189 protein-coding genes, 1 tRNA gene and 3 pseudogenes are annotated in these 203287 nt (G+C 44.9%); 87 read left to right on the forward strand and 106 right to left on the reverse strand.

All coding sequences use genetic code 11. The annotated features are described in order from the left end of the window. The 7 genes and pseudogenes from OH463_RS20010 to OH463_RS20040 form a co-directional block, all read left to right on the forward strand. Window positions 1-655: pseudogene (locus OH463_RS20010) on the forward strand (electron transport complex subunit RsxC); the annotation flags it as partial. Then, complete coding sequence (gene rsxD / locus OH463_RS20015; protein ID WP_009698514.1) at window positions 655-1701, forward strand: electron transport complex subunit RsxD; 1047 nt, start codon at window positions 655-657, stop codon at window positions 1699-1701. The pseudogene OH463_RS20010 and the gene rsxD, both read left to right, overlap by 1 nt. A gap of 7 nt (window positions 1702-1708) precedes the next feature. Further along, complete coding sequence (gene rsxG, locus OH463_RS20020) at window positions 1709-2347, forward strand: electron transport complex subunit RsxG (RefSeq protein WP_005444679.1); 639 nt, start codon at window positions 1709-1711, stop codon at window positions 2345-2347. Beyond that, window positions 2340-3032 carry an electron transport complex subunit E gene (locus OH463_RS20025; RefSeq protein ID WP_009698515.1) on the forward strand — a complete coding sequence of 231 codons (693 nt, stop codon included), beginning with the start codon at window positions 2340-2342 and terminating at the stop codon, window positions 3030-3032. The genes rsxG and OH463_RS20025 overlap by 8 nt, the downstream gene beginning before the upstream one ends. 79 nt (window positions 3033-3111) lie before the next feature. After that, entirely contained in the window at window positions 3112-3753 is a 642-nt protein-coding gene (gene nth / locus OH463_RS20030; RefSeq protein WP_005444675.1) for an endonuclease III, read from the forward strand. A 32-nt stretch (window positions 3754-3785) separates the two neighbouring features. Next, window positions 3786-4202, forward strand: a complete 417-nt coding sequence (gene gloA, locus OH463_RS20035) for a lactoylglutathione lyase (RefSeq protein WP_009698517.1) — start codon at window positions 3786-3788, stop codon at window positions 4200-4202. Between the two features lie 136 nt (window positions 4203-4338). Further along, a complete protein-coding gene (locus OH463_RS20040) occupies window positions 4339-4773 on the forward strand; it encodes a DUF2753 domain-containing protein (RefSeq protein WP_005444671.1) in 435 nt (144 codons plus the stop codon). A gap of 109 nt (window positions 4774-4882) precedes the next feature. Here the strand turns inward: OH463_RS20040 and motY are convergent, their stop codons facing one another. Further along, on the reverse strand, window positions 4883-5764 hold the full coding sequence (gene motY, locus OH463_RS20045) for a flagellar protein MotY (protein ID WP_009698518.1): 882 nt from the start codon (window positions 5762-5764) through the stop codon (window positions 4883-4885). 356 nt (window positions 5765-6120) lie between these two features. On the opposite strand from motY, the gene rnt reads away from it, so the two are divergent. Together rnt and OH463_RS20055 are read left to right on the forward strand one after the other, a co-directional pair. Beyond that, on the forward strand, window positions 6121-6765 hold the full coding sequence (rnt, locus tag OH463_RS20050; protein ID WP_009698519.1) for a ribonuclease T: 645 nt from the start codon (window positions 6121-6123) through the stop codon (window positions 6763-6765). 28 nt (window positions 6766-6793) lie between these two features. After that, window positions 6794-8119 carry a Na+/H+ antiporter family protein gene (locus OH463_RS20055; RefSeq protein WP_005444668.1) on the forward strand — a complete coding sequence of 442 codons (1326 nt, stop codon included), beginning with the start codon at window positions 6794-6796 and terminating at the stop codon, window positions 8117-8119. Between the two features lie 89 nt (window positions 8120-8208). Here OH463_RS20055 and OH463_RS20060 read toward each other — a convergent pair whose 3' ends face one another. Further along, window positions 8209-8838, reverse strand: a complete 630-nt coding sequence (locus tag OH463_RS20060; protein ID WP_269992335.1) for a DsbA family protein — start codon at window positions 8836-8838, stop codon at window positions 8209-8211. A gap of 841 nt (window positions 8839-9679) precedes the next feature. Here OH463_RS20060 and OH463_RS20065 point away from each other — a divergent pair. The 20 genes from OH463_RS20065 (at window position 9680) to OH463_RS20160 (ending at window position 24134) form a co-directional block, all read left to right on the forward strand. Then, the gene (locus OH463_RS20065) at window positions 9680-9841 is read left to right on the forward strand and encodes a hypothetical protein (protein ID WP_269992337.1); all 162 of its coding nucleotides are present in this window, start codon (window positions 9680-9682) and stop codon (window positions 9839-9841) included. A 5-nt stretch (window positions 9842-9846) separates the two neighbouring features. Next, window positions 9847-10029, forward strand: a complete 183-nt coding sequence (locus OH463_RS20070; RefSeq protein WP_269992340.1) for a TraY domain-containing protein — start codon at window positions 9847-9849, stop codon at window positions 10027-10029. A gap of 48 nt (window positions 10030-10077) precedes the next feature. Beyond that, window positions 10078-10437 carry a TraY domain-containing protein gene (locus tag OH463_RS20075; RefSeq protein WP_039842187.1) on the forward strand — a complete coding sequence of 120 codons (360 nt, stop codon included), beginning with the start codon at window positions 10078-10080 and terminating at the stop codon, window positions 10435-10437. Continuing rightward, window positions 10427-11029, forward strand: a complete 603-nt coding sequence (locus tag OH463_RS20080; RefSeq protein WP_269992344.1) for a lytic transglycosylase domain-containing protein — start codon at window positions 10427-10429, stop codon at window positions 11027-11029. The genes OH463_RS20075 and OH463_RS20080 overlap by 11 nt, the downstream gene beginning before the upstream one ends. A gap of 14 nt (window positions 11030-11043) precedes the next feature. Beyond that, window positions 11044-11361, forward strand: coding sequence for a conjugal transfer protein (locus tag OH463_RS20085; RefSeq protein ID WP_258519754.1), 318 nt, complete (start codon window positions 11044-11046; stop codon window positions 11359-11361). Window positions 11362-11363: 2 nt separating this feature from the next. After that, window positions 11364-11735 carry a conjugal transfer protein TraD gene (locus tag OH463_RS20090; RefSeq protein WP_269992348.1) on the forward strand — a complete coding sequence of 124 codons (372 nt, stop codon included), beginning with the start codon at window positions 11364-11366 and terminating at the stop codon, window positions 11733-11735. Beyond that, the gene (locus tag OH463_RS20095; RefSeq protein ID WP_269992350.1) at window positions 11698-14028 is read left to right on the forward strand and encodes a conjugal transfer protein TraE; all 2331 of its coding nucleotides are present in this window, start codon (window positions 11698-11700) and stop codon (window positions 14026-14028) included. The genes OH463_RS20090 and OH463_RS20095 overlap by 38 nt, the downstream gene beginning before the upstream one ends. 2 nt (window positions 14029-14030) lie before the next feature. Next, complete coding sequence (locus OH463_RS20100; protein WP_269992352.1) at window positions 14031-14699, forward strand: type IV secretion system protein; 669 nt, start codon at window positions 14031-14033, stop codon at window positions 14697-14699. 4 nt (window positions 14700-14703) lie between these two features. Next, window positions 14704-14940, forward strand: coding sequence for an EexN family lipoprotein (locus tag OH463_RS20105; protein ID WP_029790209.1), 237 nt, complete (start codon window positions 14704-14706; stop codon window positions 14938-14940). A 16-nt stretch (window positions 14941-14956) separates the two neighbouring features. After that, the gene (locus OH463_RS20110) at window positions 14957-15907 is read left to right on the forward strand and encodes a type IV secretion system protein (RefSeq protein ID WP_269992355.1); all 951 of its coding nucleotides are present in this window, start codon (window positions 14957-14959) and stop codon (window positions 15905-15907) included. A gap of 75 nt (window positions 15908-15982) precedes the next feature. Further along, the gene (locus OH463_RS20115) at window positions 15983-16135 is read left to right on the forward strand and encodes a hypothetical protein (protein WP_269992357.1); all 153 of its coding nucleotides are present in this window, start codon (window positions 15983-15985) and stop codon (window positions 16133-16135) included. After that, a complete protein-coding gene (locus OH463_RS20120) occupies window positions 16132-16887 on the forward strand; it encodes a virB8 family protein (RefSeq protein ID WP_269992359.1) in 756 nt (251 codons plus the stop codon). Before OH463_RS20115 ends, OH463_RS20120 begins: the two co-directional genes overlap by 4 nt. Further along, window positions 16884-17651 carry a TrbG/VirB9 family P-type conjugative transfer protein gene (locus OH463_RS20125; RefSeq protein ID WP_104046730.1) on the forward strand — a complete coding sequence of 256 codons (768 nt, stop codon included), beginning with the start codon at window positions 16884-16886 and terminating at the stop codon, window positions 17649-17651. Before OH463_RS20120 ends, OH463_RS20125 begins: the two co-directional genes overlap by 4 nt. Then, the gene (gene virB10 / locus OH463_RS20130; protein ID WP_269992362.1) at window positions 17644-18837 is read left to right on the forward strand and encodes a type IV secretion system protein VirB10; all 1194 of its coding nucleotides are present in this window, start codon (window positions 17644-17646) and stop codon (window positions 18835-18837) included. The genes OH463_RS20125 and virB10 overlap by 8 nt, the downstream gene beginning before the upstream one ends. Before the next feature lie 191 nt (window positions 18838-19028). After that, complete coding sequence (locus OH463_RS20135; RefSeq protein ID WP_179136899.1) at window positions 19029-19205, forward strand: hypothetical protein; 177 nt, start codon at window positions 19029-19031, stop codon at window positions 19203-19205. Beyond that, window positions 19189-20205, forward strand: a complete 1017-nt coding sequence (virB11, locus tag OH463_RS20140) for a P-type DNA transfer ATPase VirB11 (protein ID WP_269992367.1) — start codon at window positions 19189-19191, stop codon at window positions 20203-20205. The genes OH463_RS20135 and virB11 overlap by 17 nt, the downstream gene beginning before the upstream one ends. Window positions 20206-20247: 42 nt before the next feature. Next, window positions 20248-21987, forward strand: a complete 1740-nt coding sequence (locus OH463_RS20145) for a type IV secretory system conjugative DNA transfer family protein (RefSeq protein WP_269992369.1) — start codon at window positions 20248-20250, stop codon at window positions 21985-21987. Between the two features lie 10 nt (window positions 21988-21997). Continuing rightward, window positions 21998-22534: a conjugal transfer protein TraL gene (locus OH463_RS20150; RefSeq protein WP_269992371.1), complete on the forward strand. Its 537-nt coding sequence runs from the start codon at window positions 21998-22000 to the stop codon at window positions 22532-22534. A 796-nt stretch (window positions 22535-23330) separates the two neighbouring features. Next, a complete protein-coding gene (locus OH463_RS20155) occupies window positions 23331-23639 on the forward strand; it encodes a DNA topoisomerase (protein WP_269992373.1) in 309 nt (102 codons plus the stop codon). Between the two features lie 213 nt (window positions 23640-23852). After that, window positions 23853-24134, forward strand: a complete 282-nt coding sequence (locus tag OH463_RS20160; RefSeq protein ID WP_269992374.1) for a hypothetical protein — start codon at window positions 23853-23855, stop codon at window positions 24132-24134. 108 nt (window positions 24135-24242) lie between these two features. Here the strand turns inward: OH463_RS20160 and OH463_RS20165 are convergent, their stop codons facing one another. From OH463_RS20165 to dsr1, 3 genes are all read right to left on the reverse strand, one after another. Further along, window positions 24243-25679 carry a hypothetical protein gene (locus tag OH463_RS20165; protein WP_269992375.1) on the reverse strand — a complete coding sequence of 479 codons (1437 nt, stop codon included), beginning with the start codon at window positions 25677-25679 and terminating at the stop codon, window positions 24243-24245. Between the two features lie 9 nt (window positions 25680-25688). Then, window positions 25689-26537 carry a hypothetical protein gene (locus tag OH463_RS20170; protein WP_269992376.1) on the reverse strand — a complete coding sequence of 283 codons (849 nt, stop codon included), beginning with the start codon at window positions 26535-26537 and terminating at the stop codon, window positions 25689-25691. Window positions 26538-26958: 421 nt separating this feature from the next. Further along, entirely contained in the window at window positions 26959-30783 is a 3825-nt protein-coding gene (gene dsr1, locus OH463_RS20175) for an anti-phage defense-associated sirtuin Dsr1 (protein WP_269992377.1), read from the reverse strand. A 641-nt stretch (window positions 30784-31424) separates the two neighbouring features. Here dsr1 and OH463_RS20180 point away from each other — a divergent pair. Beyond that, window positions 31425-32414: a hypothetical protein gene (locus OH463_RS20180; RefSeq protein WP_269992378.1), complete on the forward strand. Its 990-nt coding sequence runs from the start codon at window positions 31425-31427 to the stop codon at window positions 32412-32414. A 268-nt stretch (window positions 32415-32682) separates the two neighbouring features. Here OH463_RS20180 and OH463_RS20185 read toward each other — a convergent pair whose 3' ends face one another. Then, window positions 32683-33699 carry a glycoside hydrolase family 75 protein gene (locus OH463_RS20185; protein WP_269992379.1) on the reverse strand — a complete coding sequence of 339 codons (1017 nt, stop codon included), beginning with the start codon at window positions 33697-33699 and terminating at the stop codon, window positions 32683-32685. Between the two features lie 596 nt (window positions 33700-34295). Here OH463_RS20185 and OH463_RS20190 point away from each other — a divergent pair. Together OH463_RS20190 and OH463_RS20195 are read left to right on the forward strand one after the other, a co-directional pair. After that, entirely contained in the window at window positions 34296-34784 is a 489-nt protein-coding gene (locus tag OH463_RS20190; RefSeq protein ID WP_269992381.1) for a mobile mystery protein A, read from the forward strand. Next, window positions 34781-35392, forward strand: a complete 612-nt coding sequence (locus OH463_RS20195; protein WP_269992382.1) for a mobile mystery protein B — start codon at window positions 34781-34783, stop codon at window positions 35390-35392. Before OH463_RS20190 ends, OH463_RS20195 begins: the two co-directional genes overlap by 4 nt. A 185-nt stretch (window positions 35393-35577) precedes the next feature. Here OH463_RS20195 and OH463_RS20200 read toward each other — a convergent pair whose 3' ends face one another. Beyond that, window positions 35578-37320: a hypothetical protein gene (locus OH463_RS20200; protein WP_269992383.1), complete on the reverse strand. Its 1743-nt coding sequence runs from the start codon at window positions 37318-37320 to the stop codon at window positions 35578-35580. A gap of 415 nt (window positions 37321-37735) precedes the next feature. On the opposite strand from OH463_RS20200, the gene OH463_RS20205 reads away from it, so the two are divergent. Then, window positions 37736-39214, forward strand: a complete 1479-nt coding sequence (locus OH463_RS20205) for a KAP family P-loop NTPase fold protein (RefSeq protein WP_269992384.1) — start codon at window positions 37736-37738, stop codon at window positions 39212-39214. 220 nt (window positions 39215-39434) lie between these two features. Here the strand turns inward: OH463_RS20205 and OH463_RS20210 are convergent, their stop codons facing one another. Further along, the gene (locus OH463_RS20210; RefSeq protein WP_269992385.1) at window positions 39435-42128 is read right to left on the reverse strand and encodes an LPD7 domain-containing protein; all 2694 of its coding nucleotides are present in this window, start codon (window positions 42126-42128) and stop codon (window positions 39435-39437) included. Then, window positions 42122-42475 carry a relaxosome NikA gene (locus OH463_RS20215; protein WP_269992387.1) on the reverse strand — a complete coding sequence of 118 codons (354 nt, stop codon included), beginning with the start codon at window positions 42473-42475 and terminating at the stop codon, window positions 42122-42124. The genes OH463_RS20210 and OH463_RS20215 overlap by 7 nt, the downstream gene beginning before the upstream one ends. Before the next feature lie 230 nt (window positions 42476-42705). Here OH463_RS20215 and OH463_RS20220 point away from each other — a divergent pair, with 230 nt between their 5' ends. From OH463_RS20220 to OH463_RS20240, 5 genes are all read left to right on the forward strand, one after another. Next, window positions 42706-43182 carry a hypothetical protein gene (locus tag OH463_RS20220; protein WP_045418100.1) on the forward strand — a complete coding sequence of 159 codons (477 nt, stop codon included), beginning with the start codon at window positions 42706-42708 and terminating at the stop codon, window positions 43180-43182. A gap of 2 nt (window positions 43183-43184) precedes the next feature. Further along, window positions 43185-43883, forward strand: a complete 699-nt coding sequence (gene stbB / locus OH463_RS20225) for a StbB family protein (RefSeq protein ID WP_269992392.1) — start codon at window positions 43185-43187, stop codon at window positions 43881-43883. A gap of 10 nt (window positions 43884-43893) precedes the next feature. Further along, window positions 43894-44307, forward strand: coding sequence for a hypothetical protein (locus tag OH463_RS20230; RefSeq protein WP_269992395.1), 414 nt, complete (start codon window positions 43894-43896; stop codon window positions 44305-44307). 1025 nt (window positions 44308-45332) lie between these two features. Continuing rightward, window positions 45333-46445 (forward strand): OmpA family protein, encoded by a 1113-nt coding sequence (locus OH463_RS20235; protein WP_269992397.1) that lies wholly within the window; start codon window positions 45333-45335, stop codon window positions 46443-46445. An 11-nt stretch (window positions 46446-46456) separates the two neighbouring features. Beyond that, window positions 46457-48964, forward strand: coding sequence for an Ig-like domain-containing protein (locus tag OH463_RS20240; RefSeq protein ID WP_269992399.1), 2508 nt, complete (start codon window positions 46457-46459; stop codon window positions 48962-48964). Between the two features lie 75 nt (window positions 48965-49039). Here the strand turns inward: OH463_RS20240 and radC are convergent, their stop codons facing one another. Further along, a complete protein-coding gene (gene radC / locus OH463_RS20245; RefSeq protein ID WP_269992401.1) occupies window positions 49040-49654 on the reverse strand; it encodes a RadC family protein in 615 nt (204 codons plus the stop codon). Between the two features lie 292 nt (window positions 49655-49946). Between radC and OH463_RS20250 the strand changes: the two are divergent. The 4 genes and pseudogenes from OH463_RS20250 to OH463_RS20265 all read left to right on the forward strand — a co-directional run. Further along, window positions 49947-50053 (forward strand): annotated as a pseudogene (locus tag OH463_RS20250) (IS5/IS1182 family transposase); the annotation flags it as partial. A 299-nt stretch (window positions 50054-50352) separates the two neighbouring features. Further along, a complete protein-coding gene (locus OH463_RS20255; RefSeq protein ID WP_269992403.1) occupies window positions 50353-51171 on the forward strand; it encodes a hypothetical protein in 819 nt (272 codons plus the stop codon). Between the two features lie 95 nt (window positions 51172-51266). Beyond that, window positions 51267-51704: a hypothetical protein gene (locus OH463_RS20260; protein WP_269992405.1), complete on the forward strand. Its 438-nt coding sequence runs from the start codon at window positions 51267-51269 to the stop codon at window positions 51702-51704. Window positions 51705-51755: 51 nt separating this feature from the next. Then, window positions 51756-51881, forward strand: a pseudogene (locus OH463_RS20265) (helix-turn-helix domain-containing protein); the annotation flags it as partial. A 217-nt stretch (window positions 51882-52098) separates the two neighbouring features. Here OH463_RS20265 and OH463_RS20270 read toward each other — a convergent pair. The 7 genes from OH463_RS20270 to OH463_RS20300 form a co-directional block, all read right to left on the reverse strand. Beyond that, a complete protein-coding gene (locus OH463_RS20270; protein WP_269992407.1) occupies window positions 52099-52299 on the reverse strand; it encodes a hypothetical protein in 201 nt (66 codons plus the stop codon). 214 nt (window positions 52300-52513) lie between these two features. Beyond that, window positions 52514-53086: a hypothetical protein gene (locus OH463_RS20275; protein ID WP_114321979.1), complete on the reverse strand. Its 573-nt coding sequence runs from the start codon at window positions 53084-53086 to the stop codon at window positions 52514-52516. Further along, a complete protein-coding gene (locus tag OH463_RS20280; protein ID WP_114321978.1) occupies window positions 53083-53817 on the reverse strand; it encodes an AHH domain-containing protein in 735 nt (244 codons plus the stop codon). The genes OH463_RS20275 and OH463_RS20280 overlap by 4 nt, the downstream gene beginning before the upstream one ends. A gap of 450 nt (window positions 53818-54267) precedes the next feature. Beyond that, entirely contained in the window at window positions 54268-55476 is a 1209-nt protein-coding gene (locus OH463_RS20285) for a replication initiation protein (protein WP_269992409.1), read from the reverse strand. A gap of 222 nt (window positions 55477-55698) precedes the next feature. Further along, the gene (locus OH463_RS20290; RefSeq protein ID WP_017819272.1) at window positions 55699-55908 is read right to left on the reverse strand and encodes a hypothetical protein; all 210 of its coding nucleotides are present in this window, start codon (window positions 55906-55908) and stop codon (window positions 55699-55701) included. Beyond that, complete coding sequence (locus OH463_RS20295; RefSeq protein ID WP_045419933.1) at window positions 55905-56315, reverse strand: hypothetical protein; 411 nt, start codon at window positions 56313-56315, stop codon at window positions 55905-55907. The genes OH463_RS20290 and OH463_RS20295 overlap by 4 nt, the downstream gene beginning before the upstream one ends. Window positions 56316-56372: 57 nt before the next feature. Continuing rightward, window positions 56373-56585 (reverse strand): hypothetical protein, encoded by a 213-nt coding sequence (locus OH463_RS20300; RefSeq protein WP_005430833.1) that lies wholly within the window; start codon window positions 56583-56585, stop codon window positions 56373-56375. Window positions 56586-56680: 95 nt separating this feature from the next. Here OH463_RS20300 and OH463_RS20305 point away from each other — a divergent pair, with 95 nt between their 5' ends. Genes OH463_RS20305 through OH463_RS20325 form a run of 5 tightly spaced genes read left to right on the forward strand, consistent with a single transcriptional unit; the run spans window position 56681 to window position 63348 of the window. After that, window positions 56681-57349, forward strand: coding sequence for a helix-turn-helix domain-containing protein (locus tag OH463_RS20305; RefSeq protein ID WP_269992415.1), 669 nt, complete (start codon window positions 56681-56683; stop codon window positions 57347-57349). Beyond that, complete coding sequence (locus OH463_RS20310; protein ID WP_269992417.1) at window positions 57349-58266, forward strand: ComEC/Rec2 family competence protein; 918 nt, start codon at window positions 57349-57351, stop codon at window positions 58264-58266. Before OH463_RS20305 ends, OH463_RS20310 begins: the two co-directional genes overlap by 1 nt. Then, window positions 58263-59753 carry an ATP-binding protein gene (locus tag OH463_RS20315; RefSeq protein WP_269992419.1) on the forward strand — a complete coding sequence of 497 codons (1491 nt, stop codon included), beginning with the start codon at window positions 58263-58265 and terminating at the stop codon, window positions 59751-59753. The genes OH463_RS20310 and OH463_RS20315 overlap by 4 nt, the downstream gene beginning before the upstream one ends. Beyond that, on the forward strand, window positions 59746-62313 hold the full coding sequence (locus tag OH463_RS20320; RefSeq protein WP_269992421.1) for an AAA-like domain-containing protein: 2568 nt from the start codon (window positions 59746-59748) through the stop codon (window positions 62311-62313). Before OH463_RS20315 ends, OH463_RS20320 begins: the two co-directional genes overlap by 8 nt. A 12-nt stretch (window positions 62314-62325) precedes the next feature. Beyond that, the gene (locus tag OH463_RS20325) at window positions 62326-63348 is read left to right on the forward strand and encodes a phage integrase (protein ID WP_269992423.1); all 1023 of its coding nucleotides are present in this window, start codon (window positions 62326-62328) and stop codon (window positions 63346-63348) included. 238 nt (window positions 63349-63586) lie between these two features. On the opposite strand, the gene OH463_RS20330 is transcribed toward OH463_RS20325, so the two are convergent. Beyond that, a complete protein-coding gene (locus tag OH463_RS20330; RefSeq protein ID WP_005444666.1) occupies window positions 63587-63922 on the reverse strand; it encodes a Grx4 family monothiol glutaredoxin in 336 nt (111 codons plus the stop codon). Window positions 63923-64164: 242 nt separating this feature from the next. Here OH463_RS20330 and sodB point away from each other — a divergent pair, with 242 nt between their 5' ends. From sodB to OH463_RS20345, 3 genes are all read left to right on the forward strand, one after another. After that, window positions 64165-64749: a superoxide dismutase [Fe] gene (gene sodB, locus OH463_RS20335; RefSeq protein ID WP_005444665.1), complete on the forward strand. Its 585-nt coding sequence runs from the start codon at window positions 64165-64167 to the stop codon at window positions 64747-64749. 157 nt (window positions 64750-64906) lie between these two features. Beyond that, window positions 64907-65410 (forward strand): VC2046/SO_2500 family protein, encoded by a 504-nt coding sequence (locus tag OH463_RS20340; RefSeq protein WP_009698520.1) that lies wholly within the window; start codon window positions 64907-64909, stop codon window positions 65408-65410. A 134-nt stretch (window positions 65411-65544) separates the two neighbouring features. Next, entirely contained in the window at window positions 65545-66288 is a 744-nt protein-coding gene (locus OH463_RS20345) for an SDR family oxidoreductase (protein ID WP_017189356.1), read from the forward strand. Window positions 66289-66436: 148 nt separating this feature from the next. Here the strand turns inward: OH463_RS20345 and adhE are convergent, their stop codons facing one another. Then, entirely contained in the window at window positions 66437-69139 is a 2703-nt protein-coding gene (gene adhE, locus OH463_RS20350) for a bifunctional acetaldehyde-CoA/alcohol dehydrogenase (protein WP_005444662.1), read from the reverse strand. A gap of 651 nt (window positions 69140-69790) precedes the next feature. Between adhE and OH463_RS20355 the strand changes: the two genes are divergently transcribed. Together OH463_RS20355 and OH463_RS20360 are read left to right on the forward strand one after the other, a co-directional pair. After that, window positions 69791-70429, forward strand: coding sequence for a YchE family NAAT transporter (locus OH463_RS20355; protein WP_005444661.1), 639 nt, complete (start codon window positions 69791-69793; stop codon window positions 70427-70429). Between the two features lie 62 nt (window positions 70430-70491). After that, on the forward strand, window positions 70492-71340 hold the full coding sequence (locus tag OH463_RS20360; RefSeq protein WP_005444660.1) for an ion transporter: 849 nt from the start codon (window positions 70492-70494) through the stop codon (window positions 71338-71340). Between the two features lie 304 nt (window positions 71341-71644). On the opposite strand, the gene asd is transcribed toward OH463_RS20360, so the two are convergent. Next, window positions 71645-72760 carry an aspartate-semialdehyde dehydrogenase gene (gene asd, locus OH463_RS20365; protein ID WP_009698522.1) on the reverse strand — a complete coding sequence of 372 codons (1116 nt, stop codon included), beginning with the start codon at window positions 72758-72760 and terminating at the stop codon, window positions 71645-71647. 437 nt (window positions 72761-73197) lie between these two features. Here asd and nhaC point away from each other — a divergent pair, with 437 nt between their 5' ends. Continuing rightward, window positions 73198-74634 (forward strand): Na+/H+ antiporter NhaC, encoded by a 1437-nt coding sequence (gene nhaC, locus OH463_RS20370; protein ID WP_269992425.1) that lies wholly within the window; start codon window positions 73198-73200, stop codon window positions 74632-74634. An 84-nt stretch (window positions 74635-74718) separates the two neighbouring features. Here the strand turns inward: nhaC and OH463_RS20375 are convergent, their stop codons facing one another. The 3 genes from OH463_RS20375 to yejK all read right to left on the reverse strand — a co-directional run bounded on the left by OH463_RS20375 (window position 74719) and on the right by yejK (window position 78450). Continuing rightward, window positions 74719-75882: a hypothetical protein gene (locus OH463_RS20375; RefSeq protein ID WP_049536822.1), complete on the reverse strand. Its 1164-nt coding sequence runs from the start codon at window positions 75880-75882 to the stop codon at window positions 74719-74721. 111 nt (window positions 75883-75993) lie between these two features. Next, the gene (locus OH463_RS20380; protein WP_269992428.1) at window positions 75994-77343 is read right to left on the reverse strand and encodes an Hpt domain-containing protein; all 1350 of its coding nucleotides are present in this window, start codon (window positions 77341-77343) and stop codon (window positions 75994-75996) included. A gap of 108 nt (window positions 77344-77451) precedes the next feature. Continuing rightward, window positions 77452-78450: a nucleoid-associated protein YejK gene (gene yejK, locus OH463_RS20385; protein ID WP_005444652.1), complete on the reverse strand. Its 999-nt coding sequence runs from the start codon at window positions 78448-78450 to the stop codon at window positions 77452-77454. Between the two features lie 85 nt (window positions 78451-78535). Here yejK and OH463_RS20390 point away from each other — a divergent pair, with 85 nt between their 5' ends. From OH463_RS20390 to OH463_RS20400, 3 genes are all read left to right on the forward strand, one after another. After that, the gene (locus OH463_RS20390) at window positions 78536-78763 is read left to right on the forward strand and encodes a YejL family protein (RefSeq protein ID WP_005444651.1); all 228 of its coding nucleotides are present in this window, start codon (window positions 78536-78538) and stop codon (window positions 78761-78763) included. 22 nt (window positions 78764-78785) lie between these two features. Continuing rightward, window positions 78786-80594 carry a DUF3413 domain-containing protein gene (locus OH463_RS20395; protein WP_050904073.1) on the forward strand — a complete coding sequence of 603 codons (1809 nt, stop codon included), beginning with the start codon at window positions 78786-78788 and terminating at the stop codon, window positions 80592-80594. 139 nt (window positions 80595-80733) lie between these two features. Next, a tRNA-Ser gene (locus tag OH463_RS20400) sits at window positions 80734-80824 on the forward strand. Window positions 80825-81376: 552 nt separating this feature from the next. Here the strand turns inward: OH463_RS20400 and OH463_RS20405 are convergent. Further along, complete coding sequence (locus tag OH463_RS20405) at window positions 81377-81535, reverse strand: hypothetical protein (RefSeq protein WP_005444649.1); 159 nt, start codon at window positions 81533-81535, stop codon at window positions 81377-81379. 109 nt (window positions 81536-81644) lie between these two features. Beyond that, window positions 81645-82568, reverse strand: coding sequence for a histone deacetylase family protein (locus tag OH463_RS20410; protein WP_269992431.1), 924 nt, complete (start codon window positions 82566-82568; stop codon window positions 81645-81647). Between the two features lie 281 nt (window positions 82569-82849). Between OH463_RS20410 and OH463_RS20415 the strand changes: the two genes are divergently transcribed. Both OH463_RS20415 and OH463_RS20420 read left to right on the forward strand, forming a co-directional pair. Continuing rightward, a complete protein-coding gene (locus tag OH463_RS20415; RefSeq protein ID WP_017817825.1) occupies window positions 82850-83539 on the forward strand; it encodes an SDR family oxidoreductase in 690 nt (229 codons plus the stop codon). Between the two features lie 151 nt (window positions 83540-83690). Beyond that, window positions 83691-83897 carry a hypothetical protein gene (locus OH463_RS20420; protein WP_005444646.1) on the forward strand — a complete coding sequence of 69 codons (207 nt, stop codon included), beginning with the start codon at window positions 83691-83693 and terminating at the stop codon, window positions 83895-83897. A 353-nt stretch (window positions 83898-84250) separates the two neighbouring features. Here OH463_RS20420 and OH463_RS20425 read toward each other — a convergent pair whose 3' ends face one another. The 3 genes from OH463_RS20425 to OH463_RS20435 all read right to left on the reverse strand — a co-directional run bounded on the left by OH463_RS20425 (window position 84251) and on the right by OH463_RS20435 (window position 89043). Next, window positions 84251-86215 carry a DNA topoisomerase III gene (locus OH463_RS20425; RefSeq protein ID WP_269992433.1) on the reverse strand — a complete coding sequence of 655 codons (1965 nt, stop codon included), beginning with the start codon at window positions 86213-86215 and terminating at the stop codon, window positions 84251-84253. 103 nt (window positions 86216-86318) lie between these two features. After that, window positions 86319-86867 carry an NAD(P)H nitroreductase gene (locus OH463_RS20430; RefSeq protein WP_005444644.1) on the reverse strand — a complete coding sequence of 183 codons (549 nt, stop codon included), beginning with the start codon at window positions 86865-86867 and terminating at the stop codon, window positions 86319-86321. A 163-nt stretch (window positions 86868-87030) separates the two neighbouring features. Beyond that, complete coding sequence (locus OH463_RS20435; protein ID WP_009698533.1) at window positions 87031-89043, reverse strand: NADPH-dependent 2,4-dienoyl-CoA reductase; 2013 nt, start codon at window positions 89041-89043, stop codon at window positions 87031-87033. Window positions 89044-89269: 226 nt separating this feature from the next. Between OH463_RS20435 and sppA the strand changes: the two genes are divergently transcribed. Then, window positions 89270-91120 carry a signal peptide peptidase SppA gene (gene sppA, locus OH463_RS20440; protein WP_005444641.1) on the forward strand — a complete coding sequence of 617 codons (1851 nt, stop codon included), beginning with the start codon at window positions 89270-89272 and terminating at the stop codon, window positions 91118-91120. A gap of 112 nt (window positions 91121-91232) precedes the next feature. Then, window positions 91233-92246: an asparaginase gene (gene ansA, locus OH463_RS20445; protein ID WP_005444639.1), complete on the forward strand. Its 1014-nt coding sequence runs from the start codon at window positions 91233-91235 to the stop codon at window positions 92244-92246. A gap of 72 nt (window positions 92247-92318) precedes the next feature. Here ansA and OH463_RS20450 read toward each other — a convergent pair whose 3' ends face one another. After that, complete coding sequence (locus OH463_RS20450) at window positions 92319-92603, reverse strand: YeaC family protein (RefSeq protein ID WP_005444637.1); 285 nt, start codon at window positions 92601-92603, stop codon at window positions 92319-92321. Between the two features lie 101 nt (window positions 92604-92704). Between OH463_RS20450 and OH463_RS20455 the strand changes: the two genes are divergently transcribed. Continuing rightward, window positions 92705-93526 (forward strand): DUF2989 domain-containing protein, encoded by an 822-nt coding sequence (locus OH463_RS20455; protein ID WP_005444635.1) that lies wholly within the window; start codon window positions 92705-92707, stop codon window positions 93524-93526. Window positions 93527-93629: 103 nt separating this feature from the next. On the opposite strand, the gene msrB is transcribed toward OH463_RS20455, so the two are convergent. Beyond that, the gene (gene msrB / locus OH463_RS20460; RefSeq protein WP_005452043.1) at window positions 93630-94043 is read right to left on the reverse strand and encodes a peptide-methionine (R)-S-oxide reductase MsrB; all 414 of its coding nucleotides are present in this window, start codon (window positions 94041-94043) and stop codon (window positions 93630-93632) included. Between the two features lie 334 nt (window positions 94044-94377). Between msrB and gap the strand changes: the two genes are divergently transcribed. Further along, window positions 94378-95373, forward strand: a complete 996-nt coding sequence (gene gap, locus OH463_RS20465) for a type I glyceraldehyde-3-phosphate dehydrogenase (protein WP_005452046.1) — start codon at window positions 94378-94380, stop codon at window positions 95371-95373. A 154-nt stretch (window positions 95374-95527) separates the two neighbouring features. Further along, entirely contained in the window at window positions 95528-96412 is an 885-nt protein-coding gene (locus OH463_RS20470; RefSeq protein ID WP_269992438.1) for a D-hexose-6-phosphate mutarotase, read from the forward strand. Window positions 96413-96774: 362 nt separating this feature from the next. Here the strand turns inward: OH463_RS20470 and OH463_RS20475 are convergent, their stop codons facing one another. Continuing rightward, a complete protein-coding gene (locus tag OH463_RS20475; RefSeq protein ID WP_269992441.1) occupies window positions 96775-97743 on the reverse strand; it encodes a nucleoside hydrolase in 969 nt (322 codons plus the stop codon). Window positions 97744-98082: 339 nt separating this feature from the next. Between OH463_RS20475 and OH463_RS20480 the strand changes: the two genes are divergently transcribed. The 9 genes from OH463_RS20480 to OH463_RS20520 all read left to right on the forward strand — a co-directional run bounded on the left by OH463_RS20480 (window position 98083) and on the right by OH463_RS20520 (window position 107655). Next, window positions 98083-100119, forward strand: coding sequence for a methyl-accepting chemotaxis protein (locus tag OH463_RS20480; protein ID WP_239211727.1), 2037 nt, complete (start codon window positions 98083-98085; stop codon window positions 100117-100119). A gap of 110 nt (window positions 100120-100229) precedes the next feature. Then, window positions 100230-101072, forward strand: a complete 843-nt coding sequence (gene rlmA, locus OH463_RS20485; protein ID WP_005452052.1) for a 23S rRNA (guanine(745)-N(1))-methyltransferase — start codon at window positions 100230-100232, stop codon at window positions 101070-101072. 83 nt (window positions 101073-101155) lie between these two features. Beyond that, window positions 101156-102103 (forward strand): ChaN family lipoprotein, encoded by a 948-nt coding sequence (locus OH463_RS20490; RefSeq protein ID WP_269992444.1) that lies wholly within the window; start codon window positions 101156-101158, stop codon window positions 102101-102103. A 196-nt stretch (window positions 102104-102299) separates the two neighbouring features. Then, on the forward strand, window positions 102300-102659 hold the full coding sequence (locus OH463_RS20495) for a hypothetical protein (protein ID WP_005452054.1): 360 nt from the start codon (window positions 102300-102302) through the stop codon (window positions 102657-102659). 121 nt (window positions 102660-102780) lie between these two features. Further along, window positions 102781-104679 (forward strand): BCCT family transporter, encoded by a 1899-nt coding sequence (locus tag OH463_RS20500; RefSeq protein ID WP_005452055.1) that lies wholly within the window; start codon window positions 102781-102783, stop codon window positions 104677-104679. Between the two features lie 173 nt (window positions 104680-104852). After that, window positions 104853-106430, forward strand: a complete 1578-nt coding sequence (locus tag OH463_RS20505; RefSeq protein WP_005452058.1) for an alkaline phosphatase — start codon at window positions 104853-104855, stop codon at window positions 106428-106430. 139 nt (window positions 106431-106569) lie between these two features. Further along, entirely contained in the window at window positions 106570-106866 is a 297-nt protein-coding gene (locus tag OH463_RS20510; protein ID WP_017189336.1) for a ribbon-helix-helix domain-containing protein, read from the forward strand. 83 nt (window positions 106867-106949) lie between these two features. After that, window positions 106950-107345: a VOC family protein gene (locus OH463_RS20515; RefSeq protein ID WP_005452061.1), complete on the forward strand. Its 396-nt coding sequence runs from the start codon at window positions 106950-106952 to the stop codon at window positions 107343-107345. A 25-nt stretch (window positions 107346-107370) separates the two neighbouring features. Further along, window positions 107371-107655, forward strand: a complete 285-nt coding sequence (locus OH463_RS20520) for a putative quinol monooxygenase (protein WP_269992448.1) — start codon at window positions 107371-107373, stop codon at window positions 107653-107655. A gap of 62 nt (window positions 107656-107717) precedes the next feature. Here OH463_RS20520 and OH463_RS20525 read toward each other — a convergent pair whose 3' ends face one another. Continuing rightward, window positions 107718-109409, reverse strand: coding sequence for a mechanosensitive ion channel family protein (locus OH463_RS20525; protein ID WP_005452065.1), 1692 nt, complete (start codon window positions 109407-109409; stop codon window positions 107718-107720). Window positions 109410-109734: 325 nt separating this feature from the next. On the opposite strand from OH463_RS20525, the gene OH463_RS20530 reads away from it, so the two are divergent. Further along, window positions 109735-109986 carry a GlsB/YeaQ/YmgE family stress response membrane protein gene (locus OH463_RS20530; RefSeq protein WP_005452067.1) on the forward strand — a complete coding sequence of 84 codons (252 nt, stop codon included), beginning with the start codon at window positions 109735-109737 and terminating at the stop codon, window positions 109984-109986. A gap of 63 nt (window positions 109987-110049) precedes the next feature. Here the strand turns inward: OH463_RS20530 and OH463_RS20535 are convergent, their stop codons facing one another. Next, a complete protein-coding gene (locus OH463_RS20535; protein WP_005452070.1) occupies window positions 110050-110487 on the reverse strand; it encodes a YcgN family cysteine cluster protein in 438 nt (145 codons plus the stop codon). Between the two features lie 221 nt (window positions 110488-110708). Here OH463_RS20535 and OH463_RS20540 point away from each other — a divergent pair, with 221 nt between their 5' ends. Further along, on the forward strand, window positions 110709-110957 hold the full coding sequence (locus tag OH463_RS20540; RefSeq protein ID WP_269992451.1) for a YkgJ family cysteine cluster protein: 249 nt from the start codon (window positions 110709-110711) through the stop codon (window positions 110955-110957). On the opposite strand, the gene OH463_RS20545 is transcribed toward OH463_RS20540, so the two are convergent. Genes OH463_RS20545 through OH463_RS20555 form a run of 3 tightly spaced genes read right to left on the reverse strand, consistent with a single transcriptional unit; the run spans window position 110954 to window position 113312 of the window. Next, window positions 110954-111610: a helix-turn-helix transcriptional regulator gene (locus tag OH463_RS20545; RefSeq protein ID WP_005452072.1), complete on the reverse strand. Its 657-nt coding sequence runs from the start codon at window positions 111608-111610 to the stop codon at window positions 110954-110956. The genes OH463_RS20540 and OH463_RS20545 overlap by 4 nt on opposite strands. Before the next feature lie 29 nt (window positions 111611-111639). Beyond that, window positions 111640-112917 (reverse strand): L-cysteine desulfidase family protein, encoded by a 1278-nt coding sequence (locus OH463_RS20550; RefSeq protein ID WP_269992453.1) that lies wholly within the window; start codon window positions 112915-112917, stop codon window positions 111640-111642. Between the two features lie 14 nt (window positions 112918-112931). Beyond that, window positions 112932-113312 (reverse strand): RidA family protein, encoded by a 381-nt coding sequence (locus OH463_RS20555; RefSeq protein ID WP_269992455.1) that lies wholly within the window; start codon window positions 113310-113312, stop codon window positions 112932-112934. 315 nt (window positions 113313-113627) lie between these two features. On the opposite strand from OH463_RS20555, the gene OH463_RS20560 reads away from it, so the two are divergent. After that, window positions 113628-114887 carry an amino acid permease gene (locus OH463_RS20560; protein ID WP_005452078.1) on the forward strand — a complete coding sequence of 420 codons (1260 nt, stop codon included), beginning with the start codon at window positions 113628-113630 and terminating at the stop codon, window positions 114885-114887. A gap of 203 nt (window positions 114888-115090) precedes the next feature. Beyond that, the gene (gene aqpZ / locus OH463_RS20565; RefSeq protein ID WP_009698545.1) at window positions 115091-115789 is read left to right on the forward strand and encodes an aquaporin Z; all 699 of its coding nucleotides are present in this window, start codon (window positions 115091-115093) and stop codon (window positions 115787-115789) included. Window positions 115790-115842: 53 nt separating this feature from the next. On the opposite strand, the gene recR is transcribed toward aqpZ, so the two are convergent. The 7 genes from recR to OH463_RS20600 all read right to left on the reverse strand — a co-directional run bounded on the left by recR (window position 115843) and on the right by OH463_RS20600 (window position 121665). After that, window positions 115843-116442 (reverse strand): recombination mediator RecR, encoded by a 600-nt coding sequence (gene recR / locus OH463_RS20570; protein ID WP_017817816.1) that lies wholly within the window; start codon window positions 116440-116442, stop codon window positions 115843-115845. 30 nt (window positions 116443-116472) lie between these two features. Beyond that, a complete protein-coding gene (locus tag OH463_RS20575; protein WP_005432961.1) occupies window positions 116473-116802 on the reverse strand; it encodes a YbaB/EbfC family nucleoid-associated protein in 330 nt (109 codons plus the stop codon). An 82-nt stretch (window positions 116803-116884) separates the two neighbouring features. Then, window positions 116885-119059: a DNA polymerase III subunit gamma/tau gene (gene dnaX, locus OH463_RS20580; RefSeq protein WP_269992457.1), complete on the reverse strand. Its 2175-nt coding sequence runs from the start codon at window positions 119057-119059 to the stop codon at window positions 116885-116887. Between the two features lie 8 nt (window positions 119060-119067). Then, window positions 119068-119613 (reverse strand): adenine phosphoribosyltransferase, encoded by a 546-nt coding sequence (gene apt / locus OH463_RS20585; protein ID WP_005452085.1) that lies wholly within the window; start codon window positions 119611-119613, stop codon window positions 119068-119070. 166 nt (window positions 119614-119779) lie between these two features. After that, window positions 119780-120166 (reverse strand): YbaN family protein, encoded by a 387-nt coding sequence (locus tag OH463_RS20590; protein WP_269992499.1) that lies wholly within the window; start codon window positions 120164-120166, stop codon window positions 119780-119782. Window positions 120167-120199: 33 nt separating this feature from the next. Continuing rightward, window positions 120200-120331, reverse strand: coding sequence for a hypothetical protein (locus OH463_RS20595; RefSeq protein ID WP_005452089.1), 132 nt, complete (start codon window positions 120329-120331; stop codon window positions 120200-120202). A gap of 227 nt (window positions 120332-120558) precedes the next feature. Continuing rightward, on the reverse strand, window positions 120559-121665 hold the full coding sequence (locus tag OH463_RS20600) for a response regulator (protein ID WP_269992460.1): 1107 nt from the start codon (window positions 121663-121665) through the stop codon (window positions 120559-120561). 284 nt (window positions 121666-121949) lie between these two features. On the opposite strand from OH463_RS20600, the gene OH463_RS20605 reads away from it, so the two are divergent. Further along, a complete protein-coding gene (locus tag OH463_RS20605) occupies window positions 121950-122825 on the forward strand; it encodes a LysR family transcriptional regulator (RefSeq protein WP_005452091.1) in 876 nt (291 codons plus the stop codon). 75 nt (window positions 122826-122900) lie between these two features. Here OH463_RS20605 and purF read toward each other — a convergent pair whose 3' ends face one another. From purF to fabB, 10 genes are all read right to left on the reverse strand, one after another. After that, complete coding sequence (gene purF, locus OH463_RS20610; RefSeq protein WP_009698549.1) at window positions 122901-124415, reverse strand: amidophosphoribosyltransferase; 1515 nt, start codon at window positions 124413-124415, stop codon at window positions 122901-122903. A gap of 36 nt (window positions 124416-124451) precedes the next feature. After that, window positions 124452-124943 carry a CvpA family protein gene (locus OH463_RS20615; RefSeq protein ID WP_005432921.1) on the reverse strand — a complete coding sequence of 164 codons (492 nt, stop codon included), beginning with the start codon at window positions 124941-124943 and terminating at the stop codon, window positions 124452-124454. A 61-nt stretch (window positions 124944-125004) separates the two neighbouring features. Next, entirely contained in the window at window positions 125005-125601 is a 597-nt protein-coding gene (locus OH463_RS20620) for an SPOR domain-containing protein (RefSeq protein WP_005452093.1), read from the reverse strand. 14 nt (window positions 125602-125615) lie between these two features. Then, complete coding sequence (gene folC, locus OH463_RS20625) at window positions 125616-126878, reverse strand: bifunctional tetrahydrofolate synthase/dihydrofolate synthase (protein WP_050908530.1); 1263 nt, start codon at window positions 126876-126878, stop codon at window positions 125616-125618. A gap of 46 nt (window positions 126879-126924) precedes the next feature. Further along, on the reverse strand, window positions 126925-127851 hold the full coding sequence (accD, locus tag OH463_RS20630) for an acetyl-CoA carboxylase, carboxyltransferase subunit beta (RefSeq protein WP_005452095.1): 927 nt from the start codon (window positions 127849-127851) through the stop codon (window positions 126925-126927). Window positions 127852-128047: 196 nt separating this feature from the next. Beyond that, window positions 128048-128842: a tRNA pseudouridine(38-40) synthase TruA gene (truA, locus tag OH463_RS20635; protein WP_005452100.1), complete on the reverse strand. Its 795-nt coding sequence runs from the start codon at window positions 128840-128842 to the stop codon at window positions 128048-128050. 87 nt (window positions 128843-128929) lie between these two features. Further along, a complete protein-coding gene (locus OH463_RS20640) occupies window positions 128930-133837 on the reverse strand; it encodes a FimV/HubP family polar landmark protein (RefSeq protein ID WP_269992465.1) in 4908 nt (1635 codons plus the stop codon). A 199-nt stretch (window positions 133838-134036) separates the two neighbouring features. Next, complete coding sequence (locus tag OH463_RS20645; RefSeq protein ID WP_005448028.1) at window positions 134037-135050, reverse strand: aspartate-semialdehyde dehydrogenase; 1014 nt, start codon at window positions 135048-135050, stop codon at window positions 134037-134039. Then, on the reverse strand, window positions 135047-136180 hold the full coding sequence (locus OH463_RS20650; RefSeq protein WP_269992467.1) for a 4-phosphoerythronate dehydrogenase: 1134 nt from the start codon (window positions 136178-136180) through the stop codon (window positions 135047-135049). The genes OH463_RS20645 and OH463_RS20650 overlap by 4 nt, the downstream gene beginning before the upstream one ends. A gap of 328 nt (window positions 136181-136508) precedes the next feature. Next, window positions 136509-137720, reverse strand: a complete 1212-nt coding sequence (fabB, locus tag OH463_RS20655; protein WP_005448024.1) for a beta-ketoacyl-ACP synthase I — start codon at window positions 137718-137720, stop codon at window positions 136509-136511. A 128-nt stretch (window positions 137721-137848) separates the two neighbouring features. On the opposite strand from fabB, the gene mnmC reads away from it, so the two are divergent. Then, complete coding sequence (mnmC, locus tag OH463_RS20660; protein WP_269992469.1) at window positions 137849-139867, forward strand: bifunctional tRNA (5-methylaminomethyl-2-thiouridine)(34)-methyltransferase MnmD/FAD-dependent 5-carboxymethylaminomethyl-2-thiouridine(34) oxidoreductase MnmC; 2019 nt, start codon at window positions 137849-137851, stop codon at window positions 139865-139867. A gap of 276 nt (window positions 139868-140143) precedes the next feature. Here mnmC and OH463_RS20665 read toward each other — a convergent pair whose 3' ends face one another. The 3 genes from OH463_RS20665 to OH463_RS20675 form a co-directional block, all read right to left on the reverse strand. Continuing rightward, window positions 140144-140668 carry an NADPH-dependent FMN reductase gene (locus OH463_RS20665; protein WP_009698555.1) on the reverse strand — a complete coding sequence of 175 codons (525 nt, stop codon included), beginning with the start codon at window positions 140666-140668 and terminating at the stop codon, window positions 140144-140146. Between the two features lie 177 nt (window positions 140669-140845). Further along, on the reverse strand, window positions 140846-141109 hold the full coding sequence (locus tag OH463_RS20670) for a YfcL family protein (protein WP_005448019.1): 264 nt from the start codon (window positions 141107-141109) through the stop codon (window positions 140846-140848). A gap of 15 nt (window positions 141110-141124) precedes the next feature. Further along, window positions 141125-141655 (reverse strand): elongation factor P hydroxylase, encoded by a 531-nt coding sequence (locus tag OH463_RS20675; protein ID WP_269992501.1) that lies wholly within the window; start codon window positions 141653-141655, stop codon window positions 141125-141127. Between the two features lie 327 nt (window positions 141656-141982). Here OH463_RS20675 and OH463_RS20680 point away from each other — a divergent pair, with 327 nt between their 5' ends. After that, entirely contained in the window at window positions 141983-142606 is a 624-nt protein-coding gene (locus OH463_RS20680; protein ID WP_005433103.1) for a trimeric intracellular cation channel family protein, read from the forward strand. 83 nt (window positions 142607-142689) lie between these two features. On the opposite strand, the gene aroC is transcribed toward OH463_RS20680, so the two are convergent. Both aroC and prmB read right to left on the reverse strand, forming a co-directional pair. Next, entirely contained in the window at window positions 142690-143775 is a 1086-nt protein-coding gene (gene aroC / locus OH463_RS20685) for a chorismate synthase (RefSeq protein WP_188052939.1), read from the reverse strand. Between the two features lie 221 nt (window positions 143776-143996). Further along, window positions 143997-144929: a 50S ribosomal protein L3 N(5)-glutamine methyltransferase gene (gene prmB, locus OH463_RS20690; protein ID WP_269992473.1), complete on the reverse strand. Its 933-nt coding sequence runs from the start codon at window positions 144927-144929 to the stop codon at window positions 143997-143999. Window positions 144930-144990: 61 nt separating this feature from the next. Between prmB and smrB the strand changes: the two genes are divergently transcribed. Then, window positions 144991-145521, forward strand: a complete 531-nt coding sequence (smrB, locus tag OH463_RS20695; protein ID WP_050921724.1) for an endonuclease SmrB — start codon at window positions 144991-144993, stop codon at window positions 145519-145521. 103 nt (window positions 145522-145624) lie between these two features. Here smrB and sixA read toward each other — a convergent pair whose 3' ends face one another. After that, complete coding sequence (sixA, locus tag OH463_RS20700) at window positions 145625-146089, reverse strand: phosphohistidine phosphatase SixA (RefSeq protein WP_038898829.1); 465 nt, start codon at window positions 146087-146089, stop codon at window positions 145625-145627. 377 nt (window positions 146090-146466) lie between these two features. Between sixA and OH463_RS20705 the strand changes: the two genes are divergently transcribed. Both OH463_RS20705 and OH463_RS20710 read left to right on the forward strand, forming a co-directional pair. Next, complete coding sequence (locus OH463_RS20705; protein WP_269992477.1) at window positions 146467-149244, forward strand: insulinase family protein; 2778 nt, start codon at window positions 146467-146469, stop codon at window positions 149242-149244. Window positions 149245-149340: 96 nt separating this feature from the next. Next, complete coding sequence (locus OH463_RS20710) at window positions 149341-149607, forward strand: CG2 omega domain protein (RefSeq protein WP_269992479.1); 267 nt, start codon at window positions 149341-149343, stop codon at window positions 149605-149607. A gap of 76 nt (window positions 149608-149683) precedes the next feature. On the opposite strand, the gene fadJ is transcribed toward OH463_RS20710, so the two are convergent. Further along, window positions 149684-151798: a fatty acid oxidation complex subunit alpha FadJ gene (gene fadJ, locus OH463_RS20715; protein ID WP_269992481.1), complete on the reverse strand. Its 2115-nt coding sequence runs from the start codon at window positions 151796-151798 to the stop codon at window positions 149684-149686. After that, complete coding sequence (fadI, locus tag OH463_RS20720) at window positions 151798-153105, reverse strand: acetyl-CoA C-acyltransferase FadI (protein ID WP_005433092.1); 1308 nt, start codon at window positions 153103-153105, stop codon at window positions 151798-151800. Before fadI ends, fadJ begins: the two co-directional genes overlap by 1 nt. Before the next feature lie 631 nt (window positions 153106-153736). Between fadI and OH463_RS20725 the strand changes: the two genes are divergently transcribed. From OH463_RS20725 to OH463_RS20740, 4 genes are all read left to right on the forward strand, one after another. Continuing rightward, window positions 153737-154312, forward strand: a complete 576-nt coding sequence (locus OH463_RS20725) for a sigma-70 family RNA polymerase sigma factor (RefSeq protein ID WP_026000239.1) — start codon at window positions 153737-153739, stop codon at window positions 154310-154312. After that, window positions 154305-155036 (forward strand): DUF3379 domain-containing protein, encoded by a 732-nt coding sequence (locus tag OH463_RS20730; RefSeq protein WP_269992483.1) that lies wholly within the window; start codon window positions 154305-154307, stop codon window positions 155034-155036. Before OH463_RS20725 ends, OH463_RS20730 begins: the two co-directional genes overlap by 8 nt. 298 nt (window positions 155037-155334) lie before the next feature. Further along, the gene (locus OH463_RS20735; RefSeq protein ID WP_009698564.1) at window positions 155335-156585 is read left to right on the forward strand and encodes an outer membrane protein transport protein; all 1251 of its coding nucleotides are present in this window, start codon (window positions 155335-155337) and stop codon (window positions 156583-156585) included. A gap of 309 nt (window positions 156586-156894) precedes the next feature. Continuing rightward, window positions 156895-158187 carry an outer membrane protein transport protein gene (locus OH463_RS20740; RefSeq protein ID WP_269992484.1) on the forward strand — a complete coding sequence of 431 codons (1293 nt, stop codon included), beginning with the start codon at window positions 156895-156897 and terminating at the stop codon, window positions 158185-158187. Window positions 158188-158277: 90 nt separating this feature from the next. Here OH463_RS20740 and OH463_RS20745 read toward each other — a convergent pair whose 3' ends face one another. From OH463_RS20745 to OH463_RS20895, 31 genes are all read right to left on the reverse strand, one after another. After that, window positions 158278-159057: an MlaA family lipoprotein gene (locus tag OH463_RS20745; protein WP_009698566.1), complete on the reverse strand. Its 780-nt coding sequence runs from the start codon at window positions 159055-159057 to the stop codon at window positions 158278-158280. A 198-nt stretch (window positions 159058-159255) separates the two neighbouring features. Continuing rightward, window positions 159256-160473: a c-type cytochrome biogenesis protein CcmI gene (gene ccmI, locus OH463_RS20750; protein WP_005447982.1), complete on the reverse strand. Its 1218-nt coding sequence runs from the start codon at window positions 160471-160473 to the stop codon at window positions 159256-159258. Next, window positions 160473-160958 (reverse strand): cytochrome c-type biogenesis protein, encoded by a 486-nt coding sequence (locus tag OH463_RS20755; RefSeq protein WP_005447981.1) that lies wholly within the window; start codon window positions 160956-160958, stop codon window positions 160473-160475. Before OH463_RS20755 ends, ccmI begins: the two co-directional genes overlap by 1 nt. Then, the gene (locus OH463_RS20760) at window positions 160955-161509 is read right to left on the reverse strand and encodes a DsbE family thiol:disulfide interchange protein (protein ID WP_005447979.1); all 555 of its coding nucleotides are present in this window, start codon (window positions 161507-161509) and stop codon (window positions 160955-160957) included. The genes OH463_RS20755 and OH463_RS20760 overlap by 4 nt, the downstream gene beginning before the upstream one ends. After that, window positions 161510-163495: a heme lyase CcmF/NrfE family subunit gene (locus tag OH463_RS20765; protein ID WP_005447977.1), complete on the reverse strand. Its 1986-nt coding sequence runs from the start codon at window positions 163493-163495 to the stop codon at window positions 161510-161512. After that, window positions 163492-163977: a cytochrome c maturation protein CcmE gene (ccmE, locus tag OH463_RS20770; protein ID WP_005447975.1), complete on the reverse strand. Its 486-nt coding sequence runs from the start codon at window positions 163975-163977 to the stop codon at window positions 163492-163494. Before ccmE ends, OH463_RS20765 begins: the two co-directional genes overlap by 4 nt. After that, window positions 163974-164180: a heme exporter protein CcmD gene (ccmD, locus tag OH463_RS20775; RefSeq protein ID WP_269992485.1), complete on the reverse strand. Its 207-nt coding sequence runs from the start codon at window positions 164178-164180 to the stop codon at window positions 163974-163976. Before ccmD ends, ccmE begins: the two co-directional genes overlap by 4 nt. Window positions 164181-164191: 11 nt before the next feature. Then, complete coding sequence (locus tag OH463_RS20780) at window positions 164192-164935, reverse strand: heme ABC transporter permease (protein ID WP_005447972.1); 744 nt, start codon at window positions 164933-164935, stop codon at window positions 164192-164194. A gap of 109 nt (window positions 164936-165044) precedes the next feature. Next, complete coding sequence (ccmB, locus tag OH463_RS20785) at window positions 165045-165713, reverse strand: heme exporter protein CcmB (RefSeq protein ID WP_269992487.1); 669 nt, start codon at window positions 165711-165713, stop codon at window positions 165045-165047. Window position 165714: 1 nt separating this feature from the next. Then, window positions 165715-166332: a cytochrome c biogenesis heme-transporting ATPase CcmA gene (ccmA, locus tag OH463_RS20790; RefSeq protein ID WP_005447968.1), complete on the reverse strand. Its 618-nt coding sequence runs from the start codon at window positions 166330-166332 to the stop codon at window positions 165715-165717. Window positions 166333-166531: 199 nt separating this feature from the next. Continuing rightward, the gene (locus OH463_RS20795; RefSeq protein ID WP_005447967.1) at window positions 166532-167023 is read right to left on the reverse strand and encodes a DUF2802 domain-containing protein; all 492 of its coding nucleotides are present in this window, start codon (window positions 167021-167023) and stop codon (window positions 166532-166534) included. A 14-nt stretch (window positions 167024-167037) separates the two neighbouring features. Continuing rightward, window positions 167038-167532: a chemotaxis protein CheW gene (locus OH463_RS20800; protein ID WP_005438733.1), complete on the reverse strand. Its 495-nt coding sequence runs from the start codon at window positions 167530-167532 to the stop codon at window positions 167038-167040. Between the two features lie 36 nt (window positions 167533-167568). Continuing rightward, window positions 167569-168726 carry a chemotaxis protein CheW gene (locus OH463_RS20805; protein WP_269992489.1) on the reverse strand — a complete coding sequence of 386 codons (1158 nt, stop codon included), beginning with the start codon at window positions 168724-168726 and terminating at the stop codon, window positions 167569-167571. After that, window positions 168716-169495 carry a ParA family protein gene (locus tag OH463_RS20810; RefSeq protein WP_005448395.1) on the reverse strand — a complete coding sequence of 260 codons (780 nt, stop codon included), beginning with the start codon at window positions 169493-169495 and terminating at the stop codon, window positions 168716-168718. Before OH463_RS20810 ends, OH463_RS20805 begins: the two co-directional genes overlap by 11 nt. An 8-nt stretch (window positions 169496-169503) precedes the next feature. Further along, the gene (locus OH463_RS20815) at window positions 169504-170619 is read right to left on the reverse strand and encodes a protein-glutamate methylesterase/protein-glutamine glutaminase (RefSeq protein ID WP_005448394.1); all 1116 of its coding nucleotides are present in this window, start codon (window positions 170617-170619) and stop codon (window positions 169504-169506) included. 29 nt (window positions 170620-170648) lie between these two features. Further along, a complete protein-coding gene (locus tag OH463_RS20820; RefSeq protein WP_269992491.1) occupies window positions 170649-172880 on the reverse strand; it encodes a chemotaxis protein CheA in 2232 nt (743 codons plus the stop codon). 9 nt (window positions 172881-172889) lie between these two features. Beyond that, window positions 172890-173630: a protein phosphatase CheZ gene (locus OH463_RS20825; protein ID WP_005448392.1), complete on the reverse strand. Its 741-nt coding sequence runs from the start codon at window positions 173628-173630 to the stop codon at window positions 172890-172892. 119 nt (window positions 173631-173749) lie between these two features. Beyond that, window positions 173750-174118, reverse strand: coding sequence for a chemotaxis response regulator CheY (cheY, locus tag OH463_RS20830; RefSeq protein ID WP_017635949.1), 369 nt, complete (start codon window positions 174116-174118; stop codon window positions 173750-173752). A 45-nt stretch (window positions 174119-174163) separates the two neighbouring features. Continuing rightward, window positions 174164-174898: an RNA polymerase sigma factor FliA gene (locus OH463_RS20835; RefSeq protein WP_005448391.1), complete on the reverse strand. Its 735-nt coding sequence runs from the start codon at window positions 174896-174898 to the stop codon at window positions 174164-174166. Beyond that, window positions 174891-175778, reverse strand: coding sequence for a MinD/ParA family protein (locus tag OH463_RS20840; protein ID WP_009696006.1), 888 nt, complete (start codon window positions 175776-175778; stop codon window positions 174891-174893). The genes OH463_RS20835 and OH463_RS20840 overlap by 8 nt, the downstream gene beginning before the upstream one ends. Before the next feature lie 14 nt (window positions 175779-175792). Then, window positions 175793-177304: a flagellar biosynthesis protein FlhF gene (gene flhF, locus OH463_RS20845; protein WP_005448389.1), complete on the reverse strand. Its 1512-nt coding sequence runs from the start codon at window positions 177302-177304 to the stop codon at window positions 175793-175795. Window positions 177305-177333: 29 nt separating this feature from the next. Continuing rightward, window positions 177334-179433, reverse strand: a complete 2100-nt coding sequence (flhA, locus tag OH463_RS20850) for a flagellar biosynthesis protein FlhA (RefSeq protein WP_005448388.1) — start codon at window positions 179431-179433, stop codon at window positions 177334-177336. Between the two features lie 226 nt (window positions 179434-179659). Continuing rightward, window positions 179660-180790 carry a flagellar biosynthesis protein FlhB gene (gene flhB, locus OH463_RS20855; RefSeq protein WP_005448387.1) on the reverse strand — a complete coding sequence of 377 codons (1131 nt, stop codon included), beginning with the start codon at window positions 180788-180790 and terminating at the stop codon, window positions 179660-179662. A gap of 9 nt (window positions 180791-180799) precedes the next feature. Next, entirely contained in the window at window positions 180800-181582 is a 783-nt protein-coding gene (gene fliR, locus OH463_RS20860; RefSeq protein ID WP_005448385.1) for a flagellar biosynthetic protein FliR, read from the reverse strand. Window positions 181583-181590: 8 nt separating this feature from the next. Continuing rightward, entirely contained in the window at window positions 181591-181860 is a 270-nt protein-coding gene (gene fliQ / locus OH463_RS20865; RefSeq protein WP_005433008.1) for a flagellar biosynthesis protein FliQ, read from the reverse strand. A gap of 27 nt (window positions 181861-181887) precedes the next feature. Next, a complete protein-coding gene (fliP, locus tag OH463_RS20870) occupies window positions 181888-182757 on the reverse strand; it encodes a flagellar type III secretion system pore protein FliP (protein ID WP_017817802.1) in 870 nt (289 codons plus the stop codon). Then, window positions 182744-183157, reverse strand: coding sequence for a flagellar biosynthetic protein FliO (gene fliO / locus OH463_RS20875; protein WP_005448379.1), 414 nt, complete (start codon window positions 183155-183157; stop codon window positions 182744-182746). Before fliO ends, fliP begins: the two co-directional genes overlap by 14 nt. A 1-nt stretch (window position 183158) precedes the next feature. Beyond that, entirely contained in the window at window positions 183159-183569 is a 411-nt protein-coding gene (fliN, locus tag OH463_RS20880) for a flagellar motor switch protein FliN (RefSeq protein WP_005448377.1), read from the reverse strand. 98 nt (window positions 183570-183667) lie between these two features. Next, window positions 183668-184714: a flagellar motor switch protein FliM gene (fliM, locus tag OH463_RS20885; protein ID WP_005448375.1), complete on the reverse strand. Its 1047-nt coding sequence runs from the start codon at window positions 184712-184714 to the stop codon at window positions 183668-183670. 7 nt (window positions 184715-184721) lie between these two features. Continuing rightward, complete coding sequence (gene fliL, locus OH463_RS20890; RefSeq protein WP_009696009.1) at window positions 184722-185222, reverse strand: flagellar basal body-associated protein FliL; 501 nt, start codon at window positions 185220-185222, stop codon at window positions 184722-184724. A 39-nt stretch (window positions 185223-185261) separates the two neighbouring features. After that, window positions 185262-187376, reverse strand: coding sequence for a flagellar hook-length control protein FliK (locus OH463_RS20895; RefSeq protein WP_038898835.1), 2115 nt, complete (start codon window positions 187374-187376; stop codon window positions 185262-185264). 263 nt (window positions 187377-187639) lie between these two features. Here OH463_RS20895 and OH463_RS20900 point away from each other — a divergent pair, with 263 nt between their 5' ends. Beyond that, on the forward strand, window positions 187640-187954 hold the full coding sequence (locus tag OH463_RS20900) for an NIPSNAP family protein (RefSeq protein ID WP_005448370.1): 315 nt from the start codon (window positions 187640-187642) through the stop codon (window positions 187952-187954). Window positions 187955-187982: 28 nt separating this feature from the next. On the opposite strand, the gene fliJ is transcribed toward OH463_RS20900, so the two are convergent. From fliJ to OH463_RS20970, 14 genes are all read right to left on the reverse strand, one after another. Beyond that, window positions 187983-188426, reverse strand: coding sequence for a flagellar export protein FliJ (gene fliJ, locus OH463_RS20905; protein WP_005448369.1), 444 nt, complete (start codon window positions 188424-188426; stop codon window positions 187983-187985). 6 nt (window positions 188427-188432) lie between these two features. Beyond that, entirely contained in the window at window positions 188433-189752 is a 1320-nt protein-coding gene (gene fliI / locus OH463_RS20910) for a flagellar protein export ATPase FliI (RefSeq protein ID WP_005448368.1), read from the reverse strand. A gap of 3 nt (window positions 189753-189755) precedes the next feature. Further along, the gene (fliH, locus tag OH463_RS20915) at window positions 189756-190556 is read right to left on the reverse strand and encodes a flagellar assembly protein FliH (protein ID WP_005448367.1); all 801 of its coding nucleotides are present in this window, start codon (window positions 190554-190556) and stop codon (window positions 189756-189758) included. A 116-nt stretch (window positions 190557-190672) separates the two neighbouring features. After that, window positions 190673-191728, reverse strand: coding sequence for a flagellar motor switch protein FliG (gene fliG, locus OH463_RS20920; protein WP_005448366.1), 1056 nt, complete (start codon window positions 191726-191728; stop codon window positions 190673-190675). Further along, window positions 191721-193463 carry a flagellar basal-body MS-ring/collar protein FliF gene (gene fliF / locus OH463_RS20925; protein ID WP_005448365.1) on the reverse strand — a complete coding sequence of 581 codons (1743 nt, stop codon included), beginning with the start codon at window positions 193461-193463 and terminating at the stop codon, window positions 191721-191723. Before fliF ends, fliG begins: the two co-directional genes overlap by 8 nt. 14 nt (window positions 193464-193477) lie before the next feature. Continuing rightward, window positions 193478-193789, reverse strand: coding sequence for a flagellar hook-basal body complex protein FliE (gene fliE / locus OH463_RS20930; RefSeq protein ID WP_005448364.1), 312 nt, complete (start codon window positions 193787-193789; stop codon window positions 193478-193480). 126 nt (window positions 193790-193915) lie between these two features. Next, window positions 193916-195325 (reverse strand): sigma-54-dependent transcriptional regulator, encoded by a 1410-nt coding sequence (locus tag OH463_RS20935; RefSeq protein WP_005448355.1) that lies wholly within the window; start codon window positions 195323-195325, stop codon window positions 193916-193918. Beyond that, the gene (locus tag OH463_RS20940) at window positions 195325-196362 is read right to left on the reverse strand and encodes a sensor histidine kinase (RefSeq protein WP_005448353.1); all 1038 of its coding nucleotides are present in this window, start codon (window positions 196360-196362) and stop codon (window positions 195325-195327) included. The genes OH463_RS20935 and OH463_RS20940 overlap by 1 nt, the downstream gene beginning before the upstream one ends. 193 nt (window positions 196363-196555) lie before the next feature. Then, window positions 196556-198022, reverse strand: a complete 1467-nt coding sequence (locus OH463_RS20945) for a sigma-54 dependent transcriptional regulator (protein WP_005448351.1) — start codon at window positions 198020-198022, stop codon at window positions 196556-196558. A 286-nt stretch (window positions 198023-198308) separates the two neighbouring features. Beyond that, window positions 198309-198719: a flagellar export chaperone FliS gene (gene fliS / locus OH463_RS20950; protein WP_005438665.1), complete on the reverse strand. Its 411-nt coding sequence runs from the start codon at window positions 198717-198719 to the stop codon at window positions 198309-198311. 12 nt (window positions 198720-198731) lie between these two features. After that, window positions 198732-199037: a flagellar protein FliT gene (locus tag OH463_RS20955; RefSeq protein WP_005448349.1), complete on the reverse strand. Its 306-nt coding sequence runs from the start codon at window positions 199035-199037 to the stop codon at window positions 198732-198734. Then, window positions 199038-201050, reverse strand: coding sequence for a flagellar filament capping protein FliD (fliD, locus tag OH463_RS20960; RefSeq protein WP_005448347.1), 2013 nt, complete (start codon window positions 201048-201050; stop codon window positions 199038-199040). It abuts the gene before it with no gap. 20 nt (window positions 201051-201070) lie between these two features. Then, the gene (flaG, locus tag OH463_RS20965; protein WP_005448345.1) at window positions 201071-201499 is read right to left on the reverse strand and encodes a flagellar protein FlaG; all 429 of its coding nucleotides are present in this window, start codon (window positions 201497-201499) and stop codon (window positions 201071-201073) included. A gap of 79 nt (window positions 201500-201578) precedes the next feature. After that, window positions 201579-202709: a flagellin gene (locus OH463_RS20970; RefSeq protein WP_269992495.1), complete on the reverse strand. Its 1131-nt coding sequence runs from the start codon at window positions 202707-202709 to the stop codon at window positions 201579-201581. Between the last annotated feature and the right edge of the window lie 578 nt (window positions 202710-203287).

Below are 203287 nucleotides of genomic sequence, written 5' to 3' on the forward strand. Positions count from 1 at the left end.
CGCGGTTGCTGCAGCGATTGCTCGTGCAAAAGCGCGCAAAGCTAAGCAAGAAAACTCTACAGAACCTGTAGAAACTGAAGCGCCTGCAGAGCAAGTTGAAGATCCAAAGAAAGCCGCAGTTGCCGCTGCGATTGCTCGTGCGAAAGCACGCAAGGCTCAGCAAGAGTCACAATCTGAATCCGTTGAAGAAGCGCCTTCTGAAGAGCCAGAAGTGGATCCAAAGAAAGCTGCAGTTGCCGCCGCCATTGCCCGCGCTAAAGCACGTAAGGCTCAGCAAGAAGCACAAGCTGAATCCGTTGAAGAAGCGCTTTCTGTAGAGCCAGAAGTGGATCCGAAGAAAGCTGCAGTTGCCGCCGCCATTGCCCGCGCTAAAGCACGTAAGGCTCAGCAAGAGTCACAAGCTGAATCCGTTGAAGAAGCGCCTTCTGTAGAGCCAGAAGTGGATCCGAAGAAAGCTGCAGTTGCCGCTGCCATTGCCCGCGCTAAAGCACGTAAGGCTCAGCAAGAAGCACAATCTGAATCCGTTGAAGAAGCGCCTTCTGAAGAGCCAAAAGTGGATCCAAAGAAAGCTGCAGTTGCCGCTGCCATTGCCCGCGCTAAAGCGCGTAAGGCTCAGCAAGAAGCGAATAAGAACAATACTGAGGAGAACGAGTAATGTCGTTTTTTATTGCCAGTTCACCACACGCTCACAGCCGTCGTAGTACGCCTGATTTGATGAAATGGGTAGCGCTGTGTGCAATTCCTGGCTTAGTGGCTCAAACCTACTTCTTTGGTTGGGGCACCATCATTCAACTTGTGTTCGCTATTGCGGTCGCGGTGTCGCTAGAAGCGCTAGTCATGCTTGTGCGTAAGCGTTCACCAATGCGTGCACTTCGTGATAACAGCGCCATCGTGACAGCATGGTTATTAGCCGTTGCTATCCCACCATGGTCTCCGTGGTGGATCATGGTCATCGGCTTGATTTTTGCCATCGTGATCGCGAAGCACCTATACGGTGGTATTGGTCAAAACCTATTTAACCCAGCGATGGTCGCCTACGTGGTGCTACTTATCTCCTTCCCTGTCCAGATGACAAGTTGGAGCGCACCTGTTTCATTGATGTCTGAGCACGTTAGTTTTGCAGATGCGTTATCTCTGATCTTCACTGGTTATGATTTTGATGGCTTGTCACTACAACAAGTTCGCGCTGGAGTGGATGGCGTGACAATGGCAACCCCATTAGACGCATTTAAAACCGGTATCCACACTGGTGCGACACCAAGTGAAGTGCTATCACAACCTATGTTTGGTGGTCTTGCTGGTATCGGTTGGCAATGGGTAAACCTTGCTTACTTAGTCGGTGGACTGGTTATGATCAAAAAGCGCATCATCCAATGGTACATTCCTGTTGGCTTCCTAGGCAGTTTGGCGCTGTTTAGCGCAGTATTTAGCTTAATCACGCCAGGAGAAACTGCTTCACCAATCTTCCACCTACTTTCGGGTGCTACGATGTTGGGCGCATTCTTTATCGCAACTGATCCTGTATCAGCATCCACTACCGTGAAAGGTCGTTTGATTTTTGGTGCGCTGATTGGTGCATTGGTATTTATTATTCGTAGTTGGGGCGGTTTCCCAGATGGCGTTGCCTTTGCCGTTCTGCTTGCCAATATGTGTGTACCGTTGATCGACTACTACACCAAACCAAGAACTTACGGTCACTGAGGTAAACATGTTAACCGCTATTAGAAAAAATGGTCTGACACTTGCGATCTTCGCTTGTGCTACAACCGGTCTTGTGGCACTGACTCAGTACCTAACAAAAGATCAAATTAAACTTCAGGAACAAAAGCAATTGCTGTCGGTTCTTAACCAAGTGATTCCGGAAGAAATGCATGACAACAATCTTGTTACAGCGTGTACGATGGTGTCAGCGCCCGATCTAGGTACGGTTCGAGCGATGCCAACTTACATCGCAACTAAAGATGGTCAACCAACGGCAATGGCGATTGAATCCATCGCTCCAGATGGCTACAACGGTGAAATCAAAATCATCACTGGCATCGATAACCAAGGCAAGATCCTTGGTACTCGTATCCTAAGCCATCAAGAAACACCGGGGTTGGGCGATAAAATCGATTTACGTGTTACCGACTGGATTTTGAGTTTCACGGGTAAACAAGTGACAGAAAGTAACTGGAATTCTTGGCGCGTTCGTAAAGATGGTGGCGATTTCGATCAGTTCACTGGTGCTACGATTACCCCTCGCGCGGTAGTGAAAGCGGTAAGAAACACGGTAAACTATGTTAATAAATCTCGTGATGAGATTCTGAACCAGCCCCTAGACTGCGCAGGAGGCAACCATGAGTGAAAATAAACTGCTAATGAAAAACGGCATGTGGAGTAATAACCCAGCCCTAGTGCAACTTCTGGGTTTGTGTCCTCTACTTGCGGTTTCTTCCACCATTACCAACGCGCTTGGTTTGGGTATTGCGACTTTGTTGGTGCTTGTCGGTTCGAACGTGACGGTTTCACTGATTCGTAACTACGTACCAAAAGAAATCCGTATTCCCGTTTTCGTTATGATCATTGCTTCTTTGGTAACTTGCGTTCAACTGCTCATGAATGCTTATGCCTACGGCTTGTATCTATCTCTTGGTATTTTCATTCCTCTGATCGTAACCAACTGTATTATCATTGGTCGTGCGGAAGCTTACGCATCTAAAAATGATCCACTGCCAGCAGCACTAGATGGTTTTTGGATGGGTCTGGGAATGACAACTGTACTGGTTGTACTTGGCGCAATGCGTGAACTTATCGGTAATGGCACCCTGTTTGATGGTGCAGACCTACTCCTTGGCGATTGGGCTGCAGCACTGCGCATTCAAGTATTCCACTTCGATAGCAGCTTCCTACTTGCATTATTACCACCAGGCGCTTTCATCGGGGTAGGACTTTTGATAGCGTTGAAAAATGTTATCGATAGCTCAATTCAGGCACGTCAGCCAAAAGAAGAAAAACCAGCCATTGAGCGTGCTCGCGTAACTAACGCATAATGTAAAAATTCTAAAATCAAGGCTCTACCACTCGTAGGGCCTTTTTCATAAACCGCAAAGACGGGTTTGGAAGTCAGCAATGAACAAAGTCAAAAGAATTGAAATTCTCGAACGATTAAGAGAAAACAATCCTAATCCTCAAACGGAGCTCAATTGGAGCACTCCGTTTGAACTCCTTATCGCCGTACTACTTTCTGCGCAAGCGACAGACGTAAGTGTGAACAAAGCAACAGATAAACTCTACCCAGTTGCCAACACACCGCAGGGCATTCTTGATTTGGGCGTCGATGGTTTAAAGGAATACATCAAAACCATCGGTCTGTTTAACTCAAAAGCCGAAAACACCATTAAGACTTGTAAGATCCTGCTCGAAAAACACAACGGTGAAGTGCCAGAAGATCGCGCAGCGCTTGAAGCGTTACCCGGAGTGGGTCGTAAAACAGCTAACGTTGTACTGAACACCGCATTCGGTTGGCCAACAATTGCGGTAGATACGCATATCTATCGTGTTTCGAACCGTACAAAGTTTGCGATGGGCAAAACTGTCGACGATGTGGAAGAAAAACTTCTTAAAGTGGTGCCAAAAGAGTTTAAGCTTGATGTACACCATTGGCTGATCCTTCATGGTCGCTACACCTGTGTTGCACGAAAGCCGCGTTGTGGTAGTTGTATCATCGAAGACCTGTGTGAATTCAAAGATAAAGTGTATCCAGACGAATAACCCTGTCTGAAACAATCGCTAGGAGCAAAAAAATGTCAAACGGTCGAATTCTTCACACCATGCTGCGCGTGGGTGACTTAGACAAATCTATCAAGTTCTACACTGAAGTAATGGGCATGCAATTGCTTCGTACCAATGAAAATAAAGAGTACGAATACACCCTTGCATTTCTTGGCTACGGAGATGAGTCTCAAGGTGCTGTCATTGAACTAACATACAACTGGGGCACAACTGAGTATGACCTAGGCTCTGCATTTGGTCACATTGCGATCGGTGTAGACGATATTTACTCAACGTGTGACGCGATCAAAGCGGCAGGTGGGAACGTAACTCGTGAGCCGGGTCCAGTTAAAGGCGGTACAACCCACATCGCTTTTGTCAAAGACCCCGATGGTTACATGGTAGAACTGATTCAAAATAAACAAGCTTCGGCAGGTTTAGAAGGTTAATCCCTTTCTCTATTGAAACATGTCATGTTGTTGCAGGCAGGTCTGAGACCTGCCTGTTGTTTATAAACAAATTGCTTTACTTGATAATGGTTATCGTTTAGATTTGTCAGCAACATCGATATGTGGGATAACGATAATGATCAGTGAATGGGAAAAACACACACTTCTAGCCGATACAGCACTTCAACTAGATGACCCTGTTCGCAGCATTCTTCATTACCAGCAAGCCCTTAGCCTGAGTGAAGATATTAGCGAATGCGTGGAAATAGAAGCCGATGAGAGACTATTGATTTCGGTGATTTCATGCCACAACCTAGCTCAGTTTTGGCGTTGGGCAGGTGATACAGAGTACGAGCTCAAATACCTTCAGTTAGCGTCTGAAAAAGTACTGACACTGATCCCTCAGTGTCCAAACAAAGATTGCGCAAGCTTTATTGATTCAATTGGATGCTGTACAAAAGCCTTGATTGACTTTATGAAACGCCATCCAAATCCAACGATTGCCAAACAAGTTGAGAAAATTGATACCGCGACGAATTGTGAGATTATCGCCAAGTTCCGACTCAACTAATTCTCGGCAATAAGCCAATACGATTAACAATAGTATTCAAACAACGTCAAATAGCGACAAAAACGCCAGAGTTTATTCTCTGGCGTTTTTTATTGTGTCAAATGTCAGATTAAACCTGAGTTCGCCCAAGTGAAATCACTACGCGACGGTTTTTATCTTTGCCAATTGGTGAGCCATTGTCTGCGATCGGGCGACGCTTACCATAACCTTGGACCTGAATCCGATCACCAGATAAACCAAGAGACTCAAAGTAAGTACGCAGCGATTCAGCACGTCGCTCCGATAAGCTTTGACTTGCGCTCTTACCGTCAGTTGAATCGGTGTAAGTCGCCACCAGCACCAAATCGATATCTTGATTGTGACGCACATAATCTGCGATTTGCGATAAGCGTTTCTTCGATGCTTTGGTGAGCTGATCCCCTTGGCGTTCATAATGAAGGATCGTAAACGCAATATCCTCGAAGCTGTACTTCAACAAGTTAGAAATACAGTCACTAAACGCGTTGTATTTGTTCTGAAATAGTACCGATGACAACGCCACTTCAATACGCTGATCCCGACTCTGCCAATCTTGGTAGCTAAACGTTGGGTAACGTCCCTTTTCTAACTCAGAAAGAATGCCCCAAGCGGTTTGCCCACCAACATAACCATCAAACTGTTTGAAGAACTTGAGGTTAGTAATGCGATCAGCATGCTCGCCGGGACGCCATGGAGGAGGCATAGAAATCAAACTGACATTACGTGTTTCACCCATAGGTCGACGCATCTTCAGCTCAAAATCCAAGTTTATCTTTTTACTCGCACGAGACGAAAATACCGCATCACCAAACCCAGGGATAGGATGCACAAGCTGGCACTCCAATGGCGTATTCATCACCATCTCCCACTGTGATTGTTGCGGTGTGGCGACATAACGCTTGCCCATCGACGCAAAACTGTTTGCGCTAAGCAAAGACATCACGATACCACTGGTTACTAGCCATTTATTCATCTAGGTACATCTCTCAAACGGCAGTCTATTGCCGCTTACTTGAATCAATTGAAAACATGCAGAACAATGCAAAAATCCCGCCAACATGGAATTTACAAGTGGTTATAAGGAGTTAACGCTCACTTTGGCAAGTGCATATACCCAAGTAACATCGAGATGCTTGCTTCAGCGAGAATGACTTGGGTAAAAAATGGTAAATAACATCACGAGAATAACAGGTGACCGGCTCCCTTGTTTTTGGTTATAACCCTCACTGGTTAATGGGGAATAGAATTCTACATTTCTCCCAAATTGCGGTTTTTCTCATCGGTAGAATCTGCAATAATGCAGCCTTCGTCACACAAATATAAGCCAACATGACAATAGAAAATGAAGCTCTAACCCTGAAAAAGCGTTTTCGTGGTTATTTTCCAGTGGTAGTAGACGTTGAGACCGCAGGTTTCAATGCTCAAACTGATGCACTTTTAGAAATCTGCGCCGTCACCCTAAGTATGGATGAAAATGGCGATCTGCATCCTGCCTCAACCATTCATTTTCATATCGAACCTTTCGAAGGCGCGAACTTAGAAAAAGAAGCGCTGGAGTTTAATGGCATTCGTGACCCATTCAGCCCTCTTCGCGGTGCAGTTTCCGAACAAGAAGCACTTAAAGAAATCTACAAACTGATTCGCAAAGAACAAAAAGCAGCAGACTGTTCGCGTGCCATCATGGTTGCACACAACGCCGCTTTCGACTTAGGTTTTGTTAATGCAGCGAATGAACGCTGTAAACTTAAAAGAGTCCCTTTCCATCCATTTGCCACTTTTGATACCGCAACATTAAGTGGGCTTGCTTATGGTCAAACTGTTCTCGCTAAAGCATGTAAAGCAGCAGGGATGGAATTCGACAATCGTGAGGCACACTCAGCCCTCTACGATACACAACAAACTGCAGAGTTATTCTGTGGCATCGTCAACAAATGGAAGGCCCTAGGCGGTTGGCCGCTTGTAGACGAAGAATAATAAGTAAACACAACATATTAGGAAAAGTATGAATCCTGTCGTTATATCTGTGTGCGTCATGCTCGTGTTAGCATTGATGCGCGTAAACGTGGTGGTTGCCCTCACGTTTAGTGCCATCGTTGGTGGCCTTGTTGCAGGCATGAGCCTTGGGGATACCGTTGCTGCATTTGAAAGTGGTCTAGGTGGTGGTGCGACTATCGCACTAAGCTACGCAATGCTAGGCACTTTCGCTGTTGCGATTTCTCGCTCTGGCATCACTGACCTTCTGGCAAAAAGCGTAATTAAGCGCCTAAATGGTAAAGAGAGCTCTGCGTCGACTACGGGTCTAAAATACGCAGTATTGGTTGCTCTTGTACTTGTTACCATGTCATCTCAAAACGTGATTCCGGTACATATCGCCTTCATTCCAATTTTGATTCCACCTCTTTTGGGCGTATTCGCTAAGCTGAAGCTGGACCGTCGTTTGGTTGCTTGTGTGCTTACCTTTGGTTTGATCACGCCATACATGGTTCTACCAATAGGTTTTGGTGGCATCTTCCTAAACAACATCCTATTGAAGAACTTACATGACAATGGTCTAACAGATGTCGTGGCAAGCCAAGTTCCAACGGCAATGCTGTTGCCGGGCGCGGGTATGTTGTTTGGTCTTCTAACTGCAATCTTCTTTAGCTACCGTAAGCCTCGTGAATACAAAGAAACTGAACTGACCGTTGTTCAAGAATCTGAAGAGAAGCTAAACAAAAAACATATTGTGGTTGCAGGCTTAGGTATTCTTGCTGCGCTAAGCGTACAGCTATACACGGGCTCAATGATCATCGGTGCACTAGCTGGCTTCATGGTGTTCACTTTCGGTGGTGTTATCGCATGGAAGGAGACGCACGACGTGTTCACTAAAGGTGTACACATGATGGCAATGATTGGCTTCATCATGATTGCGGCGGCAGGTTTCGCTGCAGTAATGAAGCAAACCGGCGGCGTTGAGACGCTTGTACAATCGCTATCAACCAGCATCGGTGACAACAAGCCTCTTGCAGCACTATTAATGCTGATCGTTGGTCTGTTGGTAACAATGGGTATCGGCTCATCGTTCTCTACGATTCCAATCCTTGCAACTATCTATGTGCCGCTTTCACTAGCATTTGGTTTCTCACCGATGGCGACAATCGCACTAGTAGGTACAGCAGCAGCACTAGGTGATGCAGGCTCTCCGGCTTCTGATTCAACGTTAGGTCCAACATCGGGTCTAAACGCAGATGGTCAGCACGAGCACATCTGGGAAACCGTAGTGCCGACATTTATCCACTACAACATCCCTTTGATCATCTTCGGTTGGATTGCTGCAATGGTGCTGTAGTCGCATCAATTAAATGGATACAATTCGTTACGAAAAAGCCGCTCATTGAGCGGCTTTTTGTTATTTGGGCTTTGAAAACCAGTTTCAGTTTACTGCGCTGGCATGTTGTCGATGATGCGCTCGCGGATAAGCTTCAACGTATTTTCTGTCGACAAATAGTCCACTTCAATTGGGAAGTAAGCATCGTTAATTTGCAGTACCAAACTCGGGTACGAATTTACACCCAAGCTCTTTGCAAGACTGAGTTGGTCTTGGAAAACACCTTCCAGCAAAGTGCCATCCATATCATTCTTAAACTGTTGAACGTTTAAGCCAATCTCTCTTGCGAGTTGCAGATGGGTTGCCTCTTCATGAGGAGGCATCGCACGTAAATAGTAAGCGTGCTGAATCGCTTCCAGCATTTGCTCATAAGAGTCTTGGAAACCTGCAGCGATAACTGCACGGCAAGATTGGTAAGTACTACGTACTGGTGTACACAACGTCCAGAAATCGTAGTTAAACTTGGTACCAAGCTGACTTTCGATTTGCTTCCAAATCTGTTCAATCTTTTGCTGCATTTCCGGAGGCATCGGCAGATTAGTATCTGGCGCAAGCCCACCCATAACATACTCAAACTGAATCACACCTGGCAGTTGCTGCTTCAATTTTTCGATGGTTGGTTTGTAGCCCCAACACCAGCTGCACATTGGATCATGTACGTAGTAAAGCTTTATATCCACTTTAATTTTTAAACCTATAAAATCAATCAGTTAAATCAAACAATTTTAAATAGTGGCGATGATGTGGCGACATATTTTTGTTTTGCTTACTTTGAAGTTCCCTAAAGTCTGGTTCTATCCAGTAAATATTTACCATTGGGAACGGCCACGCAAGTTACGCCTCATGCTCCCCCAGAAAACGAAGGGGGTGCTGTGTTTGTTTTAAGTGTGTTGCAATCTTTAAGCTCAATTATACGTCCTAAAAAGTTTAAAAACTGTTTTATCTTAAAAAACCTTACGACAAAGATGTATGCATACATTTATCGACAAGAACGCCCTCTGAAACACTACCACTTAGCTTGAGTTAAATTCATCGCGATAAACGTCAGAATTGTAAAAAGATTGGACGTACCACTGATAGGACACAAAGCGCCCTCCCTCTATCCCTAACATAATCATACTTCCGACAATAGCCGACTAGTAACGACCATTGAAAAACATTCAAAATTAAACTTAAAATACAAACACTTAAAGAAATTTCGGTAGTTTTAATAGAATATAAAAACTGTGAACTACGGTACACAAAATTGGAGTCCTTAACTTTGACACCAACTCAAAAACATATGTATAAATATACATATAAATTTCGCTCTTTGTTAATTTGTGCCTAGGCAGATAAAACGCCGCAACAGAACGTTGGAAACGTGCTCCACTGCATCAGTTTTATCGACGGGAAAGCCCCACTAAAAACTAGTGGAGAGAAATATTTCCCAAACACACCCGACGTCTCGCAAACGGGCTGGGTTCGGTTTTGCTCTGAGCCGATGAAAGTGAAAGAGCATTCTCGTAAGGAGAAAAAGTTATGACCGACAAACTCAAACAGTTTCGTTCTTATCGCTACCTAAGAACTCAATCAAAGGTCGATAAAGCAACAAAAGAGCGAACGTCACATGAAATTGAACTAGAGCGAACACGTAATCACTTCAGACGGTTTCACGCTCGTGAGTTCTTAGCACTGAGGTAAATGAAATGCCACAAAACGCAGAAAAAGATACAACTGGAATTTGGTTCGAGATGGACTCTGAAACCAACCGAAAGCTAGAAGAATCTGCCGAGTTCAACAAGCGAACAAAACGGCAAGAAGCGAGCTTTCGATTAAGTGACCATCTGACTAAGTTCGACCGACACATGATCCCTCGCGCTAAAGCATAGCGTTTTTTTAATCCAGAAGATCCAATCTTGGGACGAAAGGAGTCTCACATGGATAACAAAGAGCTCATAGAGGGAAAGCTCACCCTCGACCAACAAACCTACGATCTTCTCAACCAAGCCTCTCAACGCTCTTTTCGCTCCTTGAAAAAGGAAGCTTCCCTTCGCTTAATTGACCACGTACAACGATTTCATCACAGCCCACAAAATAAGCTTGATGAGATAGTGTTTAAAACGTCTATTAAGATCCCTATCAGGGTAAGAAAAAGCGTTGTACCTTGCCTGTATCGAGGTAAGTACAAAGTGAAAACCTTGGTTGACGAATATTCGATCCGTTTAAAAGACCACTTAAAACGATACCCAACCATATCAGCAGTTGGTGTCGTACAGGAGGAAAAACATGCTCCTTGAGTTGAGTGCGTTAATCCCTCTACTCAATACCTGCCAAAGCCAAGTTGACGCAAGCATCCTCAAACGTCTCATCGATAATGAAAGCGCTCGTAATCCCTACGCCATCGCCGTAGTCGGAGCCAAACCTGTCAATCAACCCAAGACCAAACTTGAAGCCATTCAAATTGCAACCGATTTGGAGAAGCAAGGCTTTAAGTACAGCTTGGGATTGATGCAAATATACAAAGAGAACTTTCCCGCCTATGGCATGACTATCGAAACCGCATTTGACGCTTGTAAAAGCATTGAGGTCGGAGCGGATATTTACGCGAAGTGTTACCACCGCGCAAAAGCGCAAGCACCAAACAAGGCACACCAACAACTACTTGATGATGCCGCCTCTTGTTATTACTCCAATAACTTCACACGGGGCTATCAAGGTGAAGGAGAAAAAGGACTGAGCTACGTTGAGAAATTCAACCGAGCAAAGAAGCTTCCCTCCAACACCATTTCTGAATCTTACGACTCAACCACTGAGTCTTCTCAACCGTCAAAACCAACACCAACAAAGCAAGCCCATTCATGGGATGTCTTTGGTGACTTCTCTTATTAATAAGGAAATATTTAATGAAAGCACTTCATTCAAACACTCAAACATACATCAACCTTAAAGCGGCATTCATCGCCATGATGCTGATTATTGTTTGTCATCCAGCTATCGCTGCAGGAGGCTTAGATGAAGCAACGAACTGGGTAGATGAAATCGCGGATTGGGCATACAAACTCTTAGGCTCAGCCGTCTTTGTTTACAGTATCGTCATGGTCATCATGGCCTTGTTAGAGAAAAAAACATGGGGGGATGTGGGCATCAGCATCGCTAAAGCGGCAGCTGCTGGCGGCATCGTTGCAGCAGTCACTTACGCTTGGTCTATTTGGGGAAGCTAATCATGCAAGACGAAGAACGAGATCACTACGCCAGTTATAACTCACTGGCTCGCAAACCACTCATGTTTGGCATGCCTATCATCCCTCTCATTACAGGGATGTTGTTGATGCTACTGACTGGTTGGCTTGGGCTGAGTTTCTTCGGAGTAAAAGGGCTGGTTTTTCCAGCCTTTATTGCTTTAGGGCTACTGTATATCCGCATTCGTAGCGAGGAAGACAGCCGAGCCATCGATGAAATGAAATGGGAGGCAAAAGGCTTTTTAACTCGCCTCCGCTGCCAGTCCAACACCATATCATTCACTTCTATCGATAATCACCCATTCAGGAGAAAGCAACATGTCAGCGAATGGTTTAAAAACAATAACCCTGACTGACCTTCCTGCTTATGGCTACCCAATCAATCGAACCATGCTCTCTTTGGATGATTCCAAAGTCATGGCAACCATAAGCCTAAACGGAATACCTTTCGAGTCAGAATCTTACAACACGCTCAAACCTTCCTTTGAGCTCGTGAAAAACATCCTTAGCACCCTCGCCAGAAAGTACGGCAGTCAACTCGCGATTTGGACACACATCGTTAAACGTAAAGAACGCTTTGAAGCCAACTACCGCTTCGAGAGCGACTTCATGCAGCGCTTTTCTGATCGTTACTTGCAAGACTTTTCCGGTGAGGATTTTTTCAGTGTCCGGTACTACATCACCTTTGTACTCAACTACAAAGGCACACTTATCGAAGGAGAAGATGAGCTTGGTGATATTCTCAAGACGGTTTCAGCAGCATTAAAGCGTTTTGATAGCAAAGCGCTTGAAGTTGGTGACGATCACCGCTGTGAACACATTGAGTTTCTTTCTTACCTTCTCAACTACAACGACCAACCTAAGCCACTTACGTCAGAAAAAGTGCGCAATTATATCGGTCACAGTGATTGGCACTTCGGGCACGACTTGCTCGAAGTTCGCAACGCGAACAACGAGACTACCAAGTTCGCCACCTTCTTCGAGCTTGACGCCCTACCAATCGCAACGGAAATGGGGATGTGGGATTTCATCTTGAGTCAACCAACTGAGTTTATTCTGACTCAGTCCATGATTTTCATGCAGTCCCTCAAGGCTCAAAAGATGATTGATAGGCAGACCAACTTCATTGAGTCCAGCGACAATGCAACACAAGAGTTAAAGGAGCTGCAAGCGGCGCGGGACTATGTTGCTTCCGGCGCGGTCAGTTTTGGAGACTATCATGCATCACTGGCCGTCATTGGTGATTCACCAGACAAGGTGATCATAGATAGCGCTGACTTAAATGGTCAGTTCCTAGCTAAAGGCACGGTCTTAAAGCGTTCGAACCTCAAGTCTCAGTTCTCATTTCTAAGCGCACTTCCCGCGTCAAAGATGCGCATCAAACCCTCACCACGAACCATTGCTAACCTTGCCTCGACATGGTCACTGCACAACTACTCAACAGGCAAAGCATCAGGCAATCCAGTCGGTGATGGCAGCGCTGTCATCCCTTTAAAAACGCTGTCTAACTCCCTGTTCCACTTTAACTGTCACGCCTCGGCAATAGGCAAAGACAATACGGGAGAAAAGAGCGCGGGACACACCATGATACTCGGTGCATCTGGCTCAGGTAAAACGACACTAGAGGCCACACTTACCGGCTTTTTCACTCGCTTTGAACAGCAAATCTTTTGTATCGATTATAAACGCTCTACCGAACTGTTTATTCGAGCGTTTGGTGGTGAATACTTTTCGATTAAGGAAGGAGAAGATACAGGCATCAACCCTTTCCAATTAGAGCATTCACCAAAACTCGTGAGCTTCTTGAACCGTCTTGTTTGCCGCTTGGCGCAAGACTCACAAGGCCACATCAGCGCTCATGATGAGCAGGAAATCAAAGACGCGATAGACAGCGTGATGACCTTTGACGCGCCAATGCGCGGCCTCAGTATGATGCTGCAATCCATTCAAAATCCGGATTTGCGCATGAGACTCAGCAAATGGTGTCGCAGTGAAAACGGTAAACTCGCTTGGTGTTTGGACTCACCTCACAACCAGTTCAACCCGAAAGCAATGGATCGCATTGGCTTTGATTCAACTCTGCTACTAGAAAAGGATTCGAGCGGTCATGTTCACCCTGCTAGTGAGCCCGTTCTTGCCTGTTTGTTCTTCTTGAAAGAACTGATGCAAGAGTCCGGTAAGCTACTGCAAACCATTGTGGAAGAGTTCTGGATGCCAGCGAACTTCCCTCTCACCCAAGCGGTGATGAAACGAGCGTTAAAAACCGGACGTTTAATGAATGAGTTTATGGTGCTGTCATCACAGTCACCAGAAGATGCGATTCATTGTGAAATCTTCCCTGCCATCGTCCAACAAACAGCAACCAAAGTGTACTTGCCGAACCCTGATGCAGAGTATGAGGCTTACCAGCAATGCAACCTGACCCAAGGCGAGTTCGACAAACTCAAGGCGCTCGATAAACAAAGCCGAACCATGCTCATTAAGCAATCGAACACCAGTTGTTTTGCAAAGCTGGATTTAGGTGGCTTTGATGAGTTCCTACCGATTATCTCAGGCTCTACCGATGACATTGTGCTGTGTGAAACCATTCGCGCAGAGGTGAGTAATGATCCTGATTTGTGGATACCTGAACTACTGAAAAGGAGATAACCATGCTTAAACGAACCACGCTTGCCCTATGCATTGCATTGGCATTGAACGCCTCAACACAAGCATCGGGTATCCCCGTTGTTGACGTTGCGGGTATTACTCAAATGGTGGTTGATAGTGCGCAGCGAGCTCAAGAATTCACGCAGTCGATAAGCGAAGCTCGCAACCGCCTTAATCAACTCAAAAGCCAAGCGGAGCATTATAAATCGATGGTTGAAGGCCACTATGGATTCGAAGAAATACTCAGTGACCCGAACTTAAATGATGTGATCGACCTCAGTGCATACAGTGATTTGTATGATGCGATTGATGATATATCCGACTTACGTTCTGAATTTGACCTTTATTCCGACGACCCCGTGATACAGAGGCGCTACGATATGCAACTGAAGCAACTTCGTTTTCAGGAAATGCTTTATGAGCGCAGCACTGAACGCAACGAACGAATGAGTCGTCTACTTAGTCAGTTTGGCAGCGCAACAACGCCAGCGGCCAAAGAAGACTTAGCGAACAGCATCAACTTTGAAACCATGCAGATGCAAAACGAGCAACGCATGATGGATTCAATGTCAGACATGCTAGAGCGACAAAAAACTCTAGAAGCACAACAGAGAAGCTTGAAACTCAAACAACAAATTTTTGGTGATGGTATCCCATTAAAAAGAGGTTAATGAAATGAAAACAATAATCAAAACGCTCCCACTAGTTTTAGTTCTACTGACAGCCTGTTCGGAAGAAGCAAAAACTGTTGAGTACTATTCGCAGCATTTAGATGAAGCAAAGCAAGTGCTTGCCGATTGTGAAAATGACGCTCGAAAGAAAAATGCAGATTGTGAAAATGCAGCTTCAGCCGTAAGCAAAGACTTAAAAAGCAAAGTTTTTGGCGGGGGAATTAAGCTAAAAAATGAGTAGCCTCTAAGGAGTAGCTATGTTTGAAGATCTATTTAACTTCGTAACAACCATCGTAACTGACAATATAGGGTCGATGGTTGTTCTTTTTGCTGATGTAATAACCCCCTTAATTGGTTCTTGCGTTACCCTCTATGCAATCTACCTTGCTTTTCAAGCGCTCTATGATGCTGAAAACATGATGATAATGGAGTCCTTAAAGTTTATCTGCTCTCTCGCTCTATGCACTACTGTAGCCTTTAATACCTCTTGGTACATGTCCTCAATTGTTCCGATGGTCTTACATTCAGGAGATACGATTGCAAGCTATTTAACTTCATCAACCGGAGGGAGTGGAAGTGCGCTTCAAGAGATGTTCGAAACCATGCTTGTTCAAATAGAAAGCCTATGGGATAACGTGTCTTTCGGCGTCACCGCCTCTTGGGGCGATTCGTTTCTTATGGTTATTTTATTGGTGCTTGTTATATTGGGGTATGTTCCGTTTATATTGGTTGCTACCGCATACTTACTAATAGCAAAAATAATGGTGGGATTTTTACTCACTCTCGGTCCATTGTTCATTATGTTCGCTTTCTTTCCGTCAACGCGAAGTATGTTCCAATCATGGACAGGCCAGTGCTTGAACTACGTTCTACTTACTATCGTATACCCTCTTGCTTTCAATATTTTCAATCTAACTATCAACTATGTAGTTGGTGGTAATGAAGAGATATCTTTCGCTTCATGCCTGATGACTTTAATACTTTTTGGTTGTTGCATCTTAATCTCAGTCCAAATACCTGTGTTCTGTTCATCCCTTTCAGGCGGCGTTGGTATTAATGGCTTAGTCAGCAATATGGGAATGGGAATGCGAAGCCTAAGTAACGCCGCTAAAGGTGGCACAGGAGCAGCCAAACGCGCAGGGCAAAGCACATACAATGGTGCTAAGTCATTGGGCGATAAGTTCAAAAACCGAATTAGACCAGGCTAACACCTTCCTCACACTCTCATCCTAGACACCGCGCCGCTTTACGCGGTTTTTTTGTATCTAAAAAAGGACATTTTTATGAAGACGTTCACCCTGCTATTGGTGGCGTGTTTGACTGTGGGTTGCTCTAGCACTCCACCGCCGCCACCGAAGCCAAAAGGCGATATCACTCCGGTTAACCCCTCCAAAGTTAACCTCGCTGATTTGTACACCCAAGGAGATATGCAATGAGCACAACCATCGATTCTGCCTTGGAACACAATCATGCCAAGGCCGAGAAAAAACCAACCGCCAAACATCAAAAACAAGCTGATGTGTACCTCGAAGAGATTAAGCAGTTCGAGCAAGACCGCGTCGAAATCGCCAAGAAAAACACGAAGACCGCATGGAAAGTCGCAACGGGCTCTGGCGTTCTTGCGTTGGTGCTCGGTATTGCCATTGTTGTGATGATGCCACTAAAAACCGTGGACTATCGATTGCTCTACATCGATCCACAAACAGGCATGACGCAAATCATTCCACCTCTCGCTGACGCAAGAGAAATCACCTACGGCGAAGCATTAGATAAGCATTGGTTAAATCGTTATGTCATTACTCGTGGCTCTTACCAATGGCAAACCGTTCAAGACGCTTTTGACTACGTCAAACTCACCAGTCGTCACGACGTATTCAGCGCTTACAGCACGCAGCTACGAGCCAAGAACTCCCCTGTCGAAGTGTTCAAAGACTATAAGAAAATCCGCTTAGAAGACGTTGCCATTTCGTTCTTGCCAACCCGCCAAGACCAAATGCTCGCGCAAGTGTCCTTCACCAAAGTGGTACTCAATAGCGATGACACGCCAGACACCTCTTACCTACCAACCAAATGGAGCGCCACCGTAACCTTTGATTACCTCAAGGAAATCAAAAAGGAGTCGGAGCGCCAACTTAACCCACTTGGTTTCCGAGTCACCAGTTATCAAGAAAACAGGGTGATCCAATGATAAAACAACTGATTGTCTCTTTGGCGTGTTTGATGGCGTTCTCCACCCACGCCTTAATCCTGCCAAAGCATCAAGGCAAAGACCGCCGCATTGTGTATGCAGAGTACGACCCAAGCGATGTGATTGCGATACGCACCAAAGTGGGCGTCGCCACCCTCATTCAGCTCGAAAAGAATGAAACCATTGTTGGCGAGCATTCTGGCTTAGGGATGGGTGATGCCGCCGCATGGGGGTTTAACGTTCGTGGTAATAACGTGTTCTTTAAACCTCAAGCCAAACAGCCCAATACCAACTTAACCATCGTAAGCGATTTAGGGCGCACTTACTCATTTGAACTGTTCACCAATAAACAGCCGTTCTACGTGGTAAAAATGCGCTACCCAACACCGAAGAAAGCCAACACTGCCCCACTCAAAGCCCCTTGTACTGATGGAAAATACAACTTCCGTTACGTGAAGTGGGGCGATGAGGAATTAGCCCCCACTTACGCGTGGGACGATGGCCGCTTCACCTGCATGAAGTTTTCTAAAAACGCCGAGCTGCCTGTGATTTACCAAATCAACGCCGACGGCAAAGAGTCGTTAGTGAACTACCACATTGAGCAAGACACCATCGTGATTCATTCGGTTGCCAATGAATACCGCTTGCGCCTTGGTGAACGTGTTCTAGGGGTGCTTTCTCACTTTGTCGAATTCGCTGGCCACAACCAAAAAGCGAGCTCGATTAAAGCCACTCGCGTCATTAAGGAGGACGAACATGAGTGATGACAACACCATCCCAAGCGCTTATGAAAATGCCAACCTCGACCGTGGCGAGCTCACGGTGAGCGGTCGTAAAAAGAAAAACAAAGCGGTCATTGTGATCGCTTTGGTGATCCTCGCTTTGGTCGTCGTCGCGGTCGGTGTTCTGTTCGCGATTAATCAATTTCGTGAAGCAGAAGTGGATACAAAGCCCCTACAGCCAGAGTCTACTGCCGAGGTAGTGGGCGTTGAAAAAGGCACAGTCGGCAACGACAGTGCTTGGTTTGAGAAAGCCAAACGTGACCATGAAAAGGACAAGGCGCAGCAAGAGCGCGCCGCACAGTGGAAGCGAGAACAAGAGCTCAAGCAAGCCAAAGCGCAAGCAACGCAGCAGCAACCTGTTACCGTGCCTAAAACGGGCGTTCCTGAGCCCAATGTCGCAAAGCAACCTTCCGCCACATCGAAGCGAGACAAGAACGCACCACCGACTCCACAAGAGCGTCGCTTAATGGGTAGCCTCATGGTTAACGTTGAAAGCGGCAATGCCGCCAGTAGCCAAAGTACTACTGAACCTGCCTCTTACGACAACAGCTATGACGCACCGACCTTCGCGATGGGTCGCGCCTCCAAGCGCAAGCAAGGAGGATTAGATTTTCTGCTGAAACATGGCTCAATCATTCCTTGTGCACTCTACAGTCAGGTCATTTCTGACTATCAGGGCATTGTGATGTGTCGCGTCACTCAAGATGTGTACAGCGCCAATGGTAAGGCATTATTGGTTGAGCGCGGTTCGCTGCTCACGGGGTCGCAAAATGTCCAGTTAGAAGCAGGCAAAAACCGCGTATTCACAACGTGGGCAGATATCGAGACACCGAACGGGATCTCAATCCGCATCGATTCGCTGGGTGCAGGTCGCCTTGGCGCAAGCGGTAACGAGGCTTGGGTCGATAATCACTTTAAAGAGCGCTTTGGCGGCGCAATTTTACTGTCCTTCCTCGACGATGCTTTTGGCGCACTCGCAGAAAAGGCCGCTTCATCGGATGGGGATATTACCTTTGATAGCTCAACCGAGAACGCCAGCAACATGGCAGAGAAGGCACTAGAGAGCAGCATCAACATTTCGCCAACGGGTTACACCCAAATCGGTCAACGCATCAACATCATTGTTGCTCGCGACATTGATATGTCGAGCGTGTACACCTTCGAGTAACCGCTAAATCTGGTTGGTCTGCGGGATTACATGAACGATCTATGTAAAATTTTAGACCCGACAGGCCAACCTCCTTTCTATCCCACTTCCTTCAATACAAGGCTCGCTTTTGGCTGCAATAACGGGCGTAGCGCTTGTTGAGACAAAAGGAGTAACACGCCACGCGTGGATAAAGACTTTGGAGATTGTCCATGGAAACCCTATCTGAATTTGATATCGCGCTCGCGCAGCGCCTCAACATCATCACCCCTAACGTCCTGGCTCATGCCTCACCGCAATTCGTCAATTATTGGCTTGAGGTGCAAAAGGAAATCGAGCAACGAAGCACGCTCCATAACGCAGAGGATAGTCATGAACACCATCGATAAAGCCGCCACGGTCAATCAATTACTCAGCATGACCGGACTGCGGCACTACTTAGACTTAGAAGGGCTCACAGAGATTGCCATCAACCAACCTAACGAGGTGTGGTTTGATCGTGGTAACGGTTGGGAGCGCGACGCGCTGCCAAACTTGTCATTAAACATGTGCAGCAACCTCGCGAAAGCGTTAGCGACTTTCGCGGGGCTGACCATTCCTCTAGGTGAAGCCAACCCAGTAGCCTCGGTCATTTTCCCTGATGGCGAGCGCGCCCAGATTGCTATCCCACCCGCCACTGAAAACGGCATTGTCAGCATGACCATCCGAAAACCTTCCCTCACTCGATTTGCGCTGTCGAGCTACCAAGAAAGCGGTCGATTCTCTGATTTTAGAGAAATGGATGTGAACCGTGTTGAATTAACACAGGTTCAAGAGCAGCTTCTCACGCTCAAACAAAATGGCGATATGTCGCAATTCTTTAGCATGGCAGTAAAGAGCAAGCTCAACATCTTGCTCGTTGGTGGTACTGGTTCGGGCAAAACCACCGTCATGAAAGCGATGGTGGACGAATACCCTACCGATAAGCGCCTCTTCACCATTGAAGATGTGCATGAGCTCAACTTACCTAACCATCCCAATCACCTTCATCTGTTTTACAAAAAAGGCGGCTTAACCCCGAAACAAATCATCGAGTCGTGTATGCGAATGAAACCCGACCATGTGTTGCTGGCCGAGCTGCGCGGGGATGAGGCATGGACGTACCTTGAAATGCTCAACACCGGACACGAAGGCTCAATCACCACCATTCACGCCAACGACTGTTATTCCACACCCGCACGACTCGCGGGATTAGTGAAACAATCCGAAGTCGGCCAAACACTCGATTATCACCACATCATGCGAACCATTCGAACCAGCATCGATGTGATTGCCTTTTTCAAACACACTCACCTCGTCGAACTCTTTTACGACCCCGTCGAGAAGAACCGACTGTTAAGCGAGGGCTAAATCATGGCGCTATCGAAAAAGAAAAAAGGAATATTGTTCGCCATGTTCCTTTTTTTTACCCTGCTGTGTTTCATTGGTGGCTTGTACGGTGGCGGCGCTGCCTATTACAAGCTCACCAATATTTCGTTAGAGCACCTGACCTATCACAGCCTCTTTGACCAGTGGCAAGCCTACCGCCACAACCCAGACATCAAGAAGATCTTGGTGATTGGGGTGGCCGTGAGTATCGCCATCACTTTGTTTCCACCGCTGATGGCTATCGTGATAGCCATTGCCAGCCAAGAAAAAGAAGAAATTCACGGCAGTGCGAAGTTCGCAACCGACATGGACTTGGCGAACTCTGGTCTTTTCCCTAATCCAAAAGCCAAGAACAAAAAACCGAGCATCTTGTTAGGCAAGATGCCAACAGGTCGCTTCAAAGGCCGTTTCATCGAGCTAGAGAGCTCGCAGTTTGTTGAAGTCCCTGCCCCAACGCGAAGCGGTAAAGGGGTCGGCATCGTTATCCCTAACTGCGTGACCTATCCCGATTCGTTGGTTTGTGTCGATATTAAGTTCGAGAACTTGGTCAAAAGCGGCGGATTTCGTCAGCAATGCGGCCAAGAGGTTTTCTTGTTTGCGCCGGATGGGTATGCCATTGATGAGCAAGCGCGAGAGCGCGAAGAGCTTCGCACCCATCAATGGAATCCTTACGATTACGTTCGCAGAAGTCCCGTGTTTCGAGTAAGCGATGTGCTCAATATTGCTAACAGCTTATACCCAGTTTCTGGGGATAAGGGCGATGTTTGGAATGAGTTGGCGGGTAAGTTATTTAAGGGGCTCAGTTGTTGGATGCTCGATACCGAGTCCATTACAGGTATCATGCCCTCTTTACCCTACGTGCTGAAACTTGGCGGTATCGATGGCGGCCTGAGAGCGTGGATGCGCCGAGAGATAAAAAACGACTATGTCTCAGACGATGCACGTTTTGAGTTCAATAGCTGCTTATCGATGGCCGAAGACACCTATTCGAGCGTTGAAAGTAACTTACTCAGTCCATTGGCGATATTCAGCGACCGCGTCACCGCAGCCGCCGTCAGTAGCTCGGATTTTGATTTTCGCGAGCTGCGCAAAAAGCGCATGACTATCTACGTCGGTTGCCAACCCGCTAATCTCAAAAACTTTGGCAAGCTGTTCAACTTGTTTTTCGAACAGCTTATTTCTGAAAACACCCGCACCCTCCCCGAGCATGACGACACCCTAAACTATCAGTGTTTGGGTTTGCTCGATGAGTTCACAGCGCTTGGCCGAGTGAAGCAAATCGAAAAAGCAATCAGCTACACCGCTGGTTACAACCTGCGATTTTTAACCATTTACCAAGACGAAGGCCAACTCGAAGAAGTGTATGGCCGAGAGAACGCGAAAAACATTCGCAAGAACCACGGCGTTAAGGTGGTGTATCCACCAAAAGAAGTGGACGACAACGTTCGCCGCCTCTCTGACACCTTGGGTACTAAAACAGTCAAAAAGCGCAAAGTCAGTCGCAGTACGGGCAAAGGCTCAAGCCGAACAACCAGTGAAGATGAGCTTAAACGCCCGTTGATGATGCCGCATGAAATCGTTGAGCTTGGCTTTGAGAAGCACCCGATAGCCAAAGAGCTCGGTATCAAAACCCTGATTTTGAAAGAGAACCAACGCCCCTTCATTGCAGAGAAGATCATCTACTTTGAAGAGCCTGTGTTCGCTGAGCGAGTGAAATACTCCGAGGCGAATATCCCTGAAATCCCACGCCTTAAACTCCATTGAGGAACATCCCATGAAACACAAACTGTTTATGGCCGCTATCACAGCAGCTTTTTTATTACCTGTTCAACCCTCTTTCGCGGCAAGCGACGATGAATGTGCCATTTGGCTTTGTCTTCCAACAGGCTTTCCAAGTGGTTGCAGTGGCGCCAAGAAAGCGTTCGTTAAGCGTATTAAGAAGTTCAAACCGCCCCTTCCAAGCTTTACGTCCTGTTTGTTTTCCGGCGACGTCCCTATTGGCACACCGTCGAATGATACCGACATGTTTGCTCGCGATGGCCGTGCCGCCTACATCCCACCACGCGTTGAATGCGTGAAGTGGGAAACAGGCAAAGACTGGAGTCGATGCAGTAAAACAGAGGTTCGACCGAGCCAAATCATTAAAGACCAGAACTGCCATGTGAACCACAAAGAAGGGACTTCAAGCCCAAAATATTGCTCGCATACCATCAGCTACGTTGAGACGTTCCAAGATGGCGAGCAGTACGGGGAAACCTATTACTTCGATAATGCTGGGAACACCTACATCGAAGGCTCAACCGAACACTAGGAGGTACTATGATTGTTTATATCGCGGAGAAACCTTCCCTCGCTAAAGCCATCTTCGAAAGGTTCTGTGGCAACCCACAAACGTGGCGAGGGGATGGATTTACCTTGGTCTTTTGTTGAACTCCACTATTTAAAGGGGCTGCAAGCTAATGTGGACATAAATCTAAAGTTTACTTAAACTCGCGTTATAGGATTGAAATGACCCGAAGTGGCTTCAATCACTTCGGGTCACTTGATCACATTAACGATGTGACCAGCTCCAAAGCTGCACGTAACAGTTTAATGAGCTCAAGAATGATCGCTAGAACCATTTTTTACTCCTATGTAATAACGCTTCAAATACGGGCAAGAGGTGAGAGTCTTATTTGTATTCGAAGCTGCTTTCTAAAAGCCACTTAATTGTGGCTTTTTAGTCACTTCTAATAGCAACACATGAAGTTTCAGAGCGTCAGATGACGACCTAAATCCCTTAGGTATTCTAAGTTATCATAAGCCGCTTTTACTATCATTATTAGAGTCTTTATGCCGATTACATCCAAATACACTGACTAATAAGTAAAGATAAGCGTCATAGCGAAATTTTATTTAGTCAGACTTCAATAACGTAATTGCGCACAGTGTTTATACGTTAAAAAGGGGACCATTTGGGGAAAACAACCTTTGATAGACAGGCTTCTTTTTGAGATATATGCGATTGCCCTTTTAAAGCTAAAACACAACGTTCAGCACCGAACAAGCATGTTTGACCGATACTTCAAGTCAATCTAACCTGAACAAAAAATCGCCAGACTTATGAGTTGGTTTCTCGTCAATTCATCGATTTGTTTCATCCAGAGTCCATTCGAGATAAAACCAAAGCCATGTTTGAAGTCGAAGGCTACCAGTTCAGCTCAAAACACAGCGTACTCGTTGAACAGGGATGGGAAGTGCTGCACACCGAAGAGAAGGAAGCGGAAAGCGGCTGTGATGAGTTTGACTTAGCTACGCTTAAATCAAACACAGCGACCACCTGCGTCAAAAGTGAGGTTGAACAGAAGGTAACCAAACCACCGAACTCATCTCTATTGGCGAAGGAGAAGGTTTGGAAAACTACCAAGCAAAGCTAAGAGCTTTGTGCCGCGCTTCCTAGCGAGATCATCAAACCAGATATCTCTGCGATATGCGCAGAGAAACAAGCTTTCGTTAAAACGGGGAAAATATCGGTTGAGGACTTCGTTACCGATCTGGACAACTACATTACAGAGCGCATTGATGACCTAGACCAGAACGGCATTAACATCACTTCAAACACCGTCCCTTGTCCTAGTTGCGGTAACCCCTTGTACAAACGCAAAGACCGTAATTGTTGGTTTTGGTCATGCTCTGGTTATCCAGAATGCGATAAAGCTTACCCTGACCTACAAGGCAAACCTGACTTTAGATCGAGGGTTAAACCTGTTGTCAGCGCTCATAAATGCCAGACTTGCAACAAAGGTTTAATACGCCGTAAACACCGAAAAGGAAAGACAAATACTTTTGGGCATGCTCTGGCTATCCAAACTGCACAACCACGATTTTGTGCCCCCCGAGATTACTGCCGCAGCATAAGTCACTTGTACTGACTTATATTCGATTTTTACACATTAACTACGAGACCGCGAAGACAAATTACCAATTATGAAACTCACAACTGGATACTTTCATTTTACAAACAAGACTCTTTTCATTTTTTAAGTCAGCATAAAACTATCTAGGTCATCGGATGATTTAATTATCAGAGATTCTGATACTCCATATGCTTTGGCTAACTTTACACTTCCATCCAATCTATTATTCTTAGGATCGAAAGCCGCAGTTGTCAGATCACCCAATTTATCAAACTCTCTGTTGATTCGCTCTAGGGCTTGGAGCGAAATAGCATCGAGTTTCTTAGTGAATTCAGACATCATGTCATTAAGTTGGTTAGTCAACTTACTATTTCCAGAACCTGCCATATCGACGAACAATTTACCTGCAATTGAACCTATCACCGCACCAAGCATAGGAACCGGAATGAGTGTCTGTCCTGCAGCTGTGAATATACCAACCATCGCAGATTCAGAACAAATAACTAATCCCAAGTTCATATATTCATCAAAAGAGATCTCACCATTCGTATACTGTTTAGTAAGTGAACTTACCCCCTTTGTGGCAGAAACAACAGCACTGGCAAACGGTGCCGCCATTGAAGCGTAGTTCGTTAACCCGTAGATTGCCGCTGATGACACAGCGCCTATCGCAGCGCCCTTGGTTGTATCGAGGCCGACTTCTTTCCAGTCTTCGCGCTCAAAATCACCCGCAAAAATATTCTTACCAGACTTGTACTTAGCGTAAGCGATTGAGGCGAATGCAACCGCGCCACCAACAGCACCACCTACCAGAGCTGCTTTACCCATCTCTTGTAACGACGGACCATGATCCTTCTCAATTTGATTTTTTTGTCGTTCACTTTCTTTTCGCAGCTCTTCCTCGTGTTTATTCAATGTCTCATCAACCGCTCCACGCTGCACCTCTGCATAATCTGATACGCCGGGTTGAACCACTGAATTAAAAGGTTGACCTGAAAGTTCTTCAATTTCCGCAACTTTTGCCTTTATGGCATCAATGCTTCTTTGAGATAACCCATCAACACTCTCCCCCGACATGATTTTCCCGATTAGCTCATGTGTATCCTTTGGGATATGGTAAAACGATCCGTCTCGTCCAAAATCCGGATACTTTTCCATGTGGTCTAATACATGTTTCAGATTGTTGTTGGCGCCGTTGATAAATTTAGACTGAACCTCGGTATTGTTGAGCAAATAATCGGCTGCTCCTGTTCGTGCTACGCTATCAATATCTGCTGGTAAGTCATCTGCAGATATCCCTTCCATAGCCGCCCTTGCATTACGTATTCCGACATCAATCCGCTCAGCCATCTCGCCGTGTTTCGTTGCTTCAGACCCTAAAATACCACCTGGATTGCTAATAAATTCTCGAACTTTATCAACTTGCGATTGAGCTAGGATAAAAGCAGCTTGCGCTTTATCAAGTTCAACTCCTTTTTCAAAAATACGAGTCTGGTTTATGTTATCAACAAAAGCGCCCGATACCTGGTCAGTGACAGCGCTATTTTTCACAACGCTCATAGTAATTACCTATTTAACACTTTTATTGAGTAGCTCGCTCAACGAGCGAATGTGGTTGATGAGTGCACCCAGTGACAGCTTGTGCTCTTCAGTAAATCGGCTGTAATCTGATGGTGCAATACTCACCAATGAGCTAAGGATTTGTTTCATGCTTTGCGAATGTTGCTTGGTCAAATCAATCAATCGTTTGATTTCTGTCGAACTAACATCCAGTTGGGCATTGTGCGTTCTAATTTCTTTTTCTTTAGCTTTTGCTTTTCTAGCGATTTCACCATTTTTTTTACGAGCGAGCAGTCCACCACCAGCCAATGCCGTGATACCAATGCCCCACCCAATTGGTCCAGCCAGAGCAAGCAACGCACTTCCACTTGTCATACCACCACCACCAACGGCAAGCGCACCACCGCCTAGCCAAGCTAGTGCAGCATTAGTCGCTGCAGCACCACTCAGCGAAGCAATCGCAGTTCCAGTTGATGCTGTACCGAAAGTCGTTGCAATAGCCATAGCAGCAGTTGGTGCTAAAGCAGCGACGCCAGCACCGGTTGCAATACCAGCACCAGCCGTTCCACTGGCTTTTAGATTAGCATCCATTACCTCTTTTTCGATCTGTCCCAATACATTCTTAAATTCTTTTACTTGGGCTTTGTACTCACTGAATGATTTTTCGAACTCTTTAGGAGAGTTTGCAAGGGTATTAATAAAATCTTCACACTCAACAATGAGCTCTGTACTGCAGTACTGGCGGAGCTCAAATAACTCTACTGACAGTTTTTGAACAGTTTCAACAGCTCGTTTGTAATCGTGATCTGCTCGTTCTAAATCTACGATAGCTTGCTTTTTGACATCGTGATTAAACATATGAATACCCAGCCTTTATTTTTTTGATTAGTAGTAAAATTTTTATTCCGAATTTCGCAGCAGTATACGCCTGAGAGACTTAGCTTGATAAGTTTATTATTTCCTCATATGCAACAACACGATCGGGTAGACATTGCTACCTTTTAGATGTTGACAAAAAGGGATTGGGTAAATCAGATATTTCGTAAACATAAGTTGTACAAATCTGAGCTAACGAGATTAGCTAGAACGGAGCTGGACAGAAGTTACATAGAGTAAAAACGTTATAAGGGAAATTCGGATTAGGATCTGCGGGGGTAACGCCGTAAATCACCGGCAGACAAAAGTTGCATAGCGAGGCAAGAGCGGCTCAGCTCTTGGCTGTCCGTGTGTATTTGCCTTGCTAGACACGGCTGATAGTGTGGATCGACGACTGTCACTTTCACACTCCGCGCCTCCGCGCGTATTCGTGGAGCCGCAAGTAACGGGCATCTTGCACAAGATTTGGCGCAATCTGCACGATTTGATCTAGGCATTGCCCTAACTCCCTAGGCCCCCACTGTTGGTCGACAATCACGGCATCCAGCAAGCTCAGTGCATCAAGTGGATATCGGCTACACAAACCCGATTCGTTAAGCCGATGTATGACATAGTGCGGGTGTTCAATCGGTTGCAGCCAGTCCTGAACCGCAGCCACGGCAGCCGGGAACTCACCTCGGGCAGCAATCGCTAGACGAGTCAAAGACTCGGCGATTCGTGGGGTGGCCAAGTCGCGGGATTTTGGCCAGATCCGTTGCCAGAACAGTTGGGCGCGATTTTTCCAGAAGTCCTCACGCTGATCGGCGGCACCTTCAAGTGCCTGAGAGAACGCCTGCGCGGATTCCTCCAACCCTTCTTGTGGAAGCGCACCAATCGCAGCACGGAACTCCTCTACGGTGTATTCCTCGGTCGGACCCAGTGCGGCGTAGGTGAGAAAGGTTGCGAATTGCTGGCGGTGTTCGCCGAGATCGACATAGTGGTTTGCGCTATCCAGAAACTGCGACTTGAAGGCTGTCAGCAATGGCTGGTACAAACGCGGTGACCAGAGGAAACCTTCCCAAACTGCCTTGGCTTCAACAGGATTGTTCCAGCTAAACAGTGGCAGCAGGTGCTGTTCTGTCCAAGGGCGATCCACACGGAAAAATGCAATCAGCCGCGACCCCATCAGCACCCGACCGTGGCGGAAGTGATCTATCAGCACGTCGCATAGTGTGGTGAATATTGGCTTTAATTCAACAGGAAGCAAATCGTTGTCATTCGGGCTCTGCTTAAACCACAAGTTGATTAGAGACTGCGTGACATGCCCGATCGTATGATTAATGGCCTCTGTGACAGGTTGGTCAATTGGTGCACCGTTGCTCGTTATTCCCTTGCCTGGGTCAATCGGCAGAGCCAACACGCGCTGACACAAATTCAACAGGATGCTTTCGTGGACGTTGATGGACTTGGAAACGGCTTCCATCCACCACGTAACACCAAGGGCAATCTCCTGAAGAACCGCATCGGGCATGGTCTGCACCAGCGGCGCAGCGTATCGCCAGGAGCGCAGCACCATTCCTTCTTCAGCCCAAGTCTGCAAAGCTTCACGCCATCGGTCAGCGGGCCACACGTCATTCTGTGCTAGATCACACAATGCGAACAAACTGTGGAAGAAACGCGAGCGGCAAACTTCACGCCATGTGTCTTCATTGAAGGGCCGCCGTTCTGGCGTCGGCTTTATGAGCCATTGCACCAGTTCCTGCCGCTTGCGGGGTGCGATATCGACTTCCCGACTATCCTCGTAATCCGGATCGCCTGTGCCACTCATCCAGTGTGAGAACTCGTCACGTTCATTGGTCGCCAACTGCCATTGCGGATAGGCAGTGGATATTTCCACCAAGCGTTCCGCTGCAGGTGCACCCAAAACGAGGCCCGACGTGTTCAGTTTGGCTAAGTGCAGCCAGACGGAGTGAGCCACCAAGTCTTGCCATCGATCCTCCTCCAAATCGTCTCGGTACATCTCACGCGGTGGACCTGCCAATATGGCTGTTTCCAAACGATCCTGTACAGCCCCTACCAAATGCTGCCCCTGAAGAACGAGCAGCCTGAACACTTCCCGCCCTGTATCTACGGACCACAGCCACCATGTGCTTTCCGCTAGCAACCAATCCACCCACTGTTCTGTCGGAATGCAGTCGTCGCGGCTCGCGGCAAACAGCGCCAGACGTTTAAAGGTGGGATACGGCATTTCAAACCAAGTCTGAGCCATGCGCGTGGCACGCGTACTGTCATTGGCGTGAACCTCCAGCCACGCATCGCGCAGCAATTCGATCAGACTTACCCAGTCGTGGAAACCCCGGTTCTGCCAGTGCGGCGTGATGGATGGCAGATCCCAATGCGAGCGGTCGCTACGGTTGTCAGCCTCGCCCAACTCGCACAACAGATCCAGTGCGTCACGAAGCAGCTGCTGGAAGTCCTCAAACAGCTGCGGCAGCGCTGATTTCCATGGCTCGTCGGCATGGTCGTGCAGAGCAGAATGTACGTGATCAGTGGCTAGCGCCAGTTCCCAGTCCACCAACTGTTTGATTTTTTCAGGCTCGTCGGTACTGCTCGAGTCGTCGCTCCAGCGAAACGGTTTCTTCAAAACCACCTTGGGGGCAAGTAGCTCGCGTAACTCCAAGCGTAATGTGATGGTCAAACCCTCATGTTTCAGGCGAGCTTGCCATCGGTACAGATCTGGGGCGTGCCACGGGGATTTCACCCGACCGCTGAGCAGTAGGCGCCACAGTGTATGCATCAATGGACCAGGGATCGCCTTGGGGGCATGTAAGCGAATTTCATCCAGCTCGGAGGTTTTGCCTTCACGCGCCAGCGAAACAAAGCGATCCAGTTCGTACTCAATCAACCACTGCCATCGGTCGTGTATTTGCCCACCACGCTCAGCAATCCAGATGATCATTCTCGGGTCATCTAGGTGGCGTACCAGCCAGCGGGCCAGATGGAACATCACATCATCCCACTGGCTGCAGGTTAGGTCGCCAGAGGCCAGCAGCATGGGTGGGGTCTTGTCATTAGGTGCAGGTCGGCGAATCAGGCTAAAGCGCAGATTGGCGTCCATATCATAGTGTGGTGGCACGCCAAAACGGACCAGATCGTCGTGCCCAAAGCGTTCATGCGAGAAGGGCTCCAGCAGCCAGTCCAACGAAGGGGTAGGATTGAGATCCGCAAAGCGCTTTGCCGGTAAACCTGATTTATCTGACAAAGCCCACAGCATCCGACCAACGAAATCGTCCTGCCGCGTGCTGTCCTGTGGACGGGCCAAAGCATGTTTGACGACGATGGCTTCTTTGCCCTGCACACCATCACGGTAGATCTCTGACCATGCGTGCAAGGTCTGGTGCAGCGCAGAATGGTCATTGCTGCCAGCCGGCACGTTATAGAGAATAGGTGTGACACCCTTCGCTTCCCATTCGATGGTTTGTCGATGCTCCTGCCCCGGCTCACAATCACCCAGCGCCCAAGCTTGCGGCGTGATTTCACCCAGCATCCGATCTGCTGCCAGCGCATCCATCATATAGCGCAGTACCGGATCGTTGATACTGTAGCCCACAAAGCAGACCACATAGTTGCGGAACAACTCGCTCACAAAGCGCGCGGCCCAGCGCTCCGTCAGGTAGGCGAGGCCGAAGTCTCCGCTGGTGACCACCAGACGGTTAAGGGCGGTGTCATCAGCCTTTTCCGGCAGCAAGCCGTGCAGATAGACCAATCCATCCCAACGACTGTTCTTCGGGATCGGAAGCATTGGTGCGGCGTAGGCTTGAAATACTTGCCCCGTCCGTTTGGCAGCCACGTGAAAGATACGATCGAAGTTGGTGGTGACCAGCCGAAGTGCACCCTCGCGGCTGCGAGCCAATCGCAACAGCGCCGCTTGCGTATCAATAGCCCCCTTGCGCCGGAGCTTCGGTTTCAGGGCCTGTGCCAGCGTGCGGCGGACAGCCATACGCTGCCCTGGTAAGCGCCGTTCCAGCAGATCCAGTGTGGCGTCGAACTGTTCGCGCTCGAAGGGCTCACGCTCAATGTCTGAAAGAGTTGTGCCGTTCAACTGGTAAATCTGCTCTACCAAACCCTTAAAACCCGGCAAACCAGCAGGGTAGGAAATTCCTGCTCCGCAGAAGAACACCACGCGGCCTTCCTCGTGCGCCTGCAAAAGTGCATCCGGAATGTCAGGACCGTGGGTGACGAATTGCATTTCTTTTCTTCCTATCCAATGTATATGTTCATTCGAGCAAATGAAGGCTCAATGGGGCTAACAGCTTATTACTGCGCATACACGTTTAACTATCTATATGCAAAGAACTTATCAGTTTTCTACCAAATACACCATCTGGAAAAACGCACAAAAATTTTCACAGTATTCCGCGATATCAACGAGTTTCAAAAAACACTGTATAAATAGCTTTGAGAGGATTGCTATTAATCCTAAAGCCCACTTTAAAATGGTGCTCAATAAGGTATACAGATCCGTGGTTACAAGCGTCATTTAGTAATTAGTGAAACTAACCCAAATAAGTGTACTCAGAAATTTCATGAGCAACAGCTCTAACGCACTTTGAGGCAGAAACGTTTTAGAGACTCCGCTCCAAAAACATTTTTGCATCTCAGGTGAACCCCAAACCGTTTTAGTCAAAACAATCAACAGTAAGAGGAGAGTTATAAAAAAGGGTTTTCTAATCTGATAACTATCTATTGATTTCCAGAGCTTACCATTTTATCCCCTTCAATAAGCCATAAAAACTGGTAATAAGTATTGCTGAACATGGGAGCGATCTCACAAGTAAACTTAACGATAGCTCTTACAATCAAATAACAATACACAATGGAGGGCGCAATATGTTGATAGGACAGAACTCGGTCAGAACTTCCAGTGTTACACATCGGGTTATTCCCACTCTATTTATAGCAATTTCTGGCTGCGTTAGTAACGGAGATGATACTGTTCCTGACATAAATACTAATAAGCCTATTGAACAACTTAAATCAGTCATGAAGCAGACAGAAGAAGCTAAGACAATATATTTAGGTTCAACAAGTAGTTCTGATGATTACATCGTTGTAAGTGAAGAGCGTTGGACTAAATCTGGCGAATGGCTTACTTATACACCATTACTGCTCGAAAAGAACAAAGAGGGCAACGTAACAAAAATTCAACCTATATCAACTACATATGTAAAGAAAGGTCAGAAAGAAAGTATAAAGTTTGAACCCTCAGTGCAACAACCTCGTTTCTCATGGAGCTTTAAGCAAGGTGGTAATCTAAGTGCCGACGTACAGCAAGGGATGGCAGGAGCTAAAGTCGAGTTTAAAGCAGACCATATTTACAAATTCGCAATAACGAAAGTCGGTGATATTGTCATAGATAAACAAGCTCTAGATGCTACTACATATGAATACAATACCTTCATGAATTTCTACGAGAGATATAAGAAGCAGGATGAGAATCTGTATTATACCTATGCAAAGACGCGTCCCATTGCTCAAAGTCTCGCTATCTATGATATCGACATCACCAAATATGAAAAAACTGATGTGACTAGTGATGCAAATATCGCAGGATTAGTCAAAGCAAACGGAGTATTCTACAAAGATCAGGGGCACGAAGCACGCACGACTATAGCAAAACTATACTATATAATTGCAGCCTATCCCTCATACGCCGTCCGCCAGAAGATAATTAAAGAGTTCAATGACACTGGAGAAAATGAAAAAATTCTTATCAAAGAGGTACTTAACAAGCCAACATCTGAATTGACGCCTGTGGAATTGATAGACGGAAATAGAACTCTTGAAAAGCTAAATGAGCGTTTATTAAAAGTAAACTAAGCTTCAAGCCATCACAAGGGAAGTTATTTGTGTTAGATAACTTCCCTGCAATGTTTAGATGAGTGAATTAAGTTACGCTGGAGACTTACCATTCACCTGTCAATTTAAAACATGCTAATTTAGCAAACGCTGCAACTCGCTTCTAAGTTAAACTCATTGGTTTATATACGCCAAACTAGAATAGTGAATGCCCACAATCAGCAGTGCTTTAAAGCCAGCCCGAAGCCGTAGCGGAAAAACGGTCGGCTGCATGACGTTGTTATGCGAATTACTTACGGGCACACGTGTCAAGCCTTTCAATCCCCCCCCAATCTGCAAAAACTTTAGCTCCATATTCATTTATACGTGATTGGGTTACGCCACCTTTGTTTCTATAGTACTTTTCAACGTCATTAGCTGGAAAAATCAAATATTCTACGTTTGGGACCGCCAGTTTTCGGATTTCAGAATATGTAGCATCACTAGGTACGGTCTTCCCTAACAACTCTGCCGTAAGCGCAATAGTGCCTTCACCGATTTTGTTGCTGGGACCTGCATCACCATGCAAAGCAAAAGCAATGATGCCGGTTTCCGTATTTCGAGTTACTACCAAGTCACCTTTATCTGTGTATACTCCCCTCGAGCTCCATTTTACTCCTTTTGGGTATACGACAGCGTTTATACTGAGACTATCTACGTAATTAGAAGGTTCGCATTTATCCCCTTTCTGCAACCACAGAGATGTCTGAGAAACGAAAAATCCTTTATTAGCGCCAGTCTTGATTGTGCACGGAACAGACCAACCAAGCCTTTCGTCATGCGACCAAGGAATAATGTACTTAGTCTCGATTCTTGGAAACTTATCTGGATGATAGTTATTATCTCTAGCACCTTCGAATGCGGAGATATATTCATCAAAACACCTCCCACGGCGAAGGGTCGCTTTTCCCTTATCGCAGGTGATTCTCTTCCCTGACTGGCTCCATGCTTTGGTGATGGCATTTCCCATGTTGTTGTATGCAATTGATTTTCCTCTAGGGTCATTTGGGTGATAAGACCGTGCAGCTCCATCAGTATTTACATCCATGTCTGTCTTGTAATAAAGGGAGCTAACGCCAGTCGTTGCGCTGTAGATTTCAGCGCCTGACAGTGTGTATTGCATTTTCATGCCGCATTGATCAGCGTAGACCATCGACGTAAGGCTCAGTTTTACCAAGACAAATAACAAGGCGAAATCTCTTACTCTACTCATTACAACAGTTCCTTCATCTTTGTTTGGAGCTTGTTGGCTCTCAGGTAAGTCCATTCGCATAGCGCTTGATATATGGCGCATTGCGCATAACCCACTACAACTTTGCCGTATAACTCCCAAATATAGCTATGATTAATAGCTCACTAGTCTCTACAAAACACTAGCAGCTTAACCAATATGCCACCAGTGGCATCATGTGACAATTTGCCGTATTTTTTCAATATGGCTGCATAGTTGCCTTTTCGGTAAGAGTGCTGATAAATCTATCTAAAACACTTTGGGGCAGAAATCATTCAGAGCAGAAGTCTGGATTGTGTTTTTCCCAAAACCCCCCATTGTCCCCAGAATCTAAATCAACCTAAACCGTTCACTTCCCACTCTAGCGCTGCCGAAGACGTTTGTACTTCCAAGATGAATTTGACACGACCATTGTCCAGTAAACAACTAGCCAAACAAGTAGTGTATTTTTTTATCGATACATCTACCCTTTCTATGTATTAAGATGTAGATACAAAAACTTTTATAGCGTATGCAAAATTAGATACAACAACATTTACAGCGTATACTAAAGTAGATACAACAACCTTTATAATGTATGTAAAATCAGATACCATTAGCGTTGTAGCGTATTTAATTAGAGATACAGAGTTATGAAAAAATCCGGTGTCTATGCCGTTGCACTCAAGCAAGTCAAAGCAAAAATCAGCGCTTTACTCGATTTATCTGTGCCTAAACCGCCGAAAAATGGTTGGGTGCGCAGTATCCGTGAGACCTTGGGGATGTCGGGAGCGCAACTAGGTGAACGTCTTAATCTCTCTCGTAATCAAGTCTCCATATTGGAGCGTAAAGAAGCCGATGAAACCATCACACTCAAACAACTTAAACAGCTGGCGAGCGGGCTCGATGCCGAACTGGTTTATGCGATTGTTCCGCGTCAGTCGATTGATGACATGATAGAAGCGCGCGCTATGGAATTGGCCAAGCAGCGTTTGGCCATGAGCCACCAATCGATGTTTTTAGAAGCGCAGCAGTTAACCTCAGAACAACAACAGCAAGCGCTGGTTCAATTAGCCAATGAGATTAAAACGGGCAACACCCGAGATTTGTGGAAAGTCAGTTTGCAGGAGAAATACCAATGAGTCTGTTTGTTGAACCAGAGGGCGCAACCGAACTAAATGCCGATGATGTTGCCGGGCTAAAATTTGATCACATCACGACTCGCGAAGAGCTTAATGAGCTTGAAAATGCCAACATACTGCAAGGGTTGAGTTGGTTAGCCACTACGCCTAAAACCAGCATGGATGACATTCTTTCTATGGCGTTTGTAGAAGAGTTGCATCAACGTTTGTTTGGTGATGTGTGGGAATGGGCCGGCAGCTACCGTCACCGAGAGTTGAATATTGGTGTCGATCCGCTGAATATCCAACCAGATTTACACAACTTACTGGAAGACATCAAATGTTGGATTGAGTTTGAACACTATGACAGCCTAGAACTCTCGGCCCGGATACAGCACAGGTTAGTTAAAATTCACCCTTTTCCTAACGGCAACGGACGTCACTCGCGCGTGATGACGGACTACATACGAATGGTACTACTCAAACAAAAGCCTTTAGTTTGGTCCAATACAGATTTGGATAAACAAAGCCAAGAGCGGGGTGAGTACATTGCGAGCTTACGCCAAGCTGATGCCGGCGATTATGCGCCTTTAATTCAATATCTTCAGGTGAAAGGGAATGTGACTTAAACTAAGCGTTAAGAGCTAAATATACAATTACAGTGTGGATAGTTAAGAGAGGCTGGAACGTCAGCCTCTTTTCTTTGTACAGAGAGCAAGCTCACCAAAACAACCCCTATTGTCCTCAGAAATGGAGTACACCACACCGACAATTCTAAGTAACTTTTGGACGAAAGAACCTTGAAAAACACCGACTATTCATCCTGTTGTGAGAACATTATTTCTCGCCAATTGATAGTCTGAGTTTCTTTGTTAAAGACCGATTCAAAGTGGCGTAGATTTTCGTGACCAGGGTGGTTTTCTACCGCCAAGGAAATTAGTTCTAGTGATACATCAATATTTCCTGCTATACGATAACGCTCCGCTAGCTCTAGTATCATTCCTGATTCATAAACCAATGGTACGCGAAAACAGTTTTTATTGTCTCTTGCCGTCAAATATTGATATAAGCAGTCATAGTGCTGTTCAACAGTCCAATCTGGTGTACTGCAGAAAAGTAGGTTGAGAATTAAAGCCTCAGGACTCGGTTTGACAAATTCCTTCTCGACACGTTGAATGAATCTATTCGAGTTTTTCATTTTCTCAACATCAGACAATACACCATTAAAAAGGATGTATAGAGCTGCGTAGGGGAGCTTGTCTTTGTTTTTAAAGTCATGATACTGACCTTCGACAGCGGTAAGCATTTCTCGTATATCAGTAAGCTTGGTGTTACCTCCAGACAATTCGTACTCGGCGAGTAGGCTCAAAAACCCCTCAAGCTTCGTGTTTCCTGAACCTTCATAAAACCTCAAGTTATTCAGCCAATATTGTGGTGCAAGAGGAGCTTGTATTGTACCTGTGCGCTCGAGGTGGTAATTGTATTCCTCACGTTCAACAATATTATGTGAATAAACGAAGTTAGTAATTATATGTCTGGTAAGTCTAGATAGACCTTGAATAGTCAGCCAAGTAGAGTTCCTGATTCGACATGTATCAGAATACGAAACAGTGTTGACTAGCAAAGTCGGCAGCTTTTGTAAATTATGCACATAGCTAGACCTTGCTTTGTATGCATTTGACAGAGCTTTGGGTAAATCAAGCTTTGATATTGGATTTATTACACCTATAGCTTCATCTCGATAAAAGGATGATTTAACGTGCTTTATTGAAAAACTATTGAACCGACGAGCTATAGAGGCATACTCACCTTTGATTAAAGCTTCTTTAACTTTATTCGAAGTGCTCTCGCTTGCTTCAGCTAGAGCTAAATCTATCATTTTTCTTTTTTTCTCATCATAGTCTTTCCAAGTTATCTCATGATTGTCGAAATCCTGGGTAATCGATTCTAGGGAGGCAACAAGTAGTGTGTACGCAAGCTCCAAATCGTCAGCAATTCTGTGCATCGCAGTGACATATGTCCTAATGGCTCGCATGACCCCCAAAAATACTTTTCTTTCTAAACCTATTAAATGGTTGGTAAAACTAATAAGGTACTCTATATCATTAGATTGGCAGATTATTTTCTTATCAAACACCCGCTTGACGACATCTTTGGGTTTTGAAAGAGTTGATAATCCTATTTGATCGCTAATGAGCCTATTGGTTAACTCATAGTTAGTTGATGCAGTACAATTTAGTGCGAACGAGAGTATTGCAGAAAAATCTGATATATACGGGTCTACGCCACTCGATACCAAAATTCCTGGCTGATCAGGATTCCCCGTTGATTCAACAAGCTCTTCCAATTCATATACAATAGCTGTCGATGCTCCCAAGCTTGATGTTGATAGCATTACCCCTGCTTGAGTTTCAATCTTTTGATCTCCAAAGAGCTTCAAGTTTGTATAAATGACCCCTCGAAGGTTGTTTCTGTATTCAATGCCGTTTTGAAACAGTTTTCCTGAGCAAATCTGAAGCATAATAGCCCCCAATAGATCATTGATTAAAATAGACACTCCCACACCATCAGACACACTACAAGCATGAAAAAAAGTATGTCAAACTGAAAATAGGAAAAATTAGAAGTTAACTAGCGCTAACAAAGAAAGGGGCATAAACGAGCCTGTGGATTTACTCATTAACTCAGGGCGTATTAGGTGACGCATGGAGTCACTCATTTTGCATGCCAAATTACGAAACCAATGACCAACACCAACTTAGTTCGCAACTCCGAACTGCTTCCGCCAAACTGCTATCCGTGCAAATTAGTTCAGAACTTACTTTCGGACAAAATGAGATAGGGTAGCTCAACATTAGTTGGTAAAATGCACACTAATTAAGCCACAATATTTTAATGAGCTTTCATCTTCACAATCGAAGCTGTGTTACTCTTACTAGATTATATCACTGATTTTGCAAGGGTTATTTCAAATGCCAGAAACACAAATCAAATACAAGAATTGGCTCGAAGAGTTCACTTTCGATAACTGTCGTTTAAACCGCAATGACTATGGTCAGTTCATTGCAGATTACATTACAGAAGAAAATGAGGGATTCGTACTAAACCTAAATGGATCTTGGGGAAGTGGTAAAACCCAGTTTCTTAAGCGCTTATACTCTCTGTTAAACAACCAAAGCCACCCCACAATCTACATTGACGCTTGGGAAAGCGACTTCACCAAAGAGCCACTGACAGTTGTAAGCAGTGAGCTACTTTCCCAACTAGAAAAGTATTCATCCGTTTCTGGTACCGACTTCGATACTGTCAAATCCTTACTAGGTAAGTTCATCAAAGGTACAGCAATAGCTGCAAGCGGTTATGTATCCAAGAAACTGTTAGATGACAGTGCAACTGGTATTGAAGCTGTTAAGTCATTGTTCGAAAAGACTGATGCTGACTACATCTCTTCCATCCAAAAGGGATACATGGAACAAATAGATGCTATAAAAGAGATAAGAACAAAGTTGTCTCTATTGGCTGAAATTCTCAAACAAAACCACGGTCAAGAACTGCCTATTGTTGTATTAGTTGATGAGCTTGATAGATGCAGACCTGATTACGCTATTGAAATGTTAGAAGTGATTAAACACTTCTTTGATACTAAACACTTTGTTTTCGTGGTGGCTACAGATACTGATCAGTTATGCTGTTCAATCAAAGCTGTTTATGGTGACGATTTCGACTCTGAAAAATACCTTAAACGCTTTTTCCACCGTAAAGCACAACTACCAACCCCTGATTTGAAACATTACTTAGCCGCTGGCGACCTGAAAGAGCATATTAGTAACCTTCAAGGAAGCTTGAATCTAATTCCTAAGCTGAATGGAATTAGAGTAGATGTTCCACTTTATGTCGAGCTTGTAGCTAACGCCTATGAACTAGACATTAGAGCGGTAGATCAGCTCAGTTCTAAATTATTAGCTTGCCTAAGAGCCGCAAATAATGCGACCCGACCTCAAATCGTAAATGTTGTTACTTTACTTATTGCCCTAGTCGAATTCGACCTAGGCTCTGAAGAGTATACGAAGAGGTCTCAATACAATAATGTTATAAACGAAGTCACCTACTCCTCGCCGAAAAACTCATTCATTCTGCACCAGAATGATGGAAAAGCCCCTATTAATGCCCTATTTGATTTGAACCTTGAATCAAGTGTACTTGTCTTAAAGACATTGGAAGATCACTGGGGATCACGTGACGTTATGAGGCCAATGCACCCAGATGACATTACTCGGCATACCCGTATCAGTGAAGAACAAAGAGCCGTGCTGGATAGAGTTGGCGGAGAAATATTAACGCTGCTTAGAAATCATCTATACGATCCTAGTAGCAACACTGACAGCTCACCTAAATTCTGGCTATGGGATGACTACAAGCGTGTGGTTGAGCTTGCTGGTAACATTGAGTAGTAAGGGGGCTATAGCCCCTTTTAACTTGCTTTGGGATATAAATAATTCACTAAACAAGTTGCTTCTCAGTTGGGCAACAGCTTGTTGCTCAAATAAATCTCATGATGGTTTCATGTGTTCTAAACACGGAATGGGGCATAAAAGAGTTAGAGCAATCTGTCAGATCTAACGAGACCTTGAATCGAACAGTGACAGATTGCATTCAGATTAAACCAAACCACTATTTCATGCGACTACGTTGTTGTTGGTCGCTAGCTCTATCAATAACGTTAGCTTGAGTATCATACGTCTTAGGCACAGGTTGAACGCCCTCCGCTTTCTTTTGGTCTATCAAGCCAAACTGCACCTCTTTAACCGTGTAGTGTTTCAAGAAAGTATCTTTCTTCACAATTTGCTCAACCGTAGATTGTTCAAAACGGTTTGGCGATTTCCCGTTTATTGTCACTTGCAGCTTACTGCTGAGCTTATCCCACTGATATTCGACTTCAAACTTGGCAGGTTTAAGCACCTCTTCTTTAAGCTGCGTATTCGCTGCTTCATGAGGCACGTGCTCTTTCGGCTCTGTTGCCGCTTCATTTTTCGAGCAAGCGTTATCCATCGTTTCAACAATGACGTCACGTTTCAGCTCTTCCTTACGACGAACAAAATCCGCTTCTATCTTCTTATCAGCAAACACAATGTTTAAGTCCTTACTCACAGCCACGTCGATAACTTGCTCTTTAAACTCCTTCGTACCATTGATTTTCACCACCCCAAACTTTTCTGCGGCCAGCGTGAGTGCGGCTGCGGTATGGTTAATGTCAGCTTGTTTGCTGTGCATGACGATCTTTTCACCGTCATCACGAAACACCTTATCGCCCGTGCTCTTGTCAGAGAAATCCACATAACGCTTTTTGTCATTCTTACTAGCGACTAGGTCGCTCATGGTCAAGGTGATCTGCGCTGCAGTCTCTCTCGCCTTCATGATGCGCTTAGCGCTCTCGACGGCGCTAAAGTTCTCGTTAGCTGAAACGATAGCATTATCTTTTGTTTCTGGTGCGCGGTGGCGCTCTAGTTCATGTAGTGCCATAGGTAACTCTCCAATGTGCTCTTTGCGTTGCAAGTGTTTGAGCAATCGGATGGACTCATCGAGCGGGTTCTTTTTACCCCAACCTTGAGTAACTCTATTGCTGACAAACACGATGGAATTGACGGCTTGCTGCTCTTGGAGAACTCGTTGTTGTTGCGCGAGTTGCTGCCTCTGTTTGCCGTAAGCCGTCTTTAGGATTTCTTTGGTTTCATCCCAACTCAGCCCCATGTATTTAGTGCAGAAGTCGCTGACGTTATAAGCTCGCGTTTCAGCTTTTATCCGCACAGAGCCATCTTTGGTCTTAAAGTGGCTGTACTGGTCTTTGACTAAACCATGAGAGTCGGAAAGGTGAGAAAGCAAGCTCTCGGCCTTTAGGTTTTGCCTGATAGTGCGAAAGCGACCGAGTTCGCTTTGCTCTTGCTTAGTTTCTTGGAAGGTGTCGAACAATTGCGTCACGTAGCTCTCGCTATGTTGCGCCTTTGCTTTGATGCGCTTGATAGTTGCCAGTGTCGCGTTCGGTGAAGGCTTTCGGTAAACCGAAAGTCGAACTACTCGTCGTCGAGGTTCATAACCAGCCCGTCGCAATTGAGGACTTCGACTGGTTTGTTTGACTGCCAAATGATCCGATGCATTATCATGCAATAGTTCTGTAGGACAACTTCTCCGTTTTCGTCCTGCTGTAGCCACATTGAGTTCGGACATACTTGGCAAACCGTTGGGGATGTCGGTAAATCCTCTTGGGATGCCTCGTTCAACACCAAGCTTTCGATCACGCGCCCGTCTGCTCGTTGAAATATTCCGCTGGCTTGCTCCGGCGCCTCGTTCTGAAAGTCCGGTTCCGGAGCTAAGGTTGTATTGTCGGTAATATCGTTCTCGTTGCTCATTTAAAAACTCCCCTTTTAGTTGGGTTGGTAGCGCCTTGTATTGCTCGCGTAATTTAGGGGCTGCTTGGTGAATGTACTTGACCTCATGTGACTTGCTGTTGACCCACTCATTAACCAAGCGGTTCACTTGCTTTTCGCTCGGCTTTTCTCTTTTAAGTGTTCGATGCTCGATAAAGTCAGGGCGAAAACAGCTGTCCGTTAAACGAACATTTCGCGTTGAACCGTGAGGTTTGATTTTGAGGTATTCGTCCGGCTTTCCGACCTTACCTATCGAGACTTCACCATGCTTCGCGAGCTCTTCTTTGAAAGCGAGCATAGTGGTGATGTTTTTGTCTTGGATAACGTCAAACAGCTCAGACTTGAGTTTGGCGTTTGCACTTTTGAAGTTGTCGCCTTTGTAGCGAGACAATAGCTTTCCATTGTCGATGTTAAATAATCTTTGATTATCTCTAGGTGATACCAAGTTATGCTTATAATTGATTTTTTCTTGGATTGCTTGAATATAACTCTCATGCGACTTGTAGAAGCCAAATGGGTTTAAATTCTTATCATCGAGCAAGTTTTTCTTAGGTAAGACAACGTGAACATGAGGAAAACGCTCTACTACTTCCCCTGTGCTTTTATCTTCATAGGACTTAATTTTTGGAACATGAACTTCAGCATAAATATTAAATTCTTCGCTGACATACGCCGCCATTAACTCTGTTTTAAACTGCTCGTAAACATTTCTTATCACTTGCTCGCCAATATCTTTTTCAGCAAAACTCAAAGTGACGTGAAAATAATTTTCAAGTTTATCTGTTTTCGCCATTGTTTTAATAATGGTATCGGTAATAGATAAATCCCCATCAATACAAATACGCTTATCTAATTGGTCGCGGTGCATTTCGCGATCGGACTTCATTCCATCGCGCAAATACTCTGCAATGCCATCCTTACCACTACGAACTCGAACTAACATTTATCCATGCCTTTTTCAAAAGCCGAGCGAACACCAATCAGCTCATTCATGATCTTCTGGTAGTTTCGCTCACTAACCACTTCGCCACGGTAAGCTAGGTTTAGCTTCTTGGCGATCTGGTTAATGTTATTCGAGGTTTTATTGGCTAGAAAAACCATGCGTTTCTGAGCATCAGTTTCCTTAACTGAACCACTCACTTCCACCATGTTTTTCTCGTTTGATAAAATAACTTTGCGAAAAAGCTCAGCCTTTTTCATGTCAAAATTTTCTATCACGGCTTTAAACGGTTTATATTCAGAAGGTGTTAGCCTTGTTTGAATATGAATAGTGGCACTTTCTTTTTCCATAATTAAACTCGTAGAGTATTAGGGGTTCTAGGGGATATTATCCCCTTGGCACGCGAATGTATACATTCGGCAACGTGCCTATGGAAATAAAAAAGACTCGAAACGGGTCTTTTATTTTCACACATTCACTAGTCTTTTTTCACATATTAAGTTAGAACTATCACAAGACGAGCATTTAACTATCATAGTCTAATCATACTTATATCACTGTTTTATCACAGAGAGGACTTATGTACTCAGAAGAAACGCTTAATAAGCTTATACAGGATATTAAAAATGACTTGGATAGCAAACTTATGACTACGCAAGGCGTATTCCACAAATACATTTCCAAATTAATCGCGTTTAAACGAAACGGGTTTAGTTATTCAAAAATATATGAGCACGGTCAGTTCAGAATTGGCAAGTCACATTTCTACAACCTACTTCATAAAGCCACGACGCAGACAATCGAAAGCAATGAAGGTCAACAACAAACAGACACAGCGAGTGAAGACATTAAGCGAAGCACGCTGAAGTCAAAACCACGAACTAACTTCTCTGATTCGGACTGGAAAGCAATTGGCATTCACAATGAATATTTAATCAGCGTCTTGCAAGAAACCGACCTCACTCCAGAAGAAGTAAAAAGCTGGAACTGCCCTAACCAAATTCAACTGAGTACGCGAATCAATGAATATCGTATGCGTAAAATGAAGAGGAAATAAACATGTACTTAAATATTGCTGTCGTAAACAACTCTGGCAACGTAGGCAAATCTACCATCTGTGACATCCTATTAAAACCAAGACTAGAAGGGGCACAGGTTGTCAAAGTAGAAACTATTAATTCAGATGGCACGAACGACGAAAAAATTTCGGCAGAACAGTTCGAAGACATACTAAATAAAATGGATGAACATGATTGCTCAATCATTGACGTTGGCTCTTCCAACATAGAAAACTTTTTATTGAAAATGCAGGAATTCAAAAGTAGTCATGAAGATATTGATTACTTTTTAGTACCTGTTACCCCATCCAATAAACAACAAGTGGACTCTGCTACTACGATTCAAAATCTAATGACTCTTGGTATTGAGCCTGAACGCGTTAAAGTTGTCTTCAATATGGCAAATAAAAAACTGGCCGTCACCAAAGAGTATGCAGAATTTTTAAGTGGTATACCTTCTGGCATTTCATTATCAGAATATCCTGTCGTCTTCGAATCCACCGTATTTGATTTGCTCGCTAAAATTGATCGCCCATTTTTGGACGTATTAAATGACAAAAGAGATTATCGTTCGTTGATTCGCCAAAGTGAATCAAAAGAAGAACGCAGCATTCTCTCGTTTGAGCGTTCTGCGCATCGCCTCGTCAACGGGTTTAACGATGAATTAGACCAAGCATTTTATGCGTTAAAGCTAATCTAAGGGAGGCTACATGAACAACCTTGCCCAAATAACTAAAGAGCTCACCCTTGATGAACTCCACGAACTGCGAGAAACGGTTCTTGCGTTAAGTGAGGCCATCAAGCTCGTCCCGAGCGAATTTGATGCCTCGTTTCAGCAAAAAATAAATCGTGTCCTCGATATCACCTGCGAGATGGAACAGCACAGCAGGAAACTAAGATCTGCTATCGAGCAGTCACAAATCATGTTTAGTGACTCACTTGTTCAACAGTTGCAAACTCAACATGAGCAACAATTAAAAGCTATCGATAAACGAATATCAAATAAGCTAAGTGGTTACATACCAGTCAATAAAGGGTTCTTCTTCACCGCCTTGTTTGTCAACGCATTATTCGTTAGCAGTCTGTTGGGAACGGTATTCTATCTGCTCGCATTCGTCTTGTGAGATAGAGAGTTAAATTGAGAAATAGAAACCAAGCTAAAGAAAGGCGGAAATTTTGGAAGACATCGACTACAAAGCGTCGGTATCTATTGCGTACTTACCTATTACCGACCCCATACACCTTCCTTGCCCAGACATGGAAGGGGCTAGTAATTTTGATCCAATAAAAGCTCATAGATCGTGTTGTTTGATAGCAGAAATAAGAAAAAGGTACGGACTCCAGCGACAAATTAGAGCTCAACCCAAACCCTTGACTTATGTCTGTACAGAGTGTGGTTGTATCGAACCATGGGGAACCGTTAACAACGGAAAACCTTAACCTAAGCTCGCTTAAAACATCAAATTTCACTCGCGAGCAAAAAGCGCAGGAAGCTCAATTTTTCTATGCCTTTAATGACCGATCAGAATTGATACACACCCTTAGTTAAAGTCACTCGGCTACTTAGAGTCTGGTATATGTAACCGATGCCGAAGCATTCCTAATCGGTGTTTTAGGGTACAATATAGTGCTTGTTGATAGTAAACATGCTTATTTTTTTGGATATTGTTATGTCATAACAGCCTTATGAGCCAACTCCCCCTCTAAACAAAGACTATTCATGCATTCTAAGCTTTGGCGATAAAAAGGATGCTCAAGAGAGAAAAGCGGCTTCGCAGCTGGTTATCTGGGAAGATAACACTCATTGCTCAAAAATACATGAATCACCAAAAGAAATTATCTATTAATAAGAACGCAAATATTCACAAAGTGAATTTTAATTGCAAGGTTCTGTTTCTCATCTCTTATAAATCCAAGTAAATTATCCACAATTGGGTGTAGGCTTTTTCCTAAATAACATTAAACCTTCTTTTTTTTCCAGTTTTTACGACCTATGGTCTATTCATTCAGTTGATTATAATTCACCCTATAATAAGCAAGGGTTTATTTTGCCATCTTGAGTTTAGAAATAGAGAAAGCTAACTCACTTTCACTCAGTCAATAATAGACTTTTCGATAAGCAGTCGCAGTTAATATAAATGAGATGAATATGAATATAATTTTTCGCAGCTTAGTGGTCGCTACGGGGGTAATTTACATACCAACGCTTCACGCTGAGCCATCAACCCCTTCCCCCAGTTCTTCTGTACAAGATCCTACCGATACAACACTCTTGGCAACTTCGAACCAAAACTTAACTCAGTTGCCACCTTTTCAAAACGGCCACTTTTATTTAGGTGGACGTCTTGGTTGGGCAGCTTATGATGGCGCATGTGGCACTTCTGCTTTGGATTGCACCGATGATACTTTTGGTTATGGCTTATACGGGGGCTATCAATTCAATTCTTGGTTTGCTCTTGAAGGTGGAGCAACATCTTATGGTTCACCAGATGCTCGTTATTCCACAGGCAATGCCTCTGCAGAAGTTTATGGCGGAGAAGTTGTAGTCAAGTTAGATTACCCTCTAACCGAACGTATAAATATGTTTACCCGATTAGGGGGCGCCTACCAATATATCGAGAAAGAAATCTCCACAATTCAGGGGGATTCAAGTAGCCATGAATGGAACCTCCTCTCTTCATTAGGGGTTAGCTATCGACTTTCCCAAAACTGGTCGGTACGAGGCGAATATCAATTCATAGATGGAATTGGAGATAGCAGCATAGGGCAATCAGACTCCCACTTCACTTCTATTGGATTAACGTATCACTTCAATCAACAGGCTCCCATCATTGAGCCAACACCAACTGAACCAGCAACTCGTTATGTAACTATTGAAAAACCACTTTCTCTCAGTGCACAAACGTTATTTGCGTTTGACTCTACTACTGTAGTCACGAATCAGTCACTAGATTTACTCGTAGAACAACTCACGTCCTATCCTGAAGATAAAGTCCAGATCCTAGGTTATACCGATAATTCTGGTTCTGAAGCTTACAACCAACGTTTATCAGAGCAACGTGCTAAAGCAGTTGCTGCCTACCTGACAGAAAAAGGCATTGACACATCTCGCTTAACCGTAGTCGGTAAAGGTGAAACAAATCCCGTTGCTTCAAATGATACTCAACAAGGACGAGTTCAAAACCGCCGTGTTGAAGTACGATTCGACACAACAATTAATCAAACTCTTGAAGCGACTGATGCGCCAAATGAGACGAACTAAGAGGTAACAAAATGAAGAAGTTATGGCTATTTGGCCTTTCATTGTGCAGCATCCTTTTAGCAGGATGTAACAACGGAGATGAAGGGCTGGTCGATGTACCAGACGCAGGGATTCATCAAGCAGTTTCCATCGTTGTCACTCCTAAAAATGCTCAGATTCCTGTTGGACTACCACTTCAATTCGAGGCAATTGCTACGTTAGATGATGGTACAACTGTCGATGTAACGTCCAACCCTTCGTTGAGTTGGTCCTCCTCCAATAACGACATTGCAACTATCGACAATCAAGGTTTATTAACCAGTGTTTCAACAGGACAAGTAACTATTACTGCAAAAGGCATCAACAAAGATGGCTCTATCGTTGAAGATACCTCTGATGTAACGGTCACAAACGCTACGGTCACGGAGCTTCTCGTGACACCAAAAGCCACTTCTGTCTCGAAGGGGTTAAGTCAAGCATTTAAAGCTGAAGCCATCATGTCTGACGGTCAAGTAATTGATGTTACAAAAAACGCGGAATTAACTTGGAGTAGTAGCGATACAGAAGTTGCTTCGATTAGTAGTGATGGTCCCAATAAAGGACACGCTATAGGTTTAGCTACGGGTACGTCTGAAATTAAAGCACAAGGTATAGTAGGTGATACAGAGTTTTCCAACACAGCTGTATTAACTGTAAATGAAGCGGTAATTCAAAGTTTCAATGTTACCCCTGACACTACTTCTATACCTGTAGGTTTAGACACAGTATTGAAAGCAGAAATAACTCTGACAGATGGCTCAGTTAAGGACGTGACCCAAGATGCAGATTGGACAACAACAGATCCTACAGTGCTCGACGTTAACAATACTGTAGGCAACAAGGGCTCTGTCCATGCTAAAAAGACGAGTACATCGCCAGTAGATGTCACAGCCTCGGTCATTGTTTCTGGTACAGAGTATACCGACAGTACTGCTATCACAGTTACTACTGCCGCAGTCACTTCGCTTTCAGTAACGCCAGAAACAGTCGACCTACCGGTAGGCTTAACACAGGAGTTCATTGCCCAAGCCGAGTTATCTGATGGAACATCTCTTGATGTAACAAAGAACACAGCTGTTAGTTGGACAACCAGTGATAGTTCTATTGCGACGGTTGATAAAGGGATAGTGACTTCGGTAGCAGAAGGTAATGTAACAGTAACAGCCGTTGGTGTGGTTGGAGAACAGAGGTTCTCAGACAGTGCAACATTGACTGTCACACCGACGGTCGTAACGAACATTATTATTTCACCGCAATCAGCAAACACACCCGTAGGATTAAAAAAGCAATTTACCGCAACTGCAGTCTTCTCTGACGACAGTGAATTGGATGTTACAAACAATGCCGCAATTAGCTGGACTACAGGTGAAGCGACTATCGCAACAGTAAGCAATGATGCGGATAGCAAAGGAATAGTAAAAGGTGAATCCGTAGGCAAAACTACGGTAACTGCCACCGGAGTATTAGGTAGTCAATCCCTACAAGCGACGGCGGATTTAGAAGTTACTAAGGCTGTCATTACTGATTTCCAAGTGACACCGGCAATTAGCGCTTCGGCACTTGGACTACCTACCTCTTTTATCGCAACAGCAACACTTTCTGATTCGACATCACTCGACGTAACGAATAACCCAGAAGTAAGTTGGAGCGCTAGCAACACTGGGGTAGCAACAGTAACAAACGGGGAAGTTGACGGAAATGGCGTTGCTACCGGCATTGCGGTCGGTGTAACCAACATCACTGCATCAGCAAGCGTTAACGGAGAGAACTGGCAATCATCAGGAGAACTAACCGTTAACAATGCGGCTATTGTAGGTATTTCTATAGACACGACAGATAACGAAGTCGCTGTTGGAAAAACATTAGCAATGAAGGCTATTGGCGAACTATCTGATGGCAACACTACTGATTTAACGACAGATGACCGTTCAACGTGGGTGATAGAAGATACCTCAATGGCTTCGGTCTCTAACGCTGCTGAGGATAAAGGCACGGTTACTGGAGTTAAGCTAGGCAGCACCAATATTACCGTATCTGGAGAATTTGATGGTTTAACTCTGGATGCAACAACTGCATTGGATGTTGTTGGTCCATATCGTCGTCCATTATTAGCAGATGAAACCGCATACGAGGAAGATACAAAAGAAGAGATCGTCTATGTCGATAGTACAGGTACAACTCAAATGCCAGGACCTGGTCCTGATATTTATGGTTATGCTGCGGTAGGAGTTGATGTAGCCATTGCTGAGTGCCAATTAAGAGGTGAAGAATTGGTATCAAATCCAACATCACTAGCGATCTACTTGAATGAAGGCAATGATGATACATCAACTTGGCCACTCAACTTCCGTTACTTCTGGACGACGAAAATGAGTACTGGCGAGCCCGAAACTTGGTTTAAATACCGCGATTCTGTGTTCTTTAACGATGATACAGCGAAATTCGAAATTTCAGGACAAGACCCTGACTCGCATGCATTCGTTATCTGTGAACATAAATAGTGCTTAAAGCTTGAGCTAAAAAAAAGATGGTTGCTAGTAACCATCAATCTGAGGCGGCGAATGCCGCCTTTTTTATTAGATCCAACCTCGCTCAGCAAACGAGACCGTATCCTCAAAAGACACAACAAAGTGATCGAGAACTCGCACATCAATCAATACTAGAGCATCAATTAAGCGACGCGTAATGCGTCGATCTGCTTGGCTAGGCTCAGCAACACCTGATGGGTGATTGTGATAAAAAATGACTGCGCTTGCGTTCTCGGCTAGAGCTTTTTTGACAACTTCGCGAGGGTACACTGAAGCAGCATTAACGGTGCCAGTAAAAAGCTCCTCAGAAGAACGTACGCGATGCTGGTTATCTAAAAAAATAACCCCAAACACTTCATTCTCACGCGCAGCTAATGAGTAGCGACAGAAACTCTTCACCATATCAGGTGAACTAAGAGCTGGCTGCTCACTAATACATAACTTTGACTTAAGGATTGCTGCAGCTTCATCTAAAACCGCTTGTTCATGTGCTGTGAACAAACCAGAATCCGAATAAGCGACATTGGCATTCTTACGCAGCTTATGACCAGTAAATGATTTTAAAAACTCATCTTTAGAGGCAGCCTTCGACTCCAAGTTCGAGAACTTGGTCGGTTCTGGTTGTTTAGTGATGGTTGAGCGGATTACGTTTGAGTCAGTCATGGCTAGGTTTCCTTATGGAGTGAATTTCATCTTCGTCGTTGCCTGACTGTCCAACCCTCAAACATGGTTCTTTTCTGCAGGGGCGCGCAGCGTTTATATACCCTTGCAGATAAGTTCTGGTTGAGGCTGGTTACAGGAAGTTGCAAGGCGATTGGGAAAAACACTAGGAAACCAATGACTGGTGAGAAGGGAGGACGCGATTTACCAGCCACTTAGCAAACATAATCGAAATGGCTTTGTGACTATAGCACTGCATAGGAATGCTTTTGCGTCGGGTGATTGTTCACAGGAACTAAGCCTAAGAGATTACAACACTCAGGTTGGTGAGACTTACGCTATGATCAAAGCGTTGAGCAGCTTACAGAGCTTGGTATACATGAAACTCAATGTATTGCTTAAGTATCAATCAATATGGGGCAGCCATGCTTCTCAGTTAATAGAGAAACAAAGCCACACCCGAGCCAAAAATTAACCATATGCCGCATAAAAGAGAAAAGAGAAAAGCTAACACAACAAAATAACGATAAGAAGATCACTTTTGAGCAAAAAACAACCATTAAAATACAACTATTAATGGATTAATTCCCAACCACATACGAACCTATTTGCATACTCGAATTGTTGAAGTGCTGCTTGAAGTATTAGTTCTCCAACTAGCGGGTAGTCTTGATATTCACCTAACAATAGGAAATATGGAAATGTCTAATCTATTAGAAAAAACTAATGCTTGGCTAGAGCACATCAATAGTGCGGAGAAGATTTTGTTGCCGCAAACTATCTTTATGAGGTCTGCATCTCTGGCTATGCTAGAAAGCGATAACCTGATAGAAAGCCCTGCTAATTCAGAGCCAGTTGGTGACTACAAAGCCCAAGCGGAAAAAGCATCAACACCAGGTACTGCTCCACAGAGCGTGTTTGACGGTATGCAGACAGCCGTTAACATGTGCCGAACGAAGGCTCAATATAATCCTCTAGATCCTGAAGGCAAAGGTAACAAAGCACACTTCATAGAGTTTACTCAAAACATAAGTTCAATGCCTTTTGTGACTTTAGAATGGGCCAAGACAACGGAGATCGAACAAAAAAGTCACAATGCAGATGACTTAATAAACTCCTTTGTTGATGGTTTTCAGGGGATCGAAGAAAGAGATAAAGAGCAGATAACCAACTCTGTGCGAAATTTAGTTCGTGCAGCATTATCTTATGCTAGCAAGACACAGAAGCTATCTAATTTTGCTCAAAATCTTTTACAAGTTGACTCTTCGGGCAATGTAGAGTTCAGTCTATATTGCAGTACTTTCCAAATTTCAGTTGAAGAAAGTAAAGGCACAATTACTTTCCATTCTAAATACGAACTGTCGCAAGCGATGTATTCTTTGTCACCATCCACCTGGGACTCGGTTAAAGAACTTTTTGCCAATGAGTATAAAGTCACCGTTGAGGACTGGATTAAAAATATGACAACCCCTGTGAAAGAAGGCAGCACTATAAGAGCACTCTGTCTAGAAGATAGATAATCCTAGTCTTGTTATGTATTGCTGGTAAGAAGCCCACATCACGTGGGCTTCTTAAAACTAAAGCTCTAACCACTTTTATAAGGGAGTTTGTGTAAATGAAAGCTTTATTAACTGTATTAATAAGTGTACTAACTGTGGTTGGCTGCAGTTCGCCAGAAACCATAACGCAGCAACCTAGTGATATCGTCATTAAGTCAACTTTTAACAGTACAACTACTTGGAACAAAGGGCAGAAGTTTTTAAACGTAATTGGATCAACTAAGGACCCCAAAGTGGATAATAAGTCTTGGATAGCCCTATACCGGGACAAGTGTGGTATAGACCCGGGACATAAAAGTGCTACGGGTGCAATGTGCCCTCAAAATGCTCTTGGAGGGCACATCGTCAAGTTTGGGCAATCACAACACCCAACAAAAAACTCTTTGGTTTATATAATTCCGATCTGCACAAGCGAAAACAACAAACCAAATGATGAAATGACGGTTGCTACTGATAATACATGCGTAGTTGTACTAAATTATTGGATGCAGTAGAGACTAAAGCTGTGTGATTCATAGACATCCTTTCAACCATACTAGATGTCTATGGACAGGGAAATTCAGCAAAGACTACAGTGGGTAAAGATGTATGAGAAATGTGGTGATGCAGACCTCGTATGTCGAAGGTGTAGTATCTCCAGATCAACATTACGTAAGTGGGCGAAGCGATATTGGCATAAAAGAGGTTTACGAACTAAACATTACTAATATAAGTTCCGTTCATTAAGCCTTTTTGAGCTTTCAAGTCTTTGAGAAAGTTATTCGTAGATAAAGATTTGCAATTGTTTGGGCTTGGTTGAGAACATGCGAATTTAGGAAAATGCCGAATCATTTATAGAAACTAAGGGTGAAGACACCCTTATTCTTATAGCCTTTAAGGAGGTATGACCTAATGTTCAGCCATTTCAATGATGCTTAGAACTGCCTTGCGTGTATCTTGCTCAAGCAGACCTTTTGTATCAGCGATAATTAAGCCCGCTATATATACACCCGCAGTTCGTATTTCTTCATTAGCCTCGCTGCTCGACACACCATCGATAACGATATCTAGAGCAGATAAAACGATGTCTTTTTCTTTATGGTTTAACATATCAACACCCTCGTGAGTCAACTGATTATGAATCACACCTTCTCGACTACCGCTTTATCAGGCAGTAATGATTCAAAGGTGTTGAATGCGCTAATGGTTAAATCCCCCTTTACCTGGATGAGAAGCAAAATTAACAATATAACTTGGCACTGCAATAGCATCTCACAATTAAATCAGGCACAAATGCTCCGTTCTTGCTTGTACTTTCCTGTTGTTAAAGTGACCCAGCAAGCTCATCAGTGAAAGTGATGCCTCTCAAATCATGTTCTTGAAAAACCTCTACGAACTTCTGATTACAAAATAAGTTCGAGGCTTCATCTAACTTAGATTTAAACAACATCTTTTTGTCAACATCGCTATCAATAAAGACAAGCCGCTCTACTCCTGCCAGAAAACCGTACTCAATTTTCTCAATACATTGGTCTCTATCTTCCTGGCCGAACTGAAAGGAAGAGTAAAGATACCAAGAGTCACCATCAAACCTTAATGGCAAGAACTCCCCCACCGCTCCAAGATGCTCTTTTAACGCGTTGTGCGCTTTAGGCGATAGGACTAAGAAGGTTCGTAGCCAAAGACTAACATCCGGTATTTGCGAGTTATTGGCGAGAACATCTTCAAAGCAGACATCAACTTGCTTCCAGATATCTTGCAGAGAATCGTTTTCAGTCGGTTGACTCAAGATACGTTCAAAAAGATTGAAGTCTCCCAATTGTGTTGCAATCTCATCTGGTGTTGAACACATTGTTTTAAAGTGTTCGTGATCATCGCATATCCTAAAAACATTCATCGACCTGTCCAATTTTTGTCTTTCTTGCCCATCACTTTCTCCGGATAAGTGCCTTTTTTCAAGTTCATCTTGACTTGAAAAAGCCTTGCTTCGAAGTGTTTTTTCTCAACCTTTTTTCGCGCAAAATTCGTACTGATCCAAGTCTCGTAATTATATCTATGCAACGAACGATGCGCAGGTGATTGCGGGTCCGCCCAATTATACTTGGCATTGGATAAAAAGTTCATGAGCCATACGCCATTACGAGGGTCGTTAATACCGACTCGATGTAGGTGCATGTTTAATCGAGCAGCCCTCATATCTGCTTTGCGAAATTGACCTGCGCCGGGAATAATATGATGAGGCTCGTGGTTTTGTGTTGGCTGAGGCTCTCCTGCTGCCGTTAAATTACCAGCAAGCCTCTTTGTTGGATGATGCTTTTCACGTAAAAGATCATCAGAATTTTTTTGTAAGTTTTCACTGGTATAGCTTTCGAGCTTATCTTCAAGCTCTTCAACCCTTGCATGGGCAATAAGCTCGATCCGTTTCAAATTCAGAAACTTTAAATCTCGAGCTTCAGCAGCAAGTCGTTTGTCTCGTTGTGCTTTCGTTTCATTCTTAAGTGGAGCCGTACGGTACTTGTCATAAAAATCAGCAACGAGTAAATCGTACCTATCTAAAGCTAACTCCGCAGCTGAAGCCTCTCTTGGACGCCTTGAGGCTTTACCAACAATACTCAAACTTGTCTGCATACCAATCCCCTATGTGTAAAGCTAATTGAATAACACTAGGAATTTTGGTGAGCAAATACTCAACCTTTGGCTTTCGACTCAAAAATCATTCGTCGTGCAATTTTTGATGGCATGCATCAATATCGAGAAAAAATGGACATTTACACTGATATAAAAGGTCGAGTTTATTGATAAAACTGGTAGTTAAACTTCTAAATTGCCGCAAAGAGCGCCAAACCCTCCTGACTACCTAACTAACTAACTAACTGATATTATTAATTTTTACAGAAAAATACGTAACTTACCTCATAGCAATCCTAGAAAAAAGGTCCGCACAATATGTGATAATCCGTGACTTAAAGATAACCACAAAATACCAGCTCAGCAGCATGCCCCGTAAAAGAGCAATCGTACTAATAGGAAATTAGGAATTGATAATACTATCTTGTTCTTTGATGGTTGCCCCCATAACTAACCATCAACAATATTCAGATAAGCAGCCCACTTCTGAGGGGAGCGAATGAACCCAATGACCTTTCTTTCCCCATCAATAGCAGCAAAAAGATCCCTCTTAGGTGCAGTTATCTGATGTACAGCATAAGGACCACTTTGCCTCAAACCTAAAAGCGATGAAATCGGAAGGATCCGGACATCTTCAGTAGACTCAATCAATGATTGAATTTCATAAAAATAATAGCGCACCGTTTTGCGACAGAGACGAGCTGTTTTCGCAACTAGTGTGATACTAAGTGATTCCCCCTTATTTAATAGGTATCGACTGGCGTTTATAACGCGCTTTTTAGTTTTATCACGCCTTATTTGATGCGTTCTCGCCGCAGCTAAGCTCTGCCTTTGCTTAATGTCTAGGTCACTCGGCAGATCCATCACTCCCCGCTTAACATGCGAACAAGCGTAATACTTATCCCAAGTCCATCGAGTAACACTTTTAACCACGGACTCAACCTCGCTATGCCTCAAAGGTGTCTGAGTATCAAACGAATGGTTTTTGTATGCAGCAAAGTAACTGACACGACGTTTGAAATTTTCATAGCTTCCTTCCCTACGTTCGACCTTTACAATCGAATAGGCGTAGTGGCGAGCATACTCAAATAAAGTGCAATTACGAGAGTGAGACATGTCATCTAGATTTGAGGGTTCACGCCAATGCAAAGCCGTTTCAACTTCTACAGAGTCAGCTAACTCACCAAGCTCATAAACTTGGGAATGAAGCTCTGTTGTTTGCCACCATGGATGAAAAGGCGTCTTAGCCACTGGCCCTGAATACGCAAGATCAGCCTTGAGGCGCAAAGCCATTGCTTGATAAACAGCTTTAAGATATTGGATAGGTTTACTTCTCGCGTTGTCGCTAGTACAAACTGGAACAATCGCATAGTAAAGGTGGGCTTTGTTACTGTGCCGATTTCGGACAATGAGATTAGGAGCTGGTAACCCTTCATCTTGCCAAATGTAAGGGTTAGGGATTGCTTGGTCATCATGGTCAATGTCAAACACCAACCAAGAGAGCATATCTTTACGATTCACCTGCATATAAGGCCAGCGGACAGCATAATGCCTTGGTCGAACAAGCATAGCGGTTTTATTATCACTGCATCTAGACAGATACGGGGCTTCATCAAGCAAACGCTGAAACGAATTGCTCGTTGTTTTTAGAGGGAGCATGGCAACCTGCCTAAAGTTATTTAGTCATGGTTAGGAAGCAATTGATAACCTTCACAGGCATACACTAGCCAACACTATCAATAATCCCGACGCATACAGAGGTAACCTTCGATATTGGAATCGACTGTAGAAACAGGGTCATTATTAATGTTGAAGGGCTCAAGACTTAGAGAGGCTCTTCGCGTGAGAGCACCCTCTAGTTTCTATGGACAAGGAGACATGTCATCCTTTCGTCTCGCTTGCAAATGTCTTGAGAGCTATACCAGCTTGGTTGTGTATATCACGCCAGATCCGAATCAAGTTACTTTGACAGGCTTCCTGCCCTTCCACTTGGTTATCTCGATACTTAGCGATATTTAACGATGCTACGTTCTGAAGGTGGAGTGCTTCATCAACATTGGAGATAGGTATCTGAACGGTTAGATAACTCATGCGTTGCCCCCCATAACTTCTAAGCAATATTGTTCAAACTGGAACAACGCTTCATCATCGAAATGTCCAAGGTCTCTAAGAGTGAGCATTTCCACAAACAAGCTACGATTATTGAAATCCAAATAAGACCAATGATGAAGTTGAGGTTCGCACTTAGCATTTCCAGAACGATACCAACTGACAAATGAATGAGAGAAGAATACACGAGCGCGCTCTCCATCCATCGCGTCACGTATTTCAGCCAAAATGTCTGATTGAGGACGATGTACCTCGGGAGGAGACAGTTTCTTTGCAATAGCCTCAAGGTATTGCAGTATTGTTTGCTGCTCTTCCATACTGCTTTGCCTAAAGCGTTTTTGTATCTGCTCTATTGACTGATTCAATAAAAATAGTTCTAAACTTTCCATACTAACCTCCAAGTCATAGCACTAAGTGCGTATGTGAAAAACGTCCAATTGAATAACTCAACCTAAAGCGGTAATAGCTTCACGAGCCGCCATTTCATGCATAGCAACCATGTTGATCAGAGGCTTATCACGAGGTTTGTCTTTTGGCTTAATGATGACTCGACCTTCCGTCACGAACTGGCGGATAGTTCCCATAGGTAGGCCAGTGATGCGAGAGTACTCTTCGTAAGTCACATAAGGGCTTAGGGGTGGTATCTTGTAAGTTAACATGGTGATATCCTTATATTTATGTCTATCTTCATCGGTTGTCTTTAGCTTTGGTCGGCATGACAGTCAATTTTCGAGTACAATATTGATCAATTATTATGGATAGTCAACAAAAATTATCAACTTTTGAGTACCTAAAAGGCGAAGAGTTTACTCAAACCCTGAAGGCATCCTTGGGTTTATCCACGTTTGCTGAATTGGCTGATATAACAAATGTAAGCCGTCAAACAATTAGCACCTGGAATGCCCACAATAGGAATTCCCACGAGTTAGTCGTACGTATTCATTTGAGGACAGGAATACCTGTTCACGAACTAATTCTTCCGAAGGGTTACCCTCTAACGGATCTACATCATTCATTCTGGGGTGACAAAAAGACTGCTGAACCTATAGATGGTTCATCTAACCCAGAGTTTCAGAATCCTCAATTAGCTGTAGTAGTAGTGAAGAGCTTTTGCCTTTCAAATGGTCAACTTATCCCAACAGGTGAGATACCATATGCACAGCGAATATTTAACTCTTGGGATTTGAATGCTGCTAATACTTTAGAGATAGAAACCAACGAAGGTCGTTTTCTAGTAGACAAGAGACAGAATGATGCGGTTAATGGTGAGTATTTGCTTGATATGAACGGGCGTCTATCCATCAACCACATTCAACGATTACCAAACAAATTAGCAGTCGTGTTTGGCAACTCGACGGTTGAAGTATCAGAAGAAGATATAAAAGTGATTGGCCGCGTAGCGGTGGTGATGGAGAGAGTTTAGTGGAATTCCGCGCATTAAGAGCTCTACAGGGCGATGCATTTATAATAAAAGCTGGAGACAAAAGCATTCTTGTTGATGGAGGTATGCCGTCGACCTATGGTCAGATTGCTGACTGGCTTGATGATAACTTGCTGAATGCAGCGTTGATCACGCATGTTGATTACGACCATTTGGGTGGACTATTTAATTGGTTCACCGATAGAGACTCAGATCTTTCGTCGTGTGAGTTTTTTATGAACCACCCTGAGTTTCCGTGTGAGTACCAAGGTGAAGAAGTTGGGTATAAACATGGCCATAGTTTAAAAGACCTCTTGTCTAAGCGAGGTCTAAGCTTCCATCAGCTAACGACAAACCAAGAACTCAACTACGGTGACTTAAAAATCCTCGTTCTATCACCCGATGAAAGCGTAGTCGAAATGCTCTATAAAGACTGGGGTACAAACATTGTCTACGATGATGGTGTACTAAAGTACAAAAAGGCTCAAACGCAGTCGGGTGATATAATCAACAAATCATCGCTAATTCTACTGGTGTCATGTAATAACACCCAAATATTGATGCTTGGCGATTCACATTGTGACGTTGCATCAACATCTCTGAGAAACCAAGGCTATTCTATCGGTGCCCCTTTACCACTAGCGATGGTAAAACTCTCGCATCACGGTTCACAACATAATACAAGCGCAGAGTTACTTCAGTTGATCGATTGCGAAAACTACTACATCTCCACTAATGGCGGAAGATATGATCACCCAGATGAAGAAACAATCTTACTGTTACAGCAGCGAGCAGCTGAACTTAGTACATGTTTCAATGTTTATCTTAATTATGAAATTGCATTAGACATACAGAATAAGTGTAACTTTCCTCTCAACAATTTGAATTTCATCGAACAATGTTCAGTAGAGCTTAAATGAGTGTACTTTATAACAACAAAGAGAAGCTTCACGGCAAGATATACCAATACGAAAAATGCATCGGAAGTTGCGTGCCATTTGTTCATCAAGAAAGAGCATATGCGATAACATGCCATCACGTTCTTTTTGGTGGAAAGGAAACGACAGATCAGTTAGCTCTTGAAAACTTAACTGTAACCATAAATTCAATAAATTACCCATTACTGCGGATAGTTACAGCACACGAAGTCTCTTCTAAATGTGATGTTCTCATTGTTGAATTAACAGTCTCTAGCTCCGATAAGCTAAAAGGATTTGTGGATATTGTTTTGTCTACTAAAGTCGATGCGGAACATATCTTAAAACACAATCATGGACTCATCGTTTGCCACCCCAATGAAAATCAAATAGCAAAAGTACTACTTAACTCTCAAGCTCGAGACTGTGGAGAATACGATATTGAAAGTACCGTAGAAAAAGGTACATTTTACAATCTAGGTAAAGCGCGTGGTGGAGCAAAAGAGTATGCGGGAATCTCAGGTTCTGGTCTATTCATGTCTATTGGTGAAAAAACGTATCTTCTCGCGTTACTTTCCAAGCTACCAGATGGCTCTATTACAGAAACCGTAGTCCTAAAACGGCTGGATTCGATAGCGACAATGTTTGGAGAGTCGAAACTTTTTTTTGACATTGTCGAATTAACACGCGAGCCAACTGGAAAAGCAAAAGCTCCTTTAAAGGACGTATGTTTTGTCAACTATACAGAGCGTTCGAAGGACTACTATTACCCGAGATCTTGTGACTCAGAATTCAACGCGAATCTTGACGATAGCATGAATACTTGGCTTCATGGTGAGTCTGGCTCTGGGAAGACAGCCTTAGTCGCTAGAAACTTAATGCAAAGGAATGTACATCATATTGCCTGTGATCTAGAACCAATTACTATTGACTCTTGTGACAGTATTTTCCGCGGTATGATTGACGATATTACACAATTTACAGATATTGATGAAACTCCTGATAATTTAGACGTTAAATCAATATCCCAGTTTTTACAAAAGTGCCAATTTAAGGATAATACGGTAATAACCATTGATGAAATGAGTTGTACTCGCCCAGATATTATTGAGCAGTTCTGTCAAAAGGCCATGCTCTTAGTGAGGCACTATCAGAAGCTTGAACCTGACAAGAACATAGTTTTTGTCATATCAAGTATATTTGACCCTAAAGTTCATGGCTGTCACCGAGGTAAGCTAATCGAATCCTTTGATATTATTTGCTCAAATAACTGGTCAAATGATATTGAAAATTTATTGGATGTACAGAATGATGCGTTAGGCAACATGATATGTGAAAACGGTAAACAAATTATTTTAAAAAATTGCGATAACCTGCCTCGACTTCTGACAAAAATGGTCCAAAGAGTTTATCGTAGTAAAGACTTTTCTGTAGAGTCTATAACTCTCGTGGTTGAACGCGTAATTAGTGAGTACAAAGAGCATGAATAATAAAGTATTAAAAAATTATACAACGATACCACCACATCTCTATGTAGAACGCTCAGCAGATAAGCAGCTGAAATACATTATTGAAGATATGCAACGTCCTGGTTACGTCTTGGTCGCCAGGCAGATGGGTAAAACTAACCTCCTATTCAATGCCAGAAGAAACTTGGAATCAGACTCAAGGAAATTCGTTTATATCGATTTGTCGAATAACTTTGCTACAGAAAGAGAGTGCTATAATTTCATTGTAGAATCTATCTTAGATGTTTTAGATGATGAACTATGGGAAATTAGATCAGAAATTGAAAAAATTTCTGAACGCACTATTACTGATCATGTTTTTTATACTAAGTCATTGCTAAAAATACTGCGTCACTTAAATAAAGACCTTGTAATTATATTAGATGAAATCGATGCGCTAAGAACCTCAGAGTACTCAGATAGTATTTTTGCAGTTATTAGAAGTAATTATTTCACTCGAACTAACTTTCCAGAATTTGAAAGATTAACTTATATTTTATCAGGTGTAATAGAACCTAAAGACCTTATAAAAGATAGAAACAAGTCACCTTTTAATATTGGAGAAAAAATTTACCTTGATGATTTTTCATTTGATGAGTTTTGTGATTTTATAGATAAGAGTAAATTAAACATAGAAAATGAATTGAAAAATCATATTTTTTCTTGGACAAAAGGGAACCCTAGATTAACCTTTGATATTTGCTCAGACATAGAAAGCGTTCTTACAGAGAATAACTTTATAGATTGCAAATTAATTGATGAGCTAATAAAAGAAAAATATTTAATATCTTTTGACATAGCCCCCATAGATCATATAAGAGAGCTTGTATCTGACGATAAAGATATTCAAGATGCTATAATTAAACTGCAATCAAATGAAGAAAAATTAGATATTACAGACAAAGTGAAAAGTAAGCTTTATCTTTATGGCATAATATCTTCTGGTGATAAATATGGGTCCTTCCATATAAAGAATAAGATTATAAAAAAATCTTTGAGTTTATCATGGATCAAGTCGTTATCTGACAATACAGATTCAATTGTAAGAAAAGCAATACAGCTAATAGAAAAGTCATTAGATTATCATCAAGGTATAGAACTAATATCTTCAATAATAGATCAGATTGAACAAGATGATAGTACAGGGCTTTCTCTTGCATTATATTATTTAGGGTATGCTGAACATCGAGTCGGTGAATATGAAAGGTCAAATATTCATTTACTAGAGAAGCCATTTTCTAAAAATGCCTCACCAGTTATGCATTATAGAGCAAGGCTATTTGCTGGCATCAATTTCTTAATGCAAGATAACAAAGATGCTGGAAATGAACATCTACAGTACGTCGTAGATAATTATGAAAATACCGTTACTTGGTCTAACGCAGCTCTAATTTTGGCAAATAATAATCTGGGTAAAGAAGGTTCTATAAATCTATTAAAAAGAATTGTGGATACAACGGAAAAAACACAACCTGAAGTAGAATCTGAAACTGAAACTAGTAATAACTTAAGAATTATAAAGTCGTACGCTTTCTTCAGTCTAAGTTCTCAATATGAAAATAGCTTTGATAAGATAAAGTATCTAGAAGATGCGATTGAAATTGGTGTTCTAGAACATATACCTTACTTAATACTAGTGAGGAACGAAGCTAAGGGTGTAGATAGTGATGAAACAATTACGAATGTAACTGACTTTATTTTGAAAAACCACGTTAGATTTGGATCCTCAAATTTAGGTTTTTCCACTATAGATTATAGCTATGAATTTCATTTAAGTGTTGTAGCTGCAAACTTTATAAATAATAGATCTGAATTTAAAAAGTTAGTTGAATATTCAGTTAATGAACTCAACATCCATGAAGATGAGCTGTTCTTTGACATGGCAAGAATAATAGATGTCGCTTCGGAAAGAGCAAGAGCTCTTGAATTCTATTTTAAAAAAGCTTCTGAAACTCCCGATATCAAACTATATAGACTATATATAGCAAGCCATCTTGACTCTGATGATAGCGAGGTTACTTGCTATTGCCTTGATTATATCAAAGAAGTAATTAAATCAAAGCATATAATCAGGAGTGATATTGCTCCAATTTCTATGATAATAAGAGCGTCTATTGAACATCAAAATCCTGAAGATTTTGAAAACTCTCTAATAATGCTTGAGCCTATTCTTTTTGGTAGTAGCGAAGTTAACCACTATGACTCTAGCGTCTTATTTTATTGGATGTTTGAATATTATAACTTTTTAAAAAACAAAGAAAAGTCAAATAAATATGCAGTCGAAGCTCTGGAAAGGCTAACTGCACCTAAAGAAGACAAAACTGTGATTGATGAGGAAGGTGAAAAAATAATTAAAACCAGAATGATAAAGGTGCTTCACCGTAGGAATGCTTTGCCAACGGCTGTGCCAGTAAGGAAAAGATTAAGCTACGGCAGAAATGATAAAGTAACTGTTGTATACAAAACTGGCGATAAGAAAACTGATAAATTTAAGAAACTTGAAAATGATATAAAAATGGGTATGTGCGAAATCATAAATTAATTAGACCATTTTATGACGATTAGAAATATTAAAGATGGTTCAAAAAAGCCATGGTTATGTGAGTGCTATCCGCAAGGTCGAGCAGGTAAACGTGTTCGTAAACGCTTCGCCACCAAAGGCGAAGCCAATGCTTTTGAACTCCACCTCATGAAAGAGGTGGACGATAAACCTTGGCTTGGAGCAAAGCCCGATCACCGACGCCTGTCTGACTTGGTAGCGCTTTGGTTTAAGTTACATGGCAAGAACCTAAAATCCGGTGACCATTCTCGCTTGCGTTTAGAAATCATGGTTGCCGATCTCGATAATCCAATCGCTGCTCATCTGAATTCACAACAACTGGCATTGTACAGAGCCAACCGTTCGAACAAAGGGAGAGGCAAACAACACAAGGAATTGTCGATCGCCTCAAATAATACTGACTTTGGCTTGCTGAAGTCTGTGTTCAACAAGTTGATAAAGCTTGGTGAATGGAAACTACCTAATCCGGTGAATGGTATTGATGCCATCAAAAAGCCACAAACTGAATTGGCGTTTTTATCCGATCAGGAGATTCATCATCTATTCGAAGTAGCAAGGCAAAGCCCAGTTGGTGACGAGATAATTAAGGTATACAAGATTTGTTTATCAACAGGTGCTCGTGTCAGGGAAGCGATATTTCTAAAAGGCTCCAACTTAACGAAGTACCGAATCACGTATAGCAACACCAAAGGCAAACGCAACCGAACGGTACCCATTTCAGAAGACTTATATAACCAGATTTATAAGCCAACCAATGATCGCCTTTTTACTTGCAGTTACAGAGTTGTGTATAAATGGCTTAGGGTAGCATTGCCACACTTACCGGAAGGACAAGCAACTCACGTTCTACGCCATACCTTCGCAAGTCACTTTATGTCGAATGGCGGCAACATACTTGTTCTAAAGGAAATCCTCGGTCATAAGATGATTGACCACACTATGATTTACGCCCATTTCTCACCAAGCCATTTGAGTGATGCGGTGCGCTTCAACCCTCTCGTAAACCTCAATATCTAGCCGCCACAAATGGCGACAAAATGGCGACAGCCGTCATTAAACATTGGTATTTATCTGCATTCATCAGAACGATGATACTTTTCAAACACTAGAAATAGCAAGGGGTTGCTAGGTTTTACGAGGGTTATAGAAAGAATGGAACATAATAAAGCTTCAAGTTCATTCCACTAACCTAAAAAAGAAAAAGGAGCCAATGCGGCTCCTTTGTATTCTATCGCCAAATGTGAGTATTTACGAATTACTCAGCGTCACCTTCAACGCGTGCCGCAGCTTCTTTGATAAGAGGCTGAAGTTCACCTTTTTGGAACATTTCCAAAATGATGTCACAACCACCGATCAGCTCACCTTCAACCCACAGTTGTGGGAATGTAGGCCATTGAGCGTATTTTGGTAGCTCAGCGCGGATATCTGGGTTTTGTAGAATGTCTACGTAAGCGAACTTCTCACCACATGCCATTAGAGCTTGTGCTGCTTGAGAAGAGAAACCACAGCTAGGTAGTTTCGGTGATCCTTTCATGTACAGCAGGATTGCGTTTTCAGAGATCTGCTGTTTGATTTTATCGATAGTTTCCATCGCTTCCTCATTCATGGACGTGAACTTTAATTATTGCCACATTCTACTCAATAAACACAGAATAAAAACCATATAATTAGTAAGTCTTTACCCCTTTCCTCTTAAAATATTTTCATATCGGGGTTTTAATAAAGTAAAAACTTGCTAAAATACTTTTCAAGTCAGTCGTAACGACTACATATAAATAAAAACACTGGAAGCAATCGAAAGGTAACCCTTTCATATCTATGGAGAATCGAGCAATGGCATTTGAACTACCAGCTCTTCCTTACGCGAAAGACGCACTAGAACCACACATCTCTGCAGAGACTCTAGATTTCCACCACGGTAAGCACCACAACACTTACGTTGTCAAGCTAAACGGTCTTATCCCTGGTACTGAGTTCGAAGGCAAAACACTAGAAGAGATCATCAAGACTTCTACTGGTGGCGTATTTAACAACGCAGCACAGATCTGGAACCACACGTTCTACTGGCACTGCCTAGCGCCAAACGCGGGCGGCGAGCCAACTGGTGCAGTAGCTGATGCAATCAACGCTGCATTCGGTTCTTTCGAAGAATTCAAAGCGAAGTTCACTGACGCAGCAATCAACAACTTTGGTTCTTCATGGACTTGGTTAGTTAAGAAAGCTGACGGTTCTCTAGAAATCGTTAACACTTCTAACGCTGCTACACCTCTAACAGAAGAAGGTACGACTCCACTTCTAACTGTTGACCTGTGGGAACACGCGTACTACATCGATTACCGCAACGTACGTCCTGATTACATGAACGGCTTCTGGGCGCTTGTAAACTGGGATTTCGTAGCTGAGAACCTAGCGAAGTAATTAACTTCCCCCTAAGTTCAATTTAGTCATATTCAAAAAGCTCGCATTGTTGCGGGCTTTTTTATTACATCTCCAACCGATTTTTTCAATTAATCCCCTCTTTTTCCTAAAGTTCTTCTCTCCGTTGCCGCTAAAAGTGCATCAAGCGAGGAACATCATGCAAATCCATACTTTAGACAAAGCAGCAATCATCAACGAACTTCAGTTCGGTAATGGTATTAACCATGCCGTACACGAAGGTCGTCGCGCTGATTTCTCGTTGATTCTGTCTATGTTTTCTAACGATGTCCGCGATGTGGTTCCGGTTGAAGAAGTCCAAGAAGTGATCACCAGTGATGACATTCTTCGTCAACAATTCGGTTTATCTCAACCTCAGTCTCTACGTTCTGATAGCAGTAGCTATGAACTCGCAGCAGAACAAGCGAAACAGTTTCATGATGCTGGCTTGCCTTCGGCAAAACTGAGCCACTACCTAAAGCCTGATGCACTCACTTACCTTCCTGAAGACACATTTAATCTACCAGAAGAGGTTTATCACAACCTTTCAGGTCACGAACGCCGCAGCTTAGGTGAGCGCAACAAAACCCTTATTCCCGATGCTGGTTTGTACAATCAACTAGTGACGGCTCAACGTCATTACCAAATCCAAACTCAAGCATAACGTTTCACTTTTCCGCCAAGCGCTTACATTCCAAGCACGTCAGAAATGTGACACCTTACAAATTCCTAAACAATAATTGTCGCGCAAAAGCGTTAGTTTGAGCCTTTTCACACTGAGCTCAAATAAATTCATCCATGCTGATAGCACAAACCACTGATGTATTGTTTAACACAAGAAATTACAGTGAAGGTGCTATGGATATTAAAGACTCAATCATTCTCGTCACATCTGCAGGCTCTGTATTGGGCAGAACTTGCTCCAACCACTTTGCCCATCTTGGGGCAACGTTGGTACTTTGTGATCAGAACCCTAGTGCCTTGAAGGCAAGCTACGAGCAAATCAGTGCGTTTTCCGACAGGGTATACGCGATGAATGTGTGCAATGACAACACGACATCCATCAACTTATTGTTCGACCAAATAGAGTCGCAATTAGGTGCGACTCCCGATGTAATCGTAAACTGCTGGACCAGCTCACCAATGCCAAGCTTAATGGCTCCAGAGCCAATGAGTACCTACATTGACCACCTTTCTTCTGCGGCTCGCTTTCTCTATACCTATGGGCAAGTCAGTGCTGAACGATTCCGTTCGAGAGAGAAGAAAGGCGTGATCGTTAACGTTATCTCACATGACAACCATGAAGATCTCACTGGAGTAGAGAGCATGGCAGCACTGGTGTCTGGCTTTACTCACAGCTGGGCAAAAGAGCTGACCCCTTTCAATATTCGTGTGGGTGGCGTCATCCCATCAGTAAACCATACCAGCGAAGATCTAGACGAGCGACATTGGGCTCAGATCCAAGATGAGTTGGTAAGAAATACCGCCTACATTGTCGCAAATGAGTACTTTAGCGGACGCGTCGTCACGACCGAAGTCTAAGTAAACCTTCCTACCTAAATCCGCCACCTAACAGAGCCGTTGGTAATGTAAAGAACAAAAAAAGCCCCAGTCTTTCGACTGGGGCTTTGAGTTTTCCCGATTGTAAGTTTCGTGCTAGCGAAAACCTACTTCATAACTAACGTCGTACTTATGCGTTAGCTTTTTCTTTCTTAGCTTTTGGTGCTGCTTCTTTCGCTACTTGGTCTGCTTTCTTCTTGATAACAGTTGTACCTTCGAAAGTTTCGCCTTCAACGAATGCTTTACCGTAGTAAGAAGCCATTAGAACTTCTTTTAGCTCAGTGATTAGAGGGTAACGAGGGTTAGCACCTGTACACTGGTCATCGAACGCTTCAACAGCTAGTTCGTCTAGTTTCGCTACGAAGTCAGCTTCAGAAACACCTGCAGCTTGGATAGACATTGGGATGTCTAGGTCGCCTTTCAGCTCGTCCAACCATGCTAGTAGACGTTCAATCTTCTGAGCAGTACGGTCACCTTCTTGGCTTAGGCCTAGGTGGTCAGCAACCTCAGCGTAACGACGACGTGCTTGTGGACGGTCGTATTGAGAGAACGCAGTTTGTTTAGTTGGGTTGTCGTTCGCGTTGTAACGTACAACGTTCGAGATTAGTAGTGCGTTCGCTAGACCGTGAGGTAGGTGGAACTCAGCACCAATCTTGTGCGCCATTGAGTGACAAACACCTAGGAATGCGTTAGCAAACGCGATACCAGCGATCGTTGCCGCGTTGTGTACTTTCTCACGAGCGATTGGGTCGTTTGCACCGTTCGCGTAGCTTGAAGGTAGGTACTCTTTAAGCATCTTAAGCGCTTGTAGAGCTTGACCATCTGAGTACTCGTTCGCAAGAACAGATACGTAAGCTTCTAGAGCGTGAGTTACTGCATCGTAACCACCGAATGCTGTTAGAGACTTAGGCATGTTCATTACTAGGTTAGCATCAACGATAGCCATGTTTGGCGTGATTTCGTAGTCAGCTAGTGGGTACTTAGCACCTGTCTTGTCGTCTGTAACAACAGCGAATGGAGTAACTTCTGAACCAGTACCTGAAGTTGTAGTGATACATACAAGCTCAGCTTTCTTACCCATTTTAGGGAACTTGTAGATACGTTTACGGATGTCCATAAAGCGCATTGCTAGTTCAGCGAAGTGAGTTTCTGGGTGCTCGTACATTACCCACATGATCTTCGCAGCATCCATTGGTGAACCACCACCTAGAGCTAGGATTACGTCAGGTTGGAAGCTCTTCATTGCTTCTGCACCTTTCTCAACAACAGATAGTGTTGGATCCGCTTCTACGTCGAAGAATGTTTGAACTTCGATGCCTTGCTCTTTAAGCAGTTTAACTACTTCATCAGCGTAACCGTTGTTGAATAGGAAACGGTCAGTTACTAGGAATGCGCGTTTCTTACCTTCTAGGTCGCTCATTGCGATTGGAAGGCTACCACGACGGAAGTAGATAGACTTAGGTAGTTTGTGCCACAACATGTTTTCAGCTCGCTTAGCTACAGTTTTCTTGTTGATAAGGTGCTTAGGACCTACGTTCTCAGAGATAGAGTTACCACCCCAAGAACCACAACCTAGAGTTAGAGAAGGTGCTACGTTGAAGTTGTAAAGGTCACCGATACCACCGTGAGTAGTCGGGATGTTTACAAGGATACGTGCAGTCTTCATCTTGTCACCGAAGTAACGGATGCGGTCTGCGTTTACGTCTTGGTTAGTGTAAAGACCAGATGTGTGACCGATACCACCGATTTCAACCATTGTTACCGCTTGAGCAACTGCATCTTCGAAGTTGTCAGCACGGAATAGACCTAGAGTTGGAGATAGTTTCTCGTGAGCGAACTCATCATCGTAAGAAACTTTACCTAGACCTTCACCTACAAGAACTTTTGTGTCAGCAGGAACTTTAACGCCAGCCATTTCAGCGATTGCTGGAGCAGGTTGACCTACAATTTTCGCGTTTAGTGCGCCGTCGATAAGAAGTACTTTACGTACTTTATCAGCGTCAGCTTTAGATAGAACGTGAGCTTTATGAGAAGCGAAACGCTCTTTCACTTCGTCGTAAACTTCGCTAACTACGATTGCAGCTTGCTCAGAAGCACATACTACGCCGTTATCGAAAGTTTTAGACATTAGGATAGAAGCAACAGCACGTTTGATGTCAGCTGTTTCATCGATAACTACAGGAACGTTACCTGCACCTACACCGATAGCTGGCTTACCAGAAGAGTAAGCTGCTTTAACCATGCCTGGACCACCAGTTGCAAGGATAAGAGCGATACCGTCGTGCTTCATAAGAGCGTTAGAAAGCTCTACAGATGGTTGGTCGATCCAACCGATGATGTCTTTTGGTGCACCAGCTGCTACTGCTGCATCTAGAACTAGTTTCGCCGCATCGTTAGTTGAGTTCTTCGCACGTGGGTGTGGCGAGAAGATGATGCCGTTACGAGTTTTTAGAGAGATTAGAGATTTGAAGATAGCAGTAGAAGTCGGGTTAGTCGTTGGAACGATACCACAGATGATACCTACAGGCTCAGCGATAGTCATTGTGCCTAGGTTGTCATCTTCTTCTAAGATGCCACATGTTTTTTCGTCTTTGTATTTGTTGTAGATAAATTCTGAAGCGAAGTGGTTTTTGATTACCTTATCTTCAACAATACCCATTCCAGATTCAGCAACTGCTTGTTGTGCTAGTGGGATACGAGCATGGTTAGCTGCAAGAGAAGCTGCGCGGAAGATTGCATCTACTTTCTCTTGAGAAAATGTTGCGAACTCTTCTTGTGCTGCTTTAACGCGTGCTACTAGAGCATCTAGTTCAGCTAAGTTAGTTACAGGCATGGTGGATCTCCTAAAATAATAAATATTAAAAACTTTTTAGTAAGGTTATTGTCTTTCGTTTTTACTGTTTATCAGCGACTTAACTAACAACCATCTTAGTAAATTGCTTTCAGGGCTGAGTATAATATTTCAGAGTGTGAAAAAAATTGACTTGGATCAGTTCTCACAACTGAAATACCCCCAAAGTAGTGGTTTACCACAACAAAACAACATAAACCATTGATAAACAAATAAATTAAACTTCATTTTTTATTGAGCAAAAAAGAAGCAAACGAACTAAAAACTAAAAGAAATAACAACAATCTGTAAAAAAGTTTCATTTTTAGCCAACAAAATTACATGTGGACCCTAATTTTTGTGCTACTGAGAGTATATCGAATACGTCTTATCTCTCTACAAACCACCTTTCTTTTTGTGAAAAATGTGCGAATGTTAACGTTTGTGTAAATCAGTATGCTCTCTCATCAATTTTCTACGTAACAATTCGTTTCCAGATTGAATACATTTTCTTCAATAATTAGTTTTTCTCACAAATACTAGCCCAAATACGTTAGTTTTTTTCATTTCTTCCTACCGCACTTTTGCCTTACATTACCGCCTAAAATTACCCCCTCTCTTTTTCACTATTGTGAACGTTTACGAGTAAGCAACATGCAGACTTTAGAGTTAGCTATTTTCCTACAGTTTTTCTTAGGTTTGGTCGCAGCAGTGAACCCTGTTGGTATCATGCCTGTGTTCGTATCACTAACCGGTCATATGACACCAGAAGAGAAAAATAAGACCGCCACGACAGCCAACGTTGCCGTTGCGATTATTTTGATCATTTCTCTTTTTGCTGGTCAGTTGTTGTTGGATATGTTCAGTATTTCTCTGGACTCTTTCCGTGTTGCGGGCGGTTTACTACTTCTGAGTATCGCGTTCTCGATGATGAGCGGTAAACTAGGTGAAGATAAGCAAAATAAACAAGAGAAGTCGGAATACGTAAGCCGCGAACAAATCGGTGTAGTACCGCTAGCGATGCCTTTGATGGCAGGACCAGGTGCAATCAGCTCAACCATTGTTTATGGCGCACGTTACCCAAGTGCACTCGACACGGTTGGTATTAGCGTTACGATCATGCTGTTTTGTTTTTGCTCTTGGTTGTTGTTCCGCTCTGCGCCTTTGATCGTTCGTTTCCTTGGTCAAACAGGCATCAACGTGATTACCCGTATTATGGGTCTAATCTTGGGCGCTCTTGGTATTGAGTTTATTGCTAACGGTTTAAGAAACCTATTCCCTGGTTTAGCCTAAATTTCATAACTTCTGGTATGATGTTGCAATCCGTTTCATTTTAACGCTGACAGTGCAACATCATGCCTCGCAAGTCTTTCAAGCATCATTTATACGTCATTATTTTCGGTACTCATACACGTGCTGGGCGTGCCTTCGATATCGCACTGATTATTGCGATCATTACTTCTCTCGTGGTTTTGATTCTAGAATCACTGCCATCGGTAATGACTGAATGGTCGCGAGAACTGCGTTACATTGAATACACCTTCACAGCCCTATTCACTATTGAGTATTTATTAAGACTGTACTGCTCTCCAAAACCTAAGTCTTATGCCACCAGCTTTTATGGTGTAGTTGATCTGTTAGCGATTCTGCCTACCTATTTAGCGATCTTCTTCCCTGGTGCTTCGTTTATGGGTGTAGTGCGATTACTACGTGTCATGCGTATCTTCCGCATCTTGAAATTGGTGCGCTACCTACAAGATTCCAACATATTGCTACGCTCTCTATTGATGGCGCGTCGTAAGATTCTTATCTTCTTTAGCACCGTAGGTATTCTGGTCACCATTTTCGGCGCACTGATTTTCGTTATTGAAGGTCCGCACAACGGCTTTACGAGTATTCCTAAAAGCATCTACTGGGCGATCGTAACGATTACCACTGTTGGGTATGGCGACATGGTGCCGCAAACTCACCTTGGGAAAGCCATCGCATCATTAACTATGCTGCTCGGTTATTCGATACTTGCGGTCCCAACCGGCATTATCACTGCAGAACTCAGTAATGAGATGAATGCGCACAAACAATTAGTAAAGTGCCCGAATTGTAATCGCTCTGGTCATGATTCAGATGCGATGCACTGTAAGCATTGTGGCAGTGAACTAGCAGATCCTGATAATCGCGTCGTGAGTGCGGACGAGGAAGAATAGACCAGGAATCGGCTTTCGATGCCTAAAGTGGAGCGCTCCCGAGTCTCAGGGCGTAATGCCTCCAACAAGAGATTCCCGACTGCGCTCCTTCGTCGCTTTCGGGAATGACGCGGCGTTAGTTTGGAGAACAATATCTCTCACTCTAAAGAACGAGGGCGCCAGCCCCTCTATTTGTCTCTCTTAATAAAGAACTTTCGCAAAGTACAGCCCGTTCCGTACTCCAGACTTACGATCAAAAAAGCCGATGAATTCACATCGGCTTTTATATAGCTTTTAGCTCTCAAGAAACGCAGTGTTCGTTCTTTTAAGCTTTCTCAGCAAGAATGATGCGTAGAGTACGGCGTAATGGCTCTGCTGCACCCCATAATAGCTGGTCACCGACAGTGAACGCATTTAGGAAATCATCGCCCATTGCCATTTTACGTAGACGACCAACAGGGATTGACAGGGTACCTGTTACTTTCGCAGGCGTAAGTTCTTGAGCCGTGATGTCGCGGTCATTCGGAATCACTTTTACCCAGTCGTTGTGCGTTGCGATGATTTCTTCGATTTCATCCATTGGCACATTTTGCTTAAGCTTGATAGTCAGTGCTTGAGAGTGACTACGCATTGCACCGATACGAACACACGTACCATCAATTGGCACTGGTGCATCTTGGAAACCAAGGATCTTGTTTGCTTCTACACCCGCTTTCCACTCTTCTTTACTTTGACCGTTGTCACGCTTGACGTCGATCCAAGGAATCAAAGAGCCGGCTAGTGGCACACCAAACTTATCGGTTGGGAATGAAGAGCTGCGCATGGTGTCGGCAACTTTTTTATCGATATCGAGAATTGAACTCGCTGGATTTGCTAGTTCAGAGCTTACTGAGTCGTTGATTACGCCCATCTGAGAAATCAGCTCACGCATGTTTTGCGCGCCTGCACCAGATGCCGCCTGGTACGTCATCGCACTCGTCCACTCGACAAGACCTTTCTCAAACAGACCGCCAAGACCCATAAGCATCAAGCTAACGGTACAGTTACCACCAACAAACGTGTTTGTACCACCGTGAATACCTTGTTGAATTTGTTTCAGGTTAACAGGGTCCAGCGTAATGATAGAGTCGTCGACCATACGAAGTGTCGAAGCAGCATCGATCCAGTAACCTTTCCAGCCAGCTTGACGAAGCGCTGGATAAACTTTCTCCGTATAACCACCACCTTGACACGTAATCACTGCATCAAGTTGTTTTAAACTGTCAATATCGAACGCATCTTGAAGTAAACCAGCTTCTTTACCTAAGTTTGGAGCTGGGATACCTATTTGAGACGTACTGTAGAAAACTGGCTCGATCAAATCGAAATCTTTCTCTTCAACCATACGTTGCATTAGGACTGAACCCACCATGCCGCGCCAACCAACTAAACCTACTCTCATCGCACTAACTCTCCATGTATATTTTTGAAACTTTCTCCATAGTTCAATTTTCGACACAAAATCTCAAGCCCTAATTTGCAAATAAACACAACTTTTTTAACGTTTACCGCGAATTTTTATAATCCAAGGTATTTTCTTCTCTTTTCTTATCGGTTCAGCACTAAAACCTACCGAGAAAACTGCCAACACTGTGCTACATGGTCTTACCACTCTGTGAGAAAACAACATTTGCAGCACATATTTTTTACATCACAAAACATTTCAAACCATTAAACTTAAAGTTTTTTAGTTATTAATTTTACAAGCAAACGTTTTATCGGATGAAAGTCAAGATAAAGCACCAAATGTTCGAAATATAATTTTTGTTAATGTATGTTATGCGCGATTAAAACAGGGAGCGGCCTTCCTCTATTGCTCCATGAACGACAGAGGCACATATGAAGCAAGTTACAACACGTCTTCCTAGTCTGATACAGGTATTTATCTCACTAGGTTTGTTTCTTCTTTTGGCATTTTCATTTACTGCCAAATTAGACCTTCCAATCCAGCTTGCGCTGTACATTGGTTGGTTCATTATCATGTTATTGGGTCTAAGATTAGGTCACCAATACAAAGACCTTGAAAAAGCAGCACTAAACGGGATTTCTAATGGTTTAGGTGCCGTGCTGATCCTTCTTGCTGTAGGTGCCTTAGTCGGTACTTGGATCTCTGGTGGTATCGTACCAACCATCATCTACTACGGCTTAAAAGCCATTCACCCTTCTATCTTCTTGTTAGCGACAATGATCATCTGTTCTTTGACTGCGTTAGCAACAGGCACTTCTTGGGGTGCGGCAGGTACTGCTGGTATTGCCATGATGGGAATTGGTCAAGGTCTTGGGGTTCCAGCACCAATTACAGCTGGCGCGGTTTTATCAGGTTGTTACTTTGGCGACAAAATGTCTCCACTTTCTGATTCCGTGATTCTTGCTTCTTCAATGTCAAACGTAGAAGTCGTAGAGCACATCAAAGGGATGCTGCCTATTGCCCTGATCAGTTACATCATTACGGGTATTATGTTTACTGCATTTGGCTTCCACTTCGCAGGTAAAGTGGATATGAGCCAAGTTGACTCAGTAATTCAGGCTATGGAACAACAATTTTTCATTACGCCTTATTCTTTTGTTCCAGTCATTATCGTATTGGCTCTACTCGCTATGCGCATGCCTTCTTTCCCTGTGATCAGCTTCGGTTCACTACTAGGTATTATCTGGGCAGTAATGATTCAGGATGTAGACTTCCTAACGGCATTCAATACCGCTTGGGCACCATTTGCAATTTCTTCGGGTGTGGATTTCATTGACTCGATTCTGAACCGAGGCGGTATGTCCTCTATGCTAGGTTCTGTTGCAGTTATCGTATTTGGTCTTGGTTTTGGTGGCTTGCTAGATAAGGTGGGCGTGCTTGAGACAATTGCGAAACTGTTCGAGCGACGTGTTCAAAGTGCGGGTTCTCTGGCGACAAGCACCATTGGTACAGCTTTCATGGGTAACGTATTCGGCTCGGCGATGTACGTATCACTGATTCTGACACCAAAAATCTGTGCGAAAAACTACGATCGCCTTGGCTACAAACGTAAAAACCTATCTCGTAACGCCGAGTTCGGTGGTACGTTAACGTCAGGTATGGTGCCTTGGAGTGATAACGGCATCTACATGGCGAGTATTCTGGGTGTGGCAACATTGTCTTACGCGCCATTCATGTGGTTGAGCTTCGTGTGTATTATCGTCACTATCTTCACGTCGTACATGGGTTGGTTTATCGATAAATGCGAACCAACAGCACCAGCAACAGAAGAACAAGCAGAAGGTGAACTAAAGCAGCAAACGGCTTAAATAGTTCTAACTTCCAATAGAATAGAAAAAGGACCGACAATTCGGTCCTTTTTTATGTTTGTCGTTTGGCTAAGCTCTGGCTAATCAGGCAGATTTGGTACCTGCTCTTACCGCTGAACGTTTACCTAAGGCATAGCCCAAAACAAGAGGAGCAAAGAAGATCACTAGGATGAACAAAATGAAGTAGATGATGGTGCTCTTCACCAGTTCGATCAGTTTATCCATTGCAAGGTTCACAACCTCTTGTGAAACGTGGTCGAGGTCTTGCGCAAACTTCTCTCTTTCATTTGTAATAATTTGAGCAATCTCTTGGCGTTCTCTCGCCACCATTTTTTCTAGTGCTTGTCGCTCTTCACTCAACTGAACCAAGCGCTCTTCTGTTTTCTGGTCGATATCTTCAACAAGTGGCTGCAATTGCACTGCCATTTGCTGTGCCAAGTTACGCATATACTCAGGGTTATTATCGATAAAGTCTTTCAACGACTCAGAAGTAACCTTCAAGCTGTTTAGCGCTGCATTTACTTGTTCGATACTTGCTGAGCTATTGAGTGCGAGCAACTGCGCTTTCCATGTCATGATTTTTGGTGTTTGTTCAGACACTAAGCTCAAACGATCAGACACATCACCGATAGCCTCAGGCATCGTACCCAATGTCGTTACAGCTTCCTCTTCACTGATCTGATTCACTTGTAACCAAGCTCGATAAGCTGGTGTACGGATCATACTCAAATCCGCGAATGGGTATTTCTCAACAAAGTCAGCCACAAACACTTTGGTTTTCGAGTACACGTCTTTTTTCAACAAAGATTGTGCAAGCTTATCGACTTCCTTGGCTAAGTGAGCAGACACTTGTTGTGCTTCCCCGGTAGTGAATAGATCTTTCCCTGCACCGACACTGAAGAACTGGTCCATTTGGTGAGTAAATACCCACGTGTCAATCAGCGCCGCCATTGGCGAGACTTGGTAAGCGGCAGCTTGAAGCCCTTCTTCCGCATTGATTTTCCAAAGTAAAATATAAGATTGGTTTACTTTATCGTTAGGCTCGTAGTTGTCTTGGAGCACATCGGCAGCTTGCTCTACTTGAGCAAAGAACTGCTGAGCGTATTCACGCGTCATAATGCGCATGTTTAGCTCTTGTTTGGTGAGCGGTACAGTTTGACTATCGATTTTTACTTCTAAGAGAGAGCATCCCGAAAGGCTTAAAACCAGACAGGCTATCAACCAAGAAGACAGTCGGCGGATGAACATGAAATTACCTATGATCAAATGGTGTAGGACAGGAACAGTGACGAACCAAAGCATAAGGTTCGCAAGCGCCCCTTAATACCTGAATCTCTACTATTTTAAGTCAGAGGAATATCAATCTGTTAGCACTTCTCGAATGTTTTCACTATTAAGAACTGCCTCAGCAAAAAGTGTCGTTTTCTGCAGGGTATCTTCCAACATATCCAGCTTGTCTGTAACGACTTCCTGACCTTGTTTAATTAAAGATTCGATATCCCCAGATATATAGTGTAGAGGCATCGCTCCAATGCTGCCTGACACTCCCTTCAAGCTATGGGCGATACGCTGAGCGTGTTCTTCATCCTTACCCTCGGCTATCAATGTTCTTAGCTTCGTACCATCTTCAGAATGATCTTGTATGAAAACCTCTAACAACATACGCACAGACTCTTCATCACCAGAGAGCGAATCAAGCATTTTCTCTATATCGATATAAGGCTCATCCGTCTCCACGCTCACACTCGCGGCTAAAGAAGATGCATCGTCATTCTCTTCTTCTAGAGGTGTGGTTGGTTTTACCACATCCACAGGCATGCGCTCCTCACCACTTGGCTCGGTAACTTGCTTCTCTGTCGGCAAAATCACTTCAGGTGGGTTCGTCTTCATTGGTGTATCCGTTTTTTCACAAGGTTGAATTGGAGCATCTAAGACTGGAGTTTCCTTGTAGAACAAAGCCCAAGAAACCACCACGAGTAAGGAACCACTTACTAACACTAAAAAGGAGATGTAAAACATCAGCTTTTGTTCAAGAGAGCTAATGACAGAGGCAAACTGATTAGAAAATTCAGGGTTAAGCAATTGGTTAGCGAGGTGGCTGCCTTGAGCATGAGCGGCAAGCACATTTGACGTTTGAGCCAATCGACGTTGGAACGCCCCTTGCTCTTTTTGCTCTAGCTTTTGTGACTCGGTAAAAAGAGAATCAAGCTCTTGGTAAGTATCTGAGCTTGTCGCTGCATCGCTAAACATGGCTTCTAAGACCAAAGCACCTAAGCGATAGTACATGGTTCTCAGTTGCTCAGAGTTACTGGCTGACTCTCGGCTATTATGGAGTTGGTCAGCCAGCGCGACTAGCTCACTATCGCTACCGATAAATGTTCTCGCGCCTTCAAGAAAGCGATCAGTTGAATAAAGCAGTTGCGTTAAGTCCGGACCACCCCAGCGGTCAGAGTACTCGCTCTGCAATTGCAAACGAACTGCATAAACAAGCTGAAGTTTGAGAGAGACTTGGTCAACGTGCTGAGCACGATAAGGCAGCTCAAAGTTAAAGATATGACGCACTTCATCAACCTTGCTGCTGAGTTCATCAACGGTTGAAATCGTACGTATGGTTTGTTGAGCTTGCAGCCAAATACCCACAGCAAAGGCACACCATACCGCAAACAAAAACCAGATTGCTTGTTTTATTCCCTCTTTGAATTGCAGCAACGCCCATTCCTCAATTATCTCTATTAATAACAAGCATATACCATGAATTGCGCTTTTAGTGTGCACACTTCACATAAAAAAAGAGAGCACAATGCTCTCTTCTTTCAATTAATTACGGCTCAACTGATCTTTCAAGTTTGGCGGTGTGCCTTTAATCGTAAGCGTGTCTGTCTCTGGATCGTAGAAAATACGCTCACCCAGCAACAGGCTATCAAAGCTAATATTTAAGCCGCCACCAGCACCAACGTACTTAGTTAGTTTACGCACTGTAGAACGGTCGCCTGGGAATGACTCTTCCAACTCGTAACCTTGCTCTTTGGTGAAATCCATAAAGCTAGTACCATCTTGGCTAGGAGGAAGCTCACCAGACAGTTCAGAGATTTGCACCTCGTCGCCTGATTTAATTTGCTCGTTACAGTAATTGTAAACCTGCTTTTTGTATTCGTTCGCTTCTTGCTTTTCTAACTTAGAATCGGCACAGAAATCTTCCACCGCCTGCATCAGCACTTGGTTTTGCTGTTTAGTGTCTAAACCAACATCCGCTTGCAAGAAATCCAAGAAGAAGTCTGCCACTTTACGACCTACGCGACCTTTGATGTAAGAAAGGTAACGGTTTGAATCACGATCAGTGTCATAACTCGATAGATCGATGCGTGCCGCGATGTCCATCTTAGTGATGTCTAAATAATCCGTAGCATCGATATCTAAGCCTTCTGTCACTTTTAGGCTTTGGTTCATTGGTAAGATACCAATAAATAAATAATCCGTAGCCAAGCTCTGATACTCAGCAAAGACTAAGATACCTTCGTCAGCAAATGGGTACTTGATCAACTCTTCTTTCAAGCGATTTGCACTAATTTGTGAGAAATCATAAAAATCTCTCTCTCCTTTGCGCATTTCTTGAAGCCAAAACTGAAATTCGCTGTCTGATTGGAAAGAGCCGAAGCCTTTTCCTGCTTTAGAATGGAATACGCGATGCAGTTCCGCGACAAGGTTTTCTGTTGAGGTATCGTTTTCTAACGACGCCGGGCGAAGTTTAACAACCAGTTCGTCCTGATCGTTTTTGCACAATTGATGCAGAATAACGTTTGAAAGATGAAGGCTCATAGTGATTTTATCTTGCTACAAGGTTTAAGTTGTTGGGCATTGTAGGTTATCATAAGCCGCTTTTACTATCATTATTAGAGTCTTTATGCCGATTACATCTAAATATACTGACGAACAAGTAGAGAAAATTCTTGCTGAAGTGGGTGCTGTTCTTGAAAAACACGCTGCTTCTCCTGAGTTGACGCTAATGATTGCCGGAAATATCGCAACCAATGTCTTAAATCAACAAGTTGCTGCTTCACAACGCAAAGTTATTGCTGAAAAATTTGCTCAGGCACTGATGTCTTCTCTTGAAGCGCCAAAATCACACTAAAAACGGATAATAGAACAAGTACATGGTAGACAGCGGAAACTCATACGGCGAACGCGTATCCCGACTAGTAGGTTGGGGGCATTGGTTTGCATTCTTCAACATCGTCGCTTCGATGTTGATAGGTACACGCTATATCGTTCAATCGCCTTGGCCAGAAACCCTGATGGGTCAATTCTATTTGGCGGTTTCGTGGGTGGGGCATTTTGGCTTTCTTGTTTTTGCTCTGTACTTATTGGTTCTATTTCCGCTGACGTTTGTCCTGCCATCTAGGAAACTCTTCCGTTTGGTGGCAGTGATATTTGCTACGGTTGGTCAAACCGTGCTGCTGATTGATACTCAAGCGTATCAATCAATTAATCTGCACCTAAACCCTGTGGTTTGGGAGTTGTTGTTTAGCGAAGACAAAAGCGCACTCAGCTCAGATCTCCAACATTTATTTGTTGTGATGCCGCTGATCTTCCTTGTTCAACTCGCTTTATCTGAATGGGTATGGCGTAAACAGCGCAAACTTTCTCATAAACACGTTGGTCGACCATTGGCTGCCGTGTTCTTCTTAAGCTTCATCGCGAGCCATTTGGTTTACATCTGGGCTGATGCTTACTTCTACAATCCTATTACCAGCCAACGCTCTAACTTCCCACTGTCATACCCTATGACAGCGAAGAGCTTTATGGAAAAACACGGTCTTCTTGACCGCGAAGAGTACCTAAAACGCTTAGCTGAGAACCAAGGTAATATTGATTTAGTAAGCTACCCACTAGAGAAGCTAGAATTCAATCGTCGTGTTAACAAGTTAAACGTGCTGATGATCAGCGTGAACAACTTACGTGCCGACGCATTGAATCAAGACGAAATGCCGAACTTGTACCAGTTCGCACAAGACAATCAAAACTTTGTTAATCATTACAGCTCGAGCAATGATACATACGGTGCATTTGGTCTGTTCTATGGTTTACCGAGTAGCTACGCAAGTAGTATCAAAGCTCAAGGTAGCGCACCAGTTATGCTAGATGTACTGAAAGATCAGGGTTATAGCTTTGGTTTATTCAGTGGCAATGGCTTTGAAGAAGACTTGTATTCTGAAGTTATCTTCCGCGGCTTAAACTTGGCAAACTCACTCGATGGAAGCCAAGCTCATACCGATCCACAATCTATTTCTGCTTGGAACACATGGCTAACAGAGCAAGCCCAGCAGCCTTGGTTTAGCTTCATTGAAGTGACAACCGTTGATAACTTCGAATCAGAAACGATGGCAGCAAATGAAGAGCTCCCTGCTAGCGAGCGATTCAAGCAAGCTTACGAGCAAGCGGTAAAATCGGCTGATAAAACAGTTGCGAAGATCATCGCAGACCTAGAAGAAAAGCAACTGCTTGCAAACACGATTGTGGTTATTACCTCAAACCATGGTAGCGAGTTCAACGAAACCAATACCAACAGTTGGGGCGCAAACAGCAACTACAGCAAATATCAACTGCAAGTGCCTATGGTTATCCATTGGCCAGGTATGCTACCAGCGGAATTTACCCACAGTACAAGCCACTTAGACTTGTCAGTGACACTGTTGCAAGACATGCTGGGCGTATCTTCAAACCCATACGATTACAGCAGCGGGCGTAATTTGTTTGATGAAAGTCGCCGTCGTTGGATCTTAGCCGGCGATACACGTGAAATCGCACTGATCACCGGCTCCCAAACGACCGTTATCGATAAGTTTGGTAACTACAAGCTGTACGATGACAATTACAAGCGTTTGCGCGAAACATCGCCTAAACTGCCTGTTCTAATGCAAGGTTTGACAGAGCTTCAACGCTTCTATTCTAAAAGCAATTAATTGAACAAAAGCTCTCCACCCGGAGAGCTTTTTTGATTCTTTTCTCCACAAACAACACAAAATCGTGCACTAAACGTCCAAACGATTCATTTTAGGGTTTACAAGATTTTCAAAGCCTTATATTATGCGCCTCAACAACGGAGAGATGGCTGAGTGGTTGAAAGCACCGGTCTTGAAAACCGGCATACGTTAATAGCGTATCTAGGGTTCAAATCCCTATCTCTCCGCCACATTTAGAAAGCCCGTTGAGAAATCAGCGGGCTTTCGTCGTTTTAGCGTTTGGAAAATTGCGGGATTTCTAAATCCCTAGTTGAGCGCAACCCCGGACTAGGCGTCCCCGCACTCAGCCACATTTAAAAAGCTCGTCGAGAAATCAACGAGCTTTCGTCGTTTTAGCGCTCGGAGAATTACGGGATTTCTAAATCCCTAGTTGAGTACAACCTCGATACGTAGCCACTCTTAGAAATGTTCGTTGCGATGCGAATCAAAAAGAGTGCCACTACTCCAAACATTTATCACTCCTCAACTGATAAGAAAAAAGCCCACAACCTGAAGTGTAGGTGTACCTTGAGAGTGACTTACATTTATTATTAGGCGAATTATAAGGTGTTTATAACTGTTGCTAAGGTTACAGCTAGCCTAATATTTATCTCGGCAAATGACAGGACTCTCTTTCTGGCATGTGCTAAATCCATCTATTTGTTGCTTAGACAACGTCAAAGGCTAGGAAAATAAAAAGGGAAAGGATTCCCATCTTAACATCCCAATCAAGTGTAAACCCGTTAATTATTGATGTCGTCTTCATCGCATTCCCGCGACTTGGTTAACCCTTCTTGATTTTGCTTTTCATGCAAAGCTTCGATTAACTTTTTATCAACTTCTGCAAAATATAGGTCTTCGATTGCTTTCTCCCGCAAACGCAGCTTTTCCGTAAAATCCATACGCTGCCGCCTCTTTTTTGACAATACTCACCTTAAGTATAGGTCTTAGGCTTGCCACAATAAAAAAGGTGAGACATCAGTGCCTCACCTTTCACAATCATTGGTTCTACTATCGTGGTTTATATACGCTTTCTGCGGCATTGATAAGCTGCATGTGAATGGGTACTAAATCTGAGTGATTACTTCGATACCCACCACCAACAACAGCGGCAACAGGAACCCCTTTATCTTTCATCAACTGCATTATGAAACGGTCTCGTTCATATATCCCTTGCGTGGATACGTCAAAATAACCAAGTTCATCGTCGGTATGTATATCTACACCCGCATCATAGATAACCATATCCGGGCGGTGCAGGTTGAGCGCCATTTCAACCACTTCTTTAAACGTCATTAAGAAAGTATCGTCACTGGTTCCTCGGCTCAACGGAACGTCGAGATCTGAATCCGGTTTCCTCGCGGGAAAGTTCTTATCACAATGGAAAGACAGGGTGATGATATCAAGCTCGTCTGCACATAAAGTTGCAGTACCATCACCGTGGTGCACATCGCTATCAATAATAAGCACTTTGTCTACGTGCTCTGTCTCCAGCATGTGTTTTGCCGCGATCACCAAATCATTGAATAGACAAAAACCACTTCCAAAATCTTTATGCGCATGATGGTAGCCACCGCTAAGGTGAATCGCGACACCGTGCTCTAATGCCTTTTCTGCAGTCAAAACGGTGCCCGCTGTCGACATAAGCGTCCGCGAGACTAAGGTCTCACTCCAAGGAAATCCTATTCGACGCATTTTAACTGCCGGCATTTCGCCACTAACAAGCAAATCCACATACTCCTCACTATGAACCAGCTTGATCTCATCCACGTTAAGCGGTTGAGGTTGGGAAAATTCGATATGTTGTCCCCAATCTTGTTGAACCAACTTGTCCTTCACCGCTTGATAAAGGTATTGGTACTTCATAATTGGATAACGGTGACCTTCCGGCAGTTCCAGTTGTGAGTAGATGGGATGATAGATCAGTGGCAACATGAGACATTCTTTTCAACAATCATTGTGAAATAGTACCAACTCCAAGAGTTGATTAAAAAGGAAATTAATTGATAATGATTTTCAATATCAATTAATTTCCTTTCATTATGAACAAAACGTTATATACGATCCTTGGCGCTTTCTTTGGCTCTTTTTGCGCGATATCGCTTTTCATGTCAATGATGGTTGGAGCTTGGTGGCTGGTTGATTTTATTGCTCTGAGCTAACACAATGATCTTACTTCTATATCACCTAATTGAATCACACAGATAGGCACACCCATGAGTCAGACAGTCTTTATCACCGGAGCAAATCGCGGCATAGGCTTGAGCCTAACAACACTGTATTTACAACAAGGTGCTCACGTACATGCGACCAGTCGCAATCTAGCAGAAAGCAAAGATCTGCAAGCGTTAGCATCAAACTATGACACGTTAACTTTGCATGAGTTAGACGTCACCAATTACGACGATGTTACTGAGTTAGCTAACCAACTCCCTGCTATCGATCTGCTGATCAACAATGCTGGGTATTACGGGCCGAAAGGTTATGGTTTTGGAAATACAGACGTTGATGAATGGCGTCAAGTATTCGAGATAAATACGATCGCGCCCTTAAAGCTTGTCGAGAGCTTCTATCCTGTAATGAAAAAAGGGACAACTAAGAAGATCGCATGTATCTCTTCTAAAGTTGGCAGCATGACAGAAAATACCTCTGGAGGTGGTTACATCTATCGCTCTTCTAAAGCTGCACTAAACTCAGTAGTAAAAAGCTTAAGTAATGATTTAACAGGAGAAGGTTTTACCGTACTCGCCCTACACCCAGGCTGGGTACAAACAGCAATGGGCGGACCAAACGCCCTTATCGATACTCAAACCTCCGCAGCAGGTCTTGCAAAAGTAATAGAGCAAAGCTCGCAGGAAAACTCTGGTCAGTTCATCAACTACGACGGAACCATGCTTCCTTGGTAATCTTTCGCAATCAATAGCTTAAAGTTGGGTCACGACAATCTAATCGTGTCGTGATCTTTCTATCCCCCCTTCTTTATCTCATCACTTTACTTGAATTTCACTCATTCCTATCCAGACTTAGTGAGGATATCGACCACTAAGGAGAGTAACCATGGCTGCAGATAAAGATCTGGTCAATTTCAGTGAAGATCATGAACTCAATTACTGCTTGAGAAGTGCAGGTAAACGTCAAACTCAAGCGAACCGAGACACGCTTGTCGACTTGGGACGACAAGTAAAGCAAGATTTAGGAAAGCGTGTTTTAACGCAAGATGATGTGCGCGGTGCGATACAAAGTAATGGGGAGCTATTTGATTAGCAGCGATCCATAAATGATAAAAAGCGGCACTCCAGGTGCCGCTTCGCTTATTGATTATTTAGACACTTTCTACCTAAGTAACCTCGAGATGCTAGGTTCAGCGAGAATGACTTGGTTTGTAGACGCGACGGCGATTTAAAGGTTTAGTGGGTCTAAATCAAGAATCGGCAACAAAGTATACAAGCCAAGACCCTTATATTTGCAAAGAGTGCCCTTTGGGAGCGTGTCTTTGACTCGCTTTTTTAGTCAAACAAATGGCTACGTCAAACAACTTGGAAAGAGCTGGCTATTACGCTGCGTTGTTTTCCTTGACCTCGAATCAATGACAACGCTCTGAATCCTGCATCTTGAAGTCACTTGGGTATACGTTTGCCTGTACTCGACTTTGATGTGCTCTTTTTGGAATAGCTGCGCTTCTTGCGTTTAAATGCAGGACGCTCGACTTTAGGAAGGTGACGTAAAGAATCAGGAATAGGACCGGACTTCACCTCGCCCATCAAACCATCGATACGTTGCTCTAACGCCTGCATAAAAGGTTGATAAGCTTGATTTCGCTCTGCCATACCCTGCAATTGGTGTTCCCAATGTGCTGTCATATCGGGATAAGTCGAGTCCATCGGCAAAGCATGGATCAAACCACGCCCTGCTGGTGAGCTTAAAATCGACTTTCCCTGACGCGTTAAAAGTTGGCGCTTAAACAAAGTGTCTAAAATGCCGGCTCTGGTCGCTTCTGTTCCCAAACCGTCTGTATCGCGTAAGATCTTCTTCAGTTCTTTGTCTGCTACGTAACGCGCAATCCCAGTCATCGCTTGCAGCAATGTCGCTTCAGTAAAATGCTTTGGAGGTTCTGTCTTACGGTCTTTAATTTCCCCTTCCCGACACATCAGTACCGTACCTTCTTGTAATGGCGGTACAGCATCGATGCCCTCGTCCTCTTTGTCCGTTTTCCCCATGAGTGCTTTCCACCCCGGAGAAACCAACTGGCGACCTTTAGCGATAAACGTGCCACCAGCGATATCAAATACAAGCTTCGCTTCTGCGTAAATGGCAGCTGGATAGAATTGCATTAAATATTGACGTGCAATGAGTTGATACACCTTCATCTCATTACCTGACAACGCGTTCACATTTGCTTGTTTAGGCGTTGGGATAATTGCGTGGTGAGCATCAACTTTTTTGTCGTTCCACGCTTTGGACTTAATTGACAAATCCGCACCTTGCACCGCACTTTGTAGCTCTTTGGCATTGTTGGAGATAGCAGAGGTAACAGAACCCGCTTGTGCGTAATGCTCCATAGGCAAGTAACGACAATCCGAACGCGGGTAAGTGATCAACTTATGTTTTTCATAGAGAGCCTGACAGGTATCTAGTACTTGTTGTGCGCTCATCCCATAACGTTTAGCAGCATCGATTTGTAACGCAGATAGTGAATAGGGAAGCGGAGCCGATTGCTTGGTTTGCTTTTGTTCTGATTCGGTCACTTTGGCGGGCTGATTGGCAATGCGATTCGCCACGTTCTCTACGAGCTTTCTACTCAGAACGCGCCCCTCTTCGTCTTGCCATGGTTTACACGCCTCACTAGGTTTCCAACGCGCACGTATATCAAACGAACCATTTTGATCTTGATATGGAATTAAAGCATGCAGCGTGAAGTAGTCTTTCGGCACAAAGTTCTCGATTTCTTCGTCACGACGCACCACCAGACCTAACACTGGAGTTTGCACCCGCCCTACTGACAAAACACCTTGATAGCCCGCTTTTTGGCCCAGCAAAGTGTAAGCACGCGACATGTTCATTCCGTAAAGCCAATCGGCTCGAGAACGCGCCAAAGCAGAAACAGAAAGAGGAATAAAGTCGCGGTTACTGCGCATCGAGCTTAAGGCTCGTTTTACTGCGGGCAAGTTCAAGTCCGAAATCAACAATCGTTGAGTGGCTTCTTTTTTGGTTTTGGAGAGTTTGCAATAGTCCAGAACCTCATCCACTAACAGTTGCCCTTCTCGATCAGGGTCTCCTGCATGAATGACCTCCGTAGCCTCTTTGAGAAGTTTACGGATCACTGTGAGTTGTTTACTGGCACTCTTCCTCGGTCTCAGTTGCCATTGCTGTGGAACAATCGGTAAATCAGCCAGATTCCATTTCTTATACCGTTCGTCATAAGCGTCAGGTTCTACTTGCTCTAACAGGTGACCAATACACCAAGTTACGACATCACCGTTTCCACAGCGGATAAAGCCTTGATCTTTCTTTTGAGGATTTGGCAACGCAGCCGCTATAGCGCGACCTAGACTTGGTTTTTCAGCAATAAACAGACGAGACATAAAGTTCAGAAAATCAAAACAATGAGGGGGACATTATCTAATGTCCCCCTAACAAATCAAGAAAAACTGTACAGATGAACAGTGATAAGGTCACGATTCTAGATTATTGAAACTCAACGAATTGAGACAGTTCACGCTCTGGCACTTTCATTGGCGTACAACCAGGGGTGCCTAAATACAGGAAACCTACGATTTGGTCTTTGCCTTCAAGACCAAACGCTTGATGTACTTCTGGATGGAACATCCACTTTCCTGAACGCCAAAAGCCTTGGAAACCTTGGGCAACCGCCGCCATTTGCATCGCTTGCACTGCACAACCTGCAGACAGATATTGTTCCAGTTCTGGGACTTTTTCGTGTTCTGTCACTTTAGCAATCACAGTGATAACCATTGGCGCGCGAAAAGGCGCGTTTTTCACTTTTTCTATCACCGCGTCTTCGCTGTTTTCAGCTTCTGCTGCTCTCACAAGGATATCTGACAACTTTTTAAGACCATCCCCTTGAGCAATAACAAAACGCCAAGGCGTCAATCCTGCGTGATCTGGCGCTCGCAGACCTGCACGAATGATATTTTCTAGAGCTTGCCCTTCTGGTGCAGGCTCAGACAACTTGGCAATAGAACGGCGGTTGAGCAAAAGATCGAGAGCTTCCATGAACAAGTCCTTATTAGGTGAGTTATTATTTTTACGCGTTCACTTTAGCATAATCCACTTTGGCAAATAACACTCTGTTTTATAGGGTTTAAAACCATAAAAAAAGCTGCGCACAAGGCGCAGCCACAAAAGGTTAAGAATGAAAAAGATCCGTCACAGATAACTACAGTTTTACAGCAAGTTTGACGCCTTGACGGATAGCGCGCACCGCATCAAGTTCTCCTGCATGATCTGCGCCGCCAATAATATGCAGTTTTTCACCAAGCTCGTGCCACTTGTCTTCAAATGGACGAACCGACTCTTGCCCGGCACAAATCACCACTTTATCTGCAGCTAACAATTGTTCTTTGCCATTCACATGAATGTGCAAACCAGTATCATCTATCTTGTCGTAAGACACGCCACCATATAAGTGAACACCGCGTTTCTCTAATGTGCGTTTATGAATCCAACCCGTAGTTTTACCCGGACCTTTCCCGACACGACCTTTACGACGTTGTAGAACCCATACTTCTTTATCACTAACAGCATCGGGATAAGGGTATAAACCGCCCGGTTGAGACATCTCTTTGTCGATTCCCCATTCGTGTAGCCAATCATCCAACGTCTGACCAACTGGCTCAGTGAGCATAGTGGCTACATCGACACCAATACCACCAGCCCCAACAATGGCAACTTTCTCACCTACAGGAGTTTTATCTCGAATGAGTGTTTGATAGTCGATCACTTTTTCTGGATTATCGATGCCATCAATTTTAACTTTACGAGGTTCTACACCCGAAGCCATCACCACTTCATCGTATTCGGTCAATAAGTCATAGTTAGCTTCTGTTTCTAGGTGAAGGTTAACGCCCGTTTCCTCAATGCGATTTGCAAAGTAACGAATCGTTTCACGGAATTCTTCTTTGCCCGGGATTTGCATCGCTAAGCGGAACTGCCCTCCAATGCGGTCATTTTTCTCAAACAGATCCACTTTGTGTCCACGCTCAGCCAATGTAGTAGCACACGCAAGACCGGCAGGACCCGCCCCAATAACGGCAATGTTTTTCTTCTTGAATGCGGGCTCTACGACAATTTCTGTTTCATAACAGGCGAGCGGATTGACCAAACAGCTCGCTCGCTTGCCTTTAAATACGTTATCCAGACACGCTTGGTTGCAACCAATGCAAGTATTAATCAATTGGGACTTCTCTTGTTCAGCCTTAGCGACAAAGTAAGGATCAGCTAAGAAAGGTCGCGCCATTGATACCATATCAGCGTGTCCAGAAGAGAGAATACGTTCAGCTTCGTCAGGGGTATTAATTCGGTTACAAGTAATAATAGGAACCGAAACGTGAGGTTTGACTTTTTCAGTAACCCAAGTAAACGCACCTCGCGGAACTTGAGTCGCAATCGTTGGGATACGAGCCTCGTGCCAACCGATACCCGTATTGATGATGGTTACACCCGCTTCTTCTAGTGCCTTTGCCAGTTCAATCACATCATCAAAGGTGCTGCCTTGCTCAACCAAATCAAGCATAGAGAGTCGGAAAATAATAATGAACTTTTCACCAACCGCTTTGCGCACCGCTTTGACAATTTCAACCGGGAAACGCATGCGTTTTTTGTAGCTGCCGCCCCACTCGTCATAACGCATGTTGGTGCGCTTACATAAAAACTGGTTAATCAAATAACCTTCAGAGCCCATCAGCTCCACGCCATCGTAACCCGCAAGCTGTGCCAATTCAGCACTGTTAGCAAAAGCGTCGATGGTCTTTTTGATCTGACGTTCGCTCATTTCACTAGGTGCAAATTTTGCGATCGGAGCTTTGATTCCCGACGCACTTTGCGCGAATGGGTGCATCGCATAACGTCCGGCATGAAGAATTTGCAAAGCGATTTTGCCACCATGTTTATGTACGGCTTCTGTCACAACCTGGTGTGCTTTAGCGTGTTTCGGCTTACTAAACTCAGCACTCAAAGGGTGTAGTCGACCACGTAAGTTTGGAGAAAAACCACCCGTCACGATAAGACCTACACCGCCCTTCGCACGCTCTTCATAGAACGCCGCAAGCTTTTGTAGTCCTTCTTTGTGTTCTTCTAAACCGGTGTGCATTGATCCCATCAAGACGCGGTTTCGTAGCTGTGTAAAACCTAAGTCCAATGGTTTTAACAAATTTGGGTACATGGCAGACATCACTAAACATCCATTTTTATTGTTGTGGTCTGACCACAGTACGCCGCAAAAACCAAAAAATCAAACAAGCGTTTACATTTTTGCAACACACGTCAATCTCGCGCTAAACTATGCCAATTGTTGAATGAGCGTGATAAGCTAAAAAAATTGTTATCTTTTGAGATCTTAGAGATAAGACCCCATACTTTGTACTATTAGGGAATGACTATCTCGTTATGGAGACAAGATGAAAAAAATCTTCCAATTTATTGGTCTGATATTTAAGGGAATATGGAAAGCCATTACCTTTGTCAGACTTGCTCTGGCAAATTTGATCTTCCTAGTGATGATTGCCGTCTTTTACTTTGCTTTTACATACACTGGTGAAGGTCAACCTACTGTTGAAAAAGAATCGGCTCTTGTGATGAACCTTTCTGGTCCTATCGTCGAGCAGCGCCGTTATGTTAATCCAATGGACTCCGTCGCAGGTTCAATCCTAGGTAACGAAATTCCGAAAGAAAACGTACTCTTCGATATCGTCGATACCATTCGTTACGCCAAAGACGATCCGAAAGTTTCTGGCTTAGTCCTAGCTTTACGCGATATGCCGGAAACCAACCTGACCAAGCTTCGCTACATCGCCAAAGCGTTGAACGAATTTAAAACGTCAGGCAAGCCTGTCTATGCCGTCGGGGACTTCTACAACCAGAGCCAATACTACCTGGCAAGTTATGCAGATAAAGTGTTCCTAGCACCTGATGGTGGCGTGTTGATCAAGGGTTACAGCTCTTACTCAATGTACTACAAAACCTTGTTAGAGAAGCTGGACGTATCAACACACGTATTCCGTGTTGGTACCTACAAATCCGCAATTGAGCCCTTCATCCGTGACGATATGTCTGATGCAGCGAAAGAATCAGCAACACGCTGGATAACCCAACTTTGGAGTGCCTTTGTCGATGACGTTGCGACTAACCGTAACATTGATGCAAAAGTACTAAACCCAACAATGGATGAGCTCCTTGCTGAAATGAAATCCGTTGATGGTGATCTTGCACAACTTGCTGTGAAAATGGGTCTAGTAGATGAACTTGCAACGCGTCAAGACGTTCGAAAGTTATTCGCAAAAGAATTTGGTAGTGATGGCAAGGACAGTTACAACGCAATTGGTTACTACGATTACCTAGCGACCATGCGCCCTAACTTAATGCCGTCTGAAAATGACATTGCTGTTGTCGTCGCGAGCGGTGCGATTATGGATGGTCAGCAACCACGTGGCACTGTTGGTGGCGATACGGTTGCAAGCCTACTACGCCAAGCTCGTAATGACGACAAGGTAAAAGCAGTCGTACTTCGAGTGGACAGCCCTGGCGGTAGTGCATTTGCTTCAGAAGTGATCCGTAATGAAGTGGAAGCGCTTAAAGAAGCAGGTAAACCTGTGGTCGTATCTATGTCTAGCCTTGCAGCTTCAGGTGGTTACTGGATCTCAATGAGCGCAGACAAGATCGTTGCTCAACCAACAACGCTGACAGGCTCAATTGGTATCTTCAGTGTGATCACTACATTTGAAAAAGGCTTCACTAAACTTGGTATCAGCACCGATGGCGTAGGCACTTCACCATTCTCAGGTGACGGTATCACAACGGGATTGTCTGAAGGTGCGTCTCAAGCATTCCAGCTTGGCATTGAGCACGGTTACAAGCGCTTTATTTCACTGGTGGGGTCCAACCGTGATATGTCTGTGGAAGACGTCGACAAAGTGGCGCAAGGTCGAGTTTGGACAGGTCAAGACGCAATGTCATTCGGCTTGGTGGACCAAATGGGTGACTTCGATGATGCGGTAGAACTGGCTGCGAAATTAGCAGAAGTCGACAACTACGATATCTACTGGGTCGAAGAGCCACTATCGCCAACAGAACAACTGATCCAAGAGTTTATGAATCAGGTCAAAGTATCTCTCGGTATCGACGCGACTGCGTTTTTACCAAAGAGCCTTCAACCTGTCGCTCAACAATTTGAGCAAGACGCAAGCATGCTACAAAGCTTTAACGATCCAAAAGGTCAATATGCGTTCTGTTTGAACTGCCAAGTGCAATAGCTTTCCTAGCTTAGCCAAAAAGGGGCGTCTCTGTGCGAGATGCCCCTTTTTATTAGGTTTCATTTCGCTATAATCCCCGCCACTGTTCCCCTACATGAAGTAAAGTAGAACGATGACTAGAAAACATATCTACATCGCTTACACCGGTGGCACCATCGGTATGCAAAAATCGGATCACGGCTACGTGCCTGTGGCTGGCTTTATGGAAAAGCAACTAGCCAGTATGCCCGAGTTCCACCGTCCAGAAATGCCGGAATACACTATCCACGAGTACGAACCACTGATCGACTCTTCAGATATGACGCCTGCTGACTGGCAGCAAATCGCAGACGACATCCGTGACAACTACGAAAAATATGATGGTTTTGTGATTTTGCATGGTACTGACACCATGGCATACACCGCTTCAGCCTTGTCTTTCATGTTGGAAAATTTAGGTAAGCCCGTTATCGTGACAGGCTCACAGATTCCGTTGGCTGAGCTACGCTCAGACGGACAAGCAAACCTCCTTAATGCCCTGCACATTGCGGCCAACTACCCAATCAACGAAGTAACACTGTTCTTCAACAACCAGTTGATGCGTGGTAACCGTAGTACCAAATCTCACGCAGATGGATTCAATGCCTTTACTTCACCTAACCTGCCACCGCTTTTGGAAGCAGGGATCAATATCCAAATCAGTAACAATGTTACGGTTGGTGCAAAACCAGAAGGTGAGTTCAAAGTACACAACATCACGCCACAGCCAATTGGTGTGATCACCATGTACCCTGGCATTTCACACGAAGTAATCCGCAACACGCTACGCCAACCAGTTAACGCTATGATCCTGTTGACGTTCGGTGTAGGTAACGCACCACAAAACCCTGAGCTACTTGGCCATTTAAAAGAAGCCTCAGAACGTGGAGTGATCGTCGTAAACCTGACTCAATGTTTGGCAGGTAAAGTGAACATGGGCGGCTATGCGACAGGTTGTGCCCTGGCAGATTCTGGCGTGATCAGCGGCTTTGATATGACACCAGAAGCGGCACTTGCGAAACTTCACTATCTTCTAAGCCAAAACTTGTCGTATGAAGAGATCAAACTGAAGATGCAAGAAGTGCTTCGAGGTGAAATGAGTCTATAACACGTTAATGACTCCACCGAACACGAAAAAGCCCAATCGAAATGATTGGGCTTTTTACATCTAAAAGGTGAATCAGTTGAGGTTTGGATTAACTCGAACGATGTCACTCTCTTCTTGTTTAAACTGTTTTTTCAATTCTTGCTTGGACTTAAAGCTGATTTCACCACCAGCGGCAACCGTCATATGTTGAGCTTCAGTATTATGTTTTGATTGATACAACATCACAGCTTGCATACATGAGTCTCGCTGCTCTTGAGAAAGTGGTGTACCCTCGGGCCATCTACCTGTTTCTACTGCGTAAACCAATCGATCATAGACTTCTGGAGTTATCGCATCTAATAATTGTTCTGCGTCCATAATGTACCTTCTTATTACATTCTATTTACAGAACATAACGGTATAGAAAACAGAGTCAAGAACCTGAAAATGAATTGGTGTAACGGATCACAAGCAAAACCATGAAACGAACATACTGGTTACTAGCAAGCCTTTTCAGCCTAACATTAACTGGCTGCTTTGAAGGCAATGTCACAACGGAAGAATTGTGTCAAAACAACCCCAAACTTCGCTGCGAGAAGTTAAATATGGACGATGGTCAATGTCGAATTCCGCGTACGAATCTTGTCTGGCATCGTTTTGAATTGCTCAAGAGCCCGACCGAAGCCAATCAAGTGATCGAATATGGCTTGGTGGCAGAGTACCGCAAGTGTCTAGAACTCGCTTCGCAAATCACGCCTATCGATCAAAGTGCGTTAAAGCGTAAACGCTTTGATGCCTTGGTGCACAGCATTGATGAACTAGATCGCATTGTGAATGAGCTCAAAGGTACAAAAGACCCTGCCACTCTCTATTTTTTATGGTCGCAAACAGGTGACACACAAGCTCGCCGACAGTTTTTACAAATGGAAGGTTCGCCAGAACTGAATACAGCAGAAATGCAATACGCCTTGGCAACGTTCTATACCAACCGCGATCAGCAAAAAACATTAACATTACTTCATAATTCACTATCGATGTCGAATGAGGACAACTTAAACCCTGAGATTTTAAAATCCTTAGCAAGCATCAACCAAGGTCAGGGAAACAAAGCACAAGCGTACTTGTGGGCAATGGTGGCTAAACGCTTCGATGTTCCCCTTGCAGATGAGCAGCAGTTAAAACGCATGTTCAACTTTGCACAGCCAGAGAAATATGAACAATTAGACGATCTTGCTAAATCAATATCTAAGGCAATAGAGAAAGGAAATTATTCACCAAGGATGATTCCAAGCGATTTATAAAATAAAAAAACTCCCATCCATATAGGGAGTTTTTTATTTGTAGAGTAATCGTTTGTCTTATATTAATTGAAAGGATGAAACATTCTTTCAGTCCAAAATGGCGTTATTGGTCGGATTTGTTGAAAATTAACGACACTGAGTTTACACAATAGCGTTCGCCTGTTGTTTGCGGTCCATCTTCAAAAACGTGACCTAAATGGCTGTCACAAGCCGCACATCGGATCTCTGTACGAACCATTCCGTGACTTAGATCTTTTAGATAGCGCACCGCGGTATCATTAATTGGTGCATCAAAACTTGGCCATCCACACCCTGAATCGTACTTGTTATCGGAGATAAATAGAGGGGCATCACAACATGTGCAGGTATACACACCTGTGTCTTTATTGTGAAGCAGTTTACCGCTGAACGGAGCCTCTGTACCATGCTCACGACACACGCGAAACTCTTCCTCTGAAAGCTGCTCACGCCATTGTTCATCGGACTTCGTTACTTTTCTTCCGCTTTGTTCTACCAATTTCTGTTCCTTATTTCTTATTTTTGGCAATGACTTTTTTAGCAAAAAACTTGCTTCTCGTAACAGTTGTAGCACATACTTTCTCACCAGGACACCATGTGTAATTAATTTGATACGAGTTCTTATCTCGAAAGTTATATTACGCCAACTGGAATGTAGAATAACCAGTTAAAAGTTTAAAAAACGAGCATTTGCGAAGAATTGTTAAAAAAAGCGTCGCTTTTTTTTGACTTTAAACAAGTTAAGTCCGATTATCTGTTGCAGATGTTTACTGGATTTTGTAATTTTACTACCAGTTATCTTTAATCAGAAATTAAGTTGTGGAGCAACTATAATGACTATCAAAGTAGGTATTAACGGTTTTGGCCGTATCGGTCGTTTCGTATTCCGTGCAGCGCAAGAGCGCAACGACATCGAAGTTGTAGGTATTAACGACCTTATCGACGTAGATTACATGGCATACATGCTTAAGTACGACTCAACTCACGGCCGTTTCAACGGTACTGTTGAAGTTGAAGGCGGTAACCTAATCGTTAACGGTAAAACTGTACGTGTAACTGCAGAGCGCAACCCAGAAGACCTAAAATGGGACGCAATCGGTGTTGACGTAGTAGCTGAAGCAACTGGTCTTTTCCTAACTGACGAGACTGCACGTAAGCACATCACTGCTGGCGCGAAGAAAGTTGTTCTAACTGGTCCTTCAAAAGACGCTACTCCAATGTTCGTAATGGGCGTTAACCACGCTACTTACGCTGGTCAAGACATCGTTTCTAACGCTTCTTGTACTACTAACTGTCTAGCGCCTATCGCTAAAGTTCTTAACGACAAGTTCGGTATCGAATCTGGTCTTATGACTACAGTTCACGCTACTACAGCAACTCAAAAAACTGTAGACGGTCCTTCTGCTAAAGACTGGCGCGGTGGTCGTGGTGCTTCTCAAAACATCATCCCATCATCAACTGGTGCTGCTAAAGCTGTAGGCGTTGTTCTTCCAGAACTAAACGGCAAACTAACTGGTATGGCTTTCCGCGTACCAACAGCTAACGTTTCTGTAGTTGACCTAACAGTTAACCTAAAAGAAGGCGCATCTTACGAAGCTATCTGTGCAGCAATGAAAGAAGCTTCTGAAGGCGAACTAGCTGGCGTACTAGGCTACACTGAAGACCAAGTTGTTTCTCAAGACTTCATCGGTGAAGTTCAAACTTCAGTATTCGATGCTAAAGCTGGTATCGCTCTAACTGATAACTTCGTTAAAGTTGTATCTTGGTACGACAACGAAATCGGTTACTCAAACAAAGTTCTAGACCTAATCGCTCACATCTCTAAGTAATTAGATAGTTAGCAATTAGCGAATAACTTCGTTAAAGAAAAGGCGGCTCTAGAGTCGCCTTTTTTGTATCTGGAATTTGAGAGAATATAAAATCGATATAACATCTGTTCTGCAAGTATCGACAACGCTCTCCCCCAGCTATAGGAAATAACACATGGATTTAAAAACTCTCCCAGCACTCACTGTGTTATCTGACAACGTCACTATCGTTGAAGTTGATCAGGTTAAAGTCGTCCGCGTTATTCATGAGAAAGCAACGGCAGGCATCGCGCTACATGGCGGTCACGTTGTGTCATTTATACCTGCGGGTAAAGAAGACCTCATCTGGATGAGTGAGAAAGCAATTTTTGATGGTAAAGCAGCACTTCGCGGTGGTATTCCTGTCTGTTGGCCTTGGTTTGGTCGCATTGCGGCACCGGCTCATGGCTTTGCTCGCACGGCGGAATGGGAACTAGTTGAACACCGCGAAAATGATAATGGCGTGATCGTTGAACTCGCTCTATTCCCAACTGAAGAAACTCACGACATCTGGCCACACATGTTTGATGCTCGCTTGATGGTTGAAATCAGCGACCAATTGAAAGTGACATTAAAAGTCACCAACATCGATGATGCAGAGTGGACATTCTCTGGTGCACTGCATACCTACTTAAACGTTGGTGATATCAAGCAAGCACAAACAACAGGCATGGGACCTGAATACATCGACAGCTTAAAAGAAGCTGAAATCTGCCAAGGCGGTGATGTCCTTCAACTGACTGATACGATTGACCGTGTTTACACTCAACCAGAAGCACAAATCTTGGTGAAAGACGCGGTACTGAATCGCACACTAAGTGTAGAAAACCAAGGTCATAACTCTGCGGTATTGTGGAACCCTTGGGCTACAGGCGCACAAGGCATGGGTGATATGGCAGACAATGGTTACGAGACCATGCTGTGTGTTGAGTCCACGGTACATGCACCAAGTATCAAGCAAGGCAAAACCTTGCAGCCAGGCGAGACTCACGAGCTTATTACTGTGATTTCTGCCCATTAACACTACTCAAAGGTCGGTTCAACCGACCTTTTTGCCACCAGCAGGTACAAGGTTTGGGTAGCCAGTGCCATACTTTAAAGTACAAGCATCGGAGCAAAAACACATTCGTCTAAAAAAGGCACATATGATGAAACACACTGTTTTCCTGATACCACTGTCCGCTACTCTTTTATTTGGATGTATACCCAAGTAACCTTCGAAAGGTTCTACGAGACCAACAAACCGTTTAAGAAAATTGAAGGGCTAACCTTCGACAATCAGAACCAAGCTTCAAAGTTGAATGCTTTCATACGTCCCGTCGAGTCAGACAACCAGTGGAAATCAGTCCAAGTCATCGACTATTACCGATAAACTCATCTGTGTTATTGCGTGCCATAACGAATAATCGATTCTCGATAAAGCGAAAGTAGTGCCTCATTCTTCACTCCTACCCCGACATTTTGCGCAGAGAATACGCTCCATTCATCATTCATATATTTGCGCTGATCGGCTTTCTGGATCGTCATACCTTCTGCCGGTCCATCAGTAACCACTCTTACAGCCCCACAACGCAGATTGAAGAGTGTTGGGTCAATCACATAGGCAATAGCGGAAGGATCGTGAACATGACATCCATCCATCCCTACCTTTTCCGAATAAAACTTCAGGTAATAACGGCTCACATCCCAAATAAACTGCCCCACTTCCCCTGCGTCATCTCGAAGTTGATCAAGGTATTGACCAGTAAAGAAGCTCTCCTCTGTGACATCTAATCCAATAATCACCACCGGCCATGATGCAGTAAATACCTTGTCTGCGGCATGAGGATCATCATGAATATTTGCTTCTGCGAATGGCGTGACATTACCTCTATGGTCGTTCTCACCAAAAGCGCCACCCATCACAACCACTTCCTTAACTAAGTGAACAATTTCAGGGTCCGCTTCCAGTGCCAGAGCAAGGTTAGTAAGTGGGCCAACAGCCACTAAGGTAATCTCTCCCGGTTGCTCACGAACGCTATCGATAATGTACTGATAAGCGGGCTTATCAATAGCAGTTACATTCAGTGAGCTTGGTGCCTTCACATCGCCAAAGCCTTCTTCGCCATGCACGACAACCGTCGCTCCGACAGGTGCTTTTATTAAAGGTTTATCCGCCCCCTTGGCAACGATAGCATTCATACCAAACTTCTGTTTTAGGTACAGCGCGTTGTGAGTCGCATTGTCTATGGTCGCATTACCATAAACGGTAGTGATACCCATAAGCTCGACATCCGGATGAGCTTCTGCAAAAAGAATAGCCATCGCATCATCGATACCTGGGTCTGTGTCTAGAATGATTTTCTTTGTCATATGAGCATCTATTTCACGCAAGAAAACACTAACAATACCTATAAAAAACAAGGATAAACGTGACAAAAATCTAAGGTATGAGTTTTGTCATCTTACATCTCTAGGCGACAACTCGATCTAGCGAAAGGAAATTGGTCATCATTGCTCCAACTTAAAATCAAAGTTTCGAGCTTTTTTTGAAAGAAAATTGCTTAATTAACGGTCAGTTAGTGCCTAAGCTATTGGTTGCGGTGGTTTTTTGACAACTAACTTAATAAAAATCAAAAAAACACGTCATATAAATCGATAGCATGCCGATACAAGATTTATAACATCGAAAAATATCAGGAATGACACTACATGCTAGACAATTATCGAAACCAAAGTGTCGGTTTTCAGCTAAAGCTGGTAATCACGCTGTGTCTACTCATCGCATTTTCAAGCATTGCTGCGCTTGTTTATCAAAACGCTTCTAACGTACTTTTAGAAAACACCCTCAAAGAACACCAATCTAAAGTTGAATCGATGGCAAAAACCATTGCCGGTCAATTCAACGCTTATTTACACACGGCAGAAGTTCTGGAATCAACTTTCCGTAATGGGTATCTAGCTGGTGTATATGTAGAGAATTACACTGTCGACTTTCAAGGTCACCAGGTTCCAAACATTACCCAATACAGCGAAAGCCTGATTGGTGATACCAAATTGGTGGATACCTTTACGCGTGATACTGGCGCTATCGCAACGCTATTTGCCCCACTAGGAAATGATTTCATTCGTGTTGCAACATCATTAAAAGATCCTCAAGGTAAGCGAGCTCTGGGAACGACACTTGGTCAAAATCACCCGGGCTATCAGAAACTTATGAGTGGTCAGCCTTACTACGCACAAATCAAACTTTATGGTGAGCGCTACATCACCTACTACGCCCCTTTAAAAGATGCAAATGGTAGGGTCCAAGGAATTTCTTTTATCGGTCTCCCTGTTGAGCGCGCGACACAAGATCTCTTCAACTCATTAAAGACTGTAAAATGGGGAGATACGGGTTACACCATTATCTTGGATAATGAGAAAAGTAACCAAGGTCACTACCTTCTTCATCCAACACGAACAGAAAGTGAGCCACCGATTCAAGAAGTTGCTGACTACAACGGTAACAAGCCTTTCCACCAATTATTCGAACAAGACAGTGGTCTGATTCGATACCCATTTGAATATCAAGGAACGGTAGGTGAGAAATACCTTGTTTACACTCAAGTGCCTGGTTGGAATTGGAAGCTGTTGGGTGGCACATTTATCCACGAAGTGACCAAAGGCAGCCAAACGTTGCTTAAACTGATCGCGACTATCTCTGTCATTGTTGCTGCGGCGACATTTTTGGTGCTGACATTGGTTCTAAACCGCATGCTAAACCCACTCACTGTACTGAACGGTTATATGAACCGCTTAGCGAAAGGTGAAGTAAGTATTGATATTCCTGCATCAGGAAAAGCGTCTAAAAATGAAATCATTAACCTGAACAACGGCGTCGCTAACATGGCGGGGCAATTGAACGAGTTAGTTGGTCAAATTCGAACAACAAGCGACCAAGTTGAGAGCAACTCAACAAGTGTTGTGGATGATGCGAACCGCAACTTGATGCAATCCGATCTTCAGCAAGAACAGGTTGAACAAGTTGTGACTGCGATTGAGGAGATGGCATCATCCGCTCAATCTGTCGCACAACAGGTTGAACAAATTGCAGAAAACGTCCGCTCTGCAAACACAGATAGCCAATCTGGTTTGGGCGTAGTTGAAGGGGTTTGCATTGATGTGGCACAGCTCAACGATCAGCTAGACCAATCTGCGGCAGCGATTGAGCAAGTAAACCGTGATAGTGAAAGCATCCAAACTGTCACGAAAATGATTGATGAAATTGCTGAGCAAACTAACCTACTCGCTCTTAATGCTGCAATTGAAGCAGCGCGAGCTGGTGAGCAGGGTCGTGGCTTTGCGGTCGTAGCAGATGAAGTTCGTACACTGGCTCATCGCACTCAAACCTCGGTGAAAGACGTTGTGGAAATCATTGAGAAACTTAAAGGCTCAACAAGCAATGCCGTAAGCATGATGACGGAAAGTCAGCAAAACGCGAATAAGGTACTTGATAAGGCACAAGAAGCAGGCACTGCGCTTGAAGCCATTGCGGGTCAAGTTCAATCCATCGCCTCTCAAGCAGACGCAATTGCGGCAACGTCTGAAGAACAAGCACAAGTTTCTCAAGAAATCGCGGCAAATGCTCACTCTATCAGTGAGTTGAACCGTGAAAGCCGTGACACGAGTGCAAAAACATCACACAGTGCGACCGAGCTGCAACAGCAAGCACAAAACTTGAAACACCAAGTGGACTTCTTCCACTAAGCCATCAAGTAAAACCATCAAAGAGCCGATATTTTCGGCTCTTTTTTGTTTCGCTTACCCACCCCCTTTTTGATAGAATCTGCCGCCCTACTTCTTGTCCAGAGATCGTCATGAACTATCAATGTCCTCTATGTCATCAACCTCTTGAGCTCACCGCAAAGACGTTTAAATGTGAAAACAATCATCAATTCGACCTAGCGAAAGAAGGCTACGTAAACTTGATGCCAGCACACCACAAACGCTCAAAAGATCCAGGTGACAACAAAGAGATGATGCAGGCGCGTCGTCGCTTTCTTGAGGGAAATCATTACGACCCAATGCGCCAAGAAGTCGCTCGTCTTTGTGCAACCTATACTCAAGGTACAAGTCATCAGTTATTGGATATTGGCTGTGGTGAAGGTTACTACACAGACCAAGTTCAGCGCTCATTACATGCACAAGATGAAAACGCCAATGTCTATGGGTTAGATATCTCAAAAGTCGCTATTCGTTATGCGTCTAAACGCTACCCACATTGCGATTTCAGTGTTGCATCAAGCCATCGGCTACCATATGCAGATCGGTCTCTGGATGCTATTTTGCGCATCTATGCACCATGCAAAGCAGAAGAATTGCAGCGTGTTATCAAAGACAATGGTGTGGTGATCACTGTGACGCCAGCGGGTCGCCACTTGTATCAGTTCCGCGAGCGCATTTATCAAGAAGTTCGCTTGCACAATGAAGAGCCAGAGCACATCGAAGGTTTCGAATTAGAGCACCAACAGAAGCTGAACTACACCATGGACTTAAAAGATGGCGTCGCATTCGATTTACTGCAAATGACACCATTTGCATGGAAAGCCAGCGATGAACTTCGTGACGAGCTAAAGTCATCTACACTTTTCCAATGTGAGGCTGACTTTATGTTGCGTGTCTACCGTAAGAAAACGACTCAAGCAGGTACCGAAGAATAAATGTAACGCTAATTATTCTCATTACCATTGATTCATTTATCAGCCTCCATTAATATCGTTCGGACATTTTTGGAGGCTTTTTAATGCGCTTTTCTACACTAAGTCTGATTTTTGCAGGCTTGCTAACTGGCTGTGCTTCAAACGCACCCACCGCTCCTGACGCGATAACTGGTGACGTAATCAGTTTCTATGACTACCAGCTACATGACCCTGCTGGTAAAGCCATCTCAATCAACCAATTACCCTCTGAATTACAACAAGCAGACGTTATTTTAATTGGTGAATGGCACACTCACGCAGGTATCCATCGTTTTCAAACAGATATGCTCAAACAGCTGTCAAAGACAGACCGTCCTATAGCACTTTCAATGGAACAAGTTACTCGCGACAAACAAGCTATCTTAGACGCTTACCTTGATGGAGAGATTGGCGAGCAGTACTTCATGAAGCAGAGCAACGCATGGCCGAACTACGAAAGCGATTACCGTCCTTTGGTGGAATTTGCTAAGCAAGCCGATATTCCTGTGATCGCAGCAAACGCACCGAAGAACATCGTTCGCTGTATCGGTCGTCAGGGTGCAGATTACATAAATAAGCTCGACAGTGACGAGCGCAGCTTCATCGCTGATGAAGTAAATACGGCAAACAGCCCATACAAAGAAAAGTTCATGGCATCTATGCACCATGGCAAGCCAGAGCAAACAGAGAAACAATACGCCGCTCAGGTTACTTGGGATGAAACGATGGCGGACTCGATCGTCAAATACCTTGCAAAACACCCTGACAATCAAGTCGTGCATGTAGCCGGTAAGTTCCACACAGAAGATGGTTTGGGCACCGCTGCTTCCATTTTACGCCGTAACCCAGACCTAAAAGTCGTTGTTATTACCCCAACAGCAGAGGTTACTTCGGAAAGTTCGGATTACCAACTAGAAGTACTTTCTCCACCAGTGCGTTATGTACAAGATGCCAACCGAATGGCAGCGTACAAGCACCTAGCAACACGCAACAGTGATCTTCAATGTAAGTAATCAGAAGCATCTTACAACCGATATAGAGAAATAGGTCTGCTTTTTGCAAGCAACTTGGTTTGTATACCTAAGAAGCGGCAAAAACAGACCTATTTTTTTCTGATTGATTCAAGATATATCTATTGCCGTCGATATAAAGATAACTGCTTTTTACCTGCACTCAATCAGAGAGTGTCGTTGTTCGAAGGGGTAACAGATGAATCCAGTAGGAAGCAATTCAGTCAATACATACGCTGCTCAACAAAATAAAGTTGAACAAGCGAAAGCCAGCGAAAAAATCACCGATGGCGCACCATTAAAGATTGAGCAAAATAAAGTGTCACTCTCTAGTGAAGGGAAAGCACTACTCGCTGCGCTTCAGCAAATCGATCATGAAAGCAAGAAGGCGGAACTCGAAAACCAAACCGTTGGCGACAAAGTCGAATCTTTTGCTCATGGAGCGCTGGGTATGGACCATCCTCACACTATCGAAGAAGAGGAAGATGGCTCTTACTCAGCAGGTCAATATCTTTCAGCAGCCCTCACGGTTGGTGGTATCATCTTAGCTCTTGTTTAGGCTTTAACCGTTTAGCATCAGGTTAAACAAGAGTTTCTTTCGTTACGATAAGTAACCTCATTTGAACGCTTTTTTTGTCCAAGTCCATAATAGAAAACTATTCATTAACGGACGATGAACTGTGAAAAACGCATTTTCGCTTATAGACAAACCCACTTTTTTTGGCGCAATCGCGCTGCTCCTTTCGATTGTTTTCCCTTTAATTTTGTTTCCGGCTGAAGGTGCACAATGGATTGCCGTTGCTAAAACCTTTATGACTGACAAGCTCGGTTTCTTATACCTTGCACTAGGACTTGCCGCTTTTATTTTCATGATTTATGTCGTTTTTAGCGACATGGGCCAAATCAAGTTAGGCGATCCTGATGAAAAGCCAGAATTCACCACGGCATCGTGGGCCGCAATGCTGTTCTGTGGCGGCATCGGGGCAAGTATCCTCTATTGGGGCTGTATCGAATGGGCATACTATTACCAATCTCCTCCGTTTCAACTAGAGCCTGGTAGCGAAGAAGCTGTACGTTGGGCTGCAACTTACGGTCTGTTCCACTGGGGACCAATTGCCTGGTCTATCTACCTTATTCCTGCATTACCAATTGCGTACTTCTTCTACGTACGAAAACAACCCGTACTGAAAGTCTCCAGTGCATTGATGCCAGTACTTGGCGAAGAACGCAGCAAAGGTACCGCTGGCAAGATCGTTGACGTACTGTTTATCTTCGGTCTACTTGGCGGCGCAGCAACCAGTTTAGGCTTAGCTGCACCTTTGATCGGAGAAGGTCTGCATTACCTCTTCGGCATGCCTAAAAATACTTACAGTCAAGTGCTTGTATTGCTGATCTGTACTGCGATCTTTGCTTACTCCTCTTACGCAGGCATGGAAAAAGGCATCAAAGTACTAAGCAACATTAACTTCTGGGGAGCGATGGGACTACTAGCCTTTGTGTTGGCAGTAGGACCAACCATCTTCATGCTGGAGACTGGCTTAGATTCGATTGGTCGTATGTTATCTAACTTCTTTGTTATGGCGACATGGGCAGAGCCATTTGGTGGATACGGCACTTTTGACAACACACATTTCCCACAAGATTGGACCATCTTCTACTGGGCGTGGTGGCTAGTCTTCGCTCCAAGTATGGGACTGTTTGTCGCTCGCATTTCTCGCGGTCGTACCATCAAGCAGATGGTTTCCGGTTCCATCTTCTTTGGTTCACTGGGCTGCTTCCTATTTTTCATGATCTTAGGTAACTACGGCTTGTCTTTGCAGTTATCCGGAGAACTCGATGTCGTCGGCATTTTGAATGCCGAAGGCGCTACAGCAGCGATATTCTCGATGCTTGATGCATTACCGATGAGCTATTTTGTTATCGCTGTATTTACCTTGCTGTGCATCATTTTTACAGCGACGACTTTTGATTCGATTTCATACATTCTGGCCTCTGTTGTACAAAACAACGTAACTGAGGAGCCAATGCGTTGGAACCGAATGTTCTGGGCATTTACGTTGTCTTTCCTGCCTACTGTTCTGATGTTTATGGGGGGACTAAGCACCTTACAAACAGCGGCGATTGTTGGAGGCTTACCTCTACTTGGCATCTCAATTATGCTCATGGTGTCGGCTGTTCGAGCGACAACATTGGATATTCGACATCAGGAAGATTACATCGAACCAACCATTAATATTGAAGAGCTACCAGAGTTTGATCCTTGGTCAACAGAAGGGATGGCAATGGCTAGGTTTGAACGCGCACGAGACGCCGCTCAAGAAGCCGCGGAGCAAGAGCGTGACGCACTGGCACAATTGATGACACTGCGTAAACGCATCCGTGCTTTCGCTCTTGAACATAGTGACGACAATGATTTTGCCGATCATCACTTACCGCAGGATATGCAAGAGGAGTTGCAAGCCCTATTGGATAATGTGATGAAGGCAAAAGAGAGAAAACTCGAGTTATCGGAAACTGCCCAGCAATCCAGAGCCGAGTTTAATCAAATCGTGGCCCAAAGTACCTCTTACGCAGTGTAGCTTTAGCCCATGACTTTCAACTCCTAAACATAACTCAAAGCTCACTTCGGTGAGCTTTTTTGTGTCTGACGTAGTATGCGCCTGTGTATCTCATATGAATCTTTTGTGACGGTAGTATTTTTGTCATAAATCCTTGTTGTAATTCGAGCGCTTTTATAAATAAGGAATATACAATGAAGCACTTAGCGACCCCAATCGTCACAGCAGTGGCGGCATCTACGCTCTCTTTCAGCGCTCTGTCGGCAGAGATCAAAAACGTTATCTTAATGATTGGCGATGGTATGGGACCTCAACAAGTCGGTTTGCTTGAGACCTACGCGAATCATGCACCTAATTCAATCTACAAAGGCGAAACCACCGCACTTTATAAACTGGCACAGGAAGGTGTTATTGGTTCATCGTTAACCAACCCTGAAGATGCCATTGTGGTGGATTCTGCTTGTTCTGCAACCATGCTTGCCACTGGCATTCCAACCGCTTCTGAAGTAATTGGTATCGACAGTCAAGGCAACCACGTTGAAACGATCTTAGAAAAAGCTAAGGCAAAAGGTAAAGCGACAGGTCTTGTTTCCGACACTCGAATGACGCACGCGACCCCAGCCGCTTTCGCCTCGCACCAACCTCACCGCTCACTAGAAAACAGTATTGCCGTCGACATGCTAGAGACGGGTGTTGATGTCATGCTTTCTGGCGGTCTTCGTCATTGGATCCCAAAATCTACCAACGACAAAGGCGACACATATAAGCAACTTGAAAAGCTCACCCAAGGCGATGTTTACCTAAAATCAAAGCGTAAAGATGAGCGCAACTTGCTGACAGAAGCGCAACAGCAAGGCTACAGCTTAGCGTTTAATCGCGACATGTTAGAAAACGCTAAAGGAGAAAAAGTTCTTGGTCTATTTGCTTACTCAGGAATGAACGATGGCATTGCTTACAGCCATAGCAAAAATGACCCGAAACGCACCCAACCATCCCTTAAAGAGATGACAGAAAAAGCACTGGATGTGCTATCAAAAGACAAAGATGGCTTCTTTTTAATGGTAGAAGGCGGTCAAATTGACTGGGCAGGTCACAGCAACGATGCAGGTACCATGCTTCATGAGTTGATCAAATTTGATGAAGCCGTCAATTCCGTTTATGAATGGGCGAAAGGTCGTGAAGATACGCTAGTAATCGTCACTGCCGACCATGAAACAGGCTCTTTTGGCTTCAGCTACTCCTCAGCAAACCTTCCTAAACCAGAAAAGCGCAGTGGCGAAGCTTTTGCTAAGCGTGATTACGCACCAAACTTCAACTTTGGTCAGTTTGACATTCTCGATGGACTCTACAATCAAAAACAAAGCTACTACGGTATGATCAGCGAGTTCCAAAAACTCGATAAAGCGCAGCAAACGCCAGAGAAGTTAGCAGAAATCGTGAATGCAAGTAGCGACTTTGCCATTACTCCGGAGCAAGCTGAGCGCGTATTGGCAAGTAAGCCAAACCCTTACCGACTGGCAAGCCACAAGTACCTGAGTGAAGAGAATGTTCCAGCAATCAATGATTTTGATGCTTTTTTCCCATACAACGATCGCGGAAACTTGTTGGCTCGAGAACAAGCGACCAAACAAAATACAGTGTGGGGAACGGGTACACACACGCATACGCCGGTCAATGTATTCGCTTGGGGACCTGCGGGGACCATCCTGCCAGTATCAAAGATCATGCATCACTCACAACTGGGCGAATACCTCATTCAACAAATTAAATAATTTCCGCTCTGCACTTACTTTCATCTTCTGATGAAACTTCAACGCCCTCGTTTGAGGGCGTTTTTTTACATTGAAACGGTTGACGCTTCGCGCTTCGCGCTCCACTATTTGCCAAATATTTATAAAAATGACCAATGCTATGTGTGAAATATTTGCCAAACAGCCCCAGGAAAATTATCAGTTTGTGACCCGTTCGATTCGTATTGATGGCCATGCAACCAGTGTGAAGCTCGAATCAAGTTTCTGGCTAACACTAGAAGAAATTGCCTCAGCACAAGACATGACGGTACCAAAATTCATCAGTACTGTTTACCAAGAAGCGCTGGAACACAACGGTGAAGTCAACAACTTTGCTTCCCTACTTCGCTGCGCTTGCCTCACCTACGCCCGCCAACCTCAGGCAACGATTGGAAGAGCTTTGAGCGAGCAACACTGATCCCTGCATTTTATTGTCGTACCTGAGTACTACCCATTGCGCGTCGAAACTGACTAGTCTAGGCGCACGATTAAGGAGTACTCATGACAAAAATAATTCATACCATGATCCGCGTAAGCGATCTGGAGCGTTCTCTTAAGTTCTACCGCGACGCACTTGAGCTAGAAATCAAAGACCAATACGTATTCGACGGCTTTTCTCTTACTTACCTAGCGAACTCAGAAACAGGGTTCGAACTTGAACTGACTCACAATCATGACCAAAGCGAACCGTACACTCACGGCTCGGGTTATGGTCACCTTGCGGTGAGTGTTGAAGACATTGAAGCCGCACACCGACGCTTAACATCACTTGATATTGAGGCAAGTGATATCAAGGTGTTTGACCATCAGCAAAAACACTTAGCAACCTTCTTCTTCGTCACCGATCCTGACGGTTACAAAATCGAATTCTTACAACGACAAGGTCGTTACCTTTAATAACAACAAAGAAGTAAACATAACTATGATTCATTTAACTGCTGCATTTCACGCAAAACCAGAACACACATCGACACTTAAGCAGACACTAGAAGCTATGTTAGTGCCAACTCGTAATGAAGAAGGATGCGTGCGTTACCAACTTTTCCAAGACAAAAATGACGCTTGCCAATTTTTGTTCCAAGAGCAATTTGCTGACCAAGCGGCTTTTGACCAACACTGTAATACTGAACATTTCCAAGCTCTGCTTAGTACTATCGATGGTTTACTAGCTAGTGAGCCAAAAATCACCTTCTTTGAAGAGCTATAAGCGTTAAAGCACAAAAATAAAAAAGGCACTCAAGTGAGTGCCTTTAGTTTCTGTTGAGAGAGTTACGCGTCTTTCTTGTCGACCATATGTAAATGAACATCTTGTTGCGGGAAAGGAATCGAAATACCTTCGCGGTCAAAACGCAATTTCACTTCTTTTGTCACATCCCAGTACACATCCCAATAATCGTCGGTTTTCACCCAAGGGCGAACAATAAAATCAACCGATGATGTATTTAGCGTATGAACCTTGATGTTTGGCTCTGGTGAGCGAAGCACTGAAGGGTGAGACGTGACTATATCATTCAGAACTTCTTCTGCTTTTAGCAGATCATCGGCATAGCCAATACCAAAGACCATATCAACTCGACGAATACGCTCGTGCGTCACGTTCTTAATCACATCGCCCCAAATCTTGCTGTTTGGCACAATGATAATTTGGTTATCGAATGTACGAATCGTAGTATTCACCAAACTCATGTGGCTTACCTTACCGTCAACACCACCCGCGTATACGAAATCGCCAACATCAAATGGGCGATAGATCAGCAGCATCATGCCTGCCGCAAAATTCGATAATGTATCTTGTAGGGCAAAACCAATGATCACACCGGCGATACCGAAACCAGTTAGGATTGGAGCAAGGTTTAAACCGATTTGAGACAAACCGACCATGATACCGATGATCCATACCGCCTTGCCCGACATCGAAATAAAGAAATCTTGCATCAAATGCGACAATTTCAAATTCTTAGAGGCTACCGTTTTACTCACGACTTTTCGGGTTAACTTCGCCAATGAACGAGCAATCAATAAGATCAGGGCAAAGACAAAAAGCTGGAAAACATGCTGTGGCGCATTCTCCGCGAACCAATCTACCGCAGAGTTCGACCAATGACTCAGGATAGACAGAATGACTTTTGAGTTCAGAAGATCATGGGTGATGCTACCTGTCACTTCAAATATCTGACGTTTATACTCAGACGTCTCCAGCCCTACTTTGTCACCAATCGAAATTAATTTGCGAAGGCTATCGGTAGCAATATTAAGGCGTTGTTTAAGGATCAGTTGGCTCAGTTGTAAAGACGCTTTTTCAGATTCTGGGCTGGAAGAGACTTGTGAACCGATGATTTCGCTTTGCTGGTTGAGGTACTCGATAGACGCAGATAGCAGACGCATACGCTTATCTACGCCCTCTTTAAACTCAGCATCAGCATCTTCGTCTTGAACGTCTAACTTCTTCAACCAGTTTAAATTTTGCCAACTCGATTCATAACTTACATCCAAATACTGTTGCAGCTCACGATAGCTATTGATTAAAGAAAGCTTATCTTCGTCTTTTGACTTATTGATTTCCTCATTCAGCGCTTTGATTTTGTCATCGAGATAAACCACGGCACCTTCTGAGTACTTCTCTTGAGTTTGTACGAGCTCAATCAACTTCTCATGAGGAATGGACTTATTACTGATCGCAGTAGCGAGACGACTTCTCAGTTCTTCGTTTTTCTGGAAAAGCTGTAGTTGAAGTGCATCGCGTTCGTCTCCACTAGCTAACTTTAAACTTTCAGATAAGTCGAGAATATCTCGGTTAATATTATCAATAGCCTTCTCTGCTGCAGAAACTTTTGGCATATCTACTGTGGTCTCAACGCTTTCCGTTGCTTGTACAATGAAGGGGCTCATTGTCAGAGTCAGCAGAGCCATTAAAACCAACCATGGAGTCAAACGCACTTTAAAGGGAGATAGTAACGTCATTTTTACCTCGTAAGAGACAATCCCAATCAACACGATCGAGAAATGGAATGTAAATCCTTGAAATTAGATGATCTAAGTTTACAACACGAATTCGCAAACCGAGCAGCATTTAGTAAATTAAGCGTCAAAATTCATAATCAATGTCCATTATTTACTCTGTTTTATTCGCCATTAGCTCAAACCTATGACAAGGTCCATTGTGTTGATATTGATACAAACTGAAGATTAGGTGTGTATCACCGTCGCCACAAATACAGCACCTGAGTAAGAATGGACTATGATTGAACGGAGTGAACGCTAATTGTTTCATCAATAAGGAGAAATCATGGGTTTTCTATCTTGGATCATTCTGGGCTTGATAGCCGGAGCACTCGCTAAGTGGCTGATGCCAGGCAATGATGGCGGCGGTTGGATCGCGACTATGGTGTTGGGCATTGCTGGTGCCTTCGTAGGCGGATTCTTGGGAAGCTTTGTCGGGCTGGGCGGTGCTGATGGCGTAAATATCGGCAGCATCATCACCGCCACATTAGGCGCGTTTGTATTGTTGTTTGTCTACAACCGCTTCTTGAAAAATTAGGCGATTTCCCCCAATAACAAACAAGCCTTTCACTCACATGAAAGGCTTGTTTTTATTCCGATATTATCGATTAGGGTGATTTAAGATATGGTCTTCCCAGTCCACCACGTCTATCTCGTACACCACTTTGTTTCTGACACTTTCGCCAGCAGCATGCATCGCTGACTTGGAACCCGTTATCAGTGGGTGCCATTCTGGTAGTGGTTGGTCCTCTGCGAGCAAACGGTAGGCACAAGTGTGCGGTAGCCAAGTAAAGTCATCAATATCTTCACGTGTTAGCTTGGTGCACTCTTCCCCTGAAGTGAAACGATTCGGGTAATCTTTGCATGAACACGTTTTACTGTTCAGCCAACTGCAAGCAACATTGGTGTAATAAATTTCGTCCGTATCTTCATCCATTAGCTTGTGTAGACAGCACTTGCCACACCCATCACAGAGAGATTCCCATTCTTCTTCTGTCATGTTCTCTAACGATTTACTTTGCCAAAATGGAGTGCTCATACGCTTACTACTTATTACTGAGTGGGAATGAATTGGGTGCGTTTTATACCCCTCTGGGCATCAAAATTCAAGTCTTACGGTGTGAGTGAAGTGATAGGAATATTGAGTAAGATTTGTTCGCATTTAGCAATGCGATCATATTGCGATGAATTTACGCGCGCCTCTTCCAATCTGGCGAGAAATGTCCATAATGCCCCCTTCATTTTTACGAGGGCTTTAAGATGGATTGTCGATTAGGTTGTGGGGCATGCTGCATAGCACCGAGCATCTCTTCCCCGATTCCAGGCATGCCAAATGGCAAACCAGCAGGTAAACGTTGTATCCAATTAAATGACGATAATCTGTGTAAGCTGTTCGGAAAACCAGAACGCCCGAAAGTTTGCCACGACTTCAAACCATGTCCGGTTGTGTGTGGCAAAACAAATCAGGAAGCGTTAAACAACATTACAGAATTAGAGCAACTCACTTAATCGTTCCCCAGCTCTCTTAGGTACAGGTAGATCGTATCGCGTGAGATACCGAGATGATTTGCCACCATCAAAACCGCATCTTTGTATTTGAAAATACCCAGCCCTTGCAAACGGGTGACCAGTTCTCGGTTACGTTTGGATGGTGTGATCGCTTCATTCATCCACACTTCTGATTGAACAGTTTCAATCGTACTAATGATGGTCTCATCAATATTACGCGCGAATGTCTCAGGTGAACGCGCTCCTGTACAACATTCGTTTTGCTGTTGCGGCATAATTGAACGCAAGAAATCTTGCATTGGTACGTCCATGTCCACGTTAATACACAGCAATCCGATCGGTTTATTTTTAGGGTTGCGAACTATCGTGGTAATGGAGTGCAAGGTCTTTCCACTCGCCGTTTTCGTTAAATACGAGTCTGAAACGTCATTGCCCTCTAACAGCTTCATTCTTGCTAAGTTGGTAATCGGTGCACCTTCACCACGTTCAGTAATGTGACCATTGGCAATTTTGATAATTTCCGGTGCTTCCGCATCAAGGCTGTGAAGAACGACTTCGGTGTGCTCACCATACATGCGTGCAATACCATCCACGACGTTCTTCATTGAATTCAAAATATCTAAATCACTTTTAGTGAGTTTCTTAAGCAGCAATGTTACTTCCCTTAGCAAAAACGTTGAGGCTAGGCTGACATAATATCGATAATAGATTTGTCAGTATACGGCATACCGAGTCTAACCATCGAGCCTACATTTCTAATCGTTTGTTCGACTTCGTTACCTACTATACCTTGATTCTTCACGCTGTGGTTACCCATAGCCATCAAATATGAGCGTACTGCGGTGGTTGAGGAAGTGCAGACTTTCATCGCGCAGGACGATTTCGCTCCATCACATACCATGCCCGAACTGTCGCTAATCACGTTCTGAATCGCATAACATGACTGCTCAAACGAACCTCCCGCCAAATATACTAGCGCCATAGAAGCTGCGGCGCTGGTGACGGTATTACCACAAAACGCCGATAGCGGTGGGTAGTACGATTTAATGTAAATCGCACCTAAGTGACTCATGATTAACGCACGAGCTAATTGCTCTTCAGTACTTTGGAAAACCTCTGCTGCAATGACCACTGGCATAGTAGCCGCGATACCTTGGTTACCACTGCCAAAGTTACTCATGGCTGGTAGCGTAGCTCCCCCCATACGTGCATCCGAGGCGGCAGAGGTCATCATTTGGATACGGCTCATCAAATCATTACCAAGCAACCCTTGCTCGATATTACCTTTTAATGTACGACCGATCTCCAATCCATAACCATTATCGATACCCTCTTGCGCTAATGAGCTGTTGAGCTCGGCCGCTTGTAGGATAAATTTGATCTCTTCAAAAGGCGCTTTAAGTGCAAAGTCGTAGATTTGTTTGATAGAGATGTCCACACCTTCACAAACAGACCCAGTTGCAACTCGTTGCTGTTGGGGCGCATCAAATGTCACTTTGCCATTGTGAGCGATCTGAATAATGTTGGTATGTCCACCACTGATTGTCACTGATACCGTGTCTTCTCCAGCAGCCATGGTGACGCTGCAAAAGATGAATTCTTGGGTATCAATGCGCGCAACGCTAACGCGCTCTTCATCAATCAGTTGTTGAGCAGCAGTCACATTGTCTTGATTAATATGGGCAAGAACTTCCAATTCGGCATTAGGGTCGCCGGCCAACGCACCTACAGATGCGGCAATCTTTAGACCAATCTTTCCGGTTCCAGGGACATAAACTCCCATTGAGTTTTTAAATAGATTGTCAGAGACACGGACTTCTATCATCTCTGGGGTCTGGCATCCAAGCTCACGTTTTGCAACTGCTGCCGCGTATGCAGCAGCAATGGGTTCTGTACATCCGAGTGCAGGTTTTACAACTTGCTTAATGATTTGGATATATTGGTTCCATTGCTGATTCATGTTTTTTCTCCGTATTACTTTTTGCAAGCAATCGCTTCAACTTCAATCAATACGCCTAGCGGAAGATCTTTTACCGCAAAGCAGCTGCGCGCAGGACACTCTTTATTAAAGAACTCAGCATAGACTTTATTAAACTCAGCAAAGTCTCTGATGTTCGCCAAATAACAAGTTGTTTTCAAAACAGTGTCAATGCTGCCACCGCCTGCTTCTAAGACGTGTTTTAGGTTCGTCAAAGATTGATGACTCTGAGCAGTAATGCCCCCCTCAACTACTTTGCCTACTGCACTATCAACTGGCAGTTGACCAGACGTAAAAATCAAGTCTCCGTAAGCAGTGCCGTGCGAATAAGGGCCAATAGCAGCTGGAGCGTGCTCTGAAGTAATCAATTCTTTCATGTTAATCCTCACATAATTTTTAGTTTTAATAAGAAAACTCTTAAATAAGTTTTCATTTCAAAGCTATTCTTTCAACTATATGCGAATACAACAACTACTTCAGATCACATAAACCGATCTTTTTTCAGATTTTATTGAGTATTTTTGCCGAGATCTCAAATTTATCTGAATTTTCCAAAAAAAAATTGTTGTTGTTCTTTTTCTCAAATAGATTTGAGAAAAATTCATACTAACAAAGAGACAACGACAATGAGCGTTACTGTACCTACACAAACTCTTCCAATAACCAAAGAGCCGCCTCACGTTAAGGCGGGAATGACCGTAGAAGAATGGAAAGCCGCAACCAAGTTTGACAGCACAGACTGGGGTTGGGTGATCATGAGTATCGGCATGGCAATCGGTGCTGGTATTGTTTTTCTTCCTGTAAAAGTTGGTGTACTGGGCATTTGGGTATTCCTTGCTTCGGCAGTTATTGGTTACCCTGCCATGTACTTATTCCAACGATTATTCATTAACACCTTATCGACGTCACCAAAATGCCAAGACTACGCTGGTGTCATTTCAGGGTACCTAGGAAATAAATGGGGGGCTCTGTTGGGGATACTCTACTTCATCATGCTGGTGATTTGGGTGTTCGTTTACTCCACAGCAATCAACAATGACTCAGCCTCTTTCCTACATAGCTTTGGCATCACTAAGGGGCTATTGTCGGAAAACCCGCTGTATGGTCTTGCTTTAGTTTGTGCTTTAGTGGCCATCGCGTCACGTGGTGAAAAGATCTTATTTAAAGTGAGCACTGGTCTGGTTTTGATCAAGTTATGTACCGTTGCCTTACTTGGCGTGATGATGATTGAAAAGTGGGACTTTGCTAACGTCGGCTCTGTACCTGCGGCAGGTGCAGGTTTGAAAGACGCCATTGAACTATTGCCCTTCACTCTTACTTCAATCTTGTTTATTCAAAGCTTGAGCCCAATGGTTATCTCTTACCGCTCTAAAGAAAAATCAATTGAGGTTGCGCGTTTTAAAGCGATGCGTGCGATGAAGATTGCTTTCGGTATTCTGTTTGTCACCGTGTTCTTCTATGCAATCTCGTTCACCCTTGCGATGTCTCACGATCAAGCAGTAAAAGCAGCTGAAGAGAACATCTCTGCATTAGCGATGGTCGCACAGGGTATGGACGGGACAACATTGAAATTGCTTAGCTTAATGTTGAACATTTTCTCTGTTATGACGGCGTTCTTTGGGGTGTACCTAGGGTTCCGCGATTCTTGCCAAGGTCTTGCAATGCTGGCTCTTAAGAAAGTCATGCCTGAAGAGCAGATTAACCGTAATTTGGTAACCAAAGGCATCATTCTATTTGCTATTTTGATGGCTTGGGGCGCTATCGTGTTGAACTTGCCAGTATTGAGTTTTACTTCAATATGTAGCCCGATCTTTGGTTTGATTGGTTGTTTGATCCCTGCGTACTTGGTGTATCAAGTTCCTTCACTGCATAAATACAAAGGTGCTTCACTCTACCTAATCATTGCGACAGGTATTCTACTGTGTATCTCACCTTTCATCGCATTTAGTTAACCCTTCCTCTCACCTCGGTTATTCGTCTTCATGATGATGACCGAGGTTCTCTACGTTTCCACTTCATAGAGTATTTCGTTTCATATCTGAGACAAAAACCCGCCGATCTGGTTATTCGCTTAATTTCCGTGCTTCGAATCACACTTTTCTGACAATTCTCTACTATGTTCAGCGGGTAATCTAAATCCGAAATAGGAAACAACATGAATAAATACATGGCAGAGGTTTTTGGTACTTTTTGGTTAGTGCTTGGTGGTTGCGGCAGTGCGGTATTAGCTGCAGGCTTTCCAGATATTGGCATCGGTCTACTAGGTGTTTCTCTTGCGTTCGGCTTAACCGTACTCACCATGGCATTTGCGATTGGTCATATCTCAGGTTGTCATTTAAACCCAGCTGTAACAGTCGGTTTATGGGCTGGCGGTCGTTTTGATACCAAAGACGTTATCCCTTATATCATCGCACAAGTGATTGGTGGCGTGATTGCAGGCGGTGTGCTCTACGTTATTGCAACAGGTCAAGCTGGCTTTGATGTAGTTGGTTCTGGCTTCGCATCAAATGGCTACGGTGAACATTCTCCAGGTCAGTACTCAATGGTAGCAGCACTTGTAACAGAAGTTGTGATGACAATGATGTTCCTTATCGTGATCATGGGCGCGACCGACAAACGTGCTCCTCAGGGATTTGCACCTATCGCGATTGGCCTATGTTTAACCCTGATTCACTTGATCAGTATCCCTGTAACGAATACATCCGTTAACCCTGCGCGTAGTACTGGTGTTGCCGTATTTGTTGGCGATTGGGCAGTTTCTCAGCTTTGGCTATTCTGGGTAGCACCAATTGTTGGTGGTATCTTAGGTGCGCTTATCTATAAGAATCTTCTAGGTGTAGAATCAAACGACTAATTGATTATCAAACCGCAAGATCAAAAAAGCCGCTGAATTCAGCGGCTTTTTTATTAAATCTTGTGTCGACCTAAGAGTGAGTGTGACAAGGTTGTCCCATCTACGAGCTCAAGCTCCCCACCTACAGGTACACCATGTGCGATGCGGCTGGCGTCGACTTGGTGTTCTTTACATAATTCTGCAATGTAGTGTGCTGTTGCTTCCCCTTCTACCGTAGGGTTGGTAGCAAGGATCACTTCAGAAATATCACCTCGGCGCAGACGGTAGTCAAGAACATCAAGACCAATATCACTTGGACCAATTCCGTCCAGCGGTGATAAGTGCCCCATAAGTACAAAGTATCGACCTGAGTATTGACCGGTCGCTTCTACTGCAGCGATGTCTGCCGGGCTTTCTACTACACAAATTTGACCGTTTTCTTGGCGTTTTGGGTTAGTACAAATATGGCAAATTTCTTCTTCAGTGAAGGTACGACACTCGGTGCAATGACCGATTTCTGTCATTGCTTGGCTCAGCGCGTCTGCTAGTTGCAGACCGCCTTTTCTATCACGCTGTAACAAATGAAAGGCCATACGTTGCGCCGACTTGGGACCTACCCCAGGTAGACAACGTAAGGCCTCCATCAATTGTTCCAGCATATGACTGGTACGCATTGAAAATCCGCTTAGTTAGAATTCAGCAGATTAGAATGGCATTTTCATACCTGGTGGTAGTTGCATACCGCCAGTTACAGAAGCCATTTTCTCTTTTTGAGTCTCTTCAACGCGACGTGCTGCATCGTTGAATGCTGCAGCGATTAGATCTTCTAGCATCTCTTTGTCGTCTTCCATCAGACTTTCATCGATTTCTACACGACGCACACTGTGACTGCCAGTGATTGTAACTTTAACTAGACCAGCACCAGACTCGCCAGTTACTTCCATATTCGCGATTTCTTCTTGAAGCTTTTGCATGCGATCTTGCATTTGCTGGGCTTGCTTCATTAGGTTGCCCATACCGCCTTTACCAAACATGTTTATCTCTCTGGTTTAATTAGGTGTTGCATCTGTTAATGGGGTTATCACTTTACGTTTTCAACCCCATTCCGTTCAATTTTTAGATAGGGCGTACACTATCTTTATCAAGCTCTGCTGTAAATCGACGTTCGATGAACTGTACGTGTGGATCGTTTTCTAAACTGATCAGAGCCTGTTGTAATTTCTCTTGGTAGAGCCTATCTCTTAACTCTAGCGGGGTTTCACCATTTTCACCGACATCAATGCTTAAATGGCACTCTTCCCCTAGCACTGTATTGAGAGCATTTAATAACTCGCTCTGCGCTCTATCGGTGTTGAGGTGAGCTTGATTGCCTCTTAATTGTAGTGAAACCGTTGAACCTTCTTTATCAAAGTGCGAGTTCAAAGCCAATTGTTCCACCAATTTAGGTGTGTCCATTTGGCTAATTAGATTCGCCCATTCACTTCTTTCTAGAGATTCATCCACCAGCTTTTGCGCCATTTCTGGCGTTTTTTCATGTTCTAACGCTTGTTTGAGCTGCGTCGGTGTCAGTTCCGTATTGGCTTTCTTTTCGACCGGTTTTGTTGGTCGCCAACGGTATGCCTCATCCTCTGGCTCTTGATTTTCAGCTTGAGGAGTAGATTTAGGCGACACCTGTGCAGAATTGCCATGCAATTGCGCTAAACGGTCAATAACCGATTCTTTTTGTGCAGGTGCCGCTTTAGGCTTTTTTGGACCACCAGTCGGAGCCGTTGCTTGTTGTTGTCCTTGACGCTGTGAGCGCAGTTGATGGCGTAAACCACTCAAATTACCGCGAGAAAGCGCACTTTGTTGTGGCTGAGACTGTTGAGGAGCGTGCTGCGTTGGCGCAGGATTCTCACTCATTGGTGGAGCCATGTCATATTGCGGTGGTGCCATATCGTATCCACCCTGATACTCAGGTTGATACTGTGGCGCTTCGTTCTGCGTCGCTGGTTGGCTCATCGGTTGAGAAGCTGCATGCTGTGGCGCTGATTGCGCTGGGCGGCTTTGCATCTGCTGCATTGGCGCTTGTGCTGCAGGTGTTTGTTGCTTCGATGGCTGCAGTTGAGGTGATTGCTGCTGTGGAGCAATTTGTGGTTGGCTCACTGTCGCAGTCGGCGCGACTTGAGGCTGCGATGAGGTAGAAATTACGTTTGCGTTGTTATTTGCTGACGGACGGAATGCCATCATACGCAATACAATCATTTCCATGCCGACGCGACCATTTGGTGACATCGTCAGGTCTTCACGACCTTTCAAGGCGATCTGGTAGTAAAGCTGAACATCTTGCGGTGTCAGAGCTTTACTTAATAATTCAATTTTTTCAGCATCAGGCTGCGATTGGTCCAAAGTCGAAGGCAGAGCTTGGTGCATCGCAACACGATGAAGCTGAGAAGCTAATTGCTGTAGTAACCCATCCCACTCTACACCATTTGATGCGAGTAGTTGGATTTTATCCATCGCTTGTTGAGGTTGCTTACTACTGATTGATTCCAGCAAATGGATAGCTTGGTCTGTATCAATCGTACCCAGCATATGGCTAACGATGTCAGTTTGAATCGTACCGTTACCAAGGGCGATAGCTTGGTCAGTTAAGCTCAGTGCATCGCGCATACTGCCATCTGCAGCGTGCGAGATCATGCCAAGTGCTCTTGCTTCTGCAGAGACTTGTTCTTTTTCCAGAATATGGTCAAGTTGCTGATGGATATCATCAACACTGATTGGCTTAAGATGGAACTGCAAACAACGTGACAAAATCGTCACTGGCAGTTTCTGTGGATCTGTCGTTGCCAACAAGAACTTCACATACTCTGGCGGCTCTTCCAATGTCTTTAACAGCGCGTTGAAAGAGTGACGCGAAAGCATGTGTACCTCATCGATGAGGTACACTTTAAAACGTCCGCGCGCGGGTTTGTATTGAACGTTGTCTAACAGTTCACGAGTATCTTCAACTTTAGTACGAGAAGCTGCGTCGATTTCAAGTAAGTCTACAAAGCGACCCTCATCAATCTCACGACAAGTATCACATTTCCCACAAGGGTTAGCAGTGATCCCTGTTTCGCAGTTCAAGCCCTTAGCAAACAGGCGGCCAATTGACGTTTTACCAACGCCTCGCGTGCCACTGAATAGGTACGCATGGTGTAAGCGATTTTGCGCTAACGCGTTTTCCAGAGCAGTTAAGACATGACTTTGTCCAACCACTTGATCAAACTTGTTAGGACGCCATTTTCGCGCTAAAGCTAAATAACTCATTGAATGTATTAGTGTCCTTCAAACTCGCAAATGCTGTATACGTTAAGACCTAGACCTTCTAGGCGCTTATCACCACCAATTTCTGGTAGGTTAATAACGAACGCAGCGTGCTCTAATTCACCGCCAAGCTGACGGATCAGTTTTGTTGTTGCTTCGATTGTACCGCCAGTCGCTAGCAGATCGTCAACAACCAATACTTTATCGCCTTCTACGATTGCATCAGTATGAATCTCTAGCGTATCCACACCGTACTCAAGCTCATAAGATTGAGCCACAGTAGGACGAGGTAGTTTGCCTGGCTTACGCACAGGGACAAAACCCACACCCAGTTCAAGTGCTAGAGGCGCACCAAATAGGAAACCACGAGCTTCTGTGCCGACCACTTTCGTGAAGCCCATGTCTTTGTAACGTTCAACTAATAGGTTAATCGTTGCTTGGTACGCTTTTGCGTCTTCCAGTAGGCTAGTTACGTCGCGGAAAAGAATGCCTGGTTTTGGGTAATCTTGGATGCTTTTGATGCTAGATTTGATCAGCGAAATTGTTTCTGTAGTCATAATACCGATTTACTTAGATTGGCTCATCACCCTCTGTTCTTATCGCAGTATATATGAGGGCAATAAACAATAGGTTTTCAGCGCGACGTACTCATTATTTTAAAAGTTACAGGCGCTGAAAATACAAACGCCCACTCGAAGAGCGGGCACACTATTCTCTACAATCTTAGTGATTTTCTTCTCGGTCAGCAACCAGCTCAGTCACAGGTAGACGCATAAACCAGCTCAGTAAAACGATTAGCATCACTAAAAGCGCAATTTTTACCCAGACAATGGGAGCAACCAGAATAGATACGGTAAAACTGAGCACGATAAATACAGCACCACGCTGCTTCACTTTTCGTGTAACCGCTCGGTGTTTGTGCCAGTTTTCTAACATAGGTCCGAACGTTTTATGCTCATGCAGCCAACGATGAAAAGCAGGACTACCACGCATAAAACAGGCGCTGGCTAATAGAATAAAAGGTGTGGTGGGAAGTAATGGAAGGACGATACCAGCAATGCCAAGTATCATGCAGAGTCCACCAGCAATATTGAAAAAGTAACGCTTAATACGAATGGTGGACTCCGAAAAACAATCGTTTAATTAAAAACCTGCGTAACCGTTCAGTACGCGAATCCAGGTTAGCGTTGCAGGTAAAGTTGGGATCAAAAGAACTGCAATGAAACCTAAAAAGTAAAAAATATTATAAGGCTCTTTAAAATCTTTGTCTGCCATGATGCTTCTTCTCACTTGTTGACTTAGCTTTCTCCCAATCACATATCGTTAAATTATCGTTACGCAAATGGGTCATTATTGTTTTAAGCGCTGACTATACCTTAAACAGCAAACGCTAAACACCAACAAAAAGTAAGGCTATTGTGAGAATGATTATTAATAAGATATAGGATTTTAAACAATAAAAAAAGCAGCACATGAGTGCTGCTCGTGAATTTCTGAATTCATTACATTAAACGATTCAATCGTACAATGTTTAGGCTAAAGTTTGAGGTTCCTAAGCAGCCAATTGAAAGCTGCCCACCTGTGGTAATTGGAAGTTCGCGGGTAATAAAATTCTTCATACTACCATCACCAAGACGATTGCCGGCCGCGATGTGTTGATTAACATGTCCATCAGACCACTGACTGTCCAGACCTGCCGGCAATATAGAGACTGACGATGATGCTAAATCAGCCACGCCGAACACTGCATTTACTGCACCTGCACACTCTGAACATTGTATGCCCTTTTCAATGATCTCAACCATGTCTTTAAGATCGGCACTAAAGCTTTTTAAGTTGCGTAGATAATCATCAAACAGAGCTCTCACCAGTAATGTGGTTGCTACGCCGTCTTGCTGTAGTGAAGCCGAATCCACAAGGTAGAAAGCAAATTGCCCGTTCATTAACCATCGGTAGTCAAACACCAATGGCATCACGTCTGTCGATTGCAGTAATCGGTACGAGCACTTCCAATCTCCCTGAGAGGTGTCTTTCTCAGGCAATAGAGCGTGCAACAAATCACGCGCTGCATTCGGGTTTTGCTGTAGATACTCAAGATGCCAATGAAGCTCTTGGTCATCTGGCATCTCTCCACCATCATCAACTCGGAACCACTGGCTCGAAAAATCTCGTTGTTCAGCAAAGTGGCAGTCCGAATCTTCCAGCGTATTGTCAATCGCTTGAGAGAGATGGTGATAGTTTCCAATAGGTTTTGGTAGGAAGTCTTTGATACCAAATCGAAGCGCTTTTGCCACGTCAGACATTTCGTCTGTACCTGACACCACGATCAATGGCATCGATGGATATTCTAGGCTTACTTCCTCCACAAACTCGATTCCGTCTAAAACGGGCATGGATAAGTCGCATAAGACAAGGTCAGGCTCGCACTCACGCAATTGCTGCAGTGCTTCTAAACCGTTTTCAGCTTCTACTACCTTGTAACCCTGACTTTCTAAATAGGCACTAGTTACTCTACGAAATATGGGGTCATCGTCCACCAACATGATGAGCTTGTGGTTGACCACTTCCTGCGCCGAGACCATTGCCGTTTGACCGTGAGTCTTAAACATACCTTTGCACCTCACAAAGCTCAGTCAAAAAACAAATTTATACGTTATTATTTTTGTTGTATTCACATCTTACAAAACGTTGTGCAGCAAGACGTCAGGCCCTTTCACCTTGTTATAAACCGTAGCCTTAAATTGACGTTTATACAAATATTCCATGGTTTATCAGTATTTACTAAGAGCGTCCTGCTGTGTTCAAATGGTGCAACATGTTGACTTAAAGCAAACTTTGATCACAAAGTTAATTATAAATTAGCCATAAACGGTAATTTAATGTGTCTGGAAATATGAAATTAGATGATCTAAACCTGTTTCGATTGGTTGTCGAAAATGGGAGCTATACCGCAACTTCGCGAAAAACCATGATTCCGGTGGCAACCATCACCCGACGCATTCAAGCGCTAGAAGACTCTGTCAATCTTCGATTGCTGAACCGTCATGCGCGTAAGCTTTCTCTCACTGAAGCTGGAGAACGCTTTTACCATGAATGCTCACCTCTGCTGCAACGCCTAACCTCGACAGCTGAGGAAATTACGGATGACTGCCGCGGTGCATCGGGCAAAATCAAAATTTCTGCGCCGTACAATCTGACGAAGCGCATGATGATGCCAATGTTCAATTCGTTCATGAAGCAGTACCCAGATATCAACATTGAGTTGACGACGGAAAGCAATGCGGATCAACTTGATCCGACCGAATGGGACGTAATCTTCCGTGTTGGTCCGCAACGTGATTCAAGTCTGATTGCACGCAAAATTGGTGAAGTAAAAGATATTTTGGTTGCAAGCCCTGACTACTTAACGGCGAACCCAGCTCCAAATCACGCTGAGGAGCTTTCTAACCACTCTTTGCTAAAAGGCTCACCGCTTATCAAGTGGACACTGATTAACAGCAAAGGAGAGTCTGTGGTGAACGTAGAGCGCGGTCGTTTTCAAGCAAACGCACTCAACGTGGTTCGTAGCTCTTGTTCAGAAGGTTTAGGCATTACTTTGATGCCTGACGTGATGATCAAAGAGTACATCGAAAGCGGCGATCTTGTGCGCGTACTACCAGATTGGAGCGCAAACCCGCGTGACATCTACATGCTGTACAACCACAAAGACCACTTACCTGAAAAGGTACGCTTATTCATCGACTTCGTGATTGCTTACAACATTCACTAAGCTAAAAACATAAGCCGATAGAAAACAAAAACCAGAGCCGAAGCTCTGGTTTTTTTATCTCTTGAGAAATGCGATTTAAGCGCCTTCGTTGTGCAACTCTAAGTTTGCTAGGTCTTGCTGGATTTCGCGCTGTGTTTTCGCATCATCGTTGCGCAGACCATCAAGGAAATCCAGATATTGCTGGTCAATATCACCCGTCACGTACTCACCGTTAAATACGGATGTATCAAACGTAGTGATGTCTTGGTTACCAAGACCAACTGCCTCGACTAAATCATCGAGACGTTGATAAATCAGAGCATCCGCACCGATTTGCTTGCAGATGGTCTCGTTATCGCGTCCATGAGCAATCAGTTCTGTTGCGCTTGGCATGTCGATACCGTAAACATTCGGGAAACGAACTTCTGGCGCGGCAGAAACCATAAACACTTTGTTCGCACCGGAATCACGAGCCATCTCAATGATCTGCTCTGAAGTCGTACCACGTACGATAGAGTCATCGACTAGCAGGACATTTTTGCCCTTGAACTCGGAGCGGATCGCATTGAGCTTGCGACGTACCGACTTCTTACGTTGCTGTTGTCCCGGCATGATAAAGGTACGACCTACGTAACGGTTTTTCACAAAACCTTGGCGGTATGGCTTATCAATCGCTTGAGCAATTTGCAGTGCGATATCGCAAGACGTTTCTGGAATAGGAATAACCACGTCGATGTCTAAATCTGCGTAGTCTTCGCTGATACGCTCACCGAGCTTCTTACCCATTTCAACACGAGCACTGTACACTGAAATCTTATCGATGAATGAATCTGGACGAGCAAAGTAAACGAACTCAAAAATACATGGGTTCAGCTTAGGGTTGTCAGCACACTGCTTAGTGTATAGCTCACCGTCAAATGTCGCGTAAATTGCCTCACCAGGCGCCACGTCGCGAACAAAATCGAAGCCAACAGCATCCAATGCGACAGATTCTGACGCCACCATATACTCTGTTCTGCCGTTTACTTCTCGCTTGCCAAGACAAAGAGGACGAATGCCGTGAGGGTCACGAAATGCAATCATACCGTGACCAATGATCATCGCTGTTACTGCGTATGCACCGCGAATAGTGCGATGCACATTAGTCACCGCGCGGAACACGTCTTCAGAAGTCACGTTACCTTTAACGGTGTCAATTTCATGAGCCAGTACATTAAGTAACACTTCTGAGTCTGAAGTGGTGTTGATATGGCGGCGGTCTTTTTCAAACAGTTTCTGACGAACTTCATGAGCGTTTGTCAGGTTACCGTTGTGGGCAAGTGTAATACCGAAAGGAGAGTTTACGTAGAAAGGTTGAGCTTCTGAGGCGCTTGAGCTACCTGCAGTAGGGTAACGAACATGACCAATACCCACCTCACCTTGCAAGCGTTGCATGTGTCTTGCTTCGAACACATCCTTCACTAAACCGTTCGCCTTGCGCAGACGAAAACGATTGCTTTCTATGGTACAAATACCAGCGGCATCTTGGCCACGATGCTGTAACACCGTTAACGCGTCATAAATAGACTGGTTTACAGGCGTTGTGCCCACGATTCCAACAATACCACACATGTCCTAATCCTCGATTTGCGACAGTAGCTGGCACTACTAGATAGTGCCAGACAGAAAACTTGATGTTGCTTTTAAATGCTCGAAGAATGGGGCGATGATACGGCTGAACTCAGGGACCAACTGTGACTCTTTCCACCAATCCGAGCTTGGGAATGCAGTAAACGCATCCATAAAAAACAGCACCGCAGAAACAATCAGTACTCCGCGTAAACCACCAAACACCACACCGAGAATTCGATCGGTTCCTGATAGCCCTGTTTTTTGTACCAGTTGACCAATGACGTAATTCACCACTGCACCAACCACTAGGGTTGCGACGAATAACGCCGCAATTGCGGCTCCGTTTCGAAACATTTCATCTTCGATGTTGGTGAAGTACACCGCCAATTTGGCGTAGTAGTTACTGGAGATAAAAAATGCTCCGAACCAAATCACCAAAGACAAAGCTTCTTTAGCAAAACCGCGAACTAAACTGATCAGAGCTGAAAATCCGATCACACCTAAAATGACAAAATCTAACCAATTCATGTTTTCTTCATCTTAAGTTGGCGCGCATTTTAACAGAAAAAATGCTGACGCAAACGTTTTCTTATGGATTTAATGGCTTAAATTTAAGCAATTGACCTTTTGAGCCTGTAATTTTTTGTAATTCCTTGACCTGTCGTTCAAGTTTACTTTTTGATACATCAGGACCAACAATTACTCGAGTAAAGGTATTCTCTTTTTTTACATGAGCTTGATACCCGCGCTTCTGTAAATCCTCTACCAATGCAACTGCATTCTCATGATTTTTCAGTGCCATCAATTGAATGATCCAAGCCGAATCCTCATATTGATTTTTTTCTTCAACCGGACGAACAGCGACCTCTACCTTTTCAGGCTGCTTGTTCGCGTGTTCAGGTTGAGTAGCAGGCTCTGTTTTTGGTACAGAAACGTCAACTGGAGACACTTCAGATTCATCCACCGTCGCAGTTACCGGAGATTCTGGTAACGAAACGTTGTCTTCTTCAGGTTCCAAGATTTCAAAGTTTTCCACATCGCTATCAAGTTCTGGTTTGATAGGAATGCTGGCAAACTCTTCTTTGTAGTGCAGTTTCTTACCATCTAGGACGTCAGGGAGCACAATGACCCCCACCGCTACTAGAATGATGGTGCCGACTAAACGACTTTGGAATTTACTTGCCATCAAATTACCTTTGATTACTCATTATTTGATTGCCAATGCTCCAACACCTCGCCCACAGTATGGAAGGAACCAACCACCAAAATGACATCGTCGTGAGCTGCGTGAGTCTTCGCGCTCTCAAACGCCTCTACTGGAGCTTGGAACTCAACTTGACCTTGAGGTAAGTATTGGCACAGTTCATCTGCTGTCGCTGCTCGTGGACCTGTCAGCGATGCTGGATACCATTGCGTTGCAATTGGAGTTAATGCTTCGATTGTTGCTTTGATGTCTTTATCGTGCAGCATAGCAACCACAACGTGGATGTTCTTATCCGCATATTGACGTTTCACCTTCTCAACCAAGTATTCAGCTGAATGAGGGTTGTGTGCAACATCAAGGACGATTTCCGGACCCGTTTGCAAAACCTGCATTCGGCCAGCCAAGCGAGCATTATTCAAGCCATTAACGATATTAATGTCAGTGATTTGCAATTCTGACGCGCCGAGAGCCATTAACGCTGTTGCTGCATTCGGTAACGGTAGAGATGGCAATGGCAGATCTTCTAAATCAAATGCGCCACTGCTCCACTTCCAACCTTTCTCAGTTACCTGGTAATCAAATTGAATACCGACTTGGAAAAACTCAGCTTGAATATCATCAGCATGGGCAGCAACCGTCGCCGGCGGTGTTGGCTGACCACAAATTGCAGGCTTGCCCGCACGGTAAATACCGGCTTTCTCGAAGCCAATCACATTGATGTCATCGCCCAGCCAATCAACATGGTCGATAGCCAAGCTAGTGATCACAGACACGTCATGGTCAACCACATTAGTCGCGTCCAAGCGTCCACCTAGGCCAACTTCTAACAGGACCACATCCACTTTCTCAACTTGGAAAATACGAAGTGCCGCTAACGTACCAAATTCAAACAAACTTAGGCTTATCTCGCCGCGCTGTTTTTCGATGTAATCGAACGCCTCACAGTGTTTGCTATCTTCTGCATCGACGCCATTGATACGTACTCGCTCATTGTAGCGAATCAGGTGTGGTGAACTGTAAACACCGACAGAATAACCGGCATCTAATAGAATGGCTTCCATCAACGCACATGTTGAGCCCTTGCCATTGGTGCCGGCAACAGTAATCACAGTAGGAGCTGGTTTGGTAAGGTTAGCCTTTTGCGCTACCGCTTGAACGCGGTCTAAGCCAAGGTCAATCGCTGAAGTGTGGAGATTTGTTAAATAATCAAGCCACATCGTTAGAGGAGATGTGGCTTGAGGAATAGAGTTTTGGGTCATCTAACTTTAACCATTAATTTCTTTGGTTTTTATGTTAGTTGATACTTTACCCTTTTTCGTCCGCTTCTGGTACAGAATATGGCTCTTCATTTGGAGATTCGTTAACCGAAACCACCATAGGAGACTTGTGGTTAGTTAGCTTAGCTACTAGACCACCCACACGCTGACGCATTTCACGACGGTCAACGATCATATCGATCGCACCGTGCTCAAGAAGGAACTCGCTACGTTGGAAGCCTTCAGGAAGATCTTCACGTACTGTCTGTTCAATTACACGGCGACCAGCAAAGCCGATAAGTGCTTTAGGTTCACCAATGTTGATGTCACCTAGCATTGCCAAACTTGCTGATACACCGCCCATTGTTGGGTCAGTCAGTACAGAGATGAATGGCAAGCCTTTTTCAGAAAGACGCTCAAGTGCCGCACTGGTTTTCGCCATTTGCATTAGAGACATCAACGCCTCCTGCATACGCGCACCACCACTTGCTGAGAAACAAACAAGTGCACAGTTGTTTTCAATTGCTGCTTCTACTGCTTTTACAAAGCGCGCACCAACAACAGAGCCCATTGAACCGCCCATGAAAGAGAACTCAAAAGCACACGCCACTAGTGGCATGCCCAACAATTCACCTTGCATTACGATCAGTGCATCTTTCTCACCACTACTCTTTTGTGCAGCGGAGATACGCTCTTTGTAGCGTTTAGAATCTTTAAACTTCAGTTTATCTTGCGGCTCAAGCTCAGTACCAAGTTCCACACGGTTACCTTCATCTAGGAATGTTTCTAGACGACGGCGCGCTTTCATACGCATGTGATGGTTACACTTAGGACAAACTTCTAGGTTACGCTCAAGCTCAGCGTGGTATAAAACCTGCTCACAAGAAGTACATTTGGTCCACACGCCTTCAGGAATAGAAGCTTTACGTGAACTTACTAGGTTGCTTTTCTCTAAAATCTTTTCAAGCCAACTCATGGAAGACCTTTTCTCTCAACTCTTCCGCTTCATTGCGAAAGATATAAATTCGGGAATATTGCGGATGGATTAAAACATATCTTGCCGCGACTGTAGATAAAAAACTGGTTGTACCTATTTTTGATATCATTAATAACGCACAGTTTCAGCACGTATCCAGCCTAAAGTAGCGATATTTTGAAACAAAATCGCAAATTTAGTTCAAATTATCTGGCAAAAACAACGGACCGATCGGCACACGTGGCAATCCAAACTCTTCTGGGTAGTCCACATCCACCAGATATAAGCCTTCAGCTTTGGCGGTCGCGCCTGCTAATTTGCGGTCTTTCGCTTCTAGTAGCCATTTTATCCATTCTGGTTTTTCTTCACCACGACCCACTTTGATCAAGCTACCGGTGATGTTGCGCACCATATGATGAACAAATGCATTGGCTTTGATATCAATCACGATGTAGTCACCATGACGAGTTACGTTAAGGTGCATCAAGTTACGGAATGGGCTCAATGATTGGCAATGCGCAGCACGGAATGAGCTAAAGTCGTTCTCACCCAATAGATACTGCCCTGCTTCATGCATTTTCTTCTCGTCGAGTTCACCATGGTAGTGGCTCACCCCAGAATTCAAAATACCTGGACGCAGTGCATGATTGAAGATGATGTAGCGATAACGACGCGCAGTTGCAGAGAATCGAGCATGAAAGTCATCGTTCACTTCCACTGCCCAGCGGACAGCGATATCACTTGGCATGTTTGCATTTGCACCCATAGTCCAAGCCACCATTTTACGACTCACGTTGGTGTCAAAGTGAACAACCTGACCAGTGCCATGCACACCAGCGTCTGTACGACCTGCACACTGAACTTCAACAGGGTGATTCGCTACCACAGACAATGCTTTTTCTAGCTCTTCTTGGACGCTTTTCACTTCTCTTTGACGTTGCCAGCCAAAGTAGTTTGTACCGTTGTATTCGATACCTAATGCGATTCTCATTTTAACCTTCGAACTCTAAAATGGGGCGGGAAGTATATACGTAAGTCCTTCCAGATACAAAAAGGGCAGCGTTTGCTGCCCTTTTAGTTACCTACCGTTAATCGTATCGATGAGGTTTTTAGCCTCTCGGCGAATATCATCTTCTCCGTAGACAATCGCTTCTTCTAGCAACTTAATCGCGCCTTGAGGCTCGTTCATCTCAAGGTAGATTTTTGCGAGATCCAGCTTACCTGCAGCTTCTGCATTGGTATCTACATCGACATCGCCAATATCACCAATCACGTCAGGAAATTCGTTCAGACCCACATCGAGTTTGAGATCTTGCTCTTCAAACTCGCCACCGTCTTTATCCACTTGCGCCATCAACTCATCAATCGTCATGAATTGATTCTTCTTAGGATCAAAGTCCGTTAAGTCTTCTTGCTCACCCCAGTTTTCTTGCGCGATTTCTGGCTGTGCTAACGCGTCAGACGAACTCCATACTTCACGCTGATCTTCTGGTACCTCTGTTGCTGATGAAGTGCTTTCTGGCGACAGTTTAAAGCCGTCCCAGTCATCACCAACATCCAGCATAGTCTCGAAGTCCATACCAGCGCTTGCAATCGTGTCACTATCTAGCTTGCCATCAAAGACCTCAGATTCAGCATTTTCCGATAACAGGTTCGCCATCGCTGATTCTTCGAAGTCATTTAACTCTGACTCAAAGGCATTGTTCGCTTCTGGCTCCACATCGGCACTGAAAGCTTCTGGTTGCGCAAAGACTTCGAACAAAGCATCGTGGTCATTATCAGCTTGCAACACTGGCTGAGGCGTTTCTAAGCGCTCATTCGATGCTTCTGGACTAATAGTGTCAGATTCAGCAGTTGATGGTTCTTCTGCCATTGATGCTAGCGCATCTTCTTCGCTGAATTCAGGAAGCTCTAAGTCGTCGAAGTTGAACTCTTCTTCTGCTTCCGCAACTGGCGCTTCAAGATCGGCTGTTTCCGATTCTGTTAGCGCTGGCTCCTCTGCCATTGACGCTAGCGCATCTTCTTCGCTGAATTCAGGAAGCTCTAAGTCGTCAAAGTTGAACTCTTCTTCTGCTTCCGCAACTGACGCTTCAAGATCGGCTGTTTCCGATTCTGTTAGCGCTGGCTCCTCTGCCATTGACGCTAGCGCATCTTCTTCGCTGAATTCAGGAAGCTCTAAGTCGTCGAAGTTGAACTCTTCTTCTGCTTCCGCAACTGGCGCTTCAAGATCGGTTGTTTCCGATTCTGTTAGCGCTGGCTCCTCTGCCATTGACGCTAACGCATCTTCTTCACTGAACTCAGGAAGCTCTAATTCATCAAAGTTGAACTCTTCTTCTGCTTCCGCAACTGGTGCTTCAACATCGGCTGTTTCCGATTCTGTTAGCGCTGGCTCCTCTGCCATTGACGCTAGCTCATCTTCTTCGCTGAACTCAGGAAGCTCTAAGTCGTCGAAGTTGAACTCTTCTTCTGCTTCCACAACTGGTGCTTCAGGCTCAGCCATTTCCGATTCCGCTAACGCTGGCTCTTCTGCCGTTGACGCTAGCGCATCTTCTTCGCTGAATTCAGGAAGCTCTAAGTCGTCGAGGTTGAACTCTTCTTCTGCGTCCGCAACTGGCGCTTCAAGATCGGCTGTTTCCGATTCTGTTAGCGCTGGCTCTTCTGCCATTGACGCTAGCGCATCTTCTTCGCTGAATTCAGGAAGTTCTAAGTCGTCGAGGTTGAACTCTTCTTCTGCGTCCGCAACTGGTGCTTCAGGCTCAGCCATTTCCGATTCTGTTAGCGCAGGCTCTTCTGCCATTGATGCTAGCGCATCTTCTTCGCTGAACTCAGGAAGCTCTAATTCATCAAAGTTGAACTCTTCTTCCGCGTCCGCAACTGGCGCTTCAACATCGGCTGTTTCCGATTCTGTTAGCGCTGGCTCCTCTGCCATTGACGCTAGCGCATCTTCTTCGCTGAATTCAGGAAGCTCTAAGTCGTCGAGGTTGAACTCTTCTTCTGCGTCCGCAACTGGCGCTTCAGGCTCAACCATTTCCGATTCCGCTAACTCTGGCTCTTCTGCCATTGACGCTAGCGCATCTTCTTCGCTGAATTCAGGAAGTTCTAAATCGTCTAGGTTGAACTCTTCTTCATCGATATTAGATGCAGTTGAGTTAGCTGCAACTGGCTCTTGCTCTGTTTTGCCCTCTGGCTCAATATCATCAACTAGCCAATCTTCCTCTTGAGGAATACCAAATTCATTTTCAACAGTGTTCGGTGTCGGAGTGAAAGCAGGCTCTTCTTCAATATCAGAAGTTGCAATAGATTCACTTTCAGCTTGGTTCACTTGTGGCACGTTGTCTGATTGAAGCTCTGCTGTATCAAGCTGCTCAACAGATTCTTCCATCACTGCTAGTTCTTCAACTGATGTTTCTGGCTCGGATTCAAGCTCCGCCTCATCCGCAAATTCCGTTTCACCGCCAATCAATGCGTCAAGCTCTGCAGCAAAGTCCGCACCTTCTTGCTCTGCAGGTTTTAGAGCTTCGCTGTCGGTATCGAAGAGATCATCCAGCTCCGTCATTAACGGGTCATGCTTTGGTGAAGCATCTTCTAGGTCACCAAAGAAATCATTGCTGTTGAAATTAACATCGGATTCAGACTGCTCGGCTTCAGCTTCTGTACTGAGAGGCTCAGTCTGAGGCTGACTTTCAGCCTCTGGTTGGTTGTCATTAAGCAGCGCATCAATATCCAAACCGGAATCTAATCCAAGTGCCGCTTTTTCATCTTCTAAATCTAATGTTGATTCGACGCCAGCAGTAGGTTGAGGAGTCGAAGTTAACGCTTCCTCTTCTACAGGCTCTAAATCATCAAAACCAAGCGAGGCAAGCAGGTCTTCATCATCTTGAATGTTCTCTGGTTCGTCATCTTCACGAATTAGATCATCAAATGGGTCAATTTCACTGTTCGGTTCACTGTGCGATTCTTCGTTATCGTCATCTAACAGCTCGTCCAACAAATCAACGCTATTTTCATCAATGTCTGCCAGAGCATCGTCATTCTCGAAACCTGATAGCTTTTCTAGCTCATCAAGCGGATCAAAGTCATCGTCGGATGAGTCCTCATCATCAAAGCCAATCAACTCATCGAGTAAATCGGTACTGTCTTCGTCGATCGCAGGCTCTTCGCTCAAGCCCGCGATATCCTCTAGCTCTTCAAGAGGGTCAAGCTCGTTAAGGGACTCACCATCATCTTCGCCGATCAACTCATCAAGAAGCGCCGATGCGTCATCTTCACTTGAGTCGTTTTCTGTTAGACCGGAAAGCGCCTCAAGTTCATCAAATACATCATCATCTGATTCGCTTGATGTTGGTTGCTCGTATTGTGCTAGCAGTTTATCGATGTCATCGTCCGTTGCTTCACCAGCTGAAAATGCGTTCTCTGTTACAGCTGGCTTATCTTCTTCAACGTCCAGATTGAGATCATCACCATCTAGGTCAGCAAACAAGTCGTCCAACATTGCTTGGTCTACGCCATCTGTTTGCAGCTCTTCTGCCGGTTCATCAGCTGCGAGTAATTCAGCAAAAGCATCATCAGACATGGCATCAGAACCATCTTCGTCAGAAAGATCGAAGCCAGCATCATCGTCATCTAGCACTTCAAGTTCAGGTGCCACCTCATCCAAGGCGCGCTCCATTTCTTCAAGACCCAGGGCTTTTTCTTCGCCATTAACCTTGATGCCATTGCTAGAGGAATCAAATTCATCAAAGCCAACGTCTAAATCGCCATCGTCACCGATGCCAGCAAATGGGTCCTCGCCATCATCACCTTCAAGATTGAAGTCAAGCTCGTCATCATCAAGGTTCCCGAAGACATCCTCTTCTTCAGTTTGCTGTTCTTCTTGTTCGAATAGGTTTTCAGCTTCGTCATCATCTCCGAACAAGTCGTCATCAAGGCTCAGCTCTTCGTCTAATTCATCTGCAGCTGCTAAACCAATTGGCGCAGCAAGAGGATCTGTACTTTGCTGCTCTTGCGCAGCCGCTTCTTCCTCTTTCGCTTTCGAGCGACGACCAAGCATCATCACGACTAACAAGGCGATTAACGCACCCGGAATCAACGCAGCAAGACCAACAAGCCAGCCATTCGATAGAATTTTATCCATCGTACTTGGCTGCATACGCTGTTGCTCGGCAACACGCTGACGCTCTTCAGCTAACAATTTTTCAACTTCTGAGCGAATACGCTCTTCGTCATTCAACGATGTTTTCAGCGTTTCAACTTCGCTTTGTACTTCAGAAAGCATCAAACGCAGGCGATGATTCTTCTCTTCCAAAGACTCCAATTCACTTTGCGAGCCTTGCAGCTTGTCTTTCAGCGCACTGACTTGCTTCTCGCCTTCTGGTGAGGTGGTCACTGCAGGCACTGGCGTCTCAGGTTTTACCACTTTTACCAGCTCTGGTTTCGGAGCTTCTGGTTTCGCAGCCTCTGGTTTTGGATCAGGCTTTGCGGTTTCAACCACTGGTTTTGGCGGCTCAACTTTCGGTTTTACAGGTTGAGTAGGCGTTGCTTTTGGCTGAGTGAGTCGAGCTTCATGCGCTTTCATAATGGCAACAGCTTGCGCAGTTGTTGCGCTTTGCACTTGCTCCAGAGAAGGGACACGTAATCGACTACCAGGAATCAGTTCGTGGATATTCTGTTTATCAAACGCTTGAGGGTTGATTCTATAGATGGCGAGCAGCGTTTGTTGTACGGAAACATTTCGAGAAGGTCGCAATTGAGAAGCGATCGACCATAAAGTCTCATTTTGACCTGTCGGGCCAAAGAAGCGCGACGGTTGGTCATTTTTAGGTGGAGCGGGCAACGCTCGTTCAATCTCCTCAGCAAAGCTCGGAGACGCTTGCACTTCACCAGAGGGTCCTACAAGACGAATACCTTCGGCTTGAACCAATGACGATGTCTGAGTCGCGCTCATCAGCACAAGGGCTGCTAACAAACGCTTATAATTTTGACGCATAGAAGGCTCAGTTTGGTGCTAGTAACAATTTGAAATAGTGATCGGTTAAATATATCGGATATAGCCCTCAAAACTATAGCTTTGAGGGTAAAAAATGTGTGGCTCTCACCATATTCGTACTAATCTCACACAATTTTACGCTATTCGAACAAAAAAGCCTCGCATAGTGCGAGGCTTTAAGGTTCTTAACGTGGTCGACTTAGTAGTAATCGCGAATCAGAACTTCTGCAATTTGAACTGCGTTGGTTGCTGCGCCTTTACGAACATTATCGGCAACAACCCATAGGTTCACGCCACTGTGATGGCTGATATCGTTACGAATACGACCAACCATTACATGGTCTTTGCCGCCCGCATCACGAACTTGTGTTGGGAAGTCTTCACCGTGGAATACTTCAATACCATCTGTTTGCTCAAGTAAGTTAATCACTTCTTGTGCATCGATTGGTGAGCGAGTCTCAATATGAACCGCTTCTGCGTGACCATAGAATACAGGTACGCGTACACAAGTTGGGTTTACTGTGATTGATGGGTCGTTAAAGATCTTTTGCGTTTCCCACACCATTTTCATTTCTTCTTTGGTGTAGCCGTTTTCCATCATCTGGTCGATTTGTGGAATACAGTTAAACGCGATCTGTTGAGAGAATTGCTTCTTGTCAGCAGGTAGACCATTTAGTAGCTTCGCTGTTTGACCTGCTAGCTCATCAATACCTGCTTTACCTGCACCCGATACAGATTGGTAAGTTGAAACGTTAATACGTTCAATGCCCACTGCATCATGAATTGGTTTTAGTGCCACCAGCATTTGGATGGTTGAACAGTTCGGGTTTGCAATGATATTGCGGTTACGAAATTCTGCAATCGCTTCTGGGTTTACTTCTGGCACAACCAAAGGAATGTCATATTCGTAACGGAAGTTCGACGTGTTATCGATAACGATAACGCCTTCATCAGCGGCAATTGGTGCCCATTTTGCTGACAGTTCGCCACCAGCAGAAAACAGTGCGATGTGCGCTTGAGACCAATCGAATTCTTCTACGTTTTGAACACGTACCGTTTTACCATTGAAGCGGTAAGTCTTGCCTTCACTACGCTCACTCGCAAGTAGGAAGATTTCACCTACCGGGAATTTGCGCTCTTGAAGCACTTCCAAAATTGTTTCACCGACCGCACCGGTCGCACCTAATACGGCAACATTGTATTGCTGGCTCATTGACTTACCTCAACCTGAAAACCTAGTTCTGCTAATGGTGCAAGATTGCATGTTTCGTTACCCATTAGCGTGACAGCGCTGTACTCGCGGCGATCCCAGTAGTTTTTACGCATCAGGTCAAAAGAGCCTGGCTTACTGATTTCGCGGCGGAAAAGAACGTCATCTTTACGCACATCATAGATTAACTGCGTGATGTTGTGCAGCGTTGCTTCATCCCATGCTCTGTCCAATACCATAGTAGGAACAGGCGCGGTTGGCAGTAAATCGCTGGCATGCGCACGTAATTCGTTATTTAAGAACTCACAGTAGCTGTTGAAAATCATTGTTGTACCGCGAGCTTTCCCTTCCAGACCATAGCCTGCAACATGAGGGGTTGCGAATGCTAGCAGAGGCAGAAGCTCCATATCAACCTCTGGTTCAAACTCAAACACATCGAGTGCCGCTGTAAAGCCGTCGTTTCTCAGTAAACGTTGCTTTAGCGCTTGGTTGTCAACGACCGGACCGCGCGCGGCATTGATAAGAATTTGATCGCTACGAAGACCATTTAGCACTACCTCATCAATCAGGTGATGCGTTGGATGTGGACCATCTTTAGTGATAGGCGTATGCAGCGTAATGATGTCAGAACGTTCGATCAGCTCGGCTAGCGGAGTGAAGCTGCGAGAATCACCCTCTTCTTGTTTAAATGGATCATTGATGAGCACGTTTATGCCCATGCCTTTCAAACATTTTTCAAGGTAGCTACCGACTTGACCCGCGCCAATAATACCAACGGTTTTATCGAAAACTGAGAAGCCTTGTTGTTGTGCTAGCACCATCATGACGCTGAACGCGTACTCAGCAACACCAACTTTGTTACAACCAGGTGCTGCGGTGAAGAAAATACCTTTCTCTTGCAATAGCGCTTGATCAACATGATCCATACCTGCCGTTGCTGTACCAACGAACTTCAGCTTGTTTGCTTTGCTGATCAGTTCTGCGTTTACTTTGGTAACTGAGCGAATCATTAGCGCGTCGACATCGATTAAATCATCGGCGGTTAGTGTACGACCAGGTTTTAGAATCACTTCACCGAGTTGGCTGAATAGCTCTTCAGCGTACGGCATATTTTCATCAACAATAATTTTCATAGCGCCAGCGTTTAACATCCATTTGTATGAGTTCGTTTATTCGCAAGATGCGAAGCTAAAGCGATTGTGCCCTTTTCTTGAAAAATCTCAACAACTATACCCAAGTGACTTTCCTAAACAGGTTTCAGAAAAGAAAAAGCCCGGCTAAATTAGCCGGGCAAAGTTCCAGAACAAAAGGATCCTATCCCGCTCTCCTTGGGATAGAGTCTGCGTCTGTTCGATCAGTTTGACTGATCAAGCTCTGGAAACTGGTTTGTCGGTCCGTTGACGCCATTTGAGAAAACCATAGTGACATTCCGACCAACAAATTCAGTTAGCTTTGAGTCGCTTACGCTTGATACTTTTTGATTACCAATGTCGCGTTTGTACCACCAAAACCAAAGCTGTTTGACATAACCGTCGTTAACTCAGCTTCACGAGCTTCCGTTACGATGTCTAGACCTTGTGCTGCTTCATCCAAGTTAGAGATGTTCACACTTGGGGCAATGAAGTTGTTGTCTAGCATTAGCGTTGAGTAAATCGCTTCGTGAACGCCAGCTGCACCTAGTGCGTGACCTGTCATTGCTTTTGTCGCAGAGATTGCTGGGCTGTTATCACCGAATAGTTCTTGGATAGCGCCTAGCTCTTTCACGTCACCTACTGGAGTAGAAGTGCCGTGGGTATTGATGTAGTCGATAGCATCAACATCTTGCATTGCCATCTTCATACAACGAACGGCGCCTTCACCTGATGGTGCTACCATGTCGTAGCCATCAGAAGTCGCACCGTAACCTACGATCTCACCGTAGATTTTCGCGCCACGAGCTAGAGCGTGCTCTAGTTCTTCGATAACTAGCATGCCGCCGCCACCAGAGATTACGAAACCGTCACGGTCTGCATCGTAAGTACGAGATGCTTTGTCTGGTGTTTCGTTGTATTTAGTTGATAGTGCGCCCATCGCATCAAACATCATAGTTTGAGACCAATCTAGCTCTTCACCACCACCTGCAAAAACGATGTCTTGTTTACCAAGTTGGATAAGCTCCATCGCGTGACCGATACAGTGTGCAGACGTTGCACAAGCTGAGCTCATTGAGTAGTTCACGCCACGAATCTTAAATGGTGTTGCAAGACACGCTGATACTGTTGAAGACATAGTACGTGGAACCATGTATGGACCTACGCGTTTTACGCCTTTTGCACGCATCGTGTCAGTTGCTACTGTTTGGTTTAATGCAGAAGCACCACCAGAACCAGCAACGATACCTGTACGATCGTTTGAAACTTGTTCTTCAGATAGACCAGCGTCTTCAATTGCCTGCTGCATTGATAGGTATGCATAAGCAGCCGCATCACCCATAAAGCGCATCTGCTTACGGTCAATAAATTCTGCTGGGTTGATTTTCAGATCACCCCATACCTGCGAACGCAGACCGTTTTCTTTAAACTGCTCAGACGCAGTGATGCCAGATTTGCCCGCTTTAAGAGACGCTAGAACTTCTTCGACGTTGTTACCGATACTTGAAACAATACCCATACCGGTGATTACGACTCGTTTCATTATGACATTCCTATAATTCAAAAATCCGCTAGATAATAACTAAGATAGTCAACAAAAGTGGTCAGCTTTCCCAGAAATTCGTACAATCGCCGAATTCTAACCGCGCCAAATCACATATTTGCACCATTATGACTTCGATTAAAAACGCAGAACTTGGTTGGAACGAAGCTGGTACACCGGTTTCTGACCAATTTGATGATGTTTATTTCTCCAACGTAAACGGTCTCGAAGAGACGCGTTACGTGTTCCTCAAACAAAATCATCTACCAGAAAGATGGCAGGAATTTGACCAAAGACGTTTTGTTATTGGTGAAACCGGATTTGGCACAGGGTTGAACTTCTTAGCCGTGTGGCAATGGTTTACCGAATTTCGTCGCGAATATCCAGAGGCAACCCTAAAAGAATTACATTTTGTTAGCTTTGAGAAGTACCCACTAAGCAAAGCTGATTTAGAAAAAGCGCATCAATCATGGCCAGAATTGGCAGAGTTTGCCGAAAAACTGCAACAGCACTATCCAGCAGCAGTGCCTGAGTGTCATCGCATTGTTTTAGAAGACGGCGCTATCACACTCGATCTTTGGTTTGGCGATATCAAAGACTGCATGCCGCTTGTTCCTTATGCAAAGCAAGGCTTGATTGATGCTTGGTTCTTAGATGGTTTTGCACCGAGCAAAAACCCAGAAATGTGGAACCAAAACCTATTCAACGGCATGGCAAAATTGGCGAAACAGGATTGTACGGTCGCAACCTTTACGGCAGCGGGTTTTGTGCGTCGCGGCTTAAACGAAGCGGGCTTTGCAATGAAAAAAGTCAAAGGCTTCGGCACCAAACGTGAAATGATTGCAGGTTCGATGGAGCAGCGTGAAGCGCATTCAAACCACCTACCTTGGTTTAACCGCACTGCCTCGACCAATCATGATTCCATCGCGATTATTGGTGGCGGTATCGCTAGCGCGGCTTTGGCTAAAACGCTGATTCGTCGCGGTCAAAATATCACGCTTTACTGCAAAGACGCTCAACCTGCAGAAGGCGCATCAGGCAACCGCCAAGGCGCAGTGTACCCATTATTAAATGGTCCACACAAAGGCGTTTCTCGTGTATTCGCTCCGGGCTTTTTGTTTGCCCGTCAGTTTGTTGACCAAGCAGCGCAAGATATCCAATTTGATCACGATTGGTGCGGCATTACTCAGCTGATGTGGGATGACAAATCTGCAGATAAATTAGAGAAAATGCTTGCTGGCAATTTCACACCAGAGTTAATTCATAAACTATCTGCTGAAGAGACCGCAGAGAAGATAGGCTTGCCGATTGATATGGCATCGGTTCACTATCCTCTTGGCGGTTGGTTATGCCCTGCTGAACTCACGCGAGGCTTGATAGCTCAATTGGATAAAACAGAACTTTTTGAAGCGAAGTTCGAGCATCAAGTCGAGTCGCTCACTTGGGACGAATCGCGCAAGGTTTGGATATTGAAAGCGAACGGTCAAAGCTTTGAACATTCAACTGTAGTGGTTGCTAATGGCAGTGAGTTCCAAACACTAAGCCAAACCGCTGATTTACCAATGGGTCAGGTAAAAGGTCAAGTTAGCCACGCACCAGCGACAGAAACTTTGTCCAAGCTGAAAACGGTACTGTGTTACGACGGTTACATGACACCTGTTAACCCGAATAATCAGCACTTGTGCATCGGTGCAAGCTACGACCGCAGCCACCTCGATTACGAGTTTGACGAGGATGCGCAAAAAGACAACGCTGAGAAATTGGTGAAGTGCCTGCCGAACCAAACTTGGACGAAAGAGGTGGATACCTCTGGTAACTTGTCGCGCCAAGGTATTCGCTGTGTTAGCCGTGACCACCTTCCGTTTGTAGGGAACGTAGGCGACTTTGAAACCATCAAAACGCAATATGCGGATCTGCAAAATCAACAAGAGCAAGACGTTGACGCGATTCACCAGTTCCCTAACCTATTCTGTTTCCTAGGTTTAGGCTCTCGTGGTTTGAGCTCAGCACCTCTAATGGCAGAAGTGTTGGCATCACAAATCTGTGGCGATCCGTTACCACTGCCTGTTGATGTCCTGACTGAGCTGCACCCTAGCCGTATGTGGGTAAGAAAGCTACGTAAAGGGAAGGCAATTACTGAGGTGTAATTTGCTTTTAGTATTTCGCTGAAAGCAAAAGTCTGTTGCTATTCCTGTTAAAGACGAACGAATGCAGTTGGGGGATCTCTCGATTCATTACACAAAAAAGATCCCCTACTCAATCATCTTCCTTCTAGGGAATGTTCGAATTTAAGTCTTTAACTTTAACAGCTAACAGGAGCAATTCATTCAGCGACCTTCTAAACGAAGACTCCCTCGTCATTCCAAATAACGACGAAGGAGTGTAGTCGGGAATCTCTCGGTTAATGACACAAAAGAGAGACCTTAATTCAATGTCGCCACTGCAGCTTTCACTTGATCTGCAACTTCCGCATTACGGAACTTGCCCGCTTCTAAATCAAAGTTATCGTAGAAGCTTGGAATAGATTGCGATGCTTTCACTTCCGCCCCAAAGTAAGGTGCAGAGCCTGTCGCCGCAGCGAGTACCGTTTGTGCACCACCAGGACCTGGTGAAGTCGCTAAGTACACCGCTGGTTTATTTTGGAATACGTTACGCTCGATGCGTGTCGCCCAATCGAATAAATTCTTATATGCTGCTGGGTAAGAGCCATTATGCTCAGCAAAAGAAATCACCAAAGCGTCTGCTGTTGCGATGTCAGCAAGAAACGCTTTTGCGCCCTCTGCCTGACCAATTTCCTTCTCTTTGTCTTCGCTGAACAAAGGAACATCGTAGCTATTGAGATCTAACACTTGCACGTCTGCACCTTCAACAAGATTGGCAGCGTAAGTCGCGAGAGTTTTATTGATAGAGGTAGAGCTAGTAGAAGCGCCGAATGCGATAATTTTCATGGTTGTAGTCCTTTGTTCACGTTTTGTACTAACAAGAGTAAGAGGTGAACGAGTGTGCTACAACCACAAAAATTTTAAGGAGAGATTCGAAAATTTCGAAGGAGTTTAATTCAACTCTTTTTGCTTCAACCAGAGGTTTAGCGCAACCTGTCGAAGCTTATAAAAACTGATGGTGGCTTAAGCTTGTGCTTGAAGCTCTTGCCAAAGGTCGTTAACAATCACGCGATCTGCTGGTGTTAATTCTGAACGCGCTTCTTCAAGACTGTTTTCGATGCGAGATTTCAACTCAGCCACATCGTTAATGCCTTCTTCTTCACACGCCGCCGCAGACAGAGAAATGTGACCACGTAAATAACCACCAGCAAACAATTCATCATCCGATGCGGTTTCAATGCGTGCATCAATCAGTTCTAGTAGTTTTTCTTCAAATTCAATAATCATGGAGCTTCTCTGAGGTTATTTAACGATAAAGTCAGACGTTTCCAGCGGCTTGGTTTGGTAAAAGGCACGCAAGGCATCCGATAGCATTTGTACGCGATGCGGAAGACCGTTTTCTAAAATACCCATTACTTCATTGTGCACTTTGTGCATAAAACCAAGACGATCTGGTTCAAAATCGCCGTGTAGATTGTCACAACTAACGTTAAAAGGGAAGTCAGCACTTTTCGCTAGAATCCACTCATAAGCTTGGGGGCGAACTTCAACTTTTTCGAACTCAGCTTGAACCTCTGCTGTACGACCATCTGGCTCGTACCAGTAACCAAAATCTTCTAGCAAGCGGCGCTCTGGTCCTGCTACACACCAATGGGCAATCTCGTGTAGTGCTGACGCGTAAAAGCCACGAGCAAAAATAATCCGATGATGTGGGTGCGCTTCGTCAGCTGGTAAGTAGATAGGCTCATCACCACCAAGTTCTAATTTGGTATTAAAAGACTCAAGAAACGTGTCGTTGAAGATGGTGATAAGGTCTTGATATTCGTGATTCATCATCGATTCTGTACTTCAAATTGGTATGCGGTGCGCATTGTCGCTGTTTTTCTTACACAGGTAAAGCCACACAACATGTTTGGTTATTAGCTGAGTTAATCTGAAAGTCGCTTTCTCCATACAATTTCTCATTCGTCACAGATCACATTTCCCACTACACTCACGCCTTATTTTTACGCTTAATGATGGCGACTTCAACGCTACTTAAAGCGAGATTCTTTTTGGATTTAAGCCTATCCCCAAGGCTTAGATCTTGTTGGTAAGTTTTGCTGCTGTTTTCCTTAACCTCAAGGACATAACAGAGCCCTTTTATTTGAGTGTCCCCTTATGCTGCTAAGTGTGTTGTATATCATTGGTATCACGGCTGAAGCCATGACTGGTGCATTGAGTGCTGGTCGAAGAAAAATGGATTGGTTTGGTGTTATGTTGGTAGCCAGTGCAACGGCAATCGGCGGCGGTACAGTACGCGACATTTTGCTAGGTCACTACCCATTAGGTTGGGTAAAGAATCCTGAATTCTTAGCAATTACATGCGTTGCGGGTGTACTGACAACTGGCTTGGCGAAGTGGGTAATCAAGCTGAAAGGTCTGTTCATTCGTTTGGATGCGCTAGGCTTGATCGTATTTAGCATCATCGGCACCAAGGTCGCGATTGGCATGGGCTTACACCCTGGCATTTGTATGGTGTCAGCACTTGTAACTGGCGTATTTGGTGGTCTGCTACGTGATTTGATTTGTCGTCAAACGCCGCTTGTGCTGCATGAAGAGCTTTACGCCTCTGTAGCACTTATCGCATCAGGTTTGTACCTAGCGTTACTTGAGTTCAACGTACCGGACGTAACCGCGACGATTGTGACTCTGATTACTGGTTACATGTTGCGTATGGCGGCAGTACGCTTTAAATGGCGCTTGCCTTCATTCCACTTGGAAACCGAAGGGTCGATTCACTAATTCAAATAGAAACCTATTAAAAGACATGAAAAAGGCTGCTCATTGAGCAGCCTTTTGTGTTTCTATCGGGTTAAGCTTCAAACTTAAATCTTTGGAGTCTCGGTTTGTACGCCATGGTTTTGACCACGGTGGCGTAGCAAATGGTCCATAACGACAATGGCAAGCATCGCTTCTGCGATAGGCACCGCACGGATACCCACACAAGGGTCATGACGACCTTTAGTGATCAACTGAGTTGGTTCACCTTCTTTAGTGATAGTCTCACCTGGCACCGTAATGCTTGAGGTTGGCTTAAGCGCGATGTTTGCAACAATCTCTTGACCAGTAGAGATACCGCCAAGAATGCCGCCCGCGTGGTTACTACCAAAGCCTTCTGGTGAAAGCGTATCACGGTGCTCGCTGCCTTTTTGGTTTACCACATCAAAACCGTCACCGATTTCCACGCCTTTCACTGCATTGATGCTCATTAACGCGTGCGCGATGTCTGCATCCAAACGATCAAATACAGGCTCACCAAGACCAACAGGCACGTTGGTTGCCACGACCTGAATTTTAGCGCCGATAGAGTCGCCTTCTTTTTTCAGATCACGGATAAGTTGATCAAACGCTTCCACTTTGTCTGCATCTGGGCAGAAGAACGCGTTGTTTTCGATTTCATTCCAATCCACTTTATCGATTGAAACGTCACCCATTTGCGACAAGTAAGCGCGGATTTCTACACCGAACTCGTCTTTTAGGTATTTCTTAGCGATTGCACCAGCCGCCACACGCATTGCCGTTTCACGAGCAGACGAACGGCCGCCACCTCGATAGTCGCGCACACCGTATTTTTGGTGGTAAGTGTAATCAGCGTGTCCTGGACGGAACTTGTCTTTGATGTCTGAGTAGTCTTTAGAACGTTGGTCTGTGTTCTCGATCATCAGACCAATTGAAGTACCTGTGGTTTTACCTTCAAAAACGCCAGAAAGAATTTTTACTTCGTCCGGTTCACGACGTTGGGTAGTGTAACGTGATGTGCCAGGACGGCGACGGTCGAGATCCGTTTGCAGATCTGCCTCAGTGATTTTCAAACCTGGAGGGCATCCGTCTACGATACATCCTAGTGCGATACCGTGACTTTCTCCGAATGTCGTTACTCGGAAATGTTGTCCGATACTGTTTCCTGCCATTACTTCCTCAAGTTTTTGTCGCCACGCTCTCCATGAGCGCAACTGCTTTTCAATTCTTCGTGGAATCATAGTGGCGGTATTACGTTTTGATGTAAAGCCCGATTTGGCGGAAAAAACAAAACAGCCGAAATTTTCCAAGCTCAGTGCGAAGCGGATAAAAAAACACCGAGCACTGGGCTCGGTGTTTTCATTGTTTATTCGAATGGTTTATTTCGACAGACTTAGTCTTTGTACAGTTTGAACTCTTCTGCACACTCAACCAATTGGTCACGCGTTAGCATGAATACGCCGTGACCGCCGTTCTCGAACTCAATCCAAGTGAATGGAATTTGTGGGTACTGTTCCATCATGTGAACCATTGAGTTACCAACTTCACACACAAGAATACCGTCGTCTGTTAGGTAGTCTGGTGCGTTAGCAAGAATACGACGAACCAGTTTTAGACCGTCAGTACCAGCAGCTAGACCTAGCTCAGGCTCGTGCGTGAACTCATCTGGCAGGCTGTTCATGTCTTCTTCATCCACGTAAGGTGGGTTAGACACGATCAGATTGTATTTCTCTTTTGGAAGATCGCGGAACAAGTCAGAGCGGATTGGGAACACTTGTTGCTCCATGCCGTGATCTTGTACGTTTTGCTCAGCCACTTGTAGAGCGTCTGTAGAGATGTCGATCGCGTCAACTTCTGCTTCAGGGAAAGCGTGCGCACAAGCAATCGCGATACAACCAGAACCCGTACATAGGTCCATGATGCGCGTAGGCTCTTCCACCAACCAAGGTTGGAATTCCGCTTGAATCAGTTCGCCGATTGGAGAACGTGGCACAAGAACACGCTCATCAACGAAGAACTCAAGACCGCAGAACCATGCTTTGCTCGTTAGGTATGCAGTTGGTGTACGCTCGTTGATGCGTTTTACTACGCGCTCAACGATACGCAGACGCTCGCTTGTCGTAAGGCGAGAGTTCAATACGTGCGGAGGCACATCAATCGGCAAGTATAATGTTGGCAGGATAAGCTGAACCGCTTCATCCCACGCATTATCAGTGCCATGACCGTAAAACAAGTTAGCGGCGTTAAAGCGGCTTACCGTCCAACGAATCATATCTTGAAGGGTATGGAGCTCCGATACCGCCTCTTCTACAAAAATCTTATCCAAAATTGCCTCCGAAAAGCGCTACAATACTGCCATAAATTGTAAAAATGAAATTGTTTACCTAATGAGCAAAAAAGACACCGAACACGATGACGATTTCGCCTTGTTTAAGGATGCAGTACAGGGCGTAAAAAAGTTGCGACAGGATACCATAATCCAGCAACCAAAAAAAAATTCTAAACAAAAAGAAATCACACGCTCAAACCGTGAAGCGAGTGATTCTGAGTTTTACTTTTCTGATGAGTTTGTTCCGCTTCTTAATGAAGAGGGACCAACTCGTTATGCGCGTGACGATGTGTCCACTTATGAAGTGAAACGTCTTCGTCGTGGCGTGTACGTGCCCGACGTCTTCCTAGACATGCACGGCATGACACAACAAGAAGCCAAGCGAGAACTCGGTGCGATGATCGCATACTGTGTGAAAAACGAAATCCACTGTGCGTGTGTACAACACGGCATCGGTAAGCACATTCTGAAGCAGAAAGCGCCGCTTTGGTTAGCTCAACACCCAGATGTAATGGCTTTCCACCAAGCGCCTCTAGAGTTTGGCGGCGATGGTGCCCTACTGGTGCTGCTGTCCATTCCAGAAAAATAACTCACCGACTTCGAGAAGTACTTCTCGAACGAGCAAGAACGACAAAGGCAGGTTAACCCTGCCTTTTTGTTTTTCTCGAGCCATCATCCCGAGAGGTTTTGCTCTATGGCGTGATATGCCAAAGCACTTCACCGCGTTGTGTTTGCGGATCAAATTCGATGCACACCAAGCCAGATGTCGGGAACATTGGCGGCGTCATGTCTTTCACAAATTCCGAGGTAAGGTAGCCCACCAGCGGCAAGTGCGACACAAGCAAAAGAGATTCAAGCTTCTCAACTTCAATCAACGCATTAGCGAAATCAAACACTTGGTCGGATTGACCGTAAGGCGTGATGTCTTCACACGTTTCGATGCTCTTAGCCGAAAAGTGTGCGCTGATTTCTTGCCAAGTTTGCTGCGCTCGAATGTACGGGCTCACCAGTACTTTGTCGAATTGAGCAAAACCTTGCTCTTTACATGCTCGGGCAACTGCTTCCGATTCAGTTCTGCCTCTTGGGGTCAGTTGTCTTTCTGCGTCGGTGTTCGCAAAATGCTCTGCTTCACCGTGACGCAAGATAAATATTTTCATGTTATTTCCTAGGGATAGCTAACGCTACCAAAAGGTTGACTGCTATCTTTATACGGATAGCGGGCTAACTTTAATAATGTCGAAACAAAAATACTGATATAATTATCGGTTCATTATACCAATTCGCTTGCTAAAGATAGCGACTTTCTTAACAATCTATTAAAAAGAATATACTCAGTTCATCACATTCTACGATGAAGTTATGAACTCAGTGCATTCCTTCAAATAGCTCGAACCCCATAGCAATTTGCTGATGGGCTTATGCAGTACTCTTACGAATAACAAAAATGCGGCAAGCAGTATTTGTCGAAGCGCAAACTTTGCGCCTCCCCGCTCGGGGATCATAATTACTGTAATGCGAAATCTGGAGACGCATCGTGCACCTAAGTCCAAACGATTCAAATCAATACCGCTACATTACATTGAGTAATGCCCTGCGCGTGTTGCTGATTCATTCCGACACGGCTCAACAGTCGGCAGCAGCCCTAGCAGTAAACGTTGGACACTTCGATGATCCGATGGATCGCCAAGGTCTGGCACACTATCTAGAACACATGCTTTTTTTGGGTACGGAAAAATACCCTAAAGTGGGCGAGTTTCAAAGTTATATTAGTCAACATGGTGGCACCAACAACGCTTGGACGGGCACCGAGCACACCTGTTTCTTCTTCGATGTCACACCAACTGCTTTTGAAACTGCGCTTGATCGCTTCAGCCAATTCTTTACCGCACCACTGTTTAACGAAGAAGCGTTAGACAAAGAACGCCAAGCGGTCGATTCCGAATACAAGCTCAAACTGAACGACGATTCTCGCCGTCTGTATCAAGTCAACAAAGAAGTCATCAACCCAGAGCACCCGTTTTCAAAATTTTCTGTCGGTAACTTAGATACACTTGGCGATCGCGAAGACAAATCAATTCGAGACGAAATTGTTGAATTTCACCACTCACAATATTCCGCTGATTTGATGACGCTGACTTTGTTTGGTCCGCAATCTCTTGATGAGCAGCAAACGTGGGTAGAAACCATGTTTGCTGACATTCCAAACCACCAACTACGCGGAAAGTCGATCGATGTCCCTATTGGCACTGAAGAAAGCACGGGCATCTTGGTTCAAGTCGAGCCAATCAAAGAGTTCCGTAAACTGATCCTCACGTTCCCAATGCCGGGAATGGACGCGCACTATAGCGTGAAGCCCCTCTCCTACTTTGCTCACTTGTTGGGTTACGAGGGTGAAGGCAGTCTGATGCTTCAACTCAAAGAGAAAGGCTGGATTACTTCCCTCTCCGCAGGCGGCGGTGCGAGTGGCAGTAACTACCGCGACTTCACCGTAAGTTGCACCCTTACGCCAAACGGCTTGGACCATATCGATGACATCGTTCAAGCGGTATTCCAATATCTCTCCATGATCAAACAAGATGGTATGGATGAGTGGCGCTACTTGGAAAAACAAGCGGTGTTGGAATCTGCTTTTCGCTTCCAAGAGCCCTCGCGTCCAATGGATTTGGTCAGCCATTTGGTGATCAATATGCAGCACTATCAACCGGAAGACACGGTTTATGGTGACTACAAAATGGCAGGCTATGATGAAGCGCTTCAACGCTCATTACTCCAATATCTTTCGGTTGAAAATGTTCGCGTTACATTGATAGCAAAAGGCTTGGAATACAACCAAACCGCAGAGTGGTACTTCACGCCTTACTCGGTAACGCCGTTCAGCGAAGAACAGCGCCGTTTCTATCAACAAATCGACCCAAGTTGGCAATTCGTTCTCCCAGAAAAGAACCCATACATTTGCTACGAACTCGATCCAAAACCGTTTGAAAACGGTGGCTCATTGCCGGAGTTGGTGGAAGATGTAGAAGGCTTCCGATTATGGCATTTGCAAGACGATGAATTCCGAGTACCAAAAGGTGTCGTTTACGTCGCCATCGACAGTTCACACGCGGTAGCATCACCGAAAAACATCGTGAAAACGCGACTATGTGTTGAGATGTTCCTCGATTCTCTAGCCAAAGAGACGTATCAAGCTGAAATCGCAGGCATGGGTTACAACATGTATGCTCACCAAGGCGGCGTCACGCTGACATTATCGGGTTTTAGCCAGAAACTACCTCAACTGTTGGAAATGATTCTGCATCGCTTTGCAGCGCGTGAGTTCAGCCCAGCCCGCTTCGAGACCATCAAGCAGCAACTGTTGCGTAATTGGCGAAATTCATCACAAGATCGTCCGATTTCGCAGCTTTTTAATGCACTAACAGGCTTGCTCCAGCCAAACAATCCGCCATTCGCAACATTGGTTGAAGCATTGGAAGAGATTGAAGTGGATGAGTTGTCAGTGTTCGTTGAATCGATTCTGGCTGAGCTACACGTTGAGATGTTCGTTTATGGCGATTGGCAGCGTCAGCAAGCTCATGACATGGCAACGACATTAAAAGACGCATTGCGCGTGAAAGAACAACGTTACGAAGAAGCGCTTCGCCCACTCGTTATGCTGGGTGAAAACGGCAGTTTCCAACGCGAAGTGAACTGTAACCAGCAAGACTCAGCAGTGGTGATTTATCATCAATGTGAAGATATCTCGCCTCGTAATATTGCGCTTTATTCCTTGGCTAATCACTTAATGTCGGCAACCTTCTTCCATGAAATCCGAACCAAACAACAGTTAGGCTACATGGTTGGCACGGGAAATATGCCGCTTAACCGTCATCCGGGGATTGTGCTTTATGTGCAGTCACCGAATGCTGCACCAGCCGAACTGGTTACCTCAATCGATGAGTTTTTAAATGCGTTCTACATGGTGTTGTTAGAGCTCAATGAATACCAATGGCACAGCAGTAAGCGCGGATTATGGAACCAGATTGCAACGCCTGACACCACATTGCGCGGAAGAGCGCAGCGCCTATGGGTAGCAATTGGCAACAAAGACACCGACTTTAATCAGCGTGAAAAAGTGTTGGAAGAGCTTAAAGAATTGACCCGCACCGATATGATTCGCTTTGTGGTCAATGAGCTTAAACCTCGTACTGCTAATCGTTTGGTGATGCATTCACAAGGCATCGCCCATGAAGACGCGCCGCGAATCAATCTTGGCTTAGAGATTGGCTCGATAGAAGAGTTTCAACTGCGCCCGAAAGACTTCGGTCTCGGGTAAAAGCTCAAATACAAGAATGGCATGAAATGGTAAAAGTAGTCATTTCGTTTATGCTGTAATTACCTTGTTCAATAAATACGCAAACACGAGGGTTACATGAAAAAGCTACTTTTACTTGCTGCTGTACTAATGCCACTGGCACCTGCTGCTTACGCTGATATCACCATTAAAGGTGATGATTTCGAGCTAAGTGAAGACTGTTTGCGCCTTGATGGCGATAACGTATCAATTAAGTCAGACGACTGTTCTGGCAAACACGACAAAGGTAAAGGCAATGCCAGTATCCATGGTGACGACAACCCGGGTAAAGGTCATGGAAACGACAAAGGAAAAGGAAAGAACAAAGGCAAGAATGACGACTGATTCTCTGTCAATTGCCACTCTTTCAGAAACAAAAAGGCTTGCGTCATGCAAGCCTTTCTATTTTTGGCGCTAGCCATTAATCGTAGAAGTTACGACCTTCACCCGCACGAGTGAGTAAGCCATCACATGGCGCGTAACGATCACCGTAATTCGATGCAAACTCGTTCATTTTCTCAACCAGTTCTTTCAAACCGAATTGATCCATGTAACGGAATGGACCACCTAAGAATGGTGGGAAACCAATACCAAAGATCGCACCGATATCACCATCGCGTGGAGAGCGGATAATACCGTCGTCCAAACAGCGAACCGCTTCGTTGAGCATCGGCAGTACACAACGCAATGCAATGTCGTTGTCGCTCAGCTTGGATTCTGGCGTCAGGTTCAATAGCTTGTACACTGACTTATCGACTTCTTTCTTCTTGCCTTTGTAGGTGTAGAAGCCTTTCCCACTCTTACGACCTTTTCGACCGTCATTCAGTAGTGTGTCGAATACGTCTGGACCTTTAAATCGTTCGCCTAATTCGTTAACCAAGATCGGCATGATCTTAGCACCGATATCCACACCGACTTCATCCAACAAGGTGATAGGACCAACTGGGAAACCGAAGTCAAGCAATGCACCATCAAGTTGTTCGATTGGCTCATTTGCCAGCAAGATGTGCGCAGCTTCGTTCATGTAAGGCGCAAGAATGCGGTTTACATAGAAGCCCGCTTTATCTTTCACGACGATCGGTGTCTTACCTTGCTTCTTCGCAAGTGCAACAACGGTAGAAATGGTCTCTTCTGACGTAGTTTCATGAGGAATCACTTCCACCAGTGGCATTTTTTCTACCGGACTGAAGTAATGCAGACCGACGATGTTTTCTGGACGCTCTGCTTTTTCTGCAATTTTGTGAATTGGTAACGAAGACGTGTTGGTCGCAAAGATGGTCTCTGGTTTTGCATTCGCTTCAATATCCGCAACCATCGTCTGTTTAAGGTCAAGATCTTCAAACACCGCTTCAATAACCACATCAATATGATTGAAGCTTGTGAAATCAACGCCTCCAGACAGTTGCAGCATTTTCGATTGCAGCCCCGCTTTAGAGATAATACGGCGCTTACGCTGCTTTTCGAACAACTTATAGTTGTAGTTCAACGCGTTAAGCACGCCATCATTGCTGACGTCTTTAATACGTACTGGCACTTTCGCCTTCGCAACAGATACATGGCTGATGCCTGCCCCCATTAGACCACCACCCAACACGCCAACTCTGTTGACAGCTGCTGGCTCGGCTTCCGCACCGTTTTCTTTCTTCATTTCAGTGGTAGCAAAGAAAATAGAGCGCAGTGCTTTCGATTCCGAGCTCATCACCAATTCGCCAAAGCGCTTCGCTTCAAGCTCTTGACCTTGAGCAAAGCCTTTTTCAAGACCGTGCTGAATGACTTCGAGAATCGCAACCGTTGCTGGATAGTTACCGCGGGTCTTCTCATTGGTTTTCTTCGCGGCTTGCTCAAACACAAACTTACGACCTAAACCACTGCCCGACATCAACTTCTCTTTTGTCGATTGCTTCTTCTTACCTTTGTTCTTCCCTTTTTCGATAAGCTGCTTCGCTACATCAAGAAGAATCGTATCTGGTACACACGCATCAACAACGCCAAGTTTTTTCGCTTTCTTGGCACGCAGTTGTTTACCTGTAAGGATGAGGTCTAACGAAGGCAACAGACCAATCAGACGAGGAAGGCGCTGAGTACCACCAGAACCGGGCAACAAACCAAGTTGCACTTCAGGCAAACCAAGACGCGTCTTATCAGAATCGGTACACACACGGTAGTCACACGCTAGAGCAAGCTCTAAGCCACCACCTAGACATGGACCGTGAATCGCAGCAACAACCGGATAAGGCAGATCAGACAACTGCTGGAATAACTCTTGACCTTGCTTAGCTAATGCTTCAGCTTCACTCGCCGTTGTGCACGCTTCAAGCATACGAACGTCAGCACCAGCAACAAAGTTATCTGGTTTTAGGGAATGAATGATCATCCCTTTCACGCCGCTGGTGTCTTTTAGTTGAGCGAAGATCTCTTTCATCTCATCTGCAAACGCCGCTTGCAGCGTGTTCATTTTCTCATTTGGCACATCGATGGCTAGCCAAGCAATGTTCTGCTCATCAATCTTTAGACTAAATGCTTTTTGCTCGCTCATTACTCAACCTCCAAAATCATTGCTGCACCAAGGCCACCTGCGGCACATGCGGTATTCAACGCAAGACCACCGCCACGACGTTTAAGCTCACGCAGCGTTTGCGTCATCATACGTGCACCAGTTGCGGCAAATGGGTGACCATAGGCAATTGAACCGCCAAGGACGTTGAACTTATCCATGTCGATCTCACCTATCGCTTTCGAGCGACCTAGGTTTTCTTGGGCAAATTTATCAGAAGCAAACATCTTCACGTTCGCCAATGCTTGAGCAGCAAAGGCTTCGTGCATATCGATAAGCGTTAGGTCTGAAAGTTCTAGACCTGTGTTCTCCAACACTTTTGCTGTCGCGTATGTTGGTCCCATTAGCATGTCCATTTCCACACCAATGGCTGAGAATGCATAACCGCGAATGTAGCCAAGTATTTCCATACCAAGCTCTTTCGCTTTGCCTTCACGCATTAGCATCACCGCCGCACCACCATCGGTTAATGGTGTACTGTTCGCCGCTGTTACGCTGCCGTATTGACGGTCGAAAGCCGGACGCAGTTTTGCGTAGCCTTCTAATGTCGAATCATGACGAATGTTGTTATCTTCAGAGATCCACTTTTTGTAAGGTTCTGGGAAAGCCGTCATCACTTCGTCTTGGATTTTGCCGTCTTTCCAAGCTTGCGAAGCTAGAGAGTGAGAACGGTGCGCCAAAGCGTCTTGTTCTGCACGAGTAATGCCGTGTGACTTCGCCATTTGCTCAGCAGTTTGACCCATTGAAAGCCCAGTCGAGTACTCAGCTACCGCTGGCGGTACTGGCATTAAATCTTTAAAGCTGAGTTTTTTGAGAATGTTGAGCTTTTGACCCAGCGTTTTGGTTTTACTTAGCGCAAGCAAGTTCGCGGCAAGTTTCTTAGAAACACCAATTGGTAAAACCGATGAAGAGTCCGCACCACCCGCGATACCAACATCAATGCTGCCCGCCATAATGCTCTCAGCAACGTTAACTGCAGCTTGGAAGCTAGTCGCGCACGCGCGAGTAACGCTGTAAGCGTCAGTGTGGATGTGCATTCCTGTACCAAGCACAATTTCACGTGCAATGTTTGGCGCTTCTGGCATTTGAACTACTTGTCCAAATACCACTTGTTCGATGAGTTTCGGATCGATGTCTGTGCGAGCAAGCATTTCGCTCACTACCATTTTGCCTAAATCGACCGCTGGCACCTGGCTGAACTCAGTGCTTTGACGAGCAAAGGGGGTTCGTAGCCCTGCGACAATAGCAACACGTTCACCGTGGCGTGTTTTCACTTCCTGCTTGCCCATTGTTTCTCCTTAAATACAAGAGGTCTGACCTGATGCATTGTAATCAGTTTGTTAAATTTATCAAACATGCGTTTAAATAAACGTGAAGCGAGTAGATCTATTGCTCTAGTTCATTGATTCTTAGGCGATTAAGAATGATTAACTATAGTGAGTTAAAATGAAGAGAAGTGTGCGGAAGGTAAAATTGAAGCAAAAAAAAACCACACAAAACTGTGTGGTCGGAATATCTATAAAACAATTAACATACGCCAATTGTAAAATTAATCAGTTTCCTGATTAGGAGAAAGTAAAGTCAGCCTTCAAAAGGAAGTGTCATCTTGCTCAACATGTTAGTCGTCAATGACTAACTAGATGACAAGATGTACTATAGCCCCTTCACTGCATCAGATTTTGAAATAGATCAATTTTATGGTGATTTTATAGTTTCTGAACGTATCAAAGTACGAAAGAGTCTTGATCACTCTAAAATAGTTGCATGAAAACGCTTATTAAAACTATATAGAATAATTTATCATCACTTCAAATAAGTGCTTGATCATTGAAGAAGTATATTGTGCTGCTGCGACACTACATCTCGATGTAGTCGGATCGTTCATAAATACAATCGGTATATATGACCTCACAGAGCAAGATGGAGGCTCCTGTGGCAATATTTAAAATGTTTGGAAAGAAAAATTCCAACAGTCCGGTCAACTCTGATATGGACAGACAAAGAAAATACGAAGCTCTTGTTCGGGGCTATCACAGAGACTTGTATCGCTACGCTTACTGGTTATGCAAAGACAAGGCGATTGCAGAAGATTTGGTTCAAGAAACCTGTTTGCGCGCATGGAAGTCACTGGATAGTCTTCAAGATGAAAAGGCAGCAAAATCTTGGCTTATTACTATATTGAGACGAGAAAACGCGCGCCGCTTCGAGCGTAAACAATTTGATTTGGTTGATATCGATGACTACGGCAATGATGCTAAAGTTAGCGATGACCCACATCATCAGCAGGAATGGCTACAAGCTCAGATAATGAAGCTTGACGTCGAATACCGTGAGCCTTTGTTTCTTCAAGTTGTTGGTGGTTTCAGTGGAGAAGAAATCGGCAGCATTCTTGATCTAAACAAGAACACTGTAATGACGCGCCTTTTCCGCGCCCGTAATCAATTAAAAGAGATGTTGGATTCTCAAGATACTCAGAGAGGACAAAAAAATGGATGATTTAGAATTTCGTCGTCGTATTTTGTCGGATCCAAAACAGAAGGATGAAGAGATTCTTCAAGCTTTAGCTGAGAACGACGCTAACAGTAAGTTTGTTGATGACGTTTTGGATCTCGACCTTAAAATCAAGCAAGCCATGAATGTGGATGTGCCTGAAGATCTAGCCGACAAAATTCTGTTTAATCAAACGTCGAATGCGCTTGATAACGATACTGTGGTTAGACCGAACTTTGCTCGCAAAGCAATGGCATTGGCTGCATCGGTTGCTTTTACTGCTGGTTTATTGGTAGGTCAAATCAACTGGGGGAACGTTATTGTCTCTCCAGCTCAAGCGAGCCTAGCAGATACCGCAATGAAACACGTGGTGGCGGAAGAGTCATTTGTACGCAACCTCGATGAGGATGTTTCAAGCAAGCAAGTAAACGCGAAAATGATGCCGTTCCATTACCAACTTAATGGTAGCTTTCCATACCATGTTTACTACTTAAACCATTGCGGCTTTGGTGAGTCAAACGCCCTTCATATGGTTTTCCAAGGTAAAGAAGGCAAAGTAACCATGTTTGTTACTGACGTGAAGAGCGACCAGAAAGTCGATTTTGATAAAGATGGTATGAGCGGTGTTGTGAAGCCTGTGGGTAAAGCCAGCATGATTCTTGTTGGTAACAGCGGTGAAGACATCGATGCTATTGCAGCAAAACTTGCTCCAATGATGGAGCCGATGTAATAACTTCAGCGAAACGACACTACTAGCTACTTAAAAGCCGCTAAATTTCGAAATTTAGCGGCTTTTTGTTTATGAATAATACAAAAAGCATTCACGCCAACTATTGAGTTTAGAGTCAAAACTCTAAATTATGCACTTTAGGTGCAATTTCCCGACATTTAGACATCATTTCTGCAATTTTTATTCAAATTTATCCAATGGTCGGATTTGTATGGTCCACTCTTAATACTACTATCTGCGCCACTGAGCAAAAGCTCAACTTATCGTCCAAAGAGACGAAACTAATAAGGAATAAAAAATGACTCAGAATACGCGTCTGTTTAAAAAGACTCTCCTAGCAGTGACGGTTGCAATGGCATCTGGTCAAGCAATGGCGGCTGGTTTCCAGCTAAACGCACAATCAGCGACTGGTATCGGTCGTGCATTCGCCGGTGATGCGGTAATTGCAGATAACGCTTCTGTAATGGCTCGCAACCCTGCGGCAATGGCTCTATTTGACAAAATGGAACTGTCGCTTGGTTTTGAAAGTATCACTTCAATAATTGAAGTAAAAGATGCTACTTACCGAATTAACAACAACGAAATCCCTGTAGCCAACACTGATGATGTTGGTGACACTTCTATTGCGCCAAATATTCACCTTATCGTACCCGTTAATGACAAATTTGCCTGGGGTGTAAACGCATACTCAAACTTCGGTACTAAAACTGAGTTTTCAGATAGCTATGTAGCAACTGAATATGGCGGTCTTACTGACGTTAAAAGTGTAAACTTCGGTCTAGCAGGCTCTTACCGTCTCAATGAGCAATGGAGCTTTGGTGCTGGTCTAGACTTAATCTACGGTCAAGGTACGATGAAACGTACCGCTAGCGCAAACCTTCCTCTAGTTGGTGGTGCTAAACTTCTTGATGTAGATAAAGCAGACGGTTGGGCAGTAGGCTTTAATGTTGGTACTGTGTATGAATTAGACGAAAACAACCGTTTTGGTTTGTCTTACCGCTACAGTCCTGAGTTTGAAGCGAAAGATGACAAAGGTCAGAAGATCACATTACCTCTACCAGATATGGCTGAGTTCTCTGGCTACCATAAAATTACCGATACTAAGTTCGCAGTTCACTACTCTATCCAATACATCGGCTGGAGTGACTTCGATAAAATCGACTTCGACAACTTGAACCAAGGCTTGCTTGGTCCTACTTATTCGAAAGATTACCAATGGCAAGATGGTTGGCACTATGCTATCGGCGGTACTTACTACATGAACTCAGACTGGACGCTACGTGCTGGTTACATGTACGACACTAGCGCTCAAGACAACCTAACATCGATTTCAGTTCCTGACTCAGATCGCCAATGGTTCTCAGCAGGTTTCACATACCATATCGATACTAAATCTAATGTTGATTTCGGCTTCACTTACTTAATGGGTGATGACGTAAAAGTAAACGAAGAAACACCAATTGCGCCACCTCTACTAACAACAGGTGTGAGTGCGACAACGCATGCAGATGCTATCCTATTCGGCTTACAATACAGCCGCAGCTTCTAAGCATCACGTAGCAAGCTAATATAAACACTCTCTATATAAAAGGCTGGAATTCCAGCCTTTTTTCTTATCTATCGTTTTACATTCACCCAATTTGGGCGCACACGTGTAATCAAAACTCACGATTATGACTCACAAGTGTTCGCTGAATTTTTTTCACACCGCCATTACAGTTAGTTATATCTTCTAAATACACTGAAATATATAGACAATTCACCTGAAAACACTGTTTTATTGGCTTTTCATTTTTAAAGTAATAACTCTAGACGTAAACTTTCGCCCCACGTTATAAATAACTCAGCGAACATTACAATGAAAACCAACAAGACTCTCCTATCAACAGCAGTGGCATTCGGTCTACTTAGTACTTCAAGCGTTGCAAACGCAGCAGGTTTCCAACTTGCAGAATACTCTGCGACTGGTCTAGGTCGTGCATACGCTGGTGAAGCGGCAATGGCTGATAACGCAAGTGCACAATGGCGTAACCCAGCTATGCTAACTTACCTAGAAGGCACACAAGTGTCTGTTGGTGCTATCTATGTAAACCCAAACATTGATGTAGAAGGCAATGTAAATTTCTATGGTAAGGATATCCCTGCATCTTCAGACGACTTCGCTCACGATGCGATCATTCCAAACTTCTACCTTTCTCACCAATACAACGAGAAATTCGCGCTTGGTCTAGCGTTCGGTACCAACTACGGTATGGAAACGGACCTAGGTAAAGATTTTGCCGCAGCTAACTTTGGTAACCAAGCTAGCGTATTCTCAATGGAAGCGAACCTAAATGCAGCATACAAGCTAAACGAAAAGCTTAGTGTTGGTGGCGGTATCCGCTATGTCATGGCAGATGGCAGCTTCGGCGCAGTTATGCCACCACAGATGGGTGACAAGCTAGCAGGAACCACTCTTAAATACATGGAAGGTGACGATACGGCATGGGGCTGGCAAGTAGGCACTGCATGGCAAATCAACGCTAATAACCGTATTGGTTTTGCTTACAAATCTGAAGTAGATCTAACACTAGAAGGTTATGCAAAAGGTCTTGGTTTCAACCCAGCAGATCCAAATGCTCATAAAAATGGCTCGATGGACCTAGCTCTGCCAGCAACAGCGGAATTAGCAAGCTACCATCAGTTAAATGAACAATTAGCGATTCATGCGAGCATCAACTGGACTAATTGGAGTAGTTTTAAAGAGCTAGTAGCCGACTTCCCAGGTGAAGCATCAAATTTGATCAAAGAAGAAAACTGGGAAGATAACTACCGCTTCGCTGTAGGTACCACTTACAAACTTGACCAAAAATGGACGCTACGCTCAGGTGTTGCATACGACACTTCTGCTGTGAGTGACGAAAACCGTACAGCTACTATCCCTGAAACGGATCGTCTATGGTTAAGTATTGGTGCAGGTTACGAATGGTCTAAGAATCTAACACTAGACGCTGGCTTTACCTATATTTTTGCGAAAGATGCTTCAATGTATGAAGGTCGCACTGACGGTATGCCACCAATGAAAGATCCTGCTACATTTGGTGGAGAATTCTCTGGTGAAGTAACAGGTAACGTATGGCTAATCGGTGTTCAAGCGAACTACAAGTTCTAATCTGAACGCTATTTATCGATAAAAGAAAGTTACCGATAAAAAGAAAGGCTTGGTTTTCACCAAGCCTTTTTGTTTTTCTGTATAAAGCGATTAAAAGTCTTCTTCTAAATACTCATCTAAGTACGCTTCTTCTTCCGCATCTACTTCATCAGTCGTACTGATTTCTGCTTTAAAGTTTTGACGTTGAATGTAAACGTCACGAGTTAATACATATGGATCAGGCGATGCTTCAAGCTGTGCTTCTTGTGGTACTAACAGAGCACGTTTTTCCATACCTTCCAGCGCCCATTTACCTAAGCCTGCCCAGAAGTTTAGGTATGAAAGTGGCAAGTACATACCATCCACAGTGTCTGTCACTTCACGCAATGTATATGGACCGTAGCCCGGCACCATAAAATATGGACCGTTACCTACACCATAGTGACCAACCACACTACTAAACTCTTTGTTGTCGTACTTGGTGATACCAGCAGCCGTTGCAACGTCAAACAGACCTAAGATACCGAATGTCGAGTTAATCCAGAAGCGGTTAAAGTGATCAACGGCTTTAGTGCCATTTCCCATAACTAGGTTATTCACCACACTCGCAGGTTCGTCTAAGTTGGCTAGGAAGTTAGCAATACCAGAACGAATTGGCACAGGCGTGTAATCAACATACGCAAGAGACACTGGGCGAACTAAATACGGGTCAAGATAATCGTAGTTCAGTTCCCACATTGTGCGGTTGAAACTTTCCAATGGATCATAAACATCAGAAGTTGTTTGATTAGTTTCGTTTTCTTCTGTTACCGCTTCCTCAGGTGCAGTTGAACAGCCAACCAGTCCAACAGCGAACAGCAACAAGAAGATGGATTTACCCTTGTTATACATTCTACGTTCCATAACGACGATTAATACCCCTAAATGACCTGTGTTTTACATACGTTTAGTACTTTGGAAAAAGTCATTTGGGTATATAAGTAAAGGCCAGCATGCGCTGGCCTTTATTATTCTACTCGATAGTTGGTAGTCATACCACAAAACCGTCCTAACAATCCTTAAGTGTCAATTATTAGAGACGTTCATGAATTATTGATACTGTTTATCTATCATCACTTCTACTGGCTGACCAAAATCAACGACTTGGCTTTCACCATGCCAATCTTGGTCACGAGTTGCAACGTTACCATCCGAGTCAACACGAACGCGAACCATCAACTTATCTAGAGAAGATAGCTTCTGACCGTCCATCATCGCATTACCATCATCCAGTACGACTGTACGAGGGAACGTACCTAATGGGTAGCGAGCTGCCGCAACAGGCATCGGAGAACCATCTGCGCGATGTACTGACACAATCAATACCGCATTTGGATCAAGTTGAGCTTCTGGAGCTACGTTAATAGTCACTGCCACACTCTTGTCTGGAGAAACCGCTTCACCCATTTGCTTACGTGCACTTTCGATACTGCGACCTAGCATTTCATAGCGGCTATCTTCAGGACCGATCATTTGCTGCATGATACCCCAATACTTAATCGCGGCTGGGAAATCTTGGCGCTCAAATGCATCAAACGCAAGTAGAGAGAAGACACGTAGGTCAACGTAATCTTGTTGCATCAGTTTACCAAGCAGAGAACGAGCCGTAGCTTGATCCATCTCGTCTTGGGAAAGCATCAGAGCTTGTGCGTAACCAAGTTGAACATCTGGATCTTTTGGTTCTAGCTTGTACGCTTTTTCCATTGCATCAATGGAAGTCGTCACATCTCGGTTCGCCAAAGCAATACGACCTAATAGCAACCAACCGGTTGAGTCTTCAGGTTGGTAATGCAGGCGTGTACGCAGAGCCAAAGAGAGATCAGCCATTTCATCATCACTGAGTGGCTCAGATGCTGCAGACATTAGCTTTTTAGAAAGTTCAGGAAGGTTATCGTTTACTTCCTGCCACTTCACAACGTCTTGAGATGCGCCAAACTTGTAGTAAAGACCGTAGCTCAATACCACTGTCAAAATCACTGATGGGATCAAAACAGCAATCGGAGAAACATGTGTTTCCTTTTGCTTTTTATCACCAGGGATATCGTCCAGAAGAGATTGCTTCAGATCGGAAATCAAATCATCTTGGCTCTCGACTAGACCTTCGTCTGTTTCTTCAGCAAGCTCAGATAGGCGGTCTTTATAGAACGCTTTGTTAAGCTCATCACGTAACACTTCATCGTTGTTGGCTTTTTGCTTAAGCAGCGGCAGTGCAACTAAGACACAAGCTATCAGCGTAAGAACAACGGTAGAAACCCAAAATAGTGTCATTACTTCTTATCTCCGTTGTTCTCTTCATCAAGCAATGATTTGAGACGCGCTTCTTTTTCTTCGTCCCATTGTTCGTTACTTGCTTGAACTGCTTTTGCTTTTGATTTACGGCTACGCAGCACGATTAAACCAAAGCCACCTAATACCACTGCTAGTGGACCTAGCCACAGAATTGCAGTCGCAAAAGTAAACGGAGGATTGTACGTTACGAAGTTGCCGTAACGAGCAATCATGTAGTCCACGATCTCATCTTTCGACTTACCTTCTTTGGTCATTTCGTACACCTTATGGCGTAAGTCTTGAGCCAATTCTGCATTCGAATCAGAGATGGTGTTGTTCTGACATTTAGGACAACGAAGAGTATGACCAAGCTCTTTGAACTGCTGTTCTTGTTCTAGATTGTCAAACTCATACACTTCAATCGCTGCATGAGCAGCAAGAGAAAATGTCATCGCAGCAAAAGCCGCTAAGAAAAACTTTCTCATTGCTTCGCCTCCTCAACCAACTTGGTGTACAGCGGCTCCAACGTCTCCGCCCAGTTGCGAGGGTTTACATCACCAACATGACGGTAACGGATCACACCGTTTGCATCGATGATAAATGTCTCTGGTGCACCGTACACACCAAGGTCTAGACCTAGCATGCCGCTACCATCAAACAAGCTGATCAGGTATGGGTTACCCAAATCGTTCAGCCAACCTACCGCTTTATTGCGATCATCTTTGTAGTTCATGCCGATGATCTTCACACCTTTCCCTGCAAGCTCATTGAGGTACTTATGTTCAGCGTAACAAGTCGGACACCAAGTCGCCCAAACGTTAAGCAACAGTGGTTCGCCTTTAAAGATCGACTGATCGTACTGTTTACCAGGTTCAGCTAAATCCTCTAGATGGAACTCAGGTACTGGCTTACCAACCAGTACTGACTCAAGTTTCGTTGGATCGTCACCCTCTTGATTTCGAACCAACTGAGTTGCGAAGATACCCGCCAATACCATGAAAGCTACCAACGGGATAAATAAGACTTTCTTATTCATTTATTTTGCCTCCTGCTCCGCTAGCTTTGACTTATCGCCTTTCTTAGCCGTTTTGCGGAAGCGGTAACGTCTATCAGAGATAGCAAGCGCACCACCCAAAGACATGATCAATGAACCAGCCCAGATCCAACGAACGAATGGTTTGTAGTAAATACGAACCGCCCAAGAACGGTTATCTTCTAGACGTTCACCCATCGCAATATATAGGTCGCGAGTGATACCGCGGTCGATTGCCGCTTCAGTCATCATTGACTTCGCTGTACGGTAGAAACGTTTTTCAGCGTGCAACGTGTTCACATACTTACCATCATTCGTGATTTCAAAGTCCGCGATGTAACCATCGTAGTTTGGACCATCTTTGTCACGTAGACCTGAGAAGTAGAAATCATAACCGTAAATCTTGAAGTGCTCACCCGGAGCCAAACGCACGTCACGTTCGATACTGTAGTTTTGCACCATCGCAATACCAATCACAGTAACGGCTAGACCAATGTGACCAAGCATCATTGCCCAGTGGCTACGTTGAAGTTTACGAACACCTTCGCCGAAGCTGTGACGGTGAGTAGCACGCTCGTACAGCTCAAAGCCATGCATTGCAATGATCCAGATTGCCATTACCCAACCGATGTAAGCCATCGCTGAGAAGAAATCGGCGAACAGGAATACGCACACCGCACCTAGTGCGAAAGCTAGTACACCAGAAACAATCATTGGCTTAATAAGCTTAGATAGATTATCGCGCTTCCAACGGATCATAGGACCAATACCCAATAGGAAGGCGAATGGCATCATCAACCACGCAAACAGCATGTCGAAGAATGGTGCGCCGATAGAAACTGAACCAAGACCAATTTGTTTGTGAACCAACGGTAACAAAGTACCAACCAGAACCACAACAAGTGCAGCAATTAGAAGGACGTTGTTTGCAAGCAGCGCGTTTTCACGCGACACCAAGTCAAAATTACCACGTACACGAACCGCTGCCCCTTTCACTGCGAATAGCAGGAGTGAGCCACCGATAACAAAGACTAGGAAACCTAGGATAAACATACCGCGTGATGGATCAGACGCGAACGCGTGTACCGATACCAAAATACCGGAACGCACTAAGAAGGTACCTAACAAACTCAAAGAGAATGCAGAGATAGCAAGAAGTACCGTCCACGCTTTAAATGTACCGCGTTTTTCGGTTACCGCTAGAGAGTGCATTAACGCCGTACCCGCTAGCCAAGGCATGAATGATGCGTTTTCTACTGGATCCCAGAACCACCAGCCACCCCAGCCAAGTTCGTAATATGCCCACCAAGAACCTAGTGCGATACCTAGTGTTAGGAATACCCAAGCTGCTGTAGTCCAAGGACGAGACCAACGAGCCCAAGCCGTATCAAGACGACCAGTCATCAAAGACGCAATCGCGAACGAGAAGGCAACCGAGAAGCCTACGTACCCCATGTAAAGCATAGGTGGGTGAACAATCAAACCCGGGTCTTGAAGAAGCGGGTTCAAGTCACGACCATCTACCGGGAAGAACGGCAAAGTGCGTAGGAACGGGTTCGAAGTCAGGATGATAAATAGTAGGAAGCCCACTGAGATCATGCCCATTACCGCAAGTACACGCGCAACGGATTCTTGTGGCATACCACGGCTGAAAGTAGCGACCGCGACTGTCCACGCAGCTTGGATAAGTACCCAAAGCAGTAGTGAGCCTTCGTGCGCGCCCCAAACAGCCGTTAAGCGGTAGTACCAAGGCAGTTGGCTATTTGAGTTACTTGCAACGTATTGGAGCGTAAAGTCGTTGGTGTAGAATCCCCAACATAAAATCGCAAATGAGAAAAACAGCATGACGAACATCGACCATGAAAGTGGTCGTGCTGTGTTCATCAGCATAGTGTTGTTATTTGATGCGCCCCATAACGGCAATATACTTAGCAACAGTGCCATTGCTAGAGAAAGTATGAGGGCAAAGTGACCGATTTCAGCAATCATTGGCCGCTTCCTTGTTTCTGTTCTGATGTGTACTGCAGAGGCTCGTGAGTCTTCTTCATTGCTTCTGCAATTTCAGGTGGCATGTACTCTTCATCGTGTTTTGCCAACACTTCAAAAGCTTTTACGGTTGTTGCGTCTTCAAGAACACCTTGAGCAACAATACCCTGACCTTCGCGGAACAAATCAGGAAGAATACCTTCGTACACGATCGTCACTTTAGGACCCACGTCGTGCAGATCAAAGCTCACTTTTAGTGACTCTGGGTCACGGCGAACTGAGCCTACAACCACCATGCCGCCGATACGCAAACGCTGACCAACTTCTGGTTTAGTACCGTCAGGTTTACCATTTACCAATTCCGTCGGCGTGTAGAATAGATCCATATTTTGGTTCAACGCATAAAGCATCAAACCGATGGTTGCACTAATACCGATAAAGATAGCCAGAACGATGCCTAGCCTCTTTTTACGTCTCGGGTTCATAACGTGTTCTCCATATTCTTCGCCGCGTCGACTCGCGCTTGACGATCAATTTTCTCTTTCACTTCTTTTAACAACGCATCCCCACGGCGGATACTCGAAATTAAAAGAATGATCATAGATAAGAAAGTAATACCAAACGCGCTCCATACGTAACCTGCGTAGCCACCCATGGCAAAGAGTTCGCTCAGAGATTCAAAATGCATATTCAATTACCTCACTGAGTTTTTTCAGCCGCGAGTTTTTGCACCCAAGGGCGATGACTCTCTTTGCTGATAATTTCGTTACGGAAGCGCACCATCGTTACCGCGCCAAAGAAGAACGCAAAACCAAAAATGTTAAGCAGCAACGGCCAAAGCATATTGGATGAGATGGATGGTTTTTCAAATTTGGTGATTGTCGCGCCTTGGTGAAGCGTATTCCACCACTCAACAGAGAAGTGGATAATCGGTAGGTTGACCACACCAACGATTGCCAAAATACCCGCCGCTTTTGCCGCTGTCTTTTGATCGTCAAACGCATGGTAAAGTGCAATAACACCAAGGTATAAGAATAGAAGAATAAGTTCAGAGGTTAGACGAGCATCCCATACCCACCAAGTGCCCCACATAGGTTTACCCCAAACGGCACCCGTTAACAGAGCAATAAAGGTGAATACCGCACCAATAGGCGCCATGGCCAGTGCTGCCATGTCAGATAGACGTACTTGCCAAACCAAGCCGATAAATGCAGCTATAGCCATCGACATGTACACGCCCATAGACCAAATAGCCGAAGGTACGTGGATGTAAATGATTCGGAAACTATCGCCTTGCTGGTAATCCGAAGGTGCAAATGCGAGCCCCCAGACGGTACCAACCGATAGGCATACGAGGGCCAATACAGAAAACCAAGGAAGAAACTTACCGCTCAGGTGATAAGCTGCTTCTGGCTTGGCATAAGGATGTAGCCATTTCCACATGTTAAGTTCTCACTCTTACTTCAGGGACACTGTCCAGAGGGTCGAGACCGTAGCAGTGCTTTAATAATAATTCTTTGATCAAACGTCGCTAAACGCGCACTTTACTGAGTTAGTTAACACTAACTCTCAATGCTGCGCTGATGGCGAATGGTGTGAGAGTGACAGCCCCCATCAACATTGCGCCTAAAATCGCTAATTGCCCGTTATACGCCATACCCAGTGCTGCGGCATCAATCGCGGACGTAGCGAAAATTAGAATTGGGATGTAAAGCGGGAGAATTAGCAAACTTAAAAGAACGCCGCCTTTTTGTAACCCAACAGTCAGTGCTACACCAATAGCACCGATAAAACTCAACGTCGGTGTACCGATGACCAATGTCAGTACAACAGACAGCCAAGTATTAAAATCAAGAGATAATAGAATCGCCAACAATGGACTGATTAAGATCAGAGGCAATCCCGTTAACAACCAGTGAGCTATGACCTTGGAAACCACAACAAGTTGCAGTGGGATCGGCATTAGCATCATTTGCTCAAGCGCACCATCTTGATAATCATCACGGAATAGACGTTCTAATGATAATAAGGCGGATAGCAACGCAGCAACCCAAACAATGCCTGCTGCAATACGTGCTAACAAATTAGGCTCTGGACCGATGCTAAGAGGGAAAAGTGTGATAACAATGATGAAAAACCACAAAGGGTTCAAGATGTCTGCTTGACGGCGAAATGCAATCAAAAGCTCGCGGCGGATAATGGTCGACATTGCCGAAATCATATTAGTCACCCAGTTTTATTTTTCTAAGTTTCGGGCTGTCTGCAAACATATCTTGGTGTGTCGTTAAAATCACAATGCCACCATTGTCTGCATGATTTGCAAACAACGATTCAAGCACCTTCACACCTTGCTTATCGATTGCAGTTAACGGTTCGTCCAAAATCCATAAAATTTGATTACTTAGCCACAGTCTTGCCAATGCAACGCGACGCTGCTGTCCTGCAGAAAGTTGTGCTACAGGCACATCTTCTCTGCCTGCAAGACCCACTTGGGTTAAAGCAGCAAAGATTTCTTCATCTGAGGAACGATTATTATGGATAGATTGGTAAAAGCGCAGGTTTTCAAACGCAGTAAGTTCGCGTTTAACGCCAGTTTGATGCCCTAGGAACAAAAGGTCCTGATGGAAAACATCACGAGACTTTTCAACCTCTTCGCCTTTCCATTTGATGATGCCTTCTTCTCTGTCCCCTAACCCTGTCACAATACGCAGCAATGTGGTTTTGCCTGTACCGTTACGTCCTTCAATCTGGACCAACTCTCCAGGTTTAATTTCGAATTGCAGGTTTTCAAACAGGACCCTGTCATCACGGATCGCAGTTAGGTTAGAGACTTCTAACATAGGGCTTCAACTAAAAAATGAACGAGTCGCTATATTAGCACAGCTTAGTTGTGACAAAACAGGATAAGAAAGCGATGATGTATGTAAGTTCGTGAGTTTTTGTTAACTTATAGTCACATTTTAATAAAAATAACCATAAGTGATTATAAGTTTTTATTTTAAAAATAAAAAAAGAAGCCGAAGCTTCTTTTTTCATTCTTTATCGACGTCGTCCACGAGGTGGGTATGTCGGATCATCTGATGGTTGACCGCTAAGTGGAGGGATCTTCTCTTGACCTGCCAGTTTTTTCTGCAGAGAAAGCATCAATTCTGCTTCTGCTTTTGGCAATTCACACTCTTCAATCAACTCATTGATGTCAGCGCCAAGTTGAACCATTTTAGAAGCACGGCTGTACAAACGACCATCTGTATCTGCGTGCTCAAGTTCACGAATGCGCTCATTAAGATGTTGAATCACATCTTGTTGCTCAGTGACCTTTTGACCTAAACCAACGACCACTGAACGCACTTCCAACAATTGCTTGTTTAGCTTTTGCACTTCTTTTTCTGCGTGACGTGCTTGCGCACGCTGCTGGTCCATTTGCTTTTGCAGACCCGCACGAACGCGAATTTGCAACAAAAGCAAAATCAAGAAGGCAAATGCTAGACCGCCCACTAAGAGCGGTAAAGATAGGAAGGTTTCGTCAGCCATGATTCATCAGCCAATTATAGGTGAGCCATCTCATCCCATTCGTCATCAGTTAGCAGCTTGTTCAGATCAACAAGAATAAGTAGCTTGCCATCACGGTTGCTTACACCCTGGATGAATTTCGCGCTTTCGTCCGTACCTACAGAAGGCGTAGTGTCGATCTCAGAAGAACGTAGGTAAACAACTTCAGCGACGCTATCTACTAAGATACCGATAACTTGACGCTCAGACTCAATCACGATGATGCGCGTGTTGTCAGTAACTTCACCTTCCATCAAACCAAAACGTGAACGTGTATCGATAACCGTTACGACATTACCACGTAGGTTGATAATACCCAGTACGTAATCTGGCGCACCTGGAACCGGAGCGATTTCTGTGTAGCGAAGAACTTCGCGAACTTGCATTACATTAATGCCGTACGTTTCTTCTTCTAGTTGGAACGTCACCCACTGAAGAACTTCGTCGTTCGATGTATCTTTCTTCACTTCTACTTCAAAAGCTTGAGACATAGTTAATCCTCGTAATTGTCGTTCCCGACCAAAAATCTAATTCAGTGATTTTACATCTAAACCAGCGTTTAGCATGTCTATAAGTGCTTGGACATGAATTAAAGCACACATTTTTTCTTTCACCATGCCCGCTAGCCAAGGGCGCTTACCTGCTTGTTCACGCCAACGGACTTTGTCGATATTGAGAGTCTCAGTACCCATTAATTGGTTACTTGCCAACCCCCACATGCTTTCACCAAGCATAACGACGTATTGGTAGTTATCTTTGTACTCTTCGTCATGAAGCTTATCAGCCATCACCCACCTCGCAGTGTCGACAACATCAAATTGTTGCTCACGACTGGTTTGCAAACCTAGGTACCATGCAGGACGACCAATCAAATGGTTCAGTTCCGTAATTTGATGGATACCACCGAGCTCATCAAGTGGAACGGCAAACGTCACACCATTAACATCAAAGTACAGCACCTGAAAATCTTCGCTACGTTGCGTGCTTTCCCAAGTGTTTGGCAACAGTGAGCCTGTTTCCGTTTCCAGTTCGGCTTCTGTCTCAATGTGCTGTTCGACTTCCACATCGGCTTCAACGTCAACTTCAGGCTCAAACGCTTCAGTTTCAGATTGAGTCCAAACTGGTTCTGGCTGCTCGGTCTCAACAGCAGGAATCAATTCTTCTTCGATATCCCACTCTTGAATTTCATCCACGGCAACTGCCGCAGCTTCGATTTCAATTTCTGGTTCGATTGATTTAGCTTCGGCTGCGATATCAATCGTGTTTTGATCCAAAATGTCATCGATATCCAACTCAGCCACTACATTGGTGGATTCCAGCTGGCTTAACAATCGTTGAACGTCTTCCAAATTAGGCGCTTCTAACTCAGGTGAGTAAGTATCGCTGTATTGGTACGACTCTGGTTCCGCGTATTGTATTTGTAATTTTGGCTCTGGCTCTGGCTCTGGCTCTGGCTCTGGCTCTGGCTCTGGCTCTGGCTCTGGCTCTGGCTCTGGCTCTGGCTCTGGCTCTGGCTCTGGCTCTGGCTCTGGCTCTGGCTCTGGCTCTGGCTCTGCAGATGATAGTTCTTGAGCGAGTAAGTCAAGCTCTTCTTCTTGCTCAATGACCTCGACCTCTTCGCCAAGCAATGCGCTGAAGTAATCATCGAGCGCCTGTTCACTGGAAAGTACGTCGTTATTGCTCATCGAACGCTAACCTCTCCAAGTAAATCAGCAGTTGCTTGTAAGCAAACACACCACGACTACCAGAAGCAAAGTGTGATGCTGGTAAATGCTTTAAGCTTGCATCACGGAATTTCGTGTCAATCGGCACCGCAGAAGTCCATACCTGATTCGGATAATCTTTCTTAAGCTGAGTCAGTGTCTGCAACGAAGCTCTTGTGCGCTTATCGTACATGGTTGGTACGATCGTCACTTTAAAGCCACCTGGACGAGACTTCTGCATAATGGTCAAAGTGCGCATCATACGCTCAAGACCTTTCATCGCTAAGAACTCAGTTTGAACAGGGATCAGGATACGATCACTCGCTGCTAGCGCATTGACCATCATTACGCCAAGAATCGGCGGGCAGTCGATCAACACATAGTCATAATCTTCTGCTACGGCTTGAAGCGCTCGTTTTAAGATCAAGCCCATGCCGCTGCGGTTTCCCATCACGCGGTCAAGCGTTGCAAGTGACATATGTGCCGGGATGATGTCCATTCCTTCAAGTTCAGTCTCGACGATTAACGGCTTTACTGTCTCACGTGAAAACGTCTTCAATTGGAACAAATCAAACAAGCTCGACGTTACTGCATCCGGATCATAACCAAGGTAAGTCGTCAGTGACGCATGAGGGTCTGTATCAACCATCAATACACGATGACCTTTTTGGCTCAATAGCCCAGCCAACGTCACAGTTGATGTCGTTTTCCCTACCCCACCTTTTTGGTTAGCAACACTCCAAACGATCATGATCTTTCCTACGCTAAGCCCACTTCTACCAACATGCGTTCCGCAATGCGGTCGAGAGGTAAATCTTCTGTAGAGATGCCCGCTTTCGCAACCGCTTGTGGCATACCGTAAACCACACAACTGTCTTCATCTTGAGCCCAAATTGTTGAGCCTGCTGATTTCAACATGCGTGCGCCTTCACGACCGTCAGCCCCCATACCTGTCAGTACCATCGACAATACTTTGTCACCGTATACTTTTGCAGCAGAGCCAAACGTAACATCCACACAAGGTTTGTAGTTCATGCGGTCGCCGCCATCGATAATGCGCAGACGAGCAGCACCTGCACGACCGTCGATCATCATTTGCTTACCGCCTGGCGCCAAATAGGCAACGCCAGCTTGCAATACATCACCATCTTGAGCTTCTTTTACTTGGATCTTACAAAGCGTATTTAAACGACTTGCAAAAGCAGCAGTAAAAGTAGCTGGCATATGTTGGATCAACACGATTGGGTGCGGATAGTTTACGGGTAAACGAGTCAGAATTTTTTGCAGAGCAACAGGACCACCAGTGGAAGTACCGATAGCTGTTAACTGATATTTCTTACCTGAAGCGCGGTATTTTGCTGCCACAGGGCGACTTGCAGTTGCTGCGGCAGGCGCAGTATTGCGTGATGCTAATGGACGAGTTGTTGAGCTCGGTGCAGTCGCAGCAGGTTTCGCCATTGGGCGACGCATAAATGCGCGCTTAGAAGCAATTTGAATGACACGTTGTTGGAGTAGAGATACCGCTTCATCACGGTTACGAGCAATATCTTCAAATTTCTTCGGTAAGAAGTCCAATGCACCAGCGTCTAGTGCGTCAAGCGTAGCCTTCGCCCCATCATGAGTCAGGGACGAAAACATTAGGATTGGCGTAGGAGACGTAGCCATAATTTCACGCACGGCAGTAATACCGTCCATGACTGGCATTTCAATATCCATAGTGATGACGTCAGGTTTTAGAGTTTTGGCTTTCTCAACCGCTTCTCTGCCATTAACCGCAACGTCTATCACTTCTAGGCGCGATTCTGAGTTGATGATTTCGCTAACGCGACGACGGAAAAAACTCGAATCATCAACGACTAGTACTTTAATCGCCATCTTATTCCTTTTTTCAACTCCAGCTTCGCTTAAATGCGCGAAGCTGCAGCGTATTGCTTAAGTAGATCTGGCACATCAAGAATCAATGCGATGTGACCGTCACTGGTAATCGTTGCACCTGCCATACCTGGCGTGCCTTGCAATAGGTTATCCAGTGGTTTGATAACCACTTCTTCTTGACCAATCAATGTATCCACCACAAAGCCGACACGTTGGCTACCAATTTGAACGATAACAACATGACCATGACCAATGCGCTCTTCTACACGTGGCGACTTAGAAGCTAACCAGTTTTGTAGGTAGAACAGTGGGATAGACTTATCACGTACGATAATGGTTAGTTGACCATCAACAACGTTGGTACGGCTAAGATCTAAGTGGAAGATTTCATTAACCGATGCAAGAGGCAGTGCGAACGGATGACCGCCAACACCAACCATTAGTGTTGGTAGGATCGCAAGCGTCAGTGGTACTTTGATGGTGATCTTAGTGCCTTTACCCAATTCTGAATCGATATCGATAGAACCGTTCAAGGTGTTGATCGCCGTCTTAACCACGTCCATACCTACACCACGACCAGAGATATCAGAAATCTTCTCTTTGCTCGAGAAGCCTGGTGCAAAAATGAGGTTGAAACACTCTTTATCCGACAAGCGTGCTGCTGCGTCTTCATCCATCATGCCGCGTTTTACTGCGATACCACGGAGTTTATTGGGATCCATACCGCCGCCATCGTCAACGATAGCCAGTTCAATATGGTCACCTTCTTGCGATGCAGACAGAATCACTTTACCAGTACGAGATTTACCCGCTTTCGCGCGGTCGTCTGGCATTTCGATACCATGGTCAACCGAGTTACGCACCAAGTGTATCAATGGATCTGCAAGTGCTTCTACTAGGTTTTTATCAAGATCGGTTTCTTCACCGCGCATTTCAAGCACGATGTCTTTATTTAGGTTACGCGCCAAGTCACGAACAACGCGTGGGAAGCGACCAAACACTTTCTTGATTGGCTGCATACGCGTTTTCATTACCGCACCTTGAAGGTCTGCGGTAACAACATCTAGGTTTGCTACTGCTTTCGACATTTCTTCGTCGTTGCTATTTAAACCAAGACTTAGTAGACGGTTACGAACCAATACAAGCTCACCCACCATGTTCATGATGGTGTCTAGAGTTGAAGTATCAACACGCACTGTGGCTTCTGCTTGTGGTTTCTTAACCGCAGGCGCTGCTGCTTTTGCTTCTTCTTTTACTGCAACCGGTTTTGCTTCTGGCTTAGGTGCCGGAGCTGGTGCTGGAGAAGGCGCAGCTGCTACTGGAGCAGGCTGAGGTGCTGGAGCTGCTTTTGGCGCTTCAGGCGTAATATTTTCTGATGCTGGTTTAGTCGCAAAATCTAACTCTTCGATAGATGGACCTTTACCCGAACCATGTAACTCGTCGAGAAGTTTTTCAAACTCTTCATCGGTCATCAGATCGCCGTCAGTTGATGCTGACGCAGTAGGAGCAGCAGGCTCTGGCGCTTTAGGCGTTTCTACTGGTGCCACTTCTGATGCCGATGGGCTCTTACCTACGCCATGCAGCTCGTCAAGAAGACGTTCAAATTCATCATCAGTGATATCACCACTGTCTAATGAAGGTGCACTTACTGGCGTTGGAGCTGCTGGCGCAGATGCACCCGGAGCAGAACCTTTACCGTGTAACTCATCCAGCAGTTTCTCAAACTCGTCTTGAGTGATTTCATCAACAGAACCCACGCTAGAAGGTGCTGCTTCTACTGGCGCTGCTGGTTGTTCGATAACTGGCTCTGGAATAACTGGTTCTGGCTCAGCAACTGGCACTTCAACCGCCGCAACGACTTCGTCTTCAGACTCAGGTTTGCATAAACGATGAAGTTCTTCCAACAGTGCAGGATCGGCTGCATCCAGTGGTTCACGGTCTTGAACCGCTTGGAATTGATGGTTAACCGTATCAAGCGCTTTTAGCATGGTGTCCATCAAACTTGGCGTGACTGAACGCTGACCGTTTCGCAATACGTCGAACACGTTCTCAGCACCGTGACAAGTGTCAACCAGCTCTGCCAATGATAGGAAGCCTGCACCACCTTTTACAGTGTGAAAGCCGCGGAAAATCGCGTTTAGGAGATCTTTGTCTTCTGGATTATTTTCCAGTTCAACCAACTGCTCAGACAGCAGCTCAAGAATTTCCCCAGCCTCAATTAGAAAGTCCTGAAGAATATCTTCGTCTAAATCGTAGCTCATACGTTACCTTTAAAATCCAAGACTGGACAACAAGTCGTCGACTTCGTCCTGCGATGAAACCGCATCTTCCCTGAGTTCAGGGTGAAGAATCGGGCCTTCTGCTTCGCTTGATTGTTTAATCTTTTTATCTGACGGTTCTGGCAAAACTTGAGTCTGTTCTTCTGGTTTATTTCCAGAAAACACGGTCAAGATCTCAACCAGGCGATCTTCCACTTCATTGACAAGCGTGATCACGCGGCGAATGATTTGACCCGTTAAGTCTTGGAAGTCTTGTGCCATAAGAATTTCGGTCAACTGACCACGCAATTCAGTGCTATCACCTTCGACTTGAACTAACAGCCCATCGATACGGTGGCAAAGTGCTTTGAAATCGCTTAATTCGATGCGTCCGTGCATGAGTTCGTTCCACTGAGGGCGAACTTGTTGAAGGCACTCATGCAGGTTGTCGGCGATAGGTAAGCAGCAATCAACCGCATCCATCGTTTTATTCGCTGCCAACTCAGTTTTATCAATCACGTATTGCAGACGGTCCCTTGCGTCCGGGATTTCTGCTTTCGCAATTTCTGTCATGCGTTGATCGATGTTGAAGTGCTTAAGTGAATCATGAAGGTCGCGGGTTAATGTTCCGATTTCTTTTAGCATCGGATTCCCATCGCTTTCATATATCGAGGCAACAAGCTCATTGGCTTGGTCCTGTTCCCCGTTTTCTAGCATCTGAACGAGCGACTTCGCCTGCTCTAGTGAGATCATCCTGAATAGACCCTTTTTTACGTTTAGTTCTTTCTTATCGCTTTTTAAACGTCAAGCGAGCCACCCTTTAGTAGTAGGTATTAGAAGTGATGACTCGATTAACAAAGAGAAAGAGAGAGTTATAAACGTTCGAAAATTTTATCTAATTTTTCTTTAAGCGTTGCAGCTGTAAATGGCTTAACGATGTAGCCGTTAACGCCTGCTTGCGCTGCTTCGATGATCTGCTCACGCTTTGCTTCCGCTGTGATCATTAGCACAGGCAAGTGCTTCAGTTCAGCATCAGCACGGATGTGTTTCAGCAAGTCGATGCCTTGCATACCTGGCATGTTCCAGTCGGTTACAACAAAGTCGAAGTCACCTTTTTTCAGCATAGGTAATGCAGTTAAACCATCGTCCGCTTCTTGAGTGTTATTGAAACCCAAGTCACGAAGCAGGTTTTTAACAATACGGCGCATTGTTGAGAAATCATCAACAATAAGGATCTTCATGTTTTTATTCAAAATTGCCTCCACTGAATCGTAAAATCAGTGTGTTTAGTCATTTTGTGTCCACGCACTGAGCTTGGTGCGTAAACGTTGCATCGCTTGACTCAGTATTTGGCTTACGCGAGATTCGCTCACACCCAACACATCGCCAATCTCTTTCAAATTGAGTTCTTCGTCATAATAAAGCGAAAGTACTAAAGCTTCACGCTCTGGAAGCTGTTTTATTGATTCAACCAGTGCTTTTCTGAACGATTCATCAGCTACGCCCTTAAACGGATTGCTGTCATCGGTCTCATCAGCCGGTGAAATCACATCATCAGAGACGCCTAAATCTTCAATTCCCACTAATTTTGAGCAGTTTATATCGGTAAGAGCACTATGATATTGGTCTAGTGTCATACCAAGATGCGCTGCTACTTCAGCATCAGATGGGTCGCGATTTAGTACACCTTCCAGCTCTGCGATCGCTTGGTTAATTTCGCGATTGTTCTTATGAACAGAACGAGGTACCCAGTCGCCTTTGCGAATGTCATCTAACATTGCACCGCGAATACGGATACCCGCATACGTTTCAAAGCTCGCACCTTTAGAACCATCATAATTCTGCTGAGCTTCGATAAGACCGATCATGCCGGCCTGAATTAAATCCTCTACCTGAACACTCGGCGGTAAACGGCCTAACAGGTGGTGAGCAATACGCTTAACCAACACCGAGTAACGTTCAATGAACGCCTGCTGGCTATTAAATTTGCCATGTTGGTTATAGGTAATCGCTTTATTCACCAAAAGGGTCCTCTGCGAATTCAGTACGATTTAGCAACCTTTCCACAAAAAACTCTAGGTGTCCACTTGGTGTTTTAGGTAGTGGCCACGTTAGTGCTTTGTTCGCTAATGAGCTGATCGCTAAAGCCGCAGGAGAACGTGGGAATGCGTCCACAACGATCTTCTGTCTTTTCACGGCTTGACGTACTTTGTCATCCAATGGAATACATGCTACGAGTTCAAGGCTGACATTCAAGAAGCGCTCTGTGACTAGAGTCAACTTTGCGAATAATTCTCTGCCTTCACGGTAGCTTCTGACCATATTTGCAACAACTTTGAAGCGCTGAACCTGGTGTTCTTTACTCAACAGCTTGATTAATGCATATGCATCAGTGATTGAAGTTGGCTCATCGCAAACCACAACCACAACATCTTGAGCTGCTCGTGAAAAGCTAATCACCATGTCAGAAATGCCCGCAGCTGTATCAATCAACAGTACGTCCATTTCCTCTTCAAGACTACCAAATGCACGGATGAGTCCAGCATGTTGAGCATGAGACAGCTCAGTCATGCTTTGTGTGCCAGAAGTTGCAGGGACTATCTTTATACCATAAGGGCCTTCAACAATCGCATCTTTTAGCTCACATTCACCCGCAAGGACATGCCCTAGGTTACGTTTTGAACGAATTCCGAGCATAACGTCCACATTAGCTAGACCTAAATCTGCGTCGAGAACCATCACTTTTTTGCCTTGGCGTGCCATGCAGATCGCCAGACCCAGTGTTACGTTTGATTTACCCACACCACCTTTGCCGCCAGTAACAGCGATTACTTTAGTCAATGATGGTTGTGTTAAGCGACGGAGGCCGCTTGCTTGATCGTGTATCATATTCTCAGTCATAGTAGTCCGCCGCCCTAGAGTCCTTCGTTATCACTATTCCAAAAGTGAGGTTCGTTCTCTGTCGACTTCTCTAACAGTTCATTTGCTTTCGCAATCATGTATTTTGGTTGTGCTATCACAATGTCTTCTGGTACGCGCTGACCGTTGGCAATGTATGCCACTGGCATCGCGTTCTGAATCACCACGCTGATGAATTCGCCTAGACTTAACGACTCGTCAAGCTTGGTCAAAATACAACCCGACAGCGGAATGCGTCGGAAGTGATCCAGAGTTTCCTGCAGAACTCGACGTTGTGCAGTAGCTGGCAAAACAAGGTAGCTGTGAATCACTTCTCCGCTTTCTTGCATTAAGGTATCGAGCTGCTCAGAGAGTCTTACGTCTCGTTGCCCCATCCCTGCCGTATCGACCAAAATCAGTCTTCTGTTTCGTAGCTGATATATAACATCGGCTAACTCGTTAGAATCTTTAGCAACTCTTACAGGACAACCCATAATTCTTCCGTAAATTGAGAGCTGCTCATGTGCACCTATACGATATGTATCCGTTGTCACAAGGGCAACATTATCGGCACCAAACTCCATTGCCGCACGTGCCGCTAACTTAGCCACCGTAGTCGTTTTACCCACTCCAGTTGGACCAAGTAATGCGACGACACCGCCACGCTTCAGAATGTCTTGTTTCGGAATGTTGATCTGATCCGCCACAAGAGACAGCAGTGCTTTCCACGCTCGCGCTGGTTTCGTATCTTCTGGAATGTAGCAAGCCATTTGGTCGGCAAGTTCAGGTGAAACACCCATACGCTCCAAACGCTTAATCAGCATTGCTCTTAATGGCTCGCGGCGTTCTACCTCTTGCCACATCAAACCCGACACTTGATGTTCCAACAAACGACGAATCGACGTCATCTCTTCACGCATGTTCTCTAGCTCATCGGCAGAGTCATCGCGTTCATCCGATGGACGGCGACGGTCATAGCGCGTTGGATCCAACTTAGGAGTTGGGCGGTCAAATCGGTTGTCTTGCGCAATCAGTTTCGCCAGTGGCGAGTCTGGTTGGTAAGGCGCAGGTTTCTCTTGGTTATAGCTTTCACGGTGCTTATTTTGGCGCTGCAGCAATGCGGACAAAGAATCTTCATTCTCTGCGACATGGTCATCTGACTCGGCTGCACCGCTGCTGTATTGCTTGAGCATGTTCGCGAAACGTTGCGTCATTGAGCCTGATTTATCTTTGTTCGCGTTTAGGCTAATTCTGTCATCATCTAAACGGCGATCTTGGAAACGCTCTGAAGCAGATGACGGCATTTGACGTTGTTCGCTATAACGATTTGATTGAGCTGCGCCACGGTTAGGAAGCGATTGCGCTTGTGAGGTTGGTGCTGCGTTAGACTCACCGTCAATCGCTGCAACGATCTCTACACCGCCCGCCACTTTCTTGTTCGACATGATCACCGCTTCTGCGCCAAGTTCTTCTTTCACTTGGAGCAACGCAGTTCGCATGTCTTTGGCAAAAAATCGTTTAATTTTCAAACTATGAATCCATTAATGATGCGAAGGGCTTAGTTGCCCACCGCTTGCACAATTCTGATCTGTTTCTCGTCCGGTATTTCTTGGTAAGACAGTACGCGGAGGTTAGGTATTGTGTTCTTAACGAACTTAGCCAGTGTTGAACGCAATACACCAGATGTCAGCAGAACCGCAGGTTCCCCTTTCAGTTCTTGCTCTTGTGTCGCTTGGCTCAGAGAGGACTGAAGTCGCTCTGCCAATCCCGGTTCGATACCGGCAGATTCGCCACCTGATGCCTGCATTGTTTGATGCAATATTTGTTCCAGTTCAGGTATAAGCGTTATCACTGGTAACTCTGGCTCTATACCATTGATTTCCTGAACAATTAGACGTTTCAAACTGATACGAACGGCAGCAGTCAAAATGTCAGGTTCTTGACTCTTGCTTGAGTACTCCGCCAAGGTTTGCACAATGGTTCGAATATCACGAATCGGAATAGCTTCGTTAAGTAAGTTTTGCAGTACTTTCACTACCACACCAAGCTGAAGTTGGTCTGGGACAAAATTCTCAACCAACTTAGGTGCACTGCGCCCTAGCATTTCCAATAGGTTCTGTACTTCTTCGTGACCAATCAATTGCGACGCGTTATTGGTAAGCAATTGGCTTAAATGCGTCGCTAACACGGTTGAAGAGTCAACCACCGTGTAACCTAACGCTTGAGCATGTTCACGCTGCTCTTCACGAATCCAAACCGCTTCCAGACCAAATGCCGGGTCCATGGTTGGCTCACCTTCGATCATGCCGTAAACCTGTCCAGGGTTAATCGCCAGCTCTTGGTCTGGGCGAATTTCTGCCTCACCAACGGCAACTCCCATTAAAGTTATACGATAGCTATTAGGTGTCAGCTCAAGGTTGTCACGAATATGAACCGCAGGGATCAAGAAACCAAAATCTTGCGAAAGCTTCTTACGTACCCCTTTTACACGTTCTAGCAACTCACCGCCTTGGTCACGGTCAACCAAAGGAATCAAACGATAACCAACTTCTAGACCGATGATGTCGACGGGTTGCACATCATCCCAAGACAGTTCACGTTGAGAGATCGGCTCACTGCCATCTTCAGCTTTCGCTGGTAATGCTGGCTCTTTGGCTTTTTGTTTCTGTTTTTTGTCCAGCCAATAGGCACCACCACCCGCGATTGCCGCCAGTGACAAGAACGAGAAGTGCGGCATGCCCGGAACGATACCCATCACGCCAAGGATAGCAGCAGTAATCATCAATGCTTTTGGGTTGTCGAACATCTGAAAAATCAGCTGCTCACCCATATCTTCATCGGTATTTTGACGCGTTACCATCATCGCCGCTGCGATAGAAAGTAATAACGATGGAATTTGCGCTACCAAGCCGTCACCAATGGTCAGCAAGGTGTAGATTTGCATCGCTTCAGAGAAGCCCAAACCGTATTGCGCCATACCAATCGACAGACCGCCAATGATGTTGATAAACAGGATTAAGATACCTGCAATCGCATCACCTTTTACGAATTTTGACGCACCATCCATTGAACCGTAAAAATCGGCTTCTTTGGTAACTTCAAAACGGCGTAAACGCGCTTGGTCTTGGTCAATCAAACCGGCGTTCAAGTCCGCATCGATCGCCATCTGCTTACCCGGTAAGGCATCCAAGGTAAAGCGAGCACTTACCTCAGAAATACGACCAGCACCTTTGGTAACAACCATAAAGTTAATGATCATCAAGATGAGGAAGACCACAAGACCGACGGCGTAGTTACCACCGATAACTACGTTACCAAACGCTTCGATAACGTTACCCGCAGCGTTACCCCCTTCATGACCATAAAGCAGTACCACACGAGTAGATGCAACGTTCAACGCCAGACGTAATAAGGTTGCAATAAGCAGCACCGTTGGGAAAGCCGCAAAGTCGAGTGGACGACGTGTGTAAACGGTCACTAACAACACCACCATGGCTAAGGCGATGTTAAAAGTGAAGAACAAATCCAACAGAAACGCTGGTATGGGTAGTACCACCATTGCAAGGGTGGCCAATACCATAACAGGCGCACCAATGGCAGGCATGGAGCGCTGTGGGATTCGTGGTAATTTATCTGCAAAAGGCAGGCTTAACTTCATACTGCGAGGTGTCTCAATCGGTCTGGAGCATCACGTTAGTACAAACATACTATTAGTATTACGCGACAGCTTTCGCCTAAAAGTTTAGGTATTGTTGTTGATTAGGGCGATATAAGCAATGTGTGTACCATGATTAACGCCAAAATAATGACTAGTTGCTCAAAGAAATTACAATCCTTTGATCTAATGTGAATTTTTGTCTAATCCATCAATGCAATTATTTTCATTAGTGGCGATGTTCAGGAGGGATAGGCAGGTCATAATCTTGAATCTTAGGTCGTTGACCGCCACGTTTGCGATACTGCTTAAGTTGGAACACAAACGCGAGCACTTGTGCTACGGCAGTAAACAGTCCATCTGGGATTTCTTGTTCCAACTCTGTGGTGTGGTAAAGCGCACGCGCCAAAGGTGGAGCAGGAACAATAGTAATGTCATGTTCGCGCGCCACTTCTCGAATCTTCATCGCCATATGGTCGGTACCTTTGGCGATCACTACAGGCGCACGGTCGGTTTTCTGTTTATAACGCAGTGCGACGGAAAAGTGCTCCGGGTTGGTAATGATAACGTCCGCCTGAGGGACATCAGCCATCATTCGACGCTGAGCCGCTTCTCGTTGCAGCATACGAATACGACCTTTGACCTCCGGTTTACCTTCGGTCTCTTTGTATTCGTCTTTGACTTCTTGCTTGGTCATTTTTAGTTGATCGGCGTGCTGCCAAATCTGAAATGGAATATCGATCGCAACAACGATAAGCAACGAGCAACTGATCAGTAAAATAAAGTTAAGCAAGATATCCAGCGCATGGAATATGTTCTGCGGATACACGTCCATACTAAGTTGAATCAAATCCGCTTGTGAGGCTTGGATGAGGTATATCGCCATACCCGTCACAAGTGCGACTTTTAAGATGGACTTGATAAGCTCTACCCAACTCTGCATGCCCACCATACGCTTTAAGCCGCTAAGCGGGTTCATTTTGGAGAGTTTTGGCATCGCCGCTTCAGCAGAAAAGCTAATGCCCCCCACACCAGCCGCGCCAATCATTGCAGCAATAAACAAGGTAATGAGGATAAGAAAAAGTGGAAACAGCAGATCGCCCATCGCACCAAATGCAATGTCGAACAACTTAGCCGTATCAAAAATCTCATCGCGTTTGAGATCAAATAAGCGGCTCATAATGGAAAACAACGAACGTGCCAAAGACTCGCCAAACCACATTAAGGCGATAGCACCAACAATCAATACCGATGCTGATGCGAGCTCTTTAGACCGAGCAACCTGCCCCTTTTCTCTGGCTTGTTGTAACCGTCGGGGCGTGGCTTCTTCGGTGCGTTCTTGACCGTCTGACTCTGCCAATCCAGTCTCCTAGCAATCTAAGCGAATGAGGTTACAAATCTGCTCCTCACCCACTGCCCAGAACAATTCATAATGACTGTACAAACCCGCCAAAATGTACCAACAAAGTAATAAACCGACCATCAAGGCAAACGCAAAACCAAGCGAGAAGATATTCAACTGAGGCGCGGCACGGGTCATTACACCAAATGATAAGTTAATCGTAAGCAGCGCGATAATGCCGGACAACGACATACTCAAAGCGGTCTTAAACATGATGCCAAGCCAGCCGGCCATTTCGCGAAAATCCACCGCATTAAGCGAGCCAGAACCTATCGGCAAGGTTTTAAAACTGAACACCACCAGTTGCAGCATTTTCAAATGCCCATCGGTAGCAAGGAAGAACATGGTCGCTAAAAACATGAACAGCTGACCAAGCAAAGGTGTGTTTTGGCCGTTCGCTGGGTCGACCATGGACGCAAAACCCAAGCTCGATTGCATACCCAAGATCTGACCAAGTAGAACAAAGGTTTGAATCATAAACTGGGTCACCATGCCCATCGCAACACCAATTATGATTTGTTCCGCAATGGTCATGAAACCACGAAAAGAGAGCAGCTCAATATCCTGCGGCACAGCTGGAATCGCCGGAGCAACGGCAAAAGTGATCGCTAAACCTAGGTAGAGTCGAATTCGAGGCGAAACAAAACGTGCCCCTGTCACCGTCATCACCATCAACATGGCAGAGATACGTGTGTAGGGCCAGAAGTAATTCGCGATCCAGTCGAGGACTATATCGGTAGGATACTCCATATGCGCCTCTAGTAGAGCACCTGTGGAAGACGTTCAATCAGACCGAAGAAATATTCCATCAACATCTGTGTCATCCAGTGACCAAATAACATCAACGCCAATAAAGTCACAATCAAACGAGGTAAGAAACTCAACGTTTGTTCGTTGATAGAGGTTGCCGCTTGGAAAATCGCGACAACAAGACCGATAAGCAAGCTTGGGATAATAATGGCACAGACCATGATCAGCACCATCCAAAGTGCATCACGGAAAAGCTCGACAAACATTTCAGGAGTCATGTCTTACCCTCTTCTCTCTGTGCCAATCTAAAGGGCAAAACTGCCGGCGAGTGTCGACAATATCAGGTTCCACCCATCCACCAGCACAAACAGCATCAGCTTAAATGGTAGCGATACGATCATTGGTGATAGCATCATCATACCCATAGCCATCAACACCGACGCAACAACTAGGTCGATGATCAAGAATGGTAAGAACAGCATGAAACCAATTTGGAAAGCGGTCTTAAGCTCAGAAGTAATGAAAGCAGGAATCAACACCGCCATCGACACATCTTCTGGGTTTGTCACCTCTTCGCCAGACATATTGACGAAAGTTTCCAAATCTTTGATTCGAGTCTGCTTGAGCATGAACGCTTTCATCGGCACTTGAGCCGCATCAAAGGCTTCACGCGCCGTCACTTGTTCATTCAAATAAGGCTGAACCGCTTTATCGTTGATCTCATTTAACACCGGTGACATGACAAAAAAGGTAAGAAAGAGCGCAATACCGATGATGACTTGGTTGGAAGGCGTCTGTTGCAAACCCATGGCTTGCCGTAAGATCGACATCACGACCACAATGCGAGTGAACGAGGTCATCAAGATCACCATCGCTGGCAAGAAGCCAAGCATCGTCATCAACGCAAGGATTTGTAAGGTAACCGAGTAATCTTCGCTACCATCGGCGTTGGTGGTCATAGTGAAAGCAGGAATACCGCCCCCATTAGTCACTGACATAGTGCGACTTGAGCCTGATTCACTTTCCATCGCTTTCACGGTCACGCTGTCACCTTGAGCGAGGTTAGCAGGTAACGGCGACTCCTCTGCCTGAGCAAACGAAAGTGAAGAAAACAGCATTCCGACCATCAGCACAAACACGCTGAACATCAGGCGGATTGAATTATCCTTTGTCATGTTTTTTTATTAGCTGGCTGAACTGGCTAGCAAAAGCACCGGTGGCCAACTCTTCCTCTTTCAGTGGCGTTTCAAGTTTGGCAAGCGTTTGAATGGATTGGCTAGTAATACCAACCAAAAACTGCTCTTCTCCTACTTGAACAACCGCAATTCGTTCTTTAGTACCAACCGGTAACTGGCTAATAATACGCAGCCCTTTTTGTTGACCCAATGCTGGTACTTGCATGCGTTTTAGCATCCAAGCGAGCAGAAGAATCACACCAATAACCAGCACCAAAGAGCCCAGTGTCGTCGCCAAATCTAAGTTGCTTGGCGCGGCAGCAAATGCATAAGGAGCACTTAGCATTAAGCCAAGTGCTCCCGTGATTTGCTTCAATCGAGTTTTGATTGAACTGCTCATATTAGCGCAGCTTTTTAATGCGTTCAGTTTGGCTGATCACGTCAGTAAGACGAATACCAAACTTATCGTTGACGACCACGACTTCACCGTGAGCAATCAAAGTACCGTTAACCAATACATCGAGCGACTCACCAGCCAATCGGTCCAACTCCACAACCGAACCTTGGTTCAATTGCAATAGGTTACGGATGCTGATCTGCGAACGACCGACTTCCATCGAAATAGTCACGGGGATATCCATGATGGTGTCGAGTTTACGACGCTCATCATCAGAGATTGGGCTAGAGGTGTCTTTCAACTCTTCCAGTGGCGCTGCCAATACTTCATCAACATCAATTGAAGGCGCAGACGGGTCCTCGCCAAGAGCGGCTGCCCATTCGTCTGCTAGCTTTTGATCGTCACTCGGTTCCATTTTTCTGTCCTGTGTTAAACCTTACTTGCGCACTGTGAGCTTGCTTTGTCCCTGTTGTGAGTACTAGCAGCTGTTGCGACTTAGGGAGTAAGGATTTCTTAATCGTCTGTATCGTCGTCATTCTCAAGCTCAGACATAATGTCTTTACCTAAGAAGGCTAAATCGGTTTTCACTACGTGTGGGCGTTCAATTTCTTCAGAAACTTGCACCGCAAGCTTGTCGTCAGAGCGTCCCATCTTCACGCGGTAAGTCGGTAAATCTTCGATGAACATGGTCGCATGTTCTGGCATTTCAATCGGGATCACATCGCCCGGTTGCAACTCCATCAAATCACGTAGGGAGATGTCTTTCTCAAGCAGATTGACGCGGAAGTTAACCGGACAATCCATGATCTCTTCACGCAGTGCAGAGCTCCAACGAACGTCGGTTTCCATCTTGTCAGATTGAACACCAGCATCGAGCAATTCTCGAATAGGCTCAACCATTGAGTACGGCATCACCACATGGAAGTCACCACCGCCGCCATCCACTTCAATATGGAATGAGCTTACGACAATCACTTCAGTCGGGCTGACAATGTTCGCCATACTTGGGTTTACTTCTGAATCAAGGTATTCAAATTCCACCCCCATGACCGGCGACCATGCTTCTTTGTAGTCCTCGAAAACAATCTTCAATAGAAGCTGGATGATGCGACGTTCAGTTGGGGTAAATTCACGACCTTCAATTTTGGCGTGGAAGCGACCATCACCGCCAAAGAAGTTTTCTACCAAGATGAAGACTAAACGCGCTTCCATGGTGATCAATGCCGTACCTTTTAGTGGACGGAAACGCACCATGTTCAAACTGGTTGGAACGTACAGAGTATTTTGGTATTCACCAAACTTCATCATCTGTACGCCGTTAATCGAGACCTCAGCGGTTTTACGTAACATGTTAAACAGGCTGATACGCATGTGTCGTGCAAAACGCTCGTTGATAAGTTCGAGCGTCGGCATTCGACCACGTACAATCCTGTCTTGAGACGAGAAATCGAAATTGACGGCACCTTCGGTGTCGTTATCTATGGGTTCATCAACGTCATCGACATCATCAACCCCATGCAGAAGCGCATCAATCTCGTCTTGGCTTAATAGATCGGTCACGTTTTACCTATTGAATCACAAAATCTGTAAACAGTACTTTTTCAATCACTGGCTTACCAACAGCAGCATTGAGTGCAGCTTTGATATCGTCAGAAGCGCGGTCACGCAGCTCAACACGTCCCGTAGGGGAACGAAGCTGCTCAACGGTTGCCGATGCAAAAGTTGACAACAATGAACTCTCAATCAACGGAGAGTGGTAACGAGCTAATTGCTCATTTTCACTGCCACGCACCATCAATTGCGCTTTGATTTGTACCAGTCTGTCACGACGGTCGCCCGTCACGTTAAAAATAAAGGGTTGCGCGATATTCACATAAGCGATCGGCTCAGCCGCTGTTTGCGCTTGTGCTTGCTCGGTCTGCTCCGCTTGCGCTGGCTCATCAGAGCCCATTAAGAAGAAAGCGGCGGCACCACCACCAACCAGCAAAACCACCACTGCGATAATGATGATCAGTAATTTACTTTTTCCTTTTGGCGCATCCGCACCTTGTAACTGTTCTTCTGCCATTACTGTCTCTTATTGTTCTGCTTTTTCTAGACCGCTATTTTATGCGTAAAAACTAATTCCATCACGCTTTGAAACGACATTCAAATCAAGATTCGTGTCGGCATCAAAGTTTTCATCTGACTGACCAGAAAATCCACGACCTTGCCCGCCTTGACCATTCTGTTCAGCATTTGCGTAACCACTTTGCTGCTGTCCACTGCTCTGCTGCTGTACAGAAGAATCCGCCAGCTGCATACCTTGTTGTGCTAGCATCTCTCGAAGGCGTGGCATTGTCTGTTCGATCAAATCACGTGCCTGTGGATTCGCCACTGTAAAATGCACGTTAGCGAGATCGTTGTTCATTGTCATGCGAATTTGCATGCGCCCTAACTCTGGTGGGTCAAGGCGAATATCGAGGTTTTTCAAGTTCTTCGACATCATCATTTGTACTTTTTCTGCCACCTGGTCATTAGCGAGCTCTTTGGTAAGCTGCAAAGGCAGTTGGGCTTGTTGAGCGGCATCCACTCGCGCTTGTTGCTGAGCCGTCACACCTTGTTGACCTGCTGCTGCTTGAAGTTGCCCCGCCAGTCCATGTTGTGGTTCTGGCTTATCTTGTTTACTGCTTGCTCCTTTTAGCGCACCGGCCGCAAGGCTCGCGTTCATAACTTTCTTACTTAACTCTGCGCTTGATGTTGCGTGCGCGGTCGGATTCATGCTTGCAGCAACCAAAGCTTCTGGCATAGCTGACATAGCAGCTTTATCAACATTGGTCGCCACGGTTGGCTGCGCAGTGGCTTGTGCGGCTGCGTGTTTAGCGTCCTGAGCAACAATATGATGTGCTTGCTGAGCCGCCACTGCTGATGCTGCAACACGAGTCGGAGTGTGGGCCACCTGATGCTCCACCATCGCAGCTTTAACATCACTTGGCAAGGCGACAAACTGAGCAAGATCTTGTTCTGGAATATCCGCAACCAACTCACCCGTTTTTAACCCTTCAATCACATCAATTTCTTGTTTTGAAAGTGGTTTACCTTGTGCCAGTTTGGTATCGATGATGTGTAACTCATCAAGCGTAATTCGTTTAACAGGTACCGCTTCTGCGTCACCAGATAAGCCTTGTTGTAGTGCAGCCGAAGCGGTTAGTGCTTCAGCACCAGCAAATACTTCAGCGCCTTGCATTGTTTGAGGTTGCACGCCTTGCGCAACGACTTGACCATTCACTGCGGCTTGCGTAGTTGCATTCACCGTTGCTTCCGTATGGGCAGCTTGCGCACTAGGTGAATTCCAATCAATTTGCGCAGGAGCTTGAGCACTTGTTTGTTGTTGCACTAGGTTTGAGGCTTGTTGCTCAGTCATGTCTTTAGAAGCAACGACGACAGGCTTACCATTAGCATCGAATACGACCTTCTCATTACCAGTCGAAGAAACTGCTTCCCCTTGCTGGACAGACCCAGCAGCAAGAATCGCCTGCTGCTCAGGAGTGAGTGGTACACTTTGCGCCTTATCGTTCCCTATTTGTGTAACATTAAGTTCTGGTGGCAAGGCTTTGCCGCTATCAACTGAAGACTCAGTAGGTTTAAGAGTCTGGTTGGCCTGTTCTATACGACCAAGAAGTTGCTCACCTTCTCCCATCGCGTTTTTTACATGAGCACTTTGAGCTTGTTCTGTATCAGCAACTTTTACGTTTTGAGTTTGGCTTGTCGTTGATGATGTAGCCAGAGCCGATACAGACTCAGATCCGTCTTCACTTTTCACAACATGCCCGTCTACCGACGAATTTACCGCAGCCACTTTTGCTGCCGAGCCTGGTTTTTCTGAATTGGCAGCTTGCTCATTATCTGCTCCCTCTGACGACTTCGTTGACTGATTATGTGTCAGCAGCGCATCGGTGGACTCTGACGATGTTGTTTTTTCACCGTCTGCCACGACTTTTTCTTGGCTCTCACCTTCTGAGCTTACCGATGCTACCTTTGCAGCGTCATCTGTGGTTTCTGCCGAAGCTTCTGACGCATCAGGTTTTGCGACGGCTTTTTCTGATTTTTGTGAATCGGTAAACACCCCTGCTAAGGTTTCAAAAAAACCTTTGCTTTCAGGGTCTTCTGCAGCAACTTTATTCGAAGAATCGGAAACCGAGACCTTACTGGTTGCAGAAACATTGGATAAATTCACATTCATATAGAAACTCTCGTTATCGGCAGCGTTGAGCATGGCGCTGTCGGATTGCTCATTGGCGGCAAACTTGGGTCATGAGACCCGTTACTGTCGGTTAAATTGCAAAAATCACGCCAACCTATAGTGTGGAATTTCTGACGGAGCAAAGAAGGGATACGGATGGAACAAAGATCAAACTTGCCGTAAATCTAGTGACTTTATTAATTTGACTGCGGAGTCGTTGAGGAGTAAATAAAAAAACCTCGCTCAACCTTTAAGGAATCGCTTTGAAAGTCACAGAATTACGCCAATACAAAATCAAAACTGGCAAAACAGAGCAATGGTTAACGTGGATGAAGGACGAATTACTTCCCTATCAACGCTCCAAAGGCATGCGCGTATTAAACACGTATGTTCATACAGGCGAAGATGGACATGACTACTTTGTTTGGCTGCGCGAATTTGACAGTGAACAAGCACGCCAATCACTTTACGCCGAAACCTACAACGAGTGGTGGATTCGAGAAATTCGACCAAAAGTGTTTGAGTTAATTGAGCAAGATTCCGTCAAAGTGACCTTGTTGGAATCGGTAGAAATGTAATCTACGCCAACATCGAGAGTAAGAACATTTAGAATCGTTGCGGTTTCCGGCTGTACAGTAAGGTAGAAAACTCATCCATCTGCTTTTGTTCGCGCTTGGCTTCCGCAATTTGCTTTTCCTTCTCGCGCTTTTCGATCATCCACTCATAAGACATACGCTCTTTACGCATGTTTAACCAGTAATCTTGGCAGTTAACCACCTGTTCTTTAAAGTGGCTTTCGGCTTGCTTTTGTTTGGAAAGCGTTTCATCAAGCTGGGTTAAAAAGCGATTCAAGTGACCGTATTGGCTCGCAGTGAGTCCTGCCATACCACGATCTACCAGTTGCTGGCAGTAATCTAAACGGTACTTTTCAATCTGCTCAACTTGGCGGTAATAATCTTCTAGCTCTGTGCGGGCTTTATTGAGCGCTAATACTGCTTGGTCTTCGCGCTCTTTTGCCTGATCAAGTAGGAACTCCATGGCGTTATTCATGCGCTATTACCCACCCAAGATGCTCTTCAACATATTGACACACATGTCATAAGGCACAGACTCTTTCATGCGTTGCTGCAAGTATTCATCCAATTTTGGCTTAAGGGTAAACGCGCCATCGATAGCAGGATCAGTACCCGGTTTGTAAGCGCCAATCGATACCAGGTCTTGGTTCTTACGGCAAATCGACAACACCTGACGGACCGCTTTCGACATCAATACATGCTCTTCAGTGGTGATTTGCGGCATAACACGGCTCACCGATTTCTCTACATCAATGGCTGGATAATGACCTGCATCCGCCATTTCACGAGACAACACAATGTGACCATCTAGGATCGCACGTGATGCATCGGCGATCGGATCTTGCAGATCGTCACCTTCGGTCAAAACAGTAAAGAAAGCGGTAATTGATCCTTGATCATCACCACCATTACCAGCGCGTTCCACCAGCGCTGGCAGTTTAGCAAATACCGAAGGCGGATAACCTTTGGTTGCAGGCGGCTCACCCACAGACAATGCAATCTCACGCTGTGCTTGAGCAAAACGCGTCAGAGAGTCCATTAGTAGGAGAACATCTAGTCCTTGGTCACGGAAGTATTCGGCAATCGTCAGTGCCGTTTGACAGCCTTTCAAACGCATCAAAGGAGAAGCATCGGCAGGTGCAGCCACCACCACAGAACGGCGGCGTCCATCTTCACCCAAAATCTCTTCGATGAATTCTTTTACTTCGCGTCCACGTTCACCAATCAGACCAACGACAACGACTTGTGCTGTCGTGCCTCGCGTCATCATACCGAGTGTGACCGATTTACCAACACCCGAACCAGCAAACAGACCGATACGTTGTCCTTTACCTACGGTCAACAAACCGTTAATGGCTTTTAAGCCGACATCAAGCGGCTCAGAAATAGGTTTACGTGCTAGGGGGTTTATTGGTTCGGCATTGAACGAAGCTCGATGCTCCGTGTAAAGAGGACCAAGACCATCAAGTGGGTTGCCCACACCATCAATAACACGCCCAAGCAGTTCCATTCCGACTGGCAAACCGGCTTCACTGGTTAAGGGCGTCACTTTCGCGCCCGGTAAAATGCCCGTGATTTGCTCACTCGGCATTAAGAAAAGGTTATCACCAGAAAAGCCCACGACCTCCGCTTCCATATGACCGGACATGGTCTCGACTAGACACAAACTACCAATCGGAGCACGACAGCCTGTCGCCTCTAAGGTCAAGCCTACAACGCGAACGAGCTTGCCTGAAGCAACTGGGCGCGTGGTTAGCCCTTCGATTTTGTAGTTTTTTAAACGGTCCGCCAAGGCTTGCATGGATTACTCGCCCCCTTGATGGCGGTTTGCGCCACAGAAGCTGTTCAACACACTTTTCACGCGTTCTTCCATACGATAGTTGATGCTCGATTCGCCAGCAGCAATCTGTACGTCGCCACGGTTTAATGACGGCTCAGCCACCAAAGTCCAGTTACGACAATCAAGTTCTTCTTCACCGTATGCAGAGCGAATGATCGCAACATCATCAGGGTTCAGGTGCAAGGTGATTGGGTGACCAGAAATTGGAAGCGCTTCAACTGACTGCTTTACAGTATCGAGAATAATTTGCGGGTTGGTTTGCACTTCCACGTGCACCACTTCTTTAACTAGGCATAGCACCATGTCGACCAATTGCTTTTCAACCTGAGCATTCATCAACTCCAAAGGTTGAGCGAACTGGTTTGCCAAGTTCATAAAGGTTTCCACTTGCTGCTGGATATATTCTTGTCCAGCCGTTACGCCTTCGGCTTTGCCCAGTTCCAGACCTTCTGCATGACCAGCTTGAACGCCTTCTTCTTTACCTTTGTCGTAACCTTGCTTAAAACCCGCTTCTTGACCTTGATAAAGACCTTCTTGATAAGCGCCTTGCTTGATCAGTTCAATTTGTTCTTCTGTCAGTTCAAGCGCTTGTTCTTCTTCCGGCTCGTCAAAGTTTGGTACCCAACTCGGATCGTAGTTAAACGCAGTTTGCTTGGCTTGCTTTGCTTTTGGCTCGCCATAATCAGGCAAGCCCCAGCGCTGAGGTTCGATCATCGCATCGTCTTCATCAGGACGGATAAATCCACGTTTTCTATCGCCAGCCATGCTTAACCTACAATCTGTTTATGTTGAAACTTATGTTGAAAATAAAGTGCGTTATTTAAGGAAGTGCTTGCTCCTTTTCTCCCCAGCTTGAAGGAAGAAAAGGAACGAAGAAATGATTATAAGAACTCGTCCGCGCCACCAGATAGCATGATCTCGCCAGCATCTGCCATACGACGAGCAATTGCCAGGATCTCTTTTTGCGCCGCTTCTACGTCTGCTACGCGAACTGGCGGCATTGCTTCGATATCGTCGCGCATCATCTCAGCTGCACGTTTAGACATGTTCTTGAAGACTTTCTCACGTAGAGAGTCGTCGGCACCTTTAAGTGCACGCTGTAGGACATCTTGAGGAACGTCACGCAGCAACTTCTGAATGCCTTGGTCGTCCACTTCCACCAAGTTCTCGAATACGAACATAAGATCTTGGATTTGTGTCGCCATGTCTTCGTCTTGGTCGCGAATTTGCTCCATCAAGATACCTTCGACGTTGTTGTCTAGGTAGTTCATGATTTCTGCTGCTGCCTTCAGACCGCCAATCTTCGCGGCTTGCGCACCCGCTTGACCTGCGAACTGTTTCTCCATGATCTCGTTCAGCTCTGCCAGTGCCGATGGCTGAACTTCTTCTAGGTTGGCAATACGCATCATCAGATCCAGACGCACACGCTCTGGGAACTGAGAAAGAATTTCTGCAGACTGATCCGCTTCTAAGTACGAAAGTACGATGGTTTGGATTTGCGGGTGCTCGTTGACAATGATGCTTGCCACTTGGCGAGGGTCCATCCATTTAAGTGAATCCAGACCTTTCGAGCCTGTACCCAGTAGGATTTGATCAACCAAGTTGTTTGCTTTGTCTTCACCCAGAGCAGCCACCAGCGCATTACGCATAAAGTCTTCGCTGCCCATACCGATGTTGGTGTATTTCTGGATGTCTTCTAAAAACGCGCGGTGCACACCAGACACTTTGTCTTGGCTTAGATCTTTAGCACGTGCCATCGCACTACCAACACGTTGAACTTGTTTTGGTTCTAAGTGACGAATAATGCCGGCGGCATCACCTTCATTCAGGCTGAGCAGCAAGATCGCCGCTTTTTCTTCGCCTGTCATGCTAGAGACATCAAACTCTGCAGGAACGCCTGCGCCGTTTTCATCTTGAGGTACGATATCGTTAGCCATTTTCGTTCATCCAGTTTTTCACAACTTGAGCAGCAAGCTCTGGCTCATTCGCCACCAGAGCACGCACTGCTTTGAGTACATCTTCATCTTTGTGAAGGTTAGGTAAATCGATGCTTGAGCCAAACTCAAACAGTTCACCGCTTTCGATGTCGCTACCAATTAGGCTGGTTTCGCCATCCGCACCAATTGGCAAGCCATCTGGTCCGTACATTTCGTCTTCGTCGTTGTTGGCTGGGTTGAGCAGTTTCTTCATTGCTGGGCGAACCAGTACCAAGATAACCACGATGATCACCAACGCGCTTGCAAACCAACGAACCCAATCGTTGAAGTTTGGATGCTCCCAAATTGGTGGATCAACCATTTGCTCAAGCTCTGGTTCAGCAAACTTGACGCTCAGAACGTTGAGTAAGTCACCACGACTTTGATCGAAACCAACCGTGCCGATCAGAACTTGGCGAATTGCATTAATTTCAGATTCAGACAATGGTGTATAAGTCACTTCACCAGTATCAGGATTCACGGTACGGCGGTCTTTGATCGCAACAGAAACCGTTTGACGAGCCAGCGTACCGGTTTGCTTACGTTCATGACTGATCGTGGTATCAAGCTCAAAGTTACGCGTTGATTCTTTACGTACCGAACCCTGACCAGTCAATGTGCCATCTTTCATTTGCGCCACATCTTGAGGAATAGACGCATCCGCTGGCGGCTGATTGCTCAATGCACCAGGAATGCCCGCGACCATGTTGCCATTGTTGTAATCTTCTAGCGCGTATTCGCTACGGGTTGCCGGAGTATTCGGATCGAAATTCTTTCGGGTTTGCTCAACAGTACTGAAATCCATTTGGATATCCACCTGAGCGGTGTAGTTACCGAAACCCAAAATAGGCAAAAGCACAGAATCGATTTTCTCACGTAGGGCTTGCTCTTGGCTTCGCTCTAGCTCTTGCTCTTTACGACGAGCCGCAGACGCAGGGTCTTGAGAACCCGAGCTAAGCAGGCGACCGTGTTGATCGGTTACCGTAATACGAGAGGTCTTCATGCCCGGAACAGCACTCGCGACCATATCGACGATAGAATCCACTTCTTGCTGTTTAAGGTTCGCACCTGTGGAGAGCGTCAAAAATACCGAAGCAGACGCTTCTTGGTTGTGGCGAACAAACACACTGTGTTTTGGCAGGGCAAGCAGCACACGAGCTTTACGTACCTGCTTCATCTCTTCAATCGCTTGAGCCAGTTGGCGTTCACGGCTGAGCTTCAAACGTTCTTGTTCCAAACGCTGTGATACACCAAAGCCCATATCTTGCAACAGAATATCATCGCCCGCCGCCGTCGCTTGGTTTACACCAGCACGCACCATGCCGAGCTTGATCGAGTTATAGTCACTCGCTTCTACCGAAATGGTATTACCATCTAGCTTGTAATTGATTTTTTGCTGGTCGAGATAGTCCAGCACAGGGATCAGTTCTTCCGTTTCGTAAGCACCTAATGGGCGCATTTCCGGCTCTTTCACCCAGAAGAACAGCATCACGATCAGCGCAACACAGATAGAGATAGACAGCACTAACACGACCTGACGAAGTAAATCGAGGTCGCCTACTGCCATATCGAATTTTGACGCACTGCGCTCTTCAAGATCTGGGTTTTGGCTTTCCACATCCAGATCTGAGCCAGCAATCAGTGCACCATCTGCGCCGCCATCAGTGACGGTTAAATCTGTAGACTTGTCTGCCACACTTATTACCTAAATTACACTGGCATATTCATGAGATCCTTATAGGACTCAACGAGCTTGTTGCGGATTTGAACAGTGGCATCGAAAGCAACACTGGACTTGTTACGAGCAATCATAACGTCAGAAAGGGAAACATCGGCATCACCACGGTCAAAACGCGTTTGCAGGTCACCCGATGCTTTTTGAAGTGAGTTTACGTTATTGATGGCTTTTGTTAGGAGATCACCAAAATCTGCACCAACTTTCGCGCCTGTCGCCGTAGGAGCAGTGTTACTCGCTTCCACCATCATGGCGCGCATTTCTGCCTGAATACCATCAACTTTCATTGTCACCTCTAAGCCAAAAGTTTGACTATTAACTAAAACTGATTATTGACACAGCAATTACTGTGCCATAAGACAATAGTGCCGTAGTTTACCCACACTTTCGTCTTATGGCTATTTATGTGATTACTAAGCCGGAATATCGATACCAGCGTCACGCATTTTAGCAAGTTTGTAGCGCAGAGTTCGTGGGCTAATACCCAGTTTTTCTGCCATTTCTTTACGACGTCCGTTACATTCGATCAATGTTTCCAAAATAATGGCGTATTCTTGGTCACGGAGTTCCCCGCCTAGACCTTCGCCACCAGACGCTACTCGGTTGATTGGCTCAGCTTGTGCGACTGGCTTGACATCCGGTACGACCATTTCTGCATTCTGAACAACATGTTGCAGACTGTTTGCATCTTGCCAATCTACACCTTCTAGCAAAATATGTTCAGCATCTATGTCACCGTTTTCACTCAAAATTAACGCACGTTGAACCACATTATCCAGCTCACGAACGTTACCCGGCCATGGGTATTGAAGCAGCTTATCTAATGCAACTTGAGAGAACTTAGGCACAGGCATACCCATCTTGCTGCAATGGCGCTCAGCAAGATGCTGCGCAAGTGGCGAGATGTCACCTTTACGTTCGCAGAGTGCTGGCCATGCGATTGGGAAAACATTCAAACGGTAGTACAAGTCTTCACGGAAGTTTCCTTCTGAAACGTACTGTTTAAGATCGCGGTTGCTGGTTGCAAGTACGCGAACATCAAGCTTGATACTCTTACGACTGCCCAGACGCTCCACTTCACGCTCTTGTAAAACACGTAGTAACTTCGCTTGCAGACTCAAGTCCATCTCGCTGATTTCATCTAGCAAGATGGTACCGCCTTGTGCTTGTTCGAATTTGCCTGGACAAGCTTGAACTGCCCCAGTGAAGGCACCTTTTTCATAGCCAAACAGCGTCGCTTCAAGCATGTTATCTGGGATCGCAGCGCAGTTAATGGCAACAAATGGACCATCTTTACGGTTTGAAGCGTTGTGAATGTAACGCGACATAACCTCTTTACCAGAACCGCTAGGACCTAAGATCATAACGTTGGCATCAGTGCGCGCTACTTTGTCAGCTAGAGCAAGCAGACGCAGACTTTTCTCATCTGCAACTACCGCGTCACCATTGTCGTCACTTTTAATTGGCGCGTAGCGACTTACCATGTTGAGCAAGACTTCTGGTGCAAATGGCTTCGCCATGTAATCAATCGCACCTTCTTTCATTGCCGACACGGCGTCTTCAATGTTTGCATAAGCCGTCATAAGCAGAACGGGCATATTTGGCCAATTCTGTTTGATATTACGCAGCAGCGCTAAGCCACCCATACCTGCCATTTGTACATCTGAAACTACGATGTCTACCGCGTTCGACTTCAGTTTCACCAAAGCGTCTTCTGCACAATCGGCTTCTAACCACTCATACCCAGCCAGAGCCAGAGTATCCACTAGGGCTTCACGAAGACCTTCATCGTCTTCTACGATCAGCACTTTGCTTTGCGCCATTATGATTCTCCAGTATGTGCTTGCACTCGCTCTAGCGGAATGCACATGGTAAAGCAGGCTCCATCACCCTGCTCTGAAATGAGTTCCAATCGACCGTCATGGGCACGGCAAACCATTTGAACAACAGCAAGTCCCAACCCCGTTCCTTGAGAACGCGTGGTAAAGAAGGGCTCCATAATTTTGGCTTGTAGTTCTTTTGGTATACCCGGTCCGCTGTCTTGCACAGAAATGCGCAGTTCACCGTTTACCGGGCGGAAAAAGACATCAATTTGCGATTCTTTGCCTGACATCTGAATCGCGTTCATCACTAAGTTACTCAATGCTGAAGCAATGGCATTCGCGTTACCTAATAGCTCAGTCTGCTCTTCCTCAACTTCTAGGAAGTAATCGATGCTGTTGTTTTTCAGTGCGGTTTCCACCATGGGCTGATATTCAGCCACCAGCTGAGCAATGTTAAATGGCTTAATGACTTTATTATCACCACCTTTGGCAAAAAGCAGCATATCATTAACCTGCTTCTCCAAATCGTGCAGTCGATCCATTAATTTGCTCTGAAATCGCTCTCTTGTCGCAGGAGGGAGATTCGGCGCACCTAAATTTGATGCATATAACATCGCACTTGATAAAGGCGTTCTAACTTGATGAGCGAGCGACGCCACCATACGACCGAGTGATGACAAACGTTGTAAGTCACTCACGCGAGATTGCAGTAAGCGGGTTTCTGTTAGGTCAGTGATCAGGATAAGCTGACCCGTTGCCGAGGCAGAGATGGCCAAGCGCACTTTGCGACCATTGCGCAGTGAAATTTCATGACCATCATCTTCACGCGGATCAAAAACCGCTTGGATGATGTTGAACCATTTCTCGTTGACTAATGGAATCTCAAGAATTCGATGCGCTTCCGGGTTGGCTTCACGGACCACTCCGTGCGTGTCTAACAAGATCACGCCAGCCGGCATTACGTCCAGAACCTGTTTATAACGCTCTACCTGATTCTCTACTGAGTCTAAATGGGATTGGTTAGTGTTGTTGTCCATTCACTGCCTGTCGAATTGTCGCCACTTACAAACTAAAATAGCTTGGTAAGCAATTAGCGTACCAAGCTATTTTCTATATTTATCATAGCGTTATGCGAACGACAAGAAGTTGACACTAGGAAAATGGTGCTTTCGTTATCAGAAAAGATAACCAATCACCGTTGAAAGTGTGAACTTTGGCTATCAGATAAACCTAGCGCTGTAGGTTGTATTTACGCATTTTCTCAACCAATGTCGTACGACGCATACCGAGCATATCTGCCGCTCGCGCCACTACACCGCCTTGCGCTTCTAACGCTTGGCTGATCATGTTGACCTCCATATCGGCTAGCAACTCTTTCAAGTTGACTCCTTCCGGTGGCAGTGCTTGAGGTGCATTCATGTTGTGGTCAAGATCGCTCTGCTCTTCAAAGCTGAAGTTTTCAGAGAAGATATCTTGGAATACATCACGCTCTTGCTCTTCCACTGTTGTGAATGGGTTCCCTTCAGGTTGGAACTCAGGAATATCACTGTAGCGGTATTTAGTCGGAAGATGATTCACGTCGACCAAGCTATTCGGGTATAGGATCACCATACGCTCAACAAGGTTAGCAAGTTCACGTACGTTACCTGGCCAGTTGTGTTCCATCAGCGAGTTGATAGCACGAGGAGTGAAGCAAATTGGTTGTCCGCCTTCAGCTTCAAGACGCGTCATTAGCTCTTGCAGCAGCAAAGGAATGTCTTGCTTACGCGCTTTTAGCGCAGGCATTTCAATTGGGAATACATTCAAGCGGTAAAAGAGGTCTTCACGGAACGTGCCATCGTCGATCATGGTTTCTAGATCACGGTGAGTTGCAGCTACAACACGAACGTTTACTTTGATCGTCGTATTGCCACCAACACGCTCAAAGCAGCGCTCTTGCAATACGCGCAACAGCTTCACTTGCATAGACATTGGCATATCACCAATCTCATCAAGGAAGATCGTGCCACCTTCTGCTAATTCAAAACGACCTTTACGTGCAGTTAAAGCTCCGGTAAATGCACCTTTTTCATGACCAAATAGCTCACTTTCTAAAAGCTCTGGTGGGATCGCACCACAGTTAATTGGCACAAACGGACCGTTGCGGTAAGCAGAATGATAGTGGATATTGCGCGCCACCACTTCTTTACCTGTCCCTGATTCACCCAAGATCAAGACGTTTGCCTCTGTACCTGATACTTGTTCAATCAAATGACGAACTTCTTGGATACCACGGCTTTGACCAACGAGACTGCGGAAAAGAGTGTTTTTGCGAGCACTTGCAACAACGTTCACACCTTTGCGACCAAGAAAGTCTTTGCAGTGACGTAACGCTTCGCTAAGTTGCGGGTAGTTTAGAGGTTGCTCTAATTCACCGACAAAATTTGGCAAGTCATCAACAGGCAATGGGAAAGAGCCCATGACGAGAAGAGGGATATGGTACGCTTCGTTGAGTTGTGTCATTACTGCTGTCGCAGCCTGACCGGCAGAGATGTTAGCCACAATACAACCTGACCAAACACTAGACCAGTCTACATCGCCTAGCTGATCAGAACTGACAGCTTCGCAACTTTCTCCAACAAATTCCAATATATTGCTTATATTTAAACGACTTGGTGCGTCGTCATCGATTACAAGCAGCTTTGCCAAACCTTGCATAAGTAAGAATGATTGCCTTTATTATGGGGTTGTTGCGGCCAGACCTTGATTTGCGCAATTGAGTGTCAGAAAAGGTGGGACCACTCTCAATTAACGATAGACAAAATAGGAAAATCAGCAACAAAAAAAAGCCATTAGGGCCACTAATGACTTCTATTTTATTTGAATAAAAAAATAAGGCAACCAAGCAATAAAGAGGTGTGAGCTTGATTGTAACTTTGCTGAACGACTTGATGTGCAATCAGACACAATACCCTACCAAATCAGTAAGGTATTGTTTTCTTTATTAAATGCCTACTTCTGCAGCAGTTAGGTTGTGGAACTCAGTTGGGATCTGGTCCCACGCTGATTTGATCTCACGGATGATGTCGATAACGTCGTCGATCGGTTGAGGATCGTTTTGGTGGTTCGCGGCAGAAATCTGAGTGATCATAAACTCGTAAAGTGAATCTAAGTTTGAAGCAATGTCACCACCATCGTCCATTGAAAGGCAGCTGCGTAGCGCAATTATGATGTCTAACGCTTTACCTAGACGCTCGCCTTTTGCTGGAATGTTGCCTGCTTGCATTGCTGCTTTACCTTGGATCAGACGCTCAATCGCACCTGCCATTAGCATTTGAATGACTTTGTGCGGAGACGCCGCACTCAGCTGGCTGTCGACTGATACCTTTTTGTATGCTTGCAAAGAACCGCGCATAGTATTCCTCTTTTATATAAATTTTTTGTACTGCTGAAGCGAACGCTTACCATAACGGAACTTATGTAGCTCTTTACCAACGTTCGTGGTTTCGTTTTGCATCAGCTCAACAATTCTTTTGGTACGAGTGAGCAAGTCTTGCCACTCTGCTTCCTGCTTCACCAGCGGATTGCTCTCGACAATGGGTAGCAGGTTTTGCAATAACCGTTCCCTGATATCGACCAAGCGAAGAATTTCTTCAGCATTAAAGTCGACTTTTTCTAGTTCTTGCGCAATTAGTTGATCAATATCACTAATTTCAATGAGTTCACTTCGCATCTATTGACCCAACGCGTTCATCAATGCGCCCAACTGCCCTTGCATCTTACCCGTGGCATCTTGCATAGCGGCAAACTTAGCGTGGGTGCGTTTTTCAAGGCTATCCATACGGCGATCTAATGCCGCTTGGTCATCACCTAAACGATAGTTCTGCTCAGTTAAGCTTTTTTCACGAGTACGAATACTGCCAGTAAACCCTGTAATGCCCTGAATCGCGTCTTCCACGCGTTTGGCAAAACCGGTATTACCACCAAAGAACTTTTCCAACTCGTTAAAGTTGCTGTTCAACTGGCGATCAAGCATGTCGTAGTTAATCTCTAATGTGCCCTGGCGTGTGGTCGTGATACCGAACTCAGTCAGGGATTTTAAATCTTCTGGTGCTTTGTCAATCGCCGTTGAGAATACCGCTTTCAGCCTCGCATCGGCATTACGCACTGTACTGTCGCCCGCAAGCGGTCCTTTCTGACCAGTGGTAGGGTCAACACTCGATAGTGCTTTCGATGTTTGGTAGAACGAGTTGTAAGCAGAGACAAAGTTTTCAATGTCATTACGCACGCTGCCGCGGTCGTATTCTACGCCGATTTCAGCAGGAGGTTTACCTACTTCGGACTTGCCTTTAAGGGTCAAGTTGACACCTTCAATAGCATCTTCAATCACGTTGTTGTGACTAGATAGCTGTGCAACGCCATCAAGCATCACTTGCGAGTCTTGCCCAGCTTGTACTTCCATCATGCCCGAGTACGCTTCAAAAGACTTCTCTGCTTCTGCGATTTTGGCTTCTGCTACGTCTATTTTTTCAAGACGTTCGCGCTCCTCTGGCTCAAGCTTGGCTCGATGAATTTGTTTTGCTTGCGCTTCAGTTAGCTCACCTCGTTCAACCTTTTGGTCAAGCTCTTGTTTTTCATCCGCAATCTTTTGCTCGATTTCCGCTTTTTCTTGTTCGAGCTGTTGTTTCGCTTCTTTCGTTGTTACGTATGAATCGGTGAGTGTGCCTGAGGCGGTGTTATCCCACCCAGGAACATCTGGCGCTTTCTCAATCGCTTTCTCATCCAGTTCGAGTTCCGGTGGACGGTAAGAATCGAGAAGTGTTCCTGAAGCTGTTTCAGTCCAACCGGGAATGCTGTCTTGTGGGCGCATACTTGCACGCTTGTTAGCGGCATCAATCGCTTCTTGTCCAGCTTTCGCCGCAGCAGCGCCGGATGCAGAGATCGGTTCATCGGATGCGCCATCTTGCGCACTTTCTGCCGCTTTTTGTTCTTCAGGAGGTATAGGATTGCCGTCTGCATCCACCTGTTCTGGTTGGTCTGCATCGGTTGTTGATTCTGGTTCTTTTAGAGGTCCAAGTACGGCTTCAGCCGCTTCACGAGCTTCTTCAAGCGCGTTCACTCGGTCTTCTAGAGTTTTGTATTCGAAATGTTTCAGCGGGTTACCTGCATCGGCATCCACACTGACTTTAATTTGATGGTCCTTGCCCGATAGATTCGAAGCAAGGATCAAACGCGGCCCTTCTACGTCGTTAATAACGGAAGCACGTACGCCAGGGTTATCCTTAGCGCCGTTAATTCCACGAACGACATCAACTAGCTTAGAACTAGAACGGACATTAACGTCGAAGGTGTCATCACCAAGAGAAATCTGCAGCTTACCAGGTCCAAACTTAGCATCTTCTGGCAAAACGTCAGAAGCCACTTTATGACTCTGTGCAAGCTGCAACACATCGATAGCATACTTACCGGCTATAGCGTCTGTTGTTGCGGTCGCAGATACCACTGCATCGTCGGTAGTATCTACCGTACGAACAGCAAAAGCCTTCTCCTGACGAAAGTTCGTCATGAGATTCTTCATCGTATCCAACGATTCTCTGAGTCGCCCGTAGGCACTGATGCTGGCGTCAATTGTCGCACGCTCGTTGTCGATGCGTTGCTGCTTTGGCACACGCTCGGCATCCACAATTTTGCTGACCATGGAATTGATATCCATGCCGCCAGACATCCCCAAAGGGCCTAAACTCATCAAATCACCTCAAAAACGACTTACACCTTTTCAACTAACAAACCGCTGTTAGCTGTGTGTTCAGCTAGGCGACGCAAAACCACTAGCATTTCTTCATCAGGAATTTGACGAATAACATCACCGGTTGTGGCTTCGTATATCGTCACGACGTCTCGACCCGATTCTTCATCAACACGAAACGCCACTCCCTTATTCATGGCGTCGACAAATTCATTCATTTGCTTAACCATTTTTTCGCGTTCTTCTCTGTTCAGCTCTTGGCGGGTATCCGCCATTTCAAGTGCAGCTTGAACAGAGAGATCGCGTTCGGCATCGTTCGCTTTTACAGGCGAAGCGGTACCGTTTGAACTTGCTGTGCTTGGCGCGCCTACGCCATTTTCTTTAGCAACTTTTGTGCCACTCGGTGTGCCGTAAGGCTGGATGTTCGATGTGTAGGAGGATATTTCCATTACAATCTCCCTTCCACCTTATGGGCTAACGATAGGTCTATCGCTTTGGTGACGTAATCACTAGGCTGAGTCGACCCGATTAGCCCAACAAGCTTAGCGCTGCAGATGGTGACTGCTTCGCTTGAGCCAAGATTGAAGTACTTGCTTGTTGAAGGATTTGCGACTTAGTCATTGCCGTTGTTTCCTTCGCGTAGTCAGTATCTTTAATACGGCTGTTAGACGCATTAACGTTCTCGTTAATGTTGTCTAGGTTGCTGATAGCGTGGTTGAAACGGTTTTGGAATGCACCAAGAGACGCACGTTGGCTGTCTACTGATTTTAGTGCGCCATCAATGATAGCTACCGCTTCTTGAGAGCCTGCAACGCTTGTTACGTCGATGTCTTTAACCGTTACGTCTTTTGCGTCACCGAAGCCGATCTCACCCGCTAGGTTACCAGAGAACTCAACCTCACCCGTTACTTTTTGAGAAGAAGCAAATACTTGTAGTTTGCCATCTTCACCAACAGACGCTTTTACATCTTCGCTTTGACCGTTGATGTAAGTCGCTAGCTGCTCAATATCGTCGCCTTGTTTTGCTTGGACAGTAAGCTCTTGCTCTTCGCCTTGCTTGTTGGTGTACGTCATTTTAAGTTCAGTTTTATCGCTCACTGTCCATGACGCATCTTTACCGTCTTCTGCTGCGTAGCTCTTACCGCCCATTGCAGAAGTATCAGAACGTAGGTTACCCATAGAAAGCATTACTGCTTCACCAGAGTCCGCACCGATTTGGAAAGATTGAGTACCGTAAGTACCGTTTAGAAGCTTGTTACCACCGAAAGAGGTTGTTTCAGCGATACGGTTTAGCTCGTCGTTAAGCGCTGTTACTTCTTCTTGGATCGCTACACGTTCTGATTTTGAGTTCGAACCGTTCGCAGATTGAAGCGATAGGTCACGCATACGTTGTAGGATGTTGGTAGATTCATTCATTGCACCTTCAGCAACCTGTGCAATAGAAATACCGTCGTTCGCGTTTTTCACAGCCATGTCTAGACCACGGCTCTGTGCGTTCAAACGGTTAGAAATCTGTAGACCTGCAGCATCATCTTTCGCGCTATTGATTTTATAACCCGAAGACAAACGCTCCATTGATTTTTGTTGACCTTCAGCCGCTTGGTTTAGGTAACGCTGTGCGGTCATCGCAGAAACGTTAGTATTAACGTTAATCGCCATAATTGATCTCCTTAAGGCTTTAGTTGATGCACCGTCGTGTCTCTCACCTCACTTAGGTACATCTCATTTCTCTCAGTCCCTTTAACGGCGACCTATAAATATCCTTTAGGAGAAATTTTCAATTTTTTGCGATTATTTTCTTTAGCTTACTGAAGTGTGATGAATCTCTAATATTCAATGGGTTGGCTAGCTGCTGGGTTATTAGGGTCTGTTTATCTTTCGTGGTTAAATTTTGTTCGAGATAAAAGCGTTTTAATCGCGGCGAGTCGATTTAAACCTAGTGGTTCTAAGTAAAATTGACTCAACAAAGAGTAAAACGCTTTTAGCCGGGGGCGCCCAGCCGAACCCTTTGGGCAGCGTTTGTAGGTGCTTTCTACTGCGTTATCGGCTTATCAGGTAGAATAGCTACATATCAAAGCCTCTGCCTTGTATAAAACACCTACAAATTGCTGCAAAAATCATCACAAAAGGTCAACAGACCCTAATCCAAAACAGGCAGAAAAAAACCCAGCCGAAGCTGGGTTTACTCGCTCATCTCTCACCACGAGCCAATGAGGTTCTTGCCTTTAGGTTGAAAA

The organism is Vibrio sp. NFR (genome assembly GCF_027587095.1).
GTDB classification, from domain to species: domain Bacteria; phylum Pseudomonadota; class Gammaproteobacteria; order Enterobacterales; family Vibrionaceae; genus Vibrio; species Vibrio harveyi.

What these genes read in the sequence shown, in the direction of transcription:
- rsxD (WP_009698514.1), top strand. Translation starts at nt 655, where the DNA reads ATGTCGTTTTTTATTGCCAGTTCACCACACGCTCACAGCCGTCGTAGT.
- rsxG (WP_005444679.1), top strand. Translation starts at nt 1,709, where the DNA reads ATGTTAACCGCTATTAGAAAAAATGGTCTGACACTTGCGATCTTCGCT.
- OH463_RS20025 (WP_009698515.1), top strand. Translation starts at nt 2,340, where the DNA reads ATGAGTGAAAATAAACTGCTAATGAAAAACGGCATGTGGAGTAATAAC.
- nth (WP_005444675.1), top strand. Translation starts at nt 3,112, where the DNA reads ATGAACAAAGTCAAAAGAATTGAAATTCTCGAACGATTAAGAGAAAAC.
- gloA (WP_009698517.1), top strand. Translation starts at nt 3,786, where the DNA reads ATGTCAAACGGTCGAATTCTTCACACCATGCTGCGCGTGGGTGACTTA.
- OH463_RS20040 (WP_005444671.1), top strand. Translation starts at nt 4,339, where the DNA reads ATGATCAGTGAATGGGAAAAACACACACTTCTAGCCGATACAGCACTT.
- motY (WP_009698518.1), bottom strand. Translation starts at nt 5,764, where the DNA reads ATGAATAAATGGCTAGTAACCAGTGGTATCGTGATGTCTTTGCTTAGC.
- rnt (WP_009698519.1), top strand. Translation starts at nt 6,121, where the DNA reads ATGACAATAGAAAATGAAGCTCTAACCCTGAAAAAGCGTTTTCGTGGT.
- OH463_RS20055 (WP_005444668.1), top strand. Translation starts at nt 6,794, where the DNA reads ATGAATCCTGTCGTTATATCTGTGTGCGTCATGCTCGTGTTAGCATTG.
- OH463_RS20065 (WP_269992337.1), top strand. Translation starts at nt 9,680, where the DNA reads ATGACCGACAAACTCAAACAGTTTCGTTCTTATCGCTACCTAAGAACT.
- OH463_RS20070 (WP_269992340.1), top strand. Translation starts at nt 9,847, where the DNA reads ATGCCACAAAACGCAGAAAAAGATACAACTGGAATTTGGTTCGAGATG.
- OH463_RS20075 (WP_039842187.1), top strand. Translation starts at nt 10,078, where the DNA reads ATGGATAACAAAGAGCTCATAGAGGGAAAGCTCACCCTCGACCAACAA.
- OH463_RS20080 (WP_269992344.1), top strand. Translation starts at nt 10,427, where the DNA reads ATGCTCCTTGAGTTGAGTGCGTTAATCCCTCTACTCAATACCTGCCAA.
- OH463_RS20085 (WP_258519754.1), top strand. Translation starts at nt 11,044, where the DNA reads ATGAAAGCACTTCATTCAAACACTCAAACATACATCAACCTTAAAGCG.
- OH463_RS20090 (WP_269992348.1), top strand. Translation starts at nt 11,364, where the DNA reads ATGCAAGACGAAGAACGAGATCACTACGCCAGTTATAACTCACTGGCT.
- OH463_RS20095 (WP_269992350.1), top strand. Translation starts at nt 11,698, where the DNA reads ATGTCAGCGAATGGTTTAAAAACAATAACCCTGACTGACCTTCCTGCT.
- OH463_RS20100 (WP_269992352.1), top strand. Translation starts at nt 14,031, where the DNA reads ATGCTTAAACGAACCACGCTTGCCCTATGCATTGCATTGGCATTGAAC.
- OH463_RS20105 (WP_029790209.1), top strand. Translation starts at nt 14,704, where the DNA reads ATGAAAACAATAATCAAAACGCTCCCACTAGTTTTAGTTCTACTGACA.
- OH463_RS20110 (WP_269992355.1), top strand. Translation starts at nt 14,957, where the DNA reads ATGTTTGAAGATCTATTTAACTTCGTAACAACCATCGTAACTGACAAT.
- OH463_RS20115 (WP_269992357.1), top strand. Translation starts at nt 15,983, where the DNA reads ATGAAGACGTTCACCCTGCTATTGGTGGCGTGTTTGACTGTGGGTTGC.
- OH463_RS20120 (WP_269992359.1), top strand. Translation starts at nt 16,132, where the DNA reads ATGAGCACAACCATCGATTCTGCCTTGGAACACAATCATGCCAAGGCC.
- OH463_RS20125 (WP_104046730.1), top strand. Translation starts at nt 16,884, where the DNA reads ATGATAAAACAACTGATTGTCTCTTTGGCGTGTTTGATGGCGTTCTCC.
- virB10 (WP_269992362.1), top strand. Translation starts at nt 17,644, where the DNA reads ATGAGTGATGACAACACCATCCCAAGCGCTTATGAAAATGCCAACCTC.
- OH463_RS20135 (WP_179136899.1), top strand. Translation starts at nt 19,029, where the DNA reads ATGGAAACCCTATCTGAATTTGATATCGCGCTCGCGCAGCGCCTCAAC.
- virB11 (WP_269992367.1), top strand. Translation starts at nt 19,189, where the DNA reads ATGAACACCATCGATAAAGCCGCCACGGTCAATCAATTACTCAGCATG.
- OH463_RS20145 (WP_269992369.1), top strand. Translation starts at nt 20,248, where the DNA reads ATGTTCCTTTTTTTTACCCTGCTGTGTTTCATTGGTGGCTTGTACGGT.
- OH463_RS20150 (WP_269992371.1), top strand. Translation starts at nt 21,998, where the DNA reads ATGAAACACAAACTGTTTATGGCCGCTATCACAGCAGCTTTTTTATTA.
- OH463_RS20165 (WP_269992375.1), bottom strand. Translation starts at nt 25,679, where the DNA reads ATGAGCGTTGTGAAAAATAGCGCTGTCACTGACCAGGTATCGGGCGCT.
- OH463_RS20170 (WP_269992376.1), bottom strand. Translation starts at nt 26,537, where the DNA reads ATGTTTAATCACGATGTCAAAAAGCAAGCTATCGTAGATTTAGAACGA.
- dsr1 (WP_269992377.1), bottom strand. Translation starts at nt 30,783, where the DNA reads ATGCAATTCGTCACCCACGGTCCTGACATTCCGGATGCACTTTTGCAG.
- OH463_RS20180 (WP_269992378.1), top strand. Translation starts at nt 31,425, where the DNA reads ATGTTGATAGGACAGAACTCGGTCAGAACTTCCAGTGTTACACATCGG.
- OH463_RS20185 (WP_269992379.1), bottom strand. Translation starts at nt 33,699, where the DNA reads ATGGACTTACCTGAGAGCCAACAAGCTCCAAACAAAGATGAAGGAACT.
- OH463_RS20190 (WP_269992381.1), top strand. Translation starts at nt 34,296, where the DNA reads ATGAAAAAATCCGGTGTCTATGCCGTTGCACTCAAGCAAGTCAAAGCA.
- OH463_RS20195 (WP_269992382.1), top strand. Translation starts at nt 34,781, where the DNA reads ATGAGTCTGTTTGTTGAACCAGAGGGCGCAACCGAACTAAATGCCGAT.
- OH463_RS20205 (WP_269992384.1), top strand. Translation starts at nt 37,736, where the DNA reads ATGCCAGAAACACAAATCAAATACAAGAATTGGCTCGAAGAGTTCACT.
- OH463_RS20210 (WP_269992385.1), bottom strand. Translation starts at nt 42,128, where the DNA reads ATGTTAGTTCGAGTTCGTAGTGGTAAGGATGGCATTGCAGAGTATTTG.
- OH463_RS20215 (WP_269992387.1), bottom strand. Translation starts at nt 42,475, where the DNA reads ATGGAAAAAGAAAGTGCCACTATTCATATTCAAACAAGGCTAACACCT.
- OH463_RS20220 (WP_045418100.1), top strand. Translation starts at nt 42,706, where the DNA reads ATGTACTCAGAAGAAACGCTTAATAAGCTTATACAGGATATTAAAAAT.
- stbB (WP_269992392.1), top strand. Translation starts at nt 43,185, where the DNA reads ATGTACTTAAATATTGCTGTCGTAAACAACTCTGGCAACGTAGGCAAA.
- OH463_RS20230 (WP_269992395.1), top strand. Translation starts at nt 43,894, where the DNA reads ATGAACAACCTTGCCCAAATAACTAAAGAGCTCACCCTTGATGAACTC.
- OH463_RS20235 (WP_269992397.1), top strand. Translation starts at nt 45,333, where the DNA reads ATGAATATAATTTTTCGCAGCTTAGTGGTCGCTACGGGGGTAATTTAC.
- OH463_RS20240 (WP_269992399.1), top strand. Translation starts at nt 46,457, where the DNA reads ATGAAGAAGTTATGGCTATTTGGCCTTTCATTGTGCAGCATCCTTTTA.
- radC (WP_269992401.1), bottom strand. Translation starts at nt 49,654, where the DNA reads ATGACTGACTCAAACGTAATCCGCTCAACCATCACTAAACAACCAGAA.
- OH463_RS20255 (WP_269992403.1), top strand. Translation starts at nt 50,353, where the DNA reads ATGTCTAATCTATTAGAAAAAACTAATGCTTGGCTAGAGCACATCAAT.
- OH463_RS20260 (WP_269992405.1), top strand. Translation starts at nt 51,267, where the DNA reads ATGAAAGCTTTATTAACTGTATTAATAAGTGTACTAACTGTGGTTGGC.
- OH463_RS20270 (WP_269992407.1), bottom strand. Translation starts at nt 52,299, where the DNA reads ATGTTAAACCATAAAGAAAAAGACATCGTTTTATCTGCTCTAGATATC.
- OH463_RS20275 (WP_114321979.1), bottom strand. Translation starts at nt 53,086, where the DNA reads ATGAATGTTTTTAGGATATGCGATGATCACGAACACTTTAAAACAATG.
- OH463_RS20280 (WP_114321978.1), bottom strand. Translation starts at nt 53,817, where the DNA reads ATGCAGACAAGTTTGAGTATTGTTGGTAAAGCCTCAAGGCGTCCAAGA.
- OH463_RS20285 (WP_269992409.1), bottom strand. Translation starts at nt 55,476, where the DNA reads ATGCTCCCTCTAAAAACAACGAGCAATTCGTTTCAGCGTTTGCTTGAT.
- OH463_RS20290 (WP_017819272.1), bottom strand. Translation starts at nt 55,908, where the DNA reads ATGAGTTATCTAACCGTTCAGATACCTATCTCCAATGTTGATGAAGCA.
- OH463_RS20295 (WP_045419933.1), bottom strand. Translation starts at nt 56,315, where the DNA reads ATGGAAAGTTTAGAACTATTTTTATTGAATCAGTCAATAGAGCAGATA.
- OH463_RS20300 (WP_005430833.1), bottom strand. Translation starts at nt 56,585, where the DNA reads ATGTTAACTTACAAGATACCACCCCTAAGCCCTTATGTGACTTACGAA.
- OH463_RS20305 (WP_269992415.1), top strand. Translation starts at nt 56,681, where the DNA reads ATGGATAGTCAACAAAAATTATCAACTTTTGAGTACCTAAAAGGCGAA.
- OH463_RS20315 (WP_269992419.1), top strand. Translation starts at nt 58,263, where the DNA reads ATGAGTGTACTTTATAACAACAAAGAGAAGCTTCACGGCAAGATATAC.
- OH463_RS20320 (WP_269992421.1), top strand. Translation starts at nt 59,746, where the DNA reads ATGAATAATAAAGTATTAAAAAATTATACAACGATACCACCACATCTC.
- OH463_RS20325 (WP_269992423.1), top strand. Translation starts at nt 62,326, where the DNA reads ATGACGATTAGAAATATTAAAGATGGTTCAAAAAAGCCATGGTTATGT.
- OH463_RS20330 (WP_005444666.1), bottom strand. Translation starts at nt 63,922, where the DNA reads ATGGAAACTATCGATAAAATCAAACAGCAGATCTCTGAAAACGCAATC.
- sodB (WP_005444665.1), top strand. Translation starts at nt 64,165, where the DNA reads ATGGCATTTGAACTACCAGCTCTTCCTTACGCGAAAGACGCACTAGAA.
- OH463_RS20340 (WP_009698520.1), top strand. Translation starts at nt 64,907, where the DNA reads ATGCAAATCCATACTTTAGACAAAGCAGCAATCATCAACGAACTTCAG.
- OH463_RS20345 (WP_017189356.1), top strand. Translation starts at nt 65,545, where the DNA reads ATGCTGATAGCACAAACCACTGATGTATTGTTTAACACAAGAAATTAC.
- adhE (WP_005444662.1), bottom strand. Translation starts at nt 69,139, where the DNA reads ATGCCTGTAACTAACTTAGCTGAACTAGATGCTCTAGTAGCACGCGTT.
- OH463_RS20355 (WP_005444661.1), top strand. Translation starts at nt 69,791, where the DNA reads ATGCAGACTTTAGAGTTAGCTATTTTCCTACAGTTTTTCTTAGGTTTG.
- OH463_RS20360 (WP_005444660.1), top strand. Translation starts at nt 70,492, where the DNA reads ATGCCTCGCAAGTCTTTCAAGCATCATTTATACGTCATTATTTTCGGT.
- asd (WP_009698522.1), bottom strand. Translation starts at nt 72,760, where the DNA reads ATGAGAGTAGGTTTAGTTGGTTGGCGCGGCATGGTGGGTTCAGTCCTA.
- nhaC (WP_269992425.1), top strand. Translation starts at nt 73,198, where the DNA reads ATGAAGCAAGTTACAACACGTCTTCCTAGTCTGATACAGGTATTTATC.
- OH463_RS20375 (WP_049536822.1), bottom strand. Translation starts at nt 75,882, where the DNA reads ATGTTCATCCGCCGACTGTCTTCTTGGTTGATAGCCTGTCTGGTTTTA.
- yejK (WP_005444652.1), bottom strand. Translation starts at nt 78,450, where the DNA reads ATGAGCCTTCATCTTTCAAACGTTATTCTGCATCAATTGTGCAAAAAC.
- OH463_RS20390 (WP_005444651.1), top strand. Translation starts at nt 78,536, where the DNA reads ATGCCGATTACATCTAAATATACTGACGAACAAGTAGAGAAAATTCTT.
- OH463_RS20395 (WP_050904073.1), top strand. Translation starts at nt 78,786, where the DNA reads ATGGTAGACAGCGGAAACTCATACGGCGAACGCGTATCCCGACTAGTA.
- OH463_RS20405 (WP_005444649.1), bottom strand. Translation starts at nt 81,535, where the DNA reads ATGGATTTTACGGAAAAGCTGCGTTTGCGGGAGAAAGCAATCGAAGAC.
- OH463_RS20410 (WP_269992431.1), bottom strand. Translation starts at nt 82,568, where the DNA reads ATGTTGCCACTGATCTATCATCCCATCTACTCACAACTGGAACTGCCG.
- OH463_RS20415 (WP_017817825.1), top strand. Translation starts at nt 82,850, where the DNA reads ATGAGTCAGACAGTCTTTATCACCGGAGCAAATCGCGGCATAGGCTTG.
- OH463_RS20420 (WP_005444646.1), top strand. Translation starts at nt 83,691, where the DNA reads ATGGCTGCAGATAAAGATCTGGTCAATTTCAGTGAAGATCATGAACTC.
- OH463_RS20425 (WP_269992433.1), bottom strand. Translation starts at nt 86,215, where the DNA reads ATGTCTCGTCTGTTTATTGCTGAAAAACCAAGTCTAGGTCGCGCTATA.
- OH463_RS20430 (WP_005444644.1), bottom strand. Translation starts at nt 86,867, where the DNA reads ATGGAAGCTCTCGATCTTTTGCTCAACCGCCGTTCTATTGCCAAGTTG.
- OH463_RS20435 (WP_009698533.1), bottom strand. Translation starts at nt 89,043, where the DNA reads ATGTCTGCCATGTACCCAAATTTGTTAAAACCATTGGACTTAGGTTTT.
- sppA (WP_005444641.1), top strand. Translation starts at nt 89,270, where the DNA reads ATGAAAAAAATCTTCCAATTTATTGGTCTGATATTTAAGGGAATATGG.
- ansA (WP_005444639.1), top strand. Translation starts at nt 91,233, where the DNA reads ATGACTAGAAAACATATCTACATCGCTTACACCGGTGGCACCATCGGT.
- OH463_RS20450 (WP_005444637.1), bottom strand. Translation starts at nt 92,603, where the DNA reads ATGGACGCAGAACAATTATTAGATGCGATAACTCCAGAAGTCTATGAT.
- OH463_RS20455 (WP_005444635.1), top strand. Translation starts at nt 92,705, where the DNA reads ATGAAACGAACATACTGGTTACTAGCAAGCCTTTTCAGCCTAACATTA.
- gap (WP_005452046.1), top strand. Translation starts at nt 94,378, where the DNA reads ATGACTATCAAAGTAGGTATTAACGGTTTTGGCCGTATCGGTCGTTTC.
- OH463_RS20470 (WP_269992438.1), top strand. Translation starts at nt 95,528, where the DNA reads ATGGATTTAAAAACTCTCCCAGCACTCACTGTGTTATCTGACAACGTC.
- OH463_RS20475 (WP_269992441.1), bottom strand. Translation starts at nt 97,743, where the DNA reads ATGACAAAGAAAATCATTCTAGACACAGACCCAGGTATCGATGATGCG.
- OH463_RS20480 (WP_239211727.1), top strand. Translation starts at nt 98,083, where the DNA reads ATGCTAGACAATTATCGAAACCAAAGTGTCGGTTTTCAGCTAAAGCTG.
- rlmA (WP_005452052.1), top strand. Translation starts at nt 100,230, where the DNA reads ATGAACTATCAATGTCCTCTATGTCATCAACCTCTTGAGCTCACCGCA.
- OH463_RS20490 (WP_269992444.1), top strand. Translation starts at nt 101,156, where the DNA reads ATGCGCTTTTCTACACTAAGTCTGATTTTTGCAGGCTTGCTAACTGGC.
- OH463_RS20495 (WP_005452054.1), top strand. Translation starts at nt 102,300, where the DNA reads ATGAATCCAGTAGGAAGCAATTCAGTCAATACATACGCTGCTCAACAA.
- OH463_RS20505 (WP_005452058.1), top strand. Translation starts at nt 104,853, where the DNA reads ATGAAGCACTTAGCGACCCCAATCGTCACAGCAGTGGCGGCATCTACG.
- OH463_RS20510 (WP_017189336.1), top strand. Translation starts at nt 106,570, where the DNA reads ATGTGTGAAATATTTGCCAAACAGCCCCAGGAAAATTATCAGTTTGTG.
- OH463_RS20515 (WP_005452061.1), top strand. Translation starts at nt 106,950, where the DNA reads ATGACAAAAATAATTCATACCATGATCCGCGTAAGCGATCTGGAGCGT.
- OH463_RS20520 (WP_269992448.1), top strand. Translation starts at nt 107,371, where the DNA reads ATGATTCATTTAACTGCTGCATTTCACGCAAAACCAGAACACACATCG.
- OH463_RS20525 (WP_005452065.1), bottom strand. Translation starts at nt 109,409, where the DNA reads ATGACGTTACTATCTCCCTTTAAAGTGCGTTTGACTCCATGGTTGGTT.
- OH463_RS20530 (WP_005452067.1), top strand. Translation starts at nt 109,735, where the DNA reads ATGGGTTTTCTATCTTGGATCATTCTGGGCTTGATAGCCGGAGCACTC.
- OH463_RS20535 (WP_005452070.1), bottom strand. Translation starts at nt 110,487, where the DNA reads ATGAGCACTCCATTTTGGCAAAGTAAATCGTTAGAGAACATGACAGAA.
- OH463_RS20540 (WP_269992451.1), top strand. Translation starts at nt 110,709, where the DNA reads ATGGATTGTCGATTAGGTTGTGGGGCATGCTGCATAGCACCGAGCATC.
- OH463_RS20550 (WP_269992453.1), bottom strand. Translation starts at nt 112,917, where the DNA reads ATGAATCAGCAATGGAACCAATATATCCAAATCATTAAGCAAGTTGTA.
- OH463_RS20555 (WP_269992455.1), bottom strand. Translation starts at nt 113,312, where the DNA reads ATGAAAGAATTGATTACTTCAGAGCACGCTCCAGCTGCTATTGGCCCT.
- OH463_RS20560 (WP_005452078.1), top strand. Translation starts at nt 113,628, where the DNA reads ATGACCGTAGAAGAATGGAAAGCCGCAACCAAGTTTGACAGCACAGAC.
- aqpZ (WP_009698545.1), top strand. Translation starts at nt 115,091, where the DNA reads ATGAATAAATACATGGCAGAGGTTTTTGGTACTTTTTGGTTAGTGCTT.
- recR (WP_017817816.1), bottom strand. Translation starts at nt 116,442, where the DNA reads ATGCGTACCAGTCATATGCTGGAACAATTGATGGAGGCCTTACGTTGT.
- OH463_RS20575 (WP_005432961.1), bottom strand. Translation starts at nt 116,802, where the DNA reads ATGTTTGGTAAAGGCGGTATGGGCAACCTAATGAAGCAAGCCCAGCAA.
- dnaX (WP_269992457.1), bottom strand. Translation starts at nt 119,059, where the DNA reads ATGAGTTATTTAGCTTTAGCGCGAAAATGGCGTCCTAACAAGTTTGAT.
- apt (WP_005452085.1), bottom strand. Translation starts at nt 119,613, where the DNA reads ATGACTACAGAAACAATTTCGCTGATCAAATCTAGCATCAAAAGCATC.
- OH463_RS20595 (WP_005452089.1), bottom strand. Translation starts at nt 120,331, where the DNA reads ATGGCAGACAAAGATTTTAAAGAGCCTTATAATATTTTTTACTTTTTA.
- OH463_RS20600 (WP_269992460.1), bottom strand. Translation starts at nt 121,665, where the DNA reads ATGTTTAAGACTCACGGTCAAACGGCAATGGTCTCGGCGCAGGAAGTG.
- OH463_RS20605 (WP_005452091.1), top strand. Translation starts at nt 121,950, where the DNA reads ATGAAATTAGATGATCTAAACCTGTTTCGATTGGTTGTCGAAAATGGG.
- purF (WP_009698549.1), bottom strand. Translation starts at nt 124,415, where the DNA reads ATGTGTGGTATTGTTGGAATCGTGGGCACAACGCCTGTAAACCAGTCT.
- OH463_RS20615 (WP_005432921.1), bottom strand. Translation starts at nt 124,943, where the DNA reads ATGAATTGGTTAGATTTTGTCATTTTAGGTGTGATCGGATTTTCAGCT.
- OH463_RS20620 (WP_005452093.1), bottom strand. Translation starts at nt 125,601, where the DNA reads ATGGCAAGTAAATTCCAAAGTCGTTTAGTCGGCACCATCATTCTAGTA.
- folC (WP_050908530.1), bottom strand. Translation starts at nt 126,878, where the DNA reads ATGACCCAAAACTCTATTCCTCAAGCCACATCTCCTCTAACGATGTGG.
- accD (WP_005452095.1), bottom strand. Translation starts at nt 127,851, where the DNA reads ATGAGTTGGCTTGAAAAGATTTTAGAGAAAAGCAACCTAGTAAGTTCA.
- truA (WP_005452100.1), bottom strand. Translation starts at nt 128,842, where the DNA reads ATGAGAATCGCATTAGGTATCGAATACAACGGTACAAACTACTTTGGC.
- OH463_RS20640 (WP_269992465.1), bottom strand. Translation starts at nt 133,837, where the DNA reads ATGCGTCAAAATTATAAGCGTTTGTTAGCAGCCCTTGTGCTGATGAGC.
- OH463_RS20645 (WP_005448028.1), bottom strand. Translation starts at nt 135,050, where the DNA reads ATGAGCCAGCAATACAATGTTGCCGTATTAGGTGCGACCGGTGCGGTC.
- OH463_RS20650 (WP_269992467.1), bottom strand. Translation starts at nt 136,180, where the DNA reads ATGAAAATTATTGTTGATGAAAATATGCCGTACGCTGAAGAGCTATTC.
- fabB (WP_005448024.1), bottom strand. Translation starts at nt 137,720, where the DNA reads ATGAAACGAGTCGTAATCACCGGTATGGGTATTGTTTCAAGTATCGGT.
- mnmC (WP_269992469.1), top strand. Translation starts at nt 137,849, where the DNA reads ATGACTTCGATTAAAAACGCAGAACTTGGTTGGAACGAAGCTGGTACA.
- OH463_RS20665 (WP_009698555.1), bottom strand. Translation starts at nt 140,668, where the DNA reads ATGAAAATTATCGCATTCGGCGCTTCTACTAGCTCTACCTCTATCAAT.
- OH463_RS20670 (WP_005448019.1), bottom strand. Translation starts at nt 141,109, where the DNA reads ATGATTATTGAATTTGAAGAAAAACTACTAGAACTGATTGATGCACGC.
- OH463_RS20675 (WP_269992501.1), bottom strand. Translation starts at nt 141,655, where the DNA reads ATGAATCACGAATATCAAGACCTTATCACCATCTTCAACGACACGTTT.
- OH463_RS20680 (WP_005433103.1), top strand. Translation starts at nt 141,983, where the DNA reads ATGCTGCTAAGTGTGTTGTATATCATTGGTATCACGGCTGAAGCCATG.
- aroC (WP_188052939.1), bottom strand. Translation starts at nt 143,775, where the DNA reads ATGGCAGGAAACAGTATCGGACAACATTTCCGAGTAACGACATTCGGA.
- smrB (WP_050921724.1), top strand. Translation starts at nt 144,991, where the DNA reads ATGAGCAAAAAAGACACCGAACACGATGACGATTTCGCCTTGTTTAAG.
- sixA (WP_038898829.1), bottom strand. Translation starts at nt 146,089, where the DNA reads ATGAAAATATTTATCTTGCGTCACGGTGAAGCAGAGCATTTTGCGAAC.
- OH463_RS20710 (WP_269992479.1), top strand. Translation starts at nt 149,341, where the DNA reads ATGAAAAAGCTACTTTTACTTGCTGCTGTACTAATGCCACTGGCACCT.
- fadJ (WP_269992481.1), bottom strand. Translation starts at nt 151,798, where the DNA reads ATGAGCGAGCAAAAAGCATTTAGTCTAAAGATTGATGAGCAGAACATT.
- fadI (WP_005433092.1), bottom strand. Translation starts at nt 153,105, where the DNA reads ATGGGCAAGCAGGAAGTGAAAACACGCCACGGTGAACGTGTTGCTATT.
- OH463_RS20725 (WP_026000239.1), top strand. Translation starts at nt 153,737, where the DNA reads ATGGAGGCTCCTGTGGCAATATTTAAAATGTTTGGAAAGAAAAATTCC.
- OH463_RS20730 (WP_269992483.1), top strand. Translation starts at nt 154,305, where the DNA reads ATGGATGATTTAGAATTTCGTCGTCGTATTTTGTCGGATCCAAAACAG.
- OH463_RS20735 (WP_009698564.1), top strand. Translation starts at nt 155,335, where the DNA reads ATGACTCAGAATACGCGTCTGTTTAAAAAGACTCTCCTAGCAGTGACG.
- OH463_RS20740 (WP_269992484.1), top strand. Translation starts at nt 156,895, where the DNA reads ATGAAAACCAACAAGACTCTCCTATCAACAGCAGTGGCATTCGGTCTA.
- OH463_RS20745 (WP_009698566.1), bottom strand. Translation starts at nt 159,057, where the DNA reads ATGTATAACAAGGGTAAATCCATCTTCTTGTTGCTGTTCGCTGTTGGA.
- ccmI (WP_005447982.1), bottom strand. Translation starts at nt 160,473, where the DNA reads ATGACACTATTTTGGGTTTCTACCGTTGTTCTTACGCTGATAGCTTGT.
- OH463_RS20755 (WP_005447981.1), bottom strand. Translation starts at nt 160,958, where the DNA reads ATGAGAAAGTTTTTCTTAGCGGCTTTTGCTGCGATGACATTTTCTCTT.
- OH463_RS20760 (WP_005447979.1), bottom strand. Translation starts at nt 161,509, where the DNA reads ATGAATAAGAAAGTCTTATTTATCCCGTTGGTAGCTTTCATGGTATTG.
- OH463_RS20765 (WP_005447977.1), bottom strand. Translation starts at nt 163,495, where the DNA reads ATGATTGCTGAAATCGGTCACTTTGCCCTCATACTTTCTCTAGCAATG.
- ccmE (WP_005447975.1), bottom strand. Translation starts at nt 163,977, where the DNA reads ATGAACCCGAGACGTAAAAAGAGGCTAGGCATCGTTCTGGCTATCTTT.
- ccmD (WP_269992485.1), bottom strand. Translation starts at nt 164,180, where the DNA reads ATGCATTTTGAATCTCTGAGCGAACTCTTTGCCATGGGTGGCTACGCA.
- OH463_RS20780 (WP_005447972.1), bottom strand. Translation starts at nt 164,935, where the DNA reads ATGTGGAAATGGCTACATCCTTATGCCAAGCCAGAAGCAGCTTATCAC.
- ccmB (WP_269992487.1), bottom strand. Translation starts at nt 165,713, where the DNA reads ATGATTTCGGCAATGTCGACCATTATCCGCCGCGAGCTTTTGATTGCA.
- ccmA (WP_005447968.1), bottom strand. Translation starts at nt 166,332, where the DNA reads ATGTTAGAAGTCTCTAACCTAACTGCGATCCGTGATGACAGGGTCCTG.
- OH463_RS20795 (WP_005447967.1), bottom strand. Translation starts at nt 167,023, where the DNA reads ATGGCTGACGAAACCTTCCTATCTTTACCGCTCTTAGTGGGCGGTCTA.
- OH463_RS20800 (WP_005438733.1), bottom strand. Translation starts at nt 167,532, where the DNA reads ATGTCTCAAGCTTTTGAAGTAGAAGTGAAGAAAGATACATCGAACGAC.
- OH463_RS20805 (WP_269992489.1), bottom strand. Translation starts at nt 168,726, where the DNA reads ATGAGCAATAACGACGTACTTTCCAGTGAACAGGCGCTCGATGATTAC.
- OH463_RS20810 (WP_005448395.1), bottom strand. Translation starts at nt 169,495, where the DNA reads ATGATCGTTTGGAGTGTTGCTAACCAAAAAGGTGGGGTAGGGAAAACG.
- OH463_RS20815 (WP_005448394.1), bottom strand. Translation starts at nt 170,619, where the DNA reads ATGGCGATTAAAGTACTAGTCGTTGATGATTCGAGTTTTTTCCGTCGT.
- OH463_RS20820 (WP_269992491.1), bottom strand. Translation starts at nt 172,880, where the DNA reads ATGAGCTACGATTTAGACGAAGATATTCTTCAGGACTTTCTAATTGAG.
- OH463_RS20825 (WP_005448392.1), bottom strand. Translation starts at nt 173,630, where the DNA reads ATGATCTCACTAGAGCAGGCGAAGTCGCTCGTTCAGATGCTAGAAAAC.
- cheY (WP_017635949.1), bottom strand. Translation starts at nt 174,118, where the DNA reads ATGAAGATCCTTATTGTTGATGATTTCTCAACAATGCGCCGTATTGTT.
- OH463_RS20840 (WP_009696006.1), bottom strand. Translation starts at nt 175,778, where the DNA reads ATGACTGAGAATATGATACACGATCAAGCAAGCGGCCTCCGTCGCTTA.
- flhA (WP_005448388.1), bottom strand. Translation starts at nt 179,433, where the DNA reads ATGAAGTTAAGCCTGCCTTTTGCAGATAAATTACCACGAATCCCACAG.
- fliR (WP_005448385.1), bottom strand. Translation starts at nt 181,582, where the DNA reads ATGGAGTATCCTACCGATATAGTCCTCGACTGGATCGCGAATTACTTC.
- fliQ (WP_005433008.1), bottom strand. Translation starts at nt 181,860, where the DNA reads ATGACTCCTGAAATGTTTGTCGAGCTTTTCCGTGATGCACTTTGGATG.
- fliP (WP_017817802.1), bottom strand. Translation starts at nt 182,757, where the DNA reads ATGACAAAGGATAATTCAATCCGCCTGATGTTCAGCGTGTTTGTGCTG.
- fliO (WP_005448379.1), bottom strand. Translation starts at nt 183,157, where the DNA reads ATGAGCAGTTCAATCAAAACTCGATTGAAGCAAATCACGGGAGCACTT.
- fliN (WP_005448377.1), bottom strand. Translation starts at nt 183,569, where the DNA reads ATGGAACCGAGTGACGATCAAAAGCTAGCAGACGAATGGGCAGCCGCT.
- fliL (WP_009696009.1), bottom strand. Translation starts at nt 185,222, where the DNA reads ATGGCAGAAGAACAGTTACAAGGTGCGGATGCGCCAAAAGGAAAAAGT.
- OH463_RS20895 (WP_038898835.1), bottom strand. Translation starts at nt 187,376, where the DNA reads ATGAATGTGAATTTATCCAATGTTTCTGCAACCAGTAAGGTCTCGGTT.
- fliJ (WP_005448369.1), bottom strand. Translation starts at nt 188,426, where the DNA reads ATGAATAACGCCATGGAGTTCCTACTTGATCAGGCAAAAGAGCGCGAA.
- fliI (WP_005448368.1), bottom strand. Translation starts at nt 189,752, where the DNA reads ATGCAAGCCTTGGCGGACCGTTTAAAAAACTACAAAATCGAAGGGCTA.
- fliH (WP_005448367.1), bottom strand. Translation starts at nt 190,556, where the DNA reads ATGGCTGGCGATAGAAAACGTGGATTTATCCGTCCTGATGAAGACGAT.
- fliG (WP_005448366.1), bottom strand. Translation starts at nt 191,728, where the DNA reads ATGGCTAACGATATCGTACCTCAAGATGAAAACGGCGCAGGCGTTCCT.
- fliE (WP_005448364.1), bottom strand. Translation starts at nt 193,789, where the DNA reads ATGAAAGTTGATGGTATTCAGGCAGAAATGCGCGCCATGATGGTGGAA.
- OH463_RS20935 (WP_005448355.1), bottom strand. Translation starts at nt 195,325, where the DNA reads ATGGCGCAAAGCAAAGTGCTGATCGTAGAAGACGATGAAGGTCTTCGT.
- OH463_RS20940 (WP_005448353.1), bottom strand. Translation starts at nt 196,362, where the DNA reads ATGGACAACAACACTAACCAATCCCATTTAGACTCAGTAGAGAATCAG.
- OH463_RS20945 (WP_005448351.1), bottom strand. Translation starts at nt 198,022, where the DNA reads ATGCAAGGTTTGGCAAAGCTGCTTGTAATCGATGACGACGCACCAAGT.
- fliS (WP_005438665.1), bottom strand. Translation starts at nt 198,719, where the DNA reads ATGCGCGGTTCTTTGCAAGCATACAAAAAGGTATCAGTCGACAGCCAG.
- OH463_RS20955 (WP_005448349.1), bottom strand. Translation starts at nt 199,037, where the DNA reads ATGCGAAGTGAACTCATTGAAATTAGTGATATTGATCAACTAATTGCG.
- fliD (WP_005448347.1), bottom strand. Translation starts at nt 201,050, where the DNA reads ATGAGTTTAGGCCCTTTGGGGATGTCTGGCGGCATGGATATCAATTCC.
- flaG (WP_005448345.1), bottom strand. Translation starts at nt 201,499, where the DNA reads ATGGAAATATCCTCCTACACATCGAACATCCAGCCTTACGGCACACCG.
- OH463_RS20970 (WP_269992495.1), bottom strand. Translation starts at nt 202,709, where the DNA reads ATGGCGATTAACGTTAATACTAACGTTTCTGCGATGACCGCACAGCGT.